This window comes from Vibrio chemaguriensis (assembly GCF_012275705.1).
Classification (GTDB): Bacteria; Pseudomonadota; Gammaproteobacteria; order Enterobacterales; family Vibrionaceae; genus Vibrio; species Vibrio diabolicus.
Genome location: NZ_SHOE01000010.1, coordinates 1 through 186,938, shown reverse-complemented (window position 1 = coordinate 186,938; position 186,938 = coordinate 1). Strand labels below are relative to the sequence as shown.

Sequence of the window (186,938 nt, the reverse complement as noted above, 5' to 3'; positions counted from 1 at the left end):
GTAGAGTTTGTTATTTCGCGCTGCAGTTCAGATGTTGTGTGTATTTTTTTTTTTTTTTTTTTTTCAGATGTGTATAAGAGACAGGTGTTAGTAATTACATGCCTGAAGACTTTAGCTTATTAGCTGAATCTTTAGATGAACAATTTAATCGTCACTTACTGCCTTTAGAACAAGTTGAATTAACCGACGTTGGTGCAGCTATTATTACGTCAGCAGACATTAAAGCGGGTCTGCACAGAATGATTTCGGAAACAGGGTACGGAATTCCTGTTTTCTTAGTGACCGATGAAACTCCAGTTTCGGCAGAAGATTACGTTTGGTTAACGGGTGTTATTGATTTAGAAAGACAATCTATCGATTACTACTGCCGTCAAATTAATGAAGCCGTGACTAAATATGAGTGTCGTCTGCTCCCTCCTTTCTTCAAGCAATTAACGCACTACGTTGAGATGGGTAACTCGGCGTTTGACTGTCCAGGGCACCAAGGTGGTCAGTTCTTCAAAAAACACCCTGCTGGTAAACAATTCTACGATTTCTTTGGCGAAAACCTATTCCGTAGCGACTTGTGTAACGCGGACGTGGACTTAGGTGACTTACTGATCCACGAAGGTTCTGCACACCAAGCGCAAGCACACGCTGCAAAAGTATTTAACGCTGACAAAACTTACTTCGTACTTAACGGTACTTCTGCTTCAAATAAAGTGGTGTGTAATGCGCTAGTAACTGAAGGTGATTTGGTATTGTTCGACCGCAATAACCACAAGTCGAATCACCACGGCGCGTTAATCCAAGCGGGTGGTATGCCAGTTTATCTAGAAACGGCGCGTAACCCTTGGGGCTTCATTGGTGGTATGGATGAGCACTGTTTCGATGAAGAGTATATTCGTGCTCAAATCGCGAAAGTATCTCCAGAGCGTGCACGAGATGAACGTCCGTTCCGCCTGGCCATCATCCAGTTGGGGACTTACGACGGTACAATTTATAACGCTCGTTACGTCATGGATAAGATCGGCCACCTTTGTGACTACATCTTGTTTGACTCGGCATGGGTAGGCTATGAGCAGTTCATCCCTATGATGAAAGATTGTTCGCCACTGCTACTGGATCTGAAACCAGAAGATGCGGGTGTGATCGTGACCCAGTCTGTTCACAAGCAACAAGCTGGTTTCTCTCAAACGTCGCAAATCCACAAAAAAGACCGCCATATCAAAGGCCAAGCTCGTTACTGCAATCACAAACGCTTTAACAACGCGTTTATGATGCACGCATCGACATCTCCTTTCTATGCGTTGTTTGCTGCATTGGATGTGAACGCGAAGATCCACGATGGTGAAGCAGGCTTACGTTTATGGAGCGACGCAGTTAAGACAGGTATCGAAGCGCGTAAAGAAATTCTCAAAAGTTGTGAGTTAATTCGTCCGTTCATTCCAAATGAAATTGAAGGTCAACCTTGGGGCAGTTACGACACGGATGTGATCGCGACCAACAAGAAGTTCTTTATGTTCGAGCCAGATGCAAACTGGCACAAGTTTGAAGGTTATGGCGAAGGTCAATACTTTGTTGACCCATGTAAATTGTTGCTAACCACGGCAGGCATTGCCGAAGACGGCAGCTACGCAGATTTCGGTATTCCGGCAACGCTATTGGCGAACTTCCTTCGAGAAAACGGCATCATCCCTGAGAAGTGCGACTTGAACTCCATCTTGTTCCTACTCACTCCTGCCGAAGATATGGGTAAGATCCGTCACCTTGTCGCGCAAATCAACCGATTTGAAAAATTCATTCGTGATGATGCACCTCTCAGTATCGTGCTACCAGGCATCTACGAAGCGAACAAAGAGCGCTACCGTGGTTACACCATCCGTCAGCTATGTCAGGAAATGCATGACATGTACAAAGAGCTGAACGTGAAACAGCTACAAAAAGCGATGTTCCGCAGTGAATACTTCCCACAAATGGTTCACAAACCAGACGTGGCAACACGTAAATACTTCCGCGGTGAATGCGATTACCTACCACTTAAAGAGGCCGTCGGCCGCGTAGCCGCCGAAGGTGCACTGCCTTACCCTCCAGGCATTATCTGTGTGATCACTGGTGAAATCTGGACTCAACAGGTGGTGGATTACTTCTTATCTCTAGAAGAAGGCATCAACCGATTCCCAGGCTTCGCGCCAGAAATTCAAGGTGTGTACCTTGAAGATGTCGACGGTCGCACTACCGCACATTGCTATGTCCTAAAAGATTAATCTACCCGTTCGCACCACGCTCCGGCGTCGGTGCGAACCGCTTATTCGTGGAGAATAATTTATGAGTACTGAAACTAAAAAAATGTCGGTGGTGCAGTTAACCATTCTGACGTTCATCAACATGGCTGGCTCCGGTATCATTATGCTGCCAAGTAAACTGGCGCAAGTGGGCACTATTTCTGTGTTATCTTGGCTGATCACGGCAGCGGGCTCTTTGGCGTTGGCTTATGTGTTTGCAAAATGTGGTCGCTTTAGTAAACGTGACGGCGGTATGAACGGTTACGCGTCTTACGCATTCGGTAAATCGGGTGCGTTTATGGCGGGCTGGACTTACGGTTTGTCGCTCCTTATTGCGAATATTGCGATCGCGATTACCTGTGTGGGTTACGGCTCCGCATTTTTTGAAGTGACCCTATCTCCGGTCGAAACCTGTTTGTACACCATCGCCATTCTTTGGATTTGTACTTTCGCTAACTTCGGTGGTGCGAAAATCACAGGTCAAATCGGTACCTTCACGGTATGGGGTGTGATCCTACCGGTATGTTCGCTAGGTATTGTTGGTTGGTTCTGGTTTAACCCAACTATGTACATAGAAGCTTGGAACCCACACCACCTACCATTTGGTGAAGCTGTGAGTGCTTCTATTGCCATGACACTATGGGCGTTTCTTGGTCTTGAATCGGCTTGTGCGAACTCTGAAGCGGTAGAAAACCCAGAGAAGAACGTACCAATCGCAGTATTGGGCGGTACGTTGATTGCTGCGGTGGTTTACATTGTATCGACAAACATCTGTTCTGGTATCGTTGCAAATTCTGAGCTTGCCGCTTCTACCGCACCATTCTCAACCGTATGGTCTGTGATGCTTGGCTCAGCAGCAGGTAAAGCGGTTGCTGGTATGGCGGTATTGGCTTGTGCGGGTTCTCTATTAGGTTGGCAGTTCACTATCGCGTCAGTGTTCAAATCATCTTCTGATGCGGGCTTCTTCCCTAAATTGTTCTCTCAAGTGGACAAACGTGGTACGCCAATCAAAGGTATGGTGGCCATCACGGTTATCCAATCAGTGCTGTCTTTAATGACTATTTCTCCAACGCTGAACGAGCAGTTCGAAGCGCTGGTTAACCTAGCGGTAGTAACGAACGTTATTCCTTACATCCTATGTATGGGCGCAATTTTCATCATGCAGCAAGTGGCGCACGTGCCAGAGCGCGAGATGAAAACCACCAACATTATCGCTCTGATTGGTTCCCTATACAGCTTCTACGCGCTATATGGTTCCGGCTACGAAGCGATGATGTGGGGCTCAATCGTAACCTTCTTAGGCTGGAGTGCTTACGGTCTGATTGCTGCCAAGCATGAGCCTTTAGCAAATTAAAAAATAATAATGAAAGAGCCTTCCCAAACGCGGTGTGGAAGGCTCTTTGTTTTTAGGCGCTTATGCCAAGCCCAAGTCAGAACAAGGCTCTTGGGAATAAATATCCAATGATGTGAAAACTCATTTTCGACATTTGGAGGACGAAAGATGATAAGTCAACCTGTTAAAATCGGTGACGATACCGCCGTAGTCATTCCAAGCGTAATCCTGACTCAACTCGGGATAAGGGAAGGAGATACCCTAGAAATCGCACTGAATAAAGACAAAATGGAAATCAAGAAGATGGTGTTGAAAACCAGCGCTCCAACTTACTCTGAAGAAGTTAACGAGAATTGAGTTAGAGAATCTTGGTTTGTCGGATACACTACTGGTTTCGCAAAACTGGCGCTTGCCGCTGTCTTTGAACTATCGATAACAACAATAAGAGGTAAGGTACTATGCAAGGTATCCTCTCTATACAATCTCATGTTTCTTTTGGTCATGCTGGTAACAGCAGTGCCGTTTTCCCAATGCAACGCATGGGCTTCGAAGTATGGCCGATTCATACCGTTCAATTTTCTAACCACACGCAGTATCAAGAAGGTTGGACTGGGCGAGCGTTTGCGGCTGAAGACATTAGCGAATTAGTTCGTGGTCTTAGTAACATCGGTGCATTGGAAAAGTGCCAAGCGGTGTTGACGGGCTACCAAGGCAGCGCAGAGCAGTGCCTTGCGGTTGAAGAAACCGTGACGAAGGTGAAGCAAGCGAACCCGAAGGCACTTTATGTTTGCGACCCTGTGATGGGCGCGCCAGACAAAGGCTGCATTGTAGCGCCGGGTATTGCTGAAAATCTTCTGACTCGTTTGATGCCAATGGCGGACGTGATCGTGCCTAACCAGTTCGAGCTAAGCCAATTTTCAGAGATGGAAATCCACTCACTAGACGATGCGATCACCGCATGCCAACGTGCACTAGCGAAAGGTCCAAAAATAGTGCTAGTGAAGCACCTTTACTGCCTAGAGAATGGCAGCTTCAACATGTTACTGGCAACGCAAGAAGGCATTTACTTAGCGAAGCGTCCTCAGTTTGAGTTTGCCAAACAGCCTGTGGGTGTGGGTGATCTTATCTCGGCTATCTTCACCGCTGGATTATTGAAGGGGTGGTCTCCTAAGCAAGCTTTCCAACACAGCCATGACGCGTGTTACGGGGTATTAAGCGCCACTTACCATGCAGGGGAGTGGGAGCTGCAAACTATCGCGGCACAGCAAGAGTTTGTTGAGCCAAGTAAGCATTTCTCAATTGAAGAGGTGGTTCTGGCCACCGCGTAATTGAGCGCAAATAATTAGTATATAAAAAAGGGGAGCCATCATCGGCTCCCCTTTCTATTTGTTCTGTCAGTCTTACTGAGCTTTTTGCTGTTCTGATTTACAAACTGCTGCTGTGAAGACAACGTCTGTTGAACTGTTTAGTGCAGTTTCAGCAGAATCTTGAATCACGCCGATGATGAAGCCAACCGCTACAACCTGCATTGCTACGTCGTTTGAGATACCAAACAGACCACACGCAAGTGGGATAAGTAGTAGCGAGCCACCTGCAACACCTGATGCGCCACATGCAGAAACCGCAGCCACAATACTTAGCAGTAGCGCAGTCAGTAGATCAACTTCAATACCCATAGTGTGCACAGCTGCAAGCGTTAGCGTTGTGATAGTGATTGCAGCACCAGCCATGTTAATGGTCGCACCTAGTGGGATAGATACTGAGTACGTATCTTCGTCCAGTTTTAGCTTCTCACATAGTGCCATGTTTACTGGGATATTCGCCGCACTTGAACGAGTGAAGAACGCGGTTACACCACTTTCACGTAGGCAACGGAATACAAGTGGGTAAGGGTTTTGCTTAGTTTTAACGAACACGATCGCCGGGTTTACAACGAGTGCGATGATCATCATAGCGCCAAGAAGAACCGCCAGAAGGTGTGCGTAGCTTGCTAGTGCGCTAAAGCCTGTTGTTGCGAACGTTGAAGCAACCAGACCAAAGATACCAAATGGTGCAAGACGAATGATAAAGCGAACAATGTGAGACACGCTGTGGCTGAGATCTTCAAACACGGCTTTCGTTGTTGCAGATGCGTGGTGTAGCGCAAGACCCAGACCCACACCCCAAGCAAGAATGCCAATGTAGTTTGCTTCTACTAGCGCATTTACTGGGTTGTCGACCAGTTTAAACAACAGTGTGCGTAGAATTTCAGCAATACCTTGAGGCGGCGTTGCACCTTCAGCGCCGGTGACAAGCGTTAAATTGGTCGGGAAAAGGAAGCTTAGAACCACTGCTGATAGCGCCGCGAAGAACGTACCCATCAGGTACAGTACAACGATTGGACGCATGTACGTGTGCTGGTTTTTCTTTTGGTTCGCAATTGAAGCGGCAACCAAAATAAACACAAGGATTGGCGCGATCGCTTTAAGAGCACCAACAAAAAGGCTACCAATTAATCCTGCACTTTCGGCATGGCTTGGGGAAATTGTGGCGAGCAAAATACCAAAGACAATACCGACAAGGATCTGGACGACGAGGTTACCACGAGCAAATCGGGCAACGAGGCTGTTGTGTTGCATACATCATTCCTGCAATTTTATGCCAGAGCGAGCAGGGCAATAGTCCATCATTACACGGCGATAATGCCCTTGTATTGCAAGGGGTGAGCATTGCTTCTGGTCACTAAGACACATGATTATCAATTATCCTGTTTTTATAAATTCAGCCATTTTCTTGCTGAATATCACATATCTTAGCTTGGTAATATTTTGTGTCTAGTTTTAGTTTGTTTTTGGATTAAATGTTTGCTCAATGTTATTTAAATAAGATTTTTATGTTGAAAATTATCATTAGTTATGAGTAATGGTTTTTAATAAAGTTGTTAAAAAGGAGACTTTCGTCTCCTTTGATTTTATTGACAACTCAAACGTAACAAATCAGTAACTTTGTTGGCGCCTGCGCTTATCACTCATGGCATTTCGAGTGAGTTTCCCGAACTGTCGACTTTGAGCTCGTTGCTCTGCCAAAGTCGCGCCGTTAAAGGCTTGTTCTCGCAATAGTTTTTGATAGTTATTGAAACGACGAACCTCCAGTGTGCCATTTTCAATCGCAGCTTGAACTGCACAACCCGGCTCAGTTTGATGCTGGCAATCACCAAAGCGACAACGTTGAGCGAGCCCCTCAATGTCAGAAAATGCCTCACTGACGCCCAGTTCGCAGTCTGCTAGTTGAAGCTCGCGCATTCCCGGAGTATCAATCAAGATGCCGCCATCAGGTAATAGATGGATAGAGCGCGATGTGGTTGTATGTCGCCCTTTGCTATCGTCTTCACGAATATGCCCAGTCGCCTGTTCTTGCTGCCCGAGTAATGCATTCACAAGAGTTGATTTGCCAACGCCTGAAGAACCGATAAAAGCGACGGTTTGTCCTTCTTCGCACCAGCTCATGAGTTTAGAAGCACTCTCTGTTTCTAAGCCGTTGACTGTCTCTATGACTAATAGAGGGTCGAGCTTCAGTACTTGGCTTTTTAGTTCATCAATGTTGTCACACAAATCGGCTTTGGAAAGCACGATGACGGGTTCGACTTCGGCTTCATGGGCCAAGGCGAGATAGCGTTCAATACGACTTAAATTGAAGTCGTCGTTAAGGGAACAGACGATAAAAACGGTATCCACATTTGCGGCGATGAGCTGCTCTGACACTTTGCTACCTGCTGCTTTGCGGCTAAAGAGGCTCAAGCGATCCAGTAAACGAACAAATTGCTGATCGTCATTTAAGATAGCCCAGTCTCCGACGGTCATATTGGGTAGAGAGTGGTGGGCATTGAGGTGAACTTGCCCCGTTTCTGTCGCCAATAGGTAACCACTTCGGTGATGCGCAATCACACGTGCAAAGATAGTGTCGTCGTAATCGTCTAGTGTCAGTTGTTGCTGAAAAAATGGTTTCCAACCCAATCGTTTTAGTGGGTTTGAAGTTGAAATTAATGTGTCACAAAAAGTATGTGTTTGATTCATTGTTGAATTATCCCAGACGCAAAAAAGCGCCTTAATACAAATCGCATTAGGGTCTAATTCGGATAGAGTTGACCCCGGTGAAGACCGGGCAGAGAAGGGGAGTTGTGGCTATGCCACACAATTGGTGCGGTTAGGGTTACCCTTGCGATGCCCAGTTAGTGTTATTCAATACAATCATCATTTGTCCTCTTCGTTGGTTAATAAATAAGTGAATTAATTAAGCCAAGAGAGTATAGCCGCCCTTTATCTTAGAGGGTAGCTATACTGCGAAAATATTAGCTTTGTTTGTTGATGCGCTCTTCCATTATCTGCGAATACGTGTTGGCTTTTAAGCCGTATATGATTTGGACATGACGCTCATCCAGTATCACGACGCCATGTGCGCCATGATTTTTGAGTGCATTTTTATCGATGATGGACGTCGTTCTGAGGGTAAGACGTAGCCGAGTCGCGCATGCTCCAGTTTCTAGCAGGTTTTCTATCCCCCCAATGGCGTCAATGATCGTATCGACGTCTTGTTCGACATTGGGGTTGGTTTGAGTTAGGAAACTGAAAAACTGTTTCAGCACTGACTTAACTGTCATTTGAGGAGCCTTCAGTCGTCAGTTTTGAAATGGCTTCAACAATCGGTGCCGGCGAGAGTGTATGCGGTACCTTGGTGATTAACGTGCCATCCGGCTTCAAGAAGTAAAAGTAAGAGCTGTGATCAAGCGTGTATTTGAGCTCCGAGCCTTCCAATTCGGTTTTGCGGAAAATAACACCATAGTTGTGTGCCAAAGGTGTGGTTACATCAAGCGGCGCCGATAGGCCTTCAATCATTGGATGGAAGTAATGGGCATATTTCGCCGAGGCATCGGCCTCATCACGCTCTGGATCTAAAGAAATGAACATTGGGCGCAGTTGCGCTTTTTGCGCTTCATCGATCTGATTTAGGGCTCCTGCCAGCATAGCAAGCGAAGTTGGGCAAACATCTGGGCAGCGAGTAAAACCAAAATAGACGACTCGAATGCGAGGGTCATTCACATCGAAGATATTGACGGCTTGGTTATTTTCCCCAAACAATACCGTTTGTTGAGAGGTGGAACTATCCACTTGCTCTGGCTTCGTTTTCTGATTATCTAAATAGCTTTTTACGCCAAACCCGAGGGCGAAAGCAACTACGAGAAATAGGGACCAATTGCGGCTCATAATGATTCCTTATCTTTGCATTTTTATAGCAGGGTAAACGGTATTCTCTCCATCACTGAGTTCACCAACCCATGTCATGGCGTCTTGAGTGCAAACCGGCAGAATGATGTCACCTTGATATCGACCAGGAGCGACTTGCTTCAGTAAAAACTTGGGTTCTCCCATCTCCATTTCTCTTCCTGAAAGGCTTAGGACGAGTTGCTCAGCATCGCTTGTGCGCCACTCAACATTCAGAGTAGTAGGGACCAAGGGTTGAGCAGTATCTGCGTTGAGCGTCATCGTAACATTCTCTTGAACGCACGAGGCAGTAGAGAGAAAGCAATACTCATCTATCGGTTTGATCGGAGTGGATGAAGAAAAGCTTTTTAGTAACGTCGGGGCATAAAATCCCGCAACCAGTGCGGCTGAAACAGCGGCGATTTGTAACACTTTCATTAAGGTTCAGCATTTATCACTTAACATTATCTGCATCGTAGCACAGAAGCGTCATTCGCCAACTCGTGGCCTAAATAAATTGTGCGTTGTGCCTCGATGACAGAGATCAAAATAACCGCGCGGCTTAGGGGCTGTTGAATCAAGCCCATAAAGATTTTCAATTGCGATGATTTTCTCTTTGCCAACAAACAAGAACGAAGCCAATTGGCTCCGTTCTTGTTTGTTGATTCCGTATTGATTTGATACCGCAGTTACTTGTCTGAATCTGCAAATTTTTCGAGGCTCAAAACCAGCGCAATGGCAGCAAGCATCATCACAACGGCAAGCACTAACTGAGAAGGTTGTGATGTTACGTGTTCAAATTCAAATGGTGATAGGTTGTGCTGTAGCAAGGGCACTTGCTCACCCTTTGAATTGGTGCGCCAAGTGATGGTTTCTTTCCAAGGCCAAATCTTTGGTAACGTACCAATCATTAAGCCTGTCAAAAACATCAGAGTGAAATCGCGGAACTTGCGTAGTAACCACGACAATAGATGCGAAAAGGACAGCAAACCAATCACACAACCTGACAAAAACAGCGCTAATGTATCGACTTGGAAGCCTTTCACGGCGGCTAATACAGGTGCATACATCCCAATCAATAACAAGATAAAGCTGCCAGAGATGCCCGGTAAGATCATCGCGCAAATCGCGATAGCACCAGCGAACAATGTGTTAATAGCTGTTGGTTCCATGTGCAGAGGTTTAAGCACGGTGATGCTGTAAGCAAACCCGACACCAACAAGTAGAGTCACAAAGCGGATAAGATCACGTTGTTCAACCTGACGAATAATGTGATAGACCGATACCAAAATCAGACCAAAGAAAAATGACCAAAGTGGGATCGGGTGTGTGTCAAGAAGCCAAGTGATCAACTTTGCTAGCGTAGCAATGCTGGTGAAAATACCGGCAAACAGAGCGAGAAGGAAGAAACCGTTGATGTGATTAAAGGCGGCTTTAACCCCTTTTTTTCGCCAAATAGAGAAAAGTGATGGGTTAATGCGTCGAATGCTCTCAAGCAGCGTATCGTAAATGCCGGTGATAAACGCGATGGTGCCGCCTGATACGCCAGGAACAACATCTGCTGCGCCCATGGCGATTCCTTTGAAGAAAGTAATTAAGTAGTTCATTGCTCTAATGCTAAGTCGTTTCGATGGCACAGAGTATACAAACATTGTGACGAAAAAAGTATGAAATAGTGCTGTAGCTACTGGGTTTTATATCCAAGTAATTGCTTATTTTTGTTACAGGTAATGAGGTGATTCAAATACAACGATATCTTAATATTTGGTTTACATTATTGAGATGATTAACTGTACTATCAATGGCCACGTTTGTTGCATTATGCAAATGCAATTTGATAATTGAATTTGCGTTTTGCTATATTTTATATAGACAAATTCACTTTATATGAGATCCTGTGCCCAAAAATAAGTCTTTGCATTTTGGCATGATTAATGCATAATACTGCTCGACCCTTCTTAAGCCGAGGGTCACCTAGCCAACTGACGTTGTTAGTGAATACAATTTGTTCACACTAAATATAAGCCAATCGCGATTATTGCGGTTGGCTATTTTTTTATATGAACAACGTTACTTACGTGCTTTGCAAATTGCACTTCCCTCGTTCTAGACTCATAAAAAAGGGCTGACGCATCACGCCAACCCCTTGTATTTCACTTTAGGTTTTAATCTGTTTTCTTGAGCTGATCAGTACCCCATCAACTGGAGTAAATTTTCAGCTGTCACAATGGCCTCTTTACGATTGGCGATATTGAGCTTTTGGTACAAGTTGCGAATGTGAGTTTTAATCGTGGTGCCTGCCACATCAAGCTCTTGCGCGATTTGCTCATTGCTGAAACCAGAATAAATCAAACCAAGCACCTGCCACTCACGTTGAGTCAGTGGGCTTGTGCGAACCAGTTCCGGTACGTTAGGGTGGTTTACCAGCTTCTCAATGAAGTCTTCATCAAAGTGAATAGAGCGGCTGCGCTGATTGGAGGAAATATCCTTCATCAATTGTTGAGCGCGGTGGCGTTCTAGATCTCCTAACTCATGGCGTAGGCTTAACTTCTCCAGTAGCCCGCCAATGGTGGCGCCATCAATGAGGAAATTACCTACCATCCCCGTCTGGTTTGTCATCACTAACGCTTCTTTTAGCAATGCTTTTGCTTGCTCTTCGTCTTTTTGGCGAGCAGCAAACACCGCTTCGACCACTAAGTTGCGATTAGTATCTGTGATCAGGTTGGTTCGACGAGCTTCACTTTGGAGGAAATCCAATGCTGCGCGCGCTTCGGTATATTGACCTAAGTTGATGTGTGCGCGTGCAATGTTACGCCATTGCAATTGTGAAAAGTGGTTGCATGCCGATTCAGGACGAACCGCAGTGTTGAGCCATTCTTGCATTGCATCGGTGTTACCGCGCGCTTGCCAAAATAGGATCAACGATAGTGAAGCGTTTGCTGTCCAGTCTACATGGTAAGTCGACTGTTTCATCAAGTGTTGGATATGCTCAATGAATTTACCGGCTTTGTCTAGCTCGCCACGGCCAACCGCAATACGCGCCAGCATCGAGTAGCTGTGTAAGTGCTTACTTGGCGAATGGTTTTCGAGAATTTGTAGACCTCGGTAGGCACATTCCTCTGCTTCATCAAGTCGGTTCCAGCACCAAAGCACTTGTGCACGAATACGCGGCAAAAACTCGTGCAGAGGAACATGTTGAAGTTGCTGATCTTCAATCAAACGGAATGCGGAATCTTGCAGCTCAAAGGCGGCTTGTACGTAACCTTGTGCAATCAAAATCTCGCTTTGTTGTAAAATCGCCCATAACGCTTGGTGGTAAACTTGGTACTGACGAGCCAGTTTCTCGGTTTGTTGCATCATCGGTAACGCGCGGTCGAGTTTACCTAGCACGTGGTTAACTTCGCCAACAACCGAAGTTGCCACAATGCGGCTACGGTAAATCGTGTTATCAAGTTGGCTAAGTGCTAGCTCCGCTAATTCGAGTGCTTTCTCTGGCTGGTTGCTGTTGATAGCCACTTGAGCAAGCAGCGCGTTTGCTTGACCTTGATAATGAATATCTAACTCAATGTTACGCTTTTTATGCTCTTCTTCCGCTTCTTCAAGCAGGTGGCCTACTTGGTTATAACGGTGCTGACTTTGAGCCAACCAAGCTCGGAGCATCGTAAGTTTTGGGTGGCTGAACAGAAGCTCAGCATCCAACTTATTAATTGAGCTTTCCAGTGTGCTGAGCTCGCCTTGGTTAAACATCTTCCAGCCGAATTCGTTTAGAATTTCTACCACCAAGTCTTTATCGTTCGACTTTTGTGCATGGTGAATCGCTTGGTGCGGTGCTTTTTGTTGTAACCAGGCAACAGCTGCATTGCGGTGGAGATCTTTTTCTTGCTGAGGAATACGCGCTTGGCGCTCATGAGACAAAAACTCGCCAAATAAGTTATGGAATCGGAACCAGTTTTGCTCCCCTTCGAGTGGGTAGATGAATAAGCCGTAGCGGTTTAATGATTCGATCAAACCAAGCGCATCTTCGCGTTGGGTGAGGGCAAACACCAACTCATCATTGAAGTGGTCAAGCACGGAAACTTGCATCAAGAAATGACGAGTTTCGTGATCGAGTAGGTCAAATACTTCTTCGACCAGATAATCCCACAAATGCGCGTGATTGAACTGTGATACTGACTCTACGGTTTGTGCCAATGTACGGTTTTGATGTTGCGCTTGTAACGCGATCAACTGCATCGCCGATGGCCAACCTTCCACATAGGTTCTGAGGCTGTTTGCCATGTCTTCGTCGATGCCATCGGCAATACGCTGATTAAAGAAGCGAGTCGTTTCTTCGGTATCGAACGCCAACATCTCGTTGCCGATTTCGATCATTAAATCACGAACACGTAAGTTTGCAGTACCCAGAGGCGGCGCTGCACGACTTGTTACCACAACGGTGAGGTTGTCTGGCATGTGTTTTAAGAAGAAACGCATGGATTCATGGATTTCATCGTTGGTGATCAAGTGATAGTCATCTAGCACCACGTAGCACTCTTGATGAAAATCAGCCATTTCCGCGAATACTTCGCTGAATAAAGAACGTAGAGAAGAGATCTGGCGTTTTTCCGCCAGTTTTTGTGCGTTAGAGCAACTGAAGTTGGTGGCTTTGTTTAATGCTTGAAGCAGGTAATTTACAAAGCGAAAGCCATCATTGTCACTGTCGTCAATGCTGTACCAACCGACGTTTGGTTTATCGGATAGCCACTGCGCTGCCATGGTGGTTTTTCCGTAACCTGCTGGGGAGCGGAATAAAACCAATTTGTAGTAAGGCGCTTGCTGTAGTAAGTCCAACACTCGTGGGCGCACGATGGCATTGTGCAGGCGTCCTGGTCGAGTAAGCTTAGATGGAATCCACATTAGTAATTATGTCCTTATTTATGTATACCCAAGTGATTGCGACGTGATCATTTCAGTAAGGCCCCCTCGAAAGCTTCGTCTTACTGAATGATGCCATCAGCATCAAAAACTGCTTGAATGCGGTTAATGTCGCCTCTTGTTGGGGCTTGCATCCGTCTGAAAAACCATTCCATACGGTCACTTAGATATAAAAGCTAGCGAAAACTAGAAATAACTCACACCGCCTAATTCTAGTTTGTATAAAAAGCGTACAATCCTGTGAGCCGTGTGGGATGTTACGACATCAGAAATGTCCGTTACTTTGATCCACTTCCTAATTCTCAAGGGTTGATGGATTTACCATCAACTACGCCCTTTATTTGTGATTCTTGTCACTTAAATATCTTTTGTGTCGAGTGTATTAAGATCTCGTTGCACATCGATTATGAAAAATCTTTCCATGTTAACCAAGTTAATGTGACCAATATTGCAATTTTCACATCATCAGATGAGTGGGCTATAAAAAGCGTCATGAACGGGTTTTAACCTTTCTCATATTCCATTGTGATCAAAATCACTAAGAACTAGAGCAAAGTTCACTTTGTTGAGATTTGGATCACTAACCTAGCAATGGTACCCCTCTACGCCCTCAGCCCTCCTCCTTCAAAGGAGGAGAATTAGGAGGATGTTTATTCACAGAGGTAAATGCACGATGTATGGCAGATGAATTACCAAAAGACGTGAGAATTTCGTAATGAAACCTACTCAACAAAAACAATTTGACAAGAAGTCGTTCCAAGAAAGCGTAAAGAAACACCTATCTGTAACTTACGCTCACACGATTGAAAACGCAGACAGCCGCGCTTGGTACCTAGCAATGGGTCATGCACTGGCTGAGTTCACTACTCTAGATTTGCTTGCTACTGAAGAAGATCCGCGCATTAAAAGTGCGAAGAGCGTTAACTACCTTTCGCTAGAGTTCCTTATCGGTCGTTTGACGGGTAACAACCTAATCAGCATGGGTCTGTACGAACAAGTAACAGAAGCAATGGCTGAACTGGGTTACAACCTAACTGACCTGCTAGAAGAAGAACGTGACCCATCATTGGGTAACGGTGGTCTTGGTCGTCTAGCGGCATGTTTCATGGATTCATGTGCGGCACAAGAATTCCCAACCGTCGGTTACGGCTTGCACTACGAATACGGTTTGTTCAAACAGTCATTCAAAGATGGTCGCCAGCAAGAAGCACCTGACGCATGGCGTGGTGTAGAAGGCTACCCTTGGGAAATTGCTCGTCCAGAACTTGCACAAGAGATCGGTTTCTACGGTCACGTTGAAGTGGTTAACGAGAACGGTAAAGAAGTTCGCAAATGGGTTCCTGGCATGTCTGTAAGAGCCATGCCTTGGGATCTACCAATCGTGGGTTACGAATCAGACACGGTTTACCCGCTACGTCTTTGGGAATGTCAGGCAATTGCACCATTCTCGCTAGCAAGTTTTAACAACGGTGACTACTTCGAAGCGCAGCACGCACTGATCGACGCGGGCAACATCACTAAAGTGCTTTACCCGAACGACAACCACGAGAAAGGTAAAACACTGCGTCTTATGCAGCAGTACTTCCACTCAGCGGCGTCTGTACGTGACATCCTACGTCGCCACGAAGCAGCTGGCTACTCGCTAGCGGATCTACCGAAGCAAGAGACTATCCAGCTTAACGATACGCACCCAACGATTGCGATTCCTGAGCTAATGCGCATCCTGATGGACGAAAAAGGTCTAACTTGGGAAGCGGCTTGGGAAATCAGCTCTCAAACATTCGCGTACACAAACCACACGCTACTTCCAGAAGCACTAGAGACATGGTCAGAGTCGCTAATTCAGCACCTACTACCACGTCACATGGAGATCATTTACGAGATCAACCACCGCTTCTTACAAGACGTACGTGCAATGTGGCCGGGTGATGTCGCGAAACAACAGAAGCTTTCTATCATCGAAGAAGGTTTCCATCGCATGGTTCGCATGGCAAACCTATGTGTAATTGGCTCTTACGCAGTAAACGGTGTAGCGGCACTTCACTCTGAATTGGTTAAGAAAGACCTATTCCCAGAGTTCCACGAAATGTACCCAACACGTCTACACAACGTAACGAACGGTATTACGCCACGTCGTTGGTTGAAGTTCTGTAACCCTGGTCTTTCTAAGCTAATCACAGAGAAAGTCGGCCCAGAATGGCCAGCGAAACTAGAGCAACTAGAAGGCATCGCTAAGTACGCCACTGACGAGAAATTCCAGAAAGAATTCATGGCAGTGAAGAAAGAGAACAAAGAACGCCTAGCTAACTGGGTGAAAGAGAACATGGGTATTGAACTCGATACTAATGCGATCTTCGATGTTCAAATTAAGCGTCTACACGAGTACAAACGTCAGCACCTAGATTTGCTACACGTACTGTCTTTGTACCACCGTATTCTTAACGAACCAGGCTTCGAATGTGTGCCTCGCGTTGTGTTCTTCGCAGCGAAAGCCGCACCGGGTTACCACCTAGCGAAAGAAATCATTTTCGCTATTAACAAGATTGCTGAGAAAGTGAACAACGACCCTCGCATCGGCAACAAGCTGAAAGTGGTCTTCATTCCTGATTACCGCGTGAGCATGGCTGAAATTATTATTCCTGCGGCGGACGTATCACAACAAATTTCACTTGCGGGTAAAGAAGCATCAGGTACTGGTAACATGAAGATGGCGCTTAACGGTGCCCTAACGATCGGTACGATGGATGGTGCTAACGTTGAGATTCGTGAAGAAGTAGGCGATGAGAACATCTACATCTTCGGTCTAGACGTTGAAGGTGTGAAAGCGCTGAAAGCTCAAGGTTACAACCCATTTGATTACTACAATGCGGATCACCTACTCAAAGCGTCTATGGACCTACTACTGGGTGAAGAATTCACTCCAGGTCAACCAGGCTTACTGCGTGCAACGTACGACAGCCTACTAGATGGTGGTGACCCGTACTTATGTCTTGCGGACTTCGCATCTTACGTGAAAGCGCACGAAGACATGAGCGAACAATACAAAGACCAAGCTGGCTGGGCGAAGAAAGCCATTCTTAATACCGCCCTTGTCGGCAAGTTCACCTCAGATCGCTCAATTCGCGACTATGTGAACAACATCTGGAAACTAAAAGCGGTTCACCGTTAATAGAACAGAGTTAAGACCAAGGTAGCCAAGCGCTACCTTTGGTCATTTTCCAAAAGAAGTTATTGATAACAATAAAACCCTACATGGAAGGTGTTGGTATTACCTTCGGAGAAAGCGATGAAAGAACAAACAGCATTAAAGAAAGTCGCGGAAATGGCGAGATTGGCTGATAGCTATGTCAGTGCTTGGGGAGATGAGGCAAAAGTGTCTGAGGAGACGCTGCGCCGCTTGCTCGCTTCGCTTGGCTACGATACTAGCAGCGATGAAAAACTATTGGCTTCTGCTGAAAAGAAACATAAAAAAGACGTACTAGCCCCTGTTCTTGTTTTACGCGACGGCGAACCAGTCGAAGTGGAACTAAACCTAGGTACGAGTGCTCGTGAGAGTGAATTCAGCTGGCGTTTAGAAACAGAACAAGGAGAGGTACTTGAAGGCTATCTTCAGTCCCAAATTGTTCGTGATGAGCGTGCTGAGGGTGGCCCTCTAGTGTTTGCATTGCCAAAGAACTTGGCTTGGGGTTATCACAAATTGATTGTCAGCCGTAAGCGTCGTAAAACGCCTTACGAGATGTCATTGATCATCACGCCAAAAGCGTGTTTCAAACAAGACGATCTAAACCAACATAAAAAGCTATGGGGTCCTAGTATCCAGCTTTACACACTGCGTACTCAGCACAACTGGGGTATCGGTGATTTTGGTGACCTAAAACAGTTGGTGAGCGATATCGCTTCTCGTGGCGGTGACTTCATTGGTTTGAACCCGATTCACTCGCTGTTCCCAGCGAACCCAGAAGGTGCGAGCCCATACAGCCCTTCTTCTCGTCGTTGGTTGAATATCATGTACATCGACGTAAGTTCTGTACCTGAATTCGCACTGAGTGCTGAAGCTCAGCAACGTGTTGGCAGTGCAGAGTTTCAACAGCGCCTACAAAAAGTACGTGACTCTCATTGGGTGAACTACACAGAAGTTTCGCAACTGAAAATGAGCGTTCTTCCACTGCTGTTTAGTGAGTTTAAAGCTCGCCATTTAGATAAAAACACCGACCGCGCTCGTGCATTCTTGGACTTTGTAGAAAAAGGTGGCGACAGCTTATTACACCAAGCTGCATTCGATGCGCTTCATGCTGATTTACACGCAGAAGATTCAAACATGTGGGGTTGGCCTGTATTCCCTGAGAAATACCGCACATTCGACGCAGCCGGTACTCAGAAATACATCAAAGACAACCAAGACCGCGTTCACTTGTACATGTACCTACAGTGGATCGCAGACGATCAAATCAAAGAAGCGCAGTCACTGGCAGAAGAAAAAGGCATGGCTGTGGGCTTGTACCGTGACCTTGCTGTCGGTGTTGCCGACTCAGGTAGTGAAACTTGGGCCGACGACGGTAACTTAGTGTTAGACGCCAGCATCGGTGCGCCGCCGGATGTACTTGGTCCTCTGGGTCAAAACTGGGGTCTGCCACCGCTTAACCCTCAAGTTTTAGAAGCGACTGGTTACGACGCGTACATCAAGTTGTTACGTGCCAACATGAAGCACTGTGGTGCACTGCGTATCGACCACGTACTTGGCCTGCTTCGCCTTTGGTGGATTCCAAAAGGCGAGAAAGCGACAGAAGGCGCTTACTTGTACTACCCAGTGGAAGATATGCTCGCAATCCTAGCGCTTGAGTCGCACCGTCATCAGTGCTCTGTGATTGGTGAAGACTTAGGTACTGTGCCAGATGAAATCGTCGATATCCTACGCGATGCAGGTGTGCACTCATACAAAGTGTTCTTCTTCGAAACTTCGAAAGAAGACGGTGGGTTCATTTCTCCGAAGCACTACGCAGAGCAATCGATGGCGGCACTGTGTACGCATGACATGCCAACCCTGCGTGGTTTCTGGCACTGCGATGATTTGAAAATGGGTCGTGAGATTGGCCTTTACCCAGATGAGAAACAGTTGGAAGGCTTATTTGCTGATCGCTTGAAGTGCAAGCAAGGTATCTTAGACAGCGTTCGCTGGCACGGCTATTTGCCAGAAGGCATTGGTCATGATGCTCAGTACGTACCGATGGACTCGTACCTAAGCGAAGCGCTGCAACTGCACGTAGCTGCGGGTGACTCAGCACTGCTTAGCGTTCAGCTTGAAGACTGGCTAGAAATGGATCAACCGGTCAACATTCCTGGCACGGTGGATGAGTATCCAAACTGGCGTCGTAAATTGTCGATGAACCTAGATGAAATCTTCAGCCGTGAAGATGTGAATCGCATTTCCAAACGCCTCACTGAAGTTCGCGCACAGGCGAGCAAATAAGATGCGTAGAGTGACGTAGATGAATGAGCGGATTACCAATTTTGTTAGCTCAGAGGTACGAAAGTTCCGTCTAGGTCACTCATTCCGAAAACACAATCCGTTAGGATGAAGTACCGTTATTATGCCCGCGACAATAGCGGGCATTTTTTGTTTTTGACATCGCTTGATGCATACATGTTTTAAGCGAAGTCTTTTGTGAGTTCACAACGTTGGCTGTGGAGAAACCGATGTTTGATTCAGATTTCTGGTCTTGAAAAGGATATTGGCTCTAGGGAGAAAGATTTGAAAACCACCAAAACCAAGAAAATAAAGAAACAACACGAACGCGCATATGAACTGCTGGCTGAGGCGGCTTACTCTGATCCATTTTCGGCGTTGGGGCCATTCATTGATGATGGCGAAGGATCGCTGCGAGTGTGGATGCCGGGCGCAAACAAGGTTGAACTGCTTGTTAATGGCGAACCTCGCGTAGCGCTTGAGCGTGATGGTGACAGCGGTTTTATCTTAAAAGAACAACGCGATTTACACCTGACCCACTACCGTTTGGCGGTCGATTGGAATGGTGTTGAACAAATTATTGATGACCCGTACCAGTACCACAATATTTACCAAGAGTACGAGCATCTGCATACGCCCAAAGACATGTATCACTATATGGGTGCACACTTTGTCACGCTAGAACGTGGCGGTGAAAACATCTCCGGTGTTCGCTTCCTTGTCTACGCACCGCATGCATCGGCTGTTAGCCTTGTGGGTTGCTTCAACCAATGGGACGGTCGTCGTCACCCAATGCAACGTTTAGATTATGGCATTTGGGGTTTGTTCATTCCTGGCTTAGAAGAAGGCGTTCAGTACAAATTTGAGCTCAAAGGGCCAAATGGGGAAGGGCTGCCACACAAACAAGACCCTTGGGGTTTTTACTCTGAGCAGTACCCATCGTTCGCGTCCATTACTTACGATCACAAGCGTTACCAATGGCAAGATGCCAAATGGCAAAATCGCGCAGTGACACAAAAGCGTGATGAAGCGTTATCATTTTATGAGCTGCATGCAGGGTCATGGAAGCGCAACGAGAAAGGCGATTTCCTCAACTACCGCGAACTCGCGGAGCAGTTGGTGCCATACCTTGTGGATATGGGCTACACCCACGTTGAGCTGATGCCTGTGTCTGAGCATCCATTCTACGGTTCATGGGGCTATCAACCCGTTGGCTTGTTTGCGCCAACCAGCCGTTTTGGCTCACCTGATGATTTCAAATTCTTCGTGGATGCGTGTCACCAAGCTGGTATCGGTGTAGTGCTGGATTGGGTTCCGGCGCACTTCCCATCGGATGATCATGGCTTAGCGAACTTTGATGGTACGCCTCTGTTCCACGACCCGGATCCGCGTCGCGGTTGGCACCAAGATTGGAACTCATACATCTACGATTTAGGCCGTGAACATGTGCGTCGCTTCCTTGTATCGAACGCGCTGTACTGGTTTGAACAATTCCATATTGATGGCATTCGCGTGGACGCTGTCGCGTCGATGCTCTATCTCGATTATTCACGTAGCCACGATCAGTGGGTACCGAACGTCGACGGTGGCAACGAAAACTACGACGCAATCGCAACCTTAAAATGGATGAACGAAGAAGTGTACAAGCACTTCCCGAATGCGATGACGATTGCGGAAGAGTCAACGGCGTTTCCGGGGGTGTCTGCGCCAACCTTTATGGGTGGTTTAGGTTTTGGCTTCAAGTGGAATATGGGGTGGATGCACGACAGTCTTTCATACATCAAAGAAGATCCTGTTCACCGCAAATACCACCACAATACCATCACATTCCCGCTGGTTTATGCGCACAGCGAAAACTACGTCTTGTCTCTCTCTCACGATGAGGTGGTGTACGGAAAAGGCTCTATCCATAACAAGATGCCAGGTGATGAATGGCAGCAAACCGCAAACCTACGTGCATACTACGGTTACATGTATGGTCAACCGGGCAAAAAGCTGAACTTCATGGGCGCGGAAATCGGCCAAACGGCGGAGTGGAACCACGATGATCAGTTGCAATGGTTCTTGTTGGAATACGAACGTCATCAAGGCGTTCAAAAGCTGATGCGTGATTTGAACCACTTGTACCGAAATGAAGCGGCGATGCACGATCAAGATTGTGTTCCTGCTGGTTTTGAGTGGCGTCTACAAGACGAGGCAGATGCAAGCATCCTAGCGCACGAGCGTATCAGTAAAGAGGGTGAGCGTATTCTCATCATCACCAACTTTACGCCCGTACCACACGAGCGTTTCCGTTTAGGTGTTCCAAATGCAGGTCAATACGAACTACTGCTGAACACGGACGACAGCAAATACGGCGGCAGCGATTTTAAAGTGCTGATTAGTGTGAAAACGGAAAAAGTCGAAAGTGAATCACTACCTCAATCACTTGAGCTTCGTTTACCACCACTTTCAACCGTGTTCTACAAGCTGAATAAATAATTCAGTATAATCAAATTCTAAGCCCGTTTTACATTGTAAATCGGGCTTTTTTTGACCTGTTTTTTACCTCAAAAACTTGTTGTTCCTGATTGAATCAGGCAAGCTCGCTGGTTTGTTTATCATCAATCGCTAATGCATTGGGGAACCACTCATGTTGAAAAGGCTTAAGTCATTTCTATTTAAAATGGTGTTGATATTACTGATTGCCCCAATCGTTTTGGTTGGTGTGGTGAAATATGTCGATCCACCAATATGGGGATGGAAGTTAAGCCGCATTGTTGTGCCACCAAAGAACTATCCAGATAGCAGCCAACACGAGTGGGTATCCTTATCGCGTATTTCAAAAAATATGCAGTTAGCGGTGATTGCGACCGAAGACCAAAAATTCCCTCATCATTATGGTGTCGATTTCGAATCGCTATTCGACGTGATTTCCGAGGCAGATGGTAATGGTCCGTCGAGAGGCGCGAGCACCATTACCCAACAAGCTGCGAAAAATGTGTTTTTGTTTCCTTCTCGCTCCTACGTTCGCAAGGCTTACGAGCTTTACTTTGCCTTGCTAATGGAGCTGATGTGGAGCAAAGAGCGCATTCTCGAAGTGTATCTAAATGTGGTTGAATTTGGTCCCGGTATTTACGGTGCTGAAGCAGCAGCGCAGAATTATTTTGGTGTCAGTGCAAAGCAACTCTCGAAGTGGCAAGCAGCGCGTTTAGCCGTGGTGTTGCCAAACCCATATCGAATCAAAGTCTATCCACAAAGTGATTACACTGCTCGCCGCACAAGATGGGCGATGAACCAAATGAGCAATCTTGGCAGCGTGCAACTTTAAGTCCCTCAATCCATTGCGCTTAAATAGAACTACGCCCCTATATCAATAAAATGTGAAGCGTCACAACCTTTGGGGCGTAGGCAATTAGAATGATGTGTTCAGTTTCTTATCTAGGCACAATTAGTGTGAATAAAACTAATAAATGTGCATGGTTACCATGTGCTGCCAATGGACTGAACGATGAAACTGAACCTGATTACCACTACTTTATTGCTTGCGTCGGCAAGTGCCATCGCCGAGCCTAACATCACCATTTCTACCACGACCAACAGCCGTGACTTCCCACTAAGTGCAGAACAGCCTTTGGTTGTGCCTCTAACCAAAGACGGATACACGCTTAAAATCACGGGCGTTGAAGGCGACTGCATTGCCCCCGATGGTCAGAAAGTGAAGTTCAATAAACCTCTTGCGCTGAACTGCGGAAAACCAACGGAACTACCGTTAAAAATCCGCTTTACCGGCGATTACTCTTTTGCTTTTGATGCAGAAGCCAAAACACTGCGTTTTAAGCGTGAACCTAAGAAAGCCGCCAAGAGTGAGTTCAAACGCCCAATTCCACAAGTGCAATGTGAGGTTTACCAAGGCGGAGAAGTCACCATTGCGTTGGGTGATAGCTTCCCAGATGGTACCAAGTTGCGTGATGCCTATTCTGGTCAAATGGTCGAAGTAAAAGATCAGCAAGTATCGCTGACGCCAAGCAAAGACTCTGGCGGCATAGTGCTTTTAGAGCCTGTACAGAAAACCAAAGAAGCGGTGCTATTTGATTACCGAAACGCGAACATTTACTTCGTGATGGTTGACCGTTTCAACAACGCAGACGCAAGTAACGACAACAGTTATGGTCGCAAAAAAGACGGCAAAGAAGAGATAGGTACTTTCCACGGCGGTGACCTTAAAGGCGTGATTGAGAAACTGGATTACATTAAGAGCTTAGGTACAGACGCGATTTGGTTGTCGCCAATCGTTGAGCAAGTGCACGGCTTTGTCGGTGGTGGCGATAGTGGTTCATTTCCGTTTTATGCATACCACGGCTACTGGACGCGCGATTTCACCAAGATTGATGAGAACTTCGGTAACGAAGAAGATTTAAAAACGCTGGTGGAAGAGGCGCACAAACGAGGCCTCAAAGTCTTGATGGATGCGGTTATCAACCATTCTGGTTACTCAACATTGGCGGATCTACAGTTCGACGGTATCGATGTGTTAAAGCCTAATGCCGATCTGCCCAAGAAATGGGGCGACTGGCAACCAAAAACGGGTGAAAATTGGCATAGCTATCACCAGAATATTGATTATCAGAGTCCGAACTGGGCTAAATGGTGGGGCGGCGATTGGGTAAGAACCGGCTTGCCAGGTTACCCAGCTCCGGGCAGTAGCGACATCACCATGTCATTGGCGGGGCTGCCTGACTTTATCACTGAACAAGGCAAAGCTGTAAAACCAGCTCAGTGGCTATTAGATAACCCTGGCACTCGCGTAGAAGCTCGTGACAATTACACCGTCTCGGATTACTTGATTGAGTGGCAAACTGACTGGGTGAAACGCTTCGGTATTGATGGTTATCGCGTCGATACTGTGAAACACGTCGAAGGTGAAGTTTGGAAGCGTCTAAAAGAAGAAGCATCGAACAGCTTAGAACAGTGGCGTAAAGAAAATGGCAAATCAGGTCAGCCGTTCTGGATGATGGGCGAAGTCTGGGGACACACCGCGTATCGCAGCCCTTATTTCGATGATGGTTTTGATGCGTTGATCAACTTCGATATGCAGAAGAAGCTAGACAAAGGCGCGGCGTGCTTTAGCCAAATGGCAGACACTTACCAAAGCTATGCGGACACTATCGCGAACGAGAAAGACTTCAACCCAGTCAGTTACATGTCTTCTCACGATACGGAGTTGTTCTTCTCTCGCTTCAAAGACTACGGCATGCAGCGTAACGCCGCGAATGCACTGCTTCTGAGCCCAGGTGCGGTTCAGGTTTACTACGGTGACGAAGTGGGTCGTAACATTGGTCCTTACGCGGATGATTTCCACCAAGGCACACGTTCAGATATGGTTTGGAAACTATCGGATGAGAAGCAAGCGCTGCTCAAACATTGGCAAACCCTTGGTCAGTTCCGTCAAGCACACCCTGCCATTGGCGCAGGTCAGCATCGAGTGATTGAACAAGAAGACGCGTATGTGTTCTCTCGCTCGCTTGGCAATGACAAAGTCGTCGTGGCGTTTGTAGGACGTAATAAGTAACTAAACGCTCTTTATGTCGATAAATAAAAAGCCCTTCCTTGAGTTATCAAGGAAGGGCTTTGTTGTTTTAGTTCGCCAGTTCTTGGTCGATGACTTTTTCTAGCTCGTCAAACGGCACATAGCCAGGAATGACTTGATCATTAATGATCAACGCAGGCGTGCCGCGTAAACCAAGTTGCGTGAAATACTGATAGTTCTTATCAAGCAGCGCTTTGGTCTCTTTGTCGTCGACAAGCTGCGCTTCTGTCCCCGTTTTTTTCGCGATTTGTTTTAACGAACGTGCATCATGTGCGCCCGGTTTTTTCACCAGTAACTCATGCACTTGTTCGTACTTATCTCGCTGGTTTTGCCAAACATTTAATGCGTAACTTGCCGAGTTGTAGCCGTTTTTCTCGTATTGTTCTTTAAAAGAGACATTGAGGTTAAGCACTTTTATCTGCGGATATTCTTTGCCAACTTTGACCAGTTCTCCTTCTAAGCGTTTACAAAAAGGGCAACTGTAGTCCGTTACGTTAATAATGGTTAACTCAGGGTTTTCAGCTCCAAAAGAGGAATGTTTGCCATCACTTAGATAGTGACGAACCTCCTTCAAGGTGTCTCCAAATGACTGTTGATACGCAATGTACTCTTGAAGGTTTTGGTGTAATGAATCAAGAATTTGAGGATTCTCTTTTAGTATCTGAGTAACTTCCTCTAGCTTTTGTTCTGCGGTCTTTTCTGATGCGAAAGATACGGCAGGTACGATAGCCATCGTTAACGTCAAAAGTGTACGAGTGAATGTCATAATATTTCCTAAAACTTTTAGATTTCGTTGTTTGTTATGTGAAGTGAATAAAATACGTACAAAAGTCAGGCGAGAAGATCTTTCGCCTTGCTAGGTTTATTCTCTAAACACGCAAAGTTTTAGGTGAACCCGATACTTTTCCGGTATCGGTTCTGTGTATTCCAGATAATGAATTGCTGTGGATGCCATCGGCAGCGCCACAATCAAAGCAAACAGAAAAAATGGAATAAGAATATGGTCCAACTGGTGTTGGTACGCTTGAACTAGCTTCTCTGAAAGGTCGCAAGATGGTGATAAATTCACACTTTCATCTTGCTGACTCTGTATTTGGTGAGCCTTAGGGCAGCTTTTCGAGAAGCCGGAATTTTGGCTTAAACATACCATCACCACCCAAAACACGAGGGCGAGTGTCCACTTGGCTATTTTAGGTTGTGAGCGTAACAATGGGCTGCCTAGTCCTGTTGATTCTGGTTTATGCCGTTTGAATATGACCGGACAATCCTAACCTAAATTTCATTATGGAATGTTACTTTCGAGTTAATCGATATCGCCTCAATGCCAAAGTATGAAGTACGTCATGAATGTTGTAGAAAGCAATATTCGTTGGAATCATTGGTCTGATTGATGAAGAAGTCCAGAGGTATCGATATAGATTAATATACCTAATTGTTAGCACAAATTTTTATTATCTTTCAAATGTGATTAAAATCATAAAACAAAACTTCATAACTGAGTCGCTAGAATGTTCGGCAGGCGGATTGATTTTGATCATCTCTCTAGCACATTATTCGAGTGAACATATGTGTCCTGTCCCACATGTGTAGGTAATGTTATGAAAAATCCTGTTCAAACCGAGCGCAAGGTTACGCTGGGGTGCTACGTTGCACTGGCGTTTGCGGTCGTCTTCTTTTCTGGTCTCATGCAATCGAACGAATGGTATGGCGTATTTGATTTCACCACGTTGAATGGCTCTTTCGGCAAGGTGGCTTATGGTGTCACCGAAACGGCTGACGGTGTGCAAGTTGCAACAACGTCGCTTCGTGGTACTGGTGGTAGCGGTGCACGTGACGGTTTCATTTTTGCACTTACTTTGATTCCTACCGTTATGTTTGCACTGGGTATGATCAATGTACTTGAGCACTATGGTGCGCTTGAAGCAGCTCGTAAGCTTCTTACTCCTCTTCTACGTCCTCTAATGGGCATCCCAGGTAACTCTGGTTTGGCTCTTATCGCTTCGCTGCAAAGTACCGATGCAGGTGCGGCGATGACTCGTCAGCTTAAAGATGAAGGCCATCTTACCAAACGCGAAACCGATGTGTTCACTATGTTCCAGTTCACCGCTGGTGCCACCATTGTTAACTTTTTTTCCTCAGGGGCGGTGCTGTTTACGCTGACGATGGCGAATGGTTCGCTTGCCGTAACGTCTTCTATTGGTTTGGCGGTTGTGGTGATGTTCTTGTTTAAAATTGTGGGCGCGAACTTATTCCGTATCTACCTAAACATCACAGAAGGTAAAGAAGACAAGCAAGATCAAAACAAATCTGAGAACTTAAAAGAGGAGACGGCGTAATGAGTGACGTAAAAGTAAGTAAGCCGATGGTGACAGATATTTTCGTTGAAGGCGCTAAAAAAGGCTGGGTTATTGCGACAACATCAACTGTGCCTAACGTTCTTATGGCGTTTGTCATCATTAAAGCGTTGCAGATTACTGGCGCGTTGGATTTGATGGGCTCGGTATTTTCTCCAGTAATGGCAGTTTTTGGTTTGCCAGGTGAAGCGGCTGCGGTGCTGATTGGTGCTTGGATGTCGATGGGCGGCGCAGTTGGCGTGGTTATCACATTGTTTGACCAAGGCATCTTGAACGGAACGCACATTGCGATTCTTGCGCCTGCAATTTACCTAATGGGCTCACAGGTTCAGTACATGGGTCGAATTATGGGACCTATCGGTACTGAAGGTCGTTATATCCCAATCATGATTGCGATTTCCGTATTGAACGCATTTGGCGCAATGCTAGTCATGAACTTGTTTGTTTAGGGGGCAATCATGCAGTTTTCTCTCAATGAATATCTCGAAGAACTTCGTCCTCTCATTAATGTCGATTGTGGTACGTACACCACTGATGGCATTGAGTTCATCGCTTCTCAATTTGAAGAGAAGTACCAAGCGATGTCAGGTTGGAGCGTAAAACGCATCGACTGTGGCAGAGCGGGTATCGGTCTTGAAGTTCGAAACAAGCCTGAGGCTGAGCAAGTTGACGTGATGCTGATTGGTCACATGGATACAGTGTTCCCTGTCGGCACCGCAGAGTTACGTCCTATGTCTCAAGACGCTGAAAAAGCGTACGGTCCGGGTGTCTCGGACATGAAATCTGGCTTGCTGAATATTGTGTACGCGATGCGTAACCTCGACCAAGCGGTGTTGGATAAACTGTCGATTTGTATCTGCATGAACCCAGACGAAGAAACCGGATCGTTAGATTCGGTCGACTGGATTCAATCTGTTGCAAAAAATGCGAAGAACGTATTGGTGGCAGAAGCAGCACGTGCAGACGGCGGTTTAGTCAAAGCGCGCAAAGGCATGGCGCGTTACAAAATTACGTTTAACGGCGTGGCGGCGCACGCTGGCAACGAGCCAGAAAATGGCCGCAGTGCAATTACCGAGATGGCGAACTGGATTCTCGCAATCAATGCCATGACGAACTTCGAATCTGGTACCACATTAAACGTGGGTATTGTGTCTGGCGGTAACGGCGCAAACATCGTCCCTGAGCACGCTGAAGCGATCGTGGATGTGCGTTTCTGGAATAACGATGAGTACGACGATGTTGATAGCAAGCTAAACGGCATGCTGGAGACACCATTTGTTGATGGCGTTAGCATCGAGTTGGTTCGTGAAGCTTACAAACCTTCTATGGTGCCAAGCGCGCAAACTGAAAGCTTGATGGCATTAGTTGAAGAAGCCGCAAGTGAACTGGCTATCGACATCAACTGGAAAGAAGTGGGTGGCGGCTCTGATGCAAACAATACGGCAATTCTTGGCATTCCAACTTTGGATGGTCTAGGACCTATCGGTGCAGGTTTCCACAGTGACCAAGAGTACTTGTTGCTTGAGTCTATCGAACCACGTATCAAAATGCTGATGCGTGTACTGGAGAAGATAGCTCAGTAGCGAACTCGACAACTTAGTTCCCAACATCACGATCCCCAGACTTCGGTTTGGGGATTTTTCTATCTGTGTTTTTGTTTCACTTTACTATCATTTCTTGTTATTAATCTTGCGTTCAGGTTCGATTTATTAATATGTTGGCCACAGTCATAAATTTCGGAGGCAACGATGAGCACAACAATGTCTGTAAAGTCGGCGCCGAAAGACGCCAAAGATCAAACGATGCAAGCGCCAGATGAGAAAACATTCTGGCGAAAAATGAAAGGGTCGGTTAAGAAAGCGGGTGAAGAAATTGCCGTAATGGGCATAAAATCATGGCTCGCGATGACAGATTCCAACACCGCCGTTCGCCATAAGGCGATTTTAGGTGGCGCATTGGCTTACTTCGTATTACCCACCGATATGGTGCCAGATGTGTTAGCAGGCGTCGGCTTTACCGATGACATGGCAGCGCTTACCTTAGCCGCTAACTCAGTCGGCAATGCCATTACTGAAGAACACGAAGAACGAGCCAGAGAAAAATTGAATTCGATGGCGGATTAGAAAGAGCGTTTCTAGACGCGGAGAAAACAAAAGCCCCGATGTTTCCATCGGGGCTTTTGTTTTAGACAGGACTATATAATTTCAGAATGGTAATCGTAAAACGATTTAGGCGTCAGCGCGTTTAAGATGCACTTCTTCTTCGGCTACGCCTGCCATTGGATCGTTGAAGCGAGCTTCATCCAATGCGCCTTCTGATTTTGCGACAATGACGGTAACTGCACTGTCACCAGTTATGTTTACCGCAGTACGAATCATATCAAGTAGACGGTCAACACCCATGATGAGCGCGATACCTTCAAGCGGCAGACCAACTTGGTTCAATACCATGGCTAGCATTACAAGGCCAACACCAGGGACACCCGCAGTACCGATAGATGCTAATGTAGCTGTCATGATTACCATTAGGTAATCGCCCATAGTTAAATCAATATTGAAGGCTTGAGCAATAAAGGCGGTTGCTACACCTTGCATGATCGCCGTACCGTCCATGTTCACGGTTGCACCAAGTGGTACTGTGAACGATGATACGCGGTTCTCAACCCCCATACGGTGCTTAGCCGTTTCCATTGTCACTGGAATCGTCGCGTTTGATGATGCGGTCGAGAAAGCAAACATGATCGCGTCTTCCATCTTACGTAGGAACGTAATTGGATTTAGACCAGTGAAACCTTTTAACATTAAGCTGTAAGTGACTAGGCCGTGCAGGACAAGCGTACCCGCCAGTACTAAGAAGTACTCCGCCAGATTGACGATTGCGCCCAGACCAAGACCAGTAAATAGCTTCGCCATTAAGAAGAACACACCATAAGGCGCCAAGTTCATCAAAATCGCAACCAGTTTCATGATCACTTCATTCAGATCAGAGAAGAACGCTGCAATACGTTCACCAGGTTTGCCTGCTGCGCTGATCGCGATACCAAATAGCACCGCAAACACAATAACTTGCAGGGTTTTACCTTCAGCCATCGCACTGATAGGGTTGGTTGGGAACATATCGATGATCACCTGACCCAAAGATGGTGCTTCTGCTGATTTGAATGAACTTGCTGCGGTTAGGTCAGCGCCAGCACCTGGCTGGAACAGAGTACCCATAGTTAGAGCAAGCGTAATCGCGATAGCCGTTGTTGTAACGTAGAAAGCGAGGGTTTTACCACCCATGCGACCCAGTGTAGAAAGGTCTTTGAGGGAGCTAGTACCACAAACTAGTGAAACAAACACTAGAGGGACTACGAGCATTTTTAAGCTGGCGACGAAGATCTGTCCACCAACTTCAAATAATCCATTAACAATGTATGCGTCGACAAATCCGTTGCCGGCAAAAAGTGTGCGAATTGCAAATCCTGTCAAGATACCCGCTACCATACCCAAAATTACGCGGCTGGTTAGCGACATCGGTTTCTTGGTATTCATGAGAACACTCCTTATAGTTATGCACCTTGAGTTCACTTCAAAGCGGCGAGCAGAGTAGCAGTGGAGTGAGAAAATACGAAAGAATAATCCTCTAAATGGTTAATAGATGTGAACTTTATCACTAATAAAAATAGAGTTTTAACCAAATCTTAACTATTTGACTGGTCGAAAAGTTTGTATTTTAACACTTTTATCGAACATACAACCGATAAGAAGGAGTGTTTACATTTATTTTTGGTAGTAAATGGAGTGCATATTATCTTTAAGGAGTGTTGCTCTTGCATAACTATCTAGATTTTATTCAGGCTAGAAGCCGTCTCTTTTTGACTGTTTTTGTATTGGGCTGAACACAAGGGGCTAACGAGCCGTCTATGCCCCTGCTTATGTTACCTATCCGCTGAATCAATGATGGTTGGTCAATGTAGATAATTGGAGGTGATCCCAACTCCAATAATTCTGATTGGTATTGCTAATACCCCCAACCCAATAGCATTGCTTCGCTAGCATGAAGCCTTCCAAACAATGCTGACCAGCCTCAGTGATATGGACGCTCTGTTCCCACCAGTCCCTTTCACGTGACTCAATCGTGATTAAAGGCGTTTGACATTGTGCTAGAGGGAGGAGTAAAGCGTAAAACATCACATCACCCAGGTAAGGTAGAGGTTCACGTTGTTTATATTGCTCAAACCAATCTTTGATGAGAATTGAACGATTTTGAGAACTTAGGGCCTCTAATGCAATCTGCTGAGTCAAGCTTAATCCTGTTTGTGAATGAGGTAACTCTTGCATATGGCGTATTAGCACGTTGAGCATATTGGGTAAGCAATCTAGATCATGCTGCTCGATCAAATTAACCATAGAGATGGGTGTCGGTGATGTGACAGCGTGCCAGGAATGTTTAGCCTGACTGAATAATTTGGCTGTCACGGGTTTACGGTATTGCCAACAAGCGCGAATAGCCTCTTTAGGCAACTGCCCCAAACCCATGAATCGCTCAGTGCCAGGGAACTGGTTCAACTCAATGATCTCTATCACCTTGTTTTCTACATTCTCTAACAAGGTTAGGGCACGAAGCAGCATTAATTGGTCATAGCTGTCATGTTCGACCCAAAAGACGATTCGTTCAAATGTATCACTGAGCAGCGTATCAATATTAGCTTGCTCAAATTTGACAATATCCTGCACTGAATCTTCACGCTTCATCACGGGCAGCAGAGTCTCTACGACATATTGGGCACGAATGGCAAGGTAGTTTTGTGGTGTTGCTGGTATGGGGCCAATACAAAGCGGATCTATTAGGGCTAAAAACGTTCCCTCGAATCCGCTGTCTTTAAGCCGTTGCTGAATATCATGCCCACAGCGGACATGGAGCGTTTTTAGCTCGCTATCAAGAGGAGGGAAGTGTTTTTTGATGGCGTCTTTGTGAGCTTCTAACTCTTCGACATGCGCTTTTAATTTACTCCAACTTGGTAAACCTAATTCTCTGGCTAGCGAATGTTGAACGTCAGCTAATTGAATTGTATTGGGAGCCAATGATTCTGGTTTGGAGTGAAATTGTTTAACTCGATCCAACATCTCATCATTGTGTTGACGTATAGCTTTGAGCCTTTTTTTAGCAACGGATTTTTGTTGGTTAATGTTGATTAAGAAGCTATTTGTAGAGTTCATTTTTCACCTTTCTTATCTCTTCCACACTCGCCTAAATAGAAGCTAAAAAGAAGGTAAAAACAGATTGTGCCTGCTACACAGAGCAGGGTAGAAGAGTTGCCGTGAACCAAGTTCTTTCCGCGAGTGTTGGGGGCTTTAGGCGTGAGCAGGCTGATAGTAGAGTTTCACAATCCATCATGCAACTGTTCATGAGAGAGCCGCATCACAAAATATCAGCCCCATTAAAGAAGTGCTGAATAGTTTGACAGCCAATGTCTATGTAGATGCTAACAACCATCCGTTTTCTAGTAGATATGCATTACAGGATCAAATAATAAAAAAGCCCTGCTAGGTCTAGCAGGGCTTTGTAATACATGTAGATATTAATTACTCGCTCTTGTAAGCGTAGTTATAGTAACCGTAACCATATCCGTATGAGTTTGACGCTTTTTTCTCAACGGCGTTTAGAATCACGCCTTTTACTTCCACGCCGGATTGTTCAAAGCGGCCTTGTGCGACTTCAATTTCCTTCAAAGTCGTTTGATCAAAACGAGCTACCATCAGTGTTGTTCCTGCGATTGCACCAACAATGCTTGGGTCGGTAACCGCGAGTACAGGCGGCGTATCGATGATCACAAGATCGTACTGTGCCGACATTTCGTCAACAAAGCTCTTAAAGCGAGGATGCATCAAAAGCTCTGACGGGTTTGGTGGTACTTGGCCACGAGTAACCACATCTAGATTGTCGATGGATGTTGATTTAATGATATTGCTATGGGATGTCTTGCCGCTCAAATAATCAGAAAGACCGTTATCCCAACGTAAACCAAAACATTGCTGCAAATAACCTTTACGCATATCTGCATCGATAAGCAGTACTTTCTGACCTGTTTTCGCAGCGACGGCTGCAAAGTTTGTCGATACGAACGTTTTACCGATAGATGGTGCTGGACCTGAAATCATAAGAACGTTGTTCTTCGCTTCCATCATCGCAAAGTGCAGGCTAGTACGAAGACTACGCAGGGCCTCGATGGAAAGATCGGCCGGGTTAGCTTCAGCAAGAAGGACTAGCTCATCGTTGCTGCCTTTGTTTCGTTTAAGCTTGTTTGCAAATTCCAGTTGTTGAATAGATTTTGGAACGCTAGCGTAAACAGGCATACCAATCTGCTCAATTTGATCTGGTGTTTCTACACCACGGTGGAATGCCGCACGAATTAATACGAAAGCCACGCCTGCCATGCCGCCAAGCAGTGTTGCTAGCACAACGATAAGCGCTTTTTTCGGCTTGATTGGCTTAGAGAACGATTGAGCGTTATCTAAGATTCGAACGTTGCCAACGGTTCCTGCTTTAATGATGTTGAGCTCTTGAACCTTGTTCAGTAGCTGGATGTAGATTTGTTGGTTTACTTCTACATCGCGCGTCATGCGTAGAACTTCACGCTGTGTTTTCGGTAACTTTTGAACTTGTTTATTAAGACGCTCTTTCTCTTTGAGTAGCGTCTCACGTTTATCAAGCAGAGACTTATAAGCCGGGTGATCTTGTGTAAAGCGCTGGCTGATTTCACTCTCTTTGAATGTCAGCTCATTTAACTGCGCTTCTAATTCAACCATCACTTTCAGCGTTGATTGAGCTTCAAGGCCTAAGTCGATAGATTCATTTTCTTGACGGAATCGATTTAAAACGTCTTCAGAAGCGGTCAGTTTTGTTTTGATGTCTGGAAGGTGACCTTTCAAGAACTCGAGACTTTGCTCTGCCTCTGCTGAGTTTCTTTGAACGTTTTGCAAGAAGTAGTTCTGGCTAATGTCGTTCAAGATAGCTTGAATCTTAGCGCGATCTTCACCAGAGAAGCTTAAAGAAATAATCCCGGTTTGCTTACCACGTTCGCTTATCGATAAGTTTTCTTGAAGTTTATTAATTGCATCTAATTTGCTGACTTTACTCACGGTAAACGATGCGCCGTCTTGCGCTATCATTTCTGTAGCTAAGAATTGATAGCCGTTCTTTTCAATGAGCTCGCCAACCTTACCTTCTAAAATGACGTTATTGTCATCTTCTATAAGTCTGAACGTCTGTTTTTCAGAATCAATAACTTCGAGAGTTAGAGGAATTCCAACTGCGTAGGAAGGGGTATTAAATCGTGAAACGCTCAGACTGATTTGTTCGCCTTGCAGTCGAGCTAAGCCCTTACCGATGATAGGGATGTAATTCGGAGAGACGACCGTGGTTAAGTTGAACTTATCAACGGTACCACCCAAAATCATACGAGATTTAATGATCTCAATTTCTGTTGTCGCTGATGACTCTGCTGAAAACAGCTCTCCCATATCACCAACCATCGCTGAAATACCACCGGAGCTCTTACTTTCAATTTGGATAAGAGCGTCAGCTTTGTAGATAGGTGTTGATAGAATGGCAACGCCGACGCCTATAATTGAAAATAGGACTACGGTACATAGAATGAGCCATTTGGCATCAAGAATGATCCCAAATAACTTTCCCAAATCGATCTCATCGTCGGCTTGACGTGATTGCTTAATAGTTTGTGTTGTCATTACTTTAACTTCTTAAATACCTTGCCATTGGCGTTTATTTATTTAGCCTTGCGGCTTATAGTTTTTGAGACCACGCTTTTGCTGCTTTTTCTATAAGCGTATAAGCATGTTCGAAGGCTTCTCTACTTTGTCTGTATGGATCAGGAATGTTTTTTTCACTTATCCATTGTCCAAACAGCATCGTTTTGCCTCGTGCCTCAGGAGCGACTTTGGTTAAGGCTTCTAAATGACCTTTTTCCATAACCAATATCAGATCGTATTGAGCGCAAAGCTCAGGTGTTAATTGTCGTGCTTCGTGTCCATCTAAGCTTACGTCATGTTCGTTCGCGATGGTGGTTGCCATATCATCAGCAGCTTTTCCTGTTAAATGACTTTTATCCACCGCGATTCCCGCTGACGCGACATGTTTGTTTGGTAGTAAAGACTGCAAAAGCCGCTCTCCTGTTGGAGAGCGGCAAATATTACCTACACAGACGACAAGAATATTAGAAAACAAATGCTTACCCTATTTTAAATTGTATGCCTATGATCCCAACTGAATTGCTTGCTTCTTTATATTGCACAATTGAGCTACGTAACTATTGAATGCGTACCGCAAGAGATAACTTTCTTGCGGCACGTCGTTTTTACGGCCAAGTGCGTACTCGTAGTACACCTTCGGTTAATTCGTTAAAGCCGGAAATGGTTGGAACAAGTTGAGCAATAACGCGGTTCCAACGGCTAACAGGCGCAGCTGTTACGTAGACTATGTCGTATGGGTTGAGATCAAACTCTGTTCCAATCACCAAAGCAGAAGCATCAGAAACATCTAACTGATAGATGTCCGCCATTTTAGCTTCTTCTTTTGAACGTCTGATGACGAAAACGCCAGTGGCATCGGCGGAGATTTCATTAATACCACCAACGCTACTTAGAGCCTCAGTAAGGCTCATACCGCTGCGATCAATTTTGAGTAGCTTCGGATCGTTAACTTCGCCCATAACAAATACTTTTTGTGCATCGTTACGGGGAATATGAACAATATCACCTGGCTTTAGAAGACGGTTTTGAGTTAAGTCGCCTTGTTGCATCAGAGCGTATAAAGAGACATTTTCAACCACACCGTTTCGCGTCAGTGTTGCATTACGCCAATCGGCTTCGGCTGCCAGTCCGCCTGCTCTATTTACGGCATCAAGAAGTGTAAGAGGAATGTTTGTGATTGGTTGTTGCCCAGGCTTGTTCACTTCGCCAGTCACATAAGTCTTTTTAGAACGAAAAGCTGCAACGCTTACATCGACTTGCGGGCTCTCAATGTATTTTGCAAGACGGTTGGCAATGTCTGCACGAATTTGGCGAACGTTTTTACCTTCAACGTGTACAACGCCAATGTAAGGGTAGAAGATCGTGCCATCTGAGTGCACCCAGTTACCTGCTTCGGCTGAGCTACGATATGAGCCAGCTGGGATCGTGAGCTCTGGGTGGTCCCAAATAGTAATATTTAAGATATCGCCAGGTCCTACTTCGTATTCATACTTGGCGATTTCAATATCTAACTCTGGATTTGGCTTTGAAAAAGGATCTATTGAATTTAAAGAGGTCACTCGCTCCAAAGTTAAAGGATAAACCGTAACCTGCGATTCTATATCACTCGATTCAGTGCTCATTACTGTTTTGTCACTGACCGAAAGGTGGCTACCAGGCAGAGTACACCCTGTAAGAAGGATAGGAAGTACTGATATCCCCAAAAATTTATTAAATGTGTTCATTGGTTTATAACTACCGAAAGAAAGTTTGCCGACTGAAATTGGTTCATTCTAATTGAACTGCATTTCATCAATGTTGACGATTTACTGCAGTTTTAAGCCTTTAGAAAGCGAGTCCATTCAGAATTATTTGTGTAATAAACACTCCAAATGGCTGCTAGCGACTTAGAGCTCTTAGTTTCATTAATGAAGGTGTAAAAATCTGACCCACAAAAAATAGTCAACTATTATCCATCTGGTTGCAATAAAGGCAACAAGATACTTAAAAAAATACTGACGAATACATGACAAAATTGTGTCTATTTAACGTTATTGAGATGAATGCATGATTTTGCACAAGTAAACAGGCGGGAATGTGAAAAAACTCATGCCAAAGTTGTATGTATACTATTTACACCATATGCAACTGCCGTTATGCTTCCTGTTGCGGTCGGATATAACAACAAATATTGGAGCTAATTTTGAAAATCAAACTTTTAACGGCAAGTGTGGCAGCAGTCCTACTAGCAGGTTGTGGTAGTGACAGCGACCCTGAGGTAAAAAGATACTCGGTTCAGGCTTATGACCCAGCTGTTATCGGCATGAAGGTTCAAGCTGTATGTGGTGGTGAAACATACGACGCGATTGAAAATACAACAAACTATGAAGGTATGGTTGGTGAAGCGCGTTTTGAAAATATCAATGTCGTAAATGCGCCAGGTGACTGTGCTTTCGTATTGACGCATACTGATGAGAGTAAAGACGCATCAAATGGCAAACCTATTACATCTGACTACAAAATCCCTCAAGGCTTAGCGCAGGCGGATTCATTAGTAACAGGCTCTCCATTTACGACTTTGGTTTCTAACTCTTTGAAAGAAGGTGAGGTTTACTCTTCTGATATCGCCGAAAAAGTATTCGAGAACTTAGGTATTGATATCAATGCAAGTGGTAAAACGGTTGATGAAATCCTTCGTGATACAGAGTCAGTAGTTGAAGATCTTCAAGGTGAAGGCGGTAATAGTGCACTTGCTACGAAGTTAGTTGCTACAGCGAACGTTGTATCGGATATCATTAAAGCAAACCCAACAGCTGCACCTGAAGCTGTAGCAGTTGCTGCAAAATCGATTACCGAAGAAGTGATTGCGAAAAATCCACATTACCCTAAAGCTAGTGCGGGTTCTGATGAAGTGATTTACGTAGAGATTTCTGAAGAAGATACAAAGAACGTTGTTGAGCAGGTTGAAAAAGATATCGCTGAAGGTAAACCTGTAGATCAAATTAAACCAACTGTTCCTACAATTCCTGAAGCTAAACCTGGTAAGCCAATTAAACCAGAACCACAACCAGGCGATGGTACTGGCGCGACAGGTGGTAACTAAGCGAGTTTTTGCTGATAAATTCTAAAGGCCTCTCAGAGGCCTTTTTTGATCCTATCATACTGCGTTCATCACCTTTTAGTGAGCCCTTTACTGTTTAAGTAAGGCAGGATGTGCGGACGTGATTCGCCAGCTAGTTTACTGGTGACTTCTTGTGACCAAGTGCTTTGTTTTTGATTGCTCGAACGGTTTGCATAGTAGTTTTGCATGGTTTGGTCATAAGCCTGAATATCATCCAAATTTAGGTCTTGATATTGATTCTCATGCACCACGACATGAGCAGGTAGACGTGGCTTAACTTCAGGGGCTTGATCTGGATGACCAAGACACATACCAAATAAAATGGCTGTATTTTTAGGTAAGCCTAGTAACTCGTCGACTTTTTGAACATTGTTTCGTAAGCCACCAATATACACGCCTCCTAGTCCCATAGACTCTGCTGCAAGTAAGCAGTTTTGTGCCATGATGCCAGAATCAACAGCACCGATAAGTGTTAACTCGGTGAAATCAGCTTGCACATCAGGATTGATGCTGGCGTGGCGTTGGTAATCAATGCAAAACACCAAAAACTCAGCCGCGCTTTCAACGTACCCTTGATTTCCCGCAAATTGTGCCAATAGCGTGCGTTTTTCTTTGTCGGTCACGCGGATAATTGAGACGACTTGCAACATACTTGATGAAGACGCCGCAAGGCCAGCTTGTAGAATCGTTTCTAATTGTTCGCTTTCAATAGGTTGCGAGGTGAACTTTCGAATTGAGCGGTGATTGAGAATTGTTTGTATCGTACTGTTCATGGTGACTTAACATCCCCTGTTACATGTAAAGGTTGAAGCCTCACCTTAGCGATATTTAATGAGTCGGTAAACTATCTCAAAAGAAAAACAATGCTTAGCGCATAAGTGTGAAGATGAATAGAGAATACATCACTCGTTCTGCTTGAGAGCGTATATACTGTTTTTAGAATCAACAATTTAACTGCAGTGGAAAATATGAAAGAACTCATCGTTCATACAGTCACGGTGTTTATGGGCTTCTTTGCGATCATGAACCCCATCGCCAATATTCCTATCTTTTTGAGTTTAACGGCAGATGAGGATAAAGAAACCGTGCGTTCCATGGCGCTTCGTTCTGTTTTTATTGCATTTGTCATCATTGCGATATTTTCGATCGCCGGTAAATTAATTTTTGATTTGTTTGGTATCACGCTGTACGCCTTGCGAATAACGGGCGGTATCTTGGTGTTTTTGATCGGTTTTAATATGCTTCAAGGTGATTCGACGCATCAGAAAACTAAAGAGAAAGCGTATTCTCCAGCGCAGCAGCAGGCGGCGTTGAGCATCGCCGTTTCTCCACTTGCAATGCCGATATTAGCAGGGCCTGGAACGATTGCTACCGCGATGAACTTTGCTACGGCGGGTGGTTTTGATCAAACCATTATTACCATCGTTTCTTTTGCTGTGTTGTGTGTTATTACCTATATATTGTTTTTATTTGGAGACAAATTGGTCAAAGCAGTTGGACCGAGTGCTCTGAACGTCGTGACGAAAATGATGGGCTTAATCCTAGCGGTTATCGGTACTCAAATGTTTATTGATGGCGCGGGCGAAGCCTATAAAACTGTTTTCTCATAGGCGTCTCCATCTCGTCTAAATCCACACCTACATTTCTAGCTGGTGTGGATTTTTTGAACTTTAGTTTTCACTTTCTAAGAAAGAAATAAATAGACTTCACCTATTTCAATAATAAGAATATTCAATTGTTTTGATTGCACGAATTTCATTACTCTTTTGGCAAGAATAATGGGGGAAATATGGCAACAAAAGCAATTGTAGTGGAAGGTGGCGCGATGCGAGGTGTCTTCGCAAGCGGAGTGCTAGATGCGTTTTTAGAGCAGAGTTATAAACCGTTTGATTTTGCCATTGGTGTATCTGCTGGCGCATCAAACTTGATTGGTTATTTGACCGACTATCCGCATCGCAGCATTAATGTCATTACTAAGCTGGCAACGAGTAAACGCTTTTTTGATCCGACTCGATTCGTTAAAGGTGGGGACCTCATTGATGTGAAGTGGCTGTTTGAAGAGTCTAATCGTTTGTATCCCGTCGATGAAAATAAACTGTTTAATGGCATTCCTTTTCTGGCAGCGACGACGAATGTAGATACAGGACAGGCAGATTATTATCGCGTGACGCGTGATAATTTTCACCATGCGATTGAAGCGACAACAGCGTTACCCATTGCATACAAGCATACCCCTTGCTTTTCTGGAGGCTGCTATACCGATGGCGGGGTTGCAGATTCTATCCCGGTGCGTGAGGCTTATCGTCGCGGAGCTCGCGACATAACCGTTGTGCTTTCTCACCCGCTAAATTATGCCAAGAAGCCAGTAAAAACCACATGGCTGATGAAGAAGTTATTTGCCGAACATCCTAAAATGGCGGACGCGATGTTAAGACGTGCAGATAACTACAATCAATCGTTGGAATTTATTCGTAACCCTCCACCGGGAACGCATGTCAGAGTGATTGCACCACCAGATAATTTTCCTGTTCAGCGCTTATCAATGCGGCAAACCGTTCTATTGGAAGGTTATGAAATGGGGCTGATAGAAGGGCGGGCTCATTTGGCTAATTTGTCAGGTGTTCATGGTTTAGATCGGGAAAACTGCCATTTTTGCGTTTGATAATGAAAGAGCCTCATAGCGAGGCTCTTTTTACTTAACATTCAAAGGGCGATTTAGTTGACTTTATCCCAAGCCATTTCCCAGTGTGAACCTGTTCCTGGTTCGTATTGGTTTGCGCTTTCTTTCCACTGTACACAGTAACCAGAGTATGGGAAGGGTTTACATTGGTAAATGGCACCGTCGCTTGCAAGCACGTTTGTGCCCGCCGTGTAGCTAGATAGCCCTTCAGGAAAGACAAAATCGTACTCGCCAGATGGTGGTGGCGTTACTGACTCTTCTTTTAAGTGAAAGTCGAGCGTTTGCTGATCCACCAAGTTGCCATCTTTGTCTTTAATACGAGTCACGAGCATATGGTGACCAGGCTCTGATTTGCTTAAAGCGAGCGATACAGCCTCCACCGAACCGTCTTTCATTTCATCTGCCCAGCTTGCAAGTGGCTCACGGTGGTGATTGTACACGGTGAGTTCTGCGTTTAAATCGCCTTCAGCAGTTAGTGTCAGCTCCAACGTTGTCGGTGTTGACTCAATAATATATTCGTCTGCTAAGCCATCTACTGTGAGTGAGTACTCTGGAGCGGGAGTTTCTATCTTGTAGCCGATTTCTACACGCTCAAGGCCGCTATTAGCTTGCAGGTACACCGGGTTAGTACCATAAACAGGAGTGAATTTATCCTCGGCATACTGCCCAGCTTGCAGTTTAGTTTGCTCTTGGTTGATCTTCGTTGCTAGAGCGTAAGACCAGTTTTTCGCTTTGCCCATGACTGCATCGGTAATTTCTAGCTCGGTTCGATAAGCTATGTTTTCACCCGCCTGATCAAATACGCGCGTATAAACCGAATCTCCAACATTTAAATCCATCGTCGGAATAATTTGACCGCCTTGCGTCCAATCTGGAATGACTGGACTGTCACCATCAAATTTCACATCGATCACGTTATAAAATGAAGCCGCTGTGTCGCCAACATCCCATACCGCCAGAATGACGTGATACCCCTCGCGCGTAGGCACATTACATTGATGGTTCACCTGTTTTGGAGGTTGAACCATATTGCCATCGACTACACAGAAAGGAGTCAGATCAAACGAGTCGCGTGATAGTGAGGCATTTGGGTTCCAATCAGGTTTGGTGATGTAATACTTCCAGTCACGCGTCACATGGTTGGCTGTAAATGTCCATTCAAAAGTCTGTGTACCTGATTGAATAGGACGTTTCACCCAGCGGTCGACAGTTTGTTCATCAAGAGCGGCAGCTAGAGCGGTTTCGGCACTTGCTATTTTTCCATCGCGAGGCCCTATTTGTGGAAAACCATCAGGACCTTCAACACTTTGTGGCTCGTATTGAATAGCACCGCAGTTATTATTTTTTTCGTTAGTATCAGGTGTTGGATACTTACATAGTGCCGCGCGACTTGCAGCGACACCATCATTGGTTTCTGATACGTAGCCGTGAGCCGCAGCACCTGAGCTAATGCTTGCAAGTGCTAACGTAAGTACGGATTTGGTTGGAAAGGATTTCATCACATGTCCTCTGTTATGGCTGACAAATTAATGTCACACCTCGGCGCATGCTGAGCACGAAGCAACGCTGCATGAATCCATACATTTGGATAATGTAGTGTTGCAACATGGCAACCCCGCTATCATGAGCATTACTTTTGATGATGGAATGCTGGCAGACCGGAAGCTTTGCGTCCCACCCTTTCGAATGGTTTGCCGAAATGTGATTGAGCAGCCAAAATTTAGCTCAAGAATTTACATGTGGAAAAGTAAACGACACTGACATGGAATCATGTTCTCAAATTGAAAGGTAACGGTACGCCAACCTCATTGATATTGTGCTTTTTTGTTTCTAAGGTATTGGTTTTGATGTTGTTTTTGTCTTTTTTATAGTTGGAGTGAATGGGTTGCTAGTTGTTGGGTTGAAGGTGGGAAGGGGCAGTATTAAGGATAGAAGACGCACCGTTTAAAGGGCGGAATATACCGCCCTCTGAATCATTTTATTTAGGCATAATGACGGTATCAATAACATGAATGATGCCGTTTTTAGCTTTCACATCGGTTGCCATTACATTTGCATCGTTGACCATGACTTTATCACCCATGGTTTTAATCATCACGTCTTGCCCCTGAACCGTAGTCGCTTTGTCCAGCTTAACAACATCGGCAGCCATTACTTTCCCTGGGACGACGTGATAAGTCAAAATGGATACTAACTTGTCTTTGTTTTCCGGCATTAAGAGCATATCGATTGTACCGTCAGGCAGTTTTGCAAAAGCGTCATCCGTTGGTGCAAAAACAGTAAATGGGCCTTCTCCTTTGAGTGTATCGACTAGATCAGCCGCTTTCACTGCAGCGACAAGTGTATTGAAAGAGCCGTTTTCAGTGGCAACGTCGACAATATCAGCCTTCATCATGCCATGCTCATGAGCCTTGACGGGAAGCATAAAAGATAAAGTCGCCATCAATGTAGCCGTGATAACCAAGATACGTTTAAACATAATGTGTTCCTTACGAGTTGAGGGTACAACGGTTTCCCTAGAGAATGTCTTTGTTTGTACGCATCTAAATGAAGAGATGATCAACGAGCCCTGCTTTCTTTCGATGGTCTCACGTGTCGCGTTAAAATTCGTTTGCCTTCTTGTTTTACATCGGCCCGTTTGCGCCATGCCCATAGACGCTCCCTTGCGTCTTTAGCTGCGCTATTTAGGTCGACAATAGGCGCTAGGTAACGGCTATCCGGTTTCAAGTGGTACATGACGGTTTCCATCTGTGTCATTTTCCAGGGCTCGAACAATAGTGGGGTGGGGACCATTTGCAATTCAGGCACCCATTTATAGATGAATGCGCCATCAGGGTCATGTTCTTGGGCTTGCTTAACCGGGTTGTAAATCCGGATTGTATTGGTCCCAGTTACCCCGGCTTGCATTTGGAATTGTGGGTAATGAATACCAGGCTCAAAGTCGAGGAATAGTTGCGCTAAATGCGTCACGCCAGTTCGCCAATCCATGTTCATGTGATGAGTGAGAAAACTAACCAGCATGGCACGCATGCGAAAGTTTATATAGCCAGTCTGATGCAAACAGCGCATACAGGCATCGATCAAAGGTATGCCTGTATATCCAGATTTCCATGCTACTAACTTTTCTTCATCGAAAGTGCTACTTTGTTTAATCAACGGTTCGTAAGCCCGGTTAACACAGTAAAACTCCATGTCGTATTCCGACTCGAATTTTTGGATGAAGTGACAGTGCCAATGCAGCCGTGAAGACAACGCAATTAAGCTGCGACGAAACCCAGCTACTTGCCAGTGTTTCAATAGGTATTGATAAACTTCACGCAAGGATATATTACCCCAAGCGAGGTATGGAGAAAGGCGAGTACAGGCTGTACGAGAGGCTGTGGGACTAGAAATGCTTCGATAGTAATCACGACCTCGACGATTGAAAAAGTCCTCCAGTGTTTTCCAAGCGAGTTGGCTTCCTCCCGTTTGCATTCCTTTGCATTTTGTTAACCAAGATGACGGTGGCGAAAACGCGTAGCCGAGAGATTCTGCATCCAATGAATGCAACAAGTTGGTTTGCAGATCAAGAGGGCTTATGGAGGCTCTCATGACCAAATCCCAATGTTTGTCCCAACCCTGCCGGTCTTTTGCTCCTCTAATAACAGCACCGTGCTCGAACTCAAACCACGTGATGTTCTGCTCATGCAGCCAGTCGGCAATTTGCTTATCGCGTTCAAATGTGCAGTTGAGCCCTATTTCCTGATGAGAAAACACAGCGTTGATTTGATATTGCATTTGAATTGATTGAAAACATGCTAAGGCATCGCCAAACAGAACCGTGATGCGGTGTCCATAGGCTTTGAGCATCTCATTCATGTCTTGCAATGATTGCCAAACAAATCGCCAGTGACGCTCAGAATAGTGAGGGTTGTTTAACAGCAACGGTTCAACAATATATAAAAGTACCGTTGGGTGCTTTGACGACAATGCTTGTGTTAAGGGCTGGTGGTCAGTCAGTCTTAAATCTCGTTTTAACCACACGACATTGATTGTTTGCATCGGAATCCTCTTTGTTTCCGATGTTGTACGCAAATGATCCGAAGAGACCTCACCTAATGATCGGTTTTGTTCATTAAAACGTAGAGGTTGCTCACAAGGAGGTGAGATATGTCGATACCACTGAGTAAGTTAGAAAAGTTCTTCTACGTAGATAAATTGATCATTCACTCGCTTGATCTCGCATTGTATCAAGCATCTGTCGTAGTTGATGGGAAAGCGCAATTCATCACTGATGACAACGGTATCTTTTTGAGGGCTCATTCCCTTATCGAGATGCAAAAGAAGTGCAAGAATATCAAAGCAAATAAGCAGGTTTTAGTACATCAAAGTGCTTATGATGAGATGGTGGGGCTACCCGAAGGCAAAAGAGACAATCAACTAGAGGTTTTGGTGAGGGATACAAAATTGTATTGAAAGAGTGTTGGTGCATAGTAAAAGCGAGCCACCTTACGGCAGCTCGCTTAAAATAGAATTAGAGTTGAGCTTAGTCTTGTTTACGCTGAGCTTCTTTTTGTGCGTACTTAGCGGCACGTCGAGCTTCTCTTTGCTTGGCACTTTCGCCACCAACATGCTGCTCGCCTCGTTGTTCTGCAAGAACAATTTGTTTTTCACGTTCGCGGAATCGAGCAATTTGTTCTTCTGAGTGTGTGCCGTGACATTTCGGGCAGCTCACGCCTTGCTCGAACAATTCTGACTGTTTGTCTTCTTCAGTGATCGGTAGACGACAAGCGTTACATAAATCGTAATCTGCTTTTTCTAGCTGGTGATTTACTGCAACACGGCCATCGAAAACGTAGCAGTCACCTTCCCACATGCTCTCTTCTTGAGGAACTTCTTCAAGATATTTAAGAATGCCGCCTTCTAAGTGGTAGACCTCATCAAAGCCCTGTTCTTTCATGTAAGCAGTTGATTTCTCACAGCGGATACCACCGGTACAGAACATCGCCACTTTCTTATGCTTTTCCGGGTCCATGTTTTCTTTTACATAGTCTGGGAATTCACGAAAGGTTTCAGTATTTGGGTTTACAGCGCCTTTGAATGTGCCGATCTCGATTTCGTAATCATTACGTGTATCGACAACAAACACTTCAGGATCAGCAATAAGATCGTTCCACTCTTGAGGTTTCACGTAAGTACCCACTACGTGGCGAGGGTCGATGCCTTCAACACCTAATGTTACGATCTCTTTTTTCAGTTTCACTTTGGTGCGATTGAATGGCTGGGTCTCAGAATACGACTCTTTGTATACGGTGCCTGTCAAACGAGGCTCGTTGTTTAGCCACTCCAGTAGCGTATCAATACCTGCACGATCAGAGGCAACAGTGCCGTTGATGCCCTCACTTGCCAGCAGTAATGTTCCGCGAATATGGTGTTTTTCCATCAACGCAAGTAATGGCTCGCGTAGTTCTTGATGGTTATTCAGCTCAACAAACTTGTACAGCGCACAAACTACATACTGACTCATGAGGTTTCCTTTAAAAATACAGGTGGTCAACGACCTTAAAATTTTAGCGGCACGAAGTATACCTGACTAAATTAGTCGGAAATACGGACAAATTATGCGGATATTATGGCTAGGCAGGATGTAGCGGTGTTTTGATGCGGCAAAGCGTCACGCGGGTAAATCGCTATGTGTTCAAATTATAAGCATAAATTGTAGAGAACAAGGTAAGTTGAACTCGACACTTTTGGTGTAAATTTGTACTGTGATTCCTTCTTCGGCTCTTCATTAAAGTTGTGCGCAAGAGCTACAAAATAATAATCGGATCAGTTGGCAAGGAAAGGACATGCAGCAGTTTTATATCAGGCGGCTGAGGGAAGAAGATGCTCCCTTGCTCAAACAATTACTCGTTGAACTCGATACATCGCACTATGAAGCTGAACCGAACTTCTATCGTCCACCCAAGGAATTGGCGCAACTAAGAGAATCATATAGCACCTTCGAAAAGTATTTTGACGGGAGCGTGAGCGCTTTTATTGCTTGCTCGCAAAGAAAGGTCGTCGGTTTTATCTCTGGCTCGGTTCGTAACGTTCAGTCGCTGATTTCACCAGAAAAACGCGTTGGCTTTATTAATGAGCTTATTGTTTCAGAGAGCCATCGAAACTTGGGAATAGGTTTATCGCTGATGGATAAGATGGAAAGCGATTTGTGTGATCAAGGAATAGAAGAAATCGGCTTAACCGTGGCGTCATTTAACCATGAAGGCGAAGATTTCTATCATAAAATGGGCTACCGGGTGATGACGAAGCGTATGACCAAGCGCGTAAAAGATTCGTGAAAACAAGATGGTAGGAATAAAACGCCTCTTACCTCTAGAAGAGGCGTTTTATAGTATTTATTTCAAATTAGCGGCGGTTTGATTCCCCATCGCAATTAACTTATCTAAAACGCGCTCACCGTCGGCACGCAAACCGTTGTGCTCGTACTCGTTGGTGATCCACGCTTTTGAATTTGGTATTAACGCGAGCGTCTCTCGGCTGATATCCATTTCAACAAACATATCATCGGCGTAAACGGCGCAACTGACAGGCACTTTGTTTTGAGCCAATTGTGTTTGATCGTACAGCGCAGCCCAATCTTCTTTCGCGGCTAATATTTCTGCGGCGTCTTTTAGTGGCTTGAGGTTGACGTATTGGTCGAACATCCATGGGAAGACCATTTCCCCCGTAAAGTAAAATGGCTTGCCAGGTTCATAATTAAACTCTGAACGGCTTTGGCGAACACGGTGCGCACTCCAATTCGACGCAAAGCCTTGGCAATAAATCGATTCATGCAAAATGGCGTAAATCGGGTTGGTTTGGAAGTTTTGCTGCGCCAACATATCGTTCAAGAACTCATAACGAAGTTGTTGTTTGCCGTTCACTTCAATCAATGCACTTTCTAGCCAATAGTAAGTTGGCAAGAAAGTATCACTCACACCAAAGTTGATACCGATTTGCTGAAATTGCTCCACCGTGAAGCGTTGACCATTTGGTAGGTACTCTTCATTTTCCAGCAAGTGATTCGCAATGTTTTGGCAAAGTTGTTGCGCTTTTGGGAATTGCTGGAAGAACGCTTGGTTTTTCTCCATGGTACGTTTGAAGGTAGCGTCATACACATCGTCGGCATGACGCGAGACTGATGGCACGCCACCTGTGATGTAGCTTTGTAGCAAGCTGTCTGGGAACAAAGACAAATAGGTGAGGGAGCAAAATCCACCAAAGCTTTGACCTAAGATCGCCCATTTTTCGACGCCAAATTGCTCACGAATGTATTCCGCGTCGCGCACGATGTTATCCGCTCGGAAGTGGCTTAAGTACTCGGCCTGTTGTTGCGGCGTGAAATGAGCCAGAGTCTGATGATTAACCATCGAACTATTGCCCGTACCGCGCTGGTCGAGAAGCAAAACTCGGTACTCTTGCAGCGCGCGTTTTACCCAGCCGTTATTGCCGTTTTGACGCGGAGAGGGAAAGCCTGGCCCGCCCTGAAAGTAAACCAACCAAGGTTTGGTCGATTCTTCATCGCCAACTAGGCAAACCGCACGAGCGAAGACTTCAATGGTGCCTTTACTCACGTTTTGGTAATCCAGAGGAACGGTAAAACTGTGGGGAGTGTAATGCAATCCTGCGTCGATAAATGATTGAGCGTTCATTGTTATCTTTATTTCCTTATTGAGGGGTAGCGCTACTTTACTGCGAATGGCGCGAAGAACCAATGCTATTTCCCAATTGCCTCTTCAGTTCTATACCTTGGTCAAATCAATGTAAGTTCAAGAAAATGAAACGATTAGCGACTGGTGCAACTGGTTGAGTGAGCTATGCTCAATAGAGTTGCGACAAAGTAAGAGCATGGAGGAAGTCGGATGAAAGTGTCACTGGCTCGATGGATTATTGTGACTTGTTTAATAAGCGTACCTACTTTTGCCGTTGTTACGCCCAACCCACCTCAGTTACAGGCAAAAGGCTACGTATTAATGGACTTTCAATCCGGTGCCATTATTGCTGAGCATAACGGGCGAGCAGGCCTTGCTCCGGCGAGTTTAACCAAGTTGATGACCGCTTACGTCGTTGGACAAGAAATCAAAGCGGGGCGTTTGAAATGGGATGATGTTGTCACCGTGAGCGAAAACGCGTGGTCGGCCAAGTTTCCCGGATCTTCTAAAATGTTCATCAAACCGAAAGATGAAATTAGTGTTGCGAACTTAATGCGCGGCGTGATCATCCAATCGGGTAATGACGCGTGCGTTGCACTGGCTGAGCACGTTGCTGGCAGTGAACGCGGCTTTGTCGCCTTGATGAATGGTTGGGCTGAGAAGTTAGGGCTGCAAGACACTTATTTTGTAAACTCCCATGGTCTCGATAGTGAAGGCATCCAAACCTCACCCACCGATATGGCAAAACTCATGCAGTCGATCATCAACGACGTTCCCGCTGTGTATGCGCTATATAGTGAGAAAGTCTTCAAGTGGAACGACATTACGCAGTACAACCGCAATAAATTACTGTGGGACAATTCCATTGATGTCGACGGGGGCAAAACCGGTTACACCAGCAATGCGGGATACAGTTTGGTGAGCTCCGCCAAAGAAGGGAAAATGCGGTTGATTTCGGTAGTGATGGGCACGCCAAGTAAACAGGCTCGAACGAGCCAATCCAAGAATTTACTCAGTTATGGTTTTCGTTTTTATGACACCAAACAAGTTGCCAAACAAGGGCAGGTTGAGTCTAAAGTTCGCGTTTGGAAGGGAAATGCCAATCAAGTTGAGGCTATCTTCGCTAATGATGCCTATCTCACTCTGCCTCGTTCTATGACGGCTGGGCTTGATAAGAGTGTGGTGTTAAATGAACCGTTGATTGCGCCGATCGCACAAGGGGATGAAATTGGTAAGGTCGTTTGGAAAAGCGATGACAGTACCGTGGCGAGTTATCCCTTGGTCAGCAGCAAAGCGGTAGAAGAGGGCTCGTGGTTCGGTCAGCTTTGGGACAGTTTGGTGCTGTGGGTGAAATCATTCTTTAACTAGAATAAAAACGAGCAGAAGTGTCTTTCTGCATTCTTTGGTTGATGACCCGCCCAGCTAAACGCTGGGCGGTGTCTTATTTAACGGTTTATTCAGACAAGGTGATGATTGGTAAGTCATCCCAAATCTTGCTCTCATCCGATGCGCCACCGGAGAAGTTCCAAGGGCCTTTGTTTTGTTCTAGTGGACGGTAAGTGGCAGACAATCCATCCAAGTCCCAAGTTGTCACATAGAATCGAATGCCATCCAGTGAATCAGGTCGACCCAGCGCGTCACTCGCAAAGTCCATCGAAATAGTGTTATTGGCTTTGTCTACTGTCACTGTTGGTGCTGGCGTGACCGCTTCTCCCCATGTCGTCGCATTTGCTCCTTTGGTGTTGTAAATCGAGCTTTGCCAGCCAAAAACAACCGCATTACGACTCCAGGTTCCGCTTGGCATAGAAGCGTTGATCTTCGGTAGCTCAGACAAGTTGGTTGCGGCTTCTTCCGGTAAATCAATAAAGATAGTGAAACCCACGTGGTCGAAGCCGTTTGGTGGCAACCAAGTGTCGGTGATTTTGTCCATGGTGAAGGTCAAGCGTACGTTACTGCCAACGGTAAACACTTCTGCTTTATTGATTGCGAGTTGGCTGCTGTCTTTGTCGAACGTTGGATCAGTTGGTAGCGAGTAATTACCGTTAGGACCGCCTGTGCCGTCTTGCGCATCACCTGTATCATCAATGGTGTCATCCGGCGTGTTTGACCAGCTTAGGTTCGAGACAAAATTCACGTCCTCGATGCCTGCTTTTTTCTCGGTGGAATAAATCGCGAAGCGGTGCTGTTGTTCGCCAATAGCAAAGTGACGAGTCGACAGCGTGACGCTAAACTGACCATCAGCGCCTACATTAATGGCTTGCGCTGTTTCCAAGTTACCATCGACGACGAGGTTCAACTTCTCGTTGGCGTTTGCACTACCCGCGATAACAATATCACCAGTGATGGTTTGTCCTTCCCAATCTTGCGCCAATTGGATGTTGAGGTCTGGGGTATCTACAGATTGATTGCTGCTTGTTTTTGAGTAAATCACTGCAGACTTGGCTGGTAGCTCAAGGGTTACGTGACCGTTTTCATCGGCGATTAACTGTTCTGGAGCGTCTGCCCAGTTCGACATGATTTGTTGTTGGAAGACGGTGCCGCCAACTTGTTCTACATCGAGTTGGTTCATCAACATCGGCGAGTTGGATGTATTCATCACAACCAAGACTTCGTCGTTATCCAACGTTCGAGTAAAGGCGAACACGCCCGCGCTCGCTTTATCGCTGCCAATCACTTTTATTTCGCCACGTGTCATGACTTTGTTTTCAGTGCGTAGCTTGGCAAGTTCTTGAATAAACAAGTACATCTCACTGTTTTGGTCGAACGAGTCTACGTAGTCGCCGTCTTCACGGTAGCCGCCAGCAAACATCGCATCACGCGCCGCTGACATTGCTTGCTCTGTACCTTGGTAAATCACAGGAATACCCGGTACGCTCATCATGGTGATCAGTGCTTGTTTCATGTCATTCACGCTACCTTGCGACAGAAAGCGTGGCATGTCGTGATTATCAATGAAGTTCGGCATGATGTATGGATTTGGGAACATCTCCATCATTTTCTCAAGACGGAAACGTAAATAGTCGGTCGGTTGTCCTGATGCAAATACGCGCGTCATGGTCGCTTGCAATGGGAAGTTCAGTACCGAGGTTAGCTGTTTCGGCGAGCCACTTTCACCGATGTAAGTCAGCATCTTCTCTTCGCCTTCGGTGTGGTAAGGCGTAGATGTTTCGAATACTTCACCAAAAGTGAGGAAGTTGTCACGACCGGTATCAACCGCTTGCGTCATCACACCATCGTCGGCGTGTAGGAAATCGTTCCAGAAATCGTGTTCAACAAACTTCACCGTATCGATACGGAATCCGTCGACACCGACTTCGCGAATCCATTTTCGGTAGCTCTCTTTTAGATAAGCGCGTACTTCAGGATCGGACGTATTAAGGTCATCCAAATCAGAGAGTTGCCAGGTTTTTTCTTGTACCGGATCGTTGTGGTCGGTGATGGTTGGCGTCCAGTGGTAACTACCTGTGCCGTTTGTTTTACACTCGTTCATGTTGAGTGGGTACGGCAGTTCTTGCCCGGTGGGTAGTGCATTTTTAATCAAACGGAAGCCTTGGCAAGATAGGCTTGGATCATAACTGTAAGGATCATTGTAGGTAAAGAAGTTGCCTACATGGTTGGTCACGATGTCCTGAATTAAGAACATGTTACGCGCATGCACTTCGCGTGCTAAGGCTTGGTAGCTTTCCATGTCACCAAAGTGTTCATCCACTTTTTGGAAATCGCGCGCCCAGTACCCGTGGTAGCCGCCGTAGTTTTGCTCTGCATCCCACCATTGGTTAGCAACTGGCGGAGTAATCCAGATCGATGTGGCACCGAGATCTTCGATGTAGCTTAACTTATCACTCACGCCAACGAGGTCGCCGCCGCTGAATTTTTTATCCGAAGTCGGATCGAATTCGTTTTGCCCTTGATCATTGAGAGCGCTGTCGCCGTCGTTAAAACGGTCGATCATCAGGAAGTAAATGATTTGATCTTGCCAATCAGGAGATGCCACGTGGCTGCCTGTATCGACTGGTGTGGTTTCGTCGCTTCCACAGCCAGAAAGGGCAAGAGCGATCGCGAAAGGAAGTATTTTTATTTTATTCATTGGGTTAGGTAGAGTTTCAAACACAGTTTTTGCCTCCGTTATGCAGCAATGCAGAAACGATAAAGCAAAGGTTTGAAATTGAGGGTGTCATTTCACGCCAAAAAAGACGTGAAATGATGTCACGAAGCGGCGACTTTGATCTGACCGACAGTTTTAATTGAGCGGTTGCACAATAGGATATTGTATCGGGTAATGCTCTTTCGCGAGCTCGTTGTCGGATTCATCATAAAGGCGGAAACGGCACTGCTTTGCAGTTTGAGTGAGCGATAATTGTAGCACCCAACAAGCATAATGTAGCGAGTGTTGGGTCAAGCGCATTGCGTGAGGTGTGGGGTCATCATCGACGTAACAGTCTATCCTCGCAACGTTTTCAAGTCGGCATGCCAGTTCGACAAAGAGCGTATATTGCGCCCCAATGTTAATAAGTTGCCGAGTCGGGACAATATATTCCGTTGCGCCAATTAAAAGCCCCTTAGAAACTACATAATCACGCTGGTGGTTATTCTCAATGTAACGCTCCCCATCGACTTCGTAACACAGGCGAAAGGTCAGGGGATGCGCCACCGGAAGTTCGGTCGTTGCCCAGAGTTCGGTGCCATGACTTAAAAAACGCTCGAAGAAGGCGGGGTAGCGCCGCCATGCGCCATCACGGTCACGGCATTCTACCGAGACCACTTTTTCAAACGCAATATTGTCCACTTCCATCCAGATTTTGCCGACAGGTTGGTCGATGTGGTTATCGTCGAAGGTATTGGCTTTGGCGTAGTACAAGCGGATCGGTTGTTGATTTAGTTGAGTTCGGTTATCCAAACATTGTTGGCGATACTGCATGGGTGAAAACGGATACCAACGACGAAAAGTGCGGTGAAAGTTCGATGGTTCTTCGTAACCAAGTTGATAGGCGATTTGCTGCGTCGTGAGTTGGGTATCGGCGAGCAAAGTGAGTGCTTGCTTTCTTTTAGCGAAATCAACGCATTGAGAGTAGCTCATTTGCTTCTCTTGCAGTCGACGTTGCAAGGTGCGTTTGGAGACGCCCAGTTGCCTTGCCGCTTGCTCTAACTTGAGCGCGTAATTGCTGTTTTTGATGAACAAGGCGTTCAAAACACTCAGTAATTCTGGTTGCTCAATGGGCTGGTGAGAAAGCAGCAAATAAACATGTTTCACCAGTTCAAACATGCTTGAACTCGTTTTAGAATCTCGCGTTTCCCCTAGAAAAATATCGGCCGCGAGTGGATTGTTGGCGTGAACTTGTACCTGTATTGATTCGCTTAGCTCAAGCATTTCCAACTGCATTTTGAGCAAGCCAAACACCGACTCCGCCCAATTTGGCATATCGGCCGTTCTGCATTCTACTTGCAGATGGATTTGGGCATCACCATGTTGCAATGTGACGTACAAACGGCGGTCGAATAATGAGACACTTTTACTCCACCAAAGCAGCCCTTCTTGGAGGTTAGGCGCTTCTTTCAACATCATGCATTGCAAGGCCACCAACTTCTCAATGTGCCAATATTCGCCGGCAATTCGAAGGTGATTGTGACCGAGCTTTTTGCACAGAAAGGATGTAATAACGTTATCTTGAGGCAGCATGAGTTGAGTTCGGTTGCGAGCAAACATGCATTATTGCTGAAAGGATGAAGAAGTTCAGTGAGAACGCTCAAAGCCTTTCTTATCGTTTTATTTTCAAATTTATTTTGAAAATGTTTTTAATCGAAATCGGTTTTTCCCTTTATCTCATGAGGTTATGCTGTTACTCAGCTTAAACTCATTAATTGGAGAACCTCATGGATATCGTACAAGCTGCAAAATCTCGTTACTCAACGAAAGTGTTTGACCCAACGCGCAAGCTACCTCAAGAAAAAATCGACGCAGTTAAAGAGCTGATTCGTTTTAGTCCATCGAGTGTGAACTCTCAACCTTGGCATTTCATTCTGGCAAGCACAGAAGAAGGCAAACAGCGCATCGCTAAAGCGGCGCAAGAGAACTACGCGTTTAACGCGGCGAAGATTCTCAACGCTTCTCACGTATTGGTGTTTTGTGCGAAAACAGGCATTGATAACGACTACATTGAAGCGCTAATGGCGCAAGAAGAAAAAGATGGCCGATTCCCAACCGAAGAAGCGAAAGCGGCTGTGCGTGGTGGTCGTGGCTACTTTGTGAACATGCACCGCTTTGATCTGAAAGATGCGAATCATTGGATGGAGAAACAAGTTTACCTCAACGTGGGTACGTTGTTGCTGGGTGCTTCGACGCTAGAAATCGATGCAGTGCCAATTGAAGGGTTTGATCCCAAAGTGCTGGATGAAGAATTTGGCTTGCGTGAAAAAGGTTACACCAGCGTTGTGATCGTGCCGCTTGGCTACCACGCGGAAGATGACTTCAACGCGAAAACGCCAAAGTCTCGCTGGGATGCAGAAACCGTATTCACCGAGATCTAATTCGAGCTTACTTGCAGGTGACGTAGAACCTCGCAATCAATATATAAATCGCAAAAGAGTGATAAAACGATGATCCACTTAGTTGCAGAAGTGAAAGCCTGCCCGGACAGCAAGGATCAGGTGGTGAATTTGCTTGCTGGTTTACTAGAGCCAACTCGCAAAGAAGAAGGCTGTTGCCAATACGAGTTGTATCTCGACGAAAAAGTTGATGGCCTATTTATGTTCCAAGAAATTTGGGCATCGCAAGAGGCCTTGGATAAGCATTTGCAAAGCCCGCACATGGCGGCGTTTCTTGAAACATTGGAAGAGAACGATTGGGTTGAGTATACCCAGATTCGTCCTCTTCGATTTATCGCCTAATGACAGAAGGTTGCCAGCACGTTGGCGCGTTGTTGGCAGCATTTTTGTTGGATAAAGTCGCGGAAAGTCCGAATCGTTGGCGTCAGTAAGCGACGATCGGCGCACACCATGTAGAGCGGTACTGGGCCGCAATCCCACTCTGGTAACACTCGCACCAATCTTCCCTCGATTAAGTCTCGGCTGATGTCCATCAACGATTTATTCGCAATGCCTTTGCCTTTGATCGCTAACCGATGTGGCAAGTCACTATCGTTGCTCATCAAGTTACCGCTGACCACGACTTGTTCTTTCTCGCCGTCACGCGTGAGCGTCCATTTGTTGTAGACCGAATCCGCGACCATATAGCACAAACAGTTGTGTTGCGTTAAATCGGCAGGAGAGGTGAGTTCTGGATGTGTAGCTACGTACTCTGGCGATGCACATAAGATCCGCTCGTTTGCCCCACACAATGCCAACACGACCAGATTGGAGTCGGCCGGCTCGCCGTAGCGAATCGCAATATCGACAGGCTTGGTGTACATATCCGTCAAGCTATCGGACAGCTCTAGTTTGATGGAAACATTTGGGTAGAGATCGATGAACTCATCCACCCAATCGAGCAACATATTGCGACCAAAATCGGAGGGCGCAGTAATGTGCAGTTGACCAGATAACTCACCACGCGCACTTGAGATCTGATCTAACCCCTCTTGCAATGTTGCCAACGCTTGCGTGGTTTTGTCTAAAAACAGTTCGCCCTCTGAGGTTAAACGCAGGCTTCGAGTGGAACGCACAAACAGCGGGAAACCGATTTGCCCTTCAAGACGCTTAATCGATGCGCTAATGGCGGCAGGTGTCATGTCCATGCTGTTAGCGGCTTTTGAAAAGCTGCCTTGGCGCGCGGTTTCGACAAAAATATTGAGGTCGTTGAGGGCTTTCATCGTGAAAAGGATGTTTGTGAAGTTTGAGCTACTATAGGGGAGATGAGCAAAGTAATTCAAGCTAAACGCCTTTGAAGGTGAAAACATTAGGTTAAGTGGTCACTTTGAGTTAGATTAGCCCGCCACTTACATCGTTACTGGATCAACAACATGAGCAACGAACAGCCGAATAACCCTCTGCATGGGTTGAGTTTAGAAAAAATCGTCACCCGACTAGTTGAACACTTTGGTTGGAATGGCCTGTATGAGCGCGTTCGAGTGAACTGTTTTAAGAAAGATCCGTCGATCAAATCTTCTCTGAAGTTTTTGCGTAAAACGCAATGGGCGCGAGACAAAGTCGAAGCGCTATACATCGAGACGTTCTGCTAATCACTCTATGGCCTGCAGCAAGCGGTAAGTAGATTCTTAGTCTCGCCTTGGCTCGCTAGAATGACGCCACTTTTCTTATCGTGTGGGCTGGAAGAGTAGCTCTGCTATTACGTCTAAAGCGAGATTCCGAATGACTCGCCTGTGCTCGTCCGGGATGTTTTTTTTTAGATAGTGTTTTAGAGTCAGAACCTAAACGAGGTTCGTCATTCTGAACAGCGAGGAACGAGCGTGATTCAGAATCTACCCTCAGATTGTATTGAGTTTATTCATCGCTCTATGGTCTGCAGCAAGCTGTCAGTAGATTCTTAGTCTCGCTATGGCTCGCTAGAATGACGCTAGTTCTCTTATCGCGTAGTCTAGAAGATTAGCCCTACGTTATTCCCGACAGCGATGAAGAATCGCTGTCGGGAACCTCGCCTTTAATCTCTCGTTTCTTGCTACTCTAAATGATGCGTGCTACCCACAGTTCCTTCCAAGTCTAAAATCGACTGGCGAACGTGGTCTGGAATGGCCGCTTTCTCGTTGTTCTTAAAATCAAACATCACACCAGTAGCGGTCGCGATGGTCGCAATCTTACCCCACTTCTTACTCAGCACTTGGTATTCCATCGTGATGCGATCTTCTTGCATGTCGATCACGCGCGAGCCGACTAATAACGTGTCTGGGTAAGTGACAGGCAGCTTGTAGCGGCATTGCGTCTCGCTCAGTACTGGTCCAATTTGTGAGGTTTGCAGGTCGACTAGCAGATTAATTTTGTTGAAGTAATCTAAACGCGCCGTCTCGAAGTAGCGAAAATAGACCACGTTATTGACGTGTTGCAGAGCATCCATTTCACCCCATGCGACTTTGATCTCTGTGATAACGGGAAAGTCTTTTAACAGTGTGTCCATTTTTAGTGCTCCTTTTTTATCTGCATTGCCACAAATTGCGACGCGACTTATCACTTTGAGCATTTATTCTAGATGTAATCATTTAATATGTAATAAAATTGTTTTTAAAATGTGAAATGAAATGGCAATCTTATTATGTAAACTAGAAACTTTACATAATTGAGTTGAAGGCGTAAGTTTAACTAAGAGTAACCAAATAGGAGGTGTCTCATGACTGAGCTGAAAGGTTTCAATCTAGCCAAGGTGGAAAAACGCATTGACTGGACTGGCGAGCTGTTCAGTTTAAGGGTCTCAGGCGCGCCTCTTACCTTTAAAGCCGGCCAGTTCACCAAGCTTGCTTTGCTAGATGATGAGGGCAAGCCGATCAGCCGTGCTTATTCTGTGGTTAATGCGCCAAGCGAACAGTTCGATTGGTTGGAGTTCCTAATAGTAGCCGACCCTCAAGGACAACTTTCCCCAAGGCTCCAAAAGCTTAAATCTGGTGATAGTATTTATGTTGGTGAGACCGCACATGGTGACTTAATCCACGACTCTATTCCTAAACAGGCTCATGATCTGTGGCTGCTATCTACAGGTACAGGTATTGGACCGTTTTTATCGCTACTGGATGATATAAACTTACCACCTCATAATGAGCGAATTGTGCTTGTTCATGCGGTTCGCTACGAAAAAGATCTGGTCTATAAATATCTGATTGAGCAACTACAGCAACGATATGAAGGCAGATTAAAGTACATCCCGATAGTCAGTAGGGAAGTGGTGGATGGTCAGTTACAAGGTCGAATTCCCGAACTCATCGAATCGGGTAGACTGTCCAACGCTGCTGATGTGCCATTCTCTGCTCAAAGTAGTTTTGTCATGATGTGTGGGAACCCGCAGATGATCAAAGATACCTTGCCAGTCTTACAAGGGCTTGGGTTGGAAAAGTATCGTCCTAAAACAGGAGGCAATATCATCTATGAGCGTTACTGGTAGCGTTTGGTTAAATTGATATAACCATATTGAAGACATGATGATCACCAATAACAAAGTCGCTCAAGCGTCCTAGCTTGTTCGATCAAAAAAGCCACATGAAGTGGCTTTTTAATATCGATAGAGTTAATCAGACTTATTGTTGATTAACGTACGCTTTAAAGCGAGCTTTGGTTTCTGCGTCTGCTTTTTGGTACCAGAAGTGCAGCATCTCTTCTGCTGTCGAATCTGACTTAACCGCAGTCGCTCTCGCTTGTTTCATATCTTCAGGAATCTTTGCTGGTAGTGTGACTGGTTGAGCAACGGCTGCACCAGCAACAGCGATAGCAGCAACGCCGCCTGTTTTGTTGTAGCTTTCCACTTCACGCACGTAATCACGACCGATTTGCATACCCGGTTTGATCAATTTGTCTTGCTCAACAGCGACGGTGTTGCCTGAATCATCAACCAGTTTCCAATCTAAGTCCTTGATCTTTTCTTCCGCGTCGCGAAGGTTGCGGTATTCTGGCATTTGTAGCGTCAGCTCGGCATTGGCAGCGTCAAATCGTGTAACGATAACATCGCTTTCAACACTTAAACGGTCATTGCCTTGGTTAAAGTAAGGGGCGAAGCGAAATACGACTTGGTTAACGCCATCAGGTAACGTTAGTGTTCTTTCCGAGGCGAAAAAACCACCCGAAAGGTCTGCTTTTTCACCGTTAGCCGCTAGTACTGAAACGTTGTCAGGAACACTCACGGTTACATCTGCGAATGCCATGCCACTCATTGCGAGAGCAAGCGCACAAGTTAAAGGCTTGATCAATTTCATTGTTTTTATCCTAAGCAAATTAGTGGTCATCGAGAGTGCATCGTTCATTGCCCGATTGCAACTCCCAAGTGTAAGAAGTATGAAAATTTAACAAGAACGTCATTTTTATCGCATTTATTACGGGGAAACTGTGATCCAAATAGAATCAAACCGCTGCAATAGAGCGGTTTGATATCATAAGTTATAGATTAAATTTCTTTCTAACTTATTGATTTATTATATGCCTGCACCGTGTCCAGGCTCTGATTGGTCATCAGAAGCGTCTTGTTGTTCTGCCATTTCTTCTTGCTGTTGTGCTTTCTCAATGCTCAACCACCAAACAAATAACTCATACCAAATCGCCAGGATAACGGCACCTAAGAACAGACCAACGATGCCGTAGAAAAGCATACCACCGATGGCACCGAGCAGAATCACAGGCATTGGCACGTCGACGCCACGTCCCATTAACATTGGTTTGAACAGGTTTTCAGAAAGAGCTGCAACTACTACCCAGACAGTAAACATGGTGGCTGTCGTTGTATCTTGAGTCATGTACATGAAGCCAATCACTGGTAGTACGGCAAGCAGCGCTGGTAGCTGAGCGATACACAAGATCATCAGAATCAGAGTGAGCAAACCAGCTGCCGGAACGCCAAATACAAAGAAACCAGCACCGATCAGTAGCGCTTGAATCGCCGCCACACCGACTACGCCAAGCAGTACGCTTTTAATGGTTGCTGCGATAAGCGTGGTCCAGCTTTTAGCGTTTTCACCAGCGGTACGAATAGCGATGGTTCTTAGCCCTGATGCTGCAGATTCAGAGTACGTCATAAAACCTGCTGCAATCGCAAGTGACAAGATTGAAAGCAATAAACTGCCCAATACACCGCCAAGTGTGCCTAGCAAAGAAGTGAGCGCGGACTTTATCTGCGGCATAAAGGTTTGAATCGCTTGTTCAAGGTTAGTCGCGAATAGGGTCCACACCTCATAGAGCTTATCACCTACGACAGGCCAATCCGCAACGGAAGGTTTTGGACCTGGGATCTTCACTTGCCCGTTTTGCAATACTTCAAGCGCATGCGTTGCACCATCCACAATGGAACCTGACACCATAACAAGTGGTGTGACTAAGAGTGCAATACCAAGTAAAGCAATCGTCGTGGCTGCCAGGCCTCTGCGACCGCCATATGCACGCTCCAGCTTTTTTGTAAGTGGCATTAAAGCGACGGCTATAATTGCACCCCAAATAACGGGAAGAATGAAGGGTTTGATGATGTCGTACGTAAACATCAGCAAGACGAAGATCAAGCCAATGCGTATTGCTGACTCCACCATATTACTGATGAAAAGCTTACTGTCGATTTTTACCGATTGTTTATCCATTTTTGTTTACCTGATGATCAATGTTAGAACTGACGAGACTTGAAACAACAATCGCCATATAGAAAACACCTGTAATGGCCTCTAAATACACCACGACTTGAGCCAATGGCGTTAGAGGGCTGATATCGCCATAACCAAGCGTGGTTAAGGTGACGAAACTAAAATACGCCGCATTGGAGAAGTTCTGCCCCCAAGAAATGGCTTCCATCCCAGTGAATGAGGTTGGCGAGAACTCTAGAAGAATGAGATAGGCAATTGCCCACATCAGACCAAGCAGCAAGAAAAGCGCGACTGAGCCAATGACTTTGTTGCTATTGACGTGGCCAGTGAAAAGAATCTGCCTTGCGATGGATTTAAAAGTGCCGAAAAAGAACGCGAAGGTGAGGGCAAGCATCACTACATTCATCTCCCGGATGTTAAAAACGGTCTTGATCACAATCACTAGTACCCAAACACCAAACAGGGTATAGAGGAAACGAGACCACATTTTGTCGAAGCGAAGGCTGGCAAAACAGACAATGAACGTGAGAACCGTGAACGCCTGTAGTATGTGTTCAATCGTCCCTTCACCCACCACTTGTGCCATCGCACTCCCTAGCAACAAAATCACCAGCGCTAAAGTTAGATAGAAGAAGTTGTTTTCTTCATTAATGTTTTTGAGTTTTTTACCAATGACCATGGTTCTTCTCACTTAGTTACTGTTCATTTTCTGCCGATGAATCTTTCATCACCATGATGGACGCAGAAAGCCCGAATCGAAGATCAACATCTTCTGGAAGTTCTTGGATTGAGATTCGTACCGGAATACGTTGTGCTAAGCGAATCCACTGAAAAACAGGGTTCACGTTTGGAAGAAGGTTGTAGCCGACCGTGCCGTCTTTCGGCGCAATACCCCAACCGATAGAGTCAACCGTTGCGTCAATTGGCGTGTCTGGGTGAGACATCAAAGTGACACGTGCTTGGCTACCCGGTTCGATTTGTGCGAGTTGGTTTTCACGGAAGAAACCAAACACCCAGAAACTGTTCTTGTCGATCAGCGCCAGCAGTGGCTGGTTTGCGACCGCTTGCGTACCGTTTCGAATATCGAGGTTAGACACAAAACCATCGACGGTCGCATAAACTTTGGTAAAGCTGAGGTTAAGGCGCGCTGATTTTAATTGCTCTTCTGCAGATTTGATTTGCAGTAGCGATTCTTCGTAAGCGATTTCACGACGAATCAGATCCTTGTGAGAAACAGCGCCGCGGTCTTTCGCGCGAATGTCTTTAAGGCGATCGTATTCGATTTTTTTACCGCGAGAGCTCACGATGGATTTTTCCAACGCCACTTCGGCTTGAGATAGTGCGACTTCGTAAGTGGTTGGGTCGATTTCAAACAGTAAATCGCCCGTTTTCACTTCTTGGTTGTCTTGCACCGAAACATTCACAATTGGGCCAGACACTCGCGGTGCGACCTTGATGACGTTCGCGCGTACTTGGCCATCGCGTGTCCATGGGTTATTAAAATACTCTTCAAATTTTTGATAGCCGAGCCAAGCTGCGCCACCAAGAATGACAAGATTGAGTGCGATTACGAATAGTTTTTTCATCTTGTTTGGCACCTAAAATTGAATATAAAAGCTGTCGATGGCCACCACATAACCGACCATGATGGCAATAAACGTCAGAGACGGAAAAGCGATGAAGCGAGACAAACGTGTCTTGTTCAATATCATCACCGTTATCCACGTTGCCGTGACGGCGAGAAAGAGCACCAGTAGCGTGGGAGAAAAGTAAATGTCTCCCCAAGAGAGTTCATGAGGCATTAGAGATCCTCCGTTTTGTTCTTATCGCCGTTTTCCGTCGGTGTTTCGATAGGCAAAGGTGGCAACGTGCGGTTTTCTTCATCCAGATAACCATCCCAATCGGTACGATCTTGCATCTGCTTGGCGATGGATTCTTCAAGGAATGGTTTCCCCGTTTGTGCCTGCCAGCCGCCGCCCAACGCTTTGTACAGCGCGATCACTTGGTTCGCGACATTGCCTTTAATTTGCGCGTAACTATCTTCCGCGCGCGTCATTTTTTCGACTGAGTTGAGCAGTCGCTCAAAAGAAATTTGGCCGTTTTCGTACTGCGTCATGGAGATGTTGAACGCACGAATGGAAGAGTTGACTGATTGCAAACGTAAATCTTTTTGCTGCAAATACAGGTCATACGCTTCGATGGCATTGGTCACTTCGTTCACGGCTTGCAGCACTTTTTTGTTGTAGTTGGTCAGCGTTTCTTGGAAACGAGCATCTTCGAAGCGAATGTTATTTTTCACACGTCCGTATTGGAAAATGTTCCAACTGAACGTTGGGCCAACCACCATGGTGAGCGAATCGCTAAAACTGAAACTGCTGCCATCGGGAACCGTACTGTCGATACCGATGGAACCGAACAACGAAAAGCTTGGGTACAGAGCCGTTTCCGCCACGCCAATCTGCGCACTTTGCGCGCGAGCTTGCATCTCGGAGACTTGCAAATCAGGACGTCGCATCACTAAGTTAGCATCCACTTGCGTATCTAAAAGCGGAGGACGTGGCACAATGGAGTGCTCATCGGTGCCCGATAGCGCCGATTTTCTGCCTGTCGATTTGAACTGCGCTTCATAGTCAGCAATTTGCTGCGTCAAACCGTCCGATTGCAGCAATTTCTCTACTTCTTCAGGCAGTACGCCCAGTAACAAAGCCAGTGCTGTGCGCGATTGCTTCATCGCGACTTCGAGGCTTGGTTGCGCGGCTTTTGTGGTGTAAAGCTGGTTTTTCGCTTGCTGTACGTCTAGCTCTGTTACGTTGCCGGAATCAAACTGAACTTGGGTGATGTGCACAACGCGTTCTTGAATCTCGATATTGCGGCGAGACAGCAAAATACGTTCTTGGGATGTGCGATAGTTGATGTAATTGCGCGCCACCTCGGCGGTGATGGTGACCATGATGTCGTGATACGAGGCGATGGATGCGTAATAACCGGCTTCTGCAGATTCGATACCTCGAGCGTATTTGCCCCAAATATCCATTTCCCACGCAGCATCAAACGACAGAGCGGCGTTGTTTACACCCTGATCATTCACGTAGGCACGCGCTAGATTTCCTGACACGGTTTGAACTTGCGGGTATTGCAAGCCGGTCGAAATGCCAAGTAATGAACGCGCTTGAACAATGCGCAGCCCCGCGGCTTCGATGTCTAGGTTTTGCTCATTCGCCAACTCGACTAATTGATTGAGCGTCGGGTCGTTAAACTGCTGCCACCACTGTTGTAATTGTTGCTCGGATTGCTGCGTATCTTTGGCGGCTTTTTGCACCGACCAATCGCTTGGCAATGGCGTTTGCGGTGGGTGGACATAGTCTGGCCCCACAGTGGTACACGCACTGAGCCCGAGCAGGGAAAGTATGGCGAGGCTTGGTTTGGTTAGTTTTGGAAGCATCATATCCCCACCTTTAAAACCGCTTCTGTTGTAAGTTCACCCAATCGATATCCTCGTAGGTTTGCTTGCAATGCTTGATTGCTTCGAACACGTTCCGTTTTAAATTCAGCAAGATATAAAAACCGGCTATCTCAGAATAAGCGTAGTCAGATAAATCCAACTCACTAAAAAAATCTTCCAGTTTATCTTCGAATGTTTGGTAATCCTGACTGTATTGGTCGAATACGGAGTCGAGTTCTTGTGTTGCTTGGTGGCTGGCTAAAGCGCCCGCCATCAAAGGAATGATGGAATCGCGGTGTTGTTGGCGAAGCTGAGTAATCAGCGGATTGGTCATCAACTTTTTCTCGGCGGCCATTAAGATGTTGATGTGATTACTGAGTACATCACACGCTTTGCTAAACGCGCCAATCGCTTCTGGCGTGGTTTTGTCAAAGTGTTTGTGGTTGATTTTCGACCCCCACACCTTGAGCTTTTTCGATGAAACGTTGAGCGTCACCAAGTGCAAGGCCCGTTTGAGCGGCGTGATAATCGAGTTGGACTGCTTCTGATAGGAGTCAAACAGATCCCGAGTGTGCCTAAAATAGCGCTCTTTTATGGTCAAAAAGAGGTGTTCTGGTCGTGAGCTAAACGGGAAGTAGTGCGCGAAAATGATCATGAACACCACCATGTAGAACAGCAGCATGATCGTCATGAGGATCCCGAAGTGATAGAACATATTGTTGTCTAAACCGAGAACAAACAAGCCCACCATGTAGAAAATCGTCACTGGCCCGTTGAACAGATAAAAGCCGATAAAGGTGTAGATAAAGATGAATAGGCCAAGCTCTAACCCGAGATCCAATTGCGGAAGAATGAAGACGTAAGAAGGCACCGCGAACAAGAAGCCGAAAGTGAAAAGCACTAGCAACAAAATCGGGTGCACAGGCACGAACGACAGCAAAGACATAAACATGGTCGAGAAGACCACGAACGAGTAGCCGCCTGGTGGATTGAAATAAATCCAAATCAGTCCTGCAACCCAATAGGTAACAAAGGTTTTGACCGCAGTTTTAAAGTTTTCTGCGTCCCACCATAGAAACTTGCCTTTCGGTTTCGGCAGCGGCACGTCAAAGGAGACATTGTTCGTCACAGAGTCAATGCAGCTAATGCTCTCCGCTAAACGCGACAAGTTTTGATGCATGAGCCCCAAGAGGTGCCCCAGCATAAGCGCAGAGCCTTTCTCTAGGTGCGCTGCGTCTTCAAGCAACGCTTGGTTGTATTCGACTTTGAACTCTTGAGCACGAAAAGCGGGTTCTTTTTCGTCCCAGACTTGTTGGCAGGTATCAAATAGCGCGTCAATTTCCGCAACGGCTTGATCAAAGTTGCTGATGCTTTCACGGTCTTGCTGGTGGCTAAAGTGGCTGTGCGCTGCGACGGTCAATTGTTGCGTTACTTGCTTGTTCAAATGAACCGCCAAGCGCCACTCTTTCATGTAGGCCGACACGTCGCTGCATTCCACACTGACTGTGGCAAAACGCTGTTCGAGCGCGTTTTGGGCGGCAAACATCTGTTCGATAAGAGAATCCACGTTAGGTTGTGGCTCTTCAGCTTCTGGATTTTCGACTCCCTCTTCTTGAGGAGAAACTTGCCCTGCCGATTTTTGCTCGAAATTTTGCAAGACAGCGGTGAACAGCGCGCGTTGTGCTTGGTTGAGTTGTTCGATGAGTTGTCTTAGGTTTTGTTCTGTTTTGGTCGGGAATAAGAAAGTCCCCACGAGTGTGTAAACCACCACCCCAAACACCGTCATATAAGCGCGGTCAACGCCATAAAGAAACGCACCTTCTGCGTCACCGCCATTGGACATCATCAGGGTCATGACGCCGGTCAGCATGAGTAGCGTTGGATCTTTTTGGTAGGCATTACGGAAGTAAAAAATGAAAGAGACCACAACCGATACGCTCAGCATGTACAGCAAGCGGTCTTGAGCAAACAATCCCACCAGTAACAAGCCAACGACGGCGCCAACCAATGTACCGAACACGCGTAAGGTACCTTTGGCGAGTGACTCACGACGACTGCCTGTGGATGCAATCAGCATCACTGTGGTTGCGGCCGTCGATGCTTGCGGCCAACCCATGGCAAACGGGATCAGATAAGCCAGAGTCAGGCTAAGCGATACTTTAATAGCGAATTTTATTTTGTCGTTCATAGTGTCAAAGTTTGCTCAGGCTTATCGTTATAAGTTGATGAATTTCTTATGTGAATAATCAGAATCTTGTTCTGAATAAATTCGGGGGGCGGAATATAGCGGGTGAAAAAGTGTGCTTTGTAAACCCTTTGTCAAAACACAAAGTGCGTATTTGGCTCGATCTCGCGCTAGCCCTTGGCGTTATTGACGAAACGGCTAAAACGAGCAAAATCTCGATCTGTGACGATTCTCACTTCTGAAACAAAATCGTTGTATTTTGTGAGCCAATTCTCACCTTATATCCTTCGCCTGATACTAAAGCAGGCCACTCGTACCATCTGCATGAGCTTTGCTGCTTTAAAAAGCATAGATGATGAATGGGTATTTGAGAGGGAAAGTTATTATTTTTTATCGGCTTGCCGATTGTTCGCTTGCTTTTTTGGATCGAGATAAAAAAACCAAAGCGATGCCACCAAGAATGATGCCACTGGTTAAAAGTGTGTGTAGTGAAAGAGGCTCGTGGAGTACGACGGTACCTAGCAGCAAAGCAATGGCTGGTACGGAAAGTTGACTGACTGCGGCTTGAAGTAAAGAGAGCTTACGCATGACTTGATACCAAAGCGTATAACCAAGGCCAGATGCAATGGCGCCAGACGTGATAGCGAGCAAGATTCCGCCCAGAGAGAGATGGATTGAGGACAGCATCAACGGCGATAGCAGTATGCCAATCATAGATGCAGCGATAAATCCCCACGTGATGCCACTACTTGGAGAAGGCGCTTGTTTGCCGAGCGCAGTAAACGCAGCCCAACAAACGCCAGAAATCAACATGAGAAGTGCAGAACTGATATCGGGGCGAGTGGTTGATGGCAACATTAACCAAACAAAGCCAACAATCGAAAGGCCGATACCGATGATTTCGAGAAACTGAAAGCGCTCACCTTGCCACCAATAGATGACCAGTAACGTCAGTTGCACGGCACCAAACAAAAGCAAAGCACCGGTTCCTGTCGCCAGTTGTAAGTACGCGAAAGAGAAAAGGGCAGCGTAACCAAATAACGCCACGCCAGCAAAAAAGCGAAAGCGAGAAGTTGGCCGATCGGTTTTCCACTGACCTCTCACGACAAGCAATGCGATTAAGGTAATCGCGCCAGATATCAATCGAACGAGAGTGAAGCTTCCTGCATCAATCAACCCTTCGGCCAATGCAAGTCGGCACAATAATGAATTGGCGGCGAACGCCAGCATCGTAATAGCAGTGAGTAAAAAGGTCGACATCCTTGGCCCTTAACGCAGAAATATGGATTGAGTGTAGCGTCAAACGGCCTTTTTCATTAGTTGATAAAGTGATTAGTTATAGCTGTCAGAGCGAGAAAACCATCAAAAATCACCAAAGAAAACCTGACCTTAGCCTGAGTGTTACTGTGGTAGGGATTGTTGTTTGTACAATGACTTGATGGTGTTTTTCAACCATAGCAATTTGGGATTGTACGCATTGCGTTTATGCCAAATCATGGTAAATGGAATCAGTAACTTGTCTTGTTGAGTTTGGTCTAACGGAATTGGCAAGCACACCAAATCGAGATGCAGCTTTTCTGTGTAGCTTTTGCAATAGTGCGGCGCGGTGGTGATCATGCCATGCGTCGGCTGCGCTGCCATAAAAAGGGATTGCTCAAAGTTGGACATCGTCAGCCCGATAGAGCGCTGTAGCCCTAGTTCCGTTAACACTTCATCCAACGCCCAAGTTTCACTTTTTTCCCAAACAATATTGATGTGTTGGTAGCTCAGAAAGGTCTCGAGATTCCACTCTTGCTGTAATGCCGGATGATCTTTATGTAAATACACCATCGGCAGGTCATAAAAAAGAATCTCAAAATCCAAAAAATACGGCAGAAGATCCAACGACTCTTTCGATCTCGGGTGACTTTCTCGGCCGGTAAAACCGATATCCGCCTCGCCTCGAATGATGGCGTCGAGTGAATCGTAATCCCAGTTACTGGTTTTTACTTTCGCTTCAGGGTATCGCTGGTGGATAGCGACGATGAGTCTGTCCAGCACCGTGAGCACTAATGGCGACTCAATCGTGATATCAAAACGCACTCCTTTAGGCGTAATATCGCTGCGTTTTTCTGCAATCTGGCTGCCAATTTGCAGCCATTCTGCTAGATCTTGCTCCATGCTTTGCGCCAAAGGCGTTGGCGCAAGACCTTTAGGTGTTTTGACAAACAAAGGATCATCGAACCAATGACGAAGTTTGTTGAGCGACTTACTTACGGTAGAGGGCGTAACGTTCAGCTTTTTCGAGGCTTTCGAGACGCTTTGCTCTTGCAGCAATAATTGCAGAGTGAACAGTAAGTTTAAATCAAGTCGCGCTAGGGATTTCTTCATAATGGATATCGTGAACAGGCTTTGGAATCAATAGTATTAGAGCAAGGCTGATTACGCTACCTAACACTAAGATAAACACCAACATATTCAGTGCACTAACGCCGATGAAACCCATAAACCAAATATAAAATGCGGAACTACAAACTTGAGCAATGCCCAGTAGTGAGCTCGCCACGCCAGCTTGTTGAGAGAATGGGCTGAGCGCTTGGCTCATGGCCACGCCAAAGCCACAAGCGAAGCCAGCGCAAATCAGCCCAAGTCCGAACACATAGTAATGAGATTGTCCATCATGGAAATGGGCAGCACTGAGCACGATGGCTGCACAAGCGAGCAATACTTGAGAGGTCATCATTAAAGTTCGCTGCTTAAAAATCCCCAATGCCAATGGCGCCGAGAATGAAATCAACATACTGATCGTCGCAGTCCCTGCCATGATGGAAGAATAGCCACCGCGATCAAAACCAAGCATGCTCATCACGACAATTGGTGAAGCGTTAACAAAGGTCAGAATGGTGGTCACTCCAAGTGCAGTAATGATCAGCCTACTGATAAAAAATCGCTCGAAGAAAGTCTCTTGATGGCTCTCTGGCGCTGTCTGTTCTTCACTTTGTTGGCTGGGTAGTGATTCCTTGAGAACAAAAATGGCCAATACACTGACGAGAATGCCCATTCCTGCCATCGTGGTAAACAAACTCGGCCAAGGAAATTTCAGCATAATCAAGTGACCAATCACGGGTGCGATCACTGGAATGATACAGGTGATGCCATTGAGCATCGACAATACTTTCGCGCGGCGTTCATCGTCTAACGTGTCGCGTAAAATCGCGAACGCGACGACATAGCAAGCTCCAGCCCCGATGCCTTGGCAAAAGCGAGCAATCAAGAAAGCGTTTGGTTGCTCAGCCATCCCGCCGAGAAAAGACGCGAGCACGAAGATCATCGCGCCGACGACGGCAACAGGTTTTCGTCCCACAGAGTCTGCAATTTTCCCCGCGAATAACATGGTGGTAGCCATGCCAGCTAAATAGATCGAAAACGCAATATGCAACTGAGATTCGCTGGCGTTGAGATCTGACGCAATTTGAGGCAAACCAACAAGATACAAATCAATGGCAGTAGGGTAGAGTAAAACGAGTGCAAAACTACAAAGTAAAAAACGGGACATGGAAACCTCTCTATCGAATGGCTAGGATAATAGAGTGCTAAACGTTTGCCTGCGAGTGGGAAATACGACACTAGGTATTTCTATTTACGACATACCCTGTATGAATTGAGCATAAAAACAACAAGGAAGATTATGATTACCATTGAAAAGTATTCGCCTGAGCGACATGAACAAACTTGCGAACTTAGCGTGCTAGAAGAGCAATCGCAGTTTACGGTCGCGGATGTGGGTGAAATGCTTACACGTCTTGAACCCACAGAGCTTCCGCATCTGATTTTGGCAGACGATGACGTGGTTGGCTTTTTTCTATTTGATGCCGCTTACAGCGAGAAATACGATTTTTGCCCGAAAAACAGTTTAGGCGTGCGTGCTTTGCTGGTGGATCACCGTCATCAAGGCAAAGGCATCGCCAAGCAAGCCATTCAACAGTTTGCCGATTTCGCCAAACGTCATTATCCCGAGTTTGATGCGCTTTATCTCACCGTTAATTGCCGCAACATACCCGCTTATCAGTGCTATTTAAAATCAGGGTTTGAAGATACCAATGAGCTTTACCACGGCGGCCCCGTTGGACCGCAGCACATTATGAGACAGCCGCTTTAAGTTAGATGTTGGGTGAGTGCTTGCATATGGCATTCAAACTTTTAACTACACAACATTTTAAGATACCAGTGTCATATATACTTTAAGTGTTTAAATGAACAATATGATGGAGTGTCTTATGGATTTTATAGAACGAGTTCAAGCTCTTTCCAAAAAAATTCCCCAAGTATCAGCGAGTTTAGCTACAGAAGAAGCAACAAAAAACGCATTAGTAATGCCATTTTTGCACTCTGTATTAGGTTATGATGTCTTTAATCCAAATGAGGTTATCCCTGAGTTTACTGCTGACATTGCTACGAAGAAAGGAGAAAAGGTAGATTACGCACTCATTAAAGATGGGGTTGTACAAATTCTTATCGAGTGTAAAAAATTTGGTGAGCCATTGGCCACTAAACATGCTAATCAATTGTTTCGGTATTTTTCAGTAACCAATGCTCGTATTGCGATTTTAACTAATGGATCTGAATATCAGTTTTATACGGACTTAGACGCTCCAAATAAAATGGATGAAAAGCCGTTTTTGACTTTGGATCTTGCCAATCTTGATGAGCACGTAATTCCCGAGGTGAAAAAGCTTACCAAGTCTTCTTTTGATGTTGAATCTGTAGTTGATGCTGCCGGCGAGCTCAAGTACCTCAATCAAATTAAAAAAGCACTTCATGAACAGTTTCAGAACCCTGAAGAGGAGTTTGTAAAATTCTTTACTTCAAAAGTGTACGATGGCGTCCAAACCGCAAAAGTCAAAGCACAGTTCATGGATATTACAACGAAGGCTCTAAAACAATTCTTGAACGACAGCATTAATGCTCGATTGAAATCTGCAATTGGTGGAGATGATAAAGCACCGATCAAGGTTGACGATAGCGTTAACGCTTTTGAAGAATCTGTTGAATCCGTTCAAGATAAACCCAAAGTTCAAACGACAGATGAAGAGATCGAGGGTTTTAATGTCGTTAAAGCGATATTGCGACAACAAGTTGATGTACAGCGAGTGTGTGCCCGTGATACGCAAAGTTATTTTGGTATCCTGCTTGATGACAACAATAGGAAGCCATTATGTCGCCTTTGGTTCAATACCAAACAAAAGTACATTGGTCTCTTTGATGAAGCTAAAACAGAAACCCGTCATCCAATCGACTCGATTGACGATATTTTCAAATTTAGCGAGCAATTACAAAGTACGCCAGCACTTTACGAATAGACTTACATAGAAATGCAAATGAAGCTCCAACACATGATGTTTTGATGTCTGTGTTGGGGCTTTTTTATTATTCAATCATCTTAGTTTCGTGCAAACCTAGGTATCTTTGAGGTTTGGATGGACATTTAACTTTAAAACATATAGTTAAGGTGATTTGGATAGTTAAAACACCAAGGATGGAAATATGAGAATTGAAATCGACAATTTAGAACGGCCGCAGGTGATTGCGTTGTTGGAAGAGCATTTACAGGACATGTACGCTACATCGCCACCAGAGAGCGTGCATGCGTTAGATGTAAGCAAGTTGAAGTTGCCTTCAATCACGTTTTGGACGGGCTGGGATGGTGAGCTGCTATTGGGATGTGTGGCAATGAGCCAACTAGAAGATGGTCACGCAGAGTTGAAATCGATGCGTACGACGCCGTCGGCGAGAAAACAGGGTGTGGCATCCCGCTTACTCAATCACGTGATTGAGCAAGCGAAACATCAGGGGATACAACGTTTAAGTTTGGAAACTGGGTCGATGGCATTTTTTGAACCCGCGCATCGCCTATATGAAAAACATGGCTTCGCGTACTGCGAGCCGTTTGGCGACTATCAACCTGATCCAAATAGCCGCTTTATGACTCTAGCGTTGTAGCCCGTCGCGACTAAAAGTTAAAGTAGTAATTAGCTCCTGGCGAGATGAGTGATGCACGCTCACGCGCCAGTTGTTTTCTTCTCTCTCTAATACGCTTCGCGTTGTCTTTATCTAAGTTTGCATCCAATTGATGATCAAGGCGTGATATCTCCGCATCTAACGCGTTAATGCGTTGTTGACGCTGATATTCTTGATGGCCTAACTGATAGTTTTTAAGGAAAAGATCGTTAGAGCAAACGCCATAGTAGGTTTTTCCTTCTACACCCACCGTGTAACCATTGTCTGGCGAACAGTAAAGAATGGTGCCTTTATCAAAACCGTCTTGCCACTCAACGTGATTTGGCGTTACGCCTGCTTCGCGACAGTCTTTAATGTATTCGTACAAAATGTTTGGGTTGTTGCCTGAGCGGCCATCTTGGTAGCCGACGCGATACCAATCTGCGGTTTGGCATTGTTCTGGCGACATGCTGCTACAACCAGAAAGTAATGCAAACATGGCAAAGAGAAGCGCAATGCGTTTCATGAAGTGGATTCCTTGTTACTGCGTTAGGTTCGCTGATTATAAATGAACAGTGTTCATTTCCAATAGGTAAAATTAATAATTACCGACTTATTGATGCGTCGCGCTTGTGAGTTTGTCGGCTTGAAGCAAAAATTTTTTGCTTGTGGAACGAGCGTTTTTCGTCAGTAGTGATGTTACGAATAGAGTAGTTTGCGTGAAGGTAGAGGCGAGACTAGTGGGGTGGGAATCTCTTCGTAAGCCGCATCTATAAACAGTTGCCTGCACGAATGTTACCTTTTTTCAGAGATTCCCATATCAAAAGCCCCTCGATCGAGGAGGAACGGGACTTTCGATAATTTTATGATTAACTTTCAAATGAAAGTTTGTTGCCAAATGCGGATTTCCAGTCTTTATCAAATTGATCGACAGCCGGCTGAACTGCTGGATGAGAAAACATCTGCGCGGCCACATCGACAGGCAAGGTGATCGCTTCAATGCCTAACTTCATCACTTCCATCGCTTGTTGGGTATTCTTAAAACTCGCTGCCAAAATTTTTGCAGGCAGTTGGTTTTGATCCAGTAGCAATTGCAGGTCTGCGACCACTTCTACACCGTTTCCGTTCATCGCATCAATACGGTTCACATAAGGCGCAAGATAGTCAGCGCCGCACAATGCCGCAAGGAAACCTTGCTGAGCAGAGTAAATAGCGGTGGCGAGCACTTGAATTCCCTCTTTTTTCATTAACTTAATTGCCGATAAGCCTGTTTCGGTTGCTGGCACTTTGACGACTATATCATAGGGTAATTCATGGATTTGGCGGGCTTCTTCTACCATGCCTTCTACAGTTGTGCTCACCACTTGAGCATGGAAACGGGGTGTGCCCCCTAACGCTTCTTGCATGCCAGCTAAGGTTTGGTTCAAGCCTTGTTCTGATTTCGCCAAAATACTTGGATTTGTTGTTACCCCTTTCAGAGGTAGGCATTGGTTAAAGCGATTTACTTCTGCCACGTCAGCAGTATCTAAATAGAGTTCGATCATGGGTTCTACCTTATACAAAATCTTCGTTTTGATGATGGGATCACTATAGATCTGACAATCCGCTTAGATCTTGATTTTGATCAATTGTAATTTCAATTGAAACTATAATAATTTCACAAAGTAAAAGTTAAGTGCCAATATTTCATCATCAAGTGAAGCTTTCAGCAAAAGAAAAGCGTGAAAAGTAGAAGAGCAAACCAAGAGGCGGACAGTAATGTATTTCAATATTCAGAGGTTCTCGACCCACGATGGTGATGGTATTCGCACCATTCTGTTTCTGAAGGGATGCAGTCTGTCCTGTCCTTGGTGCCAAAACCCAGAAAGCCGCAGTGAAAAGCACTCTCTGTTGTTTGATGAGCGCAGTTGTATGGCGGACTGCCAGCTTTGTGTGTCGGCTTATAAGCAAACCGTAAACGGCGACATGGCAAGCGATGGTATCCGACGCATTGACGATCAAATCATCATCAATCGAAAAGCCATGAGCGAAGCGCAGATCATTGCGCTGCGAAACGTATGTCCAACACAAGCGCTCAGCATATGTGGAGAAGCGGCGAAATCGGACAACCTGTTTGAAGTGTTGATGAAAGACAAGCCTTTCTACGATCAAAGCCAAGGTGGCGTGACGTTTTCTGGTGGCGAGCCGCTGATGCAGCCAAGTCTTGTGGCAGAACTTGCCGAACGTTTGCATCAAAACCATGTGTCTACGGCAGTGGAGTCGTGCATGCATGTTCCGTGGAAAAACGTAGAAAAAGTCGCGCCGTATATCGATTGCTGGTTAGCGGATCTTAAACACACCGACGAAGAAAAGTTTCTCTTCTGGGCGAAGGGATCGTTAAAACGCATCAAAGACAATTTTAGAAAATTGGCACCAATTGCCAAACGCATTGTTATTCGCGTGCCGGTTATGCCGGGCTTCAATGACACCATTGATGAGCTCAAAGCGATCATTGATTTCGCTGCTTCTTTAGAAAGCTGTCAAGAACTCCACTTGTTGCCGTATCACACTCTCGGCATCAATAAATACCGTTTGCTCGATATGCCTTACGAGTGTTCTGACAAACCATTAAATAATCCAGAACTGCTAGAAAACGCAATGCAATACGCAAGCGAACATACTCAACTTAACGTGATTGTTAGAGGTTAACCATGGACCTACATACCCTTCCAGAGCGAATCAAAGCCCACAAATTGGCACTGGTCAACATCGTAACGCCGCCAATCTGTACTGAGCGCGCAGAGGCTTATACTCGAGCGTATCAGGCAAATGAAGACAAACCTGTGATTGTGCAACGAGCGCTGGCGCTACAAGAGCACTTACGCACTCGTACCATTTGGATTAAGCACGACGAGCTGATTGTAGGCAACCAAGCGAGCAAAGTACACGCTGCGCCGATCTTCCCTGAATACACGGTGCGTTGGATTGAAGCGGAAATCGACGAACTGGCCGACCGACCAGGGGCTGGTTTTGCGGTAAGTGAAGAAGACAAACAAAGCATTCACACCATTACGCCATACTGGCGCGGTAAAACGGTTCAAGATCGCTGCTATGGACTCTTTACCGACGAGCAGCAAGAGATCTTAGCCAGCACCATCATTAAAGCCGAAGGCAACATGACTTCGGGCGACGCTCACCTTGCGGTGGATAACGAAAAAATCCTGAAGATCGGTATGAACGGTCTGCTGGATGAGGTTCGTCAGCATCGCGCTAATAACGACGTGTCGACGTATGAAGGATTGAAGAAAGAGCAGTTTTATAAGTCCGTCGAAATTGTCTTGCTTGCGATTCAGGAGCACATGGTGAGTTACGCCGATCTCGCTCTGGAAATGGCACAAAACGAAACGCGACCAGAGAGGAAAGCGGAATTGGAGACAATCGCAGAAAACTGTCGTCATGTGGCTTTCCATGCGCCAACCAACTTCTGGCAAGCTCTGCAACTGAGCTATTTTGTTCAGTTGATGTTGCAAATTGAATCGAATGGCCACTCTGTTTCATTCGGTCGAATGGACCAGTTCCTAAACGACTACTACGTGCGTGATCTTGAAAGTGGCACGATGAACAAAGCGTTCGCCCTTGAGTTATTGCAAAGCTGTTGGTTGAAATTGCTTGAAGTAAACAAGATTCGCTCTGGTGCGCACTCAAAAGCATCGGCAGGTTCTCCTCTGTATCAAAACGTTTGTATCGGTGGCCAAAAGCTGAATGAGAATGGAGAACCTGAAGACGCCGTAAACCCGCTATCTTGGGCGATTTTAGAGTCCTGTGGTCAGCTACGTTCCACGCAACCGAACTTGAGTGTTCGCTATCATGAAGGTCTGAATCAAGAGTTCTTGATGGGCTGTATTGAAGTGATCAAATGTGGATTCGGTATGCCTGCATTCAACAACGATGAAATCGTCATTCCAGAATTCATCAAGCTAGGTGTCGAGAAAGAAGACGCTTACAACTACGCGTCTATTGGCTGTATTGAAACCGCTGTTCCAGGCAAATGGGGTTACCGTTGCACGGGCATGAGCTTTATTAATTTTGCGCGTATTTTACTGGCTGCGCTCAACGAAGGCGTGGATGCAACGACGGGCAAAGCCTTCTTGCCGCATGATAAGTCGCTAGCAAAAGGCAACTTCGAGAGTTTTGATCAAGTCACAGCCTCTTGGGCGGAGCAAATTCGCTACTACACACGTAAATCGATTGAGATCGATACCGTAGTCGACAGCGTGCTTGAACAGCAAGCGCAAGATATTTTCTGCTCATCGCTGGTGGATGACTGTTTGGCGCGTGGTAAAACAGTAAAAGAAGGCGGAGCGAAATACGATTGGGTATCTGGCCTGCAAGTGGGTATCGCCAATTTGGGTAACAGTTTGGCGGCGATCAAACATTTGGTGTTTGAAGAAGCACAAATCAGCCAAACGGAACTGGCTAAAGCATTAGAAGAAGACTTCGATGGTATTGAGAACGAACAACTTCGCCAACGCTTAATCAACTTCGCGCCAAAATACGGCAATGACGACGATTATGTCGACCAATTGCTGGCCGATGCTTACCAAGTTTATATTGATGAGTTGGCGCAATTTGTCAACACACGTCATGGGCGCGGACCAATTGGTGGTGGCTACTACGCGGGAACATCGAGCATCTCTGCTAACGTGCCATTTGGCGCATCCACGATGGCAACACCAGATGGTCGAAAAGCGAAAACGCCACTGGCGGAAGGCGCAAGTCCAGCATCGGGCTCTGACCGTTTGGGACCAACGGCGGTGTATAACTCGGTCGGTAAAATTCAAGCCAATAAAATCCTAGGTGGCGTGCTGCTTAACCAGAAGTTAAGCCCAGCGGCTGTCGCTTCAGAAGGAGATAAGCTCAAGCTATCGATGCTGATTCGTACCTTCTTTAATCACCATAAAGGTTGGCACGTGCAGTACAACATCGTCTCTCGTGAAACCTTGCTGGCAGCGAAGAAGAACCCTGAGCAATATCGTGACCTTGTCGTGCGAGTTGCGGGCTATTCAGCCTTCTTTACCGCGCTGTCACCAGACGCGCAGGATGACATCATCGCTCGTACCGAACACGAGTTGTGATGGTCTCAACCCCGGTTAATGCATAAGGCACCGATTGGTGCCTTTTGGTTTACTCTTCAATGGTTATGCCACTAGAGCCGGGAAGCTGCGACACAAAATTGGAGCCCATGAGCTTAGAGGGGGTGTATACACCGGCTTCAGGCTTTGTATGTAGCAGGTGTTCTACAATCGCCAGAGATCCCGTTACGGTTAAGCTGTAGCCATTGGCCGTTTGTACTCGTGCTGTTTTGCTTTGTCCGAGTTTGTTGCTTGCTTTACCCCACACATATGTGGGTAATTGGTTTCTTTGCTCCTCATTTGGTCCTTTTACGGTTCTTTCAATACGGCTTTTTATGAGACTTTGTACCCAGGTTATGCCGAGAAGGGGGCGAACCCAATTCGCTCGTTTAGCGTTTTTTATCATGTTCGGCGATCCGGGAATAAAAACATCAATATTCTCAATCCCCGTGGTGTAATAGGCGGTTGAAACATCGCCCCACGGAATGGTCATCGCAAGTTTTTCGCCGTCACCAAAATCAATGTTACGAACTTTATACGCTAGCGGAACGGTGGTGATTTTTCCGTTAAGTCGCACTTTTCCGCCTTGAGCCAAACCTTCGACAGACGTTTTCGCCGTGCCCGGAGAAAAACCAGAGCGAGAGTCAAAACCGAGAGACAAGTGTGTTGCATCTGGTAGCGCAGCTTTCAATGTGGCTGCAATGCAATCCGTTGGAATAACATCAAAACCAACACCGGAGCACAATACGACACCAGCTTCCTTTGCTTGTGATTGCAGCGTTTGTGCAAACTCAAACACAGAGATCTCACCTGTAATATCGAGATAATGTGCGCCTGCTTCTAGGCACGCTTTCATCATCGGTTTTGCCGTCGAAGAAAAGGGTCCTGCGCAGTTTAATACCAGTGATGAACCCGAAATGTGTTGGACTGCGCTGCTTTTATCCTCAAGAGAAAAAGCAAGACTTTGCAGCCCTAGTTCAGCCGCTAGGCTTTGTACTTTCTCTAAACTTCTACCAGCAAGGATTGGGTGGTGACCTCGTTTTACGGCCTCTCTCGCAATGAGCTCGCCTGTATAACCATTGGCTCCGTATATGATCCAACGATCTGGGGATGATGCCGGTGTGTTATCTTTCATCAAAAAGCTCCTATCAATGCCTGCTTAAAGAGGTTTCTGGTCATTGGCTTTTTCTTGTTGAATTGTGGTCAAGCCTTGTTCGAATGTGGTGATTTGAAAATCTGGAAAACGAGTTTGAAACTTATCTGAAACAAAAAGGTTGTCAGATTCGTAGCGAGGCAAAAGCTCGGCTGCATCTCGAATGGTTTGATTAAATCGCCCAGCTAGCCACAATTGCCAGCGCTTGATGACTTTGTATTTCGGTTGAACGTTAAAAACCTTTGCTGCAACAGCGATAAACTCCCGATACGTCAGTCGACGATCGTCGCAAGGCAAATGCCAAGTTTGTCCGTAAGCATCGGGCGTATTCCCAATTAGCGCCATCGCTCGGCTTGCGTCTGGCGTATAAATTAAGCTGCGTTTGGTGTCATCACGTAAAAACACTTTTGCACTCTTTTGGTTAAGTAGATTATCGATAATGGCGGAATTAGTGATGCTTTGTGTTTTCCCCGGGCCGTAAAATTCCGGAGCACGACAGATAACGGCTTCGATTTCTCCTTTATTCATCGATTCTAGCAGCATGTCAGTAATGACCGCACGAATTCGACCTTTTTCTCCATTAGGTTGAAATGGTGCATCTTCTTGTTGAGGCGTATCCGTTTGCGGGTACATGTAGGTATTATCAAAGTAAACAAGCTTTGCTTGATGAGTTTTACATGCGGCGATGACATTACGCATCATTGTTGGCCATTGTTCCACCCACAGTTGAGTATCCATTGGTAGCCCTGCAGTAAGGTAAACGATACTAGAACCTTTTACGGCATCTGATGTTTGTTTCGCGTCGAGCAAGTCCGCTTTTACCAGTTGATCCGTCTCGTTGACTCGATGTGGATTGCGGCTCACCAAACGGATGTCGCTCGTAAAGTCTCGTTTTAGGCTTAATGCCAGCTCACGGCCAATTTGCCCACTTGCACCCAATATCGTTTGCATTCGCCAATCTCCTGCTGTGTTGCTTTGATATTCATCCTAAGATTAAAGTTAGGTTTAAGGTCAACCCATATTTTGAAGATAAATCGGATTGATTTTTTATTGATTATAGAAACAAGGAGATGGCACATCTGAGCTAAGGGCGAATGGTTTTTACAGACTCAATTTAGTGGCTGGCAGGGGAATTGGCGAATCTATAATCCAACATCAAGAGTAAAGCTTCGCTTGTTAACGTTGACTTGATTTGGTGACGGTTTTACTTTTTATTTGAAGGGTTTTCTTTGGCCAGAATCGTTTGACCAAGTTGAGACATGACGCGTTTTGCATTCATTGCACAGTCCATGTCATCTGGCTTAGCTTCAATCTCTTTAAGTACTTCTTTTAACTTGCTTTTGCTCTGCGCGATTTTTCGCTCAAGCTCGTCGAGCTCTTGGACTTTTTGCTGCAAGGTTGTCAATAACTGATGATGATCCCAGTTAGAAAGGTCGGATGGCAGTAACGCACTTAGTTCATTCAAACTGAATCCAGCTTGCTGACCCGTTGTGATCATGTCCAGAATCATTAATGCTTCTTGCGGATACTCGCGGTACCCGTTGGCTTTACGGGTCACGGTTTTTAGCAGTCCGATGCGCTCGTAAAATCGAATACGCGAGGGAGCAAGGCCCGTTTTTTGCGCCAGTTCGCCAATTTTCATATCAAGCGTGTCTCATTAGGTTGATAAAATAACCTTACCATTTCTGAACATTCTCGCCAGCTTGGTGCTCGGTCGATTCGTTTTTTGCTTTCTTACCGTTACAGCTTGCGCAAAATTTCCACGCATTTCTTTGTGACGTCGTCGTACTCTTTTGTCATGTAAGCGGTAGTGATGGCGCCTTCTTTCATGATGCAAATGGCATCGAGTAATGATGTGTTGTCTGATTTGAGATAGCGTTGAATTAGCTCTCGAACCTGTTGTTTATGGTGGCGGCAATACGTTGCAATCTCGCCGCTGTCGTCACTGAATTCGGCGGACGTGTTGATGAAGAAACAGCCGCGAAACTCGCCCAATTTTTCCTCAGAACCATGAAACCAGCCGTTAAGCGCGGTAAACAACTGGTCGATCACGTCTGTGCTCGATTGTGCTGATGACAGTTTCTCCTCTAGCCACGCCATGAAGATTTGGTGGCGTTGTTCTAGTGCGGCGAGGATGAGCGCTTCTTTGCTCTCAAAATGGCTGTACAGCGTGCGTTTAGCCACGCCAGAAGCTTTAAGGACTTCATTGATGCCAATGGAGTTGATGCCCTGTTTGTAAAACAGCGACAACGCGGTATCGATCAATAACTGTTTCTTTTTGTTCATAACTACGTCCTCAAAAAGTTCTACAAACACATATTGACAAAGGTAGACAGGTTTGTCTATTTTAATTTGTAGACAATTCGGTCTACTTTGAGGTGTTTATGAATAATTTAATTTTATCGTTGGTCGCGGGGCTTGGTGCGACATTGGCTATTGGTGTGTTGTCTTACGCCGAGGTATCTCTTACTGAGGTTGTACTTCTCATGGCGCCATTTGGTGCTACGGCGGTGTTGGTGTTTGGGGTGCCTAGCAGCCCTCTCGCTCAACCAAAAAATGTGATCATTGGTCACTTCATTACGGCATCTATCGGTATTGCGTTTAGCCAATACGTTGAGATCACGCCAATCACGCTCGCGATTGCGACTGGGTTAGGTGTGTCAGCGATGCTGATTACGAAGACAACGCATCCACCTGCGGGTGCAAATCCTATCTTGATCATGGCATCTGGGCAGGGGTGGAGCTTTCTGTTCACGCCAGTACTGATCGGCGCTGTGGTGATTGTGCTGGTTGGTAAGGCGTTGCAGTTGCTACAGAGTCAGTACTTAAACCCTCGTTTGAACGGTCAAAAGACCTAGGTGGGTTGCAAGTAAGGCCGCATTGGGGGATGACCTCTTTTGCGGCTTTTCCCTTTCGTGGATGCTTAAAAATAAAATCTGATTCTCTCTTGGTATTCAGTCGTATACATAGAGATGAAAGTTAAATTGGTATACTGCGATGAATAGAATTCACCCAAAGAAACTATTGCACAGCAAATGGACGGCGACGTCACCTAAAAATAAAGAGAAGCACTTTGTCGTAACAGAAATGGAGCTGGATGAAGAAGGCAATGTTGTGAAATGTGTTATTGAAGCCGTTATGAGTAAACGTGAGCAAGAGATGAACTGGCAAGATCTGAAAGACCCAGAGCTATGGCTGCAAGGGTGGAAGTAACGCACTTTGTTGAATTTTTTCCTGGGTTTGAAATCGAAAGATGATACTTAACTGATAGGCAACGGTCTGTGTATCTGCTACGTTGAGTTTGTTCGCTATCAACTAAAAAGGAATGACTATGATCGATTTCGACAATTCGTCAGTGTTTAAGCTTAAACCCATTGAGGTATCAAAAGTTAGGGAAGATTTTCACAAGTTTCTTATTGATGGCGAGTCGGTATTTGCGGGCTTTAAAACGGTTCGCGACCAAGTGGTGTTTACCAACAAGCGAGTGATTGCGGCGAATGTGCAAGGGATTACGGGCTCAAAAGTGGATTACACGTCGCTGCCTTATAGCAAGATCAATGCATTTTCTATCGAGACGTCTGGTACCTTTGACTTAGACTGTGAAATTGAGTTCTTCATGAGTGAGGTGGGAAGAGTACGTTTTGAAATTAAAGGCTCGTTTGATCTGATTTCTTTCAACCGTATGGTTAGTGAGTATGTACTAGCGTAAGGGAATAGAAATGAGAGCTTCATTGAGAGACAAAATAATAGAGGTCTGTGACAAAAAGATCGCAAGCAAAGGTGAGCAGGTTGGGCTCTCATTTTATGCGTTTTTTGCCAACAAAAATGATGATCCTGAACAGTTGATGGAGGCGGCTACGTGGTGGATTCAGACCCATCGGCTCGACCACTTCGAGAAAGCATTAAAAATCAAATCAATGGTGGAGTCTGGTATCTAAATTAAAAAAAAGAAATAAAGAAAGCAGACAAATGCCAACAACGTCGCGGATAAAACAGGGTAGATAATATAAGAGTCCTGTTTATTGGTTCTTTGAAAGCACAGAGAAACGAGTAAGACGTTGTAGACGACGAGCAGCATACTAATCATGGTCCCACTGTTAAGCGTTAAACTGGACAGCTGAGTTAAGAAAAACGCCAATAAAAGGTAGTCGAAGACAATTAACCATAAAAAGGCTTTCTTCAACAGATCGCGTTTTTTGTTTTCGGAAGGTGTTATGTGCATATAGAACTCAACTAAAAAGTCACAGTAACAGAGGTTTCAGTTAGAAAGGTCACCATCAGGCGAGGTGACCTTTTGAGGTTATAATTCTTGAATATTTACTTCGTTGGTGGCCGTATCACCCGAGTAATTGATGACTTCTTGTCGAATGACTGGTTGGTTAAATTCGGCTTTATCTTTCGCTTTTTGCAGTTCACTTTCTTGGTGGTTACCAAAAAGAGTTTCGAGTACTTTGGCTGCTGGCGTCGTTAAAACGAACAGCTCGATACGGCGGTTTTCGCTTGAATCTGGTTCATCAGGGTTAAGCAGTGCTCTATCCGACATGCCTGTGACCTGCATGACGCGATCATCCGGCATGCCACCTTCAACCAGCGTATTTCTTGCGACATCAGCTCGAGATGCAGATAGCGCCCAGTTTGATTGACGACCAAAGCGTTTTTTAAATGGAATCGCATCCGTATGTCCGCTGATGATCAGTGGGTTGTTCACACGCTGAAATACAGGCGCAAGTGCAAGTAATAAGTCTTCGAAGAAAGGGGTCAGCTCTGCGCCACCACGACTGAACATATGCTGTTTGTAATCATCTTGAAGGACGATACGTAAGCCTTGTGGGGTCACGGTTACGTTGACATTCCCTTGTGCGTTAATCTGAGCGGTCATTCGTTCAATGACTTTCGCCAGCGCTGCAAGTTGCTCCTGAGTATCGAAGTTACCAGGAATCAACGAGTCGATTTCTGGCCCATCGCCGTCACCTCGAAAGTATGAGCTTACCACGTGGTTGGAATTGTGTTTACTTGGCACAGAAGAGTCCTGTGCCAAGTCAATAGGAGAGATACTTTGTGAAGTATCAAATGGATTACCGTAACTCTTGTCGAATACGCTTGAGCTATGTAAGTGGGCGACAATTGCTTTACGCTCTTCTTTGTCTACCACCTGCATAACCCAAAGCACAAGAAACAGCGCCATTAGGGCGATCATGAAGTCAGCAAACGCGACTTTCCACGCGCCGCCATGAGGTTCATCATGGCTGTGTGCTTTGGCACGTTTGAACACTACATGCTCTTGTTTTTGCATTATCCCTCCTGTTCAGCTAACCACTTCTCCATTTGGTTGAATGTTGGTTTGATGTCTAGCTGAATATGTTTACGACCAGCGTCGATGGCGAGCAATGTCGGCTTCTTCGCTACGTAGGCAACCAAGGTTGCGCGTACGCATTCAAAAGCAGTCATATTACGTTTTACTCGCTGAGCCATGGCGTTACTTAGTGGGTCTAAACCACAGTAACAACCGAAAATACCAATGAATGTACCTACGAGAGCTGCTGCAACGTGATAACCAATCATAGCGATTGAGCCATCAATGGCCTGCATGGTGATAATGATGCCACCAACTGCTGCAAGAATACCGAAGCCAGGTAGTGCTTCTGCTGTACGCTGTAATGAGCGTGAAGGCAAAAGCATTTCGTTTTGGATAGCTTCAATTTCTTGCTCTAGCAGTCCCTCTAATTCATGAGGCGACATTTGTCCCATTGCCATTAAACGTAAATTATCAGTAATGAAAGAAATTAGGCGATGATCCTCAGCAATCGTCGGGTAAGCGAGAAACATAGAGCTCTGTTCTGGCGACTCAATGTGAGAGTCGAGGAACTTATAACCACGGTTGCGCGCTGTCTCGAGCAAGTTATTGAGCAGCGCCATTAATTCCATGTAGTACTCATGCTCTTCTGTCGGGCCTTTGATGGTCGCAGGCACTTGGCGACGCATTTCTTTCAGTACGTGAGGTGGGTTACCGATGATCAAAGAACCAGCAGCAGCGCCAATGATGATAAGGAATTCGGCTGGTTGCCAGATAGCGCCTAAGTTACCGCCGGCCCACATGTATCCACCGAAGACGCACACCAGGATAGTGAGGACTCCAAAAAACTTTTGCATCTTGTGACTCCTAAGAGGACATTAATTGGTTGAGTTGTTTCAGCGCTTGTTTGTGAAGCTGACATATACGAGGTGGTGTCAGATCCAATACCAGAGCTATTTCGTGTAAGTTGAGTTCATGTTGATAGAACAGAGTAAGCAGCAATTGATCACGCTTCGGCAATTTGCCTAAAGCGCTATCTAAACTACGACGAATATGCTCATGTTCCATGCCATCATATTGCCCGCCAATATAGCTATCACCACTGCTTTCCATCAGTTGGTCAAGGCTTTGCATCTCTCCCGCAAGGGCGGCATTTTGGCGGTTGTAATAGTCCTGCTCATTCGTCCCCAAGGCTTGGATGATTTCTGCATCCGTAGGCATCCGACCTAAAGAGCGTGTGAGATCTCGAGTCACGTCGTTGAGTTCGTGAGCCTGTTGGCGAGTTTTACGTGAGCGCCAATCTAGCCGGCGCAATTCGTCTAAAATTGCACCTCGAACGCGACACACGGCAAAGGCAGGGAAATGAGGATCGTCAACATCGCCGTATCGGCGTCCAGCTTCAACTAGAGCGATAAGGCCAATTTGCTGCATATCTTCAATACTACAGTGAGAAGTTGCATGAACACGTAGCTGGTTAACGACGCGTTTCACCATAACTTGATGACGTTGCAGCAGTGCATTTTCGTCAATTGGGCGTGATGGCGTCGTCACTTCCTCTTCTGTGGTATAGGTGTCTTGTATATTCATGTCTAACATGGTTGTGCTCCGTTATTGCACAACATATTTAGTCAACAAAACATCGTCGATTTCGCGAACGATGTCTGTCTTAGCAAAAGCCAGTAAAAGCGTTTGTTTTACTTCGTTTTGCAGAATATCAATGGCACCCGCTTGCTGTAACTCATCAAATGTTTTGTCGCTAAACAATTTTAATAATGAGTTTTGTACCATTGGCATGTATTCATCAATGTCTTTGATACGCTCAGGACGGCGTGTTTCAATTGCTAGTTCTAGCATGACAAAGTGAGTTTGCTTTTTACCTTTTACGGTTAAAACGACTTTGTCTAAAGGATGGAAGCTAGGACCTTTGCTTGTCGGTTCTTCTGTGACTAAAAATGACAATGGAGAATCATCGATCAAGGAACCAGAGTCAGGTGACTCTTGAGCGTGTTTGTTTAAGTACCAGATTCCGCCCATAATCGTGGCGGCCGAAACGAGGGCGCTGGTGATGATCATGGCGATAAACAGGGCGATCATTTGTTGTTTGGTCATAACCTTTTTCCTCGAGGATTAACTAGGCTTGAGTGTTCAGCCAGTGTTCTGAATAGTTTGTTGTTGTAGTTTGGAATGCACCAGATTCTCGTGCTGCGAAAATAGTGGCGTCTTCTTCATTTGTATGTTGGTCATTGCGACTCTGACTTTGATCAGAGCCCACGTTGACATCGACATGGACGAAGTTCTGCTCTTGCAGTTCTGTGCGTAGACGCTCAGACACTTGCATTAAAGCTTCTCGTGTTGCGGCTGCATTGGCATTGATGTGCACGCTTAGTCGGTCGCCTTCAACGCGTACAAGTAAATCCAGCTTACCTAAATCCGGTGGGTCGAGGCGGATTTTGGCTTCTTGTACATTTTGTTGCGCTTGAAGAGTCACACGGTCATGCAGAACTTGCATCATTTGCTCTCCCCATTTCCCAGCACTGGTGTCAACGCGCACAGCCGCCCACTCAGAGCCTTGAGTTTGAATATGACTCGTGGCAACGGCGGTGTTTGGGGCTTGTGGCGTTGGTGTTTGTCCTTGGAGTGGTGAGGCCGTTGGTTGCCCTTGAGCTGGTTGACTCAATAGGGTCTGAAAGTCGGCACTGGAGATTGATAGACGCGAGTTCGATGACATCGGTTGGCTTTGTTGCACCTCTTGTTGCTTTGGAGAGGTGTTTAGCAAGGCGTTATTTGAGTCTTGTGTTGTAGACTTAACGTCGTTAGCTACCGCTAAAGGCGGAGTTTTTCCGAACTGACCCGGCTGCTTTTCGGCCATAGTGAGCATACTCTGGGTTAGAGCCTGAGCTTGCATAGCAAGATCAGGTGATTCTGTTGAACCCAGTGTACTTGTCAGGTGAGCATCTGCTTCAGAAGCCGAGTGTTCGTCAGCATCCGAACCACGATCATACGCCTTTTCTTCGCTGTCCAAAGCTGGAGCGGTAAGATGAAAACTCGGCACGGTTGAAGCTGAGGCGAAACCTTGGCCGTCATACTGGCTATGCTCAGTCATAGGGTTATGAGAAAAACCGTGTACAGCTCTTGCTTGTTTTATGTTGCCTTCATGGCCAGGTGATGAATTGCCGGATATTTGAGTTGAAGGAGATACGATCATTGAGTTAGCTCCATGGTCATCGCTAATTGATAGGCCATAGCGCGCTCTTGATGGTCATTGACCATGTTCATCTCTTTTTCTAACTCGTTCTTCGACTTTTCTAATCTAGCGAATGCATCAGCATGAACGGTTTTGGCACGTTGAATTTCAGGTGCAAGCTTAGGATCCTTCAAAAAAGGTTTGTGACTGATCAATAGCTCTCGCAACTGCAAGTCATAGCGCTTAAGCGCATGCCAATCTGCTGTTTTTGTAGCGAATTGGATGAGCTGAGATAAATGACGAAATCGCTCTGGCGACACTTTATGCTTGTTGTCCAAAATTCATCCAACCTTCACGAATATTACCCATTACACGCTCGACATTAACCAAGCGATTCGCATCGTTCTGCACGCTGGCGTAATAAAGCTCAACTTGGCAGAAGTCATACAGCTGGCGTAAATTTTCAGCAATTTCGCCACCATTCTCATCATCTAGAGCGCTTGTGAGCCCAATCAAGATGTTCATGCATTTGTTGATTCCGTTACCTTTCTCAGCCAAGCGATTCGCAGCCAAATGGCCACGAATACGTTCAACTTCATCAAGTAAGCCATCGATCAACATAATGACTAATTGGTGTGGGTTCGCTGCTGCCGCTTGCGCGTCGAGATCGACTTGTTGGTACGAGTCATAGCCAGAGTCCATAAGCATGAGATATTCTCCTAAAGCCTTAGCCAAACATTGACATGGTTTGGTTCATTTGGGTCATTAATGTATTCATTTGAGTGAACTGTTTTAGGTAACGCTTGTACGACATGTCGTATTTACGCTCTAAAGTAGTTTGTTTATCTGAGATGCGATCAATGTTTGCTTGTAGCGATTCTTTACGAGATTTGAACGCTCCAGAAGAGAATTTGAGGAATGGTTCGACCATAGCATCAATAGAGTCGAGTAAAGCGCCGTCGCCATTGAACATCGCTTCCAAGCCCGCACCGTTGTTTTTTTGTGCCTCGGCAAACTTTTCTTGGTCCACTTTCATTTTGCCATTGCGGTCCAATGTCACACCGATTTCGCTCAAGCGCATGCCGCCGTGCTCACCTCGAACCAGGCTGGTTAACTGGCTTTCAATCGAACGCATAGTTGGATCGCTTGCCAGAGCGCCTCGCTTTTTATCTTCGCCGCCGATTTGCGTGTGCTCATCAATCGCAGATATCAATGTGTTGTAGGCTTCTACGAACTTATTGAGCTGCTCTTTTGTTGCTTCGTCGTCAGCTCCGATACCTAAACCAATAGCGGTTTCTCCTGAGGTTTGAGCCTTGGTAACGGTAATATCTACGCCATCGATAACACCTTCAAACGTATTGCTTGAGTTTGTTAGTTTTAGCCCAGTTCCTTCTGCTCCTAACCAAATCACAGCATCCTGTGGAGCACTTATCTGATTGAGGTTTGTGAATGCATCTTCAAACCAGGCTTGGCCAGTACCAGACGCCGATACGTTGATTTGGTTAGCAACACCAGTTTCAGTGCTTGAAAGCATAAAGTGAGTCTGGCCGTTTGAGCGCACTAAGGTTGCATTTACACCTGGGTTATCGCTGTCGTTATTAATTGCAGTCGCTAAGTCACTTATTGTTGCTGTACCATCACCGTCGGTATCGACTGTTGATAGATCAAGTGTCATCGTTTCACCGTTGATGGTGAATTCGAGAGTTCCTGAAGTCGGAACCTCTGTAGTGGCGTCAAGGTCTGCAGGCATGCCTGTAGAGACTTGATGTGATGTTGCAACTTGTTCAACGAAAATCTGGTAGCTACCGGATAGCGCTTTTGCGTCAGCATTAGCTGTAAAGTAACCTTCTTGAGAAATGCTTGTTGAGTTTTTAATGATGCTGCTAGTACTGCTGTTCATCTCTTTGAGAGCAGTTCGGAACTCACGCATTGCACTTTCAACTTTGCCCAAGGCAGATAACTGAGATTGGTATTTATCGGCTTGTAGCTGATAGCGCTGTTTAAATGGTTGAACGTCGTACGTAGCCAACTTAGTTGCCATGGATATTGGATCTAATGAACTCACGAGCTTATTCCCTCTCTCATCGGTAATTGGCGTAACTCTATGCCTGGAATATATGTCTTATCGCAAGATACGTGCCCAATTGAAATGGGCTTTTAAAACATAAGCTTACGATGTTATCTGGATTTGAGAGGAAGTAGATTTTCCACCTAGTGTGTTCCGCCTTCCTCTAGAAAACATCTAGTGTTTCCTTATAAGACAAGGCGACTAAAAAACTAAATTATTTAATCCACTTTAGGGGGGAGGGAGTTTAAGTAAACTATCAATAGTGCGGTATTTTAGGTTCTTCCTGCTATTTTATTGGGACTATTCCTACATAGTGGGATGTCGCTTTTTGGTATCTTTAACTTGGTATGTATTTGGTGTTTGAAGATATTTTTCCAACGTTAGTTTAACACTTAGATAAGAACGGCAGAAATGAATGAATTTGTTTTGCGACTGATGAAATGTGCTCGATCTTACGAAACGTTTATTAGTGCTAAGTTACTGAGCAAACAAAATATTAATTCAGATGAACTAGCAAGTATCCTACAAGAAGCGATATCCAAGTTCCCTGAGTTGAAAACATATCAGCAAGGACAGGGAAGCGAGACAGTTGAGTTGGAGCTATTTAATAAAGTGCTTCATAATATAATGCGGAAAATAGGTTTTAGAGTACCGGAAGAGCAACGTGGGAATAAAAGCTATATTTATATTCGCAGGTGATAAAAAAGCCTCCCATAGGGAGGCTTTTTATTTTGGTATATTTTATTTCTAGTTCGTTATTAACGAAGTAGAGACATTGCCATACCAGGTAGCTGGTTAGTTTGAGACAGAACTGTCGTACCAGCTTGCATTAGCATTTGGTTCTTAGTCATGTTTGAAGATTCTACAGCGAAATCTGCGTCCATGATACGGCCTTTAGCAGCAGAAGTATTCTCAACCATGTTACCCAGGTTAGTCATAGTGTGCTCAAGACGGTTGATGTTCGCACCAAATTGAGCACGAGTAGCACCGATATCTTCCACTAGACCAGCTGCGCCACTGATTTTATCAAGAGCTGCTTTCGCTTTAGTTGTATCACCGATACCGTCTGTGATTGCTGCGTCAGCAAGAGTCGCTGCAACTTTCTGGATGCTTGCAGATGCGTCAACATCTAGAGTTTCAGCAGAAGAAGCACCGATTTGGAAGGTAACTGCACCAGCTTCAAAACCACCACCAGTTGCTAGTAGTTTTTGGCCACCAAAAGAGGTGTTGTCCACGATGTTCTTTAGTTCAGCTGTAAGCTGTTTAAATTCTGCGTCCATTGCCGCGCGGTCTTTATCGCTGTTTGAACCGTTCAAAGACTGTGTTGCTAGGTCGTTCATACGGTATGTGATGTTAGTCATCTCATCCATTGCGCCTTCAGCTGTTTGCATCATAGAGATGCCGTCTTGAGCGTTACGCATTGCTACTGACATACCACGCGTTTGTGCTTCTAGACGGTTAGCAATTTGAAGACCAGCAGCGTCATCTGCAGCTGAGTTTACACGGTAGCCTGTGCTTAGACGTTCCATTGCGGTGTTTAGAAGACCGCTTGTGTTGTTCAGAGTGTTTTGAGTTACAAGCGATGCGTAGTTAGTGTGCATTGATAAAGCCATCTTAGTCTCCTTAGTTAGTCACTATATCTTTCAGGCCTCGGGATATTCCCTAGTCACTAACTAGAGGCGGTCGGTCAGCTTTAATGATTAATTTGAAAATTAAAAAATTCCTAAAAAAGATCAAAATTGATGATTTTTAGTGACTTGTATTCCATGAAAATACAGATATAACATCAAATAACCTGAATAAGCCTGACTTAATCAGGGAAGCAGTCATCTATCAATATTGTCGTTCTTCGTTATAAATAAAAAAACAGCGCGAATAATTCGCGCTGTTTTATAAAGATTAATAGTTAAAATTCTGTCATTCCTCACCAAAAGATTGAAAAGAGAGGGAGGTCGGGATGTCACTGAAATAACCAAAGTAATAATTGGCCCCTAACAAGCGATAGCGGTTTAGCTCTGTTTGGCTCGCTACCCGCCCGGCTACCCAAGGGTATTTGTGCTTTCTTAAGAACTTAGCAATCGGTAGGAAAGCATGTCTTTCTTCTTTATCCTCTAATGTGACCGATAGTTTGATCATGTCGGGGCTAAAGTCAGCGACTCGTTCGAAGTTCACTTGTGATGTCGCGACTTCAAACCAAAGTGAGTAGGCGTTTTCTCTTAACTTCTCTATCAGCGCTGAGACTTTATCATAGGCGCATAGCGTTTTGTCTGCTTGAAGAGAAGGAATCACATGTTGAAAAGCGGAAGAGTGAAACTGAATCATCTGTTCGAGAAAGTATATGCCTGGTTCCCATAGTAATGCGTCAATTCTTATCGGCACGACGACGTTACTGATTAAGTCGGGGTGAAAGGCTTCTAGCTGAAACTGTGTTTGTCGCAATGCGAGATAAAGGCTGAACAAATCTAGGCAGTACTGCATTTGTTCAGAGAGTTCGAATTGATAGACGCTTTGTTCGCCACGCGTGCCAAATCTCAACGTCAGGTGTTGGAATTCTACCTCGCCTGATTGAGTCTCGCGAATGGCTTGGCACGCGTGTTGAATGTCATTGTGCTTTAAAGCATCAAATACTAATTGATCGTCATCCGTGACGATATGTTGTACTGCGAGACCAACCAAATGTTCGTACATCGCATGTGTTGAAATAAGATTAACCAAGGTTTCCTACCACATTGATTTGTTTGTTTTCTGGAATTTCGTTGTAAGACAATACTGCCAGTCCTTGCGTAAATGTGCGTGCGTAACGAGCCAGAAGTGGACGTAACTGAGGCATAACGAGAAGAATCGGAGGTAATCCCTGTTGTTTGAGCTGTTGTCTTATCAGTGGCAAGTTTTGTTGGAACTGACCAAGAATATTTGGCTCAATTGGGAAGCTGTCTAACATTACTGTACCAGAAGATTGTGCTTGTTGTAGCGAAGTCAGTAGCATTTGTTCTAGTTCATCAGAGAGAGCATAGACATTTAATTCGTTTTTCTGTCCCGCAATCAGGTTTACGAGCGTGCGTTTTAGTGCGCAACGCACATCAGATGCCAGTAAAATCGGGTCTTTAGTGTTTTCCGCGGACTCCAGCATCGTGTTAGCAATCGTACGAATATCTTTTAGTGGCACTTGGTCTAGTAACAACTGGCGATATACTTTGAGTTGCTGCGCAGGGTTAAGTGCCGCGGCTAGGGCTTCGGCTAACTTCGGTGCTTGCTGTGTCAAACGTTGCGTCATGGCTTCAACATCGTCGTGCGTAAACAACTCAGCAAGGTTTGTTTTCATTATCTTGCTAATATGAGTCGCGATGACCGTGCCATCATCGACCACTTGATAACCCATGTTCAGCGCTTTCGCTTTGTCTTGATGTTCAATCCACACTGCTGGTAATTGGTAAGCAGGATCACTGCCCAAAATACCATCTACTTCACCGTACGTTTCGCCGACTGCAATCGCCATCAAACGTTCTGGCTCGATAAAGCCTTGTTCGATCACTTCGCCATTGAGAGAAATTGTATACTGATTCGGCTTAAGGCTTAGGTTGTCTCGAATGCGCACCTCTGGTAATAAAAAGCCGACTTGTTCAGATAGGTTACGGCGCACACCGCGAATACGCTGTGATAAAGGTGCACCTTGTTCTTTGTTGACTAGGTGGACGAGACGGTAACCCAGGGAAAGCGACAACGTTTGAACATGAGGAATGTCTTCCCACGTAAGTGGTGTATCGTCCTCTTGCATGGCTTGTGAAAGTGCTTCGACCTCCTCGATTTGGGAGTCTTGCACGGGCTTTTTCGTTTGACGCCAACCCGCGAAAGCTAAAGCACCCGCGAAAGCAAAAAAGGCCAAATGTGGCATGCCTGGTACCATGCCTATCACAGCCATGATGCCTGCGACGGTAAACAGTGTCGCCGGGGTTGCCAGCAATTGTTTTTGCATGGTTTCCGACATGCCATTATCGCTATCATTAATTCGCGTAACGATAATCGCTGCAGCCGTTGCCAATAGAAGTGACGGAATTTGAGCTACTAAGCCATCACCGATTGTAAGTAGTGCGTATGTTTTAAAGGCGTCAGATGCTGCGAGTCCATGCTCAAAGACGCCGATGCTGATACCACCAATGATGTTGATAAACAGAATCAGCAAACCAGCGATAGCATCGCCTCGCACAAACTTTGAGGCACCGTCCATCGAGCCATGGAAATCGGCTTCGTTAGCGACTTCTTTACGACGCAATCGAGCGGTTTCCTGATCGATAAGACCGGCATTTAAGTCGGCATCAATCGCCATCTGTTTGCCCGGTAAGGCATCCAAAGTAAAGCGCGCTGACACCTCAGAGATACGTTCGCCCCCTTTGGTAATTACGACGAAGTTGATGATCATCAAGATAACAAACACCACCATACCAACGACGTAGTTACCGCCAATAACGACTTCACCGAACGCTTGGATGACTTTACCTGCCGCATCCCCCCCATTATGTCCTTCTAGGAGTACGATTCGTGTGGAAGCGACGTTCAGTGTAAGACGTAATAATGTCGCGACTAACAAAATCGTTGGAAAAACTGAGAAGTCTAATGGTCGCTTTGCGGTAGTGCTGACCAGCAATACTAGGATTGCCAAGACGATATTGAAGGTAAACAACGCATCCAATAGCAGGGGAGGCAAAGGTAAAATCACCATTGCCAAAATCATTAGCAAGACAATTGGAATGCCAATGTAGCCTTTGGTTGATGTTTGAAGTTGTTTTAACCGGTTAAGCATACTTTCGTGTCCTTGGATAAACGCGGGTTAATCAGTGCTGCAAATGTTTTGGAATCGAAAAATGAGGCAAAGGAGTTGGCTCTTTTCCTTCACCTTTACGGAAGGCTTTCAATTGCAAAACGTAAGTAAGAATATGTGCCACGGCAATGTACAGTTGGCTTGGGATTGCTTGTTCAATCGCCGTGGTGTGATAGATCGAACGAGTCAACGGTGGTGAGTTGATGATCTCCACCTTGTTTTCTCGGGCGATTCGTTGAATGTGCATGGCTGTTTCGTCTACGCCTTTTGCAACCACAAATGGAGCATCAGAAAGTGAAGGTTCGTACTTCAGAGCGACAGCGTAGTGAGTTGGGTTAGTGATGATTACGTCAGCCGTTGGTACCATCTTATCGATTTTACGGCGTGCAAACTGCTGTTGAATTTGACGGATTCGCTGCTTTACTTCAGGGCGGCCTTCGTTGTTCTTGAATTCCTCCTTCAGCTCTTGTTTGGTCATACGCAGCTCTTTTAGGTGCTCCCAACGTTGGTAGGGAATATCTACAACACCAAATAACAACAACGCAAACCCCATCAACAATAAGCCTTCAAAGAGAATAGACATCACGAGGGAAAAGCCTTGGCTTAAAGGTAAGTTTTGCATACCTAGCAGAGGCTGTAAGTGGTTGTCTAAATAGCCATATAAGATGCCGAAAATAACGGCTACTTTGAATGTGGACTTTAAGAGCTCAACCACTGAGCGTGTCGAAAAAATGCGCTTTATCCCACTTAAAGGATTAATTTTGCTCAGCTTTGGCATCACGTTCGCCGGACGGAACATCCAACCGCCTAGTACAAGGCTGCTACCACAGGTCACGATAATAATGACGGTAAACAACGGTAATAACATGTCGATGATTACCGCTAAACTTTGTCCCAATTGCTCGACAAGCTGTTTAGGGTTTTCTAGGTCGGCTCGCGTCAGCATCATGTTGTAGCGAAAAATACCTGACATACTTTCCCAAATGCTATTGAGCTGAGAGTAAAAGTAGAGCGCTACCGCTAGAAATATCACCGCAGTAGTAAACTCTTTTGCACGAGGAATTTGTCCTTCCTGACGTGCTTTTTTTACTTTCTGCGGCGAGGCTTTTTCAGTTTTGTCCTGAGACGATTGATCGCTCATGCGCCCCCCAACATAAAGTTACTCAAGTGTCTGATGGTGTCGTGTACAAGCGCGGTGTAGCGACCCGGCACACCAGATACTGAAATTAATACGCTGAACAGGCCAAGAAGCATCGTCATTGGAAAACCTAATGCATACACGTTGAGTGAGGGAGCGGCGCGATTCATCACACCAAAACTTATGTTGGCTAAGAGCATTGAAACAATAGCAGGCAACGCTAGTGCTAAAGCAGAGGCAAACATCCAGCCGAAAATATTTACAACGCCTTGCAGAGAAAGCGATGTGATGCCAGAACCGACCGGCCACACGACAAAACTTTGAATCACGATATCAATGACGAGCAAGTGTCCTTCTAGCGCGAGAAATAACAAGGTTGAAAATATAAGAAATATGCGGCCCAAAATGGCGACAGAAAGTCCGTTGATAGGATCATTCATCATTGCCATACCCAATCCCATTTGCAGAGAAACGACCTGACCAAGCATGGTGAAAACGTTAAAGAGCATGTGCAAAATTAGCCCAAACATCACGCCCCAAATCGCTTGCTCAAAAGCAAGGAATAGAGACGTCATGGAGAATAATTCGACTTGTGGCATTGGTGGCATCAATGGTGCGGTAATCACGACGATCGAAAGTGCCAGTAAGGTACGGATCCAAACGGGAATGATTGCATCACCAAAGAAGGGCATCGAAATAAATACGGCTCCTACACGAAAAAACGGCCACCAGAGTTGACCGAGTATCGCTGAGAGCTCTGCAAATGTGATGGCCATTAGCCAATCATCCCCGGTATGTTGTGGAATAAGAAATCAAACAGTTCCATGATTTTTCGGAGCATCCAATGACCCGCAAAAATCACCATCAATAGCGTAACGAGCAAACGTGGTAAAAAGCTGAGTGTTTGCTCGTTGATTTGTGTGGCGGCCTGGAAAACGGCGATACACAAACCGACAATTAGGCCAGGAACAACCAGTACCGCAACCATCAGAATGATCAGCCATACTGCATCGGAAAATAACGTTACGGTTAGTTCAGGGGTCATAGCATGCTCCTATTTAACCGAAACTGGCAGATAATGTGCCAACCGTCATTGCCCAGCCATCCACGAGTACAAACACCACCAGTTTAAAAGGGAGTGAAACAATCAAAGGCGATAGCATCATCATACCCATTGCCATGAGCACACTGGCGACAACCAAGTCGATAACCAAGAAGGGGATGAAGAGCATAAAGCCAATTTGAAAGGCGGTTTTTAGTTCACTGATGACAAACGCAGGCAAGACAACCGCAAAAGAAATATCTTCAACGTTTTGGTCGAGTGGTTCATTGGCAATACGCAGCATTTGCTCAAGAGAGCTTTGATGAGTTTGTGCCAGCATGAACTCTCTCACTGGTTTCTCTGCTACAGAGAATGCTTGTATTAGCGTGATTTCACCATTGTCATACGGTTGAAATGCATTTTCATGAATATCGCTCCAAACAGGTCGCATGATCAGCAAGGTCAATGCCAAAGCAATCCCAACCAATACGCGGTTAGGAGGACTTTGTTGAAGACCAAGGGCTTGGCGCAAAATCGCGAGGACGACGATAATCCGAGTAAAGCTCGTTGCCATCAGAATGAATGCTGGAAGAAAACTGAGCGCCGTCATCAACAACAGAATTTGCAATTTAACGCTGTATTCTTGCTGTGTGTCGCCATCAGAAACGGACAGGATAGTTAAGCCGTTGTCAGCCGCCATGGTTGGGAAAGCAAACAAAAGTGACACCAGTACCAAAAGAGGTAACCAACGGTGCCAAGCGCTCAGATTTTTCATTGTGATGCCTACCTAAGATTATTGACCAACGCCACTCAATGCAGAGTCATGTACATCGATCAGACGAAGTCCGTACTTATCATTAACGACGACGACTTCAGCGTGACCCATTAGAGAGCCGTTTACCTTTACGTCTAAAGGCTCACCATTGAGCTTTTCAAGTTCGATAACCGTGCCTTCTCCGGCTTTCATTAAGTCCCCAAGTGGGATTTCTTTGCTTGCAACTTCCAGCGTGACAGTGACGGGAATACTTTTGAAAAAGCTAAGATCACGTTCCGCAGTTGCTGGTTCTTGTTGGAGCGTACTTTCAGCTTCAAAGTCTTCTAATTGAAAGTCGTCAAAGTTCAATTCTTCTGCGTCGAATGCATTCGTTTCTGGCGCTTCGCTCATCGCTGCGGTTCCTTATCAGGGTTAAAGATCAAAACAAGTTGGCCGTCTTGCTCAGCAATACGACCTGTAAATAAAGATTGGTTACCAATGCTGACTGGAACCGTATTAAGAAGCTCAATTGGTAAAATATCGTTAGGTTGTAAGCCTACAACGTCGCTCAACGGCATCTTCTTTTTACTTAAAACAACATTCAGTCGAACAGGCGTTGCCTCTAAAGAGCGACAGAATGGTTGGTACAAATCCGTATCGGGCTGCAGTTCAAGCTGCTCGATCAGTGTTTGAATAAGGTGGCTATCTAGTTTGAGATGAATTGAGCCTTGGTGATCGTCAAACGCGATGTTTAATTGCACGTTAATTCCAATCCCTCGGGGCGCTTCGTACTCACCCATTTCCCACATCTCACCTGGTGCAAGCCAACCAATAATGATACGACTGATTCGCTCTTGTAAGCGGAGGTCACTTGCTGTCAGTGTTGTTGCTGAACGCTCAGTGCTGGCGCCATAGAACCGATCCGCCAGTTTTATTAACGTGTGAGCATCTCCATGAACAAATACCATGCCGCCCTCTTGGTGTTGATAGGTTGACGTTTGGTCTTTATCCATTTTTATCGGTGTAAAGCGATGCAAGTCTACAGAGGTTAAGCTAGCTTCCACTTTACTCGTACTGAGCCAATTTTGTAATTCAATCGTAAGGCTGGAACAAGACTCTGAAATCAAGCCTTCAAGCTTTTCACGAATGATATGAATAGGTTTGCCTAATAATTCTACATCAAGTAGTTGAATATCAGAAATAGGCTCGCTAACTCTATTTTCCATTTATATTTTACCGTGCGTTAACAATCGAAACTGTTTTAACTTAATGGCGTGTAGTCTACACAGAAATTTTAATGATCTTTTAGTTTCAAACTCTAAGATTGTGACTTTAGTTCACATGTTGCCTTGAGCATATAGTCTTAATCTTTTAATAAAATTTAAAAAGGGTTAGTTTCCTTTATAAATTGCTTAATAAGAAAATATAAAAATATTAAGCGTTTTTAGTTGTTATTAACTTTTTAAAACCATCTTCATGGTGTAACGGCTAATTTAGATAATTAAAATATAAGACATTGTTTTTAAAGCTTAAATCTTGATTTCAAAGGTTTGGCTATGCTCTTGTGAGTATTTTGTAACCAGTTTCAATATTCAGAATAGGTAATTAACATGATTAGCTATGCCAGTTATCACGGCTTAGTGGCATATTTAATTAAATTGATAAGGTCATGGAATTGTAAGATATACATGAACCCTAACGGTTTAATAAATTGTAAAATATTTATTTTTGTCAGTTTGCTAGTGTCTAAGGTGACATATTCAGGTGAGGTTGTGACCATCCCCATGGACCTTTCAAAGTGGACATATAAAGGAAATAACTTTGAATGCAACTTATTGCACTCAAGCACGCCGTATGGGAAGTTTTATTTCCGTTCGGAACCTAACAATAAAACTTATTTTATTTCCGATATACATTATGAAAATAATAAATGGAAAACGATTGCTCTAATAAGTCAAAGTGCTCCATGGTCTAGTGAGCTTTATAGAAAAGAGTTTGCCACCCTTGATTTTACTAAGCCATCCCAACGATTTGTCTTCAGCAAAGGTGCTGATGAACTCATGGATTCAATTGCTACTGGTAATTGGGTGACGTTGTCACTAAAGGGAAGTAATGCTTCCTCTTTGTCGGAGGTTGTGATTCCGACTATTCAAATTCAAAACGCGCTCAAGTCATTTAATGCCTGTCGAGCGCGTTTGCCTAAGCTTTCGTTTTCAGAGGCACGAAATCTTGTTCTGTCTTTTGACTTTGGTCAGAAGGCGCTAAGTCGTAAGCAGCAAGAAACGCTCGCAGCGCTAAATAGCTATGTATCTGTTGATGATCGTGTGACCAAGATCTTAATTGATGGCCACACCGATAACGTTGGTTCTAGCTTGGCGAACCTTTCAGTATCACGTACTAGAGCAGAGCAAGTTGCCGAGGCCTTAGTTGAACTTGGTATTGATAAATCGATGCTCGAAACAAGAGCGCATGGTTCTCGTTACCCAATTGCCAGCAATAGTTCGACGAAGGGCCAAGCGAAAAATCGACGTGTAACGTTGCGCCTAGTTAGAGATAACGAGCGAACGGCAGTGAAACACCACCCTGATGTACAACAACAAAATCAACAAACGAAAGTTAAGGTTCAATGATGACGAAAACGAAAATTTTGTTGGTTGAGCCGAATGAAGCTCTTGCTCAACCAGTATTGGATGTGTTGCAAAATGCAGGTTACACCGCAAAACACACTCGTACTGGCCGAGGCGCATTACTTGAAGAGCGAGCAGAAATCACTCTTGTGAGCTCTACTTTACCGGACATGTGTGTCCGCGAGTTTGTTGCTTGCCACCAAAAGCAACGTAACTCTGGTGTTGTTATCGCTATTGTCGATCAAGAGCAGGGAATCTTGGCGGCTGAGACGATGAAATCGGGAGCAACCGATTATCTATTACGCCCATTTGAAGCGAATCAGCTGCTTAATTTACTGAAGCGCGTTGAAGCGTTAGGTAAGCCAATGGCCAACATTGTTGCGGAATCTTGGCGAAGCAAGCAGGTACTGCAATTGGCGCATCGTGCCGCTTGCACCAGCGCCAGTGTGTTAATTACAGGCGAATCGGGAACGGGTAAAGAAGTGCTGGCTCGATATGTGCATGAGCACTCTCCACGTATTGATGGTCCATTTGTGGCGGTTAACTGCGCCGCCATTCCAGAGTCGATGCTAGAAGCGGTTCTATTTGGTCATGTCAAAGGTGCCTTCACAGGAGCGACTAACTCTCAAAGCGGTAAGTTTGAAGAAGCGAATGGCGGGACGATTTTGCTAGATGAAATCGGTGAAATGTCCCCTGCAGTTCAAGCCAAGTTATTACGCGTTCTTCAAGAGCGTGAAGTGGAACGCGTAGGTAGCCACAAGGCGGTGAAGCTTGATATTCGTGTTATTGCGGCAACCAATAAAGACTTACGTGAAGAAGTTCAAAAAGGCGCATTCCGTGAAGACCTTTATTATCGATTGGATGTTTTGCCTCTGCACTGGCCGCCTTTGCGTGAAAGAAAAGAAGACATTTTACCGATCAGCCAATTCTTTATTGAAAAGTATCAAGATAGCAGTCGCTGTCATCTATCCCAAGATGCGATCAGTGCACTGAGTCAGTATCACTGGCCAGGCAATATTCGCGAGTTGGAAAATGTCATTCAGCGTGCATTGGTCATGCGTCATGGTGACTACATTACTGCCCATGATCTGATGCTGCCTATTGAACTTGTTGCGCCAGTTCCATCCGCTGAGCCAGCTTCAAGCTTTGGTCATGTAGAAGCGAAGAAGCAGGCCGAATATCAATTTATTTTAGAAAAATTACGTCAGTTTGGTGGAAACCGAACGAAAACCGCAAACGCGCTTGGAGTATCAACTCGAGCGCTACGCTACAAACTCGCAGCCATGCGAGAACATGGTATTGATTTACAGTCGGCACTAGGCTCGGCTGCCTAATAGGAGAAAAAATAGATGGCAAGTCAACCTACTCATGCGGTCTCGGCAGAGCAACTTATGTTGTCAAAAATGCAGGCGATGCAGGCACAAGTGCAGCCGCCAGAGTTTATCGTGAGTGCAAATCCTTTAGATCAACAATCACTAAACGCACCATTATCGTTCTCACAAGCGATGACAAATGTGTTGGATACAGTGAATCAACATCAATCAGTGGCTAGTCAAAAAATGACGGCCGTAGAAACAGGAAAAAGTGATGACCTAGTTGGTGCGATGGTCGCTAGCCAAAAAGCCAGCTTATCATTTAATGCTTTGATGCAAGTGCGCAACAAAGTCGTGACCTCATTTGAAGATATTATGAAGATGCCGGTGTAATTCATGTCAGAACTAACCCCCCAAGTCGCCGGAAATACAGCCATGACCTCCGGCTCAGCACAGACATTTTCTACTGCGAATAGTATGGACGATGTAACAACGAAGCTGAAGCAAATCTGGTCGAGTAGCCAGAGAAACCTAGTGTTATCTGCCGTACTCGCTGCGATTGTTGCGGCAATCATTGTGGTCGCTCTTTGGAGTTCCTCACAAAGCTTCCGTCCACTGTATAGCCAACAAGAACGTTTTGATATCGGAGAGATTGTCTCGGTATTAGAAAGTGAAGGTGTGAGCTACCGTATGCAAGAGCAAAATGGCCAAGTTCTTGTGCCAGAAGGCGAAGTTGCGAAAGTTCGCATGTTGCTTGCGTCAAAAGGTGTTAAAGCCAAACTGCCGACAGGTTTGGATTCGCTTAAAGAAGACAGCTCTCTCGGTACAAGCCAATTTATGGAAACGGCGCGTTACCGTCATGGTTTAGAAGGTGAGTTAGTACGCACTATCATGTCTCTGAATTCAGTGGCGAATGCGCGTGTTCACTTAGCTATTCCTCGTCAAACCTTATTTGTTCGTCAAAACAGCGAGAACCCTTCAGCGTCAGTGATGCTTGAGCTGAAACCTGGCGAAGACCTCAAGTCTGAGCAAGTTGAAGCAATCATCAACTTAGTGGTTGGTAGCGTGACGGCGATGAAGCCTGAATTTGTATCTGTTATCGACCAATATGGCCGTTTACTCAGTGCAGATGTTGCTTCGGCGGAAGCAGGTAAAGTCAATGCAAAATACCTTGAATATCAAAAGAACGTTGAGAAGCAGATCATTCAACGCGCAGCAGACATGCTTACGCCAATTGTGGGTCCGAGTAACTTCCGTGTGCAAGTCGCTGCTGATATGGACTTTAGCCAAGTTGAAGAAACGCAAGAGATTTTGGATAACGCACCTGTCGTACGTAACGAGCACACCATTCACAACAACTCAGTTGACCAAATTGCGCTAGGCGTACCAGGTTCTCTAAGCAACCAACCGCCAGTAACTGGTGAAGAAGTAGAAACGAACGATAGCCAAAACACCAACGCACGCTCTGAAGTAAACCGTCAGTATGCAGTGGGGAGTAGTGTTCGTCGTACTCAATACCAACAAGGTCAAATTGAGAAAATGAGCGTGTCGGTACTGTTGAACTCGAAAGCCTCTCCGGATGGTGTTGCTTGGAGTGAAGCAGATAAAGAGCAGATTTCAAATATGATCATGGATGCTGTCGGTATTTCTGCGGCACGAGGTGACAGCTTAAGCTTGATGAGTTTCAACTTCACTCCAATTGAAATTGATGCGCCTCCTGCGCTGCCGTGGTGGCAAGACCCTACAGTACAGCAGCCAATACGTTACGTTATCGGTGGTTTGTTAGGCTTGGCGATGATCTTCTTCGTACTACGCCCATTGATCATGCACCTCACAGGCGTTGATAAGCCAGTACCAGAGTTAGACTTTGCAGAGCCGCAAGAAGAGCCTGATTATGACAACCTGCAAACGCGTGAAGAGCGTGAGCATGAAGAAGTGCTTGATCGCCGTCTATCAGAAAAAGGTATCTCAGCCTCTTCCGGCTTAGATGTAAACAGCGACATGCTGCCTCCAGCCGGTTCGCCACTAGAGATTCAATTGAAACACCTACAGCTTATTGCCAATGAAGAGCCAGAGCGCGTAGCCGAAATACTGAAACAATGGGTAAACATCAATGAACACAGTTCCATCAAAGCAGACGCTTAGTTATGTAGAACAAACCGCGCTCGTGCTATTAGGCATGGGCGAGGATGCCGCTGCGAAGGTTTTACAGCACTTTAGCCGTGATGAAACCCAGCGGGTGACTCGTGCAATGGCGAAGTTGAATGGCATTAAGAGCGATTCCGCTCGCGGCGTTATTCAAACTTTCTTTGAAGACTTTCGTGAGCACAGTGGCATTCGTGGAGCTTCTAAAGAATATTTGTCTAATACGCTACGTAAAGCATTGGGTAATGATTTGGCAAAAGGGCTGCTGAATACGCTGTATGGTGATGAAATTCGCAACAATATGCAGCGCTTACAGTGGGTAGAAGCAGAAACGCTTGCTCGTTTCATTGTGAATGAGCACCCGCAAATGCAAGCGATTTTTCTTGCCTATTTGCCAGCTGATAGCTCTTCAGCGGTGTTGAAGCACCTGCCACAAGATTACCATGACGAAATCTTGTTCCGAATTGCTCAGCTGCAAGACATCGATCATCAAGTTGCTATTGATTTGCATGAGCTCGTTGAGCGCTGCATTGAAAAAGTATCTGCAAGCCAAAGCACACCGCTATCTGGTGTCAAGCAAGCTGCTGACATCATTAACCGCTTTGAAGGTGATCGCGGGTCGTTGATGGAAATGCTGAAGTTGCATGATGAAGATGTCGTTAATGCCATTGAAGAGAATATGTTCGACTTTATGGTTCTTGGTCGTCAGCGTGAAGAAACCATGGACATGCTGGTGCAGCAGATCCCACTAGAATTGTGGGCAGTTGCACTCAAAGGTTCAGAAATTACGTTACAGCAAGCCATTAAACGTTCTATGCCTCAGCGTATGGTGAAAGCACTGGAAGACGATATGGAAGCGCGCGGGGCTGTTGCGCTAAGTCGTGTTCAAAAAGCGCGTCAAGACATCATGCAAATGGTGCGTGAGTTGGATGAATCTGGTGAAGTTCAGTTGCTTCTTTATGAAGAGCCAACGGTGGAGTAACGTCATGGTAGAGACAAAATCAAGTACGATGCGACTGCCGCCGAGTGGATACCGTTTGCACCGCTTTCCGCCTTTGGCGCAGCCTAAGGCTATAGAAGACGAGTTCGGGCTAGATAACCAAGGTTGGCAAGAGCCGCAAGTTGATATTCAACAACAGCTTGAAGCCGGTTTTCAACAAGGTTTACAACAAGGGCATGAAGAAGGCTTACGTCAAGGTATCGAGCAGGGTAAGCAACAAGGCCTGTTAGATGGACAAAAAGAAGGCTTCCAAAAAGGCTTTGTGTCTGGTGAGCAGTCAGGAAAACAGAGTTTTCTAGAGGCGGCGAAACCCGTGAACGAGCTCTTTCATGCGCTGTCTCGCTGGCAAGACGAAAAAGAGCAACAGCAACGCCATATGATTTGTGAGCTGGTACAAAAAGTGGCTCAGCAAGTGATTCGTGCTGAGCTCACTTTAATGCCTCAACAGATCCTTGCCTTGGTGGATGAGACATTGTCTGCCATGCCAGGCAAAGCGGAAACCGTAACCGTGCATTTAAATCCGCAGGATTTAGAAAGAATTACTCACATTAATGCTGATCTGCCACAATCTTGGAAACTGGTGGCTAATACGGAACTTCCGATTGGTGGCTGCCAACTAGTGACCGATGATGCAGAGGCGGATGCAAGCTGCGACTCTCGTTTAGAAGCCTGTATGGACAATGTAAAACAACACCTTTTGGATGAAGTTAGTATTCCGCAGGTAGAATCAGAGCATGAGTAATACCTTAAGCCATGAGCTATTGAGTGAGCGTTTGAGCGAAGCATTGGCTTCGCTCGATTCAATCCCTGTTGCTCGCGTGACAGGGCGCTTGATTAAAGTAAACGGCTTAATGTTACAAGCCGTTGGGTGCCGGTTTAAACTGGAGCAGCGCTGTCTTGTAGAAACCGCAGAAGGCGACATGATCGAAGCGCAAGTGGTGGGCTTTGAGCGCACTATTGCTTACCTAATGCCTATTCGGCGCTTAGGTGGCTTATTTGCTGGTGCGAAAGTCATTCCTCTGGACGGTGACAGTACCGTGCAGTTAAGTGCTCAGTGGTTAGGGCGAGTGCTGAATGGTTTAGGTGAGCCGTTGGATGACGGGGCACCGCTTAAAGGGGGAGATCGTGTTTCACTTGAACCAAAACCGATTAACCCATTGAAGCGACGTCCTGTTGATACCCCACTCAACGTTGGGGTGCGCGCAATCAATGGACTCTTGACCGTCGGAAAAGGGCAACGCATTGGCTTAATGGCGGGCAGTGGTGTCGGTAAAAGTGTTCTAATGGGGATGATCACCAAAAACACCGAAGCCGATGTGATTGTGGTCGGTCTTATTGGTGAGCGAGGCCGAGAGGTACGCGAGTTCATCGAACGAAACTTAACCCCAGAGGCGCGCAAGAAGGCGATTATCATCGCAGCTCCTGCTGATGAATCCCCGCTGATGAGGTTAAGAGCGACACTGCTTTGTCATCGCGTTTCCGAGTATTTTCGAGATCAAGGCAAAGATGTTCTGTTGTTGATGGATTCTCTCACTCGATACGCCATGGCACAGCGTGAAATCGCTCTTTCGCTTGGCGAGCCTCCGGCATCTCGCGGTTATCCGCCCTCTGTCTTCAGCGTGTTACCGCAACTCCTTGAGCGTGCGGGCAACAGTGAAAATCAGCACGGTAGCCTAACCGCAATTTATACCGTGTTGGCGGAAGGGGACGACCAGCAAGATCCTGTCGTGGATTCTGCGCGTGCTATCTTAGATGGGCATGTCGTATTATCGCGTCAACTTGCCGAGCAAGGGCACTATCCTGCCATTGATATTAATGCCTCTATCAGCCGTTGTATGAGCACCTGTACACAGGAGGCGCATAGCACGATCGCGAATAATTTCCGCCAGATGTACTCCAACTATCTTCAGGTGAAAGAACTGTTGCCGTTAGGAGGCTATCAACCGGGGCAAGATCCTGAATTAGATCAATCTGTTGCTATGTATCCAAACTTACGTGCGTATTTACAACAAGCCGCTAATGAGTCAGTGGATTACCCAACCAGTTTGACTGAGCTCGCGCAGCTTTTTCAAAGTGCTTAACCAAATGGGAGTGGTATCGTTGAGATGAAATCCAAGTTAAAAGCAGTGGGTAAGCTGCAACAAATGGAAGAAAAGCAACGTGATCGTGTGGGTCAGCAACTTGATGCCATGCGCCAACGTCACTCCCATCTTTCAATGCAGTTGGAACAATTGTCAGCATTGAAAGGCCATGCGGGACAATCAACAAGAACTGTTCCAACACTGACAAGCGCAGCGCTGATGAACTTTAATCGTGTCGATCAAATGCTGCAAAAAATGCTTCGCCACCATGAGCATGAACAAGCCGTCATGCAAGCGGAATGCGCGTCTGTACAAAAAACGCTGGAGCACAAACACGCTCGTGTTCAAGGGTTAGAAAAAGTGCTCGAACGATGGCGTGCTAAGCAAAATTATGAAAAAGCGAAAAAAGAGCAAAAAATAATAGAAGACATCATCAACTCTCGTGTTAAGCGCAAGATATTATGATGTCTTGTCAAAGCTATTAGGAGCGCGAATAATTTCTTCTGCGTCTTAGCCAACCAAACCAGCCCCCAAGCATGATCATCCCTGAGCCAAGTGCGCCACCACTACTGCCATTATCCTCAAAGCCAGATGTGTTGGTATCTTCTGGTTCAAAGCCGGAATCACCTTCACTATGATAATCTTCTGTGCTTGCTAAGAGAGCATTGTAACGAGTCTTCACTCCCGAGCTGGTTTGGGCTTCAATCCATGTTGTGTAATTTAGAACCTCAGTAAACACACTCGGAATCGCAGCGGATTCACAAACAGAAGAACCATAGCTTACAATACCGATTTGTTGATACATTCCGTTATTGTCTTGATAGGTGAGAGGGCCACCAGAGTCACCGCTACAAATACCGGTATAACTGCGCTCAGGAAACCCATTGGCACATAAGCTTTCTTGAGCATTAAACCCGGTCACTAAAGAAGCACATTGCGCATCGGTGAGTGGTTTTACTTCCGCCCATCGCAAATAACTTGGTCCATTTTCATCGTTGGTCGAGGTTTGCCCTAAACCGAATATCTGATAAACCGATTGGCTGCTGTAATCACCAAAATCTTGCGGCAACGTAATGGATTGAACGTTGTCGGTGATCGGGTGGGTAAGTTCAAGTACGGCGATATCATTAATCCATAAATCACTAGGCTCGTAATTTGGATGAATAGTGATAGAGCGAACATCTTTGAATTCATCAACAAACACATCATTCATTGTCGGGTTTTTTACTAAAACTCGTAGATCATTGATTGTCCATCCGTCAGAAAAAACACTCGGCTCTACACAGTGAGCGGCGGTTAAAATGAAGCGGTCATTAACAATCGTGCCGCCACAGATGTTGGCAAATTGATTAGCGCCAGTTTTGTGTAGAATGAGTCGTGCGAAAAAGGGCAATTGATTTTGAGTGGCTTGCTGGCCGCCTATGATTGCCGTTGAGATGCCTTGCTCTGAATGAGCGTCTTCACTTTCAGCGACTGCACTCATGGGTACTGCGAGGCAGAGTACGCTTAACCATATTTGATACCGCTTCATAAACCATCCTTGGATGAAAAGTGCTCTTTCTAACTTTATACTAATTTTTCAATGAATGTGCTTAACAAAAGGTTTCTTTAATTGAATGATTGTTGCAACCACGAGCGCAGAAGGTGAAACGATTCCAGCTTTAGCTTGTGTGGTGGGCAAACAAAGTAAAACTGTTGGTTAGGATTAATGACGGGTTTACCCAGCTCGATTAACTGGCCATATTTGATGTCATCTTTCACAAACAAGCGATGAGTCACCAATAAGCCTAAACGACGAGTCGTCGCCTGCACGGCTTGTATCGACATATTAAAAGTGATTGGTTTTTTGCTTTTAGGTCGCAGGATGCCAGTCGCATTCTGCCACACGTTCCAGTCATTTTTTCTTCGTTCGTTAGTGACTTCAATGATGGGATACTGCTTTAACAGTTGAGCGATATTTGAGTCTTTCGTCTTAGCTATCAATTCAGGGCTACACACCAAAACCAGTTCATCTTCACTGAGCTTTTCACAGTAATAATCTTGCCATTCCTCGGTGTTTCCATGCACGAGGGCAGCGTCGATACCTTCTTGCTCTAGATTAAACCTGCCAGACAGGTTTGATAAACGAACGTCTAATTGCGGAGCAAAGTCCTGCAAACTCGACATTCGCGGAATCCACCAATGCAGCGCCAAGGAATTCACCATATTAAGCGTAATACGTTGCAAGTTTTGGTCTTGGATTAGCGCTTCTGTGGCATCGACAATTTGTTCTAAAGCTGGCGCAACCTTTCGATAATATTTTTTACCGTCAGCATTAAGTTGAACTTGTCTGCCTACGCGATCAAACAGAGGTTTGTTGACCTGAGTCTCCAGTGATTTTATCGCCTGACTCACCGCCGAATGACTCACACTTAATATCTGCGCTGCTTCTGTCATGCTGCCAGATTCCGCCACAGCGACAAATGCATAGATGGATTTTAGAGGGACTAATTTACGCATATTTTAGAAACCGTAACATGATGAGAGGTAAGTTAACCTGTAAGTTTTTCTTACATTAATGGTTAATATTACTCGCTATTTACAATAAGTGATATCTCATAAAATACTCCACATATTAAGGAGTATCGAATGAATGCAGTAAATAAATCTATTCTTTTCATGCTGATGTCTACGTTAAGCTTATCTGTTACTGGGTTGTTAGCAAAGCAGTTGACAGGTGAACTTTCCGTCACACTGTTTAGTTTCTTACGCTTTTTGGCTCCTGCACTTATTTTGCTTGTCTTACTTCGTTTCAAAAATCTTACCTTTCCTAAAGCTGGGACGTTAAAACCGATTTTGCTTCGCGCCTTCTGTATCGGCTTATCACAGTTGTGTTTCATCGCGTCACTACAAACGTTAACGCTGGTAGAAGGGGTGGTATTGTTTGCCACTGGCCCATTATTTATTCCTTTGGTTGAAAAGCTGTTTATGGGAGGCCACATTCGCGTTTCAACATTGGCGGCTTTAGCAATGGCGTTTACTGGAGTGGTTATGTTGGCGGGAGTTGGTGGGGGGTTTACTTGGCGTTCGGATTTATTACTCGGTCTAGCTAGTGGACTCTTCAATTCCGGCTCTCAGCTTACGCTATATAAAGTGAGTAAAACTGATATGTCGCCATTAGAAATCAACTTTTGGGCGTTTGGGTTTGCTGCCGTATTTCTGTTACCGCTAACGTTGTTTAACGACATCGATGTTTTCCTCAAAGCCAATGTGATGGAATCTACTGTTTCTTCTAATATGCTGTGGCTCGGTGTGATGTCCCTGATGATCATTAACACCCAAGTTTTCCGCTCCAAAGCGTATCAACTGGCAAGCAGCGGCTCTCAACTTGCACCACTTATTTTTACTAACCTACTGTTCACCGCGGTTTGGCAGAGTGCGTTTTTTGATGACCGAATGAGTCAAAGCCAAATTATCGGGATGAGTTTAATCGTGCTCGCAACCATACTGAACACATGTTGGGTTCACTTTACGGCGCATCGTGGTGGTAGGTTACAAGCGAGAACCTCTTAGCCTGTCGGAAAATAGAGGATTAAGTAAGGCAAATCAGAGGTGAGGTTTGATTTTTTCTGACAATGAACTAGCGTCAAGAAAGGTTCAGGGAGAGAAATAATGCTTACGCTAAATTATTACGTTGAGATTTCAGCTACACCGCAACGGGTGTGGGAAGTGCTAACCGATGCTGAGTTATACAAACGCTGGGCACAGGCTTTCTCACCCCAGTCTCAATTTGATGGGATATGGGAAGAAGGGCAAGACATCACTTTTTTTTGATCCCGATATGGGCGGAACGCGAGCGACTATCGATATCGTGCAACCGCAACAGCGTCTTGAATTTCATCACATTGCTATTTTTAATCCGGATAATAGGCAGCAACTGGATGGAGATTTAGCATCTAAGTGGATTGGATCACGAGAGATCTATCAGATCGACACCAATAGTGATCGTTTGTTACTCAATGTCACCATTCATACGCACAGCGACTTTGTTTCTATGTTTAATCACGGATGGGAAAAAGCGTTGCCCCTAATAAAAGCCATCAGTGAGGAGCAAGCTTAAGTCTGATACTCATCTTGGGCTGACGGTACGTCACGTGTAGGTATACAATAGCATGCAAGATAGCGCACCTAAGAGAGTGGATGATGGAATTTAAAGTTGATACCCATACACATACGTACGCCAGTGGTCATGCGTACAGCACCTTGATTGAAAATGCAAAATTGGCGAAAGAGAACGGCTTGGATATGTTCTGTACGACTGATCACGCGGAATCAATGCCGGGCGCGCCGCATTACTGGTTTTTCTCCAACCAAAAAATCCTGCCTCGATTTTTAGACGGTATCGCGATCATTCGGGGTGTGGAATCCAACATTCTTAATACCGAAGGCGACATCGATATTCCGCTGAGTGTCGATCGTAACCTAGATTGGGTTATTGCAAGTTTCCATGAACCTGTTTTTCGTCCTGCAAACAAAGAAACTCATACGGAAGCGCTCATTAATGTGATTCAAAACGGTCGTATTGATGCGCTTGGCCATCTTGGGAATCCAAATTTCGACTTTGATTTTCAGGCCGTTTTAACGTGCGCGAAAGAGCATAATGTTGCGATTGAAATCAATAACACCACGCTAAAAGGGAATAGCCGAGTGGGTAGCGTAGACCGTTGCCACGAGATTGCACAAATCGGTAAAGATCTCGGTGTCTTCTTCACAACGGGAAGTGATGCGCATTTCTGTCATGATGTTGGTAATCTGGATTTGGTTGGAGAGCTAATGGATAGAGTGGGTATCGATAGCAAAAAAGTGATTACTCACACCGCTCAGCAGTTTTTGTCTTTCTTAGCTCTGAGAGGCCGTAAGCCAATTCCAGAGTATGACGACATTCGCAACGCATAAACTTGATTACATTTTAGGTATGCACCTGGCGTAAGATTGCTTTACACTGCGACCCGGAAATACTCAACTAAGCTAGTTTGTCGCCTTTTATGGCGTGGGTTACTTGGGTAAATAAAGCCGACACAGAATTCGGCACTATAAATGGAGAAGTGAAAATGTTACGTCCTTTAGTCCTAGGGTGTGCGATTGCGTTTGGCTCAACATACGCAATGGCAGAAGCGGTTGATTTAAAACAAAACATGAAGCAGATGAAGATGGAATTCAAACAGGCGGCAGAAGCGTCGGATGTTGAAACCATGAAGTCTGCAATTGATAGCTTGCAAGCAATCGTCGAGCAATCTAAGCGCGGCAACTATCCACCAGAGAAATTCGATACCTACTTAGAAGGCTTTAATAAACTAACGGTAACGTTAGACAAGATTGAGGCAGACTTAGACGCTGGTAACCTGCAAGACGCGAAAGCACAATTACGTGAAATTGATAGCCTACGTGAAGAATACCACGACAAGCGTAACCCAAGTATTTGGAGTAAGCTGTTCGGCTAATCGCGATAAAAGCTGACAATAGAATATGAAAATAGCCTGCCGTTTTGGTGGGCTTTTTTGTGTCTGTCAATTGCGTTATTGAAGAAAAGCTGTGAGGTGGCAACCACTTATTGATCCTGTTTTTGAGCTAGCACTCAGAATTAGTTACGCTGAATTAAATTTGTTAAGTCACCGTTATGCGTAGATTAATTCCTTTTTATCGCTCCATGCTATTTGCTAGTGCTCTAAGTTGGGTGCTAGTGACCCTGATGCCTGTTATCAATGCTCATGGTAACAGCATGGGTGTGTGGGCGACGCTATGTACGCTTAACGGTTTTGAATTGGTTCAAATCGAAGAAAGTGACAATGCCGTCAGCCATAAAGGCAAACCTTGTCCTTTTAGCCACTTCTCGACCTTTCATCATGATTCACTTCCAACTACACCAATACTTCCACAACTGAGCTTGGTCATTTCTGAAAGCTACACTTTTTTGGCTCTAAGTGTACGATTTGAAACGCCAGTTCCTCGTGCCCCACCAAAGTTAGCGTTGATAAACTTCTAGCGGCAAGCCATCTGGATCTTTGAAAAAGGTAAACGCTTTGCCTGTAAATTCATCGATGCGAATGGGCTCTACCTCAATTTCTCTCGTCTCTAAATATTCTTTAACATGCTCGACATCATCCACTTGAAAAGCAAGGTGGCGTAACCCCTGAGCTTCAGGAAAGCTCGGTCTCTCTGGTGCGTCCGGAAAGCTAAACAATTCAACTTGGCTGCCGTCAGGTAAAGCGAGGTCAAGCTTGTAGGAGTCTCTGGCTTCACGGTAATTTTCAGCAATGACTTTTAGCCCTAACAATTCGGTGTAAAAGCGTTTTGACCTTGGATAATCACTGCAAATGATCGCGACGTGATGAATGGCATTAAACATGGTTAACCTCTTCAAACATGGCTAGTATCCTCAAGCATGGTTAGCGTCCTCGGAGACTAAATGCTCCTTAACGAAGTCGATAAACACGCGCAGACGAGCAGGCATGTATTTGGTTTGCGCATACTGCATCGCGATAGCGCCGTGGTAGTTACTCTTGATCATCCAATCCGGCAATACTTCCACCACTTCTCCTTGCTCTAACGCGTCTTTGATCACGAAGTCATGGAAGATCCCAATTCCCAAGCCAGACTTAACCCCGTTCAAGCGCATTTGAGAGTGGTTGACGGCGTAGCGTCCACTCACGGCAATGGAATGAAAGGCTTCCTCTTTAAAGAATGACCAGATGTTGTCTTTGTCGTTCTCGGCAAGGTAAATGCAGTCGTGCTGCTCAAGCTCAGTGGGATGCTCAGGCATACCGTGTTTGGTGAGGTAATCTGGAGAGGCACACAAAACAAGATTGGTCTTGCTGATCTCTTTGAGTACCAGGTTCTCATCGGGTTTATCGGTAAGCTTAAATGCGACATCAATACCTTGGCGGAAAAGATCAATCTCACCATCTGCTGCACGCAGCTTAAGCTGAATATTTGGATAACGCTCTAGGAATGGCAACACAAATGGCTGAAGAACCGAATTAAGAAATGCTTCAGGGGCTGCAACTGTGAGTGCGCCTGTTGGCTCGGCATGATCTTCCGCAGATAGCTCAACGGCTTGCTGGGCGGCATTCACCATTGCGATGCTTTGGTCGTAAACCTTTTGTCCTGCTTGAGTGATGATCAACTTACGAGTCGTGCGCTCAAACAGTTTGACCGAGAGGGCTTGTTCCAACCGTGTGATCAACTTACTTAAAGCCGATGGCGTCACGCCGAGTTGTTTGGCTGCAGCGGTAAAACTGCCTTCGTTTACCACCAAGATAAACGAAGCAAGATCAGGAAGTAGGGCAATGAGTTTTGGATTAACCATAATTGTTCAGTTCTGCGCAGCGGAATAACGATATTGTCTGGTACGGTTTCACGAGGTTCAAGTGTCACCGTCTCGCTTTAACGATATTTTGCCAAAAATGCATTGAGTGCAGGCAAGCCAGATTCACCAGTATGGTATTGCTGCCAACAGTGATAAATGGCCGTTTCGTGGTCTGCAATCAATTCGATAGCTTCTCGCTCAGCGATTGAATACTGTTTTGAAGCTTTCACTTCTTCATGCCACTCTCGATATTTGACCTCATAAGGCTCCACCCATTTCAGAAGAGTCGCCACCAACTCTTGCCATGGTAAACCAATCCACTTGGTTGCATCTGCCAAGCCTTTATCCAGCATCTCTTGGTGTCGACTTTCGATATCCATGCCATTTGTCAGCAGTACAGGTTTGAGCTTTTCTGCGGTGAGTTCTTCCACTTCAATCAAGGTTTGCCACAGTGTTTGTTGTTCACTTTGGGCGTAATGGCTCAAGTAGTGGTTGAAAAAAGCGATGCCGTAGATTTCGCCATAGTAGGCAGACAGAACGTTATGAATCATGGTGAGAATCGTGATTTAAACAGGGAATATCGCATTGTAGGAGGGGAAAGCGCGACGTGTAAATAGCTGATTAAGAGTAAAAAAGTGCTGCTGACAGAATTCGAACAGAACTTGTGAGAATTTTATGAGAATTCGATGAAGTTGCTGATAGATTTGCTCGTCATTCTTAGAGGCAAGAACGCAAAACGTTCGAAACGTAATGCTTAACCTACTCAAGTCACGAACAAAGAAGTAAAGCCGTACACATGGGCTTGGGTAGTTCAACCCTCATTAAAGGATGGAATCACAATGAAAAAACGTACCCAACTCGGACTCGTCATGACTTCAGTCGCTATGGCACTCGGCTCTGCATCAGTGAATGCGGCGGAATTGGAAATCACCGTAACCAACGCAACCAAAGGCATTTACTTTACGCCACTTATTATTGCCGCACATGGCTCTGACCTTCAAATGTTCAGAACGGGTCAAGCTGCAACGCCAGAACTAGAAGCAATGGCAGAAGGTGGTGATATCTCTGGTCTTGCGAGTGTGATTGGTAACGCTGGTGGTGCGGTGGTTGAGAACCCTGCTGGTGGTATTTTGAATCCGGGTGTTGCAACCACCTTCACCTTGGACAGTGGCGACCACGGATATCTTTCTCTGAGCGCGATGCTGCTGCCAACCAATGACGGTTTCGTCGGTCTGGATAGTTGGAAGATTCCAACGGAAGCGGGTACATACCGAGCAACGCTAAGAAGTTACGATGCCGGTACAGAAGCGAACGATGAACTTGCGTCTAGCATGCCAACCCCACCTTTCATTAGCTTTGGTACTGGCGGCACAGGCGTTGAAGCAACGGCAACTAACGACAAAGTTCACGTGCATCCGGGTAACCTTGGTGATAGCGACCCAACTGGCGGCATCAGTGACCTAGACAGCAGCAGCCATCGTTGGTTAAACCCAGTTGCAACCATCACAATCGTTGTGAAGTAAGGGGGATGTATGAAAGTCAGAATCTTACTAGTAGCAGCTTCAGTCGGCTTGCTCGCCGGTTGTCCAAGCGATGATGATAACGCCGTAGTGAAATCGTACCGCTACACCGTCAACGTGGCTAACTTGACTGCGAATCAACCTATGTCTCCGCTTGCGGTACTCACTCACAATGGTGACTACCAATTGTTTGAAATTGGCCAAGCTGCATCTGTTGAACTTGAGCATCTTGCCGAAGGCGGTAGTAACGCCGAGCTGATTGAGTTGATGAACAGCAATGACAGTGTTTACCAAGGTATTTCGGGCAATGGATTGGTGTTGCCGGGTGCATCGGACGAAGTCACCATCACAGTCGACCCTCGTCGTTACGGTTACTTGTCTGTGGCGTCTATGTTTGTGAATACCAACGATGCCTTTGTTGGCGAAACGGGGCTATCGCTCAAATCGCTCGCAGTAGGTGAAAGCTATGAAATGAGCATGAACGTTTGGGATTCTGGCACGGAACTGAACGATGAACTTGCCGCAACCATTCCGGGCCCAGCAGGTGGCGGTGAGGGCTTCAATGCCGCTCGTAATGACAGTAATGACGTTGTTGCCTTCCATGCGGGGGTAGTTAGCCAAGATGATGGATTAGCAAACTCAGCACTCTCTGCGAACCATCGTTTCTTGAACCCAGGTGCGAAAGTCACCATCACTCGAGTCGAGTAACACAGGCTCCGATGACGTCTCCTTTCCAAAGCGCTTGTAGCCGAGCGCTTTATCCCTCATGGCGTCATCGGAACCTTTTTTGAAAGAATTTCTAATTTGTTCCGGTCATGTGCAAAGTGAGGATACTCGAAGGCAAGGAAAGGACCATGGAACAACAGGCAATCAATTTAGTCGCGAACATCTTGTTGGTGGAAGATGACGATGATTTGGCAGAACTGGTTCAGATGCATCTCAAGTTTCAAGGACACCAAGTGTCGCGAGCCACAAATGTCGCCGATGCTAAAACGCAGTACCAGCAACAACCCTTTGATTTATTGATCCTTGACCGAGGTTTACCAGATGGTGATGGTCTAGACATCTGCCATTATTTGCGGCAGCAACAAGATTGGAGCCCAGTGCTTATGTTGACAGCAAGAGACGGCGAAATGGACAAGGTTGACGGTTTAGAAGCGGGCGTTGATGACTACATCACTAAGCCATTTAGTGTATTAGAGTTCCAAGCGCGAGTACGTAACGTGCTGCGCCGAGTCAGTCAAACCGCAGAGGCCAAAGTAGCAAATGAAGTACTCGACGAAGCGATGGATTTTGGTCCGCTAAGAATCATTCCGGAGTTGCACCAAGTATCCCTAAACGACAAGGATGTCACTCTTACCGCGACAGAGTTTACTTTGCTGCAGTTTCTCGCGACTCGTCCGGGCAGAGTCTACAGTAAAGATGAATTGCTCGATCACGTATGGAACACCAGTCATTCTGGTTATCACCACACGGTGTGTAGCACCATTAACCGTTTACGCAGCAAATTGTCTTTGTCTGATTCAGATCATCACTTCATCCAAACCGTGTGGGGCGTTGGGTATAAGTTTCAGCCAAGACACTAATGCAAAAAAGCAAGTCAAAACATCAAGCCAGACAGTAAGTTGGCAGTTGTTTTCACCGTCATTTTTCAATCATCACGGGTGTTTCAAAAACACCGCTGTTTAAGGAGGCGATAGGATGAGCTTCAAATCTCGCTTGGTAGTATTTACTAGCTTGTGGTTCTGTCTTGCGGCGGTGGTGATTGCACTGACTTACAATTGGCAAAAAGAAACCATTGAGTTACGCACTAAGCAAAGCCTGCATAAAGAACTAGCCAGCCACATGCGTGACGATAATCCGCTGATGATTGGAACGGATTACAACCCTAAAGCGCTCAAGTCGATCTTTCATACCCTTATGCTGATCGGCCCTGATTTTGAAATCTATTTCCTCGATAGCCAAGGCAATATCACCACCCATGCTGCGCCTGATGGGGCAAAGCTTATGGACTCGGTGGATCTGAACCCCATTCAGCAATTTTTAAACAACGAACCGCTTCCCATCTTAGGCGAAGATCCTCGTAATCGCGGTGAACACAAAGTGTTTTCTGTTGCGGCGATAGAGGAATTAGGCTCTACGGTCGGTTATCTCTATGTGGTGATTGGCAGTACCCGACATGACGCCATTGCCAATGCGCAAGTCGATACCCCTTACATCGCGCTGGCAGGATTGGTCTTAGTGTCCATTTTAGGCTTTGCTCTCGGGGCTTATGTGCTGGTCAAACGTAGCCTGTTGAACCCGATTGAGCGTGTGACCAAGCAACTTCAACAGCAAGCTGAACATGATTTTCACCTGCAACCTGACTTTACTCACCAAGTGCCGGAGCTCGTGCCGATTGCGCACTCTTATCAGATGATGGCGAAGCACATTCAGCAGCAGTTTTTACAGTTGGAGTATCAGTCTTCTCATCGTCGTCAGAGCTTGTTGCAGCTCAGTCATGATTTAAAAACGCCGTTATCGAGTGTGCTTGGTTATTTGGAAACGTGGCGTTTGAAACATCCGGAATCTGATCCTTTGATTGATGTCGCGTTCCGAAATTGTGAGAAGCTCTCAACTCAATTGCATTCTTTATTAGACGCTGCCCGTAAAGAAGCCCCAATGCCAAACTACGAGTACCGCCCCGTGGATCTTGGCGCGTTGATGGCAGAATGTGCTGAAACGATGCAGAGCCAGTTTTCTCGTAAAGAAGTGGTGTTGAAAGTGGATATCGATAGCGAGATTCAAACTGTGGGTGATAAAGGACTCTTAGAGCGGTTGGTATTGAACCTGCTTGAAAATGCGTTGCGCCACAGCCCAATCGGCTCGGAAGTGCATTGCCAAGCGCATTTGAGTGAGGATAAGTCGCGAATCCTGTTCACTTTTGTCAACCGAATTGATAAAGATGCCGTCGGTGGCGCATTAGGAATTGGTACAAAGATAGTGCAGTCAATTTTAATGTTGCACCACAGCTACTTAGAGACGTGTGAGACGGACACTGATTATCAACAAAAATTCGCACTTCTCGCTGCCTGAGGAGAAGCGCGAATTTGGCTTATCGAATGACTACTTAATAACGCCACATACAACGCGCGCACCGCCGCCGCCTAATTTAGCAGGATGGTCGGAATGATTGTCACCACCAGCATGAATCATTAATGCTCGGCCTTTTAAATCTGATAATTTTAGGCGAGGCGCGACAACGGGCTGATTAGCATTACCATCCATGTCCACGTAGAGTGGAGGCAGGTCGCCTAAATGATTGTCATCGGTCCAAGGGTAGCCATGTTTCCCTGTGTTGCTGGGGTCATAGTGACCACCTGCTGCACCGCCAAGGACGGTTTTGCCATTCTTCTCCGCGCTATCGCACGATGGATTAGTGTGAACATGGAAACCGTGCACCCCTGATGACAAACCTGATAACTGAGGCATAAATACCACGCCATAGTCACTTTGTGAAATCTCAATGGTGCCAGCGCTCTTCTTGCTGTTGAGATCGTTCATCGCTACAGTCTGCGCAAGTACGTTAGGAGCGGCTACGAGAGTGGCAGCAACTGAAATGCATAGCAATCCTTTTAACATGGGACTTCCTTCTTTTTGGTTGTACGCTCAAGCACATATTAGTGAAAACTTCTCTTCCTTATGTCTGTTGAGCGGTGGGTTTATGTCAGAGAGTGATGTGTCTCACTCTATGGTCTTAAACTGGTATCTATCTGCGAAACCAGCTCTCCATTATTAAGACTTAACATATTGAGATTGTTCAGATATAAAAAGAATAGACGTCAATCAAAAAATAGCCTGAATATTTTTAAATTAACGCAAAGTTAAATTTTTAATGACTTTATAACAAAGCTCATAATTGTTTTATAAAGAAGTTGTCGGAATTGTCTTCTATAAAAAATAATCAATTTAATGAATATTTTAATGTGAATATGGTTGTTTATAGGTTTGTGGTCAAACTGTTGCTTATATCATCAAATAAGATAAAAAATTGGAACTAAAGTCACTTAATGGCAGAGGAAAAAATTAAACTCTGGTTTTAATGGGTAATAATGTTTTAGTAACAGATAGTTACGCACTTAAAATTAATAATATGGCTAATTTCCGACAAGGATTGAAAAAGATGAAAGACAAGGAATCTATTCAGACTAATAGCAGCCGCCGTAATTTTCTGAAAGGCGCAACAGGAGCTGTTGTTGCTGGTGTGAGTGCTTCCGCTTTCTCGGGCGCAGTTCAAGCACGAGAACAGAAAATTGATTGGAGCAGCCGCGGGCTAGGTAGAAAACACGATAAGCGCTTTTGGCGTAAAGTGCAACGACAGTTCGTTTTGGATAAACGTACGACTTACATGAACATTGGCACAACGGGTTCTATGCCAAGACAAGTTCTTCAAGATTATGAGCATAACAACAAGTTGGTGGCTAAGTATCCTTGGGATATGAAGGGCAAATTTGGCTCTTGGCCTTATGTCTCTGAGATGGTTCAAGAAGTAGCGCCTGGCTTTGGTGCTAACCCAGAAGAAATCATTCTCAGCCGCAATACTACTGATGGTCTATGTTCGATCATTAACGGTTTACACTTTGAACCAGGCGATGTGATTCTAACGACGCACCATGAGCATATGGCTGCAACATCACCAATGAACGTCGCAAAACATCGTTTTGGCGTCGATGTTGTTGAAATTCAACTACCAGTATTTACCGGTACTGAAGACGTTTCTGAACAAGATTACATCCAAGCTTTCCGCGACGCGCTTGATGCGCATCAAAACGTTCGCCTCATCATGTTCTCTCATATCACCTATAAAACGGGAACGGCGTTACCAGCCAAAGCCATTTGTGCTTTAGCGAGAGAATATGGTGTGCCTACGCTTGTAGATGGAGCGCATACTGTCGGTATGTTTGACCTCGATTTCCATGATATGGATTGTGATTTCTATGCAGGTTCTGGCCACAAATGGCAGTGTGGTCCTGGCGCAACCGGTATTTTGTACGTACGTGATAACGCCAATCGCTTGAATGAGTATTGGAGTGATCGTGATAACCCGTTGTGGTTGATCAACTCTTCACTTTCTCATGCGGATTACTTAGGCAAGCAGTTACAGATGCAGTACATCGGGAACGACAACTATCCTGCTAAACAAGCGTTAGTTGATAGCTGTAAAATGTGGGATGAGATTGGCCGTGACCGCATTGAGGAACGTGTTCTAAGTCTTGGTAGTTTGTGTAAAACCTTACTTCAAGAGTACTTGCCACAAGCCCAAATGTACTCACCAAACGTGGAAGGTTTAACGAGTGGCTTAACCACAGTTAACCCATTCTCTGATGTGACGAATGAAGACATATTGACTGAATTCAGAGATCGTCTGCGTGAAGAATATGGCTACATCATTCGAACAACCAGCTTTAAGCTGCATAAAGATGATGACTTTGATACTTACGCACTCCGTATCTCCACGCACTTGTTCCATGACGAGCAGGATGTTGAAGGGCTCGTGGTGGCGATGACGAATTTGTATTACTCGTCGTTCTAACATCGTTGTTTATCACTCAAGCGCCCATGATTGGGCGCTTTGTGAAAGGTAAGGATATTATTATGTCAGTCAAAACATTCAAAAGAACTTTAGCGGCGATGGCGCTTATGGCGGCCTCTGTTATGTCCTCTTCCGCTTGGTCAGACGACTTACAACAGATCCGTGATCGCGGAGTGTTGCGCCATATTGGTGTGCCGTACGCTAACTTCGTTTCTTATATTGAACAAGGTGAAGTGGAAACCTTGACTGGCTTAGATGTAGAGATAGTAAAAGGCTTTGCCAAGTCGTTGGGCGTTAAGTACCAATATGTTCCAGCTCAGTGGAGTGATATGGTCGGTAAGCTGACGGGCCAAGATGTTCAATACCATAATAAGCAAGCCGTTGTGGGAGAAAGTGTTCTAATCGAGGGTGACTTGATCGCAAATGGCGTTACCATTCTTGACTGGCGCTCTGAAGTTTTAGACTTTTCACAAGATTACTTCCCGTCGGGCGTTTGGTTAGTTTCCAGAACAGATTCCACGCTGAGTCCGATTAAACCAAGTGGTTCGGTTGATGAAGATGTAAAAACCGTCAAGCAGCTTATTAATGGTCGCGAAGTGTTGGCGTTGGAGCACTCTTGTTTGGACCCTAACCTTTATGACTTATATGACACAGGCGCAAAAGTCATACTGCCTGATGGGGCTCGTCTTCTTAATGAGATGGTGCCAGCGATAATGAAAAATGATGCGGAAAGCACATTACTAGACGTCGCCGATACGTTAATTGCATTAGAAAAATGGCCAGGTGAAATAAAAGTCATTGGTCCAGTATCCGAAAATCAGAAAATGGCTGTTGCATTCCGGAAAAACTCGCCGGAATTACGCAAAGCATTTGATCGTTATTTAGATTCAATAAAGAAAGATGGAACCTACGAAAAATTAGTAAAAAAATACTATCCATCTATTTACTACTTTTATAACGATTACTTCATAGAAGATAGTAAGAAAACCCGATGAAAAAGGCCGTTAAAAAAATATCCAGTAAAAAATTTATTGCAATAAGCGCAATATTAGTCTCTATTTATTTAGCTATGCTTATTGTTGTGACAAGTTTGGGGCAAAATAAATTAAAAGAATCCCAACATAGGGAACTTGGTTTAAAAGTAAAAAGTTACGCAAGCACACTCGATAATTTATTTACCATTGCCAGTGAGGATGTTGATAATTTATCTACAGATAAAACAGTACAAACATTCTTTGCTAATTTAGCCTCTGGCATGTCAATGGAGTACGGATTAGGAGCGAGTTTAATTAACTTGAAGCGTCGTTTCGATGAAAAGATAGATGGTAAGTTAATTAATAGCAGCCAAATCTATAAAAAGCTCACACTGGTAGGAAGTGATGGCACAACGATTGTCACGACGGGCTCTGAAGACAACATAGAGCAGAAGATGGATATCCAAACCTTAATGACTCAACATGGGCATCCCGAAGAGGTTTGTGCAACTCGATATAACGACGACGTGCGTATTCAAGTCATTAAGCAAGTCAAGTTCTCTGGAAAGCCAGTTGCCTTTCTAATTGCAGATCTCAATAAAAACATTGTTATTGATCAGCTCACTAATCAAGAGCACGAAGACAGTTATAGCCGGATGGTGCTCAAAATAAAAGACGTTGAGATGGTCGTATGGGATACAATAAATAAAACGTATTCTCATAATAAAGATGAGAATTATTTAATATCTGAAGCCGTTGATGGAAAAATATATTTTGAAGTGCCTGTTGAAAAACATCACTTCAAATTGATGGCTTGGTTTGAGCCTTTGAGTGAGCGAGATATTTTCACATCACGGATCTTCATTCTCGGTTTGAGTATTCTTGCTGTTATGGTTGTTATTGCGCTGTGTTATGCGTTCATCACAAACAATAATAGAATTGAATTGAAAATTAAACTTGAAGAAGAGAAAAAGCGAAAAGACATACTTTCTCAACAGAACCGAAAACTAACTAACGAAATTGAACGCCGAAAAGCGTCTGAAAAAGAACTCGCCTTCCAAGCTAAATACGATACGTTGACTAACTTGCCTAATCGCAGCTACGGTTCTGAGAGACTGGCTTTGGAGTTGATTAGAGCGTCACGTAGTGGTTCAAAAGTATTGGTCATGTTTATTGATTTAGACCACTTTAAGCAGATTAACGATTCAATGGGTCACTTTGTTGGCGACGAGATCCTTAAACTTAGTGCTCAACGACTGCATCAAGTCGCGAGAAAAACAGACTTATTGGCGAGAATTGGTGGGGATGAGTTTTTATTAGTGATTCCTGACTTGCCTGATAATGACACCGCGAAGCGCGTTGCTTCAAGCGTGCTTTCGGCGTTTAACGATCCATTTGTATGGAACAATCATGAATTCTTCTTGAGTAGCAGCGTCGGAATGTCCGTATTTCCGGATGATGGAGATAATGCCGAGCAGCTCCTCGCCTGTGCTGACATGGCGATGTATCGCGTGAAGCAAGATGGACGCGATGCCTTCTGCTTTTATAACCACAATATGAACCAAGACTTGCAACGCTATTTGGATTTGGAAAATCGACTAAGAAATGCCATCTCTAGTCAATTACTAGAGTTGTATTATCAACCTATTATTGAGCTAAGCAGTGGTAAAATTGTTGGCGCAGAAGCGTTAATGCGTTGGAATGATGAGAAGTACGGATTCGTAAATCCTGAAGAGTTTATCTCTATTGCTGAGAAAAATGGCTTGATTCATCAAATTGGTGAATTCGCTATCCAGCAAGCGTGCCGCCAAGCGGCGCAATGGCAAAATCTGACGCCGCTGTTTGTTTCTGTGAATTTCTCCAGTGTTCAATTTAGGTATTGTGATCGCTTACTTGCGTTTATTAAGAAGAGCCTTGAGGAGTCTGGTCTTCCATCAGATAAGTTCGATATTGAGGTGACAGAGAGCCTTCTCTTTAACCATGACTCAGAGCTATTAGACATGCTCAATAACTTAAGAGCGTTAGGCACTAAGCTTACCATCGATGACTTTGGTACTGGCTATTCTGCGTTGAGTTACTTACAGAAATTTCCGTTCGATCGCCTTAAGATTGATCGCAGCTTTATGCAAAATATGTTCGAAAACGACTCCGATCGTGAGCTCGTCAACGTGATCATTGCAATGGCGAAAGCGCTGAACCTTAAGATTGTTGCTGAAGGCATTGAAGAACAGCGTCATGTCGATTATCTAAAAGACTTAAACTGTGAGTTCGGGCAAGGTTTCCACTATAGCCGCCCGTTACCAGCCAAAGACTTTGAAGCACTACTTAAACAACCAACTGGGCTATAACTCCTTTTATTACAATATTATAGGAAAGCATTAATTGAATTCGTGCCTTGGATTCATTAATGCTTTTCCACCTTAAGGGATAATCCTTCTTCCTTCCTTGAATTACACTACAATTAATTGATAAGTGATAGCCCGTGATGCCCGTCACATAAAGGCTCAACCTAATTCTAAACGAGTAGATACTCGCCAAAATAACCAGGAAGGAATTTCAAATGTCTTCTGCATTCTACCAACAGATTCAGCAGCAAATTGAAGAAGTGAAGGCTGAAGGTCTTTACAAATCAGAGCGCGTAATCACGTCTCAGCAGCAAGCGGCTGTTAAAATCTCTACCGGTGAAGAAGTATTAAACTTCTGTGCAAACAACTACCTTGGTCTTGCTAACCATCCTGCGCTAATTGAAGCGGGTAAAGCGGGTATGGACGAACACGGCTTTGGTATGGCTTCAGTACGTTTCATCTGTGGTACTCAAGACATCCACAAAGAGCTTGAGCAGAAGTTGTCTAAGTTCCTAGGTAAAGAAGATACGATTCTTTACACCTCTTGCTTCGATGCAAACGCAGGTCTGTTTGAAACCATTCTCGGTAAAGAAGACGCAATTATTTCAGACGCATTAAACCACGCGTCAATCATCGACGGTGTTCGTCTATGTAAAGCAATGCGCTTCCGTTACTCAAATAACAACATGGAAGAGCTAGAGCAACAACTGATTGCTGCGAAAGAAGCAGGCGCACGCCACATTCTTATCGTTACTGACGGCGTGTTCTCAATGGACGGCGTAGTGGCGAACCTTCCAGCTATTTGTGACCTAGCTGAAAAATACGGCGCACTGACCATGGTTGATGACTCTCACGCGGTTGGCTTCATGGGTAAAACGGGTGCAGGTACGCACGAATACCACAATGTGGTTGACCGTATCGACATCATTACAGGTACGCTAGGTAAAGCAATGGGTGGCGCTTCAGGCGGTTACACATCAGGTAAAGCGGAAGTGATCGACTGGCTACGTCAGCGTTCTCGTCCATACCTATTCTCTAACTCTGTTGCACCAGCAATCGTAAGCGCTTCTATCCGCGTTCTAGATCTACTAGAAGAGAGCGGTGACCTACGTGACCGTCTATGGGAAAACGCAGCACACTTCCGCGCACGTATGGAAGCTGCTGGTTTCACAATGGGCGGCGCTGACCATGCGATCATTCCAATCATGCTAGGTGATGCGAAAGTGGCAGCAGAATTTGCTGAGCGAGCACTAGAGAAAGGCATCTACGTAATCGGCTTCTCATTCCCTGTGGTACCAAAAGGCCAAGCGCGTATCCGTACTCAAATGTCAGCAGCGCATTCTCGTGAGCAGCTAGATCGTGCAATTGATGCGTTCATCGAAGTTGGTAAGGACATGGGTCTTATTTAAGACTCTAGGTCCTAGATAATAGGGCCTTTAATTAAGGTTACATTATGAAAATTAAAGCATTATCAAAGCTAAAGCCTGAAGAAGGCATCTGGATGACTGAGGTTGATAAACCTGAAGTTGGCCATAACGATATTCTGATCAAAATTAAGAAAACCGCTATCTGTGGTACAGACGTACACATCTACAACTGGGACGAATGGTCACAAAAGACAATTCCAGTTCCTATGGTTGTCGGTCACGAATACGTGGGTGAAGTGGTTGCGATTGGTCAGGAAGTTCGTGGCTTTGAAATTGGTGACCGCGTATCTGGTGAAGGTCACATCACTTGTGGTCACTGCCGTAACTGTCGTGGCGGTCGTACTCACTTGTGTCGCAACACGATCGGTGTGGGTGTAAACCGTGAAGGCGCATTTGCAGAATACCTAGTGATTCCTGCATTTAACGCGTTTAAGATCCCTGACGAGATTTCTGACGATCTAGCATCGATCTTCGACCCGTTCGGTAACGCGGTACACACTGCGCTTTCTTTCGATCTAGTCGGTGAAGACGTGCTCATCACTGGTGCTGGCCCAATCGGCATCATGGCCGCCGCAGTTGCGAAACACGTCGGCGCTCGTCATGTGGTTATCACAGACGTAAACGAGTACCGTTTAGAGCTAGCTCGTAAAATGGGTGTAACACGCGCAGTAAATGTTGCTGAAGAGAAGCTTGAAGATGTAATGGCTGAACTAGGCATGACAGAAGGCTTTGACGTAGGCCTAGAAATGTCTGGTAACCCAGCGGCATTCAACTCAATGCTAACCACAATGAACCACGGTGGTCGTATTGCATTACTCGGTATTCCACCATCAGATATGGGCATTGATTGGAACCAAGTGATCTTCAAAGGCCTAGTTATCAAAGGCATCTATGGTCGTGAAATGTTCGAAACATGGTACAAGATGGCTTCACTGATTCAATCTGGTTTGGATCTATCACCAATTATCACGCACCACTACAAGATTGATGACTTCCAAGAAGGCTTCGATGTCATGCGTTCAGGCATGTCTGGCAAAGTTATCCTTGATTGGGAATAATCTGCTCAAATAAGAAAGCGCTCCGAAAGGGGCGTTTTTTTTAGCGATATGTTGTAAACATAAGCGGTAACATAGAACATATAGCCCTCATTTTACAAATGTCCATAGTCTTTTTCTAGATCATGCACAGCAACATTTCCAGCCTGAAGTTCCAAGTGATTTAGGGCAATACCACAAATCTTTCTTGTACAAAAAAACACCCCACCAGCTGGCACTTATACCGACTCGATAATCGTTGATGTTCAATTTTGAGCATCATATCAATTGCATAACTAGAGGCATCTATTCCAAAAAACTTTTGTAATCATAGTTTTCACTCTATTCCCGCTTAATTCTGTGCGATTAGTATGGTTTTGTTTTCACAACATTTAACTTGAAGGAATAAGGAAAACTATGAAGAAGTCACTGGCAGCACTAGGTTTGGCGTTGGTATTTACAGGAACAGCTTACGCAGCAAGCTGGGGTTACGAGGGGAGTCACGGGCCTGAGCATTGGGGCGAGTTTGCGTCTGAATGTTCCAAAGGTCAAAACCAAAGCCCAATTAATATTGTCTCCGCAGCAGAAGCGAAGTTAGACAAATTGCAGTTCGACTACCATGGCAAAGCAATCTCATTGCTCAATAACGGCCACACCCTGCAAACCAGCCTAGAGGGTGACAACACACTGTTGATTGATGGCAATGCATTCACGTTAAAGCAGTTCCACTTCCATACCCCGTCAGAAAACCATGTGGATGGCAAAGAATACCCTTTAGAAGCGCACTTTGTGCATGCTGATACAACTGGCCATTTGGCGGTTGTGGCCGTGTTTTTTCAATCCGGAAAAGCGAACCCAGATTTAGCGAAGTTACTGGCAAACATACCAAGTAAAGATCAAGGTGTAGAGATTAAATTGCCATTTGAAGCGGATGCGTTGCTTCCAAAAGACAAAGCGTATTATCGCTTTAATGGCTCACTAACGACACCACCATGCTCTGAAGGGGTACGTTGGTTAGTGATGAAAGAAGCACAAACCATTTCCCCTGAGCAGATTAAAGCGTTTACGAAAGTGATGGGGAAAAACAATCGTCCCATCCAACCATTGAATGCTCGTATGGTGTTAATGCAACACTAACCAATCCAAGCAAATAAAAATGAAAAAGCCCGCTTGAATAAAGCGGGCTTTGTTATTGGTATTAATGGAAATTAGAAGCCGTGATCTTCTTGCTCCTCAGCTTTTATCATTTGAACTGGGTCGAGCTTGAGTGTTTGAGTTGGGAAGGCGATATCTGCTTCGTGTTCTTTAATGATGTTAATTACTTGAAGAAGAACATCCTGTTTAACCTCATGGTATCTCACCCAATTCACGGTTTTTGTGAAGGTATAAATGAAGAAATGCAGTGACGATGGACCGAACGTATCGAAGTTGACGATAAGCGTTTGGCGTGCATCAATATCTTTGTGATTCTTAAGCATCTCTTTCACCGCTGTAATGATTTGCGGCATTTTTTCGGCGTCGTCGTAACGAAGTCCAATTTTTTCGTAGATGCGTCGGTTTAGCATGCGAGATGGGTTTTCTACGACTATGTTGCTAAACACAGAGTTTGGCACATAAAGAGGGCGCTTGTCGAAAGTTCGTATGATGGTCATTCTCCAGCCAATTCGCTCTACCGTACCTTCAATTTGGCGATCTGGAGAGCGGATCCAGTCGCCAACTTTAAACGGACGATCGAAGTAGATCATAAGGCCACCAAAGAAGTTCGACAGCAGATCTTTCGCCGCTAAACCAACGATTAAACCACCGACACCACCAAAGGTGAGCAATCCTGACAGTGACAAGCCAAACGCCTGCATCACAGTGAGAATTCCGACGGTAATAAAGAACAAGCGCGCGACTTTAGCTATCGCTTGCACTGTGGTTTCATCTCGGTTTTTTTGTTCTAGGACGTACTCTTCAACATTGGTGATGAGTCGCATAACGGTCCAGACGAAGATACTGATCACCAAAATCAGTTTCAGCGTGCTTAACCAGTTTATTTTATCGTTGAGCTCGCTCTCTAATATAATGCCGATAGAGACGGTTGCAGGCCAACACCAAATGAGTGTACTGACTGGCGCTTTTAGCGCGTCAAGCAACATGTCATCCCAGTGGAAAGGGGTTTTCTCTACTAGTACTGCGAGACGAGAGCGGATCAGTCGCCAAGCTATCCAAGCAATAAAGCTGGCGAGTGTAATGAAAAGGACACTCCCACTCCAATCTTGATGAGATGTTTCAATATAGCTTTGCAAATCGGTAAACCACTGTGACATATGTAACTTCTTTCTAGTGAACCATGGAAGGAAAGGTAGCAGATATTACTCCTTCACCCCAGTGATTTCCTTTAAATCATTTACTTATGTTTAAATCGCCTGAGGTAGGCTAGTTCGTGAGGTGAAAAGTGAGTGGTCGAAACTGGGTGATGAGCCGCCGTTCCATTCGTGCGCGGAGCTTCATCATCTCCGATATGCGTTGATATTTGAACGATCAATTATAACTTCTCTGACTTATCGCTAACATTTATCTTAAGTAAGTGTGAGAGTGTATTGGCTCTTGAATTAGCGGAGGCAGATATGGAATTTACAGAGCTGGATCGAAACGCGCTCTACGACATCTGGATGTCACAAAAAGCCAAAATGCACATCACTCAAATGGAAATGGCGAAGCGCCTTGGTTTGAGTCTACACGAGTTTTCTGGCTTGTTACGTGGTAATTCTCCACTGACGCTAGGTTTTGTAAAACAGCTATGCGAGCAGCTACATGTACGTCCTGGTCAGGTGATTCCGTCTTTGACGGAGCGTGATCTATCTGCATCTGGTACGGTTTATTTACAAAATCGTGTGACGGTGGATGGCGATATCAGTAACGTGTTTATCGACGGAAACCAAGTCGTGATCGAGTACGTTCACCAAGTAAGCTAGCTTGCTCGTCAAATTATCGGGTTGAAGAGCAATAAAAAACGAGCCAACAGTGGCTCGTTTTTTCGTTTCTGTTTTGCTCGCTTGCAAAGATTATGGGATTTTCACTAGCGAATCGCGAGAAAGATCCGCGATAGACTTCGCGCCAGTAAGCGTCATAGCTACACGCATTTCTTTGTCGTACAGATCCAGTAGGTTTTCAACGCCTGCGCCGCCTTGTGCAGCCAATGCGTACACAAATGAACGACCAAGCAGTGTGCAGTCAGCGCCCAGCGCGAGCATACGAACCACATCAAGACCAGTACGGATACCTGAGTCAACAAAGATCTTAAGATCGCCTTTTACCGCATCTGCAATGCTTGGTAGTGCTTTAGCACTTGAAAGTACGCCATCTAACTGACGACCACCATGGTTAGACACCACAATGCCATCCGCGCCGAAACGTACCGCATCTTTGGCGTCTTCTTCGTCGAGGATGCCTTTGATGACCATAGGGCCATCCCAAAAGTCACGAATCCACTCAAGATCTTTCCAGGAGATAGACGGGTCGAAGTTTGCGCCTAACCAGCCGATGTAATCTTCTAGTTTTGTTGGTTCGCCGCGATACGTTGAGATGTTACCTAAGTCGTGCGGTTTACCAAGTAGACCCACATCCAGTGCCCAGCTTGGGTGGCGCATCGCCTGGAATACACGACGCATGGCTGCGTTAGGGCCACTCATACCTGAGTGCATGTCACGGTAACGCGCGCCAGGAACTGGCATATCAACGGTAAACACCAGCGTTGTGACGCCCGCTGCTTTTGCACGCTCAAGCACGTTCTTCATAAAGCCACGGTCTTTAAGCACGTAAAGCTGGAACCACATTGGACGTTCAATTGCAGGTGCGACTTCTTCAATAGGACAAACCGAAACGGTCGACATAGTAAACGGGATGCCTTTCTTCTCGGCCGCTTTTGCTGCTTGCACTTCGCCTCGGCGCGCGTACATACCAGTTAGACCAACAGGAGCTAGCGCGATTGGCATTGCCAGTTTCTCACCGAAGATCTCGGTTTCTAGGCTCAAATCTGTCATATCGCGTAGGACGCGTTGGCGAAGAGCGACATCACCCAAATCGTCAGTATTACGCTTCAGCGTGCGTTCGTCGTAAGAGCCGCCATCAATATAATGGAATAGAAACGGGGGAAGCTTGGCTTTCGCGGCAGCGCGGTAGTCAGTAGAAGCTGAGATAATCATAATGGTGTCCTAGCGGTTATTCTAAGCAAAGTTGTGGAGCAATTTGCTCTTTCGTTGAGCCTTCATCGCAAAGCAGTGAAGGCATCAAAATGAGTATAGTTACCTATTGTTCACTTACGTTTGAACTGGTGATGTTGGTAACTCATTTACATAATTGATTGAAAAATTTTGTTAAATCACTCAATCAGTTATACAAATTGGAAAGGATGACACAGCTGCCGGGGGGATTGATGTAGCAAGCTAAATCAACATGTCGGGGTAGTAGTGCTGACAGCTGTGTCAAATTAGGCAGGGCTACAAACCCTGCGTTTCGCGTTACTTCATCAAGACATCCGTCATTTGGAGGCCGTAAATCAACACCAAACCAATAATGCCCGTCATTACAATGTAGTAGAACGTAGGGATAATAGTCTTACGTAATGTTGCGCCTTCACGGCCAAGTAAGCCTACGGTGGCTGATGCGGCAACAACGTTGTGAATCGCAATCATGTTACCTGCGGCAGCACCAACGGCTTGAAGCGACACAACAATCACACTCGAAATAGACAGTGTTTGTGCCACTTCGAATTGGAACTGGCTGAACATCATGTTTGAAACCGTATTTGAGCCAGCGATGAACGCACCCAGCGCACCAACGGTGGCACTTAGTGCTGGGAACGCAGAACCGACAAGGTCAGAGGCAAAGTTCGCTGTTGTGACCGGCATGCTTGCTAGGTCTGCGCCGTTAATACCAGAGTTGATGAAGATACGGACCATCGGGATGGTAAATACCAAGACAAACCCCGCACCAATCAGTGTTTTGCTTGACTCGCCAAACGCTTCACGCAATGGTTTTGCGCTGCCACTTTGTAGCATTGCGGCAAGCAGTGCGACAAACACCAGAATGCCGCCTGGCAGGTACAACGGCTGAATAGCGGCGCTCACACCAGTCTCACCAAGAATATTGCTGAACGACAAACTTACGCTTTGTACAAAGCCTTTCAGTTCCGGACTTACGCGGCTTGCGACTAGAATTACTGCCAGCATTACATATGGTACCCAAGCTTTTACGATGCTCATTGGTTTGCCTGGATTGTCGTTTAGATCGACTTTTAGCGAGCCCAGCCATTCAGCAGGCCATTTGTCTTCGCTTTCGAAATCCCACTTAGTCTTTGGTACTAAGAAGCCTTTTTTCGCTGCGGTAACAACAATAGAAAGACCAACCAAACCACCGATTAGTGAAGGGAATTCTGCGCCCAAGAACACACCGGTTAACGCGTATGGCACAGTGAAAGAGACGCCTGCGAATAAAGCAAATGGTAGAATATCCAGACCTTCACTCCAGCTTCTGTTCTTGCCGAAGAAACGTGTTAACATCATCGCCATTAATACAGGGATCATCGTACCTACAACAGCGTGAATCACAGCAACGTGCGCGGTGATATCTTGCAGGTACATTTCCCATGTTGCGCCTTGTGCAGCCAAAGACTCACTGATGTTATGGGTGTCTAAACCTTTGTTTACACCCACGATGATTGGCGTACCCACCGCACCGAATGAAACAGGCGTTGACTGAATCATCATGCCCATTAGGACAGCGGCTAGCGCAGGGAAGCCGATTGCAACCAGTAGTGGCGCAGCAATTGCTGCCGGGGTACCGAACCCTGATGCGCCTTCAATGAATGAGCCAAAACACCAAGCAATGATGATGGCTTGCACACGGCGGTCAGCTGAAATATCGGTAAATCCATTACGGATAGTGGTGATCGCTCCAGTGTGTTTTAAAGTGTTGAGCAAGAAGATGGCACCAAACACGATCCATAGAACAGAGACAGTAATGCCTAGCCCTTGGAATACAGAAGCCAGTACGCGATTGGCTGACATATCCCAAAACATTAGGGCAATAGCGACGGTTAAACCGAACGCAACAGGCATGGCTTTTTTAGCAGGCCAGTTGAGACCAACCAATAAGATGGCGGCAACAACAATTGGCGAAAATGCCACTAGGGCAAGTAGGGTTTCACTCATTTGTACATCCTTCGTACGCTGACTTCTCGAACGGTGTCAATCCGCTGTAGAGGTGACTTTTTGTTGTAATGGTTTTGTTAATTTGGCGTGAATTTACTCCTTTATTTTTTGTTGATATAGGGAAATAATGAAAATAATTAATTCCAAAAGTGACATAATCGTATGAGAGCAGACGACTTAATCCTATTTTCTCAAGTAATCGAACTGGGCAGTTTTAGTAAGGTTGCAGAGGCAAATAACCTTACAAATTCGGTAGTTAGCAAAAGAATGGCAAGGTTGGAGGAAGAGATAGGGGCGCAGCTATTATATCGAACAACGCGTAAATTGACCTTAACCGAAGCAGGTAAGGTGTTACTCCACAGTGCTAAAAATGTGAAGCAGGCCACTCAGGAGGCTATGGACGCTGTTGCAGGCTTTGGAGAGAATGTGAGCGGTCACATAAAAATGTCCGTGCCGTGTATCTCTGGAGATTTGATACTTGCTGATGCTGTTGCCGAATTTTGTAACCTTCATCCGGGCCTGACCGTGGACATGTCATTGGATAATCGCTTTGTCGATTTAGTGGCTGATGGTTACGATTTAGTCATTCGAACCGGTTACCTAGCCGACTCCAGCTTAATTGCTCGACATATTCTCGATTCTCAATGGGTGGTGTGCGCGTCCCCCTCATATATCGCTAAAAATGGGAAGCCGATCGAGCCTATTGATCTCACCACGCACAATTGTCTGCAATACGCTTACCAAACCACAGGTGCAACAGATTGGGAGTTTAAAGGCGAAGACGGAAATTACATCATCAAAGTATCGGGCTGCTTTTCTACTGATAACGCGACCGCATTACGTAAAGCCGCTCTGGGCGGTCATGGTATAGCTTACGTCCCGCGATGCTTGGTGTATCACGATATTCGCAATGGTCAACTGGTGGATATTTTTCCTGAACTAGTGGGTAAAAAGTTGGGTATCTATGCGGTGTACCCGTTTACTCGTCAACCACCGAATAAAGTGAAACTGCTTATTGAGCACATTCGTGATCGTTACTTAACGATATCTCATTATTTCTAGGTTCTTCATAGATTTAAAACAATGTCGTTGAAATCAATATTGGGTGCTCTAAGGTAATCACCGCAATAAAACGATTGAAGATAAACAACTTAATAAAAACGACGGAGTAACACGGACGTTATGCATTACCCAAAAACACGTAAAGATTCTGTCGTGGACACTTACTTTGGCCACGACATTGCCGACCCTTATCGCTGGTTAGAAAATGATCGCAGCGAAGAAACCGCACAATGGGTTTCGGGTCAAAACTCGGTAACATTCGATTTCCTGGGTCAGATCCCGTACCGCCAACAAATCCGTGACTTGGTCGCGAACAGCCAAAACTACGAAAAATATTCCCAGCCATTTGTACGTGGTGACTACACCTATTTCTACAAAAACGACGGTTTGCAAAACCAAAGCGTATTGTATCGCCGTAAAGGCGAGGGAGAAGCCGAAGTCTTCCTTGACCCAAATACGTTCTCTGAAGAGGGCACGACCTCTCTTGGCGAAGTCAGCTTCTCGAAAGATTATCGTTTGGTCGCGTATTCCATCTCGGAAGGGGGCAGTGACTGGCGCAAGATCTTTGTTATTGATGCGGAAACCAAAGAACAGTTAGAGCCTGAGATTGTGGATGCGAAGTTTACGTCGATTTCTTGGCTGGGCAGCAAAGGCTTCTATTACTCAAGCTATGATAAGCCGCAAGGCAGTGAGTTATCTGCGCGAACTGAACATCACAAGCTTTATTATCATGAACTTGGTACACCTCAGTCTGAAGATAAAGTGATTTTCGGTGAGTTGGATACGCAGGTTCACCGTTATGTGTCTGGTACCACGACGACGGACGATCGCTTCCTCATTATTTCTGGCGCAGAATCCACATCGGGTAATCGTCTGTTTTATATCGATTTACAGTCTGAGTCCCAAGCGATTGTGACGCTTCGTGATACAACGCAAGGCGACACCTACTTGATTGATAGTCAAGACGAAACCTTGCTGCTTTACACCAACCTAGATGCGCCGAATGGCAAAGTTGTCAGCTACAACACCCGAACAGCGCAATGGATGGATGTGATTGCTGAACAAGAACAGCCGTTAGAAATCAGCAAAGGTGGCGGTTATCTGTTTGCGACTTATATGGTGGATGTGCTTTCTAAAGTGCAGCAGTTTAACTATCAAGGTGAGTGGATTCGAGATGTTGAACTGCCGGGAGAGGGCACGGCTTATGGTCTAGCGGGTAAAAAAGAAGAAACAACGCTGTATTACACCTTTACTAACTACGTGACGCCACCGACGATCTTCTCATTTGATGTTGAGTCTGGTGAATCGACGCTGTTTCAAGAATCAAAAGCGCCATTCGCTCGCAGTGAGTATGAATCAAAACAGGTGTTCTACACCTCAAAAGATGGCACGCAAGTTCCGATGATCATCTCATACAAGAAGGGCATCGCGCTTGATGGCAGTGCGCCAACCATGCTGTATGGTTACGGCGGTTTTAACATCAGCCTCACTCCAATGTTTTCTGGCAATGTGGCCAACTGGCTAGAGTTGGGTGGTATTTACGCTGTCGCCAACTTGCGAGGCGGCGGTGAATACGGTAAAGCCTGGCACAACGCAGGCACTCAGCAGCAAAAGCAAAACGTGTTTGATGACTTTATTGCGGCGGCGGAATACCTGATTGAAAACGACTACACTAGCTCCGAGCGTCTAGCGATTCGTGGTGGTTCAAATGGCGGCTTGTTGGTTGGTGCGTGTATGACGCAACGTCCTGAGTTATTTAAGGTGGCGCTGCCAGCTGTAGGTGTGCTTGATATGCTCCGTTACCACACGTTTACGTCTGGAGAAGGCTGGAAGTATGACTATGGCACGTCTGAACAAAGCGAAGCGATGTTCCAATACTTGCTTGGCTACTCTCCTGTTCACAATGTAAAAGAAAACGTGCAGTATCCTGCGACATTGGTGACAACTGCCGATCACGACGATCGTGTGGTTCCAGCACATTCGTACAAGTTTATTGCGGAGCTGCAAGACAAGCAGCAAGGCGCTAATCCAGTATTAATACGCATTGATGTCAATGCTGGACATGGTGCAGGGATGCCGTTGAGTAAGCAAATTGACCTCACCACAGACGTGTATGCATTTACGTTATACAATATGGGTATTGAGTCGATTTAATGCCTTAGTTACTCGAAGCTTCTGAGAATAAAAAATGCCGCGACTCTGTCGCGGCATTTTTCATGGTTGGGGGAACTCAATTCATACTGTTTACCAGTATTTGAGTCAGGTTGACTAAGTCTGACTCTTGAACCAACCAGTCTCGGCGGCCAAACCGAAAGGCAGCTATGCCATTCTTAAGACAAGATGAAATCATCACCTTTTCTTAATCCTAGTTTATGAATATGAAACTGTGATGAACCTAAGCCGCATTGTGCTGATTTTCACTGTTTTCAAGATCAAATGAGGCATCTATCAGTTTTTTCGTGTAGTCATTTTTAGGGTTTTGGAAAATATTTTCGGCTGTACCTTGTTCCATGACCTCGCCTTTTTGCATGACAAGAACACGATCAGAAAGGGCTTTGACGACTGATAGATCGTGGCTAATAAACAAGTAGCCAATGTTATGCTTTTTCTGCAAATCTTTCAGGAGATCAATCACAGTCAGTTGAACCGAGCGGTCCAATGCAGAGGTCGGCTCATCAAGCAAAATAAACGAAGGTTCAAGGATCAGTGCTCGCGCGATAGCAATACGCTGACGCTGGCCTCCTGAAAACTCGTGCGGATAGCGGTTGATGGACGCGGGATCTAAGCGAACCTCTCGAAGCACGTCGCGTGCTTTCTGCATACGTTCTTTTTTACTCAACGTTGGCTGGTGGACAGTTAATCCTTCAGTGATGATCTCGCCGATAGTCATACGAGGAGAAAGCGAACCATAAGGGTCTTGGAACACCATCTGAACGTCTTTTTTCAGCTCAAAACGTTCTTTGTTTGTCAGCAAAGCCATATCTTGGCCTTTGTATTCGATTTTACCTGTGGATGGCAGGAGGCCTATCAGTGCGCGGCCGAGGGTAGACTTGCCTGAACCGGATTCCCCAACAATCCCGAGTGTTTCCCCTTGTTTGAGCTCAAGAGAAATGCCTTTTACGGCTTCGAAGTACTCATTTTTACTGGCAATAAAATGCGACTTTATCAAGAATTTGACTCGTATATCGTCAGCTTTTAATAGTTGTGTAGCACTCTCGCTAATAGGGTCCTTACTGCCTTTTGGAATCGAGTTGATCAGCATACGTGTGTATTCGTGCTTTGGGTCTTCGAAGAGTGTTTGCGTTTCGCCTTCTTCGACGACTTCCCCTTTACACATCACAATGACACGGTCGGCAAAGTGTTTTACGACGCCTAAATCATGAGTAATAAATAGGATTGCCATGCCCATCTGAGCCTGAATTTCTTTAATCAGGTGCAGCACTTCTGCTTGAACCGTGACATCTAACGCGGTGGTTGGTTCGTCGGCAATTAAAATATCGGGTTCGTTAATCAATGCCATTGCAATCATGATGCGTTGCAACTGACCGCCAGAAAACTCGTGCGGATATTTGCTGTACGCTTTCTCTGGCTCTGGCATGTGAACCAGTTCAAACAGCTCTAACACTCTCGCTTTGGCTTTCCGTCTATCCACTGGACGGTGGCACATGATGGCCTCAGCAACTTGGATCCCCACCCGCATGTATGGGTTCAGTGAGGTCATCGGCTCTTGAAAAATCATACCGATACGATCACCGCGAATGCTTTGCATTTCACGCTCCGTTTTATCCAAGATGGAGCTACCCTCAAACATGATGGATGAGTTCGTATGCAAAATAGCGTTGTCTGGCAATAGTTTCATCAATGCATTGGTTGATACTGACTTGCCAGACCCAGACTCGCCAACGATGGAAAGCGTCTCGCCTTCTTTTAAATCGAAGCTAACATTCTTTACTGCATCGACGATCCCATCGTTTGTCGTAAAGCTGACCGATAGGTTATTCACCGAAAGAATGGTTTTAGAAGACATCACAGATCCTTGTGGTTGATAAAGCAAATGAAACACAAGCAATGGGCTGCGCTAAGTCTGGCAGACCTCATTGCTTGGATTCTAGATTAATTGTACAGGTGAGAAGGCGAAGGCTTTGCCGAACTCATCGCTTGCAAATGCAAAAACTGCTCATGTGCGCGCGTCACATGGTCTAGCTCAATCATCCATTGAGCATTGCGTTGAGCAGAGCAAAATGCCGCCATATGAGCTAACAAGTCTTCACTTTGTTGACCAAGTAAATGACCCACACGCTCAATAAGTTCATGATTCTCTAGTTGCAAGAATTGGAACAGTGCGTACGTTTGATTGAGTGTTGAAAAAGCATCGTGCTGCAATCCGAGTTTGTTGAGAATCTCCGATTGTGCGACGCACGCATCTCTCAGCCCGGTGATGAGACAGACAAACTGACAAGGTTTGGTTTGAGCATTTTCGAGCGCCGAATGAATGTGGTTGGGTAGATTGCTGAGTACATCGTCGTATAAACGATGTGCCTCGGGCCAGTGGCCTTGTTCCATCAATTGCTCTGCTTTCAAGTAGCGCATCCAGCATTGCTCAATATTCATGTCCATCTCCACAAGAGTTGATTTGCTTTGATATTAAATGAAATTGATTATCAATTGCAAGTGCGTGTTGATATCACTTTTGTGCTCATAAAATGTCCAATCAAACTAGGGTGGAAGGTAAATCACTTAAAATTAAGCAAATAATCTCTACACTCAAATGACGAAAATAAGAAAAAAGGAAGTGGATATGGCAATACTAAGATTGGAAGCTAAGCAGCTATATTCTGTAGCAGATCTAGAGAATATGCCATGTAAGTCGACCAAGGAGTTACCTCCAATTGATGAGATTGTGGGCCAAGAGCGCGCGCAAAAAGCGGTCGAGTTTGCGATGTCCATCAAAGAGAAAGGGTATAACATCTACGCCATTGGTCAGAATGGGCTAGGTAAACGCACCATGATCCTGCGCTATCTGAATCGTCACCAGCACGATGCAGCAGCCTTGTTTGATTGGTGTTACGTTGCGAACTTTGAAGATACCCGCACACCCAAGGTATTGAAGCTGCCTTGTGGTATCGGGAATAAGTTACGTGTTGATATTGAGGCCTTAATGGGCAAACTACTGAATGCTTTACCCCTAGCGTTCGACAATGAAATGTACTTTAGCCGCGCTGAGCGATTAAAAAACCAATTAGCGGCGAAGCAACAAAACGAACTGGACCGCATTAGCCGAGAGGCAAAAGAGAAAGGCATTAGCTTGACGCTTACCACACAAGGCGATTATCAGTTTGTTGCCATGAATGGTGATGAGCTTCATACGGAAGAGTCTTTTGATGCACTAAGTAAGAAAGAGCAAGAGCAGTTCAGCGATGCCATTGATGAACTCGAAGCGCGGTTACGTTCGATGGTCCGTGAACTCACAGAGTGGGAAGAAACTTACAGCGACAAAATCAAAAAGCTTAATGATGAAGTGACGCTCGATGTGATTACTCACTTCATTAAAAAGCTCAAAGTGGATTACGCGGAATATTCTGAAATCAAAACGTACTTAACTGAGCTGCAAAAAGATATTGTTGAAAACGCAGATATCTTCCTTGATCAAAGTGGTGAGCAAGGCGAAATTGCGACGGCGTCGTTGGATAAAAAATTGCCACGTCGTTATAAAGTGAACGTATTGGTAAGCCGCAACAGCAGTGACTTTCCTATCGTTGTTGAAGAAAACCCTAATTACCATTCGCTCTTCGGTTCGATTGAGACAGCCACTTTCAAGGGAACCGTGTTTACCGACTTTTCGCTGATTCGTGCGGGGAGTTTGCATAAGGCGAATGGCGGCGTTCTGTTAATGGATGCACAGAAAGTGCTTGAACAGCCTTACGTTTGGGATGGTTTGAAGCGCGCACTGCGTGCTCGTCAATTGAGCTTTACCTCCCTAGAAAAAGAAGTGACATTGACAGGGGCGGTATCACTCGATCCCGAGCCTATCCCGCTCGACATTAAAATCATTCTGTTTGGTGACTACCGAACTTATCAATTGCTGCAGCATTACGATCCAGAGTTCAGTGAGTTGTTCCGAGTGACAGCGGATTTTGAAGATGAGATGAAGCGAACGCCAGAGTCGGAACTGCACTATGCGCGCTTTATTTCTAGCGTCGTGAACGACAACAATATGCTGCACTGTGATAGAAAGTCCATGGGACGGATTATCGAATACAGTTCACGCTTGTCTGGTGATCAAACCAAGCTATCACTCCACTCTGCCAATATTGCGAATTTATTACGTGAGTCAAACTACGTTGCTCGTCAAGCCAACTCCAACATGATCCGTATCGGTCATGTGGAAGAGGCGCTCAAGAACCAAGAAATGCGAGTGAGCCGATTACGCGACAACGTGATGGAAACGTTTGTTAACGGTACAACCTTGATTCGCACTGAAGGGAAGGCTATCGGTCAAGTGAATGCCCTCTCGGTATTAAGTACCAGCGACTACATGTTTGGCGCGCCGAATCGCATCACCGCGACGACGTGTTACGGCGATGGGGATGTTATCGATATCGAACGCAGTGTGGATTTGGGCGGCAGTATTCACTCTAAAGGCGTGATGATTCTATCGGCCTACTTGTCTTCCGTGTTTGGTAAAACGGCGCGAGTACCATTAACCACAACGATTACGTTTGAGCAATCTTATGGTGGTGTCGACGGTGATAGTGCCAGCATGGCAGAGCTATGTGCTGTGGTGTCTGCTTTTTCAAAGCAACCAAACCGACAAGACATTGCGATTACAGGCTCGATGAATCAGTTTGGTGAAGCTCAGCCGATTGGTGGTGTGAACGAAAAAATTGAAGGCTTTTACGATGTGTGTGTGATTAAAGGTCGTCATGAAGGGCAGGGGGTCATTATCCCGCAATCTAACGTTCACAACTTGATGCTCCGTTCCGACATCGTGAAAGCAGTAGAAAAAGGTGAGTTTAATATTTGGGCGATTGATCATGTCACTGAAGCCATCGAGCTGTTCACGGGGAAAGTCGCCGGTGAGCCAACCGATGAAGGTTCTTATCCAATAGATACGATTTTTGGCCTTGCTCAAGCTAAGCTCAATTCGTTGAGAAAATAGCCTAAAACCGTCCTAAATGTGAATGTATCTCATCATAAGTGATCACAATTTATCATAACGACAATATCCCGACACTACTGTCGGGATATTGTCAATAACAGATTGAAAATGGGGACTTTTTGTACTAGACAAAAGTGTGATCGACCTCTAATATTCGCCACTTGTTTATTCGTCTGGGAACTTTCCCGTCGCAAGGAAGCATAGATATTCAAATAACCGAAATGCAGCTTCAGTATTGAGAGTTGCTTGAGTTCGTTTGGATATAGGCATCACGCATACAACTGAGGTCCAGTCATGCAGTTATCACTGAAAAATTTGTCAGTACGAACGCAAATTTTGGTTCCGGTATTATTTACCGCGATTGTTTTGTTTATTGCTTTGTGGATTACTAAAAACAATCTTCAAGCTGAGCAAGATGTTATTGCTTCCAACCAAGAGTCTTTGGTTTTCCATAAAGACACTTTGGCGCGTATTGACGATGAAATTTATCCACTTCGTATTACAGCGGTTTACGCTATCTACGACGCTTCCCGTCGTGAAAATTTTCTTAATGAATTGAAAGAAGGCTTAAAGCAGGTTGAAGCTGATTTAAGTGCGATTGAAGCTCGTAATCTGTTTCGTGAAGATGCGATTAAAGTTCGCCAAGCGATCGAAGCCTATGTTCGATATTCAGAGCGCTCAGTGGCTTTCTTTAACCAGTACGATCAAGGCTTGAAGTCGGACAGTGAGTACCGTGCATTCATTAAAGAGTACCGTAATGTTGGCCGAGAAATGGTTCAACAAATCAATACTCTGTCGAAGCATGTGAATGACCAAGCAGAGCAGTCAACCATAAGAAGCCATCAACAGAATGAGCGTGTACAAAACAACGCTATGCTGACAGTTCTTGCGGTATTTGCGTTCTCATTGGTCGGGGCGTGGATCTTATCAGGCATGATTGTTACGCCTATTCAAAAACTTCAAGAAGTGATGCGTCAGTTGGCAATGGGCAACTTATCAGTTCGCGCAGATGTAGATGGTGATAACGAAATTGCGAAGCTGAGCAAAGATGTTAACCAAACAGCAGAACAGCTTTATAACACGGTCGACCAGCTTACTCGCATCAGTGAAGAGGTTGCATCGGCATCGACTGAGCTTGCCGCAGTAATGACGCAAGCAGAAGCGAATGCTCAGCTAGAGCTAGCCGAGATCGAACAAGTTGCATCGGCTGTTAATGAACTTGCTAGCACGGCAAACAACGTGAGCGATAATGCAACGTCTGCGGATTCGACAGCTCGCGAAGCTGATGGTCTTGCGCAATCAGGTCTGGCTATCTTCCAAGAGAGTGCAGAAGCAAGCGCACAGATGTCTCAGGCATTGAACGATGCAGCGCAAGTGGTACTGCGTTTAAAAGAGCAGTCGGTTCAGATCAACGACGTTATTGAAGTGATTCGCGGTGTCTCTGAGCAGACCAACTTACTCGCATTGAACGCTGCGATTGAAGCAGCGCGTGCTGGTGAGTCTGGTCGTGGTTTTGCGGTTGTTGCGGATGAAGTACGTATGCTCGCGGCACGCACGCAAGACTCGACTCAAGAGATCCAAACGATTATTGAAGAACTTCAAGCGCAGTCTGGGCTTGCGAATGACAGCATGCAAGTCAGCCTTGATATGCTCAGTCGTAACAACGAACTGACGCAACAAGCGAATGAGGCATTGGTTGGTATTACCGAGTCGGTAGCCAACATTAACGATTCAAACACGCAAGTGGCAACCGCAGCCGAAGAGCAGTCTCAAGTCACTCAAGACATCAACCGCAACGTGGTTAACATGTCTGAACTCGTTAACCAGAATGTGGCGGGTATTAGTCAAAGCGCAAGCGCGAGTACTGAGCTTTCATTACTTGCAGAGAAGCAGAAAGAGCAATTGAGCTTCTTTAAGCTTTAATTCGCTATTCGCCTAACAAAATGTATAAATCCCTGAGCTATTGCTTGGGGATTTTTTTGTTTGTGAGAAACTGATTTAAAATCAGGAAGTCTATCTAAAACAGTCATTTAGTGAAAATATTTTGCGAGCAAAATCACATATAATGAGATTGTTTTTACATTTTTTGCGTCAATTTTTTTTTGACGCGAACGATTTTTTTACCTCAACCGATAACTTGATGGTTGAGAGGTATTCATATCGTCATTTTACTTGGTGTTTTCTTCTATAAGTGCTGTTTATTCAACGCGTTGCGTGAAAAATAACAGCTGCTACTATGCCGCCAGTTTTCTCGTTGGTACAGAAAAGTCCTGTTTTTCTGGTGAGAAAATACATATAAAACAATGATATGGAAAATAACAATGAAATTAAAAACTTTAGCTGTAGCAGTGGCGCTAATGGCATCAGGATCTCAAGTTGTCGCTTCAGAACTATACAACCAAGATGGCACTTCTCTTGAGATGGGCGGCCGCGCTGAAGCGCGTCTTTCTATGATGGATGGTAAGGCAAAAGACCGTACTCGCATCCGTCTTAACTTCCTAGGCAAACAGGAAATCAATGAAAACCTATACGGTGTTGGTTTTTGGGAAGGTGAGTTCGAAACAAAAGAAGAAGGTGCCGTAGATAACAACAGTGACCTTGAAACTCGTTATGCTTATGCAGGCCTAGGCGGTAAATACGGTGAAGTAACTTACGGTAAAAACGACGGTGCATTATTCGTTCTTACTGATTTTACCGATATTATGGCTTACCACGGTAACACTGCAGCACTTAAACTGCCAGTATCTGACCGTACAGACAACATGCTGTCTTACAAAGGCCAATTCGAGCAACTAGCTGTACGTGCTAGCTACCGCTTTGCTGATCGCACAACAGATGCAAAAGGTTTTACAGACAACGAGGAAGATGGCTTCTCTCTATCTGGTATCTACGCATTTGCTAATACTGGTATTGAACTAGGTGCTGGTTATGCAGACCAAAACGATAGTGATGAGTTCATGCTTGCTGCTGCATACTCTGTAGGTGATTTCTACTTCGCTGGTAACTACACAGGCGCAGACGTGGATGTTGCAGGTGAGTCTGCGGATTACAAAGGCTACGAACTAGCTGCATCATACACTATGGGTCAAACTGTATTTACTTCTACGTTCAACAAAGGTGAGCTAGAAGATGCTGATACTGTAGAAAACCTAGCTGTTGATGTTACTTACTACTTCAAGCCTAACTTCCGTGGCTACGCATCATACAACTTCGATCTAATGGATAACGAAGGTGCTGATGAAAAAGATGAGCTAGCGCTAGGTCTACGTTACGACTTCTAAGTCGAAACTGTTATCTAAGATTCTGCCTTATTCTTAGTAAACAAAACCCCTTACTTTACAGTAAGGGGTTTCTTGTTTTCCGGGTATCAAAACTGGCCGATGCTTGGTGCTCGTTATCAAAGCTACCTTTTTAGTGTGAGTTTAGTCCCATCAAATTTTAGGTGACTCAGGAGACTTTTAGCGTTGGTTTTACCAACCTCATCAAACTCCATTCCATAGCGAGCATGGTGTGTCGATTTTTGTAAGTTACAAATACGACCTCGCAATGGCGCGAGCATGTGGCTTTCACCGGGCATGGTTAGGTCCAATGAAACGCGATCACCAACCTGAAGTGGTCGGCTCATTGGTGATGTCACAAAGCGGCACCCACTACGAGATAAATCTCTTATCTCGCATTCAGTTCGATAGGCTTCTAAACAAACGCGCGCTCTCAAATTCACTTCGTAACGTACTTCTTTACGAAGCTGAAAGACCTGCATGGTGTTAGGTAGACTTAGCACTAAAATTGGATACGGGTCGCCGAGTCGGTGCTGCAATTGCGCCCGAAATGGAATGACAGCACCTTCCCCTCGATGAGAGTACGCTTTTACATTGATCCAAAAGCCTTCTTGAAAATAGAATTTCAAGTCCTCATCGGAGATGTTCGGAACCTCTATCAATGCGGTATTATTTGAGTGACAGCCGACAAATGTGCTGGTTGTAATAAACTTGGTACCAACAGGTGTCGTGACGTTTAAACTTACTTCACTGCCATGTTCGACCATTGCCATTGCATCGGTGCTATTTAGTGTACTTGCCTGACGTTCGGGTGCCTTCTTGCTTTGCAGAGGTAGTTTGCCGTCTCTGGCAATAGGGCTCATATTTCTCATTATTATTGTCGTACCTGATTTGAGAAGGTAATGGCGTGAAGTGACAGAGCACTTCCGCATGGTGTTGATTCTATTCAGTGATATAGTTTGATTCAATCAATCCGTAACAAAAATTAGAGAGCAAGATATGCATAAAGTAACTCATGAAGTTGAAAACAACACATTTTGGGTTGGTTTAGAACAAGGTTATAAAGCCAAGGTGGTTTATCAGCTTGAGAATAATGTCATGCACATCACATCAACCGTAGTTCCTGAAGCATTACGAGGTAAAGGGTACGGAAAAGTGATGATGGAAGCGGTATTGCCAGAAATTGAGGCACTCGGTTATCAAATCAAACCAGTCTGTCCATATGTCATTCATTATATGGAGAAAAACCAAGCCTGGTCACATCTGCTTGCATGATGATGAACGACAACCACCAACGTTACCAAAGCATTGGCCAGGAGCTAAAGCTTGGGAATTATCAAGCGGTAGAAGTCATACAATCGCTATGGGGAGGCTATGGTGAGTTAGTCCGAGTTACTTATTCAACTTGTTCGGTGATCATTAAGCATGTAAAACTCCCTAAGCCTTCAGAGCATCCAAGAGGTTGGAATACGGACCGATCTCACCAAAGAAAGCTGCACTCTTATCAGGTGGAAGTGAATTGGTATACGCATTTTTCCAGAGAGGTGAGCACTCGCTGCCGAGTACCACAAGGTCTAAAAACGTTCCAATCGGAGAATGAATGGCTCATCGTGATGGAAGATCTCGCCGAGGCGGGCTTTCCAAAAGTCATCACCGATGCAAAGCTAGAACATCTACGAGCCTGCCTTGCTTGGTTGGCGAACTTTCATGCGCGCTACATCGGTGTTCGCTCGGATAAGCTGTGGCATAGCGGCACGTATTGGCACTTGGCAACCAGACCCGATGAGCTTGAGGTGCTGCAAGACACCGAGCTAAAAAATGCCGCTCAATTAATTGATCAAACGCTTTCGCAAGCCAAGTTCAAGACGCTTGTACACGGTGATGCCAAATTGGCGAACTTCTGTTTTGATCGAGAAGAATTAAGCGTTGCTGCGGTCGACTTTCAATACGTCGGACATGGCTGTGCGATGAAAGACGTAGCACTGTTCATGAGCAGCGCCGTCAAGCCAGAACGTTGTGCAGAGATGGAAGTTTGGGTCTTGGACACGTATTTTGCTCAGTTGCAACAGGCGTTAATGGTTTATCAGCCGAATCTCGACCCCAATGAAGTCGAGCGCGAATGGCGTCCTTTGTTTGCGGTTGCGTGGGCTGACTTTCAACGATTTGTGAAAGGTTGGAGCCCTGATCACTGGAAGATCAATCCTTACACAGAAGCATTGACTAGCAGAGCGCTGACTCACTTACGAAAGTGAGTAGAAGTTTAAAAAGAAAAGCCTCCAACTAGGAGGTTTTAATTTACTTTTTACTTGGCCTGATACGTGCCATGTAATAGGTATTGATGAACTCGCCATCTCGGAAGGAGCCATCAATCGCTTCGCCCTCAATTTGAAATCCATGTTTTTTGTACAGCCCAATGGCGGCGTCATTATCGGCGTTGACTTCTATTTGAATTCTTCTCACGTTTAGCCAGTTATCCGCCAGTTCAGTGACTGTTTCAATCAACTTGCTACCAATACCCAGCCCGTGGAAACTATCATGCACTCCGATGCCAAATGATGCTGTGTGCATTGTTCTCGGACGCTGCGAGTGGTGAAAGCCAATGTTACCCACTACTTTACCATCGATTTCAGCGACGTAGCTATAAACGCCTGCGGGCATATTTGACAATCGTTCTACCCACATTGCGAGCGAAGGTTTTGGGAGTTGCAGGGTTTCACGTTGTGCTTTTGGTTGTGAATAGATTTCTACGAGTGCCGCTGCGTCTTCAACGGTTGTTGGACGTACGATAATTTCCATGCTTCTCTCCTTCGCTTTTTAGTATTAATTTTCAATCTAACCACAGTTCCTTATTTTGGATAGTATTTTTTGAGGTTTGAGAGATAAACACCTTTTAAATTAGGTTGTTATAGCGATGTTTTTCTAAATTTTAGTAGTCATTTATCTTTGAATTTAGCGAATAGATTGCAAAGGTGTTGAATTATTGTACTGAAAATGGCGTGCACGGCAGAGTATCGTGGTGAATTTCATGTTGGAGGAAATAAATGGAATGATTCAAACTGTGACGACGGCACTGTACATCAGTTGACTTGAATCAATTGAGGGTGGAGTTACCTCTTATGAGGTATGGGGAAGAGGTACGTTTAGCGCTATTTATGCTTAACTTGATAAAGGAGTTTCGTTGAGGAAATAGCATGAAATCCTCTCAGTCTAAAACATCGCAAAGTCGGCGTCGATTTTTGCGTGATACTGTCCGAACTGCGGCAGGCGTTGGCGCAGCGGCGTGTGTGTTGGGCTTACAATCGCTGCAAAGCCAAGCTCGAGAAACGAAAGGTGTGCCTATTCGCCCACCCGGTGCTTTGCCAGAAGGCGATTTCGAATCAGCCTGTATTCGATGTGGCTTGTGTGTTCAAGCATGCCCTTACGACACATTGAAACTCGCGACATTACTTTCTCCTGTAGCCACTGGTTCACCTTACTTTACTGCGCGCGATATTCCCTGCGAAATGTGTGAAGACATTCCTTGTGTTGTCGCTTGTCCGAGTGGGGCGCTGGATCCGAAGCTAACCGATATTGATGACGCTCGCATGGGGACAGCGGTTCTTATTGACCATGAAACTTGCCTTAACTGGCAAGGGCTACGATGCGACGTTTGTTATCGCGTTTGTCCGCTGATTGATGAAGCCATCACGTTAGAGATGGTTCACAACGACCGAACCGGTTATCACGCCAAACTTATCCCAACAGTGAATTCCGAAGTGTGTACCGGATGCGGTAAGTGCGAACAAGCGTGCGTGTTGGATGTCGCTGCTATTAAAGTCGTCCCGACGGATTTGGCGAAAGGCAAAGTGGGCAGTCACTACAATTTTGGTTGGAAAGAGATCGACAAACCACTCGAAAATATCCTCCCTAGTGAGACGCCTGTGCCGGAAGGTGCGCTTGAATCGCTAAAAGGAGGTAAGTAATGGCAAAGAACTTAGCTCAAAATGCTGGCAAAGAAGCGGTAGAAAAGCTTGGTTGGTGGCGCGCGCATCGGTTTCTGGTTTTACGTCGGCTATGTCAGCTCACCATCATTGCGCTGTTTATGGCTGGGCCGACATTAGGGGTTCTAACCGGTAACCTCTCATCGAGTATGTTGCTCGATACGGTCCCTTTAAGTGACCCGTTAATTGTGCTTCAAGCTTTGGCGACAGGGCATATACCGGAGTTTAATGCGTTGTTAGGCGTAGTGATTGTCGTGGTGTTCTATGCGATTTTAGCACCGCGCGCATTTTGTGCTTGGGTATGCCCGTTGAACATCGTGACGGACTTAGCGGCGTGGCTGCGCCGAAAGTTCAACATTAAAGCGAGCTATCGTTGGTCTCCTGCTATTCGCTATTGGCTGATCCCTGTTTTGATGTTGGGCAGCGCGCTGTCTGGCGCGATTCTTTGGACATGGTTAGATCCAGTGGCGGCACTGCATCGCGGATTGGTGTTTGGTATGGGCGCAGGTTGGGTGCTGATCGCACTGGTGTTCGTACTGGACTTACTCTTGGTTGAGCATGGGTGGTGTGGGCACTTATGTCCACTGGGAGCTACCTATGGCGTGATAGGCCGAAAAAGCCTGTTGCGCGTTACCGCTGTTCGCCGCGAGGATTGCACGAAATGCATGGACTGCTTTTATGTTTGCCCAGAACCAGAAGTGCTTCGGCAGCCTTTGAAAGAGGGAGATCGTCGAGTTATGGATCAAAACTGCATAAGTTGTGGCCGCTGTTTGGATGTGTGTCCAGAACATGTGTTTGAATTTAAGAATCGTCTAGCAGTAAAGAATATCGATTAAGTTACGAGCCTCATCACTGGCGTTTTACCTATTTCTCTCGATATTACAACATCGCGCTTAGCCAAGGAATTGAGTGCGATGTTTATCTTCATAACAATATCCCTATGCAATATCTGCTTGGTTTGGGTTGAAAATAATAATGATATTGCGAATTTGTTACATTTGAAGCTATGATGATGCCTTCATATTTAAAGGAAACATCATGACTACCTCATCGCAAGGCTGGAGAACGCCGCAAAATTTCCTCCTGTTAATTTCCATTATCGTGCCCATTGCTTTTTCTACCTGGATGGCGTTGTTGAACAACTTTGTTATCGAGAAAGCGAACTTTGATGGCGCTGATATCGGTTTACTTCAAAGTGTTAGGGAAGTACCTGGCTTTCTCGCTTTCACTGCGGTATTCGTTTTACTTTTTATCCGTGAACAACGCTTTATGCTCGTCTCTTTGGCGATGCTTACGCTTGGTACGGCATTAACAGGTTATTTTCCCACTTTATACGGTCTACTTTTTACCACCTTGTTAATGTCCACCGGTTTCCACTACTTTGAAACACTAAAGCAGTCTTTGTCTTTACAATGGCTATCGAAAGAAGAAGCCCCGGAAATGTTGGGTAAATTTATTTCTGTTGGGGCTTTGGCTTCTCTGTTTACCTACGGTGCGATTTGGGTTTCGCTCGAACAGCTCAAACTTGATTTTAAAACGGTCTATCTAATGGCTGGTGGTTTAGGTTTTGTGCTTATTTTGGTGATGGCATTTGCCTTCCCTCAATTTAAGACCAAAGTGCCTCAAAACAAGAAATTCATTCTGCGTAAACGTTACTGGTTGTACTACGCGCTCACGTTTATGAGTGGTGCTCGCCGTCAGATTTTCACTGTTTTCGCTGGCTTCTTGATGGTAGAGAAGTTTGGCTACTCTGCCGCAGACATTACCTTGCTGTTTTTGATCAACTATGTCTTTAACTTCTTGTTTGCGAAGCGAATCGGCCGCTTCATCGGCGTTGTTGGTGAGCGTAAAGCGCTGATGTTTGAGTACGTCGGTTTGATCTTCGTATTCGTCGGTTATGGTTTGGTGCAAACCGCGGAGTGGGCTGCTGCATTGTATGTTGTCGACCATTTGTTCTTCGCGCTAGCGCTTGCTATCAAAACCTACTTCCAAAAAATTGCTGATCCTGCCGATATGGCGTCGACCGCTGGGGTTGCGTTTACTATTAACCATATTGCGGCGGTTGTGATACCTGTTACGTTTGGTGTGATTTGGCTGGTTTCTCCTGCTAGCGTATTTTACATCGGTGCAGGTATGGCGGCTGTGAGCTTACTGCTGTCACTCAATATTCCAGCGAAGCCAGAAGAGGGCAATGAGACCCGCTTATTAAAGTGGAGCTAAGTTGGTACTTACTATCTAGTAATAGAAGTTAATTACTGTTAATAGCTTTATTGAATTGGGTGCTTAGGCACCCCTTTCTTTATCCTCATGTTGTGTCTTCTATGGTTGTACATATCTATTGGGTCCGTTAGGGTTTTATACCTAAGTATGTTGAAATTGCTCGGGTACAACATGAGTCGAAACGCTAAGGAGGGTTTTACAGTGCAGGTACATGGCAGGGAGTTGGATTTAGATCTAGGAAACCGTCACGTCGTTATTCAACGTCGCTATGAGGCGTTAGGTGCTGCCAACGATCTGCTCATAGCTATTTGGTTTTTAATTGGTAGCTTTTTCTTTTTGAATGATTCGTTGATTGAAAGCGGGACTTGGCTGTTCATCGTAGGCAGCGCGCAGTTGATCATTAAGCCCCTGATAAAACTGATGAGTTTAATTCATGTTGGTCGCTTAAATAAGCAACTTTCTGGCACATCAACGAGCCGCTGAGATTACACGCCTATTTTGAACCTGCAAGCAAGAGGCTAATGAGCGGGTTATCGAGGGGAAAGAGGGAAACATAACGTGGTCACAACACTAACCACGTTATGTTCAGTTTGAAGCTTCAGAATTTAAAACGGATACCAGAACAGTTGTGTGTCCATAACACGCTTGCTGATCGCAGCAATCACTATCACCGCAATCCCCGCCATACAGATCATATCGGCTTTGGTCAGTGGTTTTAAGCTGTACCAAGTGCGAGATGAGTGACGGCCAAAACCACGCAGTGTCATCGCGTTTGAGATTTGGTCGGCTCTGTCCAAACTAGAGAAAATAAGAGGGCCAAGAATCTTCGCCACGTTCTTCATACGAGTGAACAACGGAGCCTTCTTACTCAGTTCTACTCCGCGTGCTTGTTGCGCGTGCATGATGTTAACAAAGTCCTTTTTCACTTCCGGCAAGTAGCGCAGCGTTAAGCTCACGGCATAGGCGATTTTGTAAGGCACACCCAAGCGGTTCAAGCTAGCTGAAAACTCCGTCGGGTGAGTGGTAAATACAAACACTAACGCTATTGGGAACATGCTGAAGTATTTCAACGTCACTGTTACTAGGTAAAACAACGTCTCTTGAGTGAGCGAGTAATTACCGGGTAACGAGAGTAAAGCCGTTGATGAGCCCATGAACTCAGTACCTTGTTGCGGCGCTAACGCGAACATAAACAGGGCATTGATCAGTAATACCGTGCCTGTACCGAATAACAGCGGTTTGTAGACATGAAAGGGCACTTTGGTCATTTTCAATAAGCCTAAACCAAGCACGATCAACAGCGCGATGATTCGCAAGTCAAATGTGGTCAATACCACCGTTACCCAAGCAATGAAAAGCAAGAACTTAGTAATGCCATTCAACTTATGAAGTGGCGATTGGGTATCGATGTAGTTGATACCAAACTTCATCTTATTGTTTTTCATGCCACCGCTTTCTCTGGTTGGTTTACTTCGCTGCTTTTTTGTTGGCGGTGCGCTTTTTCTACATTGATAAAATGCTGCATAAAGCCATTGGTGTCTTCGATGCCAACTTTCGTAGCCAACTCAAACAGACTTGTTGTGGTGAGGTTTGCTTGGTCTAGTAGCTCTGGACTGCTGAATACCTGCGTCATTGGTGCATCCGCGACTAATTTACTGTCTGCAATCACGATAGAGCGTGTGGTGTATTCCAGTACTAAATGCATGTCGTGGGAGATGATCATCACGGTTACGCCCAACTCGCGATTGAGCTTTTCGATGAAACTCAGCATAGACGTGTAGTTCCGGTAGTCCTGACCTGCCGTCGGTTCATCAAGGATCAGAAGTTCTGGTTCCAAGACCAAAATTGACGCAATGGTTACGCGCTTTTTCTGGCCGTAGCTCAATGCTTCGATTGGCCAGTGACGGTATTTGCTCAAACCGCACAGCTCAAGGACTTCAAGTACTTTAGCTTCGATTTGTTTCTCTTCAATGCCACGATTACGGAGGCCGAAGGCCACTTCGTCGAAAATCATGTGATGGGAAATCATGTGATTCGGGTTTTGTATCACCACGCCCACTTTCTGGCTGCGCTCGAAGATGGTCAGTTCGTTAAGATCTTGACCATTCATGCTCATTGAGCCGCTATCCGCTTCAATAACTCCCATAATCAGTTTGGTGATGGTCGATTTACCCGAGCCATTTTTGCCAAGTACAGAGACAAACTCGCCACGCTTGATGTCAAAACTCACGTCTTCTAACGCGTTTTTCTCACCGTCGTAAGAATAGGTGAGGCCACGGACTTCAAGCAAAGTCTCGGCTGGCGTTTTAGGTGGTTGTGCTGTTGAACCATCAAACCATGCTTGTACTGCTGGTTTATATTGCTCCAACGGTAAGGTAAAGCTAGAAGGTTTTGCATCGCCCTCAATCGCGCAGCCTGCTTCTTTCAGAGCCGAAATATAAAGCGGTTCGCGGATGCCGTAATCTTCTAGCAGAGGCGACGCTAAAATTTCATCTGGCGTTGTATCGGCAATGATTTCGCCGCTTTCCATCAAGATAATACGGTCAACTGAGCGATGCAGAACGTCCTCAAGACGATGCTCAATGATTACGATGGTTTTGCCTGTTTCGCGGTGTAGCTCATCGATGATCTCGATGGTTTTTTTACCCGTTTTAGGGTCAAGCGCAGCTAGTGGTTCATCAAACAAAAGGATATCGACGTCATCGACGAGAATGCCCGCCAAAGAAACACGCTGTTTCTGCCCGCCAGATAAATCGTGGGGAGAGCGATCTAACATCTGTTCCAAGTCGACCATTTTGGCCGTGGCTTTGACCAATGGGTACATGTCGATGTTAGAAGTTAGCTGGTTTTCCAGCGCAAATGCGATGTCTTCGCCAATGCTCAAACCGACGAATTGGCTGTCCGTATCTTGCAGTACGGTGCCAACTTGCTCAGTGTATTGGTGCATGTCGAAAGGGGCGGTGTCTTGACCATTGATGGTCAATGTTCCACTGGTTTCCCCTTTGATTGCGTGTGGGATCAGTCCGTTAAGACATTGCCCAAGGGTAGATTTACCACTACCACTTGGACCGATAATGACGATTTTCTCTCCTTTCTCTATCCTTAGATTGATATTTTTTAGCGTCGGTTTGTCCAGCGACTCATATCTAAAAGAGAAGTTAGAAAATTCGATTGTCATTCGACATTAAGCCTCTGTTAAGTTACGGCTTTGCTTGTTACGTTTAGCGACAGACTTAAGAATGAAGAAGCCAACAATAGCAATAAGAATGGTGTTACCGATCGCGATAATAGAAAGCTGGGTAAACACTTTAGTGAACGGTTCTGCGTATAAAATCGTGTCGAGGAATGCAGAGCAACCGTAACCAAATACGTTGCCTAATAGCGCAAGTACTACGAATAACGCGAAGTCTTTCATATTGAAATCGCCTTTCTCTAAACGGTAGCGCGTTAGAGAAGGGAATAGACCGATAATCAAACCAACAATACCTGAACCAAGTACCCAAGTGAGCCATACGCCCCAACCTGCGAATAGGTCAGTGACCCAGTGGCCAATAAAACCAACCAAAAAGCCAACAAGTGGGCCAAATAGTACTGAGAACAATGCTAATACTGCCATGGCTGGTTTTAGCGTTGTGTTTGCAAACACAGGGATGCCAAACATAGGTAAGCCACCGATGCCGTAAAGAGCAGCACCAATTGCAATAACCACAACGGTTTTAGCAGAAAGATTCATAGATAACCTCAGTTCAATGGTCGATTTTAAAGAACGTTCATTTATATTGTTGGAAAGCATTGGTTATTTGATTGTGTAACATATATCCAAAACAACCAAGCTGCTTATTGTTTGCTCTATTTTTCTTCAGGAAATGTGTGATTTGATTCACGTATCCCTTTGACTGGCTTTGTTTTTTAGCAAGCATTAAAAATAAGGCGCGCATTATACAGAATATTGATAAAAGTGGGAATGCTATCTGTCTGGATGGCTAGAATGAAATCGGAGGCTGATTGTCAGCCCCCGATTACACTTTCTGATACTATTTTCATCGATAAATGAATGAGCTAGCTGTTCATTAATGGTCTAGGTACAAATAGTTCTGCCAGCTCTTCATGCGAATCAGCACTTTGCGCATCACTGACACGTGAGTAAAGCTGTCTGAGTAAACGGCGACTTCAACCGCGGTACCCATTGGTAGGTGGTATTCGCTCAAATCGTCCGTGATTTTCAGCTTCGCAAATACACGTCCGCTTGTGCGCAGGGCATCGGTACCAAGCAGAGCACCTCTGGCTTGAATTTGGCTTTCACCAATGGCTGGAATCACGTCGATGACTTCGCCACGGAATACCTTGCCCGGTATCGCACGGAACATAAACTCCGCTTCAAAGCCTGCCTTCAAACGTTGTAGCGAGTTTTGTCTGAACGCCGCGGTGTACGTAATGTCTTCGGTATGCACGAAGGTCATTGCTGGGGCAAGCGGCAATGGCACAGCCATCACACCAGGGCGCAAAGCCAATTGCGTAACGTAACCATCGGTTGGCGCACGAACGACGGTTTGCTCAAGGTTGAACTCTGCTTTACGTAGCTCAGCGAGTAGTTGCGCGACTTGGGTATTCTCACCGCCGATTTCCGACTCTAATGCGATCTGTGCTTGCTCTTGCTGCAAAATGGCAACGTCTAGCATGGCTTCTGCCGCTTTGTACGCTTGGCGTCGAGTATCTAAATCTTGTTCCGTAAACGCGCCGCGATCAAAGCCCCTTTGATATCGGCTAAATTCTCTTTGTGCTTTATCTCTATCGGCTTGCGCTTTCAAAACTGCCGCTTCTGCTTCTCTCAAGTCAGACTCTAAACCCAACGCACCTTGGCTTGCTTCTTTCACTTTCGCTTCAAGGCGTGCGACTTCTGCTTCAAAAGGCACAGGATCGATTTTGAAAAGAATATCGCCCGTTTTGAGCGGTTGGTTGGCCTGGACTGGTACTTCCACCACGCGGCCACGCACGCCAGAGACGATAGGCGTAGTCGGGAACACTTGGTTACCTAACTGAGTAAATGGGTGGTTGTAGTTCATAAGAAGGACGAGTGTGCCCACCAATACTACGCCGCCAAGTACGGCTGTAGGTACGGTCCATTTGTTCAAAGGAATATTAAAGACTTTAAAAATGGCGATACAAAGGGCTGTGTAAGTCAGAATCAGCAATAAATCCATTATTCGTCCTCTTTACTTTGTTCAGTCAAAGGCCTTTGCTGAATCTTTTGTTGTTTCAACATCGATACTTCGTTTTTGAGTTCGTTGACTTCATCGATGAGTTCTTCAAGGCGGTGATGAATGTCGTGCGTTTCTTGCTCAAGTTGTTTGAAGCCCCAGCCTCGCTCCTTGCGCCACAATGTTGCCCATATCCATAAAAATGGCCACAGTGCATGTAAAGTGAAAAGGCTAACCCAGCCTGCGTAATGAATTGCGTCTTGATGAGGGTGTTCGCGTTCTTTAGCAATTTCATACGGAATATCATGAATAACGATAATCCCGTAGAAGATCACCAAAGCAACGAAGATGAGTAACCCAAGTGCAAAATAGTCTAGAAACATCTTACCTGCCTGTGCTTGTTACCTAATGGAAAATCTTACGTAAATGAACAGTTTAAGTATTTGTCTTAACTATCGTTCAATCAAGTTATTTTGTACTTGAATTATGTTTATGCGATATCCGTATCGATTGCGATTCGAGGACAATAAGAAGTGAAGGCGACTATATTCAAACTAAGTAGTAATAAAGGAAGGAATGGAGAATAAAAGCCACGGTTATGCCCCAAGTGAAGATTGGGGCATGGTTTAAAGTTCGGTACAGACTTGGTTTCGGCCATTGGCTTTGGCGCGGTACAAGGCTTTGTCGGCGCGATAGAAGGTACGTTGGGTATTCTCTCCTTCTCGATGTAAGGTAATCCCGATCGATACGGTCAACCCCCGCTCGCCAAGAATATCGTCCCAACCATATTGATAAATGCGTTCGCGGTAATTCTCGGCATGCATTTCTGCCCGCTCTAGATTGCTATTCTCTAGAATGACAAGAAACTCTTCACCGCCAAAGCGAACGCAAGAAGCGCCTTTAAATTTGAAGTATCCTGCTAATTCTTGAGACACACGTTTAATCGCTTTGTCTCCAACAAGGTGACTGAGCTCGTCATTGATGGACTTAAAGTGGTCAATATCGATGACCATCAACGCAAATTCAGTATCGTGCAAAAGCAGGTCTTTGAGTTTGACTTCTAACCAACGTCGGTTGTGCAAAGAGGTTAGCGGGTCAGTAAAGACATCTTGCTGTAGTTGAGCGACCGTATTCTTATGTTGTTTGGTGGTTTCCTTGAGTTCTTTGTTTTCAAGTTCTGACAAAATGAGTTTGAGCTGTAGCTCAAAACGAGAAAGTCGACGTAATTGAGTAGAACCCAATTCACCAATTGGAATGTGTTTGACAAGGTCAGATTCAATGCGAAACGCTTTTTTTTCACAGTTTAATGCTTTCTGAAATAACCCTTGAGAAGCGTAAACTTGACTCATTGCGTTGTAAAAATGCTGAGCGACAAGAGGAGAAGAGTGCTTCTGAATTCGTTTACCGATAGAGTCCAGCACTAAGTTGGCTAAAGAGATGTGTCCGACACCGTTTAGACAATATGCGGTCTCGATTTTGACCATTGTGGACAACCAGTACGTGGTAGCACTGCCCGTCGTATACTGAACATTCGAGATAGCAAGCAATGCGTTAGGGTAATCCTCTTGCAAACGATGCAGTTTGGCTCGGTAGAGATGAATTTGCGCAGCAAGGTTTTTATCACTGACGAGGATACTTAGCTCTTCACACTCACTCAATAATTCTTGTGCGTCTGCGGTACGGTTCAAACTGATGTAACAAGCAAGCATGTAAAGTTTGTAGCGCAGACGTAGGGAGCGACTGCTAATGGCGTGATCGATCGCATCGATTTTTTGGTAATAACGCAAAGCGCGATGGTGATCCCCATAGGCATCGCACAAGTTGCCCATTCCAATAATAGCCAGTACGTACTCATCAATATAGCCATATTCGACGGCGATATTCGTTGCAGCAACATACTCGGTTAATGCTGCGTTGTAGTCACCTACTTCTACTAAACGATCACTCAAGCTTGCTTTTACAGACAGAATATCTTCTACATCGTCGGGTAAAACGAGCAACTCAAGGGCTTGTCGTAATTCTTCGATGCTGTCGTTGAGCTGCTTAATTTCTCGTCGATACTCGGCACTAATGATATAGCAATGTGCTTTTTCTCGGTTCGTGGATGCAATATGTAACCCGATGTGCTCCCACAGCGTAATCGCTTCTTCACCAGAGACGGAAGAAGGATCGATGCCTGCGTCAGTAACCTTGCTAAGCAGTTGTTCCATGCTTCATTACCTCAATATAGCTTTCTTCGAGTTGCTCTAAAGTGAATGGGAAGGTCAGGATATCTTGCAAATACAGTATCGGTTTGGGACCTTTTAGCCCGCGACGTTTCCATGGATAGATGTCTAACATAGCCTGAACCGTGCGATAGACATCTTCTGCTGCTTGACCTTTCTCTGCAATTAACATAGCTAGTCTGTCACTGGAAATTCGTGAGATGAGATCACTTGAGGTCGTCAATGCATGAACTAGCTCAGTACAAACATCGAGAAATTCGGGGTTTGCATGCTGAATCATAATGATCGCATGGTTGGAGCGTTTGAGCTCTGTTTTAAACAGAACTAACTGTTCCCACCAGTAGGTCTCGGACACAACATTAGAAAACTGTTTTTCAGGGTCATACTCATGTTGAGAACGGATTCGATTAATCAGCTTACGCGCTCGTTGCTCTAGCTGGCGTTTGGAGCCGCGTGCTTTATCCATACTGACTCGATGAGTCTGTTCTTTGAGCATTTTGAGTGCATGTTTGCGGTATTTTTTAAACGCGTTAAACGCTGATTCAAAATCACCTTGCTCTTCAGCGACTCGAGATTGCTGAAAGCAAATCTGACTTAGTAGCTCGCCGTTGTCAAAACTAAGCGCGGACTCTTCTGCTGCGAGTAGTAACTTTGCTGCACTATCCGTATTTTTGCGCAAGAGTTCGAGCCTTGCGCGGCTGATAAACGAGTGTGCCTTCATCCAAATTAGATCATGTTCAATAGCGAGTTTATGGGCCTTTTGTGTGGCTTCTTCTGCGGCATCAAGGCGTTCTAGCCCAAGTAGCGCTAAGCCTTTAAAGTCCCAGATCTCGGCTTGCCATGTGCTGTCATCATGATCTTTTAGTACTTCGGTTGCACCATCCAGCACAGTGAGCATTTCGACAAATTTATTCAGTAAGTAATAGTCCCAAGCCAACAGGATACGAGCTTTGCCTTCCAACCAAGCAATACGGACGTTGTTTGCCACTTTAACGGCCAACTCATGAGTGGAAGCGGCAAGTTGATGCTCATTTGTGATGCGCCATACGTTGCCAAGCCCAATTAGAGATTCGATTTGAATTTCAATATCATCAACGAGGGCGGATTGTTCGAGTGCATTAATCCAATATTGTTGGGCTGAGTAATACTTTGCTTGTCCCCAATATTGAAGAGCAAACAAATGAAGAATTTCGGGCAGGTGGTCGTCGGTTTCAAGTTGGGTTTGCTTGCTGTAGGCGTCTTTGACTAGCTTTAAGCCTTGTCGGTAATCCATTAGGCACCAACAGCACTGCGCCATTATCAGCAATGCTCTGATTTCACCATCCACAAATAAAATTTGCTCCGCGCGGATACGGTATTGCTGCGCAACACTGAAGGTGTGTTCAGGGGCCGTTTTTATTTGGCCTTTAAGCTTTTTGAGCTCATCTTCTAGCTGAATTTGGTTTTTATCCAACGTTCACATCCATGACTATCGAACTGGAATTCACACCTAATATTAAGTGGTTAGATGCATGTTTTATTACCAAAACGATGCGGATAACGCTTTGGTAAACGATTAGGTGCCGTAATGTATACTGTCACAGCCCCTAATTACTACATCTAAATGCCAATAGTTACGATAGGAGCTGTTTGATGGTCAAAGGAGCATCAGTGACTTCTAGCCTTTGTGCGGCGGTAAGACCCTGCTTATCCTGATAGCACAAATTATGCCAAGCTCTGAATATATCTAAAAGAGGTAAAATTCCAGCAGGTCGTAATTTGCGACGTGGCTCGTTAATGAAGCTTTCGAAAAGGATCTGGAAGCGATTTTGATAGAACTGCACATGGCGAGTTGTTGCAACGTTAAACCATTTCTCGGGCTCATTTCTATCACCAGCGAGGTAGCAAATGCCTTTGTGGCTTTCGTCTTGAGTGGAGATCGCCCAGCGATCTCGCCACCAGCTCATATAGGCGATATCGACCTTGCCAAAAGGTGTGCTCATGTCCCAATTTGCATCTTCTTCTACGTACATCAAGTCGACATTTTTCTCTTTAATTCGAGACAAACAAACGCTCAGTGCTGCCGAACGTAGCAGGGGATCTTGAGGCATATATAGAGATACACGTTTGTTGGGGCAACACATATCAAGTACATGCAAGTAATGAGCGTATGATGTGTAAGGCGGACGAACTAATGCACCTTTAGATGGGTAATGGAATACGGAAAGATTACCAAGAGGATCTTCCACGTTACCGCGAGCCAAAATGGTTTGGTATTTTTGGTCAATACGCTCACGCAGGAGGTTCGAAGGTTCCGCTGGCGGTTCACTTGCTTCCGCTGTGTACTCTTGGGAAACAAAACGAGAGACCTCGTCGTACGGGTTATGGTCTAGCGTGGCGATTGGCTCTTCATCAGCAGAATAGTTCACATGTTGACAAAGAATATAGCCTGAGTGCGCTTCACCAGAAACAATCCAGTAGACACCATTATTGCTGTTTGGCTGCAATGCAACATAATTTGAGGCCAATTCATAGTGCGTTGCGTGGTTTACCCAACGAGCATCAATAGTGGCTAATTTACGGCGACAGCGACTCGCAATATGATCAACATGATCGTAAAAGGTTTTCGGGTTGATACTGAGTTTTCGGCAGATCTCGCGCACAGAGTAACCAGTAAACAATAATCCCATTAAATTCTCTTGGAATTGTAGCTTCTTGTTCGCGCCTGACCATTTATCAACAAAGGTACTTTGACACGCTTTACAACGGTAACGTTGACGATCGCCGCTGTAACCGAAAGCGTGGTAGAGGTGTTTATGTGTGTGGACGGATAGTCCAAAGTTCTCGCAATCATCATTGCGGCACGCAGGCAACCCGTCACTGTGGACGTGTCGCAGGCGATGAAGTTCGTTCACGACATCGCGATTGTTAAGTAAGGGGGGGAAAGCTCCACATTCACGGCATACCATCGCCGGACGTTTAGGGTTAGCATGTTGCAGAACGTAACGCTTTGCATCACTCAATCCAAAGTTGTCACACGCCAATGTTTTACAAAAGTTGAGTTGTAACCCATCTGCGTCTTTTGGCAGTTCGCCGTTAGACACAATCGCCCCCTCGGGATAATTCGGGCAGCCAGCAATAACTCTGGCTGCAAATTATTACTTACTACTTGTTCTTAGATGTTGATTGCGGTTTCTAGCGCAACTTTCATCATGTCGTTGAACGACTTTTGACGCTCTTCTGAGCTTAGTTTTTCGCCACGGATGATGTGGTCAGAAACCGTTAGGATAGTTAACGCCTTCGCACCTAGGTCTGCAGCAACACCGTAGATACCAGCCGCTTCCATGTCTACACCTAGGATGCCTAGTTTTTCCATCTTCTCGAAGATGTCAGCTTCTGGTGTGTAGAACAGGTCTGCAGAGAATACGTTACCAACTTTCACTGGTACTTGTTGAGCACGCGCTTGGTTTACCGCTTCTTCTAGAAGGCCGTAGTCAGCGATTGCAGCGAAGTCGTGGTTGTTGAAACGGATACGGTTTACTTTAGAGTCTGTAGAAGCACCCATACCGATAACAACGTCCATTAGGTTAACGTCGTCACGTACCGCACCACAGCTACCTACACGGATTACGTTTTTCACACCGTATTCTGCGATTAGCTCGTGTACGTAGATACAGCAAGAAGGGATACCCATGCCGTGACCCATAACAGACACTTTTTTGCCTTTGTAAGTGCCAGTAAAGCCGAACATGTTACGAACGTCACAAACTTGCTTCACATCTTCAAGAAACGTTTCTGCGATGTATTTAGCACGTAAAGGGTCGCCTGGCATTAGAACCGTTTCAGCGAAATCACCTGGTTGTGCATTGATGTGTGGGGTTGCCATAAGTGCTCTCCAAAGTTTTGTTTTGATAAAACGCCTCTAGTATAGAACGCTATTACCAATTCTGTTGAACTTGTTCGTTTTCGTTGAAGCAATAATATCGGGACGTACAGTGGCCCCTTGAGAGCTTAGTCACAAAAACCACGCTTTTAGAAACCATGAACATCATTGATAACTAAATCTGTTGAAAGCAAAAGAGCAATCGATTCGCTTTTGAGCGATTTGTCGATTGCGCGCACAAAATGGACATTGAGAACATAAAAAACTTTTGAGAAAGCGCTGATCGAAATGCTCTTGAGAAAAGTAAAACGATTAAATTGTACAGTTTATTTTCTTGTACAATCTAAAAAGCCTTGCTATAAGTTATACAACAAAACATTTTGTATAGGGATGCGTCATCATGGAATCTTCAATCAAAGTAGGTATCAGTTCTTGTGTTTTGGGTGAACGGGTTCGTTTTGACTCTGGTCATAAAGTCAGTAACTTTGTGACTAAAGAGCTCAGCCCATATTTTGACTTTGTTTCGGTATGTCCCGAAGTGGGCGTCGGAATGCCAGTGCCGCGACCAACAATTCGTTTGATTTCCGAAGAAGAGCGTGTGGCGCTGGTAGAAACAAAAAATCCAGAGAATGACCATACCGATAATATGCTTGCTTACTCTGCTAACAAAGTGGAGGAGCTACAAAGCGAGCAACTTTGTGGTTACATCGTCTGTGCCAAGTCTCCAACTTGCGGTATGGAGCGCGTCAAGGTTTACAGCAAAAATAACGCAGCGAAAGAGGGCGTCGGCTTGTACACACAAACGCTGATGAAAAAAATGCCTTGGTTGCCGGTCGAAGAGGATGGCCGACTCAACGATCCTGTATTAAAAGAAAACTTTATTACCCGAGTATTTTGCCTGAACGACTTTTATGACTCGATGGACGGAGAGCCAACTCGAGGCAAAATCATCGATTTTCATTCGCGCTATAAGTTGACCTTGATGGCGCATCACCCTGAGTCATACCGCTCTCTTGGTCGATTAGTTGCCGATGTCGCTAGCTATGAAATCGAAGAATTCTATCAAGAGTATCGCTTAGGTCTTATGAAGGCACTTGCGAATCGTGCTAGCCGAAAAAACAACACTAACGTACTAATGCATTTACAAGGGTATTTTAAGCGCGCTCTAACTAAAGACGAAAAAGAAGAATTAGCAACAGTAATTCATGACTACCGCACTGGTACATTGCCATTATTAGCACCGTTGACATTGATTAAGCACTACTTAAACACTTACCCAGATGAGTATTTAGCAAAACAGAAGTTTTTAGAACCGTATCCGCAGGAGATGAGATTACGCTATGGTTTGTAGTTCAGAAGAAAAACTATACGCGATCCGAGATGTCGCAGAAATCACGGGTGTAAAGCCAGTTACGCTGAGAGCTTGGCAGAGAAGATACAATTTGATCCAGCCTCAGCGAACAGAAAAAGGGCACAGACTTTATCGACAGCAAGATCTCGATACGATTCGTGAAGTCCAGAGTTGGCTCGCGAAGGGGATTGCAATCGGTAAAGTAAAGGGACTGTTGGGAAAAAGTGCAGACGTAGAAGTTAACAATGAAGTACGTACTCTCGAAGAAGTAGAGACCATGTTATCAGCACTTTCGAAACTGAATCGAGGCAAAGCGGAAAGCTTACTTGCTTCTGTTCTCAAAGAGTATCCATTGAATTTGGTTATTGAACAGTTTATTGACCCTGTATTTGACGCGCTGGAGATGGTCAAAGGATCGCTGAGATCGTTGCAGATGGGGTTATTTCAAACTTGTTTGATTACTCGTCTTGCCCTTGTTATCGACTCTGAAAACAAAGCCGCTTCCAAAGGGAAGTGCTTGCTTATCAGCTTTGAACAACATAGGGAAGCAGAGAGCTGGATTCAAGCGGCGAAGTTGTGTGAGCAAGGGTATCACACGACGTTGATCGACAAAGTTGATGATGTCTCTGGTTTACTGGAGCACGAAGTTGTTGATAGCTACTCGCTCATTTACCTGTTTTCCAATAAAGCGCTGGCAGCTAAGCAAGTGGAGTCCATCAAAATGCTTCAAACACGTTTTGGCGAACGTATTGGATGTTCTGAAGTGATTGAGAAACTGCACCTAACAGAGTAGACGAAACGAAGGAGACACTATGATCTTAGTATGGTTTCGACGTGATTTACGAACGTTAGACCACACCGCACTTAAAGCGGCGTTAGATTCAGGTCAGCCTGTTGTCGCTTGTTTTATCGCGACGCCAGAGCAGTGGCGAGAACACCACATGGCGCCGATGCAGGCGGATCTCATTGCTCGTCGTTTAGAGTATCTCAACGACGAGTTGGAAAGCCTGAATGTTCCTTTTTTATACAAAGAGGTGCCGTCGTTTTCTGATTGTACCGAAGTGATTAGTGAATGGGCGAAAACACTTGAAGCAACGTCTGTTATGGCGAATATTCACTATGAAGTGAATGAACGAGAGCTCGATGCACAAGTGAGTGAGGCGCTAGCTTCCCATGATATCGACTTTGAACTGTTCCACGACAAATGTGTGCACCCACCAACGACGGTTCTCAATAAGCAAGGTGAGTATTTTAAGGTATTTACACCATTCAAACGTGCTTGGTTGACGCAGTTTCAAATGCCAACGGTAACAAAGCCTCAAGAACAAGCGCCGCTAAGCAGCAAAATATTGGAACAATTAGAGCCGATTCGATTTAGTTCAGACTTCACGTTTAGCTATCCTCGAGAGTCCAGCGAGAATTGGTTTACTTCGACCAATGATGTTTTAAAGCAGCTTAGGGAATTTGCTCGTGAGCGCAGTGATGCTTACAAGGAAGATCGAGATTTTCCGGCTATTGATGGCACCAGTCAACTGTCTCCCTATCTTGCGATTGGTGCGTTGTCACCAAGGCAATGTATTGCTCGCTTGTATGCTGAAAACCAACAAAATGACCTAACAGAAGGAAAAGCAACTTGGTTGAGTGAGATCATTTGGCGTGAGTTTTATCAGCATCTGTTGGTTTTCGAACCAAAGCTCGTTAAAGGCAAAGGCTTTATCGACTGGGAGGATAAAATTCAGTGGTCTTATGATGAGCAGGCTTTTGAGCGATGGAAGGCTGGAGCGACAGGGTACCCGATCGTCGATGCAGCAATGCGTCAGCTCAACCAAACAGGCTGGATGCATAACAGGCTTCGTATGGTTGTCGCGAGCTTTCTCACCAAGGATTTACACATTGACTGGCGTTGGGGCGAAGCGTACTTCATGAGTAAGCTGGTGGACGGCGATTTCGCAGCAAACAATGGTGGTTGGCAGTGGTCTGCATCGACGGGTTGTGATGGGCAGCCGTACTTCCGTATTTTCAACCCGATAAGCCAAGGTGAGAAGTTTGATTCTGATGGCCAATTCGTGCGCCACTGGGTGCCTGAAATCAAAAGTGTGCCAAACAAATACATCCATAAACCTTGGACTTGGGAGGGATTTTCTTTACTGGAATATCACAAGCCGATGGTTGATCACAAGACAGAAAGAGAGATAACCTTACGGCTCTTTAAAAGTGCCAAGGAATAAAGTGAAATGCTTAGCAAAAAGCGATCAATGAGTTTCGCAAAACGTACGCTGTTATCTGTATCGTTATCTTTAGCGAGTGGTTTGTCATTCGCTAAAATGTACGAGCTACCAGAGGATGGCAGTCGTTTAATTGGTCGCCTTGAAAACCACGTCGTGCAAGAAGGCGAAACCATGGCAAATATTGCCAAGCACTATGATGTCGGGATGCTAGGTTTAATGGCGGCAAATAAAGGCGTGGATCCCTTCTTGCCAGAAGAGGGACACGTTCTTACTATTCCAACACAACTGATCCTCCCAGATGTACCCCACAAAGGCATTGTCATTAATTTAGCGGAATTGCGCTTATACTACTTCCCGAAAGGAGAAGATATTGTGCATGTATTCCCCGTGGGAATCGGGCGAATTGGGCGAGACACCCCGGTGATGACAACGCGTATTAGCCAAAAGCGTCCAAACCCTACGTGGACGCCGCCAGCCTCGATTCGTGCCGAGTACAAAGCGAAGGGCATTGACTTGCCAACCGTTGTACCTGCTGGTCCAGACAACCCACTTGGGATGTTTGCATTGCGTTTAGCCTACGGAAATGGCGAGTACCTTATTCACGGTACCAACAAAGATTTCGGCATCGGTATGCGAGTCAGCGCGGGTTGCATTCGCATGGACCCAAGCGACATTGAATGGTTGTTTGAAAAAGTTCGTAACGGTGAAGAAGTGAATATCATTAACCAACCAGTGAAAGTATCACTAGAGCCGGACAGAAGTGTATTTTTAGAGGCACATGAGCCATTGACTCGCAGCAATGGTGAGAAAGATCACCTACAGGTACCAAAAGAGTTAAAGTGGTGGCTGGATGAGTTCGGACTGAAAAATGTGAAGGCTAAAGCAGCGATTGCCGCACAGAATGGGGTTCCTGTCGAAATAACCGCGCCTTAACAGGCGTTAAGACGCGGTATCAAATCTTACTTAGTGTAAGACTGAGCGATGTTATCGATACGCTCGTTAGCACGCTCAGCTTCTTCTTGAGCAGCCATTGCTGCTGCACCTGATTTTTGAACGTCAGATTGAAGAGCTTGTACGTCTTGGCTTAGTTGGCTAACTTGGTTGCTTAGTTCGTCTAGTTTTGCTGCATTTGCTGTTGCTGCGTCATCAGAAGAAGCACAACCTGCTAGTAGAAGTACTGAAGTTGCTGCAGCTGCGATCAACGTTTTGTTCATATAAGAACTCCTTGCTTATAGTGAAAGTCTCGCTACCAACTATTATTTTATACAGTAGCGAGGTTAAATGTGGATACATTTTATCAGTACATGATGTAGCAAAAGTCAAAAAAACCCAAGAATTTCATGGAGTACCTGACGTCAACTTTTACCTGAGCTTAACAAAGGTGAGTGAATTATCATCTCCCTTATTCCCACAACAGTTCTCATAGCAGGTGTTTTTGCCACGTTCCTGATATCAATAATTTAGACGATATTGACACAAATGAAAGTTTCTCGGCGCAAATAACTGCTATTTACGCAGTTTTATTGGAGAACGAGAGGCGCACCTTGAGCTCGCTTTTCTCTAAATCTTAAGCCAAGCAGCTGACCAATAAAGCGAGGGGGTGTTCTTAATTGAGCCGCAACTGATGTTTTGTTTTCATCTGTGGGAATTAGTTTGTGTGATCTCTATCTATACTCCTATGATTTGCGGTATTATACCGAGCTTTATTTTATTGCTGCGTTAGAGCGGAAACGACATTACAGAGCGCTCAGACGCTGACTGATTTATTGGAGAATACTTTGCAATTTAAAGATCTAGGCCTAGACAACCGATTGTTGAAGAACCTAAAACACTACGATTTTAAAAAACCAACTGACATTCAAAAGCAGGCTATTCCTGTTGCGATTGCAGGCAAGGATTTATTGGCATCTTCGAAAACGGGTTCGGGCAAGACTTTGGCGTTTGTATTACCAATGCTTCACAAGTCTTTAAAGACAAAATCGTTTTCTGCCAAAGACCCTCGCGCAGTTATTCTTGCTCCCACTCGTGAGCTAGCGAAACAAGTGTATGGTGAGCTTCGCTCTATGCTTGCTGGCCTATCTTATGAAGCTGCATTGATTTTGGGTGGTGAGAACTTTAATGATCAAGTGAAAGCACTGCGCCGTTACCCGAAATTCATCGTGGCGACACCAGGACGTCTGGCTGACCACTTAGAGCACCGCTCGCTTTACCTTGAAGGTTTGGAAACGCTGATCCTTGATGAAGCAGACCGTATGCTGGATTTGGGCTTTGCACCAGAGCTTCGTCGTATCCATAAAGCAGCTAAGCATCGTCGCCGTCAAACATTAATGTTCTCTGCAACGTTGGATCACGCCGACGTAAATGACATTGCGGCTGAAATGCTCAATGCTCCGAAACGTATTGCTATCGGTGTTTCTAACGAAGAACACAAAGATATCACGCAAAAATTCTACTTGTGTGATCATCTTGATCATAAAGAGGCGATTCTAGATCGCGTACTTTCAGAAGCAGAATATCGCCAAGTTATCATCTTCACGGCGACGCGCGATGATACAGAACGCCTAACAGCGAAGCTAAACGAGAAGAAACTGAAGGCCGTTGCACTGAGTGGCAACCTGAACCAGACTCAACGCAATACGATCATGAGCCAGTTTGAACGAGCGGTATTCAAGATCCTAGTGACGACAGATGTTGCTTCTCGTGGCTTGGATATTGCGACAGTGACACACGTCATTAACTTCGATATGCCAAAGCATACTGAAGAATATGTACACCGTGTTGGCCGTACGGGCCGTGCTGGTAACAAGGGTGATGCGATTTCTCTTGTTGGTCCAAAAGACTGGGATAGCTTTAAACGTGTAGAAGCTTACCTACAACAAGATCTTGAGTTTTCAGTATTCGAAGATCTGAAAGGTAAGTTCAAAGGCCTGAAGCCACCTAAGCCAGATTTCCGTAACAAGAAAGCGACAGCGAAGAAATCACGCCCTCAAGCGAAGAAGTCGGCTAAGAAACCTGTTAAACGTGACAAGAGTTTCTACAAAAACGTATCAGTGGGTGATGATGTGTTCATCCCGAAGAAAAAGCCAGCGGCACCAAACTCTGAAGAGTAAGAGTCGCTCCAGTTTTCAACTGATTTTAGTTTTTCAAAACCCGAGTGTTCGCACTCGGGTTTTTTTATGCTTATCTCTAGGCGAAATGATGTCTTTCTGTACTAACGTGTTTGCTAGGCCTTTTATATTTATCTGGTTTTATATAAACAGCATAGATCGCTAATTTAGAGAGGTATTAAGTTTTATCAACTCGGTCCAAGCAAACGTTTTTCCTCACATACTAGATAAAAATTTCACATGATTATGAAAATGATAATTGATCTCATTTTTATTTAAGGGCAGAATACGCGCCATTGTATTAATCCTATAAATGAATTCGCTCTCTATATGAAATTTACTCATGTTTTTTTAGGGCTCATAATTACCTCTAGTTCTTGCTTTGCTGTTAATGACTTTAATTGGTTGCGAGATGACGCTCGTAAAGATGAGCGAGTTCTTACCTACCTAACAGAGCTGAACCGTAAGACTGAACAGCATCAAAAAAAATATCAGACGTTGACGCAAGATCTGCTCGCGCAGTGGGAAGCCATGGTGGCAGATAAAGGTGATAAACCATGGTCGATCGTAAATGGACGCGAATGGACGTTAACGCGTCGTGACGGTGGTTATGTGTTGCTATCACGCTCGAACCAGTATGCACAGGAGAACACAGTATTTGATTTCTCTGAACGTCAATCTGCATATCCGTATTATCAAGTAGGGCAGTGGCAAGTAAGCGGAGACACGTTGCTTTTCACTGAAGATATTGATGGCAGCGAGCAATATCGCGCCGTGGTTGTTGATTTACTCTCTGGCCAATCTACGGAGCTGGCAACGCACGTCGATAGCGGTGTATTGCTTTCACCTGATGGTAAGATGGCTTACCTCGTTTCGAAGGAAATGCGTACACAGCGACCTCATCAGATCCTACGCATCTCCACTGAATCTTTGGCTAAAACAGTTGTATGGCACGAATACAAATCAGATTGGTTACTTTCTTTCTACCGTGCGGCAGATAGCCGTTACGTGGTGCTGCAAAGCAACAACGAGTCAACCACAGAGCAGAAGCTCGTTGATCTAGAAACGGGCACCGTAAGCGATTCACTGAGAGTGCCGGAAGCGGGCGTGGAATATTACGCGGATGTGGCGAAAGGGCGCGTTTACATCAACAGCAACCTTGAAGGTACATTTGCACTTTATCAAACCGATCTAGCACCTCTTAGCGCAACATGGCAACGCTTTACTACCCCTCGTGAACCGCTTAACCAGTTCTACCTTTATGATGCAGGAGTTGTGGCACTCAGTAAGCCGAACAACGTGGCGACATTGACGGTGTATTCATACCAAGGTCAGGAAAAAGTGATACTGCCATTGGAACAGGATGGCAATGTCGCTTGGTTGAGCACGTTGGGCGATTTTGAATCAAACAAGATTCGTATACGAAGCATGTCGATGACTACGCCTCCTCAGTGGGAAGAGTTCGATGTAAAAACGCTGACTAAAACCTTGTATTCTCAAGATGCTTACCAAGATTTTGATAGTCAACGTTATGTCTCCCAACGCATTTTTATCAAGCACGATGGTGTTTCTGTCCCGGTCTCTTTGGCGTATCGCAAAGACAAATTACACGCGAAATCACCCGTGATGATTTACGGCTATGGCGCATATGGTTTTACGATGAAACCGTACTTTATGCCTCAAGTCATAAGCTTGCTCGACCAAGGCATGATTTACGCTATCGCCCATGTTCGCGGCGGTGGGTACTTTGGCGATGAGTGGCACGAGCAGGGCCGTGGTGTGCGCAAAACCAATTCTATTGGTGATTTTGTCGCGGCCGCTAAGGCGATGCAAACGTTTGAACGCGGCAATAGAGAGATTTTTGCCATCGGTTCAAGTGCTGGTGGCACGTTGGTCGCGGGAGCGGTTAATCAAGACCCTAAATTGTTTTCAGGTGTAGTGCTTAAAGTACCTTTTGTTGATGTGGTAGCAAGCATGTCGGATACCTCACTTCCGCTGACCACACAGCAGTATCGCGAATGGGGTAACCCAACCAAATCTGAGCAACTGGCGCTAATGAAAGCGTACGATCCAATTCTCAACATTCATAAAGACGCTTACCCACCCATGCTGGTTCAAGTCGGTTTGATCGACCAGCGCGTGCCTTACTGGGAAGGTGCCAAGTATCTCGCCAAGGTTTCCGCGCTAAGTGAGCGCGACGGACCGTACTTGTTGCAGACCGATTTTAATTCGGGCCACCAAATGGACCCACGACAAGCGCAAGAACAACAAGCAAAAGAATACGCCTTTCTTTTATCACTAATTAAAACATCTAAAGCGGAGCAGTAAATGAAGCTTACCCCAGTGTCAGCGGCAGTACTTTCGGTACTAGCTGCCAGCCAAGTGCACGCCAAATCTGACGTTTTCTCTATGGAAGAGGTCGTGGTGACGGCGAATCGGATTGAACAACCAATGTCTGAACTAGCAGGCAGCGTCGCAGTTGTCACTAGCGAAGAGATTGAACAAAAGGGCGAAACAGAGCTTTATGATGCGCTGCGTCATGAACCTGGGGTAAGTGTTTCTGGCGGAGCTGGGCGTCCACAAAACATCACGATTCGAGGCATGACGGGTAATCGCATTATGATCATTCGTGACGGTATTCGCTCAGCAGACGGTTTCGGTGCGAATGACAGCAATGACAAAGTGGGCCGCGATACGTTTGATCTTTCTAATCTTGAATCATTAGAAGTAGTGAAAGGGGCGAGCTCCTCAGTCTTAGGTTCTGGTGCTATCGGTGGCGCTGTGATTCTAAAATCCAAACAGCCGGGTGAGTTTTTAAAAGATCGTGACTTTTATGTTGATGCCACGGGCACGTACACGGGGATCAGCAATAAATACAAAGGCGCGAGCAATCTGGCATTTCGTTCTGGCGACACTGAAAGCTTAGTCAACGCGGCGTATTGGCAAGGTGAAGAGACGCGTAACTTCAGCCAAGATTTGTACAACCGCGATTTGGATGGTTACAGCGCGTCATACGCCATCAATCATTTCTTCAATGATGAAGTGATGGTCAAAGCGCGTGCCGAACTTTATCGGCAAGACCAACAACGCCTGGAAGGTTCGCCATCTATACAGAAGGATGGCAAATGGCATATCGAAGACTTCGCAGAAGATGAATCGACAAAAGAGTACAGCGCTTACATTGGTGCAGAGGTTACACCGATTAATCCAACTTGGTTCGAAGAGTTAGATACAAAGGTCTACTGGCGCCACACCGAAGTGGTGGAAGACACGAATCGTTTAATGAGACAAGTTGACCACAATGGTTTGACTGTTAGACGTCGCGAGCTAGAACACAAAACCTTCATTGATGAAACAATTAGCTTCCGTGGTGATTTCACCAATACGATTTATGCTGCAAATGCTGAGCACCAATTGGCTTACGGTATCGAGCTTTCTACTGACTATTATGAACGCACAGATAGCGATTCCAAGATTGATTGGAACGGGGTAACGCCTTCGACCAAACAACCTTTCGCTCCTGCTCGTGCTTATAACATTGGTCTGTACGTTCGAGATATGGTGGAGCTGGATAAATGGACCATTACAGGCGGCCTGCGCTTTGATGCGCACCGTCTAACACCGGACGGTGAGGGTGAAGTGGGCGGCTTCCCATTAAAAGACATGGATAGCTCAGAGGTATCTCCAAGCCTATCGATTTCTCGTGAAGTGTTTGCCAATAACATCGCTTATGTATCTTATAACCACGGTTATCGTGCTCCGGATTACGACAAAGCGTATGGCTTCGTAAACCATGACTTTGTGCCGCTAACGCCGTTTGTCATTGCACCGAACATGGACCTAGAGGCTGAAACTTCGGACTCCTTTGAAATCGGTAACAAATTCGATAATGGCCGCGCGCAACTTTACGTTTCTGCGTTTTACAACAAGTTCCAAAACTTCATTGATGTTGTTACCACAGGGCAAGATAACTTCGGTAACTACATCAAGCAATACCAAAACTTACACGGCGTTGAGACCTACGGCGCCGAGCTTTCTGCCGCGTACGCTTTCACTTCGTCTTGGAAGCTAAGTACCAAGCTTGGTTATGTGGACGGAAAGGACGCCGAAGGCGAGTACGTTCGTAGCATCACACCTTTCGAGGGCAATGTTGGGCTGAACTATCAGCAGCAAGACTTTAATGCGTTCGCGACGTGGAACTGGGCTGGTTCGATGGATCGTGTGCCGAGTTGCCAAACGTCACTTGGACAAAAGACCGAGTGCGCACAAACAGATTCATGGAACACGCTCGATTTGGGGGCAAGTTACCAAATCACCAAAGATTTTCGTTTGAGTGCGACCATCATCAACCTGTTCGACAAAGAATACATTCGCTACCAAGACGTTGCTGGCATAGCAGATGAGAGCAAACGCTACTCAACGGAACCAGGTCGTTACTTTACGGTTAACGCGAAGTACATCTTTTAGTAGGAGCCCTGCATGAAACTCAAACTTTTAGCGCTTTCTCTTGCGTTGGCAGGCGTTCAAGTGACGAACGCTGCCGAGTGGGATTACCCTAGCGCGGCTATTACGGTCACGAACCAAGCCGAAGCGCTGCGCTACTTACAAGCCAATTACGCTAGCGCTGGCGAACTTAAGTTTCGCTATCAAACTCGTTCTCAGCTCGGAGATCATTACAACTTTGATGTGTGGGTCGATGGGCAGTATCAACCGCAACGCACCATTGTGCTGTCGACTAACCAAGACAGTCAAGTTGAGCGTATTTTCAAAAGCCTTGAAGATACGGTGATTCGTAATGGTGAGGCGATGCCAGCTGGAGAACTGGAACTGCCTGTTCGCTTGGAAGTGACCGAGCCGCCAGCATTGATCTCTGGTGAGTTAGTGACGGTTCCCGTCTCACTCTTTGACCCTGATTTACGTACAATGCAACAACAAGCTGCGCCTGATTCTGCTTGGAATTCGTTAGAGGATTATCCGCAGCCACTTCAATATGTTGAGAAGCAGATTCAAGTTTTGCAGTCTGGTGGCAAGTTCTACCTAGCCAACGAGCGCGTTAAACAGGTGGATGCACTTGCATTACTGTCTTCACCTGCGGTAGGTGCGGAGCCTGTGCGTGATACAAGCAGTATTTTGCCGCCTGAGGGGGTTCAATCTTTTGCGGATGTAAAAGCGATGCAAAGCGCTCAACTTGGCGACAATGCCTTTTTGCAGTTGATGGCGTTTTACCATCTTGATAGCTCACTGCAGTACTTATCGAGCTTGAGCTATGACTTATTTGAAGAGCCGCTTCGTTTTGATGGGCGTGGTTTAGCGCTCGACAACTCTTCTTACTACACAGGTTCGCGTGCGCTGATGTTAGGCGTTGGCGGAGTATCTCCAGATGCTGCAGATGCAGATGTGATTTTGCACGAGCTAGGACACGGTATTCACTATCAAATCGTTCCTGATTGGGCGTATGGACATACTGGCGCGATTGGAGAAGGTGTTGGTGATTACTGGGCGGGCAGCGCGAGCTACCGAACACAGTATTTAGACGCAGCTCGCCGTGGCCAAGAATTCGAGTTAGATACGGTGTTCAACTGGGACGGTATGTTCGGAACACGCAAAACAACTCGTAGCTTATGGAACCAAAGAGCGCGTTACTTCGAGAGCTCAGAGTATCCAGCGCACGTTAGTGTGGGCGGTGAACTAGGCGATGAGCTGTGGTCAACGCCACTGTTCCAAGCACTTAAAGCGTCGGTTGAACGATACGGTGATGATACCGATAGCGTGTTCCGCGAGTTTGACGCCATTGTTCTTGAAGGCATGTACGGTATTGGTCGTGGTGTAAAAATGCATGATCTTGCGGAATCGACCGTGTTTGCAGCAAACACCTTGTTCCCAAATAAAGACTATGCCCAATTTCTGACGGACAGCTTCAACAAACACAACTTACTTAAAGCGCCTCTTCGCGTTCGCTATGACGCTCGATACATCGCACAAGGTCAAGGCGTGGGAGTGAGCCTGAGCCAAACTGGCCGCGAAGCGAGCATTAAAGGGCAATGGCAGCTAAATAACGCATCCGTTTTCGACTTTGATGAAACGCTTTCTGACTCGACCTCAATGAAGGTGGCGTTACCAAGCGGTCTGACATGTGGCACGCAATTCGATTCCTCTATTTCATTGGATTACCAATTTTCTGAAGGCTTAAAGACTCACCAGTGGAGTGAAAAGTTGATGCTGGTTAATGGCACGCCAGAGCTCGATATCCAGCCTCAACCAGTGAACTCCGCTTTGCCGGAGCAGGGCGACAGACTGTTCTCTCAGACGCTATCGGATAAGTCACACACGATTGATGATTCGTTTGCGGTTTACCTAAACATCGAACATGACTCACTGCAGGATCTGCAAGTGACGCTTGTGTCTCCACAAGGTAAATCGGTTGTGCTACTTAGCCATCAATCAAGCAATACCAATGGATTTAAAGGTTACTTCACCGCTCAGTATGACGAGGAGTTACAAGCACTTGTCGGTCAACCGAGTTGGGGTACTTGGCGTCTCGAAGTATCTGACCGCGTGTCAGGGAACTCTGGGGTGTTGAAAGAGTGGGGTGTTAGTCACTTTGCTCAGTATCAGTGCAGTGCTGATACCACTAAAGAAAGCAGTGGTGGGTCAGGTGGCAGTGGTTCGCCTTGGACCTTGGTAGGACTTTTCCTGCTTTCAATGGTGAGAGTGATTCGTTCTCGTTAATTAAAATATAAAGAAGACAAAATTTATGAAGTTTCAATATTCTTTCGTTGCTATGTCACTAGCCCTAGCTGGTTGTGGCGGTGGTTCTGGTGGTGACACGTCAACACCGACCTATAATGTAGCTGGCACCATCGTTTCTGCAGGTACACTTCTTGATACGCCAGTATGTATCGATTTAAACCAGAACTACGTTTGTGATACTACTGAACCGAGTGCTAAAACGGATAATGCTGGTAAGTTCTCCCTGACGTCAAGCGACAAGAACATTTTGACTAGCACGATTCTTGCTCAAGTTGATCAAGGCTCAAACCAAACGTTGCGTCTTGCGGCTCCAGGCCAAAACTTAGCAACGGGTAACACGGTCAATGGTGTAACAACGTTGCTAGCAGGTCTTGTAATTGATGGTAAAACCGTTGCTCAAGCTGAAGAGATTGTGAAAGCGCAACTCACCGATGCCGGCGTTTCTCTGTCTGGTACGGTAATGTCTAACGCAGAAGCTAGCGAGCTAGATAAGCTAGAGCAAAACACGGTTGCGCTATTAGCTGCGATGCAACCACAACAAATGACCAAAGGCGTAGCGCTGCTTGCTCAAAGTCTTAGCTTCCAAGGTAAATCGTTGGCCTCTGATCTTCTGTCTGAAGCGGAAGTGAGTGCATTTGCTGAAGAAATTGCAATAGTTGCTGAACAAACGGTTGGTAGCAACGATACGGGGGCCGTTCTTCATTTTGCTGATGGCGCAGCAGACGTTGCTGAGGTTCAAGCTTCTTACCCTGGTCAAGATGCGGAATACGGCTTCGACAAAGAGGACAAGCAAACGTCGACAGGCGCAGGCTTTAAGTTCGTTAAGCTAGATTCACAAGGTGCTGCTTTAGCTGCAGATGCGACTGACTGGGCTTGTACTATGGACGAGCGTACTGGTCTTGTTTGGGAAAACAAGAGTGCGGATGCGAGCTCGGTTCAATTTAAAGATCGTACATTCGTGTACGAGTCAGCAACATTCAAACCGTATTACGAAGATCTTGAAGTCGTTGGTTGTGTGGATGCTGCTGATGGCATCTGTTCAACAAGCCAATATGTTGAACATATAAACAAGCAATCACTATGTGGAATTAGTGACTGGCGCCTACCAACATACCAAGAGTTCTACGATGTTCTCGACTTAGGTGAGACAGAGAAAGATGTCGACGGCAATGTCTATGGTATGACGACGGCTTACTTCCCTCAACAGGGTAAGGGCAGCCCAGATATTGAATCAGGTGCTATTTGGCTGAGTGATTTCACATTTAATAATTACTCTCCTGCTAACTACGAAGGTGCGCTTCAATTTGCAGTCGTTGCAGCGAAAGGCGCTGACCGTGGCCACGTCAGCTTTGTTGAAATTTATTCTGACAAAGTAGAGCGTGACACAGGCACGTCATTCCAATTCCCAATCCGTCTAGTCGCAGTAAAGGGCCAATAAGATGAAGAAATTAATAACTGTACTATCTCTTGCTTTGGCTTCTCAAACTGTAATGGCTGCACAAGAGTGTTCTACTGACTTTGCTAAAACGGCACCTAACACGCGTTATACATATTCTGAGAGCGGTACCGTAACTGACCTAAAAACAGGTCTAACATGGATGCGTTGCCCTGTTGGTTCAACGTGGAATGCGGCAAACGAAGCTTGTGATGGCGCTGCGACTAAGATGTCATGGCAGTTAGCGCTATCAACCGCTGAGCAAGTCCGCAATGAATCAGGTAACCATGCTTTACATGACTTCGCTGGCAAAAAGAATTGGCGCTTACCAAACATTAAGGAGTTGGTCGCGTTGACAGAACGTGCTTGCCACAGCCCTGCGATGAACGGTACTGCATTCGCAAGTGGCTACACGCTAGAGGTGGGTGACTACGCAGGTTACATCTGGAGTAACACTCCGAACGGTGATGGCTCAAACGTCATGGTGTTTGATTCATTTAATGGTGAGGTTTACAACTGGAGCCCACTAGAGCCAACGAACACTTTCTCTGTTCTGCTGGTCACCGACGAAGAATAATCACACAGTTGGATTTTCTCTAATCCAGATATTAAAAAGCTCCGCCAGTGCGGAGCTTTTTTCTTTTCTAACCTTTGAAACTTATCGTGTTGAGCAGAACCTTTAAACTTGGAACTGCTTAAGCTGATGCTTTTGGTTTTCTGCTAAGCCAGACAGCTCTTGCGCCGCCGCGGCTGATTGAGTGATACCAGTAACGTTCTGACTTACCAATTCATAGATGGTACTCAGGTTGTTATTGATGTCCGACGTTACTTGCTTTTGTTCTTCAGAAGCGGTCGCAACTTGGGTGTTGATTGCATTCAAATCTGAAATCGCACTGTTGATGTCACTTAGTGAACGACTGACTTCTGCAGCAAGCGCTTGGTTGTCTTCTAACATGGCTAAGCTTGAATGCATGCTTTCATTCGCGTGACCAGATTGCTGCTGAAGCTCTTCGATGATGGTTTGGATCTCTTTCGTCGATTCCTGAGTTCGCGCCGCTAACATACGTACTTCATCGGCGACTACCGCAAAGCCTCGGCCACTTTCACCCGCTCGTGCTGCTTCAATCGCCGCATTCAATGCAAGTAGGTTGGTTTGCTCAGAAATGCCTTCAATCACTTCGATCACGCGACCAATGTGTTCTGATTGATCTTTCAGCGATGTCACGACGGCTGCGGCTTCGTTGAGTTGTTCTGCCATTTTTCGCTTGCGCGAGTGCTTTCCTCAAACATGCTCAGACTTTGTGAGGTAAGCATGCGTGCTTGATTTGATGCGCTATCGGCTTCTTGTGCATTGGTCGACACTTCAGCTGCAGTCGATTCTAGTTGGTTGATTGCCGAAGCCACTTGCTCAACTTCTTGTTTTTCTTGATCTGAGTTAACGCTGCTTTGAGTCATAACGGTCGCTAACTCGGTCGATGCTGATGCCACATCTTCACTAATTCGAACTAATGCACTCACGGTTTCACGCAGTTTGTCGATGGTTTGGTTTACATCCTGAGCCAGTTGCGACACTTCGTTTTTTCCGATGGCTTCGGCTTTAACCAATAGATTTCCCTTCGCGACTTCTTGCATGGTTCCTTGAAGGTTACGAATCGGTGCAACGATATAGCTGGCTAGTATCCAACTAATAAGCGAAGCAGCACTCAAGATAACTGCAAGCGTGACCGCGCTGTAAGTGAGCGTGGTTGAATGCTGTTCGCCATTCGTTTCGACTTCATCGGTGACGATTTGATTCAATTGCTTAGACAGGTTGTCGATGGCGTTGATCATCGCTTCGCCAGCCAATCGGTATTCTGCCATCGCAGATTCGTACTTTTGATTGAAATCGGATGTGGTGTAGCCAGAAGAGTGCTTGGTGGTGAGCAGAGGTGTCATGGTGACGCGCGTGAAATCAACATAGTGATCCATGGCTTTGCGCATTGCATTCACTTCGGTTTGAACGCCTGGGAGGCTATCGATGGAATTCAGAAAATCGCGGTTTTTGTTTTGTCGTTCAGACAGTTCTTGGTTGAGAGATTGGACATCTTCGGCTCTAAATAGACTGTAAATGGCTTTGATGCGCATAGCGTAGGTGTTGTCTACGATGGCGCTGAGTTCCTCTTTATGAATGATCAGCTTGTTGGTGGAAGTGGAAACCTTATTGAATGCTTGGTCGAGCTTGCCGATTCCGACGCTCAATCCAATGATGAGTAATACAACGGTGAATAGAACAGGTAAAAAGACCTGAAGTTTAATAGAAAGCGTACTAAGAAATTGACGCATGATTGACCCTCTATCGGTTTGATTATTATCTTTTTTATAAATAAGCATTTCGATTTTAATTGCCATACTCGTTAAATCAATGACTTACTCATATCCAATTGTTATGAAATGTACCAAAATCGATGGAGTTATCATTTTGAACGCGCGGCAATTTATAAAAGCGCTAAGCTAAAAACGGTAGAGGGATCAGTCGCGGAATTAATATACAGAAATGACAACGTGTCATAGAGGGTTCAACTAAGTGAAACACAACTGTCATATTCAAATTCTAAAGTGAGCACCGTTCAAGTGAAACACAACGGCAATAAAGCCACTTAAGGAAATTGTGATGAAAAAGACAGTAATCGGTGCAATCGCACTTCTAGGCGCAATGGCAGTGACTCCTGTTTCTGCTAAAGAAACTATCTCTGCAGTGGGTTCTAGCAGCGTAACTCCACTGATGGAAGTTTTCTCTGAAACGTACATGAAGAAGAACCCTAACGTATTTATCGAAGTTCAAGGCCCTGGTTCTTCAGCTGGTGTTAAAGCAGCAAAAAATGGTTCAGCAGACCTTGGTATGTCTTCTCGTAATCTAAAAGACTCTGAAAAAGAATCAACACTAATAGAAGAAGTGGTTGCTCGTGATGGTATCGCAGTGGTTGTTAACCCACAAAACAAACTGCCTGGCCTAACAGCAGAGCAAGTGACTGCAATCTACAAAGGCGAAGTATCAAACTGGAAAGAAGTCGGTGGTGCAGACAAGCCAATCGTAGCAATTACTCGTGACACGGCTTCAGGTACTCGTGGCGCATTTGAAGACATCATGTCTCTTAAAATGAAGATTTCTGGTAAGAAGGTATCAGCTATCTCTCAACGTGCTCAAGTTGCAAACGGTAACGGCGCACTCAAAACAATGGTTGCATCTAACCCATACGCAATCGGCTACATTTCACTAGGTACGGTAGACAACACAGTTAACGCTCTAGCAATCGACGGTGTTGATGCAACAGTGGCTAACGTGAAAAACGGTTCTTACAAAGTAGCTCGTCCATTCCTTGTTCTTTACAAAGAAGGCAAGCCATCAGCTGAAACGCAAAAATTCCTAGACTGGATGCTAACTGAAGATGCGCAAAAGCTAGTTGACCAAAACGGTTACATCTCAGTTCACTAATTTTATCGGGACTCTTAAGTTTGCTCAGCCCACCATTTAGGGCTGAGCCTTTTCTATCCATAGTGTTCACCGGCAAAACGCCCAGAACCGTGAGATTTTTTAAATGACCATCGCAACAAATAGTGAAAAGCTTATGAATACTGACGCTAAAGCTATCAGCAAGCCCGGCCTGCGCGAGAAACGTCGCGTAGACTGGAAAGAGCGTATCTTCCACGGCTTGTTCCTAACCAGTGCCGTTATCGGCATCGTCTCATTAGCCGTTATTGCTTACTTTATTGTTCGAGAAAGTATCCCGGCATTCCAAGAAGCTGGTGTATCGGGCATCGTTCTTGGACAAAACTGGCTGCCGCCTGCACTTTACGGTGTTGCGACAATGATTGTTGCATCTATTGTATCGACGGCAGGTGCGGTAATCGTTGGTGTACCAATTGGTGTGCTGACGGCTATCTTTATTGCCGAAATCGCACCAAAGCGTCTTGCGGATATTATTCGTCCTGCAGTTGAGCTTTTGGCAGGTATCCCGTCTGTGGTTTATGGCTTCTTTGGTTTGGTCATCATCGTACCGCTGATTCAAAACATCTTTAATGTCCCTGCGGGTAACACGATTTTGGCAGGTATCATCGTGCTTGGTGTGATGATTCTACCGACCGTAATCACGGTATCTGAAACGTCTATTCGAGCTGTGCCTCGCGCATACAAAGAAGGCTCTTTGGCTCTTGGCGCTTCGAAAATATACACAATCTTCAAATTGCTCGTTCCAGCGGCTCGTTCAGGCATCATGACGGGTGTGATTTTGGGTATTGGCCGTGCTCTAGGTGAGACAATGGCGATCATCATGGTGATGGGTAATGCACCTGCTATGCCAGAAGGCATCCTAGATTCGGCACGTACGCTAACCGCAAACATCGCGATTGAAATGTCTTACGCAAGTGGTATTCACGCCAACGCTCTTTACGCCACTGGTGTTGTACTTCTGGTCTTCATCATGTCGTTGAACGCTGTACTTCTTTACCTAAACCGAGAAAAAGCGAAGTAATCGCTCGTTAAAGGTGACTATTATGGATCGCGCAAAACTAAAACAAGCTCGCCAGTTCAAAGATAACGTCTTTAACGCTTTGGTTTGGATTTCGGCAGCACTAACGGTAGGTTTTTTGTTCTGGATTATCTGGTACATCCTATCAAATGGTCTACAACACGTAGATTGGAACTTCATTACTGATAACTACACACGTACTGGTGAAGAGCACGGTATCTTCCCGATGATCGTCTCGACCATCTACATGGTTATCGCATCCATCGCGGTAGCGGCGCCACTGGGTATCATGACGGCAATCTACTTAACCGAATACGCGAAAGTCGGTAGCCGATTGGTAAAGATTATCCGATTCTGTACTGAGTCGTTGGCGGGTATCCCATCGATCATCTTCGGTCTATTCGGTATGACGTTCTTCGTGGCAATTCTTGGCCTGGGCTTCTCGATTCTGTCGGGTGCACTGACTCTAAGTATTCTTATTCTGCCAGTGATCATCCGTACTACGGAAGAAGCACTAATGGCAGTGCCTCAAACGTATCGTGAAGGCTCATACGGCCTTGGCGCTTCGAAAATTTACACTATCTGGCGTTTGATTCTTCCGAGCGCAATGCCAGGGATCTTAACCTCGGTCATTCTAAGTATTGGTCGTGTCATTGGTGAGTCTGCTCCAGTATTCCTGACAGCAGGTATGGTTGCACGTATTCCGGATTCTTTATTGGATTCAGGTCGTACATTAACCGTTCACCTATACAAACTGACTACCGAACTGTTTACCGTTGAAGAATGGAATCAGGCTTACGGTACCGCAACAGTGCTTATCGTGGTTGTTCTTCTGATCAACATGGTAACGAAACTGATTGCTAGACGTTTTAACACCGCAACTTACTAACAACACTAATTAAGAACGCACGTTAAAAGACACGAATTCAAGATTTAAGAGATTAAGAAAATGAACAAATTTGATATTGAAAACCTAGACTTATTCTACGGTGAAAACCAAGCACTGAAATCGATCAACCTACCAATTCCAGTTCGCCAAGTAACGGCACTTATCGGCCCGTCAGGTTGTGGTAAATCAACGCTTCTACGTTGTTTGAACCGCATGAACGACCTAATAGAAGGCGTGAAAATTACGGGTAAATTGGCGATGGACGGCGAAGACATTTACGGCAACATTGATGTCGCGGATCTTCGCATCAAGGTTGGCATGGTGTTCCAGAAGCCAAACCCATTCCCGATGAGCATCTACGAAAACGTGGCTTACGGCCTACGTGCTCAAGGTATCAAAGACAAGAAACACATTGACGAAGTGGTAGAGCGTTCACTACGCGGCGCAGCACTTTGGGACGAAGTGAAAGATCGTCTGAAGTCACACGCATTTGGTCTATCGGGTGGTCAGCAACAGCGTCTGTGTATCGCGCGTACTATCGCGATGGAGCCGGACGTAATCCTGATGGATGAACCAACGTCGGCACTTGACCCAATTGCGACACATAAAATCGAAGAGTTGATGGAAGAGCTGAAGAAGAACTACACCATCGTTATCGTGACCCACTCAATGCAACAGGCGCGTCGTATCTCTGACCGTACTGCGTTCTTCCTGATGGGCGAACTGGTTGAGCATAACGATACTCAAGTGATCTTCAGTAACCCTCAAGATGACCGTACTCAAGGCTACGTAAATGGTGATTTCGGTTAATTCGCCATATTTACAAGCATAACTAAATAACTATAAGCGATGGTAACTTTGCCCCTCTTTTTGAGGGGCCTTTTTCTTTTCAAGCTGCAGATTTATAACACCAACCTATACCAATAATTCTTGCAAGGAAGCACAAATACCCCCCTTTTTATAGAACATGTAACTTATGTGAAATACGGTTATAAAAGTGCTGAAGAGCTCTCGAATGTGAAACTAAGTCTGATAATTTTGCGAATGACTTAACAGCTCAAATTTGATTGTATTGATTGCATATGATGGCCTAAGTAGTTTTTTATCGAGAATAAAAAAGTAGATTAGGTTGGTAGGGTGAGTTTAAGAAGTTTTACAAGAAAAGTGTCTTCAACGAGGGATCATCGCTTATTAGCGGAGGCGATATTTGATCATTTAGAGAGTTTGTTCTCCCCTCAAGCCTTAGCCATTTTTGAAGATCCTTCAATCAATCCCCGTTATTCTGTGAGTTTCTCTCGCGGGGAGCTTTACCCAATCCAAAGCTATCCTGACAGCTTCTGGGAGTGGGCAAGTCAGTTTGACACTTCTGAAAGCATCATTCCTCTGGCGATCAATACTTGTAACTGGAATCACACCCAAGATTTAGGTGGAGATAGTTACATAATGATGCTCGATAACACGCCTATCAAACGCACCTACCTACTGATTCAATCTGTTCATGCTCGCACGGCACACAATATCTATGAAGAAAGCTATGATGCAATGCAGCTTGCAGCGGCGCGTTGGCAGTGCATTCGCGCCGAGAAAAATGCGTCGCAAGAGATGAGACACAGAGATATTCGTGAAGCGCAATATGTCGATGAAATTAACCAACGCGAGCGCTTTATCGAGAACATGAAGTTAGTTCAGCAAGTTGCTCTCGAGATCTCCAACCCTGATTCCTTAAAAGATTTGTATTACAAAGCCGTCGAAGCGCTACGTCAACGGTTGGGGTTTGATCGCTCCACACTGATGCTTCTAGATATGAAAAAGCGCAGTTTCAGTGGAACATACGGCACGGATGAATCAGGCATCACCATTGATGAGTTCCACACGCAATACGATTTACACCAACTGAGCGAAGAATACATCGCTGCGCTGTCAAGCCTTGAGAGCAACCTAGTGATCGTGGAAGATGCGCCGATATACACAGCTGGTAAAGTGGTTGGGCAGGGGTGGAACGCGATGTTGATTCTACGTGATGGCAATGAGCCATTTGGTTGGTTCGCGCTTGATAACTTTATTCATCGCAAGCCGATAACAGCGTATCAAAAACAGATGTTGGACTCGTTTGGCTCCCTTTTCTCACAAATTTACATTCGAAAGCGCCAAGAGCAGAACGTGCGTATGTTGCATTCAAGCATGGTTGAGCTATCACGCTGTACAACCGTCAGTGATGTATGTAAATCGGCCGTCACTTTTGCCATCAAAAATCTTGGTATTGATCGGATGGCGGTGTTTTTGACCGATGAAAACTGCTCATACATGCAAGGTACTTGGGGGACTGACATTCAAGGCAATGTGGTGGATGAGTCTTATTTCTTTGGTGAGACACAAGACTTTTCGTTGATCAATTTAGCTCGCGCCGTACCTAGTGAAGTTGCATTTGAGGAATCCGTTCCTATTTATCATGACTGTAATATTGTCGGCTTTGGCTGGGCTGCGATGACGGTTTTGACTTCGAATAGCAGCGGGCCCATCGCCTTTATTGCCGTTGATAACTTATTGACGCGCGCGCCGCTGACTTCTCAGCTACGTGAAGTGATTCGTATGTTCGCTTCCAGTCTAGCGGAGGTTTTGCAGCGCACTCAAGCGCAAGAGGCGATTCGCGGATTAAACGAAAACCTGGAGCTAGAAGTACAGAACCGAACCAAAGAGTTGGAAGAAGCCAACCGACAGCTTGAGGTGCTTTCTAAACTTGACCCTCTGACACGTCTTGGCAATCGCCGTATGTTAGAACATGTGATGCAGAAATATTGCGCGCTAGAGTGTGAGGAAGCGATGTCCTTTGGTCTTATCCTGATTGATATTGATCACTTTGGCTTGTTTAACAATCACTATGGCCATCTCGAAGGGGATATCGCACTAATGCGCGTGGGTCATATCTTGGATCATCATACCAAAGGTGAAGACGAGGTTTTCTGTCGCATTGGTGGAGAAGAGTTTGTGTTACTAATGATCGGCTCTGATCAAGAGGCGGTAAAGCAGAGAGCGGAACGTATTCGTCAATGCATTGAAGATGAAGGCATCAAACACCAACACAACCCAGAAGGGGAGTTGCTCACTGTGTCAGTCGGTTATTCTTGCTACAAAACGAAAGGCAAAGACTTTAATTTCGACCATCTTTACCAGTTGTCGGATAAGGCTCTCTATCAAGCGAAGAGCCATGGTCGAAATTGCGTAAGGCGATATGAGTACGAGCATCAAGCTTTTGTTGAATAAGTGATGCTCATAACATCAAAGTTACTGAGACAGTTTGGTTGATTTTTAGATAAAACTGTTAAAGTGTGTTTGGTCGCACAAGAAAAATGGCAGCTCTCGTGAGCTGCCATTTTGCTTTATAGTTTTTCTAGCTGGTGGTCGGTTTTCGTTACGTTTGCTTTGCTAAGGTTTTGAATTTTTGCCAGTAGCGAGTCTGGACGCCAAGGTTGTTGATTGGCACTAAAACGCGCTTGGTTCATAGCATCAAGTTCTTGTTTTACGGCTTGCGCATCACCAGGGCTTAACCTGTCTCGGTGAGTGTTTAGATACTCGTTTACTGAGCGTTCAATTTTAGCAGCGTCCCCTTCATTGATGACTTTTTTCAACGCATCAACGCAAAGAGGTTGCTCGGTATTCGAAACCGTTTTACTCGCCGTCATAGGACGCTTCTTCCATGCCCAAATCGCGATTCCTAACGTCGCCACCCAAAGCCCAGCGAAAACAAAGGTCAGGGTTTGCCAGAGGCTGCTCACTCCACCGTTTGGTTCGGGACTGATGGCTGACTCAGGTGGTGTTGGCAGAGGCGATTCCGGCAATGTGATAAGCCCGGTGTCACTTTGCTCTATTTCTAATTGTAGCTCTGGTAACGTCGCTTTTTTCGCTTCATCATTTTGGCTGTCCCACCAGTTCAAATGGTATCCCGGCAAGGTATATGACCCAGCCTCAGTGGGGATAATGACTTGCTTCACGGTCATGATAACGGTGCCATCTCTCGCGCTGTCGAATTGAGGCTGTTCTGGGTAGACCCGTAGTGAACTTGGATAATCAATACTTACTCGTGGAAGGTATTCGGCTTGTGTTCCGCGAGCTTTAATTTGAATGGTTCGAGTGAGTGAAGAGCCCTGTTTGACAGTGTTGAGCGCATTAACCGACAGTGTATTACCTTGATCGTCTTGCCAGCTCTGCGTCATTTCTAACGCTGAAGCTGGAAGCCATTCCCCTTCAAATTCACTTGGAATTGGTTTTACCTCGATAGGCATTTGCTCAGCTTTGGTGTTGATTGGCATGATCTTGGTAGAGCCCGTCAAGCTGTCGCCATAAATGTAAGAGCCTGTCAGTCTAGGACCTATCAAGGTGTAAGTACCCGGCTGATTCGCCGTTAAGCGAAACGACTGTTCAATGACCGCTACTTCTAATCCATTTAAGATCTTTTGTCCCTGCTGTAAGCCACCAATAGCTTCAAGCTTCATGCCTTCAATCTGTGGAGGCACAATTTGTGGGTTATCAAGACGGCGGGTATCCGCTTTGATCAAAAGCTGCATACGTAATGTCGCAGATTGCTGAGGGTACAGCGTGCTGTTGTCGACACTGATATTAAAGCTAAATAGGTTATCGAGATTGGGTTCAGCTTGGCTTGTGGTGACACGAAGCTTTATTGGCTCCGTTCTCATACCATCTGCGGAAAAACTCGGAATAGTCAGAACACCTTCTTTCATCGGCGCAATCGAGATACTCCACTCAGTACGTACAGATTTTCTTCCGTTAATGTTATTGCTGGAGCGCCCATAACGAGGTTGACCCAAGAAAAAGTCGTTCTCAAGTACATTAAAGTCAATTGCATCTGAGCTGAGCTCAGTATCAGCCATGATTCTGAGGTTGATCACTTCATTCTTAGCAACTTGTGTTTTATTGACGCTTGCTTGAAGCGTCTGTGCCATCACCGAGAAGCTGGATAATAGGCTGGCCACAAGAATAAAGATCAGTTGTACGCCTTTGTTCATCACGGGCTTACCACTCCTTTTGAGATTGTTGTGGAGGTTGTTTTTGTTGAGCTTGAAGCTGCATTTGTGCACGAATCAAAAAGCTTGGATCGCGAGCGCTTTCGACTGCTTCTAGACGACGGAATTCAGGATCATCCCGATGCGTGTTTTTTGGCTGCACTTGAGCCTGCATTGGTTCACCTTGTTCCTGAGCCTGCTTTTCACCTCGTTTCGGTCGATGTTGCTCTGTTTTTTGCTTTTCTGTTTTATTTTCAGATTCTTGCTGATTTTGTGACTGTTGTCCTTGCTCTTCCTTCTCACCGTTTTGAGACTTTTGTTGCTGTTGCTGTTGCTGTTGCTGTTGCTGTTGCTGTTGCTGTTGCTGTTGCTGTTGCT

164 protein-coding genes, 3 pseudogenes and 1 riboswitch are annotated in these 186,938 nt (G+C 45.5%); of the genes and pseudogenes, 83 read left to right on the top strand and 84 right to left on the bottom strand.

Annotation, left to right across the window (positions count from 1 at the left end; all coding sequences use genetic code 11):
• Positions 1–98: 98 nt before the first annotated feature.
• From speF to pdxY, 4 genes are all read left to right on the top strand, one after another.
• A complete protein-coding gene (speF, locus tag EX191_RS11875; protein ID WP_193447815.1) occupies positions 99–2,246 on the top strand; it encodes an ornithine decarboxylase SpeF in 2,148 nt (715 codons plus the stop codon).
• A 61-nt stretch (positions 2,247–2,307) separates the two neighbouring features.
• A complete protein-coding gene (gene potE / locus EX191_RS11870) occupies positions 2,308–3,618 on the top strand; it encodes a putrescine-ornithine antiporter (RefSeq protein ID WP_005396773.1) in 1,311 nt (436 codons plus the stop codon).
• 147 nt (positions 3,619–3,765) lie between these two features.
• The gene (locus tag EX191_RS11865) at positions 3,766–3,954 is read left to right on the top strand and encodes an AbrB/MazE/SpoVT family DNA-binding domain-containing protein (protein ID WP_005396772.1); all 189 of its coding nucleotides are present in this window, start codon (positions 3,766–3,768) and stop codon (positions 3,952–3,954) included.
• Positions 3,955–4,055: 101 nt separating this feature from the next.
• Positions 4,056–4,925, top strand: coding sequence for a pyridoxal kinase PdxY (gene pdxY / locus EX191_RS11860; RefSeq protein WP_104973150.1), 870 nt, complete (start codon positions 4,056–4,058; stop codon positions 4,923–4,925).
• A gap of 72 nt (positions 4,926–4,997) precedes the next feature.
• On the opposite strand, the gene sstT is transcribed toward pdxY, so the two are convergent.
• The 7 genes from sstT to malT all read right to left on the bottom strand — a co-directional run bounded on the left by sstT (position 4,998) and on the right by malT (position 13,730).
• A complete protein-coding gene (sstT, locus tag EX191_RS11855) occupies positions 4,998–6,215 on the bottom strand; it encodes a serine/threonine transporter SstT (protein ID WP_005396770.1) in 1,218 nt (405 codons plus the stop codon).
• A gap of 357 nt (positions 6,216–6,572) precedes the next feature.
• A complete protein-coding gene (gene rsgA, locus EX191_RS11850) occupies positions 6,573–7,649 on the bottom strand; it encodes a ribosome small subunit-dependent GTPase A (RefSeq protein ID WP_193447814.1) in 1,077 nt (358 codons plus the stop codon).
• A 275-nt stretch (positions 7,650–7,924) separates the two neighbouring features.
• On the bottom strand, positions 7,925–8,233 hold the full coding sequence (locus EX191_RS11845; RefSeq protein WP_046875700.1) for a PTS sugar transporter subunit IIB: 309 nt from the start codon (positions 8,231–8,233) through the stop codon (positions 7,925–7,927).
• On the bottom strand, positions 8,223–8,837 hold the full coding sequence (locus EX191_RS11840; RefSeq protein WP_006740812.1) for an SCO family protein: 615 nt from the start codon (positions 8,835–8,837) through the stop codon (positions 8,223–8,225). Before EX191_RS11840 ends, EX191_RS11845 begins: the two co-directional genes overlap by 11 nt.
• Before the next feature lie 9 nt (positions 8,838–8,846).
• Complete coding sequence (locus EX191_RS11835; protein ID WP_047009646.1) at positions 8,847–9,272, bottom strand: hypothetical protein; 426 nt, start codon at positions 9,270–9,272, stop codon at positions 8,847–8,849.
• Between the two features lie 251 nt (positions 9,273–9,523).
• Entirely contained in the window at positions 9,524–10,441 is a 918-nt protein-coding gene (locus EX191_RS11830; RefSeq protein WP_193447813.1) for a polyprenyl-phosphate transporter, read from the bottom strand.
• A gap of 580 nt (positions 10,442–11,021) precedes the next feature.
• Positions 11,022–13,730, bottom strand: a complete 2,709-nt coding sequence (gene malT / locus EX191_RS11825) for an HTH-type transcriptional regulator MalT (protein ID WP_193447812.1) — start codon at positions 13,728–13,730, stop codon at positions 11,022–11,024.
• A gap of 733 nt (positions 13,731–14,463) precedes the next feature.
• Here malT and EX191_RS11820 point away from each other — a divergent pair.
• The 5 genes from EX191_RS11820 (at position 14,464) to EX191_RS11800 (ending at position 24,763) form a co-directional block, all read left to right on the top strand.
• Positions 14,464–16,917: a glycogen/starch/alpha-glucan phosphorylase gene (locus EX191_RS11820; protein WP_193447811.1), complete on the top strand. Its 2,454-nt coding sequence runs from the start codon at positions 14,464–14,466 to the stop codon at positions 16,915–16,917.
• Positions 16,918–17,034: 117 nt separating this feature from the next.
• Positions 17,035–19,215, top strand: a complete 2,181-nt coding sequence (gene malQ, locus EX191_RS11815) for a 4-alpha-glucanotransferase (protein ID WP_193447810.1) — start codon at positions 17,035–17,037, stop codon at positions 19,213–19,215.
• Between the two features lie 282 nt (positions 19,216–19,497).
• A complete protein-coding gene (gene glgB / locus EX191_RS11810) occupies positions 19,498–21,693 on the top strand; it encodes a 1,4-alpha-glucan branching protein GlgB (RefSeq protein WP_414718291.1) in 2,196 nt (731 codons plus the stop codon).
• A 151-nt stretch (positions 21,694–21,844) separates the two neighbouring features.
• A complete protein-coding gene (mtgA, locus tag EX191_RS11805) occupies positions 21,845–22,522 on the top strand; it encodes a monofunctional biosynthetic peptidoglycan transglycosylase (protein ID WP_085342505.1) in 678 nt (225 codons plus the stop codon).
• Positions 22,523–22,702: 180 nt separating this feature from the next.
• Positions 22,703–24,763, top strand: a complete 2,061-nt coding sequence (locus EX191_RS11800) for an alpha-amylase (RefSeq protein WP_193447808.1) — start codon at positions 22,703–22,705, stop codon at positions 24,761–24,763.
• A 67-nt stretch (positions 24,764–24,830) separates the two neighbouring features.
• On the opposite strand, the gene EX191_RS11795 is transcribed toward EX191_RS11800, so the two are convergent.
• A complete protein-coding gene (locus EX191_RS11795; RefSeq protein WP_161444287.1) occupies positions 24,831–25,547 on the bottom strand; it encodes a DsbA family protein in 717 nt (238 codons plus the stop codon).
• A 96-nt stretch (positions 25,548–25,643) separates the two neighbouring features.
• Complete coding sequence (locus tag EX191_RS11790; RefSeq protein ID WP_084742283.1) at positions 25,644–25,931, bottom strand: hypothetical protein; 288 nt, start codon at positions 25,929–25,931, stop codon at positions 25,644–25,646.
• 448 nt (positions 25,932–26,379) lie between these two features.
• On the opposite strand from EX191_RS11790, the gene EX191_RS11785 reads away from it, so the two are divergent.
• From EX191_RS11785 to EX191_RS11770, 4 genes are all read left to right on the top strand, one after another.
• Positions 26,380–27,117, top strand: a complete 738-nt coding sequence (locus tag EX191_RS11785) for a nucleoside recognition domain-containing protein (RefSeq protein ID WP_193447807.1) — start codon at positions 26,380–26,382, stop codon at positions 27,115–27,117.
• Positions 27,117–27,584 (top strand): YjiG family protein, encoded by a 468-nt coding sequence (locus EX191_RS11780; protein WP_005458317.1) that lies wholly within the window; start codon positions 27,117–27,119, stop codon positions 27,582–27,584. The genes EX191_RS11785 and EX191_RS11780 overlap by 1 nt, the downstream gene beginning before the upstream one ends.
• Positions 27,585–27,593: 9 nt before the next feature.
• Positions 27,594–28,718: a M20 family metallopeptidase gene (locus EX191_RS11775; protein WP_193447806.1), complete on the top strand. Its 1,125-nt coding sequence runs from the start codon at positions 27,594–27,596 to the stop codon at positions 28,716–28,718.
• Between the two features lie 165 nt (positions 28,719–28,883).
• The gene (locus tag EX191_RS11770; RefSeq protein ID WP_074190348.1) at positions 28,884–29,258 is read left to right on the top strand and encodes a YkvA family protein; all 375 of its coding nucleotides are present in this window, start codon (positions 28,884–28,886) and stop codon (positions 29,256–29,258) included.
• Positions 29,259–29,363: 105 nt separating this feature from the next.
• On the opposite strand, the gene EX191_RS11765 is transcribed toward EX191_RS11770, so the two are convergent.
• The 5 genes from EX191_RS11765 to EX191_RS11745 form a co-directional block, all read right to left on the bottom strand.
• Entirely contained in the window at positions 29,364–30,668 is a 1,305-nt protein-coding gene (locus tag EX191_RS11765) for a dicarboxylate/amino acid:cation symporter (protein ID WP_005397791.1), read from the bottom strand.
• A 402-nt stretch (positions 30,669–31,070) separates the two neighbouring features.
• Complete coding sequence (locus EX191_RS11760) at positions 31,071–32,336, bottom strand: DUF1835 domain-containing protein (RefSeq protein WP_193447805.1); 1,266 nt, start codon at positions 32,334–32,336, stop codon at positions 31,071–31,073.
• A gap of 366 nt (positions 32,337–32,702) precedes the next feature.
• A complete protein-coding gene (locus EX191_RS11755) occupies positions 32,703–34,868 on the bottom strand; it encodes a polysaccharide biosynthesis tyrosine autokinase (RefSeq protein ID WP_193447804.1) in 2,166 nt (721 codons plus the stop codon).
• A 55-nt stretch (positions 34,869–34,923) separates the two neighbouring features.
• Positions 34,924–35,364, bottom strand: a complete 441-nt coding sequence (locus tag EX191_RS11750; protein ID WP_193447803.1) for an arsenate reductase/protein-tyrosine-phosphatase family protein — start codon at positions 35,362–35,364, stop codon at positions 34,924–34,926.
• A 130-nt stretch (positions 35,365–35,494) separates the two neighbouring features.
• Positions 35,495–36,613 (bottom strand): polysaccharide export protein, encoded by a 1,119-nt coding sequence (locus tag EX191_RS11745; protein ID WP_006740798.1) that lies wholly within the window; start codon positions 36,611–36,613, stop codon positions 35,495–35,497.
• A 458-nt stretch (positions 36,614–37,071) separates the two neighbouring features.
• Between EX191_RS11745 and EX191_RS11740 the strand changes: the two genes are divergently transcribed.
• Positions 37,072–37,971 (top strand): hypothetical protein, encoded by a 900-nt coding sequence (locus tag EX191_RS11740; protein WP_193447802.1) that lies wholly within the window; start codon positions 37,072–37,074, stop codon positions 37,969–37,971.
• Positions 37,972–38,039: 68 nt separating this feature from the next.
• Here EX191_RS11740 and nfsA read toward each other — a convergent pair whose 3' ends face one another.
• Positions 38,040–38,762 carry an oxygen-insensitive NADPH nitroreductase gene (gene nfsA / locus EX191_RS11735; protein WP_176319818.1) on the bottom strand — a complete coding sequence of 241 codons (723 nt, stop codon included), beginning with the start codon at positions 38,760–38,762 and terminating at the stop codon, positions 38,040–38,042.
• Positions 38,763–38,957: 195 nt separating this feature from the next.
• Here nfsA and EX191_RS11730 point away from each other — a divergent pair, with 195 nt between their 5' ends.
• The gene (locus EX191_RS11730) at positions 38,958–39,599 is read left to right on the top strand and encodes a MarC family protein (RefSeq protein WP_005397799.1); all 642 of its coding nucleotides are present in this window, start codon (positions 38,958–38,960) and stop codon (positions 39,597–39,599) included.
• Positions 39,600–39,778: 179 nt separating this feature from the next.
• Positions 39,779–40,651 carry a patatin-like phospholipase family protein gene (locus tag EX191_RS11725; protein ID WP_005397800.1) on the top strand — a complete coding sequence of 291 codons (873 nt, stop codon included), beginning with the start codon at positions 39,779–39,781 and terminating at the stop codon, positions 40,649–40,651.
• A 53-nt stretch (positions 40,652–40,704) separates the two neighbouring features.
• Here EX191_RS11725 and gbpA read toward each other — a convergent pair whose 3' ends face one another.
• From gbpA to EX191_RS11710, 3 genes are all read right to left on the bottom strand, one after another.
• Positions 40,705–42,168, bottom strand: a complete 1,464-nt coding sequence (gbpA, locus tag EX191_RS11720) for an N-acetylglucosamine-binding protein GbpA (protein WP_193447801.1) — start codon at positions 42,166–42,168, stop codon at positions 40,705–40,707.
• Between the two features lie 106 nt (positions 42,169–42,274).
• Positions 42,275–42,375: riboswitch (cyclic di-GMP riboswitch) on the bottom strand.
• Positions 42,376–42,647: 272 nt separating this feature from the next.
• Entirely contained in the window at positions 42,648–43,148 is a 501-nt protein-coding gene (locus EX191_RS11715) for a fasciclin domain-containing protein (RefSeq protein WP_145533874.1), read from the bottom strand.
• A gap of 80 nt (positions 43,149–43,228) precedes the next feature.
• Positions 43,229–44,710: a cryptochrome/deoxyribodipyrimidine photo-lyase family protein gene (locus EX191_RS11710; protein WP_193447800.1), complete on the bottom strand. Its 1,482-nt coding sequence runs from the start codon at positions 44,708–44,710 to the stop codon at positions 43,229–43,231.
• A gap of 108 nt (positions 44,711–44,818) precedes the next feature.
• Between EX191_RS11710 and EX191_RS11705 the strand changes: the two genes are divergently transcribed.
• Positions 44,819–45,124, top strand: coding sequence for a DUF6482 family protein (locus EX191_RS11705; RefSeq protein WP_006740792.1), 306 nt, complete (start codon positions 44,819–44,821; stop codon positions 45,122–45,124).
• A gap of 70 nt (positions 45,125–45,194) precedes the next feature.
• Here the strand turns inward: EX191_RS11705 and trhO are convergent, their stop codons facing one another.
• Positions 45,195–46,175: an oxygen-dependent tRNA uridine(34) hydroxylase TrhO gene (trhO, locus tag EX191_RS11700; RefSeq protein ID WP_193447799.1), complete on the bottom strand. Its 981-nt coding sequence runs from the start codon at positions 46,173–46,175 to the stop codon at positions 45,195–45,197.
• Between the two features lie 322 nt (positions 46,176–46,497).
• On the opposite strand from trhO, the gene EX191_RS11695 reads away from it, so the two are divergent.
• Positions 46,498–46,989, top strand: a complete 492-nt coding sequence (locus EX191_RS11695) for a GNAT family N-acetyltransferase (protein ID WP_193447798.1) — start codon at positions 46,498–46,500, stop codon at positions 46,987–46,989.
• 57 nt (positions 46,990–47,046) lie between these two features.
• Here EX191_RS11695 and EX191_RS11690 read toward each other — a convergent pair whose 3' ends face one another.
• The gene (locus EX191_RS11690; RefSeq protein ID WP_193447797.1) at positions 47,047–48,342 is read right to left on the bottom strand and encodes an alpha/beta fold hydrolase; all 1,296 of its coding nucleotides are present in this window, start codon (positions 48,340–48,342) and stop codon (positions 47,047–47,049) included.
• 210 nt (positions 48,343–48,552) lie between these two features.
• Between EX191_RS11690 and EX191_RS11685 the strand changes: the two genes are divergently transcribed.
• Entirely contained in the window at positions 48,553–49,710 is a 1,158-nt protein-coding gene (locus EX191_RS11685) for a D-alanyl-D-alanine carboxypeptidase family protein (RefSeq protein WP_193447796.1), read from the top strand.
• A gap of 85 nt (positions 49,711–49,795) precedes the next feature.
• On the opposite strand, the gene EX191_RS11680 is transcribed toward EX191_RS11685, so the two are convergent.
• Both EX191_RS11680 and EX191_RS11675 read right to left on the bottom strand, forming a co-directional pair.
• On the bottom strand, positions 49,796–52,453 hold the full coding sequence (locus EX191_RS11680; protein WP_193447795.1) for an alpha-amylase family glycosyl hydrolase: 2,658 nt from the start codon (positions 52,451–52,453) through the stop codon (positions 49,796–49,798).
• A 129-nt stretch (positions 52,454–52,582) separates the two neighbouring features.
• Positions 52,583–54,046 (bottom strand): helix-turn-helix transcriptional regulator, encoded by a 1,464-nt coding sequence (locus EX191_RS11675; protein WP_193447794.1) that lies wholly within the window; start codon positions 54,044–54,046, stop codon positions 52,583–52,585.
• Between the two features lie 167 nt (positions 54,047–54,213).
• Here EX191_RS11675 and nfsB point away from each other — a divergent pair, with 167 nt between their 5' ends.
• A complete protein-coding gene (gene nfsB / locus EX191_RS11670) occupies positions 54,214–54,867 on the top strand; it encodes an oxygen-insensitive NAD(P)H nitroreductase (protein ID WP_109169244.1) in 654 nt (217 codons plus the stop codon).
• 69 nt (positions 54,868–54,936) lie between these two features.
• Positions 54,937–55,227: a putative quinol monooxygenase gene (locus tag EX191_RS11665; RefSeq protein WP_193447793.1), complete on the top strand. Its 291-nt coding sequence runs from the start codon at positions 54,937–54,939 to the stop codon at positions 55,225–55,227.
• Here the strand turns inward: EX191_RS11665 and EX191_RS11660 are convergent.
• Positions 55,224–56,147 (bottom strand): LysR family transcriptional regulator, encoded by a 924-nt coding sequence (locus EX191_RS11660; RefSeq protein ID WP_020838235.1) that lies wholly within the window; start codon positions 56,145–56,147, stop codon positions 55,224–55,226. The two genes, EX191_RS11665 and EX191_RS11660, sit on opposite strands and share 4 nt — an antisense overlap.
• A gap of 150 nt (positions 56,148–56,297) precedes the next feature.
• Between EX191_RS11660 and EX191_RS11655 the strand changes: the two genes are divergently transcribed.
• Positions 56,298–56,516: a VF530 family protein gene (locus tag EX191_RS11655; protein WP_005396617.1), complete on the top strand. Its 219-nt coding sequence runs from the start codon at positions 56,298–56,300 to the stop codon at positions 56,514–56,516.
• A gap of 437 nt (positions 56,517–56,953) precedes the next feature.
• Here EX191_RS11655 and EX191_RS11650 read toward each other — a convergent pair whose 3' ends face one another.
• Positions 56,954–57,406 carry an acyl-CoA thioesterase gene (locus EX191_RS11650; RefSeq protein ID WP_152813236.1) on the bottom strand — a complete coding sequence of 151 codons (453 nt, stop codon included), beginning with the start codon at positions 57,404–57,406 and terminating at the stop codon, positions 56,954–56,956.
• Between the two features lie 210 nt (positions 57,407–57,616).
• Between EX191_RS11650 and EX191_RS11645 the strand changes: the two genes are divergently transcribed.
• The gene (locus EX191_RS11645) at positions 57,617–58,381 is read left to right on the top strand and encodes a ferredoxin--NADP reductase (protein ID WP_047009626.1); all 765 of its coding nucleotides are present in this window, start codon (positions 57,617–57,619) and stop codon (positions 58,379–58,381) included.
• 133 nt (positions 58,382–58,514) lie between these two features.
• On the opposite strand, the gene EX191_RS11640 is transcribed toward EX191_RS11645, so the two are convergent.
• The 10 genes from EX191_RS11640 to EX191_RS11595 form a co-directional block, all read right to left on the bottom strand.
• On the bottom strand, positions 58,515–59,186 hold the full coding sequence (locus tag EX191_RS11640; protein WP_054866817.1) for a DUF2057 domain-containing protein: 672 nt from the start codon (positions 59,184–59,186) through the stop codon (positions 58,515–58,517).
• Between the two features lie 216 nt (positions 59,187–59,402).
• The gene (locus tag EX191_RS11635; protein ID WP_005396613.1) at positions 59,403–60,551 is read right to left on the bottom strand and encodes an AI-2E family transporter; all 1,149 of its coding nucleotides are present in this window, start codon (positions 60,549–60,551) and stop codon (positions 59,403–59,405) included.
• Complete coding sequence (locus EX191_RS11630; protein WP_005396612.1) at positions 60,544–61,230, bottom strand: potassium channel family protein; 687 nt, start codon at positions 61,228–61,230, stop codon at positions 60,544–60,546. The genes EX191_RS11635 and EX191_RS11630 overlap by 8 nt, the downstream gene beginning before the upstream one ends.
• A gap of 16 nt (positions 61,231–61,246) precedes the next feature.
• The gene (locus tag EX191_RS11625; RefSeq protein WP_005499907.1) at positions 61,247–62,137 is read right to left on the bottom strand and encodes an HlyD family secretion protein; all 891 of its coding nucleotides are present in this window, start codon (positions 62,135–62,137) and stop codon (positions 61,247–61,249) included.
• A 12-nt stretch (positions 62,138–62,149) separates the two neighbouring features.
• Positions 62,150–62,353: a DUF1656 domain-containing protein gene (locus tag EX191_RS11620; protein ID WP_005462724.1), complete on the bottom strand. Its 204-nt coding sequence runs from the start codon at positions 62,351–62,353 to the stop codon at positions 62,150–62,152.
• Positions 62,353–63,996, bottom strand: a complete 1,644-nt coding sequence (locus EX191_RS11615; RefSeq protein ID WP_193447792.1) for a TolC family protein — start codon at positions 63,994–63,996, stop codon at positions 62,353–62,355. The genes EX191_RS11620 and EX191_RS11615 overlap by 1 nt, the downstream gene beginning before the upstream one ends.
• Before the next feature lie 10 nt (positions 63,997–64,006).
• A complete protein-coding gene (locus EX191_RS11610) occupies positions 64,007–66,181 on the bottom strand; it encodes an FUSC family protein (RefSeq protein ID WP_193447791.1) in 2,175 nt (724 codons plus the stop codon).
• Positions 66,182–66,568: 387 nt separating this feature from the next.
• Positions 66,569–67,438 (bottom strand): DMT family transporter, encoded by an 870-nt coding sequence (locus EX191_RS11605; RefSeq protein WP_193447790.1) that lies wholly within the window; start codon positions 67,436–67,438, stop codon positions 66,569–66,571.
• Between the two features lie 141 nt (positions 67,439–67,579).
• Complete coding sequence (gene yidZ, locus EX191_RS11600; RefSeq protein WP_193447789.1) at positions 67,580–68,548, bottom strand: HTH-type transcriptional regulator YidZ; 969 nt, start codon at positions 68,546–68,548, stop codon at positions 67,580–67,582.
• On the bottom strand, positions 68,523–69,713 hold the full coding sequence (locus EX191_RS11595; protein ID WP_193447788.1) for an MFS transporter: 1,191 nt from the start codon (positions 69,711–69,713) through the stop codon (positions 68,523–68,525). Before EX191_RS11595 ends, yidZ begins: the two co-directional genes overlap by 26 nt.
• A gap of 132 nt (positions 69,714–69,845) precedes the next feature.
• Here EX191_RS11595 and EX191_RS11590 point away from each other — a divergent pair, with 132 nt between their 5' ends.
• From EX191_RS11590 to EX191_RS11580, 3 genes are all read left to right on the top strand, one after another.
• Entirely contained in the window at positions 69,846–70,316 is a 471-nt protein-coding gene (locus EX191_RS11590; RefSeq protein ID WP_005499894.1) for a GNAT family N-acetyltransferase, read from the top strand.
• A gap of 118 nt (positions 70,317–70,434) precedes the next feature.
• Entirely contained in the window at positions 70,435–71,517 is a 1,083-nt protein-coding gene (locus EX191_RS11585; protein ID WP_005396599.1) for a type I restriction endonuclease, read from the top strand.
• A gap of 184 nt (positions 71,518–71,701) precedes the next feature.
• The gene (locus EX191_RS11580) at positions 71,702–72,157 is read left to right on the top strand and encodes a GNAT family N-acetyltransferase (protein ID WP_046875735.1); all 456 of its coding nucleotides are present in this window, start codon (positions 71,702–71,704) and stop codon (positions 72,155–72,157) included.
• Positions 72,158–72,167: 10 nt separating this feature from the next.
• Here EX191_RS11580 and EX191_RS11575 read toward each other — a convergent pair whose 3' ends face one another.
• On the bottom strand, positions 72,168–72,680 hold the full coding sequence (locus tag EX191_RS11575; protein ID WP_005484189.1) for a DUF2799 domain-containing protein: 513 nt from the start codon (positions 72,678–72,680) through the stop codon (positions 72,168–72,170).
• A 343-nt stretch (positions 72,681–73,023) separates the two neighbouring features.
• Positions 73,024–73,698 carry a fructose-6-phosphate aldolase gene (locus tag EX191_RS11570; protein ID WP_193447787.1) on the bottom strand — a complete coding sequence of 225 codons (675 nt, stop codon included), beginning with the start codon at positions 73,696–73,698 and terminating at the stop codon, positions 73,024–73,026.
• 214 nt (positions 73,699–73,912) lie between these two features.
• Between EX191_RS11570 and EX191_RS11565 the strand changes: the two genes are divergently transcribed.
• Positions 73,913–74,842, top strand: a complete 930-nt coding sequence (locus EX191_RS11565; protein WP_193447786.1) for a glycyl-radical enzyme activating protein — start codon at positions 73,913–73,915, stop codon at positions 74,840–74,842.
• A 2-nt stretch (positions 74,843–74,844) separates the two neighbouring features.
• A complete protein-coding gene (locus tag EX191_RS11560; protein ID WP_193447785.1) occupies positions 74,845–77,268 on the top strand; it encodes a formate C-acetyltransferase/glycerol dehydratase family glycyl radical enzyme in 2,424 nt (807 codons plus the stop codon).
• A gap of 49 nt (positions 77,269–77,317) precedes the next feature.
• Here EX191_RS11560 and EX191_RS11555 read toward each other — a convergent pair whose 3' ends face one another.
• The 4 genes from EX191_RS11555 to EX191_RS11540 all read right to left on the bottom strand — a co-directional run bounded on the left by EX191_RS11555 (position 77,318) and on the right by EX191_RS11540 (position 80,704).
• Entirely contained in the window at positions 77,318–78,400 is a 1,083-nt protein-coding gene (locus tag EX191_RS11555; protein ID WP_124008091.1) for a saccharopine dehydrogenase family protein, read from the bottom strand.
• A gap of 24 nt (positions 78,401–78,424) precedes the next feature.
• Complete coding sequence (locus tag EX191_RS11550) at positions 78,425–79,369, bottom strand: SDR family oxidoreductase (protein ID WP_005462753.1); 945 nt, start codon at positions 79,367–79,369, stop codon at positions 78,425–78,427.
• A 253-nt stretch (positions 79,370–79,622) separates the two neighbouring features.
• Entirely contained in the window at positions 79,623–80,060 is a 438-nt protein-coding gene (locus EX191_RS11545) for a MerR family DNA-binding transcriptional regulator (RefSeq protein ID WP_046875740.1), read from the bottom strand.
• A 98-nt stretch (positions 80,061–80,158) separates the two neighbouring features.
• Positions 80,159–80,704: a TetR/AcrR family transcriptional regulator gene (locus tag EX191_RS11540; protein ID WP_193447784.1), complete on the bottom strand. Its 546-nt coding sequence runs from the start codon at positions 80,702–80,704 to the stop codon at positions 80,159–80,161.
• Positions 80,705–80,802: 98 nt separating this feature from the next.
• Here EX191_RS11540 and EX191_RS11535 point away from each other — a divergent pair, with 98 nt between their 5' ends.
• From EX191_RS11535 to EX191_RS11520, 4 genes are all read left to right on the top strand, one after another.
• Positions 80,803–81,276: an HPP family protein gene (locus EX191_RS11535; protein ID WP_005462762.1), complete on the top strand. Its 474-nt coding sequence runs from the start codon at positions 80,803–80,805 to the stop codon at positions 81,274–81,276.
• Positions 81,277–81,415: 139 nt separating this feature from the next.
• On the top strand, positions 81,416–81,631 hold the full coding sequence (locus EX191_RS11530; protein ID WP_193447783.1) for a TIGR02450 family Trp-rich protein: 216 nt from the start codon (positions 81,416–81,418) through the stop codon (positions 81,629–81,631).
• A gap of 118 nt (positions 81,632–81,749) precedes the next feature.
• On the top strand, positions 81,750–82,127 hold the full coding sequence (locus EX191_RS11525) for a PH domain-containing protein (RefSeq protein WP_005396583.1): 378 nt from the start codon (positions 81,750–81,752) through the stop codon (positions 82,125–82,127).
• A 10-nt stretch (positions 82,128–82,137) separates the two neighbouring features.
• Positions 82,138–82,356 carry a DUF6500 family protein gene (locus EX191_RS11520; protein WP_114322771.1) on the top strand — a complete coding sequence of 73 codons (219 nt, stop codon included), beginning with the start codon at positions 82,138–82,140 and terminating at the stop codon, positions 82,354–82,356.
• Here the strand turns inward: EX191_RS11520 and EX191_RS22925 are convergent.
• From EX191_RS22925 to fliD, 9 genes are all read right to left on the bottom strand, one after another.
• Entirely contained in the window at positions 82,353–82,640 is a 288-nt protein-coding gene (locus EX191_RS22925; protein WP_031780567.1) for a hypothetical protein, read from the bottom strand. The two genes, EX191_RS11520 and EX191_RS22925, sit on opposite strands and share 4 nt — an antisense overlap.
• 78 nt (positions 82,641–82,718) lie before the next feature.
• A complete protein-coding gene (locus EX191_RS11515) occupies positions 82,719–83,711 on the bottom strand; it encodes a flagellar motor protein MotB (protein ID WP_005396581.1) in 993 nt (330 codons plus the stop codon).
• On the bottom strand, positions 83,711–84,568 hold the full coding sequence (gene motA, locus EX191_RS11510; protein WP_005396580.1) for a flagellar motor stator protein MotA: 858 nt from the start codon (positions 84,566–84,568) through the stop codon (positions 83,711–83,713). Before motA ends, EX191_RS11515 begins: the two co-directional genes overlap by 1 nt.
• A gap of 10 nt (positions 84,569–84,578) precedes the next feature.
• Entirely contained in the window at positions 84,579–85,307 is a 729-nt protein-coding gene (locus EX191_RS11505; RefSeq protein WP_005396579.1) for a FliA/WhiG family RNA polymerase sigma factor, read from the bottom strand.
• Between the two features lie 12 nt (positions 85,308–85,319).
• Positions 85,320–85,820, bottom strand: a complete 501-nt coding sequence (locus EX191_RS11500) for a flagellar basal body-associated FliL family protein (RefSeq protein WP_005398533.1) — start codon at positions 85,818–85,820, stop codon at positions 85,320–85,322.
• 22 nt (positions 85,821–85,842) lie between these two features.
• Complete coding sequence (locus EX191_RS11495; RefSeq protein WP_109169234.1) at positions 85,843–86,916, bottom strand: flagellar hook-length control protein FliK; 1,074 nt, start codon at positions 86,914–86,916, stop codon at positions 85,843–85,845.
• On the bottom strand, positions 86,913–87,233 hold the full coding sequence (locus tag EX191_RS11490; RefSeq protein ID WP_005398525.1) for a hypothetical protein: 321 nt from the start codon (positions 87,231–87,233) through the stop codon (positions 86,913–86,915). Before EX191_RS11490 ends, EX191_RS11495 begins: the two co-directional genes overlap by 4 nt.
• A complete protein-coding gene (gene fliS / locus EX191_RS11485) occupies positions 87,217–87,603 on the bottom strand; it encodes a flagellar export chaperone FliS (protein ID WP_005375014.1) in 387 nt (128 codons plus the stop codon). The genes EX191_RS11490 and fliS overlap by 17 nt, the downstream gene beginning before the upstream one ends.
• A 19-nt stretch (positions 87,604–87,622) precedes the next feature.
• Positions 87,623–88,960: a flagellar filament capping protein FliD gene (gene fliD / locus EX191_RS11480; RefSeq protein WP_104970451.1), complete on the bottom strand. Its 1,338-nt coding sequence runs from the start codon at positions 88,958–88,960 to the stop codon at positions 87,623–87,625.
• A gap of 414 nt (positions 88,961–89,374) precedes the next feature.
• Between fliD and EX191_RS11475 the strand changes: the two genes are divergently transcribed.
• Positions 89,375–89,662, top strand: a complete 288-nt coding sequence (locus EX191_RS11475; protein ID WP_053807552.1) for a hypothetical protein — start codon at positions 89,375–89,377, stop codon at positions 89,660–89,662.
• A gap of 59 nt (positions 89,663–89,721) precedes the next feature.
• Here the strand turns inward: EX191_RS11475 and lafA are convergent, their stop codons facing one another.
• The 9 genes from lafA to EX191_RS11430 all read right to left on the bottom strand — a co-directional run bounded on the left by lafA (position 89,722) and on the right by EX191_RS11430 (position 97,939).
• Positions 89,722–90,576, bottom strand: a complete 855-nt coding sequence (gene lafA, locus EX191_RS11470; protein ID WP_053807553.1) for a lateral flagellin LafA — start codon at positions 90,574–90,576, stop codon at positions 89,722–89,724.
• 304 nt (positions 90,577–90,880) lie between these two features.
• Complete coding sequence (locus EX191_RS11465; RefSeq protein ID WP_046875750.1) at positions 90,881–91,651, bottom strand: EAL domain-containing protein; 771 nt, start codon at positions 91,649–91,651, stop codon at positions 90,881–90,883.
• A gap of 19 nt (positions 91,652–91,670) precedes the next feature.
• Positions 91,671–93,761 (bottom strand): flagellar biosynthesis protein FlhA, encoded by a 2,091-nt coding sequence (gene flhA / locus EX191_RS11460; RefSeq protein WP_006741984.1) that lies wholly within the window; start codon positions 93,759–93,761, stop codon positions 91,671–91,673.
• A 31-nt stretch (positions 93,762–93,792) separates the two neighbouring features.
• A complete protein-coding gene (gene flhB / locus EX191_RS11455; RefSeq protein WP_006741983.1) occupies positions 93,793–94,920 on the bottom strand; it encodes a flagellar biosynthesis protein FlhB in 1,128 nt (375 codons plus the stop codon).
• Positions 94,917–95,693, bottom strand: coding sequence for a flagellar biosynthetic protein FliR (gene fliR / locus EX191_RS11450; protein ID WP_006741982.1), 777 nt, complete (start codon positions 95,691–95,693; stop codon positions 94,917–94,919). The genes flhB and fliR overlap by 4 nt, the downstream gene beginning before the upstream one ends.
• Entirely contained in the window at positions 95,693–95,962 is a 270-nt protein-coding gene (gene fliQ / locus EX191_RS11445; protein ID WP_005375036.1) for a flagellar biosynthesis protein FliQ, read from the bottom strand. Before fliQ ends, fliR begins: the two co-directional genes overlap by 1 nt.
• A gap of 13 nt (positions 95,963–95,975) precedes the next feature.
• Entirely contained in the window at positions 95,976–96,734 is a 759-nt protein-coding gene (gene fliP / locus EX191_RS11440; protein ID WP_005398045.1) for a flagellar type III secretion system pore protein FliP, read from the bottom strand.
• Between the two features lie 18 nt (positions 96,735–96,752).
• A complete protein-coding gene (gene fliN, locus EX191_RS11435; protein ID WP_005398044.1) occupies positions 96,753–97,124 on the bottom strand; it encodes a flagellar motor switch protein FliN in 372 nt (123 codons plus the stop codon).
• Positions 97,121–97,939, bottom strand: a complete 819-nt coding sequence (locus EX191_RS11430) for a FliM/FliN family flagellar motor switch protein (RefSeq protein ID WP_005398043.1) — start codon at positions 97,937–97,939, stop codon at positions 97,121–97,123. Before EX191_RS11430 ends, fliN begins: the two co-directional genes overlap by 4 nt.
• A 384-nt stretch (positions 97,940–98,323) precedes the next feature.
• Here EX191_RS11430 and EX191_RS11425 point away from each other — a divergent pair, with 384 nt between their 5' ends.
• Genes EX191_RS11425 through fliJ form a run of 8 tightly spaced genes read left to right on the top strand, consistent with a single transcriptional unit; the run spans position 98,324 to position 106,344 of the window.
• Positions 98,324–99,343 carry a MotY family protein gene (locus EX191_RS11425; RefSeq protein ID WP_193447782.1) on the top strand — a complete coding sequence of 340 codons (1,020 nt, stop codon included), beginning with the start codon at positions 98,324–98,326 and terminating at the stop codon, positions 99,341–99,343.
• Positions 99,343–100,674 carry a sigma-54 interaction domain-containing protein gene (locus EX191_RS11420; RefSeq protein WP_053808282.1) on the top strand — a complete coding sequence of 444 codons (1,332 nt, stop codon included), beginning with the start codon at positions 99,343–99,345 and terminating at the stop codon, positions 100,672–100,674. The genes EX191_RS11425 and EX191_RS11420 overlap by 1 nt, the downstream gene beginning before the upstream one ends.
• 15 nt (positions 100,675–100,689) lie before the next feature.
• Positions 100,690–101,046: a flagellar hook-basal body complex protein FliE gene (gene fliE, locus EX191_RS11415; protein WP_005375045.1), complete on the top strand. Its 357-nt coding sequence runs from the start codon at positions 100,690–100,692 to the stop codon at positions 101,044–101,046.
• Between the two features lie 3 nt (positions 101,047–101,049).
• Positions 101,050–102,798 carry a flagellar basal-body MS-ring/collar protein FliF gene (fliF, locus tag EX191_RS11410; protein ID WP_031780427.1) on the top strand — a complete coding sequence of 583 codons (1,749 nt, stop codon included), beginning with the start codon at positions 101,050–101,052 and terminating at the stop codon, positions 102,796–102,798.
• A complete protein-coding gene (locus EX191_RS11405) occupies positions 102,767–103,780 on the top strand; it encodes a flagellar motor switch protein FliG (protein ID WP_005394839.1) in 1,014 nt (337 codons plus the stop codon). The genes fliF and EX191_RS11405 overlap by 32 nt, the downstream gene beginning before the upstream one ends.
• Positions 103,781–103,784: 4 nt before the next feature.
• On the top strand, positions 103,785–104,540 hold the full coding sequence (fliH, locus tag EX191_RS11400; RefSeq protein ID WP_005394841.1) for a flagellar assembly protein FliH: 756 nt from the start codon (positions 103,785–103,787) through the stop codon (positions 104,538–104,540).
• Positions 104,533–105,879 (top strand): flagellar protein export ATPase FliI, encoded by a 1,347-nt coding sequence (gene fliI, locus EX191_RS11395; RefSeq protein WP_193447781.1) that lies wholly within the window; start codon positions 104,533–104,535, stop codon positions 105,877–105,879. The genes fliH and fliI overlap by 8 nt, the downstream gene beginning before the upstream one ends.
• A gap of 24 nt (positions 105,880–105,903) precedes the next feature.
• The gene (gene fliJ / locus EX191_RS11390; protein ID WP_193447780.1) at positions 105,904–106,344 is read left to right on the top strand and encodes a flagellar export protein FliJ; all 441 of its coding nucleotides are present in this window, start codon (positions 105,904–105,906) and stop codon (positions 106,342–106,344) included.
• A 16-nt stretch (positions 106,345–106,360) separates the two neighbouring features.
• Here the strand turns inward: fliJ and EX191_RS11385 are convergent, their stop codons facing one another.
• A complete protein-coding gene (locus EX191_RS11385; RefSeq protein WP_243238714.1) occupies positions 106,361–107,362 on the bottom strand; it encodes a S1 family peptidase in 1,002 nt (333 codons plus the stop codon).
• Between the two features lie 125 nt (positions 107,363–107,487).
• Complete coding sequence (locus EX191_RS11380; protein WP_085342548.1) at positions 107,488–108,378, bottom strand: LysR substrate-binding domain-containing protein; 891 nt, start codon at positions 108,376–108,378, stop codon at positions 107,488–107,490.
• A 129-nt stretch (positions 108,379–108,507) separates the two neighbouring features.
• Between EX191_RS11380 and EX191_RS11375 the strand changes: the two genes are divergently transcribed.
• From EX191_RS11375 to EX191_RS11355, 5 genes and pseudogenes are all read left to right on the top strand, one after another.
• On the top strand, positions 108,508–109,431 hold the full coding sequence (locus EX191_RS11375; RefSeq protein ID WP_193447778.1) for a DMT family transporter: 924 nt from the start codon (positions 108,508–108,510) through the stop codon (positions 109,429–109,431).
• Between the two features lie 99 nt (positions 109,432–109,530).
• A pseudogene (locus EX191_RS11370) lies at positions 109,531–109,978 on the top strand (SRPBCC family protein).
• Between the two features lie 83 nt (positions 109,979–110,061).
• Complete coding sequence (locus EX191_RS11365) at positions 110,062–110,814, top strand: phosphatase (protein WP_170902869.1); 753 nt, start codon at positions 110,062–110,064, stop codon at positions 110,812–110,814.
• A 155-nt stretch (positions 110,815–110,969) separates the two neighbouring features.
• Positions 110,970–111,359: a cytochrome b562 gene (locus tag EX191_RS11360; protein WP_005394852.1), complete on the top strand. Its 390-nt coding sequence runs from the start codon at positions 110,970–110,972 to the stop codon at positions 111,357–111,359.
• Between the two features lie 176 nt (positions 111,360–111,535).
• Positions 111,536–111,901 (top strand): hypothetical protein, encoded by a 366-nt coding sequence (locus tag EX191_RS11355; RefSeq protein WP_080619260.1) that lies wholly within the window; start codon positions 111,536–111,538, stop codon positions 111,899–111,901.
• Here the strand turns inward: EX191_RS11355 and gloA2 are convergent.
• The 3 genes from gloA2 to EX191_RS11340 all read right to left on the bottom strand — a co-directional run bounded on the left by gloA2 (position 111,881) and on the right by EX191_RS11340 (position 113,775).
• Positions 111,881–112,264 (bottom strand): SMU1112c/YaeR family gloxylase I-like metalloprotein, encoded by a 384-nt coding sequence (gloA2, locus tag EX191_RS11350; RefSeq protein WP_048625392.1) that lies wholly within the window; start codon positions 112,262–112,264, stop codon positions 111,881–111,883. The genes EX191_RS11355 and gloA2 overlap by 21 nt on opposite strands.
• Positions 112,265–112,294: 30 nt before the next feature.
• Positions 112,295–113,224: a LysR family transcriptional regulator gene (locus EX191_RS11345; RefSeq protein WP_048625391.1), complete on the bottom strand. Its 930-nt coding sequence runs from the start codon at positions 113,222–113,224 to the stop codon at positions 112,295–112,297.
• Positions 113,225–113,301: 77 nt separating this feature from the next.
• Positions 113,302–113,775, bottom strand: a complete 474-nt coding sequence (locus EX191_RS11340; protein WP_053808288.1) for a hypothetical protein — start codon at positions 113,773–113,775, stop codon at positions 113,302–113,304.
• A gap of 288 nt (positions 113,776–114,063) precedes the next feature.
• Between EX191_RS11340 and EX191_RS11335 the strand changes: the two genes are divergently transcribed.
• From EX191_RS11335 to EX191_RS11320, 4 genes are all read left to right on the top strand, one after another.
• Positions 114,064–114,747: a spondin domain-containing protein gene (locus tag EX191_RS11335; RefSeq protein ID WP_193447777.1), complete on the top strand. Its 684-nt coding sequence runs from the start codon at positions 114,064–114,066 to the stop codon at positions 114,745–114,747.
• Between the two features lie 9 nt (positions 114,748–114,756).
• The gene (locus tag EX191_RS11330; RefSeq protein WP_193447776.1) at positions 114,757–115,452 is read left to right on the top strand and encodes a spondin domain-containing protein; all 696 of its coding nucleotides are present in this window, start codon (positions 114,757–114,759) and stop codon (positions 115,450–115,452) included.
• A gap of 146 nt (positions 115,453–115,598) precedes the next feature.
• Positions 115,599–116,330 (top strand): response regulator transcription factor, encoded by a 732-nt coding sequence (locus EX191_RS11325; protein WP_193447775.1) that lies wholly within the window; start codon positions 115,599–115,601, stop codon positions 116,328–116,330.
• A gap of 115 nt (positions 116,331–116,445) precedes the next feature.
• On the top strand, positions 116,446–117,819 hold the full coding sequence (locus EX191_RS11320) for a sensor histidine kinase (RefSeq protein WP_193447774.1): 1,374 nt from the start codon (positions 116,446–116,448) through the stop codon (positions 117,817–117,819).
• Between the two features lie 30 nt (positions 117,820–117,849).
• Here EX191_RS11320 and EX191_RS11315 read toward each other — a convergent pair whose 3' ends face one another.
• A complete protein-coding gene (locus EX191_RS11315) occupies positions 117,850–118,365 on the bottom strand; it encodes a superoxide dismutase family protein (RefSeq protein WP_167427761.1) in 516 nt (171 codons plus the stop codon).
• Between the two features lie 541 nt (positions 118,366–118,906).
• Here EX191_RS11315 and EX191_RS11310 point away from each other — a divergent pair.
• The 6 genes from EX191_RS11310 (at position 118,907) to EX191_RS11285 (ending at position 127,233) form a co-directional block, all read left to right on the top strand.
• Positions 118,907–120,316 (top strand): aminotransferase class V-fold PLP-dependent enzyme, encoded by a 1,410-nt coding sequence (locus tag EX191_RS11310; RefSeq protein ID WP_085342558.1) that lies wholly within the window; start codon positions 118,907–118,909, stop codon positions 120,314–120,316.
• 62 nt (positions 120,317–120,378) lie between these two features.
• Entirely contained in the window at positions 120,379–121,311 is a 933-nt protein-coding gene (locus EX191_RS11305; protein ID WP_193447773.1) for a transporter substrate-binding domain-containing protein, read from the top strand.
• A complete protein-coding gene (locus EX191_RS11300; protein ID WP_193447772.1) occupies positions 121,308–123,638 on the top strand; it encodes a putative bifunctional diguanylate cyclase/phosphodiesterase in 2,331 nt (776 codons plus the stop codon). The genes EX191_RS11305 and EX191_RS11300 overlap by 4 nt, the downstream gene beginning before the upstream one ends.
• Before the next feature lie 212 nt (positions 123,639–123,850).
• A complete protein-coding gene (locus tag EX191_RS11295) occupies positions 123,851–125,044 on the top strand; it encodes a glycine C-acetyltransferase (RefSeq protein ID WP_005394869.1) in 1,194 nt (397 codons plus the stop codon).
• A 44-nt stretch (positions 125,045–125,088) separates the two neighbouring features.
• Positions 125,089–126,120 carry an L-threonine 3-dehydrogenase gene (gene tdh / locus EX191_RS11290; RefSeq protein WP_005394871.1) on the top strand — a complete coding sequence of 344 codons (1,032 nt, stop codon included), beginning with the start codon at positions 125,089–125,091 and terminating at the stop codon, positions 126,118–126,120.
• 393 nt (positions 126,121–126,513) lie between these two features.
• On the top strand, positions 126,514–127,233 hold the full coding sequence (locus EX191_RS11285; RefSeq protein WP_104972908.1) for a carbonic anhydrase: 720 nt from the start codon (positions 126,514–126,516) through the stop codon (positions 127,231–127,233).
• 71 nt (positions 127,234–127,304) lie between these two features.
• On the opposite strand, the gene EX191_RS11280 is transcribed toward EX191_RS11285, so the two are convergent.
• Positions 127,305–128,408 (bottom strand): mechanosensitive ion channel family protein, encoded by a 1,104-nt coding sequence (locus EX191_RS11280; RefSeq protein ID WP_046875767.1) that lies wholly within the window; start codon positions 128,406–128,408, stop codon positions 127,305–127,307.
• A 300-nt stretch (positions 128,409–128,708) separates the two neighbouring features.
• Between EX191_RS11280 and EX191_RS11275 the strand changes: the two genes are divergently transcribed.
• Positions 128,709–129,056, top strand: a complete 348-nt coding sequence (locus tag EX191_RS11275) for a helix-turn-helix domain-containing protein (RefSeq protein ID WP_005375109.1) — start codon at positions 128,709–128,711, stop codon at positions 129,054–129,056.
• Between the two features lie 90 nt (positions 129,057–129,146).
• On the opposite strand, the gene lldD is transcribed toward EX191_RS11275, so the two are convergent.
• On the bottom strand, positions 129,147–130,286 hold the full coding sequence (gene lldD / locus EX191_RS11270) for an FMN-dependent L-lactate dehydrogenase LldD (protein WP_005383962.1): 1,140 nt from the start codon (positions 130,284–130,286) through the stop codon (positions 129,147–129,149).
• A 315-nt stretch (positions 130,287–130,601) separates the two neighbouring features.
• The gene (locus EX191_RS11265; protein ID WP_006741952.1) at positions 130,602–132,293 is read right to left on the bottom strand and encodes an L-lactate permease; all 1,692 of its coding nucleotides are present in this window, start codon (positions 132,291–132,293) and stop codon (positions 130,602–130,604) included.
• A 162-nt stretch (positions 132,294–132,455) separates the two neighbouring features.
• On the opposite strand from EX191_RS11265, the gene EX191_RS11260 reads away from it, so the two are divergent.
• Positions 132,456–133,355, top strand: coding sequence for a LysR family transcriptional regulator (locus EX191_RS11260; protein WP_193447771.1), 900 nt, complete (start codon positions 132,456–132,458; stop codon positions 133,353–133,355).
• A 120-nt stretch (positions 133,356–133,475) separates the two neighbouring features.
• The gene (locus EX191_RS11255; RefSeq protein WP_193447770.1) at positions 133,476–135,509 is read left to right on the top strand and encodes a prolyl oligopeptidase family serine peptidase; all 2,034 of its coding nucleotides are present in this window, start codon (positions 133,476–133,478) and stop codon (positions 135,507–135,509) included.
• A gap of 241 nt (positions 135,510–135,750) precedes the next feature.
• Here the strand turns inward: EX191_RS11255 and EX191_RS11250 are convergent, their stop codons facing one another.
• Complete coding sequence (locus EX191_RS11250) at positions 135,751–137,382, bottom strand: ABC transporter ATP-binding protein (RefSeq protein ID WP_193447769.1); 1,632 nt, start codon at positions 137,380–137,382, stop codon at positions 135,751–135,753.
• 86 nt (positions 137,383–137,468) lie between these two features.
• Positions 137,469–137,966 carry a hypothetical protein gene (locus tag EX191_RS11245; RefSeq protein WP_006741947.1) on the bottom strand — a complete coding sequence of 166 codons (498 nt, stop codon included), beginning with the start codon at positions 137,964–137,966 and terminating at the stop codon, positions 137,469–137,471.
• A gap of 187 nt (positions 137,967–138,153) precedes the next feature.
• On the opposite strand from EX191_RS11245, the gene EX191_RS11240 reads away from it, so the two are divergent.
• The 3 genes from EX191_RS11240 to EX191_RS11230 all read left to right on the top strand — a co-directional run bounded on the left by EX191_RS11240 (position 138,154) and on the right by EX191_RS11230 (position 143,795).
• Complete coding sequence (locus EX191_RS11240) at positions 138,154–140,514, top strand: Lon protease family protein (RefSeq protein WP_193447768.1); 2,361 nt, start codon at positions 138,154–138,156, stop codon at positions 140,512–140,514.
• 294 nt (positions 140,515–140,808) lie between these two features.
• On the top strand, positions 140,809–142,437 hold the full coding sequence (locus EX191_RS11235) for a methyl-accepting chemotaxis protein (RefSeq protein WP_005394881.1): 1,629 nt from the start codon (positions 140,809–140,811) through the stop codon (positions 142,435–142,437).
• Between the two features lie 398 nt (positions 142,438–142,835).
• Positions 142,836–143,795: a porin gene (locus EX191_RS11230; RefSeq protein ID WP_005394882.1), complete on the top strand. Its 960-nt coding sequence runs from the start codon at positions 142,836–142,838 to the stop codon at positions 143,793–143,795.
• Positions 143,796–143,917: 122 nt separating this feature from the next.
• Here the strand turns inward: EX191_RS11230 and EX191_RS11225 are convergent, their stop codons facing one another.
• Positions 143,918–144,664, bottom strand: coding sequence for a flagellar brake protein (locus tag EX191_RS11225; protein WP_043884593.1), 747 nt, complete (start codon positions 144,662–144,664; stop codon positions 143,918–143,920).
• A gap of 127 nt (positions 144,665–144,791) precedes the next feature.
• On the opposite strand from EX191_RS11225, the gene EX191_RS11220 reads away from it, so the two are divergent.
• Positions 144,792–145,067 carry a GNAT family N-acetyltransferase gene (locus tag EX191_RS11220; RefSeq protein WP_150917649.1) on the top strand — a complete coding sequence of 92 codons (276 nt, stop codon included), beginning with the start codon at positions 144,792–144,794 and terminating at the stop codon, positions 145,065–145,067.
• Positions 145,068–145,069: 2 nt separating this feature from the next.
• On the top strand, positions 145,070–146,044 hold the full coding sequence (locus EX191_RS11215; RefSeq protein WP_414718292.1) for a phosphotransferase: 975 nt from the start codon (positions 145,070–145,072) through the stop codon (positions 146,042–146,044).
• A 43-nt stretch (positions 146,045–146,087) separates the two neighbouring features.
• Here the strand turns inward: EX191_RS11215 and EX191_RS11210 are convergent, their stop codons facing one another.
• Positions 146,088–146,588, bottom strand: a complete 501-nt coding sequence (locus tag EX191_RS11210) for a GNAT family N-acetyltransferase (RefSeq protein WP_006741943.1) — start codon at positions 146,586–146,588, stop codon at positions 146,088–146,090.
• Positions 146,589–146,983: 395 nt separating this feature from the next.
• On the opposite strand from EX191_RS11210, the gene napG reads away from it, so the two are divergent.
• From napG to EX191_RS11190, 4 genes are all read left to right on the top strand, one after another.
• Complete coding sequence (gene napG / locus EX191_RS11205; protein ID WP_015313573.1) at positions 146,984–147,754, top strand: ferredoxin-type protein NapG; 771 nt, start codon at positions 146,984–146,986, stop codon at positions 147,752–147,754.
• A complete protein-coding gene (napH, locus tag EX191_RS11200; protein ID WP_193447767.1) occupies positions 147,754–148,608 on the top strand; it encodes a quinol dehydrogenase ferredoxin subunit NapH in 855 nt (284 codons plus the stop codon). Before napG ends, napH begins: the two co-directional genes overlap by 1 nt.
• Before the next feature lie 202 nt (positions 148,609–148,810).
• Positions 148,811–149,992 carry an MFS transporter gene (locus EX191_RS11195; protein ID WP_193447766.1) on the top strand — a complete coding sequence of 394 codons (1,182 nt, stop codon included), beginning with the start codon at positions 148,811–148,813 and terminating at the stop codon, positions 149,990–149,992.
• A gap of 201 nt (positions 149,993–150,193) precedes the next feature.
• Positions 150,194–150,475: a YrhK family protein gene (locus tag EX191_RS11190; RefSeq protein WP_245151480.1), complete on the top strand. Its 282-nt coding sequence runs from the start codon at positions 150,194–150,196 to the stop codon at positions 150,473–150,475.
• Between the two features lie 122 nt (positions 150,476–150,597).
• Here EX191_RS11190 and EX191_RS11185 read toward each other — a convergent pair whose 3' ends face one another.
• The 9 genes from EX191_RS11185 to deoD all read right to left on the bottom strand — a co-directional run bounded on the left by EX191_RS11185 (position 150,598) and on the right by deoD (position 161,280).
• The gene (locus EX191_RS11185) at positions 150,598–151,437 is read right to left on the bottom strand and encodes an energy-coupling factor transporter transmembrane component T family protein (RefSeq protein WP_193447765.1); all 840 of its coding nucleotides are present in this window, start codon (positions 151,435–151,437) and stop codon (positions 150,598–150,600) included.
• Positions 151,434–153,170, bottom strand: coding sequence for an ABC transporter ATP-binding protein (locus EX191_RS11180; RefSeq protein WP_193447764.1), 1,737 nt, complete (start codon positions 153,168–153,170; stop codon positions 151,434–151,436). The genes EX191_RS11185 and EX191_RS11180 overlap by 4 nt, the downstream gene beginning before the upstream one ends.
• 6 nt (positions 153,171–153,176) lie before the next feature.
• Positions 153,177–153,725, bottom strand: coding sequence for an ECF-type riboflavin transporter substrate-binding protein (locus tag EX191_RS11175; RefSeq protein WP_005375133.1), 549 nt, complete (start codon positions 153,723–153,725; stop codon positions 153,177–153,179).
• 337 nt (positions 153,726–154,062) lie between these two features.
• The gene (locus EX191_RS11170; RefSeq protein WP_005394904.1) at positions 154,063–155,193 is read right to left on the bottom strand and encodes an HlyD family secretion protein; all 1,131 of its coding nucleotides are present in this window, start codon (positions 155,191–155,193) and stop codon (positions 154,063–154,065) included.
• Positions 155,193–155,573, bottom strand: coding sequence for a DUF3302 domain-containing protein (locus EX191_RS11165; protein WP_006741936.1), 381 nt, complete (start codon positions 155,571–155,573; stop codon positions 155,193–155,195). The genes EX191_RS11170 and EX191_RS11165 overlap by 1 nt, the downstream gene beginning before the upstream one ends.
• Positions 155,574–155,816: 243 nt before the next feature.
• A complete protein-coding gene (locus EX191_RS11160) occupies positions 155,817–157,400 on the bottom strand; it encodes a diguanylate cyclase (RefSeq protein WP_006741935.1) in 1,584 nt (527 codons plus the stop codon).
• Positions 157,384–158,868 (bottom strand): tetratricopeptide repeat protein, encoded by a 1,485-nt coding sequence (locus EX191_RS11155; RefSeq protein WP_053808308.1) that lies wholly within the window; start codon positions 158,866–158,868, stop codon positions 157,384–157,386. The genes EX191_RS11160 and EX191_RS11155 overlap by 17 nt, the downstream gene beginning before the upstream one ends.
• A 160-nt stretch (positions 158,869–159,028) precedes the next feature.
• Positions 159,029–160,498 (bottom strand): hypothetical protein, encoded by a 1,470-nt coding sequence (locus tag EX191_RS11150; RefSeq protein WP_005394913.1) that lies wholly within the window; start codon positions 160,496–160,498, stop codon positions 159,029–159,031.
• A gap of 71 nt (positions 160,499–160,569) precedes the next feature.
• Entirely contained in the window at positions 160,570–161,280 is a 711-nt protein-coding gene (gene deoD / locus EX191_RS11145; protein WP_005394915.1) for a purine-nucleoside phosphorylase, read from the bottom strand.
• A 397-nt stretch (positions 161,281–161,677) separates the two neighbouring features.
• Here deoD and EX191_RS11140 point away from each other — a divergent pair, with 397 nt between their 5' ends.
• The 4 genes from EX191_RS11140 to EX191_RS11125 are packed head-to-tail and all read left to right on the top strand — an operon-like array spanning position 161,678 to position 165,789.
• Positions 161,678–162,628, top strand: coding sequence for a YbgA family protein (locus tag EX191_RS11140; RefSeq protein ID WP_046875782.1), 951 nt, complete (start codon positions 161,678–161,680; stop codon positions 162,626–162,628).
• On the top strand, positions 162,618–163,421 hold the full coding sequence (locus EX191_RS11135; RefSeq protein ID WP_047009571.1) for a MerR family transcriptional regulator: 804 nt from the start codon (positions 162,618–162,620) through the stop codon (positions 163,419–163,421). The genes EX191_RS11140 and EX191_RS11135 overlap by 11 nt, the downstream gene beginning before the upstream one ends.
• A gap of 19 nt (positions 163,422–163,440) precedes the next feature.
• Entirely contained in the window at positions 163,441–164,856 is a 1,416-nt protein-coding gene (gene phrB, locus EX191_RS11130; RefSeq protein ID WP_193447763.1) for a deoxyribodipyrimidine photo-lyase, read from the top strand.
• Between the two features lie 6 nt (positions 164,857–164,862).
• The gene (locus EX191_RS11125) at positions 164,863–165,789 is read left to right on the top strand and encodes a L,D-transpeptidase family protein (RefSeq protein ID WP_005394922.1); all 927 of its coding nucleotides are present in this window, start codon (positions 164,863–164,865) and stop codon (positions 165,787–165,789) included.
• 26 nt (positions 165,790–165,815) lie between these two features.
• Here EX191_RS11125 and EX191_RS11120 read toward each other — a convergent pair whose 3' ends face one another.
• Positions 165,816–166,070, bottom strand: a complete 255-nt coding sequence (locus EX191_RS11120) for an Lpp/OprI family alanine-zipper lipoprotein (protein ID WP_005375145.1) — start codon at positions 166,068–166,070, stop codon at positions 165,816–165,818.
• 552 nt (positions 166,071–166,622) lie between these two features.
• Here EX191_RS11120 and EX191_RS11115 point away from each other — a divergent pair.
• From EX191_RS11115 to EX191_RS11090, 6 genes are all read left to right on the top strand, one after another.
• Positions 166,623–167,966: a DEAD/DEAH box helicase gene (locus EX191_RS11115; RefSeq protein WP_047009779.1), complete on the top strand. Its 1,344-nt coding sequence runs from the start codon at positions 166,623–166,625 to the stop codon at positions 167,964–167,966.
• A gap of 327 nt (positions 167,967–168,293) precedes the next feature.
• Positions 168,294–170,291: a prolyl oligopeptidase family serine peptidase gene (locus tag EX191_RS11110; protein WP_193447762.1), complete on the top strand. Its 1,998-nt coding sequence runs from the start codon at positions 168,294–168,296 to the stop codon at positions 170,289–170,291.
• Positions 170,292–172,430 (top strand): TonB-dependent hemoglobin/transferrin/lactoferrin family receptor, encoded by a 2,139-nt coding sequence (locus EX191_RS11105; RefSeq protein ID WP_193447761.1) that lies wholly within the window; start codon positions 170,292–170,294, stop codon positions 172,428–172,430. It begins immediately after the preceding gene.
• A 12-nt stretch (positions 172,431–172,442) separates the two neighbouring features.
• Complete coding sequence (locus tag EX191_RS11100; RefSeq protein WP_193447760.1) at positions 172,443–174,692, top strand: proprotein convertase P-domain-containing protein; 2,250 nt, start codon at positions 172,443–172,445, stop codon at positions 174,690–174,692.
• Between the two features lie 25 nt (positions 174,693–174,717).
• Positions 174,718–176,151 carry an Lcl domain-containing protein gene (locus EX191_RS11095; protein ID WP_193447759.1) on the top strand — a complete coding sequence of 478 codons (1,434 nt, stop codon included), beginning with the start codon at positions 174,718–174,720 and terminating at the stop codon, positions 176,149–176,151.
• Position 176,152: 1 nt separating this feature from the next.
• Positions 176,153–176,725: an Lcl C-terminal domain-containing protein gene (locus EX191_RS11090; RefSeq protein WP_193447758.1), complete on the top strand. Its 573-nt coding sequence runs from the start codon at positions 176,153–176,155 to the stop codon at positions 176,723–176,725.
• Positions 176,726–176,827: 102 nt separating this feature from the next.
• Here EX191_RS11090 and EX191_RS11085 read toward each other — a convergent pair.
• Positions 176,828–178,470 (bottom strand): annotated as a pseudogene (locus EX191_RS11085) (methyl-accepting chemotaxis protein).
• 328 nt (positions 178,471–178,798) lie between these two features.
• Here EX191_RS11085 and EX191_RS11080 point away from each other — a divergent pair.
• The 5 genes from EX191_RS11080 to EX191_RS11060 all read left to right on the top strand — a co-directional run bounded on the left by EX191_RS11080 (position 178,799) and on the right by EX191_RS11060 (position 184,803).
• Positions 178,799–179,620, top strand: a complete 822-nt coding sequence (locus EX191_RS11080; RefSeq protein ID WP_005397879.1) for a phosphate ABC transporter substrate-binding protein — start codon at positions 178,799–178,801, stop codon at positions 179,618–179,620.
• Positions 179,621–179,723: 103 nt separating this feature from the next.
• Positions 179,724–180,656: a phosphate ABC transporter permease subunit PstC gene (gene pstC / locus EX191_RS11075; RefSeq protein ID WP_006741921.1), complete on the top strand. Its 933-nt coding sequence runs from the start codon at positions 179,724–179,726 to the stop codon at positions 180,654–180,656.
• Between the two features lie 22 nt (positions 180,657–180,678).
• On the top strand, positions 180,679–181,542 hold the full coding sequence (gene pstA / locus EX191_RS11070) for a phosphate ABC transporter permease PstA (RefSeq protein WP_005397882.1): 864 nt from the start codon (positions 180,679–180,681) through the stop codon (positions 181,540–181,542).
• A gap of 60 nt (positions 181,543–181,602) precedes the next feature.
• Positions 181,603–182,352, top strand: coding sequence for a phosphate ABC transporter ATP-binding protein PstB (gene pstB, locus EX191_RS11065; RefSeq protein ID WP_005397884.1), 750 nt, complete (start codon positions 181,603–181,605; stop codon positions 182,350–182,352).
• A gap of 327 nt (positions 182,353–182,679) precedes the next feature.
• Positions 182,680–184,803, top strand: coding sequence for a sensor domain-containing diguanylate cyclase (locus EX191_RS11060; protein WP_006741920.1), 2,124 nt, complete (start codon positions 182,680–182,682; stop codon positions 184,801–184,803).
• Positions 184,804–184,919: 116 nt separating this feature from the next.
• Here the strand turns inward: EX191_RS11060 and EX191_RS11055 are convergent, their stop codons facing one another.
• Both EX191_RS11055 and EX191_RS11050 read right to left on the bottom strand, forming a co-directional pair.
• A complete protein-coding gene (locus tag EX191_RS11055; RefSeq protein WP_193447757.1) occupies positions 184,920–186,566 on the bottom strand; it encodes a BatD family protein in 1,647 nt (548 codons plus the stop codon).
• Positions 186,567–186,570: 4 nt separating this feature from the next.
• Positions 186,571–186,938 (bottom strand): annotated as a pseudogene (locus EX191_RS11050) (hypothetical protein); the annotation flags it as partial.

Coding starts and splice junctions, on each gene's coding strand:
- sstT (WP_005396770.1), bottom strand. CDS start 6,215: ATGCAACACAACAGCCTCGTTGCCCGATTTGCTCGTGGTAACCTCGTC.
- EX191_RS22925 (WP_031780567.1), bottom strand. CDS start 82,640: ATGCACATAACACCTTCCGAAAACAAAAAACGCGATCTGTTGAAGAAA.
- EX191_RS11245 (WP_006741947.1), bottom strand. CDS start 137,966: ATGAATATTGAGCAATGCTGGATGCGCTACTTGAAAGCAGAGCAATTG.
- EX191_RS11310 (WP_085342558.1), top strand. CDS start 118,907: ATGAAAGACAAGGAATCTATTCAGACTAATAGCAGCCGCCGTAATTTT.
- EX191_RS11305 (WP_193447773.1), top strand. CDS start 120,379: ATGTCAGTCAAAACATTCAAAAGAACTTTAGCGGCGATGGCGCTTATG.
- lldD (WP_005383962.1), bottom strand. CDS start 130,286: ATGATTATCTCAGCTTCTACTGACTACCGCGCTGCCGCGAAAGCCAAG.
- EX191_RS11545 (WP_046875740.1), bottom strand. CDS start 80,060: ATGAAAATTGGCGAACTGGCGCAAAAAACGGGCCTTGCTCCCTCGCGT.
- yidZ (WP_193447789.1), bottom strand. CDS start 68,548: ATGAAGAAATCCCTAGCGCGACTTGATTTAAACTTACTGTTCACTCTG.
- EX191_RS11260 (WP_193447771.1), top strand. CDS start 132,456: ATGAGAGCAGACGACTTAATCCTATTTTCTCAAGTAATCGAACTGGGC.
- EX191_RS11220 (WP_150917649.1), top strand. CDS start 144,792: ATGCATAAAGTAACTCATGAAGTTGAAAACAACACATTTTGGGTTGGT.
- EX191_RS11345 (WP_048625391.1), bottom strand. CDS start 113,224: ATGGTTAATCCAAAACTCATTGCCCTACTTCCTGATCTTGCTTCGTTT.
- EX191_RS11725 (WP_005397800.1), top strand. CDS start 39,779: ATGGCAACAAAAGCAATTGTAGTGGAAGGTGGCGCGATGCGAGGTGTC.
- EX191_RS11230 (WP_005394882.1), top strand. CDS start 142,836: ATGAAATTAAAAACTTTAGCTGTAGCAGTGGCGCTAATGGCATCAGGA.
- EX191_RS11300 (WP_193447772.1), top strand. CDS start 121,308: ATGAAAAAGGCCGTTAAAAAAATATCCAGTAAAAAATTTATTGCAATA.
- EX191_RS11790 (WP_084742283.1), bottom strand. CDS start 25,931: ATGGTATGTTTAAGCCAAAATTCCGGCTTCTCGAAAAGCTGCCCTAAG.
- EX191_RS11690 (WP_193447797.1), bottom strand. CDS start 48,342: ATGAACGCTCAATCATTTATCGACGCAGGATTGCATTACACTCCCCAC.
- EX191_RS11780 (WP_005458317.1), top strand. CDS start 27,117: ATGAGTGACGTAAAAGTAAGTAAGCCGATGGTGACAGATATTTTCGTT.
- EX191_RS11525 (WP_005396583.1), top strand. CDS start 81,750: ATGATCGATTTCGACAATTCGTCAGTGTTTAAGCTTAAACCCATTGAG.
- fliR (WP_006741982.1), bottom strand. CDS start 95,693: ATGGCCATCACATTTGCAGAGCTCTCAGCGATACTCGGTCAACTCTGG.
- EX191_RS11570 (WP_193447787.1), bottom strand. CDS start 73,698: ATGATCGAACTCTATTTAGATACTGCTGACGTGGCAGAAGTAAATCGC.
- flhB (WP_006741983.1), bottom strand. CDS start 94,920: ATGAGCGATCAATCGTCTCAGGACAAAACTGAAAAAGCCTCGCCGCAG.
- EX191_RS11125 (WP_005394922.1), top strand. CDS start 164,863: ATGCTTAGCAAAAAGCGATCAATGAGTTTCGCAAAACGTACGCTGTTA.
- malT (WP_193447812.1), bottom strand. CDS start 13,730: ATGTGGATTCCATCTAAGCTTACTCGACCAGGACGCCTGCACAATGCC.
- deoD (WP_005394915.1), bottom strand. CDS start 161,280: ATGGCAACCCCACACATCAATGCACAACCAGGTGATTTCGCTGAAACG.
- EX191_RS11745 (WP_006740798.1), bottom strand. CDS start 36,613: ATGAACACATTTAATAAATTTTTGGGGATATCAGTACTTCCTATCCTT.
- EX191_RS11565 (WP_193447786.1), top strand. CDS start 73,913: ATGTATTTCAATATTCAGAGGTTCTCGACCCACGATGGTGATGGTATT.
- flhA (WP_006741984.1), bottom strand. CDS start 93,761: ATGCTTAACCGGTTAAAACAACTTCAAACATCAACCAAAGGCTACATT.
- EX191_RS11595 (WP_193447788.1), bottom strand. CDS start 69,713: ATGTCCCGTTTTTTACTTTGTAGTTTTGCACTCGTTTTACTCTACCCT.
- EX191_RS11185 (WP_193447765.1), bottom strand. CDS start 151,437: ATGAAAAACAATAAGATGAAGTTTGGTATCAACTACATCGATACCCAA.
- EX191_RS11475 (WP_053807552.1), top strand. CDS start 89,375: ATGAATGAATTTGTTTTGCGACTGATGAAATGTGCTCGATCTTACGAA.
- EX191_RS11630 (WP_005396612.1), bottom strand. CDS start 61,230: ATGGTCATTGGTAAAAAACTCAAAAACATTAATGAAGAAAACAACTTC.
- EX191_RS11255 (WP_193447770.1), top strand. CDS start 133,476: ATGCATTACCCAAAAACACGTAAAGATTCTGTCGTGGACACTTACTTT.
- EX191_RS11355 (WP_080619260.1), top strand. CDS start 111,536: ATGCGTAGATTAATTCCTTTTTATCGCTCCATGCTATTTGCTAGTGCT.
- EX191_RS11295 (WP_005394869.1), top strand. CDS start 123,851: ATGTCTTCTGCATTCTACCAACAGATTCAGCAGCAAATTGAAGAAGTG.
- EX191_RS11830 (WP_193447813.1), bottom strand. CDS start 10,441: ATGAACTACTTAATTACTTTCTTCAAAGGAATCGCCATGGGCGCAGCA.
- EX191_RS11320 (WP_193447774.1), top strand. CDS start 116,446: ATGAGCTTCAAATCTCGCTTGGTAGTATTTACTAGCTTGTGGTTCTGT.
- EX191_RS11615 (WP_193447792.1), bottom strand. CDS start 63,996: ATGATGCTTCCAAAACTAACCAAACCAAGCCTCGCCATACTTTCCCTG.
- fliE (WP_005375045.1), top strand. CDS start 100,690: ATGGCAAGTCAACCTACTCATGCGGTCTCGGCAGAGCAACTTATGTTG.
- EX191_RS11580 (WP_046875735.1), top strand. CDS start 71,702: ATGAGAATTGAAATCGACAATTTAGAACGGCCGCAGGTGATTGCGTTG.
- EX191_RS11105 (WP_193447761.1), top strand. CDS start 170,292: ATGAAGCTTACCCCAGTGTCAGCGGCAGTACTTTCGGTACTAGCTGCC.
- motA (WP_005396580.1), bottom strand. CDS start 84,568: ATGCAAAAGTTTTTTGGAGTCCTCACTATCCTGGTGTGCGTCTTCGGT.
- EX191_RS11360 (WP_005394852.1), top strand. CDS start 110,970: ATGTTACGTCCTTTAGTCCTAGGGTGTGCGATTGCGTTTGGCTCAACA.
- EX191_RS11685 (WP_193447796.1), top strand. CDS start 48,553: ATGAAAGTGTCACTGGCTCGATGGATTATTGTGACTTGTTTAATAAGC.
- EX191_RS11620 (WP_005462724.1), bottom strand. CDS start 62,353: ATGCCTCATGAACTCTCTTGGGGAGACATTTACTTTTCTCCCACGCTA.
- fliF (WP_031780427.1), top strand. CDS start 101,050: ATGTCAGAACTAACCCCCCAAGTCGCCGGAAATACAGCCATGACCTCC.
- EX191_RS11520 (WP_114322771.1), top strand. CDS start 82,138: ATGAGAGCTTCATTGAGAGACAAAATAATAGAGGTCTGTGACAAAAAG.
- EX191_RS11575 (WP_005484189.1), bottom strand. CDS start 72,680: ATGAAACGCATTGCGCTTCTCTTTGCCATGTTTGCATTACTTTCTGGT.
- gloA2 (WP_048625392.1), bottom strand. CDS start 112,264: ATGTTTAATGCCATTCATCACGTCGCGATCATTTGCAGTGATTATCCA.
- speF (WP_193447815.1), top strand. CDS start 99: ATGCCTGAAGACTTTAGCTTATTAGCTGAATCTTTAGATGAACAATTT.
- EX191_RS11325 (WP_193447775.1), top strand. CDS start 115,599: ATGGAACAACAGGCAATCAATTTAGTCGCGAACATCTTGTTGGTGGAA.
- EX191_RS11340 (WP_053808288.1), bottom strand. CDS start 113,775: ATGATTCATAACGTTCTGTCTGCCTACTATGGCGAAATCTACGGCATC.
- EX191_RS11225 (WP_043884593.1), bottom strand. CDS start 144,664: ATGAGAAATATGAGCCCTATTGCCAGAGACGGCAAACTACCTCTGCAA.
- EX191_RS11365 (WP_170902869.1), top strand. CDS start 110,062: ATGGAATTTAAAGTTGATACCCATACACATACGTACGCCAGTGGTCAT.
- EX191_RS11785 (WP_193447807.1), top strand. CDS start 26,380: ATGAAAAATCCTGTTCAAACCGAGCGCAAGGTTACGCTGGGGTGCTAC.
- EX191_RS11215 (WP_414718292.1), top strand. CDS start 145,070: ATGAACGACAACCACCAACGTTACCAAAGCATTGGCCAGGAGCTAAAG.
- nfsB (WP_109169244.1), top strand. CDS start 54,214: ATGGATATCGTACAAGCTGCAAAATCTCGTTACTCAACGAAAGTGTTT.
- fliS (WP_005375014.1), bottom strand. CDS start 87,603: ATGCTTATGGACTCTGGCTATGACTCGTACCAACAAGTCGATCTCGAC.
- fliN (WP_005398044.1), bottom strand. CDS start 97,124: ATGAGCGAAGCGCCAGAAACGAATGCATTCGACGCAGAAGAATTGAAC.
- EX191_RS11420 (WP_053808282.1), top strand. CDS start 99,343: ATGACGAAAACGAAAATTTTGTTGGTTGAGCCGAATGAAGCTCTTGCT.
- EX191_RS11705 (WP_006740792.1), top strand. CDS start 44,819: ATGTCGATACCACTGAGTAAGTTAGAAAAGTTCTTCTACGTAGATAAA.
- EX191_RS11840 (WP_006740812.1), bottom strand. CDS start 8,837: ATGAGCCGCAATTGGTCCCTATTTCTCGTAGTTGCTTTCGCCCTCGGG.
- EX191_RS11500 (WP_005398533.1), bottom strand. CDS start 85,820: ATGACCAAACAACAAATGATCGCCCTGTTTATCGCCATGATCATCACC.
- EX191_RS11090 (WP_193447758.1), top strand. CDS start 176,153: ATGAAGAAATTAATAACTGTACTATCTCTTGCTTTGGCTTCTCAAACT.
- EX191_RS11160 (WP_006741935.1), bottom strand. CDS start 157,400: ATGGAACAACTGCTTAGCAAGGTTACTGACGCAGGCATCGATCCTTCT.
- EX191_RS11820 (WP_193447811.1), top strand. CDS start 14,464: ATGAAACCTACTCAACAAAAACAATTTGACAAGAAGTCGTTCCAAGAA.
- EX191_RS11865 (WP_005396772.1), top strand. CDS start 3,766: ATGATAAGTCAACCTGTTAAAATCGGTGACGATACCGCCGTAGTCATT.
- EX191_RS11210 (WP_006741943.1), bottom strand. CDS start 146,588: ATGGAAATTATCGTACGTCCAACAACCGTTGAAGACGCAGCGGCACTC.
- EX191_RS11775 (WP_193447806.1), top strand. CDS start 27,594: ATGCAGTTTTCTCTCAATGAATATCTCGAAGAACTTCGTCCTCTCATT.
- EX191_RS11235 (WP_005394881.1), top strand. CDS start 140,809: ATGCAGTTATCACTGAAAAATTTGTCAGTACGAACGCAAATTTTGGTT.
- napH (WP_193447767.1), top strand. CDS start 147,754: ATGGCAAAGAACTTAGCTCAAAATGCTGGCAAAGAAGCGGTAGAAAAG.
- EX191_RS11585 (WP_005396599.1), top strand. CDS start 70,435: ATGGATTTTATAGAACGAGTTCAAGCTCTTTCCAAAAAAATTCCCCAA.
- fliI (WP_193447781.1), top strand. CDS start 104,533: ATGAGTAATACCTTAAGCCATGAGCTATTGAGTGAGCGTTTGAGCGAA.
- phrB (WP_193447763.1), top strand. CDS start 163,441: ATGATCTTAGTATGGTTTCGACGTGATTTACGAACGTTAGACCACACC.
- EX191_RS11770 (WP_074190348.1), top strand. CDS start 28,884: ATGAGCACAACAATGTCTGTAAAGTCGGCGCCGAAAGACGCCAAAGAT.
- EX191_RS11385 (WP_243238714.1), bottom strand. CDS start 107,362: ATGAGTGCAGTCGCTGAAAGTGAAGACGCTCATTCAGAGCAAGGCATC.
- EX191_RS11665 (WP_193447793.1), top strand. CDS start 54,937: ATGATCCACTTAGTTGCAGAAGTGAAAGCCTGCCCGGACAGCAAGGAT.
- EX191_RS11650 (WP_152813236.1), bottom strand. CDS start 57,406: ATGGACACACTGTTAAAAGACTTTCCCGTTATCACAGAGATCAAAGTC.
- EX191_RS11550 (WP_005462753.1), bottom strand. CDS start 79,369: ATGCAAACGATATTGGGTGCAAGTGGGCAAATTGGCCGTGAGCTGGCA.
- fliP (WP_005398045.1), bottom strand. CDS start 96,734: ATGAAAAATCTGAGCGCTTGGCACCGTTGGTTACCTCTTTTGGTACTG.
- EX191_RS11505 (WP_005396579.1), bottom strand. CDS start 85,307: ATGTTAGACATGAATATACAAGACACCTATACCACAGAAGAGGAAGTG.
- EX191_RS11135 (WP_047009571.1), top strand. CDS start 162,618: ATGGTTTGTAGTTCAGAAGAAAAACTATACGCGATCCGAGATGTCGCA.
- EX191_RS11405 (WP_005394839.1), top strand. CDS start 102,767: ATGAACACAGTTCCATCAAAGCAGACGCTTAGTTATGTAGAACAAACC.
- fliH (WP_005394841.1), top strand. CDS start 103,785: ATGGTAGAGACAAAATCAAGTACGATGCGACTGCCGCCGAGTGGATAC.
- potE (WP_005396773.1), top strand. CDS start 2,308: ATGAGTACTGAAACTAAAAAAATGTCGGTGGTGCAGTTAACCATTCTG.
- EX191_RS11315 (WP_167427761.1), bottom strand. CDS start 118,365: ATGTTAAAAGGATTGCTATGCATTTCAGTTGCTGCCACTCTCGTAGCC.
- EX191_RS11335 (WP_193447777.1), top strand. CDS start 114,064: ATGAAAAAACGTACCCAACTCGGACTCGTCATGACTTCAGTCGCTATG.
- EX191_RS11375 (WP_193447778.1), top strand. CDS start 108,508: ATGAATGCAGTAAATAAATCTATTCTTTTCATGCTGATGTCTACGTTA.
- EX191_RS11265 (WP_006741952.1), bottom strand. CDS start 132,293: ATGAGTGAAACCCTACTTGCCCTAGTGGCATTTTCGCCAATTGTTGTT.
- EX191_RS11195 (WP_193447766.1), top strand. CDS start 148,811: ATGACTACCTCATCGCAAGGCTGGAGAACGCCGCAAAATTTCCTCCTG.
- EX191_RS11120 (WP_005375145.1), bottom strand. CDS start 166,070: ATGAACAAAACGTTGATCGCAGCTGCAGCAACTTCAGTACTTCTACTA.
- EX191_RS11730 (WP_005397799.1), top strand. CDS start 38,958: ATGAAAGAACTCATCGTTCATACAGTCACGGTGTTTATGGGCTTCTTT.
- EX191_RS11710 (WP_193447800.1), bottom strand. CDS start 44,710: ATGCAAACAATCAATGTCGTGTGGTTAAAACGAGATTTAAGACTGACT.
- trhO (WP_193447799.1), bottom strand. CDS start 46,175: ATGAGTCAGTATGTAGTTTGTGCGCTGTACAAGTTTGTTGAGCTGAAT.
- fliQ (WP_005375036.1), bottom strand. CDS start 95,962: ATGACCCCTGAACTAACCGTAACGTTATTTTCCGATGCAGTATGGCTG.
- EX191_RS11495 (WP_109169234.1), bottom strand. CDS start 86,916: ATGATCGTATCTCCTTCAACTCAAATATCCGGCAATTCATCACCTGGC.
- EX191_RS11380 (WP_085342548.1), bottom strand. CDS start 108,378: ATGCGTAAATTAGTCCCTCTAAAATCCATCTATGCATTTGTCGCTGTG.
- EX191_RS11175 (WP_005375133.1), bottom strand. CDS start 153,725: ATGAATCTTTCTGCTAAAACCGTTGTGGTTATTGCAATTGGTGCTGCT.
- EX191_RS11080 (WP_005397879.1), top strand. CDS start 178,799: ATGAAAAAGACAGTAATCGGTGCAATCGCACTTCTAGGCGCAATGGCA.
- EX191_RS11695 (WP_193447798.1), top strand. CDS start 46,498: ATGCAGCAGTTTTATATCAGGCGGCTGAGGGAAGAAGATGCTCCCTTG.
- nfsA (WP_176319818.1), bottom strand. CDS start 38,762: ATGAACAGTACGATACAAACAATTCTCAATCACCGCTCAATTCGAAAG.
- fliJ (WP_193447780.1), top strand. CDS start 105,904: ATGAAATCCAAGTTAAAAGCAGTGGGTAAGCTGCAACAAATGGAAGAA.
- EX191_RS11250 (WP_193447769.1), bottom strand. CDS start 137,382: ATGTCTTCTAAAACCATTCTTTCGGTGAATAACCTATCGGTCAGCTTT.
- EX191_RS11275 (WP_005375109.1), top strand. CDS start 128,709: ATGGAATTTACAGAGCTGGATCGAAACGCGCTCTACGACATCTGGATG.
- EX191_RS11110 (WP_193447762.1), top strand. CDS start 168,294: ATGAAATTTACTCATGTTTTTTTAGGGCTCATAATTACCTCTAGTTCT.
- EX191_RS11845 (WP_046875700.1), bottom strand. CDS start 8,233: ATGACAGTTAAGTCAGTGCTGAAACAGTTTTTCAGTTTCCTAACTCAA.
- EX191_RS11560 (WP_193447785.1), top strand. CDS start 74,845: ATGGACCTACATACCCTTCCAGAGCGAATCAAAGCCCACAAATTGGCA.
- EX191_RS11655 (WP_005396617.1), top strand. CDS start 56,298: ATGAGCAACGAACAGCCGAATAACCCTCTGCATGGGTTGAGTTTAGAA.
- EX191_RS11165 (WP_006741936.1), bottom strand. CDS start 155,573: ATGTTTCTAGACTATTTTGCACTTGGGTTACTCATCTTCGTTGCTTTG.
- EX191_RS11760 (WP_193447805.1), bottom strand. CDS start 32,336: ATGAACTCTACAAATAGCTTCTTAATCAACATTAACCAACAAAAATCC.
- EX191_RS11625 (WP_005499907.1), bottom strand. CDS start 62,137: ATGAAAAAACTATTCGTAATCGCACTCAATCTTGTCATTCTTGGTGGC.
- EX191_RS11590 (WP_005499894.1), top strand. CDS start 69,846: ATGATTACCATTGAAAAGTATTCGCCTGAGCGACATGAACAAACTTGC.
- EX191_RS11610 (WP_193447791.1), bottom strand. CDS start 66,181: ATGAACGACAAAATAAAATTCGCTATTAAAGTATCGCTTAGCCTGACT.
- EX191_RS11835 (WP_047009646.1), bottom strand. CDS start 9,272: ATGAAAGTGTTACAAATCGCCGCTGTTTCAGCCGCACTGGTTGCGGGA.
- EX191_RS11285 (WP_104972908.1), top strand. CDS start 126,514: ATGAAGAAGTCACTGGCAGCACTAGGTTTGGCGTTGGTATTTACAGGA.
- pstB (WP_005397884.1), top strand. CDS start 181,603: ATGAACAAATTTGATATTGAAAACCTAGACTTATTCTACGGTGAAAAC.
- napG (WP_015313573.1), top strand. CDS start 146,984: ATGAAATCCTCTCAGTCTAAAACATCGCAAAGTCGGCGTCGATTTTTG.
- EX191_RS11645 (WP_047009626.1), top strand. CDS start 57,617: ATGACTGAGCTGAAAGGTTTCAATCTAGCCAAGGTGGAAAAACGCATT.
- tdh (WP_005394871.1), top strand. CDS start 125,089: ATGAAAATTAAAGCATTATCAAAGCTAAAGCCTGAAGAAGGCATCTGG.
- EX191_RS11555 (WP_124008091.1), bottom strand. CDS start 78,400: ATGAAAGATAACACACCGGCATCATCCCCAGATCGTTGGATCATATAC.
- EX191_RS11140 (WP_046875782.1), top strand. CDS start 161,678: ATGGAATCTTCAATCAAAGTAGGTATCAGTTCTTGTGTTTTGGGTGAA.
- pdxY (WP_104973150.1), top strand. CDS start 4,056: ATGCAAGGTATCCTCTCTATACAATCTCATGTTTCTTTTGGTCATGCT.
- EX191_RS11755 (WP_193447804.1), bottom strand. CDS start 34,868: ATGACAACACAAACTATTAAGCAATCACGTCAAGCCGACGATGAGATC.
- malQ (WP_193447810.1), top strand. CDS start 17,035: ATGAAAGAACAAACAGCATTAAAGAAAGTCGCGGAAATGGCGAGATTG.
- EX191_RS11540 (WP_193447784.1), bottom strand. CDS start 80,704: ATGAACAAAAAGAAACAGTTATTGATCGATACCGCGTTGTCGCTGTTT.
- EX191_RS11660 (WP_020838235.1), bottom strand. CDS start 56,147: ATGAAAGCCCTCAACGACCTCAATATTTTTGTCGAAACCGCGCGCCAA.
- EX191_RS11715 (WP_145533874.1), bottom strand. CDS start 43,148: ATGTTTAAACGTATCTTGGTTATCACGGCTACATTGATGGCGACTTTA.
- EX191_RS11675 (WP_193447794.1), bottom strand. CDS start 54,046: ATGTTTGCTCGCAACCGAACTCAACTCATGCTGCCTCAAGATAACGTT.
- EX191_RS11430 (WP_005398043.1), bottom strand. CDS start 97,939: ATGGAAAATAGAGTTAGCGAGCCTATTTCTGATATTCAACTACTTGAT.
- EX191_RS11800 (WP_193447808.1), top strand. CDS start 22,703: ATGAAACTGAACCTGATTACCACTACTTTATTGCTTGCGTCGGCAAGT.
- mtgA (WP_085342505.1), top strand. CDS start 21,845: ATGTTGAAAAGGCTTAAGTCATTTCTATTTAAAATGGTGTTGATATTA.
- EX191_RS11515 (WP_005396581.1), bottom strand. CDS start 83,711: ATGCAAAAACAAGAGCATGTAGTGTTCAAACGTGCCAAAGCACACAGC.
- EX191_RS11330 (WP_193447776.1), top strand. CDS start 114,757: ATGAAAGTCAGAATCTTACTAGTAGCAGCTTCAGTCGGCTTGCTCGCC.
- gbpA (WP_193447801.1), bottom strand. CDS start 42,168: ATGAAATCCTTTCCAACCAAATCCGTACTTACGTTAGCACTTGCAAGC.
- EX191_RS11635 (WP_005396613.1), bottom strand. CDS start 60,551: ATGGATAAACAATCGGTAAAAATCGACAGTAAGCTTTTCATCAGTAAT.
- EX191_RS11425 (WP_193447782.1), top strand. CDS start 98,324: ATGATTAGCTATGCCAGTTATCACGGCTTAGTGGCATATTTAATTAAA.
- EX191_RS11640 (WP_054866817.1), bottom strand. CDS start 59,186: ATGAAATTGATCAAGCCTTTAACTTGTGCGCTTGCTCTCGCAATGAGT.
- EX191_RS11530 (WP_193447783.1), top strand. CDS start 81,416: ATGAATAGAATTCACCCAAAGAAACTATTGCACAGCAAATGGACGGCG.
- EX191_RS11535 (WP_005462762.1), top strand. CDS start 80,803: ATGAATAATTTAATTTTATCGTTGGTCGCGGGGCTTGGTGCGACATTG.
- EX191_RS11605 (WP_193447790.1), bottom strand. CDS start 67,438: ATGTCGACCTTTTTACTCACTGCTATTACGATGCTGGCGTTCGCCGCC.
- EX191_RS11095 (WP_193447759.1), top strand. CDS start 174,718: ATGAAGTTTCAATATTCTTTCGTTGCTATGTCACTAGCCCTAGCTGGT.
- pstC (WP_006741921.1), top strand. CDS start 179,724: ATGACCATCGCAACAAATAGTGAAAAGCTTATGAATACTGACGCTAAA.
- rsgA (WP_193447814.1), bottom strand. CDS start 7,649: ATGAATCAAACACATACTTTTTGTGACACATTAATTTCAACTTCAAAC.
- EX191_RS11280 (WP_046875767.1), bottom strand. CDS start 128,408: ATGTCACAGTGGTTTACCGATTTGCAAAGCTATATTGAAACATCTCAT.
- EX191_RS11100 (WP_193447760.1), top strand. CDS start 172,443: ATGAAACTCAAACTTTTAGCGCTTTCTCTTGCGTTGGCAGGCGTTCAA.
- EX191_RS11795 (WP_161444287.1), bottom strand. CDS start 25,547: ATGACATTCACTCGTACACTTTTGACGTTAACGATGGCTATCGTACCT.
- EX191_RS11180 (WP_193447764.1), bottom strand. CDS start 153,170: ATGACAATCGAATTTTCTAACTTCTCTTTTAGATATGAGTCGCTGGAC.
- pstA (WP_005397882.1), top strand. CDS start 180,679: ATGGATCGCGCAAAACTAAAACAAGCTCGCCAGTTCAAAGATAACGTC.
- EX191_RS11240 (WP_193447768.1), top strand. CDS start 138,154: ATGGCAATACTAAGATTGGAAGCTAAGCAGCTATATTCTGTAGCAGAT.
- EX191_RS11765 (WP_005397791.1), bottom strand. CDS start 30,668: ATGAATACCAAGAAACCGATGTCGCTAACCAGCCGCGTAATTTTGGGT.
- lafA (WP_053807553.1), bottom strand. CDS start 90,576: ATGGCTTTATCAATGCACACTAACTACGCATCGCTTGTAACTCAAAAC.
- EX191_RS11465 (WP_046875750.1), bottom strand. CDS start 91,651: ATGTACGAACATTTGGTTGGTCTCGCAGTACAACATATCGTCACGGAT.
- EX191_RS11170 (WP_005394904.1), bottom strand. CDS start 155,193: ATGGATTTATTGCTGATTCTGACTTACACAGCCCTTTGTATCGCCATT.